The organism is Streptomyces sp. NPDC015130 (assembly GCF_043080005.1).
Classification (GTDB): Bacteria; Actinomycetota; Actinomycetes; order Streptomycetales; family Streptomycetaceae; genus Streptomyces.
This window is the reverse complement of the sequence record NZ_JBIBVC010000006.1, coordinates 54,867-285,552: the sequence shown is the minus strand read 5'-3', so window position 1 is coordinate 285,552 and position 230,686 is coordinate 54,867. Positions and strand designations below refer to the sequence as shown.

The 230,686-nt window shown below is 72.9% G+C and carries 181 protein-coding genes, 5 tRNA genes and 1 pseudogene (2 of these 187 only partly in view); 88 read left to right on the top strand and 99 right to left on the bottom strand.

Features of this window, described 5'->3' with window-relative positions; genetic code table 11:
• The 4 genes from ACF08F_RS15175 to pepN all read left to right on the top strand — a co-directional run.
• A protein-coding gene (locus tag ACF08F_RS15175) for a S8 family serine peptidase (protein WP_392298937.1) crosses the window boundary here: on the top strand, window positions 1–1,880 show its 3' portion. It extends 1,429 nt beyond the left edge of the window; only the last 1,880 of its 3,309 coding nucleotides appear in the window; its start codon lies beyond the left edge, outside the window; it ends in the stop codon at window positions 1,878–1,880.
• A gap of 166 nt (window positions 1,881–2,046) precedes the next feature.
• On the top strand, window positions 2,047–3,063 hold the full coding sequence (locus ACF08F_RS15170) for an aspartate-semialdehyde dehydrogenase (RefSeq protein ID WP_392298936.1): 1,017 nt from the start codon (window positions 2,047–2,049) through the stop codon (window positions 3,061–3,063).
• Between the two features lie 81 nt (window positions 3,064–3,144).
• Window positions 3,145–4,329 carry a TerD family protein gene (locus tag ACF08F_RS15165; RefSeq protein WP_392298935.1) on the top strand — a complete coding sequence of 395 codons (1,185 nt, stop codon included), beginning with the start codon at window positions 3,145–3,147 and terminating at the stop codon, window positions 4,327–4,329.
• Between the two features lie 52 nt (window positions 4,330–4,381).
• Entirely contained in the window at window positions 4,382–6,961 is a 2,580-nt protein-coding gene (gene pepN / locus ACF08F_RS15160) for an aminopeptidase N (RefSeq protein WP_392298934.1), read from the top strand.
• Between the two features lie 82 nt (window positions 6,962–7,043).
• Here the strand turns inward: pepN and ACF08F_RS15155 are convergent, their stop codons facing one another.
• The 5 genes from ACF08F_RS15155 to ACF08F_RS15135 form a co-directional block, all read right to left on the bottom strand.
• Entirely contained in the window at window positions 7,044–8,714 is a 1,671-nt protein-coding gene (locus ACF08F_RS15155) for an FG-GAP-like repeat-containing protein (protein WP_392298933.1), read from the bottom strand.
• Window positions 8,715–8,973: 259 nt separating this feature from the next.
• Window positions 8,974–10,098: an allantoicase gene (gene alc, locus ACF08F_RS15150; RefSeq protein ID WP_392298932.1), complete on the bottom strand. Its 1,125-nt coding sequence runs from the start codon at window positions 10,096–10,098 to the stop codon at window positions 8,974–8,976.
• Window positions 10,099–10,206: 108 nt separating this feature from the next.
• The gene (locus tag ACF08F_RS15145) at window positions 10,207–11,133 is read right to left on the bottom strand and encodes a LysR family transcriptional regulator (protein ID WP_392298931.1); all 927 of its coding nucleotides are present in this window, start codon (window positions 11,131–11,133) and stop codon (window positions 10,207–10,209) included.
• 33 nt (window positions 11,134–11,166) lie between these two features.
• Window positions 11,167–12,186, bottom strand: coding sequence for a DMT family transporter (locus tag ACF08F_RS15140; RefSeq protein WP_392298930.1), 1,020 nt, complete (start codon window positions 12,184–12,186; stop codon window positions 11,167–11,169).
• Between the two features lie 5 nt (window positions 12,187–12,191).
• A complete protein-coding gene (locus ACF08F_RS15135) occupies window positions 12,192–13,142 on the bottom strand; it encodes an EamA family transporter (protein WP_392298929.1) in 951 nt (316 codons plus the stop codon).
• A 135-nt stretch (window positions 13,143–13,277) separates the two neighbouring features.
• Here ACF08F_RS15135 and ACF08F_RS15130 point away from each other — a divergent pair, with 135 nt between their 5' ends.
• Complete coding sequence (locus tag ACF08F_RS15130; RefSeq protein WP_392298928.1) at window positions 13,278–13,826, top strand: MarR family winged helix-turn-helix transcriptional regulator; 549 nt, start codon at window positions 13,278–13,280, stop codon at window positions 13,824–13,826.
• A gap of 76 nt (window positions 13,827–13,902) precedes the next feature.
• Here the strand turns inward: ACF08F_RS15130 and ACF08F_RS15125 are convergent, their stop codons facing one another.
• The 3 genes from ACF08F_RS15125 to ACF08F_RS15115 all read right to left on the bottom strand — a co-directional run bounded on the left by ACF08F_RS15125 (window position 13,903) and on the right by ACF08F_RS15115 (window position 16,473).
• A complete protein-coding gene (locus ACF08F_RS15125; protein ID WP_392298927.1) occupies window positions 13,903–14,130 on the bottom strand; it encodes a hypothetical protein in 228 nt (75 codons plus the stop codon).
• A gap of 74 nt (window positions 14,131–14,204) precedes the next feature.
• Window positions 14,205–16,271 carry a 4-alpha-glucanotransferase gene (gene malQ / locus ACF08F_RS15120; protein WP_392298926.1) on the bottom strand — a complete coding sequence of 689 codons (2,067 nt, stop codon included), beginning with the start codon at window positions 16,269–16,271 and terminating at the stop codon, window positions 14,205–14,207.
• A gap of 1 nt (window position 16,272) precedes the next feature.
• On the bottom strand, window positions 16,273–16,473 hold the full coding sequence (locus ACF08F_RS15115; RefSeq protein WP_150270196.1) for a hypothetical protein: 201 nt from the start codon (window positions 16,471–16,473) through the stop codon (window positions 16,273–16,275).
• A 272-nt stretch (window positions 16,474–16,745) separates the two neighbouring features.
• On the opposite strand from ACF08F_RS15115, the gene ACF08F_RS15110 reads away from it, so the two are divergent.
• Complete coding sequence (locus tag ACF08F_RS15110; protein WP_392298925.1) at window positions 16,746–19,955, top strand: beta-N-acetylglucosaminidase domain-containing protein; 3,210 nt, start codon at window positions 16,746–16,748, stop codon at window positions 19,953–19,955.
• Window positions 19,956–20,090: 135 nt separating this feature from the next.
• Here the strand turns inward: ACF08F_RS15110 and ACF08F_RS15105 are convergent, their stop codons facing one another.
• Complete coding sequence (locus ACF08F_RS15105; RefSeq protein ID WP_392298924.1) at window positions 20,091–20,654, bottom strand: HNH endonuclease; 564 nt, start codon at window positions 20,652–20,654, stop codon at window positions 20,091–20,093.
• A 267-nt stretch (window positions 20,655–20,921) separates the two neighbouring features.
• Here ACF08F_RS15105 and ACF08F_RS15100 point away from each other — a divergent pair, with 267 nt between their 5' ends.
• The 14 genes from ACF08F_RS15100 to ACF08F_RS15035 all read left to right on the top strand — a co-directional run bounded on the left by ACF08F_RS15100 (window position 20,922) and on the right by ACF08F_RS15035 (window position 40,023).
• Window positions 20,922–21,998 (top strand): mechanosensitive ion channel family protein, encoded by a 1,077-nt coding sequence (locus tag ACF08F_RS15100; protein WP_392298923.1) that lies wholly within the window; start codon window positions 20,922–20,924, stop codon window positions 21,996–21,998.
• Window positions 21,999–22,258: 260 nt separating this feature from the next.
• On the top strand, window positions 22,259–23,473 hold the full coding sequence (locus tag ACF08F_RS15095) for an ROK family protein (protein WP_392298922.1): 1,215 nt from the start codon (window positions 22,259–22,261) through the stop codon (window positions 23,471–23,473).
• Between the two features lie 59 nt (window positions 23,474–23,532).
• Window positions 23,533–24,879: an ABC transporter substrate-binding protein gene (locus tag ACF08F_RS15090; protein ID WP_392298921.1), complete on the top strand. Its 1,347-nt coding sequence runs from the start codon at window positions 23,533–23,535 to the stop codon at window positions 24,877–24,879.
• A 16-nt stretch (window positions 24,880–24,895) separates the two neighbouring features.
• Complete coding sequence (locus ACF08F_RS15085) at window positions 24,896–25,894, top strand: carbohydrate ABC transporter permease (protein ID WP_392298920.1); 999 nt, start codon at window positions 24,896–24,898, stop codon at window positions 25,892–25,894.
• Window positions 25,895–25,897: 3 nt separating this feature from the next.
• Complete coding sequence (locus tag ACF08F_RS15080) at window positions 25,898–26,788, top strand: carbohydrate ABC transporter permease (protein ID WP_392298919.1); 891 nt, start codon at window positions 25,898–25,900, stop codon at window positions 26,786–26,788.
• An 8-nt stretch (window positions 26,789–26,796) separates the two neighbouring features.
• Window positions 26,797–28,062 carry a 6-phospho-beta-glucosidase gene (locus tag ACF08F_RS15075; protein ID WP_392298918.1) on the top strand — a complete coding sequence of 422 codons (1,266 nt, stop codon included), beginning with the start codon at window positions 26,797–26,799 and terminating at the stop codon, window positions 28,060–28,062.
• Window positions 28,053–29,036, top strand: coding sequence for an N-acetylglucosamine kinase (locus tag ACF08F_RS15070; protein WP_392298917.1), 984 nt, complete (start codon window positions 28,053–28,055; stop codon window positions 29,034–29,036). The genes ACF08F_RS15075 and ACF08F_RS15070 overlap by 10 nt, the downstream gene beginning before the upstream one ends.
• Before the next feature lie 240 nt (window positions 29,037–29,276).
• A complete protein-coding gene (locus tag ACF08F_RS15065) occupies window positions 29,277–30,707 on the top strand; it encodes a hypothetical protein (protein ID WP_392298916.1) in 1,431 nt (476 codons plus the stop codon).
• 17 nt (window positions 30,708–30,724) lie between these two features.
• Window positions 30,725–31,768 (top strand): transporter substrate-binding domain-containing protein, encoded by a 1,044-nt coding sequence (locus ACF08F_RS15060; RefSeq protein ID WP_392298915.1) that lies wholly within the window; start codon window positions 30,725–30,727, stop codon window positions 31,766–31,768.
• A 55-nt stretch (window positions 31,769–31,823) separates the two neighbouring features.
• Window positions 31,824–33,101, top strand: a complete 1,278-nt coding sequence (locus tag ACF08F_RS15055; RefSeq protein ID WP_392298914.1) for a hypothetical protein — start codon at window positions 31,824–31,826, stop codon at window positions 33,099–33,101.
• Between the two features lie 59 nt (window positions 33,102–33,160).
• A complete protein-coding gene (locus tag ACF08F_RS15050; protein ID WP_392299118.1) occupies window positions 33,161–35,791 on the top strand; it encodes a tetratricopeptide repeat protein in 2,631 nt (876 codons plus the stop codon).
• A 2-nt stretch (window positions 35,792–35,793) separates the two neighbouring features.
• Complete coding sequence (locus ACF08F_RS15045) at window positions 35,794–37,227, top strand: PP2C family serine/threonine-protein phosphatase (RefSeq protein WP_392298913.1); 1,434 nt, start codon at window positions 35,794–35,796, stop codon at window positions 37,225–37,227.
• Window positions 37,228–37,324: 97 nt separating this feature from the next.
• Window positions 37,325–38,650: a VWA domain-containing protein gene (locus tag ACF08F_RS15040; RefSeq protein WP_392298912.1), complete on the top strand. Its 1,326-nt coding sequence runs from the start codon at window positions 37,325–37,327 to the stop codon at window positions 38,648–38,650.
• 41 nt (window positions 38,651–38,691) lie between these two features.
• The gene (locus ACF08F_RS15035; protein WP_392298911.1) at window positions 38,692–40,023 is read left to right on the top strand and encodes an FHA domain-containing protein; all 1,332 of its coding nucleotides are present in this window, start codon (window positions 38,692–38,694) and stop codon (window positions 40,021–40,023) included.
• Window positions 40,024–40,035: 12 nt separating this feature from the next.
• Here the strand turns inward: ACF08F_RS15035 and ACF08F_RS15030 are convergent, their stop codons facing one another.
• Complete coding sequence (locus ACF08F_RS15030; RefSeq protein ID WP_392298910.1) at window positions 40,036–41,010, bottom strand: methyltransferase domain-containing protein; 975 nt, start codon at window positions 41,008–41,010, stop codon at window positions 40,036–40,038.
• A gap of 159 nt (window positions 41,011–41,169) precedes the next feature.
• Here ACF08F_RS15030 and ACF08F_RS15025 point away from each other — a divergent pair, with 159 nt between their 5' ends.
• The 4 genes from ACF08F_RS15025 to ACF08F_RS15010 all read left to right on the top strand — a co-directional run bounded on the left by ACF08F_RS15025 (window position 41,170) and on the right by ACF08F_RS15010 (window position 49,253).
• A complete protein-coding gene (locus tag ACF08F_RS15025; protein ID WP_392298909.1) occupies window positions 41,170–41,574 on the top strand; it encodes a globin in 405 nt (134 codons plus the stop codon).
• Window positions 41,575–41,836: 262 nt separating this feature from the next.
• Window positions 41,837–45,214, top strand: coding sequence for an FtsX-like permease family protein (locus ACF08F_RS15020; protein WP_392298908.1), 3,378 nt, complete (start codon window positions 41,837–41,839; stop codon window positions 45,212–45,214).
• Window positions 45,215–45,486: 272 nt separating this feature from the next.
• Complete coding sequence (locus ACF08F_RS15015; RefSeq protein WP_392298907.1) at window positions 45,487–48,285, top strand: FtsX-like permease family protein; 2,799 nt, start codon at window positions 45,487–45,489, stop codon at window positions 48,283–48,285.
• Window positions 48,282–49,253, top strand: coding sequence for an ABC transporter ATP-binding protein (locus ACF08F_RS15010; protein WP_392298906.1), 972 nt, complete (start codon window positions 48,282–48,284; stop codon window positions 49,251–49,253). Before ACF08F_RS15015 ends, ACF08F_RS15010 begins: the two co-directional genes overlap by 4 nt.
• Before the next feature lie 95 nt (window positions 49,254–49,348).
• Here ACF08F_RS15010 and ACF08F_RS15005 read toward each other — a convergent pair whose 3' ends face one another.
• From ACF08F_RS15005 to ACF08F_RS14970, 8 genes are all read right to left on the bottom strand, one after another.
• Window positions 49,349–49,759 carry a GNAT family N-acetyltransferase gene (locus ACF08F_RS15005; RefSeq protein ID WP_392298905.1) on the bottom strand — a complete coding sequence of 137 codons (411 nt, stop codon included), beginning with the start codon at window positions 49,757–49,759 and terminating at the stop codon, window positions 49,349–49,351.
• Window positions 49,756–50,424, bottom strand: coding sequence for a hypothetical protein (locus tag ACF08F_RS15000; protein ID WP_392298904.1), 669 nt, complete (start codon window positions 50,422–50,424; stop codon window positions 49,756–49,758). The genes ACF08F_RS15005 and ACF08F_RS15000 overlap by 4 nt, the downstream gene beginning before the upstream one ends.
• Window positions 50,421–50,846 (bottom strand): acyl-CoA thioesterase, encoded by a 426-nt coding sequence (locus ACF08F_RS14995; RefSeq protein ID WP_392299117.1) that lies wholly within the window; start codon window positions 50,844–50,846, stop codon window positions 50,421–50,423. Before ACF08F_RS14995 ends, ACF08F_RS15000 begins: the two co-directional genes overlap by 4 nt.
• Entirely contained in the window at window positions 50,846–52,510 is a 1,665-nt protein-coding gene (gene ettA / locus ACF08F_RS14990; RefSeq protein WP_392298903.1) for an energy-dependent translational throttle protein EttA, read from the bottom strand. Before ettA ends, ACF08F_RS14995 begins: the two co-directional genes overlap by 1 nt.
• Window positions 52,511–52,886: 376 nt before the next feature.
• Window positions 52,887–54,359 carry a Cys-Gln thioester bond-forming surface protein gene (locus ACF08F_RS14985; protein WP_392298902.1) on the bottom strand — a complete coding sequence of 491 codons (1,473 nt, stop codon included), beginning with the start codon at window positions 54,357–54,359 and terminating at the stop codon, window positions 52,887–52,889.
• Window positions 54,360–54,583: 224 nt separating this feature from the next.
• Window positions 54,584–55,042: a single-stranded DNA-binding protein gene (locus ACF08F_RS14980; protein WP_392298901.1), complete on the bottom strand. Its 459-nt coding sequence runs from the start codon at window positions 55,040–55,042 to the stop codon at window positions 54,584–54,586.
• A gap of 172 nt (window positions 55,043–55,214) precedes the next feature.
• On the bottom strand, window positions 55,215–57,065 hold the full coding sequence (locus ACF08F_RS14975) for a GTPase (RefSeq protein WP_392298900.1): 1,851 nt from the start codon (window positions 57,063–57,065) through the stop codon (window positions 55,215–55,217).
• 103 nt (window positions 57,066–57,168) lie between these two features.
• Window positions 57,169–58,785: a dynamin family protein gene (locus ACF08F_RS14970; RefSeq protein ID WP_392298899.1), complete on the bottom strand. Its 1,617-nt coding sequence runs from the start codon at window positions 58,783–58,785 to the stop codon at window positions 57,169–57,171.
• A 303-nt stretch (window positions 58,786–59,088) separates the two neighbouring features.
• On the opposite strand from ACF08F_RS14970, the gene ACF08F_RS14965 reads away from it, so the two are divergent.
• A tRNA-Arg gene (locus ACF08F_RS14965) sits at window positions 59,089–59,161 on the top strand.
• Between the two features lie 54 nt (window positions 59,162–59,215).
• Here the strand turns inward: ACF08F_RS14965 and ACF08F_RS14960 are convergent.
• The 4 genes from ACF08F_RS14960 to ACF08F_RS14945 form a co-directional block, all read right to left on the bottom strand.
• Complete coding sequence (locus tag ACF08F_RS14960) at window positions 59,216–60,049, bottom strand: hypothetical protein (RefSeq protein WP_392298898.1); 834 nt, start codon at window positions 60,047–60,049, stop codon at window positions 59,216–59,218.
• An 85-nt stretch (window positions 60,050–60,134) separates the two neighbouring features.
• Window positions 60,135–61,343, bottom strand: a complete 1,209-nt coding sequence (locus tag ACF08F_RS14955) for an ABC transporter ATP-binding protein (RefSeq protein WP_392298897.1) — start codon at window positions 61,341–61,343, stop codon at window positions 60,135–60,137.
• Window positions 61,340–62,827 (bottom strand): ABC transporter permease, encoded by a 1,488-nt coding sequence (locus ACF08F_RS14950; protein ID WP_392298896.1) that lies wholly within the window; start codon window positions 62,825–62,827, stop codon window positions 61,340–61,342. Before ACF08F_RS14950 ends, ACF08F_RS14955 begins: the two co-directional genes overlap by 4 nt.
• A gap of 316 nt (window positions 62,828–63,143) precedes the next feature.
• The gene (locus ACF08F_RS14945; protein ID WP_392298895.1) at window positions 63,144–64,163 is read right to left on the bottom strand and encodes an iron ABC transporter substrate-binding protein; all 1,020 of its coding nucleotides are present in this window, start codon (window positions 64,161–64,163) and stop codon (window positions 63,144–63,146) included.
• Between the two features lie 172 nt (window positions 64,164–64,335).
• Here ACF08F_RS14945 and ACF08F_RS14940 point away from each other — a divergent pair, with 172 nt between their 5' ends.
• A complete protein-coding gene (locus tag ACF08F_RS14940) occupies window positions 64,336–67,152 on the top strand; it encodes an AMP-binding protein (RefSeq protein ID WP_392298894.1) in 2,817 nt (938 codons plus the stop codon).
• A 72-nt stretch (window positions 67,153–67,224) separates the two neighbouring features.
• Here the strand turns inward: ACF08F_RS14940 and ACF08F_RS14935 are convergent, their stop codons facing one another.
• From ACF08F_RS14935 to ACF08F_RS14925, 3 genes are all read right to left on the bottom strand, one after another.
• A complete protein-coding gene (locus tag ACF08F_RS14935) occupies window positions 67,225–68,562 on the bottom strand; it encodes an esterase-like activity of phytase family protein (RefSeq protein ID WP_392298893.1) in 1,338 nt (445 codons plus the stop codon).
• Between the two features lie 158 nt (window positions 68,563–68,720).
• Window positions 68,721–69,587 (bottom strand): hypothetical protein, encoded by an 867-nt coding sequence (locus ACF08F_RS14930; protein WP_392298892.1) that lies wholly within the window; start codon window positions 69,585–69,587, stop codon window positions 68,721–68,723.
• A gap of 94 nt (window positions 69,588–69,681) precedes the next feature.
• The gene (locus ACF08F_RS14925) at window positions 69,682–71,316 is read right to left on the bottom strand and encodes a DUF2079 domain-containing protein (protein WP_392298891.1); all 1,635 of its coding nucleotides are present in this window, start codon (window positions 71,314–71,316) and stop codon (window positions 69,682–69,684) included.
• Window positions 71,317–71,365: 49 nt separating this feature from the next.
• On the opposite strand from ACF08F_RS14925, the gene ACF08F_RS14920 reads away from it, so the two are divergent.
• Both ACF08F_RS14920 and pucL read left to right on the top strand, forming a co-directional pair.
• Complete coding sequence (locus tag ACF08F_RS14920; protein WP_392298890.1) at window positions 71,366–72,514, top strand: winged helix DNA-binding domain-containing protein; 1,149 nt, start codon at window positions 71,366–71,368, stop codon at window positions 72,512–72,514.
• Window positions 72,515–72,765: 251 nt separating this feature from the next.
• The gene (pucL, locus tag ACF08F_RS14915; RefSeq protein WP_392298889.1) at window positions 72,766–73,683 is read left to right on the top strand and encodes a factor-independent urate hydroxylase; all 918 of its coding nucleotides are present in this window, start codon (window positions 72,766–72,768) and stop codon (window positions 73,681–73,683) included.
• A 51-nt stretch (window positions 73,684–73,734) separates the two neighbouring features.
• Here the strand turns inward: pucL and crcB (ACF08F_RS14910) are convergent, their stop codons facing one another.
• Both crcB (ACF08F_RS14910) and crcB (ACF08F_RS14905) read right to left on the bottom strand, forming a co-directional pair.
• The gene (crcB, locus tag ACF08F_RS14910; RefSeq protein WP_392298888.1) at window positions 73,735–74,088 is read right to left on the bottom strand and encodes a fluoride efflux transporter CrcB; all 354 of its coding nucleotides are present in this window, start codon (window positions 74,086–74,088) and stop codon (window positions 73,735–73,737) included.
• Entirely contained in the window at window positions 74,085–74,507 is a 423-nt protein-coding gene (gene crcB / locus ACF08F_RS14905) for a fluoride efflux transporter CrcB (protein ID WP_392298887.1), read from the bottom strand. Before crcB (ACF08F_RS14905) ends, crcB (ACF08F_RS14910) begins: the two co-directional genes overlap by 4 nt.
• Before the next feature lie 388 nt (window positions 74,508–74,895).
• Between crcB (ACF08F_RS14905) and ACF08F_RS14900 the strand changes: the two genes are divergently transcribed.
• A complete protein-coding gene (locus ACF08F_RS14900; RefSeq protein ID WP_392298886.1) occupies window positions 74,896–76,155 on the top strand; it encodes an IS701 family transposase in 1,260 nt (419 codons plus the stop codon).
• Window positions 76,156–76,251: 96 nt separating this feature from the next.
• On the opposite strand, the gene ACF08F_RS14895 is transcribed toward ACF08F_RS14900, so the two are convergent.
• The 4 genes from ACF08F_RS14895 to ACF08F_RS14880 form a co-directional block, all read right to left on the bottom strand.
• On the bottom strand, window positions 76,252–78,276 hold the full coding sequence (locus ACF08F_RS14895; RefSeq protein ID WP_392299116.1) for a helix-turn-helix domain-containing protein: 2,025 nt from the start codon (window positions 78,274–78,276) through the stop codon (window positions 76,252–76,254).
• Window positions 78,277–78,442: 166 nt separating this feature from the next.
• A complete protein-coding gene (locus ACF08F_RS14890; protein WP_392298885.1) occupies window positions 78,443–79,375 on the bottom strand; it encodes a BTAD domain-containing putative transcriptional regulator in 933 nt (310 codons plus the stop codon).
• Window positions 79,376–79,688: 313 nt separating this feature from the next.
• Window positions 79,689–80,165: a DUF1772 domain-containing protein gene (locus ACF08F_RS14885; protein ID WP_392298884.1), complete on the bottom strand. Its 477-nt coding sequence runs from the start codon at window positions 80,163–80,165 to the stop codon at window positions 79,689–79,691.
• Window positions 80,166–80,198: 33 nt separating this feature from the next.
• Window positions 80,199–81,845 (bottom strand): von Willebrand factor type A domain-containing protein, encoded by a 1,647-nt coding sequence (locus tag ACF08F_RS14880; RefSeq protein WP_392298883.1) that lies wholly within the window; start codon window positions 81,843–81,845, stop codon window positions 80,199–80,201.
• A gap of 215 nt (window positions 81,846–82,060) precedes the next feature.
• On the opposite strand from ACF08F_RS14880, the gene ACF08F_RS14875 reads away from it, so the two are divergent.
• Entirely contained in the window at window positions 82,061–82,780 is a 720-nt protein-coding gene (locus ACF08F_RS14875; protein ID WP_392298882.1) for a DNA-binding response regulator, read from the top strand.
• Window positions 82,781–82,808: 28 nt separating this feature from the next.
• Here the strand turns inward: ACF08F_RS14875 and ACF08F_RS14870 are convergent, their stop codons facing one another.
• From ACF08F_RS14870 to iolC, 6 genes are all read right to left on the bottom strand, one after another.
• Window positions 82,809–83,684, bottom strand: coding sequence for an ABC transporter permease (locus tag ACF08F_RS14870; protein WP_392298881.1), 876 nt, complete (start codon window positions 83,682–83,684; stop codon window positions 82,809–82,811).
• Complete coding sequence (locus ACF08F_RS14865) at window positions 83,681–86,374, bottom strand: CocE/NonD family hydrolase (RefSeq protein WP_392298880.1); 2,694 nt, start codon at window positions 86,372–86,374, stop codon at window positions 83,681–83,683. The genes ACF08F_RS14870 and ACF08F_RS14865 overlap by 4 nt, the downstream gene beginning before the upstream one ends.
• Window positions 86,375–86,620: 246 nt before the next feature.
• Window positions 86,621–88,132, bottom strand: coding sequence for a CoA-acylating methylmalonate-semialdehyde dehydrogenase (gene mmsA / locus ACF08F_RS14860; RefSeq protein ID WP_392298879.1), 1,512 nt, complete (start codon window positions 88,130–88,132; stop codon window positions 86,621–86,623).
• Window positions 88,133–88,146: 14 nt separating this feature from the next.
• Window positions 88,147–90,018, bottom strand: a complete 1,872-nt coding sequence (gene iolD, locus ACF08F_RS14855) for a 3D-(3,5/4)-trihydroxycyclohexane-1,2-dione acylhydrolase (decyclizing) (RefSeq protein WP_392298878.1) — start codon at window positions 90,016–90,018, stop codon at window positions 88,147–88,149.
• Complete coding sequence (gene iolB / locus ACF08F_RS14850) at window positions 90,015–90,875, bottom strand: 5-deoxy-glucuronate isomerase (RefSeq protein ID WP_392298877.1); 861 nt, start codon at window positions 90,873–90,875, stop codon at window positions 90,015–90,017. The genes iolD and iolB overlap by 4 nt, the downstream gene beginning before the upstream one ends.
• 9 nt (window positions 90,876–90,884) lie before the next feature.
• On the bottom strand, window positions 90,885–91,832 hold the full coding sequence (gene iolC / locus ACF08F_RS14845) for a 5-dehydro-2-deoxygluconokinase (protein WP_392299115.1): 948 nt from the start codon (window positions 91,830–91,832) through the stop codon (window positions 90,885–90,887).
• 231 nt (window positions 91,833–92,063) lie between these two features.
• Between iolC and ACF08F_RS14840 the strand changes: the two genes are divergently transcribed.
• Complete coding sequence (locus tag ACF08F_RS14840; protein WP_392298876.1) at window positions 92,064–92,999, top strand: sugar phosphate isomerase/epimerase family protein; 936 nt, start codon at window positions 92,064–92,066, stop codon at window positions 92,997–92,999.
• Window positions 93,000–93,261: 262 nt separating this feature from the next.
• Window positions 93,262–93,459, top strand: coding sequence for a helix-turn-helix transcriptional regulator (locus tag ACF08F_RS14835; protein ID WP_392298875.1), 198 nt, complete (start codon window positions 93,262–93,264; stop codon window positions 93,457–93,459).
• 70 nt (window positions 93,460–93,529) lie between these two features.
• Here the strand turns inward: ACF08F_RS14835 and ACF08F_RS14830 are convergent, their stop codons facing one another.
• Window positions 93,530–95,833 (bottom strand): MMPL family transporter, encoded by a 2,304-nt coding sequence (locus tag ACF08F_RS14830; protein ID WP_392298874.1) that lies wholly within the window; start codon window positions 95,831–95,833, stop codon window positions 93,530–93,532.
• Window positions 95,834–95,998: 165 nt separating this feature from the next.
• Between ACF08F_RS14830 and ACF08F_RS14825 the strand changes: the two genes are divergently transcribed.
• Window positions 95,999–96,697 carry a TetR/AcrR family transcriptional regulator gene (locus tag ACF08F_RS14825; protein ID WP_392298873.1) on the top strand — a complete coding sequence of 233 codons (699 nt, stop codon included), beginning with the start codon at window positions 95,999–96,001 and terminating at the stop codon, window positions 96,695–96,697.
• Here ACF08F_RS14825 and ACF08F_RS14820 read toward each other — a convergent pair.
• On the bottom strand, window positions 96,675–97,889 hold the full coding sequence (locus tag ACF08F_RS14820) for a cation:proton antiporter (RefSeq protein ID WP_392298872.1): 1,215 nt from the start codon (window positions 97,887–97,889) through the stop codon (window positions 96,675–96,677). The genes ACF08F_RS14825 and ACF08F_RS14820 overlap by 23 nt on opposite strands.
• 133 nt (window positions 97,890–98,022) lie before the next feature.
• On the opposite strand from ACF08F_RS14820, the gene ACF08F_RS14815 reads away from it, so the two are divergent.
• Together ACF08F_RS14815 and ACF08F_RS14810 are read left to right on the top strand one after the other, a co-directional pair.
• Window positions 98,023–98,247 (top strand): heavy-metal-associated domain-containing protein, encoded by a 225-nt coding sequence (locus ACF08F_RS14815; RefSeq protein ID WP_392298871.1) that lies wholly within the window; start codon window positions 98,023–98,025, stop codon window positions 98,245–98,247.
• 72 nt (window positions 98,248–98,319) lie between these two features.
• Entirely contained in the window at window positions 98,320–100,533 is a 2,214-nt protein-coding gene (locus ACF08F_RS14810; RefSeq protein ID WP_392298870.1) for a heavy metal translocating P-type ATPase, read from the top strand.
• Between the two features lie 520 nt (window positions 100,534–101,053).
• On the opposite strand, the gene ACF08F_RS14805 is transcribed toward ACF08F_RS14810, so the two are convergent.
• A complete protein-coding gene (locus tag ACF08F_RS14805; protein WP_392298869.1) occupies window positions 101,054–102,343 on the bottom strand; it encodes a citrate synthase in 1,290 nt (429 codons plus the stop codon).
• Window positions 102,344–102,626: 283 nt separating this feature from the next.
• On the opposite strand from ACF08F_RS14805, the gene ACF08F_RS14800 reads away from it, so the two are divergent.
• On the top strand, window positions 102,627–103,790 hold the full coding sequence (locus ACF08F_RS14800) for an RNA-guided endonuclease InsQ/TnpB family protein (protein WP_392298868.1): 1,164 nt from the start codon (window positions 102,627–102,629) through the stop codon (window positions 103,788–103,790).
• Window positions 103,791–103,841: 51 nt separating this feature from the next.
• On the opposite strand, the gene ACF08F_RS14795 is transcribed toward ACF08F_RS14800, so the two are convergent.
• The gene (locus tag ACF08F_RS14795) at window positions 103,842–106,091 is read right to left on the bottom strand and encodes an ATP-dependent RecD-like DNA helicase (RefSeq protein ID WP_392298867.1); all 2,250 of its coding nucleotides are present in this window, start codon (window positions 106,089–106,091) and stop codon (window positions 103,842–103,844) included.
• A 120-nt stretch (window positions 106,092–106,211) separates the two neighbouring features.
• Between ACF08F_RS14795 and ACF08F_RS14790 the strand changes: the two genes are divergently transcribed.
• Together ACF08F_RS14790 and ACF08F_RS14785 are read left to right on the top strand one after the other, a co-directional pair.
• Complete coding sequence (locus tag ACF08F_RS14790; protein ID WP_392298866.1) at window positions 106,212–106,448, top strand: type II toxin-antitoxin system VapB family antitoxin; 237 nt, start codon at window positions 106,212–106,214, stop codon at window positions 106,446–106,448.
• Entirely contained in the window at window positions 106,445–106,861 is a 417-nt protein-coding gene (locus ACF08F_RS14785; protein ID WP_392298865.1) for a PIN domain nuclease, read from the top strand. Before ACF08F_RS14790 ends, ACF08F_RS14785 begins: the two co-directional genes overlap by 4 nt.
• 90 nt (window positions 106,862–106,951) lie before the next feature.
• On the opposite strand, the gene ACF08F_RS14780 is transcribed toward ACF08F_RS14785, so the two are convergent.
• The 3 genes from ACF08F_RS14780 to ACF08F_RS14770 are packed head-to-tail and all read right to left on the bottom strand — an operon-like array spanning window position 106,952 to window position 110,057.
• Window positions 106,952–107,725: a sugar phosphate isomerase/epimerase family protein gene (locus ACF08F_RS14780; RefSeq protein ID WP_392299114.1), complete on the bottom strand. Its 774-nt coding sequence runs from the start codon at window positions 107,723–107,725 to the stop codon at window positions 106,952–106,954.
• Between the two features lie 26 nt (window positions 107,726–107,751).
• Window positions 107,752–108,909, bottom strand: coding sequence for a dihydrodipicolinate synthase family protein (locus ACF08F_RS14775; RefSeq protein ID WP_392298864.1), 1,158 nt, complete (start codon window positions 108,907–108,909; stop codon window positions 107,752–107,754).
• A complete protein-coding gene (locus tag ACF08F_RS14770) occupies window positions 108,906–110,057 on the bottom strand; it encodes a Gfo/Idh/MocA family protein (RefSeq protein WP_392298863.1) in 1,152 nt (383 codons plus the stop codon). The genes ACF08F_RS14775 and ACF08F_RS14770 overlap by 4 nt, the downstream gene beginning before the upstream one ends.
• Window positions 110,058–110,168: 111 nt before the next feature.
• On the opposite strand from ACF08F_RS14770, the gene ACF08F_RS14765 reads away from it, so the two are divergent.
• Window positions 110,169–111,215 (top strand): LacI family DNA-binding transcriptional regulator, encoded by a 1,047-nt coding sequence (locus tag ACF08F_RS14765; protein ID WP_392298862.1) that lies wholly within the window; start codon window positions 110,169–110,171, stop codon window positions 111,213–111,215.
• A 41-nt stretch (window positions 111,216–111,256) separates the two neighbouring features.
• Window positions 111,257–111,823 carry a Uma2 family endonuclease gene (locus ACF08F_RS14760; RefSeq protein ID WP_392298861.1) on the top strand — a complete coding sequence of 189 codons (567 nt, stop codon included), beginning with the start codon at window positions 111,257–111,259 and terminating at the stop codon, window positions 111,821–111,823.
• Window positions 111,824–111,833: 10 nt separating this feature from the next.
• Here the strand turns inward: ACF08F_RS14760 and ACF08F_RS14755 are convergent, their stop codons facing one another.
• The gene (locus tag ACF08F_RS14755; RefSeq protein ID WP_392298860.1) at window positions 111,834–112,397 is read right to left on the bottom strand and encodes an AAA family ATPase; all 564 of its coding nucleotides are present in this window, start codon (window positions 112,395–112,397) and stop codon (window positions 111,834–111,836) included.
• A gap of 230 nt (window positions 112,398–112,627) precedes the next feature.
• On the opposite strand from ACF08F_RS14755, the gene ACF08F_RS14750 reads away from it, so the two are divergent.
• On the top strand, window positions 112,628–114,460 hold the full coding sequence (locus tag ACF08F_RS14750; protein ID WP_392298859.1) for a glycoside hydrolase family 3 protein: 1,833 nt from the start codon (window positions 112,628–112,630) through the stop codon (window positions 114,458–114,460).
• 227 nt (window positions 114,461–114,687) lie between these two features.
• Here ACF08F_RS14750 and ACF08F_RS14745 read toward each other — a convergent pair whose 3' ends face one another.
• From ACF08F_RS14745 to ACF08F_RS14730, 4 genes are all read right to left on the bottom strand, one after another.
• Window positions 114,688–116,136 (bottom strand): aminopeptidase, encoded by a 1,449-nt coding sequence (locus ACF08F_RS14745; protein WP_392298858.1) that lies wholly within the window; start codon window positions 116,134–116,136, stop codon window positions 114,688–114,690.
• 122 nt (window positions 116,137–116,258) lie between these two features.
• Window positions 116,259–116,678, bottom strand: coding sequence for a hypothetical protein (locus tag ACF08F_RS14740; RefSeq protein ID WP_392298857.1), 420 nt, complete (start codon window positions 116,676–116,678; stop codon window positions 116,259–116,261).
• A 92-nt stretch (window positions 116,679–116,770) separates the two neighbouring features.
• Entirely contained in the window at window positions 116,771–117,124 is a 354-nt protein-coding gene (locus tag ACF08F_RS14735) for a hypothetical protein (protein WP_392298856.1), read from the bottom strand.
• Between the two features lie 139 nt (window positions 117,125–117,263).
• Window positions 117,264–120,989 carry an ABC transporter ATP-binding protein gene (locus tag ACF08F_RS14730; protein WP_392298855.1) on the bottom strand — a complete coding sequence of 1,242 codons (3,726 nt, stop codon included), beginning with the start codon at window positions 120,987–120,989 and terminating at the stop codon, window positions 117,264–117,266.
• 178 nt (window positions 120,990–121,167) lie between these two features.
• Here ACF08F_RS14730 and ACF08F_RS14725 point away from each other — a divergent pair, with 178 nt between their 5' ends.
• Window positions 121,168–121,539 carry a hypothetical protein gene (locus tag ACF08F_RS14725; RefSeq protein ID WP_392298854.1) on the top strand — a complete coding sequence of 124 codons (372 nt, stop codon included), beginning with the start codon at window positions 121,168–121,170 and terminating at the stop codon, window positions 121,537–121,539.
• Window positions 121,540–121,608: 69 nt separating this feature from the next.
• Here the strand turns inward: ACF08F_RS14725 and ACF08F_RS14720 are convergent, their stop codons facing one another.
• Window positions 121,609–123,291: a thiamine pyrophosphate-binding protein gene (locus ACF08F_RS14720; RefSeq protein ID WP_392298853.1), complete on the bottom strand. Its 1,683-nt coding sequence runs from the start codon at window positions 123,289–123,291 to the stop codon at window positions 121,609–121,611.
• 83 nt (window positions 123,292–123,374) lie between these two features.
• Window positions 123,375–124,352: an agmatinase gene (gene speB, locus ACF08F_RS14715; RefSeq protein ID WP_392298852.1), complete on the bottom strand. Its 978-nt coding sequence runs from the start codon at window positions 124,350–124,352 to the stop codon at window positions 123,375–123,377.
• 100 nt (window positions 124,353–124,452) lie between these two features.
• On the opposite strand from speB, the gene ACF08F_RS14710 reads away from it, so the two are divergent.
• Window positions 124,453–126,168, top strand: a complete 1,716-nt coding sequence (locus tag ACF08F_RS14710) for a PucR family transcriptional regulator (RefSeq protein WP_392298851.1) — start codon at window positions 124,453–124,455, stop codon at window positions 126,166–126,168.
• Window positions 126,169–126,195: 27 nt separating this feature from the next.
• Here ACF08F_RS14710 and ACF08F_RS14705 read toward each other — a convergent pair whose 3' ends face one another.
• Both ACF08F_RS14705 and ACF08F_RS14700 read right to left on the bottom strand, forming a co-directional pair.
• Complete coding sequence (locus ACF08F_RS14705) at window positions 126,196–127,215, bottom strand: hypothetical protein (protein WP_392298850.1); 1,020 nt, start codon at window positions 127,213–127,215, stop codon at window positions 126,196–126,198.
• Window positions 127,216–127,426: 211 nt separating this feature from the next.
• On the bottom strand, window positions 127,427–128,035 hold the full coding sequence (locus ACF08F_RS14700) for a hypothetical protein (protein ID WP_392298849.1): 609 nt from the start codon (window positions 128,033–128,035) through the stop codon (window positions 127,427–127,429).
• Window positions 128,036–128,198: 163 nt separating this feature from the next.
• Between ACF08F_RS14700 and ACF08F_RS14695 the strand changes: the two genes are divergently transcribed.
• The 4 genes from ACF08F_RS14695 to ACF08F_RS14680 all read left to right on the top strand — a co-directional run bounded on the left by ACF08F_RS14695 (window position 128,199) and on the right by ACF08F_RS14680 (window position 132,547).
• Complete coding sequence (locus ACF08F_RS14695) at window positions 128,199–129,464, top strand: helix-turn-helix domain-containing protein (RefSeq protein ID WP_392298848.1); 1,266 nt, start codon at window positions 128,199–128,201, stop codon at window positions 129,462–129,464.
• A gap of 82 nt (window positions 129,465–129,546) precedes the next feature.
• On the top strand, window positions 129,547–130,704 hold the full coding sequence (locus ACF08F_RS14690; RefSeq protein WP_017237177.1) for an acyl-CoA dehydrogenase family protein: 1,158 nt from the start codon (window positions 129,547–129,549) through the stop codon (window positions 130,702–130,704).
• Entirely contained in the window at window positions 130,705–131,574 is an 870-nt protein-coding gene (locus ACF08F_RS14685; protein ID WP_392298847.1) for an acyl-CoA thioesterase, read from the top strand.
• 22 nt (window positions 131,575–131,596) lie between these two features.
• Entirely contained in the window at window positions 131,597–132,547 is a 951-nt protein-coding gene (locus ACF08F_RS14680; protein ID WP_392298846.1) for a cation diffusion facilitator family transporter, read from the top strand.
• Here ACF08F_RS14680 and ACF08F_RS14675 read toward each other — a convergent pair.
• From ACF08F_RS14675 to ACF08F_RS14660, 4 genes are all read right to left on the bottom strand, one after another.
• The gene (locus ACF08F_RS14675; RefSeq protein WP_392298845.1) at window positions 132,533–133,306 is read right to left on the bottom strand and encodes a phosphatase; all 774 of its coding nucleotides are present in this window, start codon (window positions 133,304–133,306) and stop codon (window positions 132,533–132,535) included. The genes ACF08F_RS14680 and ACF08F_RS14675 overlap by 15 nt on opposite strands.
• Before the next feature lie 57 nt (window positions 133,307–133,363).
• Window positions 133,364–134,083: a hypothetical protein gene (locus ACF08F_RS14670; RefSeq protein ID WP_392298844.1), complete on the bottom strand. Its 720-nt coding sequence runs from the start codon at window positions 134,081–134,083 to the stop codon at window positions 133,364–133,366.
• A gap of 171 nt (window positions 134,084–134,254) precedes the next feature.
• A complete protein-coding gene (locus ACF08F_RS14665; RefSeq protein WP_392299113.1) occupies window positions 134,255–134,842 on the bottom strand; it encodes a TetR/AcrR family transcriptional regulator in 588 nt (195 codons plus the stop codon).
• Window positions 134,843–136,620: 1,778 nt separating this feature from the next.
• Window positions 136,621–136,872 (bottom strand): hypothetical protein, encoded by a 252-nt coding sequence (locus ACF08F_RS14660; RefSeq protein WP_392298843.1) that lies wholly within the window; start codon window positions 136,870–136,872, stop codon window positions 136,621–136,623.
• A 281-nt stretch (window positions 136,873–137,153) separates the two neighbouring features.
• On the opposite strand from ACF08F_RS14660, the gene ACF08F_RS14655 reads away from it, so the two are divergent.
• Genes ACF08F_RS14655 through ACF08F_RS14640 form a run of 4 tightly spaced genes read left to right on the top strand, consistent with a single transcriptional unit; the run spans window position 137,154 to window position 142,811 of the window.
• Window positions 137,154–138,761: a carboxyl transferase domain-containing protein gene (locus ACF08F_RS14655; protein WP_392298842.1), complete on the top strand. Its 1,608-nt coding sequence runs from the start codon at window positions 137,154–137,156 to the stop codon at window positions 138,759–138,761.
• Window positions 138,762–138,775: 14 nt separating this feature from the next.
• Entirely contained in the window at window positions 138,776–140,710 is a 1,935-nt protein-coding gene (locus tag ACF08F_RS14650; RefSeq protein WP_392298841.1) for a biotin carboxylase N-terminal domain-containing protein, read from the top strand.
• 14 nt (window positions 140,711–140,724) lie between these two features.
• A complete protein-coding gene (locus ACF08F_RS14645) occupies window positions 140,725–141,642 on the top strand; it encodes a hydroxymethylglutaryl-CoA lyase (RefSeq protein ID WP_392299112.1) in 918 nt (305 codons plus the stop codon).
• An 8-nt stretch (window positions 141,643–141,650) separates the two neighbouring features.
• Window positions 141,651–142,811, top strand: coding sequence for an acyl-CoA dehydrogenase family protein (locus ACF08F_RS14640; RefSeq protein ID WP_150270007.1), 1,161 nt, complete (start codon window positions 141,651–141,653; stop codon window positions 142,809–142,811).
• Window positions 142,812–142,878: 67 nt separating this feature from the next.
• Here ACF08F_RS14640 and ACF08F_RS14635 read toward each other — a convergent pair whose 3' ends face one another.
• Window positions 142,879–144,543, bottom strand: coding sequence for a hypothetical protein (locus ACF08F_RS14635; protein WP_392298840.1), 1,665 nt, complete (start codon window positions 144,541–144,543; stop codon window positions 142,879–142,881).
• A 215-nt stretch (window positions 144,544–144,758) separates the two neighbouring features.
• Between ACF08F_RS14635 and ACF08F_RS14630 the strand changes: the two genes are divergently transcribed.
• The 7 genes from ACF08F_RS14630 to ACF08F_RS14600 all read left to right on the top strand — a co-directional run bounded on the left by ACF08F_RS14630 (window position 144,759) and on the right by ACF08F_RS14600 (window position 152,668).
• The gene (locus tag ACF08F_RS14630; protein ID WP_392298839.1) at window positions 144,759–145,811 is read left to right on the top strand and encodes an ABC transporter substrate-binding protein; all 1,053 of its coding nucleotides are present in this window, start codon (window positions 144,759–144,761) and stop codon (window positions 145,809–145,811) included.
• A gap of 3 nt (window positions 145,812–145,814) precedes the next feature.
• Window positions 145,815–146,663, top strand: coding sequence for a siderophore-interacting protein (locus ACF08F_RS14625; protein WP_392298838.1), 849 nt, complete (start codon window positions 145,815–145,817; stop codon window positions 146,661–146,663).
• A gap of 154 nt (window positions 146,664–146,817) precedes the next feature.
• The gene (locus tag ACF08F_RS14620; protein WP_392298837.1) at window positions 146,818–148,257 is read left to right on the top strand and encodes a pyridoxal phosphate-dependent decarboxylase family protein; all 1,440 of its coding nucleotides are present in this window, start codon (window positions 146,818–146,820) and stop codon (window positions 148,255–148,257) included.
• Window positions 148,244–149,527 carry a lysine N(6)-hydroxylase/L-ornithine N(5)-oxygenase family protein gene (locus ACF08F_RS14615; protein ID WP_392298836.1) on the top strand — a complete coding sequence of 428 codons (1,284 nt, stop codon included), beginning with the start codon at window positions 148,244–148,246 and terminating at the stop codon, window positions 149,525–149,527. Before ACF08F_RS14620 ends, ACF08F_RS14615 begins: the two co-directional genes overlap by 14 nt.
• Window positions 149,524–150,054 (top strand): GNAT family N-acetyltransferase, encoded by a 531-nt coding sequence (locus ACF08F_RS14610; protein WP_392298835.1) that lies wholly within the window; start codon window positions 149,524–149,526, stop codon window positions 150,052–150,054. The genes ACF08F_RS14615 and ACF08F_RS14610 overlap by 4 nt, the downstream gene beginning before the upstream one ends.
• On the top strand, window positions 150,051–151,835 hold the full coding sequence (locus tag ACF08F_RS14605; RefSeq protein WP_392298834.1) for an IucA/IucC family protein: 1,785 nt from the start codon (window positions 150,051–150,053) through the stop codon (window positions 151,833–151,835). Before ACF08F_RS14610 ends, ACF08F_RS14605 begins: the two co-directional genes overlap by 4 nt.
• Window positions 151,836–152,008: 173 nt before the next feature.
• Entirely contained in the window at window positions 152,009–152,668 is a 660-nt protein-coding gene (locus ACF08F_RS14600; RefSeq protein ID WP_392298833.1) for a hypothetical protein, read from the top strand.
• Here ACF08F_RS14600 and ACF08F_RS14595 read toward each other — a convergent pair.
• Together ACF08F_RS14595 and ACF08F_RS14590 are read right to left on the bottom strand one after the other, a co-directional pair.
• Window positions 152,661–153,623: a hypothetical protein gene (locus tag ACF08F_RS14595; RefSeq protein WP_392298832.1), complete on the bottom strand. Its 963-nt coding sequence runs from the start codon at window positions 153,621–153,623 to the stop codon at window positions 152,661–152,663. The genes ACF08F_RS14600 and ACF08F_RS14595 overlap by 8 nt on opposite strands.
• Before the next feature lie 65 nt (window positions 153,624–153,688).
• Window positions 153,689–155,335 (bottom strand): beta-N-acetylhexosaminidase, encoded by a 1,647-nt coding sequence (locus ACF08F_RS14590; protein WP_392298831.1) that lies wholly within the window; start codon window positions 155,333–155,335, stop codon window positions 153,689–153,691.
• A 185-nt stretch (window positions 155,336–155,520) separates the two neighbouring features.
• Here ACF08F_RS14590 and ACF08F_RS14585 point away from each other — a divergent pair, with 185 nt between their 5' ends.
• Entirely contained in the window at window positions 155,521–155,796 is a 276-nt protein-coding gene (locus ACF08F_RS14585) for a hypothetical protein (protein ID WP_024758123.1), read from the top strand.
• Window positions 155,797–155,860: 64 nt separating this feature from the next.
• Window positions 155,861–157,678, top strand: a complete 1,818-nt coding sequence (gene glmS / locus ACF08F_RS14580; RefSeq protein WP_150269983.1) for a glutamine--fructose-6-phosphate transaminase (isomerizing) — start codon at window positions 155,861–155,863, stop codon at window positions 157,676–157,678.
• Window positions 157,679–157,805: 127 nt separating this feature from the next.
• On the opposite strand, the gene ACF08F_RS14575 is transcribed toward glmS, so the two are convergent.
• The gene (locus ACF08F_RS14575; protein WP_392298830.1) at window positions 157,806–158,366 is read right to left on the bottom strand and encodes a GPR1/FUN34/YaaH family transporter; all 561 of its coding nucleotides are present in this window, start codon (window positions 158,364–158,366) and stop codon (window positions 157,806–157,808) included.
• Between the two features lie 176 nt (window positions 158,367–158,542).
• Complete coding sequence (locus tag ACF08F_RS14570) at window positions 158,543–159,064, bottom strand: universal stress protein (protein WP_055643330.1); 522 nt, start codon at window positions 159,062–159,064, stop codon at window positions 158,543–158,545.
• A 343-nt stretch (window positions 159,065–159,407) separates the two neighbouring features.
• On the opposite strand from ACF08F_RS14570, the gene ACF08F_RS14565 reads away from it, so the two are divergent.
• The 6 genes from ACF08F_RS14565 to ACF08F_RS14540 all read left to right on the top strand — a co-directional run bounded on the left by ACF08F_RS14565 (window position 159,408) and on the right by ACF08F_RS14540 (window position 166,080).
• On the top strand, window positions 159,408–159,767 hold the full coding sequence (locus ACF08F_RS14565) for a hypothetical protein (RefSeq protein ID WP_392298829.1): 360 nt from the start codon (window positions 159,408–159,410) through the stop codon (window positions 159,765–159,767).
• 409 nt (window positions 159,768–160,176) lie between these two features.
• Window positions 160,177–161,343: a helix-turn-helix domain-containing protein gene (locus tag ACF08F_RS14560; RefSeq protein WP_392298828.1), complete on the top strand. Its 1,167-nt coding sequence runs from the start codon at window positions 160,177–160,179 to the stop codon at window positions 161,341–161,343.
• A gap of 172 nt (window positions 161,344–161,515) precedes the next feature.
• A complete protein-coding gene (gene orn, locus ACF08F_RS14555; protein ID WP_392298827.1) occupies window positions 161,516–162,118 on the top strand; it encodes an oligoribonuclease in 603 nt (200 codons plus the stop codon).
• A 112-nt stretch (window positions 162,119–162,230) separates the two neighbouring features.
• A tRNA-His gene (locus tag ACF08F_RS14550) sits at window positions 162,231–162,303 on the top strand.
• Window positions 162,304–162,574: 271 nt separating this feature from the next.
• Window positions 162,575–165,637 carry a DNRLRE domain-containing protein gene (locus ACF08F_RS14545; RefSeq protein ID WP_392298826.1) on the top strand — a complete coding sequence of 1,021 codons (3,063 nt, stop codon included), beginning with the start codon at window positions 162,575–162,577 and terminating at the stop codon, window positions 165,635–165,637.
• Entirely contained in the window at window positions 165,634–166,080 is a 447-nt protein-coding gene (locus tag ACF08F_RS14540) for a hypothetical protein (protein WP_392298825.1), read from the top strand. Before ACF08F_RS14545 ends, ACF08F_RS14540 begins: the two co-directional genes overlap by 4 nt.
• A gap of 182 nt (window positions 166,081–166,262) precedes the next feature.
• On the opposite strand, the gene ACF08F_RS14535 is transcribed toward ACF08F_RS14540, so the two are convergent.
• From ACF08F_RS14535 to ACF08F_RS14525, 3 genes are all read right to left on the bottom strand, one after another.
• Window positions 166,263–167,795, bottom strand: coding sequence for a cellulose binding domain-containing protein (locus ACF08F_RS14535; RefSeq protein WP_392298824.1), 1,533 nt, complete (start codon window positions 167,793–167,795; stop codon window positions 166,263–166,265).
• Between the two features lie 184 nt (window positions 167,796–167,979).
• Complete coding sequence (locus tag ACF08F_RS14530; protein WP_392298823.1) at window positions 167,980–169,389, bottom strand: ATP-binding protein; 1,410 nt, start codon at window positions 169,387–169,389, stop codon at window positions 167,980–167,982.
• Window positions 169,386–170,087, bottom strand: a complete 702-nt coding sequence (locus tag ACF08F_RS14525) for a response regulator transcription factor (protein WP_392298822.1) — start codon at window positions 170,085–170,087, stop codon at window positions 169,386–169,388. Before ACF08F_RS14525 ends, ACF08F_RS14530 begins: the two co-directional genes overlap by 4 nt.
• Window positions 170,088–170,198: 111 nt before the next feature.
• On the opposite strand from ACF08F_RS14525, the gene ACF08F_RS14520 reads away from it, so the two are divergent.
• Entirely contained in the window at window positions 170,199–170,792 is a 594-nt protein-coding gene (locus tag ACF08F_RS14520) for a hypothetical protein (RefSeq protein WP_392298821.1), read from the top strand.
• Window positions 170,793–170,798: 6 nt separating this feature from the next.
• Here the strand turns inward: ACF08F_RS14520 and ACF08F_RS14515 are convergent, their stop codons facing one another.
• Window positions 170,799–171,665: a spermidine synthase gene (locus ACF08F_RS14515; protein ID WP_392298820.1), complete on the bottom strand. Its 867-nt coding sequence runs from the start codon at window positions 171,663–171,665 to the stop codon at window positions 170,799–170,801.
• Between the two features lie 134 nt (window positions 171,666–171,799).
• The gene (locus ACF08F_RS14510) at window positions 171,800–172,240 is read right to left on the bottom strand and encodes a hypothetical protein (RefSeq protein WP_392298819.1); all 441 of its coding nucleotides are present in this window, start codon (window positions 172,238–172,240) and stop codon (window positions 171,800–171,802) included.
• Between the two features lie 224 nt (window positions 172,241–172,464).
• On the opposite strand from ACF08F_RS14510, the gene ACF08F_RS14505 reads away from it, so the two are divergent.
• Entirely contained in the window at window positions 172,465–173,751 is a 1,287-nt protein-coding gene (locus tag ACF08F_RS14505) for a tetratricopeptide repeat protein (RefSeq protein ID WP_392298818.1), read from the top strand.
• Between the two features lie 158 nt (window positions 173,752–173,909).
• Here ACF08F_RS14505 and ACF08F_RS14500 read toward each other — a convergent pair whose 3' ends face one another.
• Window positions 173,910–174,503, bottom strand: a complete 594-nt coding sequence (locus tag ACF08F_RS14500) for a histidine phosphatase family protein (protein WP_392298817.1) — start codon at window positions 174,501–174,503, stop codon at window positions 173,910–173,912.
• Between the two features lie 184 nt (window positions 174,504–174,687).
• Here ACF08F_RS14500 and ACF08F_RS14495 point away from each other — a divergent pair, with 184 nt between their 5' ends.
• Genes ACF08F_RS14495 through ACF08F_RS14485 form a run of 3 tightly spaced genes read left to right on the top strand, consistent with a single transcriptional unit; the run spans window position 174,688 to window position 178,756 of the window.
• Complete coding sequence (locus ACF08F_RS14495) at window positions 174,688–175,836, top strand: hypothetical protein (protein ID WP_392298816.1); 1,149 nt, start codon at window positions 174,688–174,690, stop codon at window positions 175,834–175,836.
• A complete protein-coding gene (locus ACF08F_RS14490) occupies window positions 175,827–177,416 on the top strand; it encodes a hypothetical protein (protein ID WP_392298815.1) in 1,590 nt (529 codons plus the stop codon). Before ACF08F_RS14495 ends, ACF08F_RS14490 begins: the two co-directional genes overlap by 10 nt.
• Entirely contained in the window at window positions 177,413–178,756 is a 1,344-nt protein-coding gene (locus ACF08F_RS14485) for an AAA domain-containing protein (RefSeq protein WP_392298814.1), read from the top strand. The genes ACF08F_RS14490 and ACF08F_RS14485 overlap by 4 nt, the downstream gene beginning before the upstream one ends.
• Window positions 178,757–179,002: 246 nt before the next feature.
• Here the strand turns inward: ACF08F_RS14485 and ACF08F_RS14480 are convergent, their stop codons facing one another.
• A complete protein-coding gene (locus ACF08F_RS14480; RefSeq protein ID WP_392298813.1) occupies window positions 179,003–179,590 on the bottom strand; it encodes a peroxiredoxin-like family protein in 588 nt (195 codons plus the stop codon).
• Window positions 179,591–179,669: 79 nt separating this feature from the next.
• Here ACF08F_RS14480 and ACF08F_RS14475 point away from each other — a divergent pair, with 79 nt between their 5' ends.
• From ACF08F_RS14475 to ACF08F_RS14460, 4 genes are all read left to right on the top strand, one after another.
• Window positions 179,670–180,296 (top strand): TetR/AcrR family transcriptional regulator C-terminal domain-containing protein, encoded by a 627-nt coding sequence (locus tag ACF08F_RS14475; RefSeq protein ID WP_392298812.1) that lies wholly within the window; start codon window positions 179,670–179,672, stop codon window positions 180,294–180,296.
• Between the two features lie 119 nt (window positions 180,297–180,415).
• Window positions 180,416–180,772 (top strand): hypothetical protein, encoded by a 357-nt coding sequence (locus ACF08F_RS14470; protein ID WP_024759088.1) that lies wholly within the window; start codon window positions 180,416–180,418, stop codon window positions 180,770–180,772.
• 173 nt (window positions 180,773–180,945) lie between these two features.
• Window positions 180,946–181,575, top strand: coding sequence for a hypothetical protein (locus ACF08F_RS14465; RefSeq protein ID WP_392298811.1), 630 nt, complete (start codon window positions 180,946–180,948; stop codon window positions 181,573–181,575).
• A tRNA-Lys gene (locus ACF08F_RS14460) sits at window positions 181,566–181,639 on the top strand. Before ACF08F_RS14465 ends, ACF08F_RS14460 begins: the two co-directional genes overlap by 10 nt.
• A 93-nt stretch (window positions 181,640–181,732) precedes the next feature.
• On the opposite strand, the gene ACF08F_RS14455 is transcribed toward ACF08F_RS14460, so the two are convergent.
• Complete coding sequence (locus ACF08F_RS14455; protein ID WP_392298810.1) at window positions 181,733–182,983, bottom strand: M6 family metalloprotease domain-containing protein; 1,251 nt, start codon at window positions 182,981–182,983, stop codon at window positions 181,733–181,735.
• 357 nt (window positions 182,984–183,340) lie between these two features.
• Here ACF08F_RS14455 and ACF08F_RS14450 point away from each other — a divergent pair, with 357 nt between their 5' ends.
• Window positions 183,341–185,341 (top strand): putative bifunctional diguanylate cyclase/phosphodiesterase, encoded by a 2,001-nt coding sequence (locus ACF08F_RS14450; protein ID WP_392298809.1) that lies wholly within the window; start codon window positions 183,341–183,343, stop codon window positions 185,339–185,341.
• A gap of 145 nt (window positions 185,342–185,486) precedes the next feature.
• Here the strand turns inward: ACF08F_RS14450 and ACF08F_RS14445 are convergent, their stop codons facing one another.
• A complete protein-coding gene (locus ACF08F_RS14445) occupies window positions 185,487–187,202 on the bottom strand; it encodes a glycosyl hydrolase family 18 protein (RefSeq protein ID WP_392298808.1) in 1,716 nt (571 codons plus the stop codon).
• A gap of 312 nt (window positions 187,203–187,514) precedes the next feature.
• On the bottom strand, window positions 187,515–188,585 hold the full coding sequence (locus ACF08F_RS14440; protein ID WP_392298807.1) for an LLM class flavin-dependent oxidoreductase: 1,071 nt from the start codon (window positions 188,583–188,585) through the stop codon (window positions 187,515–187,517).
• A 460-nt stretch (window positions 188,586–189,045) separates the two neighbouring features.
• On the opposite strand from ACF08F_RS14440, the gene ACF08F_RS14435 reads away from it, so the two are divergent.
• Window positions 189,046–189,804, top strand: a complete 759-nt coding sequence (locus ACF08F_RS14435; protein WP_392298806.1) for an IclR family transcriptional regulator — start codon at window positions 189,046–189,048, stop codon at window positions 189,802–189,804.
• Window positions 189,805–189,916: 112 nt separating this feature from the next.
• A tRNA-Lys gene (locus tag ACF08F_RS14430) sits at window positions 189,917–189,990 on the top strand.
• Between the two features lie 114 nt (window positions 189,991–190,104).
• Here ACF08F_RS14430 and ACF08F_RS14425 read toward each other — a convergent pair.
• The 6 genes from ACF08F_RS14425 to ACF08F_RS14400 all read right to left on the bottom strand — a co-directional run bounded on the left by ACF08F_RS14425 (window position 190,105) and on the right by ACF08F_RS14400 (window position 198,685).
• A complete protein-coding gene (locus ACF08F_RS14425; protein WP_392298805.1) occupies window positions 190,105–190,767 on the bottom strand; it encodes a response regulator in 663 nt (220 codons plus the stop codon).
• On the bottom strand, window positions 190,698–191,999 hold the full coding sequence (locus tag ACF08F_RS14420; RefSeq protein ID WP_392298804.1) for a sensor domain-containing protein: 1,302 nt from the start codon (window positions 191,997–191,999) through the stop codon (window positions 190,698–190,700). The genes ACF08F_RS14425 and ACF08F_RS14420 overlap by 70 nt, the downstream gene beginning before the upstream one ends.
• Before the next feature lie 73 nt (window positions 192,000–192,072).
• Window positions 192,073–193,749 carry an AMP-binding protein gene (locus ACF08F_RS14415; RefSeq protein WP_392298803.1) on the bottom strand — a complete coding sequence of 559 codons (1,677 nt, stop codon included), beginning with the start codon at window positions 193,747–193,749 and terminating at the stop codon, window positions 192,073–192,075.
• 55 nt (window positions 193,750–193,804) lie between these two features.
• Window positions 193,805–194,401: a lytic polysaccharide monooxygenase gene (locus tag ACF08F_RS14410; protein ID WP_392299111.1), complete on the bottom strand. Its 597-nt coding sequence runs from the start codon at window positions 194,399–194,401 to the stop codon at window positions 193,805–193,807.
• A gap of 194 nt (window positions 194,402–194,595) precedes the next feature.
• On the bottom strand, window positions 194,596–196,650 hold the full coding sequence (locus tag ACF08F_RS14405; protein WP_392299110.1) for an SPFH domain-containing protein: 2,055 nt from the start codon (window positions 196,648–196,650) through the stop codon (window positions 194,596–194,598).
• Between the two features lie 592 nt (window positions 196,651–197,242).
• Window positions 197,243–198,685, bottom strand: coding sequence for a peptidoglycan-binding protein (locus ACF08F_RS14400; RefSeq protein WP_392298802.1), 1,443 nt, complete (start codon window positions 198,683–198,685; stop codon window positions 197,243–197,245).
• A 183-nt stretch (window positions 198,686–198,868) separates the two neighbouring features.
• On the opposite strand from ACF08F_RS14400, the gene ACF08F_RS14395 reads away from it, so the two are divergent.
• Window positions 198,869–198,942 (top strand) — tRNA-Lys (locus ACF08F_RS14395).
• Between the two features lie 97 nt (window positions 198,943–199,039).
• Here ACF08F_RS14395 and ACF08F_RS14390 read toward each other — a convergent pair.
• The 14 genes and pseudogenes from ACF08F_RS14390 to ACF08F_RS14325 form a co-directional block, all read right to left on the bottom strand.
• Window positions 199,040–199,429 (bottom strand): annotated as a pseudogene (locus ACF08F_RS14390) (glycoside hydrolase family 6 protein); the annotation flags it as partial.
• A 357-nt stretch (window positions 199,430–199,786) separates the two neighbouring features.
• Window positions 199,787–200,446 (bottom strand): class F sortase, encoded by a 660-nt coding sequence (locus tag ACF08F_RS14385; protein WP_392298801.1) that lies wholly within the window; start codon window positions 200,444–200,446, stop codon window positions 199,787–199,789.
• Between the two features lie 2 nt (window positions 200,447–200,448).
• Window positions 200,449–201,132, bottom strand: a complete 684-nt coding sequence (locus tag ACF08F_RS14380) for a PT domain-containing protein (protein ID WP_392298800.1) — start codon at window positions 201,130–201,132, stop codon at window positions 200,449–200,451.
• A 117-nt stretch (window positions 201,133–201,249) separates the two neighbouring features.
• Window positions 201,250–202,029 carry an HAD-IIA family hydrolase gene (locus tag ACF08F_RS14375; RefSeq protein ID WP_392298799.1) on the bottom strand — a complete coding sequence of 260 codons (780 nt, stop codon included), beginning with the start codon at window positions 202,027–202,029 and terminating at the stop codon, window positions 201,250–201,252.
• 79 nt (window positions 202,030–202,108) lie between these two features.
• Window positions 202,109–203,653 (bottom strand): alkaline phosphatase family protein, encoded by a 1,545-nt coding sequence (locus ACF08F_RS14370; protein ID WP_392298798.1) that lies wholly within the window; start codon window positions 203,651–203,653, stop codon window positions 202,109–202,111.
• 164 nt (window positions 203,654–203,817) lie between these two features.
• A complete protein-coding gene (locus ACF08F_RS14365; protein WP_392298797.1) occupies window positions 203,818–204,876 on the bottom strand; it encodes a 2-aminoethylphosphonate ABC transporter substrate-binding protein in 1,059 nt (352 codons plus the stop codon).
• A gap of 225 nt (window positions 204,877–205,101) precedes the next feature.
• A complete protein-coding gene (locus ACF08F_RS14360) occupies window positions 205,102–205,899 on the bottom strand; it encodes an ABC transporter permease (RefSeq protein ID WP_392298796.1) in 798 nt (265 codons plus the stop codon).
• Complete coding sequence (locus ACF08F_RS14355; protein WP_392298795.1) at window positions 205,886–206,782, bottom strand: 2-aminoethylphosphonate ABC transporter permease subunit; 897 nt, start codon at window positions 206,780–206,782, stop codon at window positions 205,886–205,888. The genes ACF08F_RS14360 and ACF08F_RS14355 overlap by 14 nt, the downstream gene beginning before the upstream one ends.
• Window positions 206,783–206,909: 127 nt before the next feature.
• Window positions 206,910–207,962 (bottom strand): ABC transporter ATP-binding protein, encoded by a 1,053-nt coding sequence (locus ACF08F_RS14350; RefSeq protein WP_392298794.1) that lies wholly within the window; start codon window positions 207,960–207,962, stop codon window positions 206,910–206,912.
• Complete coding sequence (locus ACF08F_RS14345; RefSeq protein WP_392299109.1) at window positions 207,959–208,651, bottom strand: phosphonatase-like hydrolase; 693 nt, start codon at window positions 208,649–208,651, stop codon at window positions 207,959–207,961. Before ACF08F_RS14345 ends, ACF08F_RS14350 begins: the two co-directional genes overlap by 4 nt.
• An 89-nt stretch (window positions 208,652–208,740) precedes the next feature.
• Window positions 208,741–209,862, bottom strand: coding sequence for a TIGR03364 family FAD-dependent oxidoreductase (locus ACF08F_RS14340; RefSeq protein ID WP_392298793.1), 1,122 nt, complete (start codon window positions 209,860–209,862; stop codon window positions 208,741–208,743).
• Between the two features lie 137 nt (window positions 209,863–209,999).
• Window positions 210,000–210,767, bottom strand: a complete 768-nt coding sequence (locus ACF08F_RS14335) for a GntR family transcriptional regulator (protein WP_392298792.1) — start codon at window positions 210,765–210,767, stop codon at window positions 210,000–210,002.
• Window positions 210,768–210,967: 200 nt separating this feature from the next.
• Window positions 210,968–212,026 carry a hypothetical protein gene (locus ACF08F_RS14330; RefSeq protein ID WP_392298791.1) on the bottom strand — a complete coding sequence of 353 codons (1,059 nt, stop codon included), beginning with the start codon at window positions 212,024–212,026 and terminating at the stop codon, window positions 210,968–210,970.
• A gap of 124 nt (window positions 212,027–212,150) precedes the next feature.
• Window positions 212,151–213,311 carry an ROK family protein gene (locus tag ACF08F_RS14325; protein ID WP_392299108.1) on the bottom strand — a complete coding sequence of 387 codons (1,161 nt, stop codon included), beginning with the start codon at window positions 213,309–213,311 and terminating at the stop codon, window positions 212,151–212,153.
• Window positions 213,312–213,382: 71 nt separating this feature from the next.
• Between ACF08F_RS14325 and ACF08F_RS14320 the strand changes: the two genes are divergently transcribed.
• Window positions 213,383–214,507, top strand: a complete 1,125-nt coding sequence (locus ACF08F_RS14320) for a Gfo/Idh/MocA family oxidoreductase (RefSeq protein WP_392298790.1) — start codon at window positions 213,383–213,385, stop codon at window positions 214,505–214,507.
• Entirely contained in the window at window positions 214,504–214,989 is a 486-nt protein-coding gene (locus tag ACF08F_RS14315; RefSeq protein ID WP_392298789.1) for a heme-degrading domain-containing protein, read from the top strand. Before ACF08F_RS14320 ends, ACF08F_RS14315 begins: the two co-directional genes overlap by 4 nt.
• Here the strand turns inward: ACF08F_RS14315 and ACF08F_RS14310 are convergent.
• The 5 genes from ACF08F_RS14310 to ACF08F_RS14290 all read right to left on the bottom strand — a co-directional run bounded on the left by ACF08F_RS14310 (window position 214,961) and on the right by ACF08F_RS14290 (window position 219,470).
• Window positions 214,961–216,595 (bottom strand): choice-of-anchor A family protein, encoded by a 1,635-nt coding sequence (locus ACF08F_RS14310; protein WP_392298788.1) that lies wholly within the window; start codon window positions 216,593–216,595, stop codon window positions 214,961–214,963. The two genes, ACF08F_RS14315 and ACF08F_RS14310, sit on opposite strands and share 29 nt — an antisense overlap.
• A 106-nt stretch (window positions 216,596–216,701) precedes the next feature.
• Entirely contained in the window at window positions 216,702–217,559 is an 858-nt protein-coding gene (locus ACF08F_RS14305) for a fumarylacetoacetate hydrolase family protein (RefSeq protein ID WP_392298787.1), read from the bottom strand.
• A 137-nt stretch (window positions 217,560–217,696) separates the two neighbouring features.
• The gene (locus ACF08F_RS14300) at window positions 217,697–218,437 is read right to left on the bottom strand and encodes a YidC/Oxa1 family membrane protein insertase (RefSeq protein WP_392298786.1); all 741 of its coding nucleotides are present in this window, start codon (window positions 218,435–218,437) and stop codon (window positions 217,697–217,699) included.
• A 121-nt stretch (window positions 218,438–218,558) separates the two neighbouring features.
• A complete protein-coding gene (locus ACF08F_RS14295) occupies window positions 218,559–218,852 on the bottom strand; it encodes a DUF6412 domain-containing protein (protein WP_392298785.1) in 294 nt (97 codons plus the stop codon).
• Window positions 218,853–218,912: 60 nt separating this feature from the next.
• Window positions 218,913–219,470 (bottom strand): winged helix-turn-helix transcriptional regulator, encoded by a 558-nt coding sequence (locus ACF08F_RS14290; protein ID WP_392298784.1) that lies wholly within the window; start codon window positions 219,468–219,470, stop codon window positions 218,913–218,915.
• 91 nt (window positions 219,471–219,561) lie between these two features.
• On the opposite strand from ACF08F_RS14290, the gene ACF08F_RS14285 reads away from it, so the two are divergent.
• Window positions 219,562–221,031 carry an MFS transporter gene (locus ACF08F_RS14285; RefSeq protein WP_392298783.1) on the top strand — a complete coding sequence of 490 codons (1,470 nt, stop codon included), beginning with the start codon at window positions 219,562–219,564 and terminating at the stop codon, window positions 221,029–221,031.
• Here the strand turns inward: ACF08F_RS14285 and ACF08F_RS14280 are convergent.
• Window positions 220,973–221,842, bottom strand: coding sequence for a class E sortase (locus tag ACF08F_RS14280; RefSeq protein ID WP_392298782.1), 870 nt, complete (start codon window positions 221,840–221,842; stop codon window positions 220,973–220,975). The genes ACF08F_RS14285 and ACF08F_RS14280 overlap by 59 nt on opposite strands.
• 62 nt (window positions 221,843–221,904) lie before the next feature.
• Between ACF08F_RS14280 and ACF08F_RS14275 the strand changes: the two genes are divergently transcribed.
• Together ACF08F_RS14275 and ACF08F_RS14270 are read left to right on the top strand one after the other, a co-directional pair.
• Entirely contained in the window at window positions 221,905–222,909 is a 1,005-nt protein-coding gene (locus tag ACF08F_RS14275; protein ID WP_392298781.1) for an SEC-C metal-binding domain-containing protein, read from the top strand.
• Between the two features lie 70 nt (window positions 222,910–222,979).
• Window positions 222,980–226,117: a DUF3427 domain-containing protein gene (locus ACF08F_RS14270; RefSeq protein ID WP_392299107.1), complete on the top strand. Its 3,138-nt coding sequence runs from the start codon at window positions 222,980–222,982 to the stop codon at window positions 226,115–226,117.
• A 309-nt stretch (window positions 226,118–226,426) separates the two neighbouring features.
• Here ACF08F_RS14270 and ACF08F_RS14265 read toward each other — a convergent pair whose 3' ends face one another.
• Window positions 226,427–227,110 carry an ATP-binding protein gene (locus tag ACF08F_RS14265; protein ID WP_392298780.1) on the bottom strand — a complete coding sequence of 228 codons (684 nt, stop codon included), beginning with the start codon at window positions 227,108–227,110 and terminating at the stop codon, window positions 226,427–226,429.
• Between the two features lie 65 nt (window positions 227,111–227,175).
• Between ACF08F_RS14265 and ACF08F_RS14260 the strand changes: the two genes are divergently transcribed.
• From ACF08F_RS14260 to ACF08F_RS14245, 4 genes are all read left to right on the top strand, one after another.
• Window positions 227,176–228,561, top strand: coding sequence for a tetratricopeptide repeat protein (locus tag ACF08F_RS14260; protein WP_392298779.1), 1,386 nt, complete (start codon window positions 227,176–227,178; stop codon window positions 228,559–228,561).
• Window positions 228,562–228,617: 56 nt separating this feature from the next.
• On the top strand, window positions 228,618–229,103 hold the full coding sequence (locus ACF08F_RS14255; RefSeq protein ID WP_392298778.1) for a TrmO family methyltransferase: 486 nt from the start codon (window positions 228,618–228,620) through the stop codon (window positions 229,101–229,103).
• A gap of 266 nt (window positions 229,104–229,369) precedes the next feature.
• The gene (locus tag ACF08F_RS14250; RefSeq protein WP_392298777.1) at window positions 229,370–230,383 is read left to right on the top strand and encodes a hypothetical protein; all 1,014 of its coding nucleotides are present in this window, start codon (window positions 229,370–229,372) and stop codon (window positions 230,381–230,383) included.
• A 39-nt stretch (window positions 230,384–230,422) separates the two neighbouring features.
• On the top strand, window positions 230,423–230,686 hold the 5' portion of the coding sequence (locus tag ACF08F_RS14245) for a hypothetical protein (RefSeq protein WP_392298776.1). 36 nt of this gene lie beyond the right edge of the window; 264 of the gene's 300 nt are visible here — the first part of the coding sequence; the start codon lies at window positions 230,423–230,425; its stop codon lies off the right edge, out of view.

Genomic DNA, 230,686 nt, shown 5'->3' with positions numbered 1-230,686 from the left:
TCGACACGTACGGCGTCCAGCTGGTCATCTCGGCCGGCAACTCGGGCCCCGGCATCAACACGATCGGCGACCCGTCCCTGGCCGACAAGGTCATCTCGGTCGGCGCCGCCGTCTCCAAGGAGACCTGGGCCGCCAACTACGGCTCGGCCGTCGAGAAGAAGTACGCCATGTTCCCCTTCTCCTCGCGCGGCCCGCGTGAGGACGGCGGCTTCACCCCGACCATCACCGCCCCCGGCTCGTCCGTGAACACCATCCCGACCTGGCTGGCCGGCGCCGGTGTCCCCGAGTCCGGCTACGCGCTGCCCGCCGGTTACGGCATGCTCAACGGCACCTCGATGTCCTCGCCGCAGGCGGCGGGCGCGAGCGCGCTGCTGCTCTCGGCCGCGAAGCAGAAGGGCATCGCCCTCTCGCCGCTGACCCTGCGCACCGCCCTCACCTCGACCGCGAAGCGGATCTCCGGCGTCGCGGCCCACGAGCAGGGCTCGGGCCTCATCGACATCGAGGAGGCCTGGGACTCGATCAAGGACGGCGCCACGGCGCACGACTACAAGGTCGAGGCCCCGGTCGACACCGCGATCTTCCCGGCCCCGCACACCGGCACCGGTGTGTACGACCGTGAGGGCGACCTCAAGGTCGGCCAGAAGCGCGTCTACGACGTCACGATCACGCGCACGAGCGGCCCGAACCGGTCGATCGAGCACGAGCTCGACCTCAAGTACAACGACGGCACCTTCCGCATCCTCGGCGACGACGAGATCGACCTGCCGCTGAACAAGCCGGTCACCGTCAAGCTCCAGGCCCGTGCCGCCACCGCCGGCGCGCACAGCGTCATCCTGGAGGCCGACGACGAGCGCACCGAGGGCGTCGACAAGCAGATCCTCGCCACCTCGATCGTCGCGAGCGACCTGGTCGCCCCGGGCTACGGCTTCTCCGCCTCCGGCTCGGTGCAGCGCAACAGCACCAAGCACTACTTCGTCACCGTGCCCCAGGGCGCCAAGACGCTGGAGATCTCGCTGGCCGGTCTGAAGGCGAAGAGCCAGACCCGCTTCATCGCGATCCACCCGTACGGCGTGCCGGTCGACCCGACCGCCACCACGGGCTGCTACCCGCACTACAACCCGGCCAACACCTGCCGCCCGGACCTGCGGTCCTACGCGAACCCGACGCCCGGCGTCTGGGAGATCGAGGTCGAGTCCCGCCGTACGTCGCCGGACCTGGACAACCCGTACACCCTGGGTGTCAACGTCCTCGGCGCCGACTTCGACCCGGCCGTCCAGACGGTCGCCGAGGCGAAGATCGGCACCCCGGCCCCGGTCCAGTGGACGGTCACGAACCGCTTCTCCGGCATCGAGGGCAAGCTGAAGGGCGGCTCCCTCGGCTCGCAGAAGAGCGAGACGCCGACCATCCAGCACCACGAGAAGCAGACGAAGACCGTCACCATCGGTGAGGGCGTCGAGCGTCTCGACATCGGCATCGGCAACACCTCCGACAAGGCCGCCGACCTCGACCTCACGGTCTCGCTGAACGGCAAGCAGGTCGCCCAGTCGGCCGACGGCGACTCGGAGGAGTCCGTCTCCCTCGTGAAGCCGGCCGCGGGCACGTACACCGTCGTCATCGACGGCTACGCGGTCCACGCCGAGGGCGGCACCACGTACGACTACAAGGACGTGTACTTCTCGTCCGCGCTCGGCACCGTCCAGGTCGACGCGGCGAAGACGTACCCGCTGGCCAACGGCGCCTCCGCCCAGGTCTCGGCCGAGGTCCTGGTCGCCGGTGCGGCTCCCGAGGGCCGTCAGTTCTTCGGCGAGGTCCAGCTGGTCAACGCCCGCGGCACCCTCGCGGGCGCCGGCAGCGTCCTGATCGGCGCGGTCACCCCGTAGTACCCGTAGCACCCCGTACGTGAAGGGGGCGGGCGCCGGAACCGGTGCCCGCCCCTTTCGCGTCCCGACACTCGTCCGTCCCTTGGACAATGGATTGGACAAGGCGCCCCGGGACATACGCATCATGGACCGGCAGCACCCTGCACATACGTACGGAGGAGTCCCCGTGAAGGTCGGAATCGTCGGAGCCACCGGTCAGGTCGGCACAGTCATGCGCAGCATCCTGGCCGAGCGGAACTTCCCCCTCGACGAGCTGCGGCTCTTCGCCTCCGCGCGTTCCGCCGGCACCGTCGTCGACGGTGTCACGGTCGAGGACGCCTCCACCGCCGACTACACCGGCCTGGACATCGTGCTCTTCTCCGCCGGCGGCACCACCTCCAAGGCCCTCGCCGAGAAGGTCGCCTCCCAGGGCGCCGTCGTGATCGACAACTCCTCCGCCTGGCGCCGTGACCCCGAGGTCCCGCTGGTCGTCTCCGAGGTCAACCCGCACGCGATCAAGGACCGCCCCAAGGGCATCATCGCCAACCCGAACTGCACCACCATGGCCGCCATGCCGGTCCTCAAGCCCCTCCACCAGGAGGCCGGCCTGACCGCGCTGATCGCCACCACCTACCAGGCCGTCTCCGGCTCCGGTGTGGCCGGCGTCGCCGAGCTGCGCACCCAGGCGTGTGCCGTGGCCGAGAACGCCGACCAGCTGGCCTTCGACGGCGAGGCCGTGGAGTTCCCCGAGCCGGCCGTCTACAAGCGCCCGATCGCCTTCAACGTGGTCCCGCTCGCCGGCTCGATCGTCGACGACGGCTCCTTCGAGACCGACGAGGAGCAGAAGCTCCGCCACGAGTCCCGCAAGATCCTGGAGATCCCGGAACTCAAGGTCTCCGGCACCTGCGTGCGCGTCCCGGTCTTCTCGGGCCACTCCCTCCAGGTCAACGTCCGCTTCGAGCGGCCGATCGGCGTCGAGCGCGCCTACGAGCTGCTGAAGGACGCCGAGGGCGTCGTGCTCTCCGAGATCCCGACCCCGCTCCAGGCGGCCGGCAAGGACGCCTCCTACGTCGGTCGCATCCGCGTGGACGAGACGGTCGACAACGGCCTGGCGCTGTTCCTCTCCAACGACAACCTGCGCAAGGGCGCCGCGCTGAACGCGGTGCAGATCGCGGAGCTCGTCGCGGCCGAGCTCAAGGGCTGACCCGCACCACCCTCCGGAGGGGCGGCTTCCCGTTGCGGGGAGCCGCCCCTCCGGCGTGCCCGCCCGTGCCACAGTTCCCCCATGACCCAGATACCGCCGGGGGCCGACGTCCCGGTGCACCCGCAGGCCCTCCACGTCGCGGTCAGCTGGCGGACCGGGCCAGGGGTGCCCGACGTGGACGTCTCGGCGCTGCTGCTCGGGGCCGGGGACCGGGTCCGGGGCGACGCCGATCTGGTCTTCTACAACCGGACCGACCACCCCTCGGGCGCGGTGCGGCACCTCGGGAGATCGGCGCCGGGCGCGCCCGGCAGCCCGGCCGCCGACTGGCTGTGGCTGGACCTCGCGCGGGTGGAGCCGGACGTGGGACGTGTGGTGATCGCCGCCTCCACGGACGGGGGCGCCTTCGGGCAGGTGCCCGGGCTCGACCTGCGGGTCACGGACGGGGCCGGGAACCCCGTGGCGTACCGCGCGGTCGGGGGCGCGACGGCGGAGACGGCCTTCGTCCTCGGGGAGTTCCGCCGGCGCGACGGCGGCTGGCGGTTCCGCGCGGTCGCCCAGGGGTACGGCTCCGGGCTCGCCGGGCTCGCGACGGACCTCGGCATCGTGGTGGAGGCCCCGCCACCGCCGATCCCGGGCCCCGGCTACGTCCCGCCGCCCGCTCCCCCGGCGCCCGCCGCCCCGCCGGTGCCGGTGGCCGACCCGTACGGCGGGGACTTCCGGCCCGCCGTCTACCAGGGCCGCGGCAAGGAGACCGTGCGCTGCGGGCCGGAGCTGCCGCCGGGCCACTGGGTGCTCCTGGAGATCGAGTCGTACCACTCGCTCTCCACCACCATCGAGACCTGCGACGCCCACGGCCGCGCCGAGGAGTACCTGCTCGCGGCGTACGAGGACGAGGTCCGCGCCCGTACGGTCGCCCTCGTCCCGCGCGCCCGGTCGCTGGCCCTGCGGGTGGAGGCCGACGCCCCCTGGACGCTGCGGGTGCTGCCCCTCTCGCACGCGCGCCGCTTCGACAGCCACGTCGAGGGGCTCGCCCACGATCTGGTGGTCTACGAGGGGCCGCCCGGGGTCCTCGACTTCCTGCACCACGGCGAGTCGCGCTTCACCGTGCACCGGCACACCCCGCCGCACGATCCGCTCTACGACGACGAGGAGCGGGACCTGCTGGTCAACGGGGTCGGCGAGGTGCGGGCGAGCGTGGCCGTGCCGGGGCCGGGGCTGCTGCGGATCAGCGGTGACGGGTCGTGGAAATGTGCCGTGCGCCGCTGAGCCGGCCCGTGGAAGGATGGGCCAAACGTCACGAAACCGAGGAGTTGACCGGGTGCCTGGCACAAACCTGACCCGTGAAGAGGCCAAGCAGCGGGCCGCGCTGCTGACCGTGGACGCATACGAGGTCGAACTCGACCTCACCGGTGCGCAGGAGGGCGGCACCTACCGGTCCGTCACCACCGTCCGCTTCGATTCCGCCGAGGCCGGTGCCGAGACCTTCATCGATCTCGTCGCCCCCGCCGTCCACGAGGTCGTGCTCAACGGCCACGCGCTGGAGATCGGCGCCGTCTTCCGGGACTCCCGGATCGCGCTGCGCCATCTGCAGGCGGGCCGCAACGAGCTCAAGGTCGTCGCCGACTGCGCGTACACCAACACCGGTGAGGGCCTGCACCGCTTCGTCGACCCGGTCGACGACCAGGCCTATCTGTACACCCAGTTCGAGGTGCCGGACGCGCGGCGGGTCTTCGCCTCGTTCGAGCAGCCCGACCTGAAGGCGACCTTCCAGTTCACCGTGAAGGCCCCGACGGGCTGGACGGTGATCTCCAACTCGCCGACGCCGGAGACACCGAAGGACGACATCTGGGTCTTCGAGCCGACGCCCCGGATCTCCACGTACATCACGGCGCTGATCGTCGGCCCGTACCACTCGGTGCACTCCTCGTACGAGAAGGACGGGCAGAGCGTCCCGCTCGGCATCTACTGCCGTCCGTCGCTCGCCGAGTTCCTCGACGCCGACCACATCTTCGACGTCACGCGGCAGGGCTTCGACTGGTTCCAGGAGAAGTTCGCCTACGACTACCCGTTCGCCAAGTACGACCAGCTCTTCGTGCCGGAGTTCAACGCCGGCGCGATGGAGAACGCGGGCGCGGTCACCATCCGCGACCAGTACGTCTTCCGCTCGAAGGTGACGGACGCGGCGTACGAGCGGCGCGCCGAGACGATCCTGCACGAGCTCGCCCACATGTGGTTCGGCGACCTCGTCACCATGGAGTGGTGGAACGACCTCTGGCTGAACGAGTCGTTCGCCACGTACACCTCGGTCGCCTGCCAGGCCTCGGTGGCCGGCACCCGCTGGCCGAACGCCTGGACGACCTTCGCCAACGCGGAGAAGACCTGGGCCTACCGCCAGGACCAGCTGCCGTCGACGCACCCGATCATGGCGGAGATCAACGACCTGGAGGACGTGCTCGTCAACTTCGACGGGATCACGTACGCCAAGGGCGCCAGCGTCCTGAAGCAGCTCGTCGCCTACGTCGGCCAGGACGAGTTCTTCAAGGGCGTCCAGGCCTACTTCCAGGCGCACGCCTTCGGGAACACCCGTCTGTCCGACCTGCTCGGCGCGCTGGAGGAGACCTCCGGCCGTGACCTGAAGACCTGGTCGAAGGCGTGGCTGGAGACGGCCGGCATCAACATCCTGCGGCCGGAGATCGAGACCGACGAGAACGGCGCCGTCACCGCCTTCGCCGTCAGGCAGGAGGCCCCGGCGCTGCCCGCCGGCGCCAAGGGCGAGGCCGTCCTGCGTCCGCACCGGATCGCCATCGGCTTCTACGACCTCGACGCGAGCGGCAAGCTGGTCCGCACCGACCGCCTCGAACTCGACATCGAGGCCGCCGAGCTGACCTCCGTGCCGCAGCTGGTGGGCAAGGCCCGCCCGGCCGTCGTCCTGCTCAACGACGACGACCTGTCGTACGCGAAGGTCCGCCTCGACGAGGTGTCCCTCACCAACGTCACCGCGCACCTCGGCGACTTCGCCGACTCGCTGCCGCGCGCCCTGTGCTGGGCGTCCGCCTGGGACATGACCCGCGACGGCGAGCTGGCCACCCGCGACTACCTGGACCTCGTGCTCTCCGGGATCGCCAAGGAGTCCGACATCGGCGTCGTCCAGTCGCTCCAGGGCCAGGTCAAGGCCGCCCTCGAGCTGTACGCGGCGCCGGAGTGGCGCGAGGCCGGTCTGGCCCGCTGGACCGAGGCCACCCTCGCCCACCTCCAGGCGGCCGCGCCCGCGAGCGACCACCAGCTGGCGTGGGCGCGCGCCTTCGCGGCGACCGCCCGCACCCCGCAGCAGCTGGATCTGCTCGCCGCCCTCCTGGAGGGCCGCGAGACCGTCGAGGGCCTGGCGGTCGACACCGAGCTGCGCTGGACGTTCGTCCAGCGGCTCGCGGCCACCGGCGTCTACGACGAGGCGGAGATCGCCGCCGAGCTGGAGCGCGACCGCACGGCGGCGGGCGAGCGGCACGCGGCGACCGCGCGCGCGGCCCGTCCGACGGAGGCCGCGAAGGCCGAGGCCTGGGCCTCGGTCGTCGAGGACGACAAGCTGGCGAACGCGGTGCAGGAGGCCGTCATCGGCGGCTTCGTCCAGTCCGACCAGCGCGAGCTGCTCGCCCCGTACTCGGCGAAGTACTTCGCGTCGATCAAGGGCATCTCGGAGACCCGCAGCCACGAGATCATCCAGCAGATCGTGGTCGGCCTCTACCCGACGCTCCAGGTCTCGCAGGAGACGCTGGACGCGACGGACGCCTGGATCGCGGAGCACGAGCCGGCCCCGGCGCTGCGCCGTCTGGTGACGGAGTGCCGCGCGGGCGTCGAGCGCGCCCTGAAGGCCCAGGCGGCGGACGCGGCCGCCGGCGCGTGAGCGCGGTGACGTGACGTCGGTGACGTGAGGAAGGGGCCCCCGGACCGACGGTCCGGGGGCCCCTTCTCCGTGCCTGGGCAGGTCAGCCCAGGGAGTCGATCCACTGCCAGCCGCCGGTGCCGACGGTCGCGGCCGGCGCGAAGCCGGTGGGCGTGCCCGTGCCCGTGCCCGGCAGGAACTCCAGGTTCTCGGCGGTGCCCGAGGTACGGGTCGACCACAGGTCGGGGACCTTGTCGCCGTTCGCGTCGCCGGCCGACAGCAGGAGGCGTCGGTCGGCGACGGCCGCCTCGCCGGCGGCGGCGAGGACGGTCGGGGTGGTGCCGAGGTGCTGGGTTCCCCGGCTCGGGTACTGCTTGATCGCTCCGGTCGCGCGGTCCCGGGCCCACACGTCGGCCAGTCCGTCACCGCCGGTGTCGCCAGGCGTCAGCACGTCGTACGCGGCCCACTCCGCGTCGCCGATGGGGAGAGCCGCCCTGGGGGCGAAGGCGGGCTGTCCCGCCTGGGGCTCGCCGCCGCGGTGCAGCCACAGGCCGGTGCCGCTGCGGACGAGGACGTCGGGCAGGTCGTCGCCGTCGACATCGCCCGCCGCGAGGGGGGTGAGGCCGCTCCAGCCGGTGGGCCGGCCGCCCATGGCGACGCGCGGGCCGAGCTCGCCGCCGCCGGTGTTGGGATAGACCCACAGGTCGTTGCCGATGCGGGCGAGCACATCCGGGTGGCCGTCGCCGGTCCAGTCGCCGCGGTGGCTGACGACGGCGCCGGCCCAGCCGCCGGTGCCGATCACGCGCGGGGTGCCGAGGGCTCCGCCGTCCGTGCCCGGGTACAGGCGCAGATTGCCGTCGTCCTTCACCGCGAGGACGTCGGGCCGGCCGTCGCCGGTCAGATCGGTGTCGGCGCCGGAGCCCAGGCGGGCGGCGGCGCGGAGCAGCTTGTGGTCGGAGAGCGGCTTGGCGCCGGGCGACTCGGGTTCGAGCGCGTCGGCCCGCACGCTGCGGAAGTCGCGCGCGCTGAGGAAGACGTGGTCGAACTTCTTGCCGCTCGCGATGGTCGGCTCACGGTCGTTCTCGTCGGCCTCGACGAACGGTCCGGTGCCGGGCAACCCGGTGCGGATCGGGTTCAGCACGGGGTCGTAGGTCGCTTCCGTACCCGCGTTGAGGTCGGTGCCGAGGATCACCGGGGCTCCGGCGGCCCAGGTGTCGAGGTGCGCCATCACCTGCGAGGAGCCGTTGTCCGGCTTGATGTACTGGGCGAGGTGGGTGGTGCAGGCGAGCGTGGTGCGGCCGTCGATCGGGCCGCGCGCGCAGAGGACCGAGCGCGGTGACTCGCCGGCCGGGACCGTGAGGCCGGCCGCGTACCGCTCCACGGCGGGGGCCTTGACGAAGACACCGAGGCCCAACCGGGTGTCGGTCGACCACTTGGCGCAGCCCGGGTAGGACCTGGCGGACGTCCACACGGCCCTGTAGCCGGGAAGGGCGTCCCGCAGGGAGACCCACTGGCCGATGCACAGCTCCTGGAGCATGAGGACGTCCGTGTCCCAGGCCAGGGTCTGCTCGCGGAGTTCGGCCGTCCAGGTGGGCAGGTCGAGGTCGCTCCGGCATTCCTCCCACCCGCCGCACACGTTGTACGTGATCGTGCGCACCGGCGGCGCGGTGGCCGGGTCGACGACGTCCTCGGCGAGGGCCGGGGAGGTGAGGCCGGCGAGCAGCGCTGCCGCGAGGGCGAACGCGGCGGCGAGCCGGGCCGCTCCTGTCCTCACGGTCGATCTCACCGTCGACCTCGCTGCCGGTCTCGATGCCGGTCTCGATGCCGGTCTCGCTGTCGATCGGAATCGTTCCATCGGTCCCCCAGGTGGTCGGTGGTCGCGCCCGGCCGGATGATCTTCGCAGGCGTCCTGGGGGACGGCGAAGGGGCACCCTCCCCCACGGAGGTGCCCCTTCGCCGCGTCTGGAGTCCGCCCGGCGGGCAGGCGTCGGCGCGCGGCCGCTCCGCCGGGCGGAAGTCCGGGGTCCCGCGCGTCAGCCGCCGAGGGCCGCGTACCGGGCGCGCAGGTCGGAGGCGCCCTGCTCCGTCAGCGTGCCGTGGAGCCGCATCCGGGCGACGCCGCCGTCGGGGAAGGCGTCGAGGCGGACGTGGGTGACGACGGCCTGGGCGGGGAGCTTGAAGCGGTGCAGGGTGTCGGGCTGGAGCCGGGTCCGGGGGATGATCTCGAACCACTCGCCCGTGTCGCCGTTGCGGCCCTGGAGCGCGATCCAGCCGGCGGAGTTGCCCTTGAGGTAGGCGGTGTCGATCTCGACGGCGCGGACGGCGCCCTGGGCGGCGAGCCGGAAGCGGACCCAGTCGTTGGTGCCGCGGACCCGGCGGCGGCGGTTCTCCCAGCCGTCGTCCATCTTGCGGGAGGTGCCGGGCAGGATGATCTGCGTGGGCGAGGAGTAGAACTTGTCCGAGGCGTCCTCGTACGAGCCGCCGTTGAGCACGGCGATCAGGTCGAGGGTGCCGAGGAGCTCCAGCCACTCGGGGTCGGGGACGACCTCGCCGTGGACGCGGAGGCGGGCGATGCCGCCGTCGGGGTGCTGGCAGAGGCGCAGGTGGGTGAAGCGGCGCTCGGCGTCCACGCGGAAGCCGTTGGCGGCGTGGCCGCGGACGGGGGTCGGCGGGACGAGCTCCTCCCACTTCGCGTCGAGCAGCTCGGCGGGGCTGGGCGAGCCCTCCACCGCGGTGGCCTGGATGCTGACCTTCTGCGGGTAGTTGCCGCGGAAGTGGGCGGTGTCGACGACGATCCCGCGGATCACGCCGGGGGCGCCGAGGCGGACGATCGCCCAGTCGTGGTCCTCGGGTGCGGGGAAGACGTTCTCGGCGTCGGCGCCGCGGCGGCGGCGGGTCTCCCAGCCGTCCATGATCTTGCCCTTGTGGCCGAAGTGCTCCGGGTCGAAGACGGCCCGCTCGCGGACGAGGAGGTTCTCGCGCTCGGCGAAGAACTCGTCGTTGGCGGCCACGACTCCGGCGCCGAGGCGGCGGTCGGCGAGGTCGACGAGCTCGGTGAAGGGGAAGTCACCGGACCGGTAGTCGGCGTACGGGTCGCCGCCGGAGTAGGGGGCGGCGTCGTTGGCGTGCGGGTCCTGGGTCTCGTCGAAGTCGCTCATGCCTCGACTCTCCCGCGCCCGTCCCCTCCGGTCCATCGAATGTTTTCGATGACGTCTTTCAGTTCTGCTGAACGGTGGCAGGGGTGGTTCCGCGGCAGACCGAGGGGCTCAGTTCTGCTGGACGGATTCCCGGGCCGCGGCCGCCTGCCCGAGCGCGGCGAGCACCCGGGCCACCGCCGGCCCCTCCTCGGCCCCGCGCCGTACCGCCGCGACGACATGGCGGCGCGGCTGGTCGGCGGAGAGGACGCGCATGACGACCCCGGCGCCGCCCCGGCGGTCGGCGGAGGCCATCCGGGGCACGAGCGCGATGCCCATCCCGGCCTCGACCATGGCGAGGATCGCGGTCCAGCCGGAGGCGCTGTGGGCCTGTTCGGGCACGAAGCCGGCGGCCTCGCAGGCGGCGGTGGTGATCTCCGACCAGGGGCCGGAGCCGCCGAAGATCCACGGCTCGGCGGCGAGGTCGGCGAGGCGGAGGCCGGGCGCGTCGGCGAGCGGGTGTCCGGCGGGCAGGGCGACGTCGAGGGGGTCGGCGAGGAGGGGCACCCGGCTGAACTTGGGGTCGCGCGCCGAGGGCGCGTGGGCGGCGAGCGAGAGCGCCAGGTCGACCTCGCCCGCGGTGAGCAGTTCGTACGCCTCCGCCGCCTCGGCCTCCCGGACGCGGATGTCGAGTCCGGGGTGGGCGGTCCGGAGCTGTCGTACGGCGGGGACGACGAGGGCGGGCACGGCCGTCGAGAAGGCCGCCACCCGCAACTGCCCGGCCTCGCCGCGCAGGTACCCGTCGAGTTCGGCGTCGGCGCGCTCCAGCTGGGCGAAGACCGCCTCCGCGTGCCGCAGCACCAGATGGGCGGCGTCGGTGAGCCGGACCCGGCGGCCCTGGGCCTCCAGGAGCCGCACCCCGAGCTGTTTGGCGAGGTTGGTGAGCTGCTGGGACACGGCCGAGGGGGTCATGCGCAGGGCCTCCGCGGTCGCGGTGACGGTGCCGCGGTCGCGGAGGGTGCGGAGGATCTGGAGCTTCTTGATGTCCCACTCGGTCATGGGGCGCAACCTACCGGGCGGGCCGGGCGGCACTCAGCGGGCTCGTGCCGAGGCCAGCGCCACCCCGCCGAGGACGAGGGCCATGCTCACGCCGCCGAGGAGGCCGAGCCGCTCGCCGAGGAGGGCGTACGAGAGGAGGGCGACGCAGACGGGCTGGAGGTAGTAGACGACCCCCGCGCGGGCCGCGCCGACCAGGGTGATCGCCTTGTTCCACGCGAAGAAGGCGACGGCGGAGGAGAAGACGCCGACGTACAGCAGGGGGCCCGCGGTCGCGAGGCCGAGGGCGAACCCGCCCTGGACGGTGAGCGACACGGCGTACGCGGGGGCGAGCATCAGGGCGCCGAGCAGGAACGCGGTGAAGAGGAAGGCGAGTCCGTCGATCTCGGCGGGCTTGCGCTTGAGCAGGGCGCTGTACGAGGCGAAGGACAGGGCCGCGGCGAACATCCACAGGTCGCCGGCGGCGAGATCGACGGTGAGCGAGCCCTTGCCGACGAGCAGGAGCACTCCCAGCGCGGCGGTCAGCATCCCGAGGATCCGGCGGGCGCCGAGGCGTTCGCCGCCGAGCCGGGCGTACCCCGCCATGATCACCGGGGAGGCGGCCATGATCATGCCCATGTTGGAGGCGGAGGTGGTCAGTCCGGCCTGGTGCACGAGGGTGTTGTAGAGCGCGACGCCGAAGAGCGAGGCGAGGGCGACGAAGCCGAGGTGGCGGCGGATCGTCCGCCACTGCCGCAGGAACGGGCGGGCGGCGAAGGGCGCGACGGCGAGCAGCGCGATGATCCAGCGCCAGAAGACCGCCTGGACGGGCGGGACGGTCTCGGCCATGCCGCGGGTGGCGACGAAGCTGCCGGACCAGACGACGGTGGCGAGGAGGGCCAGGAGAACGCCGAGGCCGGCGCCCCGTGCGAGCTTCCTCGCGGGCGCCGGCTTCTCGGTCGTGGCGGCGGCGGTGCTTGTGCTGTCGTCGGTGGGTGTGGTGCTGGTGCCGTCGTCGGTGGAGGCGGTGCTTGTGCTGTTGGTGGTGGTCGGGTGGCGGGCGGTGATCAGGCTCATGCGGCCTACCGTCGCACTCCCGAACCCTCCAGGTCCATCGAAACTTCCTGACCGTTTCGTTCAGTGGAGCTGAACGATACGATCCGCGCCGGCGCCTTCGGGGTACGGGGTCCGAGCTGGCCGGCCAGGGTGGCACCGAAGGCGATCGCCATGCCGAGCACCTGCACCGGGCCGAGGGCCTGGCCGAGCGCCACCCAGCCGATGACGGCCGCGGTGATCGGGGACAGCGGGCCGAGAAGGGTGGCCGAGGAGGCGCTCAGCCGCTCGATGCCGCGGAACCAGAGGAAGTAGGAGATCGCGGTGTTGCCGAGGGCCAGGTAGACGTAGCCGGCCACGTTGGTGCCGGTCAGGGCCGGCGGGGCGCCCTCGACCAGGAAGGCGATCGGCAGGATGACCAGGCCGCCCGCGGTGAGCTGCCAGCCGGTGAGCGCGAGGGCGCCGACGCCCTCGGGACGGCCCCAGCGCTTGGTGAAGACGATGCCCGCGGACATCGAGAGCGAGGAGAGCAGTCCGGCGGCCACACCGATCAGGTCGAATGCGGCTCCTGCCTTGAGGACCACGAGACTGACACCGAAGGCGGCGGCGACGGCGGTGAGCAGGGTCTTCACGGTGGGCTTCTCGCCGAGGAAGAGGGCGGCGAGGCCGACGACGAAGAGCGGGCCGACGGAGCCGACGACCGCGGCGACCCCGCCGGGCAGCCGGTAGGCGGCGAGGAAGAGCAGCGGGAAGAAGGCGCCGATGTTGAGCGCTCCGAGGACCGCCGACTTCCCCCACCAGGCGCCCTGCGGGAGCTTGCGGGTGAGGGCGAGGAGCAGGAGGCCGGCGGGCAGGGCGCGCATCAGGCCGGTGAAGAGGGGGCGGTCCGGCGGGAGGAACTCGGTGGTGACGAAGTAGGTGGAGCCCCAGGAGATCGGGGCGAGCGCGGTCAGTGCGACTACGGCGGCCTTGCGGGACATGACGGTTCCCCCTGCTGTGGAGTGCCCGGACCGGTGCGGGACCGGCTGGCTTGGCGGTAATTAACTTACCACTAAGCTACTTGCTTGCAAGTGGCTTTCTTGCCATCGAGTCGTACCGAAGGGGAGACTGGTCCCATGGAGACGAACACCCCGGCCCCGGCGCCCGCCCCCGACACCGCTCCGGGCCCCGGCCCCGCCCATGACGCCGTCGATGCCATCGCCGACCAGTGGGCGGCCGTCCGGCCCGACCTGGACACCGTGCCGATGGCCGTCTTCGGGCGGATCTACCGACTGGCCAACGCCATGCGCGGCCGGGTGGACAAGGCGTACGCGCCCTACGGCATGGCGCTCGGGGAGTTCGACGTGCTGGCGACGCTGCGCAGGTCCGGGGAGCCGTACACGCTCTCACCGCGCGAGCTGACCGCCACGCTGATGATCACCACCGGCGGGATGACCGGCCGGCTGGACAAGCTGGAGAAGGCGGGGCTGCTGACCCGCAGCCCCGACCCGCACGACCGGCGCGGGCTGCGGGTGACGCTCACCGAGCACGGCCGGGAGCTGGTGGACCAGGCCGTCGGCGCCGGGCTCGGGCAGCAGCGGGCGGCACTGGAGTCGGCGCTCACGGCCGAGGAGGCGGAGCAGCTGACGGGTCTGCTGCGCAAGCTGCTCGCGACGACCGCGTAGCGCGTGAACGCACGCGAGGGCGCCGCACGGTACGTCGGTACCGTGCGGCGCCCTCGGAGAGGCGGGGAGAAGGCGGTCAGGCCTTCTTGGACCTGTCGAGCACCATCACCAGGCCGCAGATGCCCAGGAACAGCACCAGCGGGGCGGCCACGAACAGGCCGAGGGTCTCGACGACCTCCAGCTTGGGGGCCGGGTCGTCACCGTCGTCGCGGGTCAGCGCGAGCGCGGGGGACGACATGAGCAGCATCATCAGCGTCGTACCGGCCGCGACGGCACCGGCGCGCAGGGCGTTCTTCTTGTCCACGGCCCCAAAGTAGCGAACACCTCGGCGAGCCGCGCGCGCGGGGGTACCGTACGGGCGCCTCCCGGCCCGCGCGGTCACTCCCCGGGGTCCGTACGCGCGTGCAGCTCACGGAGCAGCGCGTGGGCGCGGGGCGAGGCCGCGAGGCGCTCCAGGGTGAGCGGCTGCCCGTCCGGGCCCGCGATCGGCAGCCGCCAGTTGGGGTACTCGTCCCAGGTGCCCGGGAGGTTCTGCGGCCTGCGGTCCCCCACCGCGTCCGGCAGCCACACCCCCACCATCCGGGCCGGGGTGCTCAGCAGGAACCGGTGGACCGCCAGGATCTCGGCGGGCTCCTCCCCCGCCCCCTCCGGCAGCAGCCCGAGCCGCTGGAAGAGGCCCAGCCACTCGGCGGTCTCGGCCGCGTCCGCCGCCCGGTCGCGCTCCGGGTCGCCGTCGAGGAGCCCGAGCCGGTGCCGCAGGGCGACGTGGTCGCCGGAGAGCCGGGCGGCCGTCGGCGGCAGGTCGTGGGTGGTGGCGGTGGCCACGCACTCCGCGCGCCAGCGCTCCGGGGGCACCGGACGGCCCGTGCCCGCCCAGTCCCGCTCGAACCAGAGCACGGAGGTCCCGAACACCCCGCGCCGGGACAGCTCCTCCCGTACGCCCGGCTCGACCGTGCCGAGGTCCTCGCCGATCACGAGGGCGCCCGCGCGGTGCGCCTCCAGGGCGAGGACGGCGAGCATTGCGTCGGCGTCGTACCGGACGTACGTCCCTCCGGTGGGCTCACTGCCCTCCGGCACCCACCAGAGCCGGAACAGCCCCATCACGTGGTCGATGCGCAGGGCGCCCGCGTGCCGCAGGAGTTCGCGGAGGAGGCCGCGGTACGGGGCGTAGCCCGCGGCGGCGAGGGCGTCGGGCCGCCAGGGCGGCAGGCCCCAGTCCTGGCCGCGGGCGTTGAAGGCGTCGGGCGGGGCGCCGACCGACATGCCGGCCGCGAAGGCGTCCTGCTGCGCCCAGGAGTCCGAGCCCTCCGGATGGACGCCGACGGCCAGGTCGTGGACGATCCCGACCGCCATCCCGGCCTCGCGGGCGGCCGCCGCCGCCTCGGCCAGCTGCCGGTCCGTCAGCCAGGCCAGCCGGCAGTGGAAGTCGACCCGGGCCGCGAGCGCGGGGTCGGCGAGCACGACGCGCTCCGCCGAGCGCGGCTCGCGCAGCTCCTCGGGCCAGGCGCGCCAGTGGGGACCGTGCCGCTCGGCGAGGGCCTGGTAGGTGGCGTGGTCCTCCAGGGCGCGGCCCCGCTCGGCGAGGAAGTCGTGGTAGTCGGAGCGCCGCCCGGGCCCGAGCTCCACGCCCCCGACCACGAGCTCCAGGGCCCGCCGCTTGACGTCCCACACCGCGTCACGGTCGATCAGCGCGCCCTTGCCGAGGACCCGTTCGCGCAGCTCGGCCGCCTCGGCGAGGATCCGGTCCAGCTCGTCGCGGTGGGCGGGGTCCACGTGCGCGTACTCGGGGACGGACTCGATCCGCAGATGGACCGGGTCGGGGAAGCGGCGCGAGGAGGGGCGGTACGGCGAGGGGTCGCTCGGCGCCCCGGGCACGCCCGCGTGCAGGGGGTTGACCTGGACGAAGCCGGCGCCGTGCGTGCGGCCCGCCCAGGTGGCGAGCTCCCGCAGGTCCCCGAGGTCGCCCATGCCCCAGGAGCGGCTGGAGAGCAGCGAGTAGAGCTGGACGAGCAGCCCGTAGGTGCGGCGCCCCGGGCCGGGCACGCGCGCGGGGCTCACGACGAGGGTGCTGGTCGCGGAGCGCCCGTCGGGGGCCGTCGCCTCGACCGTGTGGACGCCGAGGGGCAGCCGCTCCCAGTCGTCGCCGGTGAGGACCGCGCCCTCCTCGGTGGTGACCCGCAGCCGGGTGCCGGGCGGCAGGTCGGCCGGCGGGCCGAGGGCGTCCTCCCCCCGCCGCCGGACCAGGGTGGGCGGCAACAGTCGCTCCCGCTCGGCCCGTTCCGCCGCCGCGAGGGCGGCTTCGACCGCCTCCGGCGTCGTCGCGTCCACGCCCAGGGCGCCGAGGACGGCCACCACGGCGGCGTCCGGCACGGAGACGGTGACGCCCGCGGAGGGGCTGTACTCGGTGGCGACGCCGTGACGGGCGGCGAGACGGGCCAGGGTCACTTCACACTCCGGGGGACTCCGAACCACCCGCGCTGCCGCGGACGGTGGGTTCGCTGGTGAGGGGTGCCGCCTCGGTCAGGGGCGGCTCGCTGGTGAGGGGCGTCGTGTCGGGGAGCGGCGGTTCGCTGGTCAGCGGGGAGTCGGGGCCTGCCGACTGCTGAGGAATCCGTATCCGTCCGGGATGGCGGGCGGTCGTGGTCACGGGGGTCTCCCGGTTTCGTCTCGACAGGTGGGACTCGGGGGTAACAGCCAAGCCCTACCCACCGCTCCTCGTTTTACCGGCGGAAAGTGGCGAAGTGACGTCTTCTCCGTGACGGCTCGCCGGGCAAAGCCGACACATCGGCCACACGCATTGACACCCCAGTGCGACGGGTGGTGGGCTCGTGACCCACTCGTTACCGAACGGCAGAGCGGCCGGCGGCGCGGCCGGACGGGCCGCACCCCTGGCCGTCCACCGGGCCGAAGGGAGTTCCCGTGCACCTCGGGCGCAGGAAGCGCACGGCGACGGCGGTCGCCGCCGCCGTCATCGGCGGGCTCCTCGGCGGCGCGGCTCCGGGCGCGGTGCAGGCGGCCCCCGGACCGCCGCCGGCCGACGCGCCCGCCACGTCCCCGACGGCCTCCTCCACGACCGCCCCCGCCGCGACGGTCGCCTCCTCCACGACCGCCCCGGCCACGCGCGCGTCCGCGACGGCGGACGCCGGGACGGCCGCCGGGACGCCCGCCGTCTGGCCCCGGCCCCAGTCGCTGACCGGCCGCGGCCCCGCCGTACGCCTCGGGGGCGAGGTCACGCTGCTCGCGGACGCCGGCGCCGATCCGTACGCCCTCGCGGCCCTGCGGGAGGTCCTGACGGCCGCCGGGGTGCACACGGTCCACACCGGACTGCCCGGCCGCGGGCCGGTGTTCCGGGTCGCCGGGCCGTCCGGCGAGACCGAGGAGGCCACCGAGGCGGTGCTGAGCGCGCTGCGCGTGCCCGAGCGGCTCGACCTGCCCCGCGGCGGCTACCGGCTCGCCACGGGCCGCGTCCAGGGGCGGGACACCGTGGTCCTGGACGGCGTCGGCGACGACGGGCTCTTCCACGCCGTCCAGACGCTGCGTCAGCTCGTCCGCGCCGGCGGGGAGATCCCCGGGGTCGTCGTGCGCGACTGGCCCGGCACGGCCGAGCGCGGCCTCACCGAGGGCTTCTACGGCCGCCCCTGGAGCCTGGAGCAGCGCCTCGCCCAGGTCGACTTCCTCGGCCGCACCAAGCAGAACCGCTATCTGTACGCGCCCGGCGACGACCCGTACCGGCAGGCGCAGTGGCGCGAGCCCTATCCGGCCGCGCAGCAGGAGGAGTTCCGCGTGCTCGCCGCGCGGGCCCGGGCCAACCACGTGACGCTCGGCTGGGCCGTGGCGCCCGCCCAGTCCATGTGCCTGGCCTCCGACGCGGACGTGGCGGCCCTGACGCGGAAGATCGACGCGATGTGGGCGCTCGGGGTGCGCTCCTTCCAGCTCCAGTTCCCGGACGCCGGCTACGGCGAGTGGCACTGCTCGAAGGACGCGGACGCCTTCGGGCGGGACGCGCGGGGCGCGGCAGCCGCCCACGCGCGCGTGGCCAACGCCGTCGCCCGTCACCTCGCCGAGCGGCACCCGGACGGCGAAGCGCTGACGGTGCTGCCGACGGAGTACTACCAGGACGGCGCGACCGAGTACCGCACGGAGCTCGCCGGGGCGCTCGACACGGACGTACGCGTCGCGTGGACCGGCGTCGGCGTCGTCCCGCGCACGATCACCGGCGGCGAACTGGCCGGGGCCCGGAAGGCGCTGGGCCACCGGCTGGTCACGATGGACAACTACCCGGTCAACGACTACGCGCAGGACCGGCTGTTCCTCGGCCCGTCCACGGGCCGCGACCCGGCCGTGGCCGCCGGGTCGGCCGCCTTCCTCGCCCACGCCATGGAGCAGCCCGCCGCCTCCCGCGTCCCGCTCTTCACCGCCGCCGACTACGCCTGGAACCCGAAGGGCTACCGGCCGCAGGAATCCTGGCGCGCCGCCGTCGACGACCTCGCAGGCCCGGACCCGGCCGCCCGCGAGGCCCTGCGGGCGCTCGCCGGGAACGACGCCTCCTCGATCCTGGACCCGAAGGGCGAGTCGGCCTACCTGAAGCCGCTCATGGCCGCCTTCTGGGACGCGCGCACGAACCCCGGCGGCGGTGCGGGCAAGCCGGCCCCGGAAGCGGCGGCGCGCGAACTGCGGGCCGCGTTCACCGTGATGCGCCAGGCCCCCGAGCGGCTCCGGGCCACCGCCGACGGCACCCTGGACGACGAGACGGGGCCCTGGCTCGAACAGCTCTCGCGGTACGGCCTGGCGGGCGAGACGGCGGTCGACATGCTGCTCGCCCAGGCGCGCGGCGACGGCGCGGCGGCCTGGCAGGCGCAGCTGCGCCTCGAACCCCTGCGGAAGGCCCTCGAGGCGAGCCGGGTGACGGTCGGCGCGGGGGTCCTCGACCCGTTCCTCACGCGCGCGGTGACGGAGTCGGCGGCCTGGACCGGCGCCGACCGCACCCCCGCCAGCCGGACGGACCGCGCCCCCGACTCGTACACCGTGCGGCTCGACCGGGCCCGGCCCGTGGAGGCCCTGACGGTGATGACCGCCGGCACGGCCGCGGGTGCGGGCACGGGCGCCGCCGGCACGGACGCGCGCGTGGAGGCGTACGTCCCCGGGGAGGGCTGGCGGGCGCTCGGCCCGCTGTCCGCCTCCGGCTGGACGCAGGCCGACCTGAAGGGGCTGCGCGCGGACGCGCTGCGGGTCGTGTGGAGCGGCGGAGGGCCGGCGCCCGACGTGCGCTCGCTGGTGCCGTGGTTCGCGGACGGGCCGCGTGCCGGGCTCGAACTGGCCCGCACGGAGACGGACGCGGAGATCGGCGGCCCCGCACAGCGGGTGGACGTGGAGCTGACCGGGCTACGCGCGGGCGAGGTCCGCGGGCCGATGGCGGCGAAGGCCCCGAAGGGGATCGCGGTCCGGCTCCCGAAGCAGGCAGTCGTGGAGCGGGGCGCGCGGACGACCGTCCCCCTGGAGGTGTCGGTGGGCGCGGACGTGCCGGCGGGTACGTACCGGGTGCCGGTGTCCTTCGCGGGCGAGGAGCGGGTCCTGACGGTGCGGGCCTTCCCTCGCACGGCGGGCCCGGACCTGGCGCGGGCCGCGTCGGCCTCCTCGTCGGGCGACGAGACCCCGGACTTCCCCGCCTCCTCGGCGGTGGACGGCGACGCGAAGACCCGCTGGTCCTCCCCGGCGGAGGACGGCGCCTGGTGGCAGCTGGAGCTGGCCGAACCGGCGCGGATAGGCCAGGTGGTGCTGCACTGGCAGGACGCCTACGCCTCCCGCTACCGCGTCCAGGTCTCGGCCGACGGCCGCGTCTGGCGCACGGCGGCGACCGTCTCCGACGGGCGGGGCGGCCGGGAGTCGGTCCGGATGGACGCGGCGGACACGCGCTTCCTGCGGGTGCAGGGCGAGACCCGGGCGACGCCGTACGGCTACTCCCTCTGGTCGGTGGAGACGTACGCGGTGGCCCCGCAGGACCCGCCGAAGAAGCCGGAGCAGCCCGTGGAGCCCGTGGAGCCCGTGGAGCCCGCGGGCGCGCCGGAGGAGACGCCCGCGGGGCCCGGGGGCAGCCCCGAGGGAACCCCGGAGGAGCGGGACACCCCCTGACGGGGTGCCCCGTCCCCGTACGCGGAAGGCCTTCGTACGCGGAAGGCCTCCGTACGCGGAAGGCCCGGGTGCGCGAAGGCCCGGGTGCGCGAAGGCCCGGGTACGCGAAAGGCCCGGGTACGCGAAAGGCCCGGCTCAACCCTTCGTCAGCGCCCCCACAGGGGCGTCCGCGACGGAGTCGATCCGGGCCATCACGTCCTCGGCACCGTACGGCTGGAGGTAGGGAAGCCAGCGGGGGTCCCGGTGTCCGGTCCCGATGATCCGCCAGGCCAGGCCGGTCGGCGGGGCCGGTTGGTGGCTCAGCCGCCAGCCGATCTCGCGCAGGTGCCGGTCGGCCTTGACGTGGTTGCAGCGGCGGCAGGCGGCCACCACATTCTCCCAGGCGTGCGTGCCGCCCCTGCTGCGCGGGATGACGTGGTCGACGCTGGTGGCGACGCCCCCGCAGTACATGCAGCGCCCGCCGTCACGGGCGAAGAGGGCTCTGCGGGTCAAGGGAACGGGCCCCCGGTAGGGGACCCGCACGAAGCGCTTCAGTCGCACCACGCTCGGCGCGGGCAGGACTTGGGTCTCGCTGTGCAGGAAGGCGCCGGACTCCTCGAGGCAGAGAGCCTTGTTCTCCAGCACGAGGACGAGTGCGCGGCGGAGCGGTACGACGCCGAGGGGCTCGTACGACGCGTTGAGGACCAGGACATGCGGCACGGATGCCTCCAATGGCGCCGGCGGCGCGTGGCTCGCGCCGGGACGAACTGCTCTCAGTCTCTCCTCAGGCCTGGTCGGAGCGCCACCACGTACCGGGATCGGGGTGACGGGCCGGGAGTGTTCTCGACCACATCGGCGTCTCCTCCTCTTACCTGTCTCTTACTTGCCCAGGTGAGGTCCGTCTCTCCCTCGAACACCGCAACAGGACCACGTCCGATGCCCCGTTAGTGTGGATGGTCTGCGTACGCGACACCTGGAGGTTGCCCCGTGTCCTGGTCCGCCCTAGCGGCTGCCACCGAACCCGAGCCCATTCCGGTGACCCTGGACGAGGCGGCGGAGAAGGCCACGAACGCGGCGAGCTGGGTGGAGGAGAACTGGTCCACCTGGCTGAACACCGGGCTGCGCATCCTGCTGATCCTGGTCGTCGCGCTCCTGCTGCGGATGGCCGTCCGCCGCGCCCTGACGAAGCTGATCGAGCGGATGAACCGCTCGGCGCAGGCGGTGGAGGGGACGGCCCTCGGCGGTCTCCTCGTCAACACCGAGCGGCGCCGGCAGCGCTCGGAGGCGATCGGCTCGGTGCTGCGTTCGGTCGCGTCGTTCCTGATCATGGGCACGGCGGGGCTGATGATCCTCGGCGCCTTCAAGATCGACCTGGCGCCGCTGCTCGCCTCGGCCGGTGTGGCCGGTGTGGCGATCGGCTTCGGCGCGCGGAACCTGGTGACGGACTTCCTGTCCGGTGTCTTCATGATCCTGGAGGACCAGTACGGGGTCGGTGACTCGGTCGACGCGGGCGTGGCCTCCGGCGAGGTCGTCGAGGTGGGCCTGCGGGTGACCAAGCTACGCGGTGTCGACGGCGAGATCTGGTACGTGCGCAACGGCGAGATCAAGCGGATAGGAAACCTCAGCCAGGGCTGGGCGACGGCCGGCGTGGACGTGACGGTCCGGCCGACGGAGGACCTGGAGCGGGTGCGGTCGGTGATCACCGAGGCGGCGGACTCCATGTCCAAGGACGAGCCGTGGAACGAGCGCCTGTGGGGGCCCGTCGAGGTGCTCGGTCTGAGCGAGGTGCTGCTCGACTCGATGACCGTCCGGGTCTCGGCGAAGACGATGCCGGGCAAGGCGCTGGGCGTGGAGCGCGAGCTGCGCTGGCGCATCAAGCGGGGCCTGGACGAGGCCGGCATCCGGATCGTGGGCGGCGTCCCGGCCCAGGCCGAGGAGGCCGCGGCCGACCCGACGGCGGGCATGGCGGCCCCGTCGGCCTTCGCCTCGGCGACCTCTCCGCAGTCGGCGGCGGCGACCCCGCTGCCGAGGACGGACCTCACGAAGCCGCACGACACGAAGTAGCCGACCGCCGTGGCCGGTCCACGGATCCGGTCCCGGCCACGGCGTGGCCGACGCGATCCCCTCGACGCCCCCGCAGGTAACGCTTTGGTTGCCTTCGGGGGCGTCCTGCGTTCCCGGGTATTGACGGCCCGGCGACGGGCGCCTTATTTTCCTCCCACCGAATAGGAAACTTTCCTAACAGTGAAGTGAGGGAAGCGGACCCCCGGCAGGCAGCACAATGGCCGGGCCCGATCAGCTCCGAAGGGCAGGTGCACCTCCCCATGGCCGGTACGACCCCGGGAACGCCCGGCACACCGCGCGTGCTGCGGGCCATGAACGACCGGGCCGCCCTGGACCTGCTCCTCGAACACGGACCGCTCTCGCGGACCCGGATCGGCAAGCTCACCGGCCTCTCCAAGCCGACCGCCTCCCAGCTGCTCGCCCGTCTGGAGGCCGCCGGCCTCGTCGTCGCCACCGGCACCACCGAAGGCCGGCCGGGACCCAACGCCCAGCTGTACGCGGTGAACGCGCGCGCCGCGTACGCCGCCGGGCTCGACGTGAACGGCGACCGCATCCACGCCGCCGTCGCCGACGTCACCGGCGAGATCGTCGGCGAGTACGAGCTCCGCACCCCCGGCCGCCCCGCCGCCGGCGTCGTCCGCCAGGTCACCGACGCCCTCGACGGGGCCGTCAAGGCGGCCGGGATCGCCCTCGACGAGGTGCGGCGCCTGGTCATCGGCACGCCCGGCGCCTTCGACCCGGCGACCGGCCGGCTGCGGTACGCCTCCCACCTGCCCGGCTGGCACTCCCCCACCCTCCTGGAGGAGCTGGCCGCCGCCCTGCCCATGCCCTTCGAGTACGAGAACGACGTCAACCTCGTCGCCATCGCCGAGCAGCGCGTGGGCGCCGCCCGCGGCCACGCCGACTTCGCCCTGCTGTGGAACGAGGCGGGCATGGGAGCCGCCCTCGTCCTCGGCGGGCGGCTGCACCGCGGCTTCACCGGCGGCGCCGGCGAGGTCGGCTTCCTGCCCGTCCCCGGCACCCCCCTGGTCCGCCAGGTCACCAAGGCCAACTCCGGCGGCTACCAGGAGCTCGCGGGCGTCCAGGCCGTGCCCCGGATCGCCCGCGCCGTCGGGATCGAGACCCCCGAGCAGCCGTACGTACCGGTCGCGAGCGGCCTGCTGTCCCGGGCCGCCGAGACCCACGGGGACGACCCCCGGTACGCGGAGCTGCTCGACCGCTACGCCGAGCGCGTCGCCACCGGCCTCGCCTCGATCGTCGCCGTCCTCGACCCCGAGCTGATCGTGCTCTCCGGTGACGTCCTCGTCGCTGGCGGCGAACCCCTCCGCGCCCGCGTCCAGTCCGAGCTCGCCGAGCTCGCGGCCTCCCGCCCGAGGCTCGTCCTCGCCGCCGTACCCCGGCGCCCGGTGCTGCGCGGCGCCCTCGAAAGCGCCCTCGCGACCACGCGCGACGAGGTCTTCGACACCTCGCGCTGACCGCCCGCCCCACGTCCCGCCCCTTCCGCCGTAAGCCCTCGCCACAGGGAGACACCGTCATGCCCGTACGCCCGCGCAGAGCAGCCGCCGCGCTCGCCACCACCGCCTCGATCGCCCTCTTCGCCTCCGCCTGTACGGGCTCCGCGAACAACGCGGCCTCCGACGACCCCAAGGCCGAGACCACCATCACCTTCTGGCACGGCTGGTCGGCGCCCTCCGAGGTCAAGGCGATCCAGGACAACGTCGCCCGCTTCGAGGCGGCCCACCCGAACATCAAGGTGAAGATCGTCGGCAACATCAACGACGACAAGCTGGGCCAGGCGCTGCGCGCGGGCGGCTCGAACGGGCCGGACGTCGTCTCCTCGTTCACCACGGCCAACGTCGGCAAGTTCTGCGCCTCGGGTGCCCTCACGGACCTCAAGCCGTTCATAGAGAAGTCGAAGCTCGACCTGGACAAGATCTTCCCGAAGGTCCTCCAGGAGTACACGCAGTTCGAGGGCAAGCGCTGCACGATGCCGCTGCTCTCCGACGCGTACGGTCTCTTCTACAACAAGACGGCCTTCAAGGACGCCGGTCTCGACCCCGAGGCCCCGCCGAAGACCTGGTCCCAGTTCACCGAGGTCGCCAAGAAGCTGACCAAGGCCAAGGGCGACTCCTACGAGCGGCTCGGCTTCATGCCGAACTACCTCGGCTACGAGACGGTCGTCTCGCACTACATGTCGCAGTGGGGCCACCAGGGGTACTTCGGCGCGGACGGCAGGTCGGCCGTCGCCTCCGACCCGGCGTTCGCCGAGATGATGACCTACCAGAAGTCCCTGGTGGACGCCCTCGGCGGGTTCCAGAAGCTCGACAAGTACCGCACCACCTTCGGCGACGAGTGGGGCGCCAAGCACCCCTTCCACACCGGCCAGGTCGCCATGCAGCTGGACGGCGAGTGGCGGCTGAACTTCGTCAAGGAGGCCAAGGTGCCCTTCGAGGTCGGCGTCGCGCCGCTGCCCGTCGCCGACGACGAGCTGAGCGAGTACGGCAAGGGCTACCTCTCCGGCACGATCATGGGCATCGCCCCGCAGAGCAAGAAGCAGAACGCGGCCTGGGAGCTGGTCAAGTACATGACCACGGACACCGAGGCCGTGGTGAGCTTCGCCAACGGCATCGGGAACGTCCCCTCCACCCTGGAGGCGCTGAAGTCCCCGAACCTGAAGCTCGACGACCGCTTCAAGACCTTCCTGGACATCGCCCGGCACCCCGCCTCCACCACCTCGGACGGCGCGGTCAACGGCTCCGCCTACCAGGACACCCTGCAGAAGTTCGCCCAGCAGTACGAGAAGGGGCAGGTCACGGACCTGAAGAAGGGTCTCGCCGACACCGCGGCCCAGATCGACCGCGACATCGCAGCGGCGAAGTGACGGCCGGAACCCACCCATGAGCACGGACACCCTGCCCGCGAAGGAGACGGCCGCCCCGGCCGCCGTCTCCCCCGGGGGACGGAACACGCTGAGGTCGAGACGCAGGCGCAACGCCCTCCTCACCCTGGCGTTCATGTCGCCCTGGCTGATCGGATTCGGTTTCTCCTTCGGCTACCCGATCCTCTCCACGCTGTACTTCTCCTTCATGAAGTACGACGGCCTCAACCCGCCGGAATGGCGGGGCCTGGGGAACTGGACGTACGTCCTCACCGACTTCCCCCAGTTCTGGCCGGCGCTGCGGAACACCCTCTGGCTCGGCGTCGTCATGGTCGCCTGCCGGGTGCTCTTCGGCCTCGGCGTCGGCATGCTGATCACCAAGATCAAGAACGGGGCCGGGGTCTACCGCACCCTCTTCTACCTGCCGTACCTGGCGCCGCCCGTGGCCGCCACGCTGGCCTTCGTCTTCCTGCTCAACCCCGGCACCGGCCCGGTCAACTCGGTCCTGGAGGCGCTCGGTGTCCCCGCACCCTCCTGGTTCAACGACGCCGACTGGTCCAAGCCCGCGCTGACCGTCCTCGCCGTGTGGGGCGTCGGCGACCTCATGGTCATCTTCATGGCCGCGCTCCTCGACGTACCGAAGGAGCAGTACGAGGCCGCCGAACTCGACGGAGCGTCCCCGTGGCAGCGGTTCCGCTTCGTCACGCTGCCGAACATCTCGCCGATCGTGCTCTTCGCGGTCGTCACCGGGGTCATCGGGGCGATGCAGTACTACACCCAGCCGATCGTGGCCGCGAAGGTCGCCTCGGGCAAGATGGGCGGCTCCGGCGAGGTCTTCGTCCCCGGCTACCCGGACGACTCCACCCTGACCCTCCCGCAGCTGGTCTACAGCCTCGGCTTCAGCCAGTTCAACTACGGCGCCGCCTGCGTCGTGGCACTGGTGCTCTTCGCCTTCTCCATGGCCTTCACCGCGCTCCTGATGCGCCGGCGCGGCGGCCTGATCGGCTCGGGTGACTGACACATGACGACCGCAACCGCTCCCGCCCCCGCCCGTCGCGTGGCGAGCCCCGCCGAGAGGCGGGCCCGCCGCAGGTCGCTGCTGCACTGGATCGCCGTGCACTCGCTCGGCATCGCCGCGGCCCTGTTCTTCGTGCTCCCGTTCGTCTTCGTCCTCCTGACCTCCCTGATGAGCGACCAGCAGGCGCTCACCCGGGACCTGACGCCGAACTCCTGGCACTGGGACAACTACGTGCGGGTCCTGGAGACACCCGGCTTCCTCACCTGGTGGAAGAACTCGCTGCTGTACGCGGGACTCGGCACCGCCCTCGTCGTGGTGTCCTCGATACCCGTGGCGTACGCGCTCGCCAAGTTCCGCTTCCGCGGCCGGCATCTGTCGCTGCTGCTGGTCATCTCGATGATGATGCTGCCGCCGCAGGTCGTGATCATCCCCATGTACCTGTTCTGGGCCCAGCAGATGGACCTCTCCGGCACCCTGTGGCCGCTCATCGTCCCGATGGCCTTCGGTGACGCCTTCGCCATCTTCCTGCTGCGCCAGTTCCTGCTGACCATCCCGAACGAGTACATCGAGGCCGCGAAGATCGACGGCTGCGGCGAGTTCCGCACCCTGGTCCGGGTCGTCCTCCCGATGGCCAAGCCCGGCATCGCCGCCGTCGCGCTGTTCCAGTTCTTCTACTGCTGGAACGACTACTTCGGGCCGCAGATCTACGCCTCCGAGAACCCCGGCGCCTGGACGCTGAGCTACGGCCTGGAGTCCTTCAAGGGCGCGCACCACACCGACTGGAATCTGACCATGGCCGCGACCGTGCTGGTCATGGCCCCTGTGATCCTCGTCTTCTTCTTCGCCCAGAAGGCGTTCGTCGAGGGAGTCACACTGACCGGAGTGAAGGGCTGAATCACACCATGAAGCTCGCTGTCGTGGGGGGCGGATCCACCTACACCCCCGAACTGATCGACGGATTCGCGCGGCTGCGCGACACCCTGCCCATCACCGAACTCGTCCTCGTCGACCCGGCCGCCGAGCGGCTCGAACTCGTCGGCGGGCTCGCCCGGCGCATCTTCGCCAAGCAGGGCCACGAGGGGAAGATCGTCACCACCTCCGACCTGGACGCCGGGGTCGAGGGCGCGGACGCCGTCCTGCTCCAGCTCCGCGTCGGCGGCCAGGCCGCCCGGAACCAGGACGAGACCTGGCCGCTGGAGTGCGGCTGCGTCGGCCAGGAGACCACCGGCGCCGGCGGCCTCGCCAAGGCGCTGCGGACCGTCCCGGTGGTCCTGGACATCGCCGAGCGCGTCCGGCGCACCAACCCGGAGGCCTGGATCATCGACTTCACCAACCCCGTCGGCATCGTCACGCGCGCGCTGCTGCAGGCCGGACACAAGGCCGTCGGTCTGTGCAACGTCGCGATCGGCTTCCAGCGGAAGTTCGCGAGGCTCCTCGACGTGGACCCGTCCGCGATCCACCTCGACCACGTCGGGCTCAACCACCTGACCTGGGAGACGGGCGTCCGGCTCGGCGGGCCGGACGGCGAGGACGTGCTGCCGCGGCTGCTCGCCGAGCACGGCGACGCGATCGCCGCGGACCTGCACCTGCCGCGCCCGGTCATGGACCGGCTCGGCGTCGTCCCCTCGTACTACCTGCGGTACTTCTACGCGCACGACGAGGTCGTGCGGGAGCTCGGCACCAAGCCCTCGCGGGCCGCCGAGGTCGCCGCGATGGAGAAGGAACTCCTGGAGATGTACGGGGACCCGGCGCTCGACGAGAAGCCGGCGCTGCTCGGGAAGCGCGGCGGCGCCTTCTACTCGGAGGCGGCCGTGGACCTGGCCGCGTCCCTGCTGGGCGGCGGGGGTTCGCCTTACCAGGTGGTGAACACGTACAACAACGGCACGCTGCCCTTCCTGCCGGACGACGCCGTCGTCGAGACGCAGGCGGCGGTGGGGGCGGACGGCGCGGTGCCGCTGCCGGTCGCGCCGGTGGACCCGCTGTACGCCGGGCTCATCGCGAACGTCACGGCCTATGAGGACCTGGCACTGGAGGCGGCGCTGCGCGGGGGCCGGGACCGGGTGTTCAAGGCGCTGCTCGCGCACCCGCTGGTCGGGCAGTACGCGTACGCCGACGGCCTCACGGACCGGCTGATCGCGCACAACCGGGAGCACCTCGCGTGGGCCTGACCGGAACGCTGCTGGCCGTCGACGCCGGCAACAGCAAGACCGACGTCGCCGTCGTCGCCCGGGACGGCACCGTCCTCGGCGCGGCGCGCGGCGGCGGGTTCCAGCCCCCGCTGGTGGGGGTGGAGACGGCGGTCGACGCGCTCGCGGAGATCGTCGGCAGGGCGTGGGAGGCCGCCGGGGGCGCCGGCCTCACGCCCTCCTTCGCGCACGTCACGGCCTGTCTCGCCAACGCCGACCTGCCCGTCGAGGAGGAGGGGCTGCGGGCCGCGCTGGTGGCGCGGGCCTGGAGCCGGTCCGTGCGGGTGCACAACGACACCTTCGCGATCCTGCGGGCCGGTCTCGACGAGCCGCGGGGCGTGGCGGTGGTGTGCGGCGCCGGGATCAACTGCGTCGGGATGACCCCGGACGGCAGGACCGCGCGGTTCCCCGCGATCGGGAAGCTCTCCGGGGACTGGGGCGGGGGCGCCGGCCTGGCCGAGGAGGCGCTCTGGTACGCGGCGCGGGGCGAGGACGGGCGCGGTGAGCCGACCGAGCTCACCCGCGCGCTGCCCGCGCACTTCGGGCTGGAGTCGATGTACGCGCTGATCGAGGCGGTGCACCTGGGCCGGATCGCGTTCCACCGGCGGCACGAGCTGACGCCGGTGCTGTTCCGGGTGAGCACGGGCGGCGACCCGGTCGCGCTGGCGCTCGTGCACCGGCTGGCCGAGGAGGTCGCCGCCATGGCGGCGGTGGCGCTCGGGCGGCTCGGGCTGCTCGACGAGGAAGCTCCGGTGATGCTGGGCGGCAGCGTTCTGGCCGCGCGTCACCCGCAGTTGGAGGACCGGCTCGTCGAACTCCTCGGCGCCCGGGCTCCGAAGGCGACGATCGGCTTCGTCACCGCGCCGCCGGTCCTCGGGGCGGGACTCCTCGCCCTGGACGAGGTGGCGGCGGACCCGGCGGCGGCGGCCCGGCTGCGGGAGCACTACGGGGCCTGACGGTGGGGTGCGGGGCGCCGAGAGGCGCCTCGCACGCATGTTCACCTGTTCGAGGGATAGTCGGGACGGAACCGATCAAAGCCGGAAGACGTATTCAAGGTGAGGGGGTTCACCCGCGGATGTGCCGGGGGCATGAGGCACGATAAGCACAAGATCGCGCCAATCCCGGTGTGCGGGAAGGCCCCTGCGGCCATACTGCTGGCCGGACGGCCCGACGTCAGCGACCCAGGGGGAGGTCAAGTGACATACCCGCCGAACGCGCCCGCCGCCCCGGCGACGGCGCAGGGCACGGCGCCCGCACCGGCGCGCCCGGGCACGGTGCCGGCACAGCCCTCCGCCGCGCCCGCCGGCGGCCCGCCCGCGGGACGCGGGGCCTGGGCCGTGGGCCGGGAGCGGCTCCGCGAGGCCGCGACGACCGAGCCCGGCCGGCTCCAGATCCTCGGAGCCGTACTCGCGCTGCTCGTCGTCGCGTTCGGGGCCGTCACCGCCCTCGAGGTCGCCGACCGCGGCTCCGCCGCGGACGACGTCGTCAGCCGCAGCCAGCCGCTGAGCGCCGACGCCGCCGCCGTCTACCGCTCCCTCGCCGACGCCGACACGACCGCCGCCAGCGGCTTCCTCGCGGGCACCCTGGAGCCCGCCGACTCCCGCGAGCGGTACGACGCGGACATCGCCACCGCCGCCCGCCTCCTCGTGAAGGCGGCGGCCAACACCGGGGGTTCGGGCGAGTCGGCCCGCGAGATCACCACGCTCAACGAACAGCTCCCGCGCTACACGGGCCTGATCGAGCGCGCCCGTGCCGCCAACCGCCAGGGCCTGCCGCTCGGCGGCGCCTACCTGCGGTACGCGAACCAGCAGATGGCCAAGGAGCTCCTGCCGGCCGCCGAGCGGCTGTACGCGGCGGAGACCCGACGGCTCCACGAGGACGACGAAGCCGCCCGCACCTGGCCCTTCCTCTCGCTCGGGCTCGGCCTGCTCGCCCTCGCCGTGCTGGCCTGGGCGCAGCGCCGCAACTACACCCGCACCCACCGGGTGTTCAACCAGGGCCTCCTCGCCGCCACCGCCGCCTCGCTGGTCGTGCTGGTCTGGCTCCTCGCCGCCCACACCGTCGTACGGGCCGAGCTGAACACCGCCCGGGCCCACGGCCAGGAGTCCCTCCAGCTCCTCAACCAGGCCCGGATCAGCTCGCTCACGGCCCGCGCCAACGAGAACCTCGCCGTGGTCGCCCGCGGCGCCGTCCTCACGGAGGACGGCAAGAACGACAAGTACGAGGCGGACTACACGGCGAGCATGACCGCCCTGACGACCGCGCTCGCCTCGGCGCGGGAGCTCGCCGACGACGACGCCGGGCGCGACCCGGTGGACGAGGCGGCCTCGCGCACGGCCGACTGGCAGAAGCGCCACAAGGCGGCCCGCGCCGAGGACGAGGCCGGCAACTTCGAGGGCGCGCTCAGCCGGATCGTCGGCGCCAAGGACACGACCGGCCAGTCCTTCGACCAGGTCGACGCGGCCCTGGAGCGGGCCCTCGCCCACGAGCAGGCCGAGTTCACCCGCTCCGCCGGCGACGCCAGGGACGCGCTGGGCGCGCTGCCGCTGGGCGCGGCGGCGCTCGGGATCCTGGGCGCGGCGGGCGCCGTGCTCGGCATCAACCGCAGACTGTCGGAGTACCGGTGAAGGCGAGAGGGGGCGGGATGCCGAACGGCACGGACCCGCTGGTGCGGCGGGCCGCACAGCGGCTGCGTGGCTGGGGCGGGGTCGCCGCCATGGCCGTGGCCTGCGGGCTCACCGCCTCGCTGACCCTGCTGCCGCTGACGCACGACGGAAGCGCCGCGGACGCGACGCCCCGGACGACCGGCCCCGGAGTGGGCACCGGCGTGCAGGTCGGCACCCGGGCCGCGGCGGACACCTGCGAGAACCCGGAGGCCTCGCTCCGGCCCGACGCGGCGGACGGCCCCTCGATCCAGGCGATCAAGGCGCGCGGGAAGCTCGTCGTCGGCGTCGACCAGTCCAGCTACCGCTGGGGCTACCGGGACCCGGAGAGCCGCACGCTGGAGGGGTTCGACATCGATCTGGCGCGGGCCATCGCGCGGGACGTCCTCGGCGACGAGAACGCCGTGATCTTCCGTGCCATCCCGACCAACCAGCGGATCGCCGCGCTGGACAGCGGCAAGGTCGACCTCGTCGTGCGCACGATGACGATCAACTGCAAGCGGATCCAGCAGGTCGCCTTCTCCACCGCCTACTTCAAGGCCGGGCAGCAGGTCCTGGCGCCCAAGCTCGCCGAGGACATCACCGGCTACGACTCCTCGCTGCGCGGCAAGCGGATCTGCACCGCCGAGGGGTCCACGGCCTACGAGGAGCTGGAGAAGAACTCCTTCGGCGCGGTCTTCAAGGACGAGGCCGACGGCACCAAGGACGACAAGGACCTGCTGACCGTCCCGAACCAGCTGGACTGCCTGGCCCGGCTCCAGCTCGGCGAGGTCGACGCGGTCGTCACGGACAACGCGCTCGCGGCCGGCCAGGCCGCCCAGGACCCGGCCGTCGAGCTCAAGGGCAGACCGTTCACCACGGAGTACTACGGGGTGGCCGCCAAGCTCGGGAACGACGACCTGGTCCGCCGGGTCAACAAGGTCCTCGTGGACTACCGGAACGGCCCCTGGCAGAAGGCCTACGAGCGCTGGCTGAAGGCGGACCTGCCCGGGATATCCGGGCCGCCGGAACCCCTCTACAAGTGACCCGGCCGGCAGACCCGGCACACAGCCCCTGTACCCGCGGCGGAAGAGGTGATCGATGGGCGTCACGGGACCTCCCGGGCCGGTGATGGACCGGGACGAGGCGGACCGTGCGCTGGCGCGGCTCGGCGCCGAGCACAAGGCGATCGAGGACTCGCTCCTCGCCCTCCAGGACCACGCGGGCCGCAGGCTGCTCGAAGGTGCCGAGCTGACCGGCACGACCCGGGACCGCTGGGCGTCCGCCGAGCGGACCATCGCCCTGCTCTGGACCTGCTTCGACGTGTACGCGGGTGCCCTGCGCGAGGCCCACGAGGTGCGGGCGCGGCGCCGCTGGCCCGGCCGTGACGAGCTGGTGGAGCTGACCGACCGGCTGCGCGGCGAGAGCGTCCACGTCGCGGGCGGGGCGGGGGAACAGGGGCTGCTCTCCGAGCGGTTCACGCTCGAAGGGCTCGTCCGCCGGATGAACGAGCTGTACGCCTCCTCGCTCGACGTGATCGTCACCTCCGACGCCGTCTGGTCGGCGCTGCCCGCCCGGATAGACCTCCTCGCCGCGGAGCTGGGCCGGACGCGCTCGCTCGCCCACTCGGTGGGCGTGCGGCCCGGGGAGCACCCGGCCGGCGACGAGCTGGAGGACATCACGGCCGAGCTGACGCTGCTGCGCGCGCAGGTCGTGACCGATCCGCTCGCCTTCTGGCGTCCCGCCGTGGGGAGTTCGGCGCCCGGCGGCGGGCGGCCGGACACCGACCGGTACGACCGGGCCGCCCTGGCCCTGGAGGACATCCGGCGCGAGATCGAGGCGGTCCTCGCGGTCCGGCAGGACTCCGAGGACCGGCTGCTGCGGCTGCGGGACGTGCTGTCCCGGGCGGACCGGACGCTCGCCGAGGCGCGGTCCGCGCGCGGCGAGGTCCTCGCGAAGATCGCCGCGTCCGAGGTGCCGGCCGTCAGCGGGCCGCCGACGGCGCTCCAGGAGCGGCTCGCGACCGCCGCCGAGTACCGCAGACACCAGCAGTGGCACCGGCTCTCCCCGCTCCTGGACTCCCTGGAGCGGGAGGCGGAGGACGAGCTGATGCGGGCCCGGGAGTCGCTGACCGCGGTGACGGCACCGCTCGCGGTCCGGGCCGAGCTGCGTGGCAGGCTCGACGCGTACAAGGCGAAGGTGGCACGGCTGGGGGCGGCGGAGGACCCGCTGCTCGTCGAGCGGTACGACACGGCACGCCGGATGCTGTGGAGCGCGCCCTGTGACCTGCGGGTCGCGGAGCAGGCCGTACTGCGCTACCAGCAGGCCGCGGCGGACGTGCTGTCCGGCCCGAGAGATGCCGGAGGACGACAGTGGTGAGCGGGGAGACGGGTGTGGGGAGCTGTCAGCGTCCCTCGTGCGAGGGTTCGTACGAGGACATGGGGGGCGGCGAGCTCTACTGCGACACCTGCGGGCTCGCCCCGGTCGTCGCGCCCGGCGGGCTGATCGGGTCGACGCCGACCGGCATGGCCGTGCCCGGCAAGGGCGCGGGCGGTGTCGCGGGGCCCGACTCCAGCTCCTCGCGGAGCAGTTCGCGGGCGTCCTCGCGGGCCTCGTCGCGTTCGTCGACCTCCCGCCGTTCGGTCTCGGGCCGACTCTCGCGCTCGCTCTCCGGGAGCTCCGGGGGCCGCTCGGTGTCGGTGCGCAGCTCGGGCACCTCGACCGGGCAGTCCGCCCGGAACCGGCTGGGCGCGGGCCTGGTGACGATCCCGGAGGTGCCGCGGCCGGACCCGCGGAACGCGGTGATGGAGAACCCGGAGGTCCCCGAGCGGAAGCGTTTCTGCTCCCGCTCCGACTGCGGCGCTCCGGTGGGCCGTTCGCGCGGGGACCGGCCGGGCCGCACGGAGGGCTTCTGCACCAAGTGCGGGCACCCGTACTCCTTCGTGCCGAAGCTGCGCGGCGGGGACATCGTGCACGGCCAGTACGAGGTCGCGGGATGCCTCGCGCACGGCGGGCTCGGCTGGGTCTACCTCGCCGTCGACCGGGCGGTCTCCGACCGGTGGGTGGTGCTCAAGGGCCTGCTCGACACCGGCGACCAGGACGCGATGGCCGCGGCCATCTCGGAGCGCCGCTTCCTCGCCGAGATCGAGCACTCCAACATCGTCCGGATCTACAACTTCGTCGAGCACCTCGACCAGCGCACCGGCTCCCTGGACGGCTACATCGTCATGGAGTACGTCGGCGGCAAGTCGCTCAAGGAGATCGCCAACGACCGCCGCACCCCCGACGGCCGACGGGACCCGCTGCCGGTGGAGCAGGCCTGCGCGTACGGCATCGAGGCCCTGGAGGCGCTCGGCCATCTGCACAGCCGGAACCTGCTCTACTGCGACTTCAAGGTCGACAACGCCATCCAGACCGAGGACCAGCTGAAGCTCATCGACATGGGCGCGGTCCGGCGGATGGACGACGACGAGTCGGCCATCTACGGCACGGTCGGCTACCAGGCGCCGGAGGTGGCCGAGGTCGGGCCCTCGGTCGCCAGCGACCTGTACACGGTGGCGCGGACGCTGGCCGTGATGACGTTCGACTTCCAGGGCTACACGAACGTGTTCGTGGACTCGCTGCCCGACCCGGAGCACATCGCGGTCTTCCGGACGTACGAGTCGTACTACCGCTTCCTGGTCCGGGCCACCGATCCGGACCCGGCGCGGCGGTTCTCCTCGGCGCAGGAGATGGCGGAGCAGCTGACGGGCGTCCTGCGGGAGGTGGTGGCGCTCCAGTCGGGGCGTCCGCGTCCCGCGCTGTCGACGCTCTTCGGCACGGAGGTCCGGGTGACGGACACCGCGCTGTTCGCCGAACTGACGGAGGACGTGTCGCTGCTCGGGGCCCGGAAGGGCACGGGGAGGCGGAACGGGAAGCGGGGCGGCGGACGGCAGGAAGCGCCTACGGCTCCGGCTCCGGGTTCGGCTTCGGCTTCGGCTTCGGCTTCGGCTTCGGCTTCGACTCGGAGTGCTCCCGGATCAGCGCCGGGCACGGTCCCGGGCACGGTCCCGGGCACGGTCCCGGGCACGCCTGCCGGATCGGCTCCCGGATCGGTTCCGGGCACGGTCCCCGTCGGGACCGGGGCCGGGCTCGGGTGGCTCCTCGGGGCGGTCGACGCGCCCGCCACCGCGCTCGCGCTGCCGGTGCCGCGGGTCGACACGGGCGACCCGAACGCCGGGTTCCTCGCCGGTCTCGCGGCCGCCGCCCCCGCCGAGCTGCTCGGCGCGCTCCATGCCGCGCCCGTGCCCTCCGCCGAACTGTGGCTGCGCACCCTCCGGGCCCACCTGGAACTGGGCGACGCGCCCACCGCCGTACGGACCCTCGCCGCGCTGGAGGAGCGGGACCCGGACGACTGGCGGGTCGTCTGGTACCGGGGCGTGACCTCCCTGGTGACCGGGGACCACGCGCTCGCGGCCCTGGCCTTCGACGCGGTCTACGACGCCTTCCCCGGGGAGCCGGCGCCGAAGCTGGCCCTCGGGATCTGCGCCGAGGTCCTCGGCCAGCTGGACAACGCCGCCGAGTACTACCGGCTCGTGTGGGCCACCGACCCGAGCTTCGTCAGCGCGGCCTTCGGCCTCGCCCGGGTGCAGCTCGCGGCGGGCGACCGCGCCGGAGCCGTACAGACCCTGGAGTCCGTGCCGGAGGCCTCGATCCACTACACGGCGGCCCGGGTCGCGGCCGTGCGGGCGCGGCTGCGGCGGCGCCCGGCGCACGAGCCGCTCGGCGCGGAACTGACGGCCGCCGCGGCGCAGGTCTCCGCGCTCCAGGGCTTCGGTCTCGACGCGGTCCGCCGGGAGCAGTTGGCCACGGAGGTCCTCGGGACGGCCCTCGACTGGGTACTCTCCGGTAGTCCCGGTGCGGCGCCGGGCGGCGGCGCGCTGCTGCTCGGAAGTGAACTGGACGAGCGCGGACTGCGCTTCGGCCTCGAACGCTCGTACCGGGTGCTGGCCCGGCTCGCCCAGCGGGGCGAGGAGAGGATCGAACTGGTGGAGCGGGCCAACCGCTTCCGCCCCAGGACGTGGGTGTGAAGATGTCCCAGAAGCCGAATCCGGAGCCGAAGCTGTCGCACGGACTCGCCGCCTGCCCGGAGTGCGCGGAGCCGCTGGACTCGGGTGACCGGTTCTGCGGGGCGTGCGGACACGACCTGTCGGCCGTCGCGGCGGCCGGGACGGAGCCGGACCGTCCGACCGTGGCGATCGGCACCCCCGTGGTCTGGCCGGCCGCCCCGCCCCGGGACGCCGGCTCGCTCTCGACCATGACCCAGCACCCCGGGGACCTGCCGGGCACCGACTCCGGCGGCCGTGACCTGCCCACGATGGAGGTCCGCACGGACGGCCCGCTCCCGGAGGCCGCACCGGCACCGGCACCGGACCCGCAGGGCGCGCCCTCGTCCGGCGGGGACTTCGAGCTCGCCGCCCCCGACCCTCGTACCGCAGTACAGGTGGATCCGCCCCAGGCACCCGCCCACCCCCCGGCACCCGCCCAGCCGCCCGCACCGGCCCAGCCGCCCGCACCCGCCCAGCCGCCCGCTCCCGGCTCCGGCGCGGCCTCCCTCTGCGTGGCCTGCCGGGCCGGGCGGGTGGACACCGACGGCTACTGCGAGAACTGCGGGCACGCGCAGCCGCGCGAGCGGGACCACATGGAGCAGGAGCTCGGCACCGTCGCCGCCGTCAGCGACCGGGGCCTGCGCCACCACCGCAACGAGGACTCGTTCGCCGTCTCGGCGACCACCCTCCCCGACGGCTCCCCCGCCTCCCTCGCCATCGTCTGCGACGGCGTCTCCTCGGCGACCCGTCCCGACGAGGCCTCCGCCGCCGCCGCACAGGCGGCCGGCGCCTCGCTGCTCGCCGCGCTGCCCCGCGGGATCCACCCGCAGCAGGCGATGCACGAGGCGATCGTCGCCGCCTCCGAGGCCGTCAACTCCCTCGCGGAGGAGCCGGGTCGGGACGGCGCCGAGCACGACCCGCACCGGAACTCGCCGGCCTGCACGATCGTCGGCTCCGTCGTCGCCGACGGCCTGCTCGTCGTCGGCTGGGTCGGCGACAGCCGCGTCTACTGGGTCCCGGACGACCGCAGCACCCCGGCCGCGCGGCTCACCGAGGACGACTCGTGGGCCGCCCAGATGGTCGCGGCGGGCCTGATGAACGAGGCCGAGGCGTACGCGGACGAGCGCGCCCACGCGATCACCGGCTGGCTGGGCGCCGACGCGTACGAACTCGACCCGCACACCGCCGCGTTCAAGCCGGACCGCTCCGGGGTGGTCGTGGTCTGCACGGACGGCCTCTGGAACTACGCGGAGGGCCCCGAGGACATGGCGAGGGTCGTCCCGGCGGACGCGGCGGGCCGCCCGCTGCACGGCGCGCAGGTCCTCGTCGGCCACGCGCTCGACGGCGGAGGCCACGACAACATCACGGTCGCGCTGCTGCCGTTCACGGTCACGCCCCCCGGGGCAGGATCCGCCTGAGCCGCCGCCGGTCCACCCGCCCTCGCGTCCCTCCCCGACCCACCCGTCCGCCCCGCCCACCCCGTCTTCCCCGTCGCCACCCGAGGAGCCGAAACAGATGGCGAACTTCGCCAAGCCGACCGTGCCGCGGTTCTCCGTGGACGTGTACCAGAACGAGTTCCTGCCGGAGGGCGGACGCGAGGTCAGCGCCATCGTGACGGTCACCTCGACCGGCGGCGGCACCACCGGGGTCCCCGGGTACGCGGACGGCGGCGCGGCCGGCGTGGTGATCATGGTCGACTGCTCCGGCTCGATGGACTACCCCGCCACCAAGATGCGCGGCGCCCGCGAGGCGACCGCCGCCGCCGTCGACACCCTGCGCGACGGCACCTCCTTCGCCGTCGTCGCCGGGACGCACGTGGCGAAGGAGGTGTACCCGGGCAACGGCGGGCTCGCCGTCGCGGACGCCCGGACCCGGGCCGAGGCCAAGCACGCGCTGCGGAGCCTGTCGGCGGGCGGCGGCACCGCCATCGGCACCTGGCTGCGGCTCGCGGACCGGCTGCTCTCCTCCGCCGAGCTCACCATCCGGCACGGCATCCTGCTCACCGACGGCCGCAACGAGCACGAGTCGCCCGAGGAGCTGCGGGCCGCGCTCGACGCCTGCGCGGGCCGGTTCACCTGCGACGCGCGCGGGGTGGGCACCGACTGGGAGGTCAAGGAGGTCACCGGGATCGCCTCGGCGCTCCTCGGCACGGCCGACATCGTCGCCGACCCGGCCGGTCTCGCCGAGGACTTCACGGTGATGATGGAGCACGCGATGGGCAAGGGCGTGGCGGACGTCGTCCTGCGCCTGTGGACGCCGGTCGGGGTGGAGATCGGGTACGTGAAGCAGGTCGCGCCGACGGTCGAGGACCTGACCGGGCGGCGAACCGAGGCCGGGCCGCGCGCCGGGGACTACCCGACGGGCTCGTGGGGCGACGAGTCCCGCGACTACCACGTGAACGTGCGCGTCCCGCAGGCCGCCGTCGGCCAGGAGATGCTCGCCGCCCGGGTCTCCCTGATCGCCCCGGACCCGGCGGGCGGCGACCCCCGGCCGCTGTCTCAAGGACTGGTACGGGCGGTGTGGACCGACGACCTCGCGATGTCCACGTCCATCAACCCGCAGGTCGCGCACTACACGGGGCAGGCGGAGCTCGCGCACGTCATCCAGCAGGGTCTCGATGCCCGCAAATCGGGCGATCGGGACGGCGCGACGGCCAAACTGGGCCGTGCCGTCCAGCTCGCGGCGGCCTCCGGCAACGCTGATACGGCGAAACTCCTTTCGAAGGTGGTCGACGTCGTCGACGCGGCGACGGGTACTGTGCGTTTGAAGGCGAAGGTCGCGGAAGCGGACGAGATGACACTCGAGACCCGCTCCACCAAGACCGTTCGCGTCAAGAGGTAGCCCGGCCACCGGGCCGGACGACGAGAGGGGGAAGCACCGACATGCCGACCTGCCCGAACGGACACCAGTCGGTCTCCGACGACTGGTGCGAGGTCTGCGGCCATCGCATGGCCGGGGCGGGCGCGCCTGCGGGTGCCGTACCGCCGCCTCCCCCGCCGCCGCCCGCGTACGGATACCCGGGCCCCGCCGGCCCCGGCCAGCCCCCGGCGGGCCCGCCGCCCGGCGCGCCCGGCGGCTTCGGCGCCCCCGGTGGTCCCGGCGGCCACGGTGGTCCCGGCGGCCACGGTGCTCCCGGCGGCCACGGTGCTCCCGGCGGCTTCGGTCCCGGGGGCGACCCGAACGCGACCGCGCAGGCCGAGCTCTGCCCGCAGTGCCGTACCCCGCGTGAGCACATGGCGCCGTTCTGCGAGGAGTGCCGCTGGAACTTCCTCACGAACACGGCGACCTCGTACACCCCGCTGGCCCCGCAGCACTCCGGGCCGCCGCCCGGCCTGAACCTGCCGCCCGGCTTCCAGTCCCCGCCGCCGCCCCCGCCGCAGCAGCAGACCCCGCAGGCGCCGCAGCCGGACCCCTTCGGGTACCAGGGCTCGCGGCCCTCGCAGGTGAACCGGCCGGCGGAGCCGCTGGGCGCCGAGCCCACGCACCACCAGGCCCCGCCGCAGCGCCCGCCGGTGCAGCAGCCGCCCGTGCAGCAGCCCCCTCAGCCGCCCGCGTACCTCCAGGCACCGCCGGCGCAGGCCCCGGTCCAGGCACCGGTGCCGCCCGCGCCGCCGCAGCCGCGCGCGGACGACGACTGGGTCCTGTCGCCGCCGTCGCAGCCGCAGCCCCCGCAGCCGCCGCAGCACCAGGCCCCGCCGCCCCCGCAGCAGCAGTTCCAGCAGCCGGCCCCGCCGCCCCCGGCTCCGCCGCAGCAGCAGTTCCGGCAGCAGCCTCCGCCGCAGCAGCAGTTCGAGCCGCAGCGGCCGCCGATGGGCTGGACCGCGGTCATCGGCCCGGACCGCGAGTACTTCATGGCGATGATGCACCGCAGCGGCCCGGAGGCCTCGGGCCTCAACCTGCCCGCGTACTCGCCGGACAAGCACCTGCCGCTCCAGGGCAACCAGATCTCCATCGGCCGCCGCCGGCACTCCACCGGCGAGTCCCCGGACATCGACCTGTCGGTGCCGCCGGAGGACCCGGGCGTCTCGCACCAGCACGCCGTGCTGGTGCAGCAGCCGGACGGGTCGTGGGCGGTGGTGGACCAGAACTCCACCAACGGCACGACGATCAACGGCGGCGAGGAGCCGATCCAGCCCTACGTCCCGGTCCAGCTCCAGGAGGGCGACCGGGTGCACGTGGGCGCCTGGACGACGATCACCATCCGCCGCGGCTGAGGCCAACACGCCCTAGCCGACGGACGGCAGGGGCCAGGCGTACGGGCCTCCGGGCTCGTCCAGCCAGGCCCACTGCCGGTCGCCGCTGACCGTCACCCCGAAGCGCTCCCGCTCCGGCCGCCCCTCGCGCAGCCAGAGCGAGAGCGCTTCGCGTCTGTCCAGGGCCTCGGCGACGAGGCCCCATAGGAAGCGGAAGCGTTCGTCTCCGGCCGGGCCGTGGCGCGGGCCGGGCCGCCCCGGGCCACGGGCGGCGGCGCCCCGCAGCGCCACGAAGTAGGCCGAGGTCTCCAGGAACCGTCCCTCCGCGTGCGTGCCGTCGCGCACCCGCAGCAGGATCAGGCCGGTGGAGAGCGGGGCGAGGACCAGGGCGCCGGGCCGGCACTGGGCGAGCCAGGGGTACGGGACGGCGGGCACCGCGCAGGTCGCGACGATCCGGTCGTACGGGGCGTGCTCGGGGCAGCCCCGGGCGCCGTCGGCGGCGAGCACGGCGGGCCGGTAGCCGGCGGCGGCGAGATGGGTCCGGGCGGACTCGGCGATCTCCTCGTCGAGGTCGACGGTGGTGACGTGCTCCTCGCCGAGCCGGTGGCAGAGCAGAGCCGCGTGGTAACCGGTCCCGGCGCCGATCTCCAGCACGTCGTGTCCGTCGCGCACGTCCAGGGCCTGGAGCATGAGCGCCATCAGGGAGGGCTGGCTGGCCGAGGAGACCAGCTCCCCGTCGCGTACGCGGGTGGCGACCGCCGTGTCCGCGTAGGCCCCGCGGATCCAGCGCGCCCGCCGCGCGGGGTCGGGGTCGTCGGCCCAGAGCCGCTCGTAGCCGCCTGTCCCGGAGACGTAGAAGAACGGGACGAAGAGATGGCGCGGGACCTCGGCGAAGGCGGCCCGCCAGGCGGGGTCCGCCAGGGCTCCGTCCGCCTCGATCCGTCGCACGAGCGCCCGCCGCTCCCGCGCGCCGACCCCGGCGACCTCTCCCCACGGCTCACCACCCATGCCTCCACTCTCCCGCCGCCGGGGCCCGGGGGCGAGCGCCCGTACGGGTACCGGCTCCACGGAGCCCGTACGGGTACCGGCTCCCGTGGCGGCTGCGGCGGCCGGCGGCCCGGTCCTAGGCCTCCGGTCCTCGGCCCGGGCATCTGAGACGATGGAACGGTGAACGAGATTCCCGGGGAAACGACGCAGGAGCAGACCTTCTACGAGCAGGTCGGCGGCGAGGAGACCTTCCGCCGCCTGGTCCACCGCTTCTACGAGGGCGTCGCGGCGGACCCGCTGCTGCGCCCGATGTACCCCGAGGAGGACCTCGGCCCGGCGGAGGAGCGCCTCGCGCTGTTCCTGATGCAGTACTGGGGCGGCCCCCGCACGTACAGCGACCACCGCGGCCACCCCCGCCTCCGGATGCGCCACGCCCCGTTCGTCGTGGACCAGGAGGCCCACGACGCCTGGCTCCGTCACATGCGCGCCGCGCTGGACGACCTCGCGCTCGCCCCCGAGCACGAGGCGGAGCTGTGGCGCTACCTCACCTACGCGGCGGCCTCGATGGTGAACACGGCCGGCTGACCCTCCCTCACCCCGCCCCCGTACGGCCCCACATCACTCACCGCGACTCCACCACCCCTGGACGGACACATTCCGGAGACGGAACGTCGATTAACGGTCACGATCCCATCAAGGTCGGTCCGTAAGCGGTTTCCAGCGACACGTGCCCTCTGAAAACATCCAGGGAAGGTCCGGGGGGACTCGAAGGACTTGCGGCGAACTCTCGGCGGCGACCGGCACACGGCCCGGCCCCGCGGAGCGTTTCAGGGTTCCAGGGGGATGGGTGACGGGGTTCGTATTCCTGCGGGTCAGGGCTCACCGGCTGTTGCTGGCCGCGGCACTGCTCGCCGTCCTGCTGACCACGACCGTGCTGGCCACGCTCTCCGCCTTCTCCTCCTCCATCGGGGACGCGGCGCTCCAGGCCGGGCTCCAGGGACGCTCGGCGCCCGCCGCCTCGCTGCTCGTCACCGGGCAGGTGGCCGGCGAGAAGCGGGCGAGCGCCGAGGAGGCCGTACGGGACGGGGCGCGGAAGACCTTCGACGGGCTGCCGGTGACGGTGCGACGCCTAGAGCGCTCCGGGCCGTACGCGCTGCCCCGCGCCCTCCAGCCGCCCGCCGCCCGCAAGGGCGATCCGGACCTCACCCGCTTCGCCGCCCTCGACCGCTCGCGGCTCTCGCTCGTCCGGGGCACCTGGCCCTCGGCCGCCAAGACCGGCGGCGTCGTCGAGGCGGCGATCCCCGAGGAGGCGGCCCGGCGACTCCGGATCACGCCCGGGACCGTCCTCACCCTCGACGACCGGTTCGACGGCACGCCCTTGAAGACCCGGATCACCGGCGTCTACCGGCCCGTCGACACCGCCGACCTGTACTGGCAGCTCGACCCGTCGGGCGGGCGCGGCGTGCAGACCGTCGCGTTCACCACCTACGGCCCCCTGTACGTCGACCCGGCCGTCCCCGCCGCCGAGGCGATCAGCACCGGCGACAGCCGCTGGCTCGCCACCGCCGACTTCACCGGCTTCACGACCGACCGGATGGACGCCCTGCGCACCTCGGCGAGCGACGGGCCGAGGGAGCTGGCCGCCGCCACCGAGCCCTTCGGCACGACGATCTCCGCCACCACCGCGCTCCCGACCCTCCTGGAGCAGACCCAGCGGGCCCTCGTCGTGTCCCGCTCGACGCTGCTGATCGTGGCCGTGCAGCTGGTGCTGCTCGCCGCCTACGCGCTGCTGCTCGTGGCCCGGCTGCTCAGCACCGAGCGCTCCGGCGAGACCGCGCTGCTGCGGGCCCGCGGCGCCTCACGCCGCCGCATCACCGGCCTCGCGGCCGCCGAGGCCCTGCTGCTCGCGCTGCCCGCGGCGATCGCCGCCCCCCTCCTGACCGGCCCGCTGACCCGGCTCTTCACCGAGCGCTCCGCGCTCTCCTCGCTGGGCGTGCAACTCGACACGACACCGTCCCTCCAGGTCTGGCTGGCCGCCGCCGCGGTCGCCCTGTGCTGCGCGGCGGCCGTCGTCGCCCCCGCGCTGGCCGCCGGGGACGGCTCCGCCGTCTCGCTGCGCAAGACCCGCTCGGGCACCCTGCCCGGTCCCGTGCGGGCCGGGGCGGACGTCGGCCTGCTCGCCATCGCCGCCGTCGCCTACTGGCAGCTGCAGCGGCCCGGCGCCGTGGGCGCGACCCTCGGGCCGGACGAGGCCGGCGGAGGCTCCGTCGACCCCGTGCTCGTCGCCGCGCCCGCCCTCGCGCTGCTCGCCGGGACCGTCCTGACGCTGCGTCTGCTGCCGCCCGCCGCCAAGCTGGCCGAGCGGCGCGCGGCCGGCGGGCGCGGGCTCTCCGCCGCCCTCGCGGGCTGGCAGTTCAGCCGGCGGCCGCTGCGCGGCGCGGGCCCCGTCCTCCTCCTCGTCCTGGCCGTGGCGATGGGCATGCTGGCCATCGGGCAGAGCAACTCGTGGGAGCGTTCGCAGCGGGACCAGGCCGACTTCCGGGCCGGCGCGGACGTCCGCGTCCTGGCCGCCGGCCCCGGCGAGCCGACGCAGACCGAGCGGCTGGCCGCCGTGCGGGGCGTCACGGCCGTCGCCCCGGTGCACCGCGCCACGACCGACGTCGCCGGGAAGAACGCCACCGTCCTCGCCGTCGACACCCGCCGGGCCAAGGACGGGCTGCTGCTCCGCCCCGACCTCGCCGGCGCCTCCGCCACCGACGTCCTCGCCCCGCTGGCCCCCGAGGCCGGTACGCGCCCCGGGCTCCCGCTGCCCGCCGGCACCCGGGCGGTCTCCGTCGACCTCCGGCACGTCACACCGGCCGGCACCCCCGAGTCCCGGGTCACGGTCACCCTGGAGGACCCGAACGGCATCCCGTACCGCCAGGTCCTGGGCGAGCTTCCCTCCGACGGCCGCACGCACCGGCTGGCCCTCGACCTCGGCGCCCTGACCGGCGGGCCCGGCACCGCGGGCGGCCCGGACGAGAAGAGCGGCGAGGGTTCCGGCGGACTGCTCACCCTGACCGGTCTGGAGGTCGTCGGGCAGGTCGACGACGGCAAGGACCACGCGCAGACCCTGCACGTCGAGCGCTTCACCACCGTGGGGCCGGACGGCACCGAGCGGGCGCACGCCCCCGGCCGGCTCCTCGCCGACTGGGCCTACCCCACCGAGCAGACCCTGGACGGGGACGCGGCGTTCACGGTGCCCGCCACCGGCCGTCCCGGCTCCGCCGGGCCCGGCGGCCGCCCCGCGCCGTACACCCTCGCGTACACCGTCAAGGGCTGGTCCACCGGCGCCGAGAGCTGGCGGCCCGAGGAGTACACCCTCCCGCTGACGGCCCCCGGGCCGAAGCCGCCCGCCCGGCTGCCCGCGGTCGTCACCGAGGCCTATGTCGCGGCGACCGGCGCGAAGCCCGGTGACCGGGTCGAGATCACCCTTGCCGGAAAGCCGGTGAGCGTCACCGTGGAGCGGGTGGTCAAGGAGCTGCCGACCACCGGTCCGGGCGCCCAGGTGGCCTCCGCCACGTCGCCCGTCGTCACTCCCGAGGACGGCGGCGCGCTCCTCGTCGACCTGGCCTCGGTCAACCACTACCTGTCGACCGACGAGACCGCGAGCGTCCCCGCCACCGAGTGGTGGCTGACCGTCGCGCCCGGCCGGGCCGACGAGGTCGCCGCGGCCCTGCGCGCCCGCCCCAGCACCGACCCGGCGCAGATCCTCGTACGCGACGAGACCGCCGCCGACCTGCTCGGCGACCCGCTCGGGGCCGGCCCCAACGCCGCCCTGATGGCCGTCGCGGCGGCCGGCGCGGCGCTCGCCGCCGTCGGCTTCGCGGTCGGCTCGGCCGGCGCCATGCGGGAACGTTCCGCCGAGTTCGGGGTCCTGCGGGCCCTCGGCACCCCGCAGCGCCGCCTCGCCCGGCTGATCGCCGCCGAGCAGGGCGTCCTCATCACCGTCGGCCTGCTCGTCGGGCTCGGGCTCGGCACGGTCCTGGCCAGAGCCGTCGTCCCGCTCGTCGTCCTCACCGGCCAGGCCGCCCGGCCCGTCCCGCCGGTCCTGGTGGAACTGCCCCTCGGCCAGGTGGCGCTGCTCGTCGCCGGGGTCGCCGTGCTGCCGCTCGCGATCGTCGCGGCGATCGCGCTGCGCCGCACCGACCCGGTCGTGACCCTGCGCCACCAGGGGGAGCACTGATGACCGCTGCACGCAGGGAGAACAGGGAGAACAACGACATGCCCCGGACCCGGTCCGAACAGCCCGAGCGGTCCGAGAACCCCGGCGGGACCGGAGAGGCCGCACGATCGGACCGGTCCGGAGGGTCCGGTGGATCCGGTGGATCCGGTGGATCCGGTGGATTTGGTGGATCCGGAGGGTCCGGAGGGTCCAGAGGGTCCGGAGGGTCCGGAGGGTCCGGAGGGTCCGGAGGGTCCGGAGGGTCCGGAGGGTCCCGCCGTCCCGCCCGTGCCGTGGCGCCCTGGGTGCGGACCCGGCTGCGGACCGCGCCCTGGCCCGCCGCCGCCCTCGCCCTGCTCGTCCTGGTCACCGTCTACCTCGCCGCCGCACTCCCCCGGGCCGTCGACGCGTACGAGACCCGGGGCCTCCGGCACGACATCGAGACCGCCGCACCCCGCAACAGCGTCATCGAGCTGACCGAACCGACCCGCATCGGCAGGTCGGCCGACGAGCGCGAGGCGGCCCTGGCCCCGTCGATCCTCCGGAACAAGCGGGACGCCCTGAGCAAGCTGCTCCCCGAGCCTATCCGCACCGACCCGAAGCGGACCGTCCACGGCGTCCGTACGGTCAAGCGGGTCGAGGGGCTCGACCCGTGGCTGCCGCGGCCCGACGGCCTGGCCCCCGAGTTCGTGCTCTCCTCACCGTCCGACCTGACCGCCCACGCGACGGTACGGAAGGGCCGGCCGGCCGCCGGATCCGCGCGCGCCCCGGAGGCGGTGGTCACCGCGGCGACCGCGAAGGCGCTCGCACTCAAGCCCGGTTCGGTCGTGCACGTCCCCAGCATCTCCAGCGTGAAGCCCGTCGCCGTGACGGTCACCGGGATCGTCGAGCCGCGCGGCACCGAGTCCGCGTACTGGGCGGTGGAGCCGCTGCTCCACACCCCGGCGCTCGCCCCCCTCGTCGGGGAGGAGGTGAGGTACTACTGGCAAGGCGCGCTGCTCCTCTCCCCCGCCTCGGCGCCCGTGATGGTCTCCACCAACGGCGTCCCGGAGCTCTACTGGCGGTTCGTGCCCACGGCCGACCACCTCACCGGGCGGGACGTCGACCGGCTCGACGCGGCGCTCGACGCGGCGAGCGGCGGTCCCGACCTGGTCGCGATGCGCCAGGTCATGGGGAACAACGGCGCGCTGACCACCGAGCTCGACTCGATCGTCGCCTCGTTCCGTTCGATGCGGGAGGCGATCAACCCCGTCGTGGCCGTCGCCGTCTTCGGCATCGGCGCCGTCGCGGCCGTCGTCCTCGCGATGACGGGCGGGCTCTTCGCCGCCCGCCGGGACAGCGAGCTGGCGCTGCTGCGCTCGCGCGGCGCCTCGCTGCCCGGCATCGGCCTGCGGCTGCTCGGCGAGACCACGGCGGTGACGATCCCGGCCGCCGCGCTCGGCCTGGTCCTGGCGGTGCTGACCGTACGGCCCCCGGACGTGACGGGCGGGGCCACCACCGAGGCCGCCGCCGGGCTGCCCCTCGGCCCCTCGATCCTCGCCGCGGCCCTCGTCGCGGCCGTCGGGATGCTGGTCCTGCCGCTGCGGGCCGTCGTCCTGCACCGCCGCCCCCGCCTGCACGGCGGACGCGACGACCTGCTGACCGCCCGGCCCTCCCGGCGCCGCACGGTCGCCGAACTCACCCTGCTCGTCCTCGCCGTGGGCGCCGTCGCCTCACTGCGGCTGCGCGGCACCGGCGACTCCGGTGACTACCTGGTCAGCGCCGCGCCGGTGCTCGTCGGTGTGATCGCCGCGCTCGTCCTGGTACGGATCTATCCGCTGCCGCTGCGGTGGCTGGCCCGGCCCGCCCGTCTGCTGCGCGGGGCCGTCGGCCCACTGGCCCTGGCCCGGGCCGGACGCTCGTCCTCGACGGGCGCGCTGCCGCTCCTCGCACTGGTCCTCGCGCTGACCACGGCCGCGTTCGGCGGCTCGGTCCTCGCCGGGGTCGCCCACGCCCGCGACCGGGCCGCGCTCCTCGCGACCGGCGCGGACGCCCGCGTCGACGGCTCGGTCGAGTGGACGCCGCTGCCGCCCGGGCTCACCGAGACGGTCCGCGGACTGCCGGGAGTACGGGACCTGGCCCCGGTCCAGATCGAGTACGGGGTGTCCCTGCCCTCCTACCAGGGCACCTCAGCCTCGCCGATGAGCGCGCCCCTCGTGGGCGTCGAGCCCGGCTCGTACACCCGTCTCGCCGACCGCACCGACTTCGGCCCGTTCCCGGCGAAGCTGCTCGCGTCGACCGGGCGGGGCGGCAAGGACGCCGTCGCGGACACCGACCGGGTGCTGCCCGCGATCGCCTCGCCGGCCGTCGCCGAGCGGCTCGGCAGCGAGCCGCTGGAGGTCGTGGCGGCGGCCGGGGTGTTCAAGGTGAAGGTCGTCGCGGTCCGGTCGACCACCCCGGCCCTGGTCGGCGCCGACTTCCTCCTCGTCAACGCCGCCGACCTCACCCACCCGCAGCCCACCGCGCTGCTCGTCACGGGAGGCTCGGCGGACGGACGGATGGACGGGGCGGCCCTGCGCGCCGCCGTGTCGGCGAAGTCCCACGACTTCACCGTGACGCTCCGGACCGAACTGCGCTCCACCTACGTGGACTCGCCGCTCCAGACGGGCGCCGAGCAGATCTACGCGGCGGCCATCGGCGCGGGCGCCGGCTACGCGGTCGTGGCGGTGCTGCTCTCCCTGATGCAGAGCGCACCCGAACGGAACACGCTCCTCGCCCGGCTGCGGACGATGGGCCTCACCCGCCGGCAGGGCCGCAGGCTCCTCGGCCTCGAAGCGCTGCCGCAGGCGGTCCTCGCCGCGCTCGGCGGCATGCTGGTCGGCTGGGCGACGGTGCCGCTGCTCGCCCCGGGCATCGACCTGTTCCGGCTCGCACTCGCGACGGCACCGGGCTTCGCCCCGCTGGACAGCGCCCCGCTGCGGGCGGATCCCTGGTCGCTGGTCCTGCCCGCGCTCGGCGTCGTCGTCCTGACGGGGCTGGCGGCGGCGGGGCAGGCCTGGTGGGCGGGGCGCAGGAGCTCGATCAAGGAACTCAGGGCAGGAGACGCACGATGACGAAGACCGAGACGACCCTCCCCGCCGGCTCCTCGGGCACCACCTTGGCGGAGCTGGAGCAGCGGGCCGCCGCGCGGCGCGACCGGCCCTCGTACGGGCACGACGCGCTCATCGCCTGCGACCGGCTGGTGCGGATCTTCACCACGGACGGGGTGGAGGTGCAGGCGCTCCAGGGCCTCGACCTCCTGGTGAAGGAGGGCGAGCTGATGGCCCTCGTCGGCGCCTCCGGCTCCGGCAAGTCGACGCTGATGAACATCCTGGCGGGCCTCGACGTGCCGACGGCCGGCGCGGCCAAGGTCGCGGGGTGCGACCTGCTGGCGATGGACGGCAAGGCGCGGCTGCGCTACCGCCGCGAGGTCGTCGGCTTCGTCTGGCAGCAGACCGCCCGCAACCTCCTCCCGTACCTGACGGCCGCCCAGAACGTGGCGCTGCCCATGCAGTTGCGGGGGCGGGCGAAGCGGAAGGCGGAGCGCGCGGAGGAGCTGCTGGCGATGCTGGGCATCGCGGACGCCCGCGACCGTCGGCCGCACCAGCTCTCCGGCGGCCAGCAGCAGCGGGTGGCCATCGCGGTCGCCCTCGCCAACAACCCGGCCGTGCTCCTCGCCGACGAGCCGACCGGTGAGCTGGACTCGGCCACCGGCGAGCAGGTCTTCGCGGCCTTCCGCCGCGCCAACGAGGAGCTGGGCACGACGATCGTCATCGTCACCCACGACCAGGCGGTCGCCTCCGAGGTCCGCCGCACGGTCGCCATCCGCGACGGCCGCACCTCCTCGGAGGTCCTGCGCCGCACCGAGGTCGACGAGCTGGGCCAGGAGTCGACGGTGGCGAGGGAGTACGCGATGCTCGACCGCGCGGGCCGCCTCCAGCTCCCGGCGGACTACACGCAGGCGCTCGGGATGGAGCACCGGGTGGCTCTGGAACTGGAGCAGGACCACATCGGCGTCTGGCCGGACGCCACGGAACGCTGAGCCGGAGCCTCTGGGGGTGTCCGCAACAGGCCTAGGGCGTGTTGCGAAAGTCCCGCCTGCCCGACGGGCGGCCGGCGCTACTTTCGCAACACGCCCTAGCCCTCGTTCAGCGCCATGAGTCCGGCGGCCGTGGGCCGGAAGCCGCACCGTTCGTGGAAGTCGGTGAGGTGCGGCTCGTAGTCCACGTGCAGCCAGTGCGCGCCGCGCTCGCGGGCCGCGTCGGCGGCGGCCCGGACGAGGGCGACGCCGAGCCCGGTCCGGCGCTCGTCCGGATGGACGGTGGTGTCGAGGAGGAAGGCGTGCACGCCGCCGTCCCCGACCACGTTCACGTACCCGATCAGCCGCCCGGCGCGGCGGGCGGTGACGCGGAGGAGGCTGTGGGCCAGGACGGGGCCGAAGTCGGTGTCCCGGTGCCCGGGCCAGGCGGCGTGGAAGAGGACGTTGAGCTCGTCCCCGGTGAGGGCCCCGTCGACCTCGATGTCCGCGCTGTCCGCGATCGGGATCACCCCGGGGTGACGGAGATGACGGACATCGGCGCCGTACGGAGGGCGATCGAGCCGTACGGGGTACGCAGCCGGAGCCACGGGCCGGAGGCGAAGAGCGCGACCGGCGCGTCCTCCTGTCCGGACGGCAGGAAGCCCAGCGACTGGGCCGCGTGCACGGCCCGCAGGGGCAGTCCGGTGGTGCCGAGGGTCCGGGTCCAGATGTCGCGGCCGAGCCGGTCGCGCTCGGCCCTGGTCCGCCGCTCCTCGGGCAGCGCCTCGTCGCGCGAGCGGAACTCGGCGACGGCCGCGGCGACGGCGCCCCGCATCGCGGCGGCGTCCGGCAGTCCGGCGACCGGCTCCCAGCCGGCCCGGGGCGGCAGCACGCCCGCCCAGGGCGGTCCGGTGACGGATTCCGGGACGACCGCCTTGCCGGCCGACTCCTCGATGCCTTCGAGGAGTTCGCCGGCGGAGACGGTGACGTCCAGGTCCACGGCGTCGACGAGCCGGGCCGTACGGATCGCGAGGACCTCGAAGGACGGCGGCCGGCCGAAGACGGCCAGCGCCCCGCCGCCCGCCTGGAGGCGGACGGCCGCGGCCCGGTCGTAGTGGACCAGCCGGCCCAGGAAGGCGGCGAGGGCCGCCGCCTCCCGGGGGTCGGCGAAGTGCAGCGGAGCGAGCACGGTCATGCGGCGGACGTCATCCCGTCGTCGACGTACTCCTGGAGGAACTCGCGCTCCTCGGAGGTGATCCGGCGCGGACGCTGGGCCTCCAGGTCGAAGGGCACGACGACCGTGGACGCCCGGACGTACACGACGTCCGCGTCCTTGACCTCGTACGCGATCGTCAGCGACGCCGCGCCTATCTTCGTCACCCAGGACTCGATGGTCACCGGCTCGTGCCGGTGGACCAGCGGCCGCTTGTAGTCGATCTCGTGCCGGGCCACGACGGACCCGCCGGAGAACGAAGGGGAACCGTCCCCCGGCGCCAGCCGGAACATGAAGTCGATCCGCGCCTCTTCCAGGTACCGCAGGAAGACGACGTTGTTGACGTGCCCGAAGGCGTCCATGTCCGACCAGCGCAGGGGACAGCTGTAGATGTGGCGCACGATCAGCCTCGGGTCAGCTTCTTGTACGTCGCGCGGTGCGGGCGGGCCGCGTCCGGGCCGAGACGCTCGACCTTGTTCTTCTCGTACGACTCGAAGTTGCCCTCGAACCAGAACCACTTCGACTCACCCTCGTACGCGAGGATGTGCGTCGCGACCCGGTCCAGGAACCAGCGGTCGTGGGAGATGACCACGGCCGCGCCCGGGAACTCGAGCAGCGCGTTCTCCAGCGACGACAGGGTCTCGACGTCGAGGTCGTTGGTGGGCTCGTCGAGGAGCAGCAGGTTGCCGCCCTGCTTCAGGGTGAGCGCGAGGTTCAGACGGTTGCGCTCACCGCCGGAGAGCACACCGGCCGGCTTCTGCTGGTCCGGGCCCTTGAAGCCGAACGCGGAGACGTACGCCCGGGAGGGCATCTCGACGTGGCCGACGTTGATGTAGTCCAGCTCGTCGGAGACGACGGCCCACAGCGTCTTCTTCGGGTCGATGTTGGCGCGGCTCTGGTCGACGTACGAGATCTTGACGGTCTCGCCGACCTTGACGGAGCCGGAGTCCGGGGTCTCCAGACCCTGGAGCATCTTGAAGAGCGTGGTCTTGCCGGCGCCGTTCGGGCCGATGACGCCGACGATGCCGTTACGCGGCAGCGTGAAGGACAGGTCGTCGATGAGGACCTTGTCGCCGAAGGCCTTGGAGAGGTTCTCGACCTCGACGACGATGGAGCCCAGGCGCGGGCCCGGCGGGATCTGGATCTCCTCGAAGTCCAGCTTCCGCATCTTGTCGGCCTCGGCCGCCATCTCCTCGTAGCGCGCGAGACGGGCCTTGGACTTGGCCTGACGCCCCTTGGCGTTCGACCGCACCCACTCGAGCTCCTCCCTGAGCCGCTTGGCGCGCTTGGCGTCCTTCTGGCCCTCGACCTTGAGTCGCTCGGACTTCTTGGTCAGGTAGGTGGAGTAGTTGCCCTCGTAGGGGTGGGCGCGACCGCGGTCGAGCTCCAGGATCCACTCGGCGACGTTGTCGAGGAAGTACCGGTCGTGGGTGATGGCCACGACGGTGCCCTTGTACTGGGCGAGGTGCTGCTCCAGCCAGTTCACCGACTCGGCGTCGAGGTGGTTGGTGGGCTCGTCGAGGAGCAGCAGGTCGGGGGCCTCAAGGAGGAGCTTGCAGAGCGCGACACGGCGCTTCTCGCCACCGGAGAGGTTGGTGACGGCCCAGTCGCCGGGCGGGCAGCCCAGGGCGTCCATGGCCTGCTCCAGCTGGGTGTCGAGGTCCCACGCGTTGGCGTGGTCCAGGTCCTCCTGGAGCTTGCCCATCTCGTCCATGAGGGCGTCCGAGTAGTCGGTCGCCATGAGCTCCGCGACCTCGTTGAAGCGCTTGAGCTTCCCCATGATCTCGGCGGCGCCCATCTGGACGTTCTCGAGGACGGTCTTCGACTCGTCGAGCTTCGGCTCCTGCATGAGGATGCCGACGGAGAAGCCGGGCGACAGGAACGCGTCGCCGTTGGACGGCTGCTCCAGGCCCGCCATGATCTTCAGAACGGTGGACTTACCGGCACCGTTCGGGCCGACCACACCGATCTTCGCGCCCGGCAGGAAGCTCAGCGTCACGTCATCGAGGATGACCTTGTCGCCGTGCGCCTTGCGCGCCTTGCGCATCGTGTAGATGTACTCAGCCAAGAGAAACCGTCCGGCAAAGAGTGAGTGGGCAGATACACCCCATCTTGCCTGACCGCCACCCTCAGGCGGAAACCGGTAAGCCCGGCGCGGGGGTGGAACGGGAGCGGGGACGGGGGCGTGGCGGGGCGCGGGCGGGCCGCGCGGGAGCGGGTCGGGAGGATCCCGGGAACGGGCGCGGGAGGGGCTTCCGGAGGGGTTCCGGCCGGGCTCCGGCGGGTCGGAGGAGGCCCGGGACGTGCGACGGCCCCCGCACGGCCCCGGGCGCGGAGGCGCGTCGGGGTCGTACGAGGGCCGTGCGAGGACCGTGCGGTCGTCGGGCCGGGCTTCACGGAGTGATCCGCGTGTGACGCGGATCACTCCATGGAGTCAGTGGCCGTCAGTGACCGGCGGCCTTCTTCTTGCGAAGGATGAACACCGCGGCTCCACCGATCACGACGAGCGCGGCGGCGATGCCGGCGATCATCGGGGTGGCGTTGGAGCTGCCGGTCTCGGCGAGGTCGCCGCCACCGGTGGTGGTGCCGGTCGTGCCGGTGGTGTCACCGGTCGGGGCCGTGGTCGACGGCGCGGCCGACGGGGTCTCCGTCGAGGGCTGCGTGGAGGGGGTCTCCGAGGGCTCCGTCGAGGGCTCCGTGGTGGGGGTCTCGGAGGGCTTCGGGCCGGGGGTGGCCGTCTTGCAGTCCAGGACGCCCTCGAAGGTCTCCTCGAAGCCGTTCGGGCCGGTGATCGTGAACTTGTACGCCTCGTCCTCGGCGAGCGGGACCGTCACGGTCTTCGTCTCACCGGCGCCGATGGTGTACGAGGTGCCCTTCAGGTCGAAGGTCCAGGGCTCGTCGCCCTCGTTGGAGGCGATGATCTCCAGGCCGCCCTTGGCGCAGTCCTTCGCGACCGTGACGGCCGGGACGGCACCCTTCTTCGCCCAGGTCGCGGAGGCCTTGGCGGTGACGGTGGAGTCGCTGGAGCCGGCCAGGATCAGGGTCTGCGACGGGCCGTCGATGGAGACGAAGGCGCGGCCCAGCTGAACCTTGGTGGTGGCCTCGGCGGTCAGCTCGGCGGAGCCGTCGGCGGTGCCGGCGGGAACGTCGAAGAAGACCTGGTCGCCGTTCTTCGCCTCGGAGACGGGCTTGCCGTCCTTGTCGACGACCTGGACGCCCGCCGGGGCGCCCGCGGCGGCCGTGATCTTGGCGATCTCGGAGTTCGTGGAGACCGTGATCGGGCCGAGGCGCTCACCGGCCTTGCCCGCGACGGAGGAGGGCGAGAGCGAGAGGGAGGCCTCGGGCTCCTCCAGCGTCACGGCCTTCTCGAGGAGGTACTCCGTCAGCTTCTTGGCGTCCTCGTCCTTCGGCGTCGCGGTGACGTCGTCGGAGAGGGTCCAGATCGCGGCCTGGGTACCGGCGGCGGCCTCCTTCTTGGAGAGGTCGACGTCGATCTTGCCGCCGAGGGCCTCCGCGGAGAGCTTCGGGTAGCCGTTCTCAAGAATCCAGAGGATCTTGCCGGCGTTCTCGTTGTTGTGCAGGGAGGACTCGCCCCAGCCGACTTCCTTGTAGTCGAAGTCGTGCTTCGCCGGGGTGCGGAGGTCGATGCAGTAGGTGAAGAGAGTGCCTCCGCCTCCGACCTCCATCTTGAAGAGACCACCCGTGACCGGCCACTTGTCGCCGTTCTTCTCGGTGATCAGGACACTGCCGGCGTCCTCGGTCAAGCCGCCGAGCTTCGCCGTGACACCGCCCGTACCCGGAGCGGGTTCATCGGCGAACGCCGGTCCGGCGGTCGCTATCGCGCCGACCGCGACGATGCCGGAGACCAGGGTCGCGGCGGCCAGACGGGCAGCACCGCGCCCACGAACTGAAAACATTGCATTCCCCTCCGGGCGCTTCGCTCCGCGAACTTGGTCGATTCGCATGGGGGGAGCGCGCGCCAGCAGACTCACAGACTCGATGGGCTCACGTGCCACATGAGTACCCGGGAATCCTATGGATGCGGAACCCCCCGGTGCCCGGCCATACGTTCAGATAACCATTCCGAATCAGAATCGTTATCCCCCTGGCGAGTTGGTCGACAAATCCCCACCACACATGGTCAAGACGCGGTCACCAACTGCTTCGTGGCCTCCGTCCACGGATCCTCCCCGGACGCCTGGACGAGTGTCCGCTCCGCCTCCGGCGGGGTCTCCCGCTCCCCCTTCGGCGCCCTCCGGAAAGCAGCCGTACCCCGTGTCAGATCGTGCCCCACGGCCACCGCGTCCACGTCCACGAAGGTCTTGCGCTGCCCGTCCCGCTCGTCCTCCCGGACCTTCAACCGGCCGTGCACCACGAGGGGTTCCCCGACCGAGACCGAGGCCGCGAGATTGGCCCCGAGCGACCGCCAGGCCGACACCGTGTAGAAGCTGGTGTTCCCGTCGGACCATAGCCCCGTCTCGCGATCACGCCGGCGCGCGGTCACCGCGAAGCGGAACCTCGCCACCCCGCCCCCGGCCGTCTCCCGGTACTCCACCGCCGTCGCCACGTTGCCGACGAGCGTCACTGTCGTGTCGTTCATGGTTCCGCCCCCACCTGTGCGTTCTTCCCTGTGCGTTCTTCTCTGTCGGCACCATGGTGGGGGCGGCCGGGACTTTCCCGCCGAGACCTGTGGACAAGCTGACGTTTGTGGACAACTCCCTCACCCGGAAGGGTAGGAGCGACAACGCGCAGCAGACCCGGACACCGTCGGGCTACCTCCCCCTCACACCCGTCCGTGTCGCCCCGAAGCGTGAGGAGGCGCCGGACCGGAGCCCGCCGACCACCCGCGCCGAAGGACGGGTGCCGACCACCGTCGCGTACTGCTCGCGCACCTCCCGGTAGCGCATCAGCTCCGCCGCCACCGGGTCGAGCACCCGGGCCCGGCCGCAGGCCGCGGCGGCCTCCCGCAGCCGGCGCTCGGCCTCCTGCCCGTACCGCCGGGCCGGCCCCTTCACCGCGCCCTCGCAGGCCCACTCGACGAGCGGCCCGCCGACGATGCCGCCGAGCATCACGAGGACCGGCGGAATGATCCCGGGCTGCACGACGCCGACGATCTGGCCCACCAGCCACAGGGCTCCGAAGATCTGCAGGAGCGTCATCACGGCCTGCGCGAGGACGGCGGCGGGCCACCAGCCGGGCCGGGGCGGCCGGGCGGCCGGGTCGCCCAGGCCGGCGGTCAGCTCGTCGAGGGCCTCCGGGAGCCCCTCGGCCCCGCGCGCCGCCGCTTCCCGGACGGCCTGCGCCCAGGGGGTGGGAAGTCCGCGCGAGGCCTCGTCGGCGACGATCCGTACCGCCTGCTCGACGCGCTGCCGCGCCGTCAGTTCGTTCTCGGCGGCCGGCGAGTCGAGGCGCGGGTCGGTGGAGCCGTGGAAGCGCAGCCGCTCGTACCAGCGGTAGAGCCGCAGCCAGGGCGTTCCGCAGGCGCGGATGGCGCCCCGGCGCCAGACACGCTCGGCGGCCTCCCCGGCGGCCTGGGCGCCGACGGCGAGTGCGAGCCGGTCCGTGAAGTCACCCCGGGCGCGCTCGTCGAGGCCGGCGCGTCCGTCGGCGAGGTAGGAGGGGCGCAGCCGGTGGGCGGCGGCGTCGATGTCGGCGGCGAGGCGGCGTTCGGGCGCGGTGCGGTCCTGGACGAAGCGGCCGATGAGTTCGCGCAGTTCGGGGACGCCCTCGCCGCTGAGCGCGGAGACGGCGAGGACGGTGGCGCCGGGTTCGCCGTGCTCGCCGAGGGCCACTCCGTCCTCGTCGAGGAGGCGGCGCAGGTCGTCGAGGACGAGGTCGGCGGCCTCGGTGCCGAGCCGGTCGATCTGGTTGAGGACGACGAAGGTGACCTCGGCGTGCCCGGCGAGGGGGCGGAGGTAGCGCTCGTGGAGGGCGGCGTCGGCGTACTTCTCGGGGTCGACGACCCAGATGACGGCGTCGACGAGGCCGAGGACCCGGTCGACCTGGTCGCGGTGGGCGGTGACGGCCGAGTCGTGGTCGGGGAGGTCGACGAGGACGAGGCCCTGGAGGTCGGCGTCGGCGGCGCCGCCCGCGAGGGGGCGGCGGCGGAGCCGGCTGGGGACGGCGAGCCGGTCGAGGAGGCCGGCGGCGCCCTCGGACCAGCTGAGCGCGATGGGCGCGGAGGTGGTGGGACGGCGCAGGCCGGTCTCGGAGACGGGGACGCCGGCGAGGGCGTTGAAGAGCGTGGACTTGCCGCTGCCGGTGGCGCCGGCGAGGGCGATCACGGTGTGCCGGGAGGAGAGCCGCTGACGGGCGGCGGCCTCGTCGAGGACGCGCCCCGCCTCGGCGAGGGCCTCGCCCTCGACCCGGGTGCGGGAGAGCCCGACGAGCTCGTGGAGGGCGTCGAGGCGGGAGCGGAGGGGACCGCCGAAGTTCCCGCCGAGGGCGGGGAGAACGTCCTCCTCGGACACCTCCCGAGGCTCGCTCCCCGGCACGGCGGCGACCTTCTCGCTCGCGCGCCGCGCGATCAACCCGTCGTCCCAGCTCCCGACCCCGCCACCGTCCCCGCCCCTGGCGCCCCGCCCCGCGGCCCCGGCCCCGGCCCCGATCCCTGATTCCCGCACACGACCTCGCTCTCGCTCTCGCTCCAGCCCTCTCGCCCCCTCCCTCTCCCTCTCCCTCTCCCTCTCCCTCTCTCGCTTTCGCCCGTCGCCGTCGTCCACCACGTCACTTCTCCTTCTGCAGTACGGAGAGCGCGGCGATGAGCTCCGCCTGCGGCTCGGGGGTCACGTCGAGTCCGTCGAGGGGGGCGAGGCGCCGGTCGCGCTCGGCGTGCAGGACGCGGTCGACGCACGAGAGGACCAGCTCGCCGCCCTTGTCGCGCAGGCGCAGGGCGGCCTGGGCGCCGAGGAGTTCGGCGAGGCGGTCGCCCGCGGCCCGGGCGCGCCGGCCGCCGAGGAGGGAGGCGGCGAGGAGGGCGGCGACCGTGTCGGCCTCGGGGACGGCGGTGCGGGAGGCACGGGAGCCGGAGGGGCGTTCGATGTTCCGTACCTCCTCCTCGGCCAGCTCTTCGAGTACGCGGCGCCAGCGGCGTACCTCCACGCCGGTCCGCTCCCCCGCGTCCCGGTCGCCGCCGGTCCGCGGCGGGCCGAGGGCGTCGGCGGCGGGGTCGCGCTGCCAGGTGTCGCGTACGCGTTCCTCCGCGGCGGCCACCGCGCAGTGCAGGAGGGCGGCGAGGGACTCGGCGAGGGCGTCGAGGAGTTCGTCGGCGGTGCTGTCGCGGGGGTAGGCGCGCCAGCGGGTGCGGGCGTCGCCGGCGAGGACGGCGCCGCGGCCCAGTTGCTGCCGCACGCGCTTGCCCTGCTCGCGGTAGGCGGCTTCGACGGCGTCGCCGAGGCGGACGGCGGAGGCGTACTGGGCGGCGACGGCGCCGGCGAGCTCGGGGAGGCGGGTGTCGAGGGAGTCGATGACCCCGGTGGCGGTCCGGTCGAGGGCCTGCTGGCGGGCGGCGGGGTCCTCGGCGCGGTGGGCGAGCCAGCCGCGCAGCGGGGCGACGGCGCTGTCGGGCAGGAGTCCGCTGCCGCCCTCGGTGGACTCGGGCAGTTCGGGGATGGTGAAGCGGGGCACGTCGCCGAGGCCCGCCTTGTCGAGGAGGGCCTCGTACTGGCGGGAGACCTCGCCGATGACCTGGTGCGGTACGCGGTCGAGGACGGTGACGAGGGTGGCGTCGTACTCCTTCGCGGTACGGAGGAGGTGCCAGGGGACGGCGTCGGCGTACCGCGAGGCGGTGGTGACCATCACCCAGATGTCGGCGGCGCAGATCAACTCGGCGGCGAGCAGGCGGTTCTCGACGACGAGGGAGTCGATGTCGGGCGCGTCGAGCAGGGCGAGCCCGCGCGGCAGGGAGGCGGCGGTCTCGACCCGCAGGGCGTTCTCCTCGGGCGGTTCCTCGGCGGGGTGTTCCTCGTCGGCCTGGGGCAGCCAGACACGGGTGAGCTGCGGGAGGACGCGCATCCCGGCGAACCAGTGGTGGTCCTCCGGATGGCAGACGAGGACGGGGGTGCGGGTGGTGGGTCTGAGCACCCCCGACTCGCTGACGCGCCGCCCCACAAGGGAGTTGACGAGCGTGGACTTCCCGGCCCCGGTGGAGCCGCCGACGACGGCGAGCAGGGGGGCGTCGGGATCCTTCAGGCGGGGCACCAGATAGTCGTCGAGCTGAGCGAGGAGCTCGGCCCGGGTCTGCCGGGCGCGGGAGGCGCCGGGGAGAGGGAGGGGGAGACGCACGGCGGCGACACGGTCGCGCAGGGCGGAGAGTGCGTCGATCAGCTGAGGCCGTTCGTCCAAGGTCACCACATGCGAAGAATGCCCAATTTATGAGTGTTTTTGAAGCGTATAGGCACCCTGCGCGCCGAGAGAAGGGAAGGGTGACCGGGACCGCAGGCATAACGAGTGCACAACACCCGCCCCGAGTGGCGTGAAAACCGCTGCGCGAATCGCACCTGCCTGCGATTATCGTTCCGCTTCACCGAACCTCCACATCGTGCCACGCAGGTGAAGCACCCGGGCCAAGGCGATCGGAGCCCTATCCTTGTCCCGGCAGGCCACACCCCACCCACCAGGGCCTCCAGGCCACACGGCCACCACCCGGCCCCCGTAGCTCAGTGGATAGAGCAGGTGCCTTCTAAGCACTTGGCCGCAGGTTCGAGTCCTGCCGGGGGCGCATGGCGGGAAGACCCTCCTTCGGGAGGGTCTTTTCTTTGTCTGTGGGGCTGGGTCAGTCGGTGTAGGTGCGGGCGGGCAGTCTGTGGGTGGACTGGGGTGGGACCGTGAGGGCGAAGCCGTGGTTGGCGGCTACGGAGCGGGTGTGGTCGACCGAGAGGGAGCCGTGCCGTTCGACGGTCAGGGCGGGCAGGCCCGAGCGGCCGAAGCCGGCGGTGCGGTGGAAGGACAGCACCGTCGTCGACATCGGGACGTGGTGCGGGTGCCGGCGGCGGGCGACGGCCTCGTCGTCGTGGGCGAGGATCCGGACGTCCGGTTCGTGGCCGAAGTCCGTGGTCACGCCGGTGGCCCGCCAGTGGGCCGGTTCGTGGGCCGCGCCGGTCAGGCGGCGGGAACGGTTCACCGAGGTGATCGAGAGGAATCCGGCGCCGGTGCGGTCGAGGGACTCGGCGAGGAAGGCGTTGGACGGGCAGCGGTAGCCGGGGCCGATCAGCCGCACGGTGGTCACGCCGTCCTGGACGGCCGAGAGGTGGGGCGGGATACGCGCGGCGGCGGGGCCCCGGAAGCCGAACGGCCCCAGCGTGAACAGCTCCTCCACGAGGTCCTCGACCTGCCTGCGCGGGAGTTCGGCCGGCAGCCGGGTCCAGTCGAAGACGGATCCCACATGCGCGCGGACGGTCGTGACGCTGCCGACCTGGCCGGCCGGGCGGCCCTTCATCCGGTTGACGCGCTCGACGACCTCCCGGTCGGCGCGGGCCGTCAGCGCGTAGAAGTTGGCGAAGCCGTGTGCCACGGCGGCCCCTTCGCCGAGCGCCGCGGCCGCCCTCCGTACGTCCCCGATGTCCCCCAGGACCAGGTCCCCGGTCGTGCCCGTCCGTTGTCCGCTCACCACGCACCTCCACTTGTCGTCGTCGTAGACGACCGGGCAACGAGCCGGGCCCCGACCGGTCACCCGGCGGGCCGCCGTCCAGGGGTCAGGCGGCGGTGTCGCGGTGCAGCGTGGCGGTGCCCGTCACACGGATGCCGACCCGGTGCCCCGGGGCCACCCGGAGTGGGCTGGACGTGCGGATGTCGACCGGCCGTTCGAGGCCTTCGACCGCCACCGTGACCATCGCGTCGTGGCCGAAGAAGCAGACGTCCGTCACGAGGCCCTCTGCCTCGGCCTCGGCGGAGTCCGGTTCGGTGAGCCGGAGTTGCTCGGGGCGGAGGAGGACGACCCCGTCCCGCACGCCCTCCGGCGCGGCGGCGAGCGGCACGCGCCCCAGCACCGTCGTGGCCACGTCCTTCTCGGCGGTGCCGGGGACCAGGACGGCGTCCCCGACGAAGGAGGCGAGCCAGGGGTCGACGGGCCGGTGGTAGAGCTCCTCCGGCGTCGCGCACTGGGCCACCCGTCCCGCGCGGACCACGGCGACCAGGTCCGCGGTGGAGAGGGCCTCCTGCTGGTCGTGGGTGACGAGGAGGGCCGTCGCGCCGCTCTCCCGGAGCACCGCGCGGACCTCGGCCCGTACGGCTCCGCGCAGTCCGCTGTCGAGCGCGCTGAACGGTTCGTCGAGCAGCACGAGATGGGGCCGCGGTGCGAGGGCGCGGGCCAGGGCGATGCGCTGCTGCTGGCCTCCGGAGAGCTCGTGGGGCATCCGGTCGCCGTACCCGGCGAGCCCTACCAGGTCCAGCATCTCGCCCACGCGCGTCCGCTTGGCGGACCGGTCGAGGTCCTTCAGGCCGAAGGCGATGTTCCGGGCCACGCTCAGGTGGGGGAAGAGCGCCCCCTCCTGGGGGACGATGCCGATGCGGCGCCGTTCGGGCGGCAGGTGCACGCCGGGGCCGCCGAGGAGCCGGCCCGCGACCGTCACGCTGCCCGCGTCGGCCTTCAGGAAGCCGGCGATGACGCGGAGGAGCGTGGTCTTCCCGCAGCCGGAGGGGCCGAGGAGGGCGGCGAGCGAGCCGCCGGGGACGGTCAGGTCGAGGCCGTCGAGGACCGGCGCGTCCCCGGGGCCGTACGACTTCGAGACGCCGCTGACCTGGAGGTCGTCGCCGGAGTGGGGGTCGTTGGCGGAGTGGAGCGCGTTGCCGGAGTGGGCGTCGTTGCCGGAGTGGGCGTCGTTGGCGGAGTGGGCGTCGTTGGCGGACTGGAGCTTGTCGCCGGGCCGGAGGCCGTCGTCGGACTGGAGGTCGTCGCTGCTCATGTGCGGTGCCTTCCGAGGAGGTACGAGGGGATGGCGGCGAGCAGGATCAGTGCCGCGGCGTACGGGGCGGCCGCCGCGAAGGAGCCGCTGCCGGTCTCCGTCCACAGCCGGGTGGCGAGGGTGTCCATGCCGGTGGGGCGCAGGAGCAGCGTGGCGGGGAGCTCCTTCATGCAGACCACGAAGGTCAGGGCCGCCCCCGCCGCGACGCCGGGCGCCGCGAGCGGCAGGGTGACCTCCCGCAGGACGCCGAAGGGGGTACGGCCCAGGGAGCGGGCGACGTCGTCCAGGACCGGCGGCGACTGGAGGACGGCGGCGCGCGTGGCGGCCACCGCGACCGGCAGGAAGAGCACCGCGTACGCGCAGATCAGGAGCGGGGTCTCCTGGTACAGCGGGCGGGCGTAGCGCACGGCGAAGAAGACCAGCGCGAGGGCCACGGTGATGCCGGGGACCGCGTGTCCCGCGTACGCGGCCTGTTCGAGCAGGTGGGCGAGGCGGCCGCGGTGCCGGGCGGCGATGACTCCGACCGGCAGGGCGAGCAGGGTGGTGAGCGCGGCGCCCGCGGCGGCGACGCCGAGGGTGGTGAGCGCCGTGCCGGTGAGCGTGGCCGGGTCCCAGGTCGCGGAGGAGCCGACGGCGAGCCAGTAGCCGAGCGTGGCGAGCGGGAAGCCGACGGCCGCCGCGACGACGGCCCCGCACCAGGCGAGGGCGAGCGGCTTCAGCCGTCCGAGGGCGGCGGGGACGGCCCGCCGGGCGGTTCCCGTGCCCGTACGGGCGTAGTCCGCGCGGCCGCGGGTGCGGGTCTCGGCCGCGACGAGCAGCACCGTCATGAGGACCAGGACGGCGCTCAGCGCGGCGGCGGGCGTGCGGTCGAAGCTGGCCCGGTAGGAGGTGTAGATGCCCCGGGTGAAGGTGTCGTACCGCATGAGCGAGACGGCGCCGAAGTCGGAGAGCACGTACAGCGCGACGAGGAGTCCGCCGCCGGCCGCGGCGGGCCGCAGCTGCGGCAGGGTGACGCGGAGGAAGGTGCGGAAGGGGCCGTGGCCCAGGGAGCGGGCGACCTCCTCGTGCCCCGGGTCGGTGCCGCGCAGGGCGGCGGCGACCGGCAGGTAGACGTACGGGAAGCTCACCAGGGTGAGCGCCAGCGCGGAGCCGGCGAAGCCGGCGAGGGAGGGCGCGGCGGACAGCCAGGCGAAGGCGGCGACGTAGCTCGGCACGGCCAGGGGCAGGGTGACGAGCACGGACCAGGCGCGGGCGCCGGGCAGGGCCGTGCGGACGGTGAGCCAGGCGAGCGTGACGCCGATCAGCAGGCTGGCCGCGACGACCGCGGCGGTGAGACCGAGGCTGCGCAGCAGGAGTTCGCCGGTGCGGTCGTCGGCGATGACGTCCCAGGCGTAGGCGGGGCCCCGTTCGAGGGCGCGGACGGCGAGGTAGCCGAGCGGCAGGACGGCGAGCGCGGCGGCGAGCACGGCGGGGACGATCAGCACCCAGGAGGGCCGGGAGGCCGACCGCGGGCCCGTCGACGCACGGGAGGACCCGGGAGCGGGACCCGGCGACGCGGGCGCGGAAGCGGCACCGGCCGACGCGGGCGCGGAAGCAGGTCCGGCCGACGCGGGCGCGGAAGCAGGTCCGGCCGACGCGGGCGCGGAAGCGGCACCCGCCGGCGCGGGCTCACGGGCCGGACCGGCCGACGCGGGCTCGTTCCGGGGGTTCGTGCCCGCACGCCGTTGCCCGGCGGGTGCGGGGGCACCCGCCGGGCGGCGGTCGCGGCGGGCCGGGGCGGAGGGCTCCGGTGACGTCACGTCAGACCAGTCCGACGTCCTGGAGCATGGCCAGGGTCTCCTTGAGGGAGTCCAGCTTGCCGAGGTCGATCTTCGGCGGCTGGAGGGTCTCCAGCGGCGGCACGCCCTCGGCGGTCTTCACGCCGGCGGCCAGCGGGTACTCCTTGGTCTCCTGCGCGAAGTACGTCTGGGACTCGGCGGAGAGGAGGTAGTCGACGGCCTTCTGCGCGTACGCGGCCTGCTTCTCGTCGGCCCCCTTGAGGATGCCGACGCCGGCGACGTTGACGAGGCCGCCCGGGTCGCCCTTGGGCAGGTAGTGGATCTTCGCCTTCATCTTGTCGGCGCCCTTCTCCGCCGCCTGCTCGTACCAGTAGTAGTGGTTGAGCAGGCCGAGGGGGACCTCGCCCTTGTCGACGGCTTCGAGGACCTTGAGGTTGTTCTCGTACGCCTTGGGCTCGTTGGCCTTGAGGCCCTTGAGCCAGGTGCGGGCGGCCTCGTCGCCCTCCAGGACGCGCATGCCGGTGACGAAGGCCTGGAAGGAGGCGTTGGTCGGTACGAAGCCGATCTTGCCCTTCCACTCGGGCTTCACGAGCTCGTGGACACTGTTCGGCGGGGTCGGGACCTGGGCGGGGTCGTAGCCGAGGACGCGGACGCGGCCGCTGACGCCGGTCCAGTCGCCGGCGGCACCGCGGTAGGCGGCTTCGACCTTGTCGAGGGTGGCCTTCGGGAGCGGCGCGAGGCGCTGCTCCTTGGAGAGCGCGCCGAGGGCGCCCGCGTCCTGGGAGAGGAAGAGACCGGCCTCGGTCTTGTCGCCCTCCTCCAGGAGCTGCGCGGAGAGTTCGGCGCTGTCGCCGTACCGGACCTCGACATGGGTGCCGAGGTGCTTCTCCAGCTTCTCGATGAGCGGCTTCACGAGATTCTCGTTGCGGCCGGAGTAGATCACGAGTCCGGCCGGTTCGTCGCTGCCGCAGGCGGCGAGCGCGGGGGCGAGCAGAACGGCCGCGGCGAGCGCGGTCAGGGTGCGGGCCGTGGGGCGGCGCATTCGGGGAGGCCTTCCTGCCGTGATCTATCAAGAGAATCTGTGAATATGGCATTGATAAGGTAAAGCTAACCTAAGGGTCAAGGCAGGCTTTGGTAACGACCCGGTCCCGAATGGGCATCCGGATGCGTCTCCCCCTCTATTCGATTAGGAAAGCCTTACCTACGATGCGCCCGTGACGCTGCTCCCCGCGCCGCCCGTCGGCGGCCACGCCCTCCCGCTCGCCCGCGACCTCGCGTCGCACGGCGGGCGCACCGCTCTCGTGACGGCCGACGGGGAGCTCTCGTACCGCGAACTGGCCGGTCGGGTCGAGGAGACGGCGCGGCGGCTCGGCACCCGGCGCAGGCTGGTCCTGCTGCCCGGCGCCAACACGGTCGACGCGCTCGTCGTCCATCTGGCCGCGCTCTCGGCCGGGCATCCGGTGCTCCTCGTCCCCGGCGACCACCCCGAGGCGGTGGAGGCGCTGATCGAGGCGTACGACCCCGACGTCGTGATCCGGCCGCCCGGCGAGACGACCGGCGAAGGCATCGGCGGAGGCATCGGCGGAGGCCCCGGCGAGACGACCGGCGAAGGCGCCGGACCCAGGACAGGCGAGAAGACGACCGGGTGCGGCATCGGCGGCAGCGGTGAGTGGCGCATCGTGGAGCGCCGGGCCGAGTCCGTCCACACCCTCCACCCCGACCTCGCTCTGCTGCTCTCCACCTCCGGCTCCACCGGCTCCCCCAAGCTCGTCCGCCTCTCGTACGACAACCTCCAGGCCAACGCCGAGTCGATCGCCGCGTACCTCGGCATCCGCGACACCGACCGCGCCGCGACGACCCTGCCCCTGCACTACTGCTACGGCCTGTCGGTGGTCCACAGCCATCTGCTGCGCGGCGCCGGACTCGTCCTCACCGGCCTCTCGGTGGCGGACGCCTGCTTCTGGGACCTCTTCCGTGCCGCCGGCGGCACGGCGATCGCCGGCGTCCCGTACACCTTCGACCTCCTCGACCGGGTCGGCTTCGCCGAGATGGACCTGCCGCGGCTGCGGCACGTCACCCAGGCCGGCGGCCGCCTCGCGCCGGAGCGGGTCACGCGCTACGCCGAACTCGGCGCGCGGCGCGGCTGGGACCTCTTCGTCATGTACGGCCAGACGGAGGCGACCGCCCGCATGGCGTACCTGCCGCCCTCGCTGGCTGCCTCGCACCCGGAGGCGATCGGCGTACCGGTGCCGGGCGGCTCCTTCCACCTGGAACCGGTGGACGACGAGACGCCCACGCCCGGCGGCGGCGAGGACAGGGGTGAGGTCGGCGAACTCGTCTACTCCGGCCCGAACGTCATGCTCGGCTACGCCCACTCCCCCGACGACCTCGCCCTCGGCCGTACGGTCGACGTCCTGCGCACCGGCGACCTCGCCCGTCGCACCGCCGACGGCCTGTACGAGATCGTCGGCAGGCGCGCCCGCTTCGTGAAGATCCTCGGCCTGCGCGTCGACCCCCAGCAGGTCGAGGCCATGCTGGAACGGCACGGCCTCGACGCCCTCTGCGCGGGCGACGACGAGGGAATCGTCCTCGCCGTGGTCCGCGCCCCCGGGTGGGACGAGCGCCGGATCCGAAGACGCGTGGCGGACGAGTGCGGTCTGCCCCTCCGTACGGTCCACGTCCACCTGGCGGCCGAACTCCCCCGGCTGGCCACGGGGAAGCCCGACCGCCGGGCCGTCCTCGTCCTGCACCACGCGGCGGCCGGGCGGCCCGAGGCCCCGGAGGTCACCGGCGGCGCCGGCCGGGACGAGCTGTGCGCGCTCTACGCACGGATCCTCGACCGCCCGGACGTGACCCCGGACAGCTCCTTCGTCTCACTCGGCGGGGACTCCCTGTCGTACGTCGAGATGTCGCTCCACCTCGAAGCACGACTCGGCCGACTGCCGCAGAGCTGGCACACGACACCGATCCGCGAGCTGCGGAAGGCGGAGGAGGACGCGCGGGACGAGCGGGCCGGGGACGGACCCGGCACGGAGGGACGGGGCGCGGACGGACGCGGGCGCCGGGCGCGGTGGCGCGGCCGGACCGTGGAGACCAGCGTCGCCCTGCGCGCGGTCGCGATCCTCTGCGTCGTCGGCTCGCACATCCGGCTGTTCGAGATCCGGGGCGGCGCGCACCTCCTGCTCGCGGTCGCCGGGTTCAACTTCGCCCGCTTCCTGCTCGCCTCGCCCGAACGCCGGGAGCGGACCCGCCGGACGGCCCGCAGCATCGCGCGGATCGCCCTGCCCACCATGGCGTGGACCGCGTTCGCGCTCCTGATCGGCGACGACTACGACCTGTCCAACCTGCTGCTCCTGCACAACGTGCTGTGGCCCGAGGACATGGGGAGCGGGATCCACCTCTGGTTCGTCGAGGCCCTCGTCTACATCCTGCTGGTGCTGACGGCCCTGCTGGCCGTGCCCGCCGTGCACCGGCTGGAGCGGCGGTTCCCGTACGCGCTGCCCCTGGCCCTCGTCGGCGTCGGTCTGCTCACCCGGTACGAGCTCCTCGGCCTGCCCGACCGCACGCGGATCACCGACGCGGTCACCGTCTTCTGGCTGTTCGCCCTCGGCTGGGCAGCCGCCCGGGCCGGCACCGTGCCGCGGCGCCTCCTCGTCACGGTCGCCGCGCTGGCCACCGTCCCGGGCTTCTTCCCCGCAGAGCCGCGGCGGGAGCTGTTCGTCATGGCGGGCTTCTGCCTTCTGGTGTGGTTCCCCGCCCTGCCGAGCAGCCGCCGCCTCAACCGGGTGGCCGGGCTGCTCGCGGGCAGCTCGCTCGCCATCTACCTGACGCACTGGCAGGTCTACCCCGTCTTCGACGGCCTGTCGAAGCACCTCGCGTTCGTGGTCTCCCTGCTCTTCGGCATCGCCTACGCCACGGGCGTGACCTGGCTCGTCAAGCGGGCGTCCGCGCTCCGCGCCGCGCGCGCCCCCTGGCGACTCTCACGCGCCGGCCTCACGCGCCGGGGCACACACGCCGGCCTCACGCGCTGAGCCTCACGCCCTGAGGCTCACGCCCTGAGGCTCACGCGCCGGCCCTCATGCGCTGAGGCTTGCGCCCCCGCCTCAGCGGACCGGGCGGGGCAGACGGACGCGGACGAGGGTCGTCTCCACGCCGCTGTCGACCAGGCGGCCGGCCGCGTCGAAGGCCGCGGGGCCGTCCGTCATGCCGAAGTCGTTGTCGTTGAGCAGGACGAGGGTGGAGCGGCCTTCGAGGGCGATGCCCTCGATCTTGCCGGGGACTCCCGCGACGGTGTTCAGGTCGAGGACCAGGCGCTTGGCGAGGATCGGGGCGGTCTTCGCGGCCTCGTCGTCGAGCTGTTCCAGGGTGGGGGTCGCCGGGGTGTCCCAGGTGGTGCCGAGGATGTCGGAGCCGCGGCGGAGGCGGACCTCGTACACGCGGGAGGCCTTGTCCGTGCGCTCCTGGACGAGGAGGCGGTCGCCGCCCAGCGCGACCAGGGCGGAGATCTTGAGCTCGGAGGTCTTCGTCTGGCCGGGCTCGACGACCTCGACCGGGTCGAAGCGGTACGCGTACTCGGCGGTGACGCGGTGCCGGCGGGGGGAGAAGCGCAGCAGGCGCGTGGTGCGGGAGTTCTCGCCGGTGGCCTTGTCGGGGTTGAGCAGCGGGCTCTGCAGGGCCATGACCAGATCGCCGCCGGGGAGCAGCGCGAGCCCCTCGAAGCCGCGGTTGACCTTGCGCTGGAGGAAGACCGACGGGAGCGACTCGATCACCGGGTAGTCGGCGCCGGTGAGGCCGAGGCCCTCCGGGACGTGCCGGGCGAGGACCCGGCCCTTCGCGGAGACGTGCACGAGCGAGGGGCCGTACTCGTCGACGAGCCAGAAGCTGCCGTCCCGGTCGCGCACGATGCCCTCGGTGTCGAGGCCGTTCGGGTCGTACGTCAGCGGCGTGGACGCGTCGTAGGTGTACGGGGCCTCGTCGCGGCCCGGCTGGTTGGGCAGGCCGGTCACGGGGGCACCGGACGACGTGGTGAGGGGGATGGCCTTCAGGACCTGCACCCGGCCGCCGGCCGCCCGGATCTTCACGATGGCCGGGTCGAAGCCGGGCACCGGGAACGTCCGGCGCTTGTCCTTGCCCACGGATATCTGGCCGTTGGGGCCGCGGTCGGTGACCGTCCAGTACTCGCCGGGCCGTTCGGCCGGGAACAGGTCGCTGCCGATGCCGCCGAGGTCGACGCCCCGGTCGTCACCGACGCTGCCGGGCAGCAGCGCGTTGCCGAACTCGGCGAGCGGGATGTCGGGCAGGGTCGAGGTCGAGACGACCCGCGCGGTGGAGCCGTGGTGCGCCGGGGTCGCGTCGGCCGTCCCCACCACCACCGAGAACGCGAGGGCTGCGGAGACGGGAAGGACCACGGCGGCGGGCCGGCGCAGGAGACGCGGATTCACTCTGAACTCCTTGGACACACATCGAGCAGGAAGGGCCGAACGGGCATGAAGGGGAATGAAGGGGAGGCAGGGGGAAGCAAGGGGAACGAACGGCTGGGGAGAGCCGGGAACGGGCGGGGGGCACGTCCCGACCCGCACAGGGCGGACGCCCGTCGGTGTCAGTAGCGGTCGAGGATCAGCTGCGTCTTGAGGATGTCTCCGTGGTACAGCCAGCCGTTGGCCTCCGCGACGGCGACCGCGTCCTCGTGCAGCTCGGCCGCGTCCGCGTACGAGTCGGTCTTGAACGACAGCTCGACGACGTACTCCGTACCCGTGCCGCCCGCTCCGACGACCGGCAGGACCTCGATGCTCGCGCCGTCCGAGGGGCCCCAGGCGCCGCCGTACACCTTGGCGGTCACCGGGCCGTGCGCACGGGAGGCCTGGAGCGTGTTCCTGCCCCAGTCCGCGCGGCCCCAGTCCTCCAGCTTGCCGGGGATGTCGTTGACGAGCCAGGTGCGGCCGGTCGTGCTCGTCGGCATCGCCGTGCCCGAGTACCCACTGGCGCTGCGGCTCTTCTCGGTGCTGAAGCTGAGGGTCTGCTTGGCGTAGCCCCAGTCGATCTCGGCCTCGTAGTTCGTGTCCCCGCCGTCGAAGCCGGCGGCGTTCGCGGCGGTGAGGGCGGCGTCGATGTCCCCGCCGGTGACGGGGAACCGCTTCTTGTACGTCTCCTCGAACGAGGACCCGCTCTTGTGACGGAGGCGGACGCTCCAGCCGGCGGCGTCGAGGGCCAGGCCGTCCGTGTCGTAGTAGCTGTAGGAACGCGCCTTGGCGGAACCGGTGATCCCGAACGCCGACCTGACCGCCGTGCTCGGTGCGTGGGCGGCGTCGAGCGCCGCCGCCGTGAGGTTGATCTTCACCTCGTACGTCGGTACGGCGTTGGCGGCGGCGTACGCCGGCGAGGTCGGCGCGAGGAGCGCGGCGGCGACGGCGAGGGCGACGGCGGCACCGCCGACGGCCGGACGCGTGGTGCGGGAGGCGAAGGTCATGCCGGTGATCGTCACGAGGCCGGATGAGGGCCGGGTGAGGGCCGGGTGACGCCGGGGCGTGGAACCGGTGAACCGGCGGCGGTACGCGCTCCGCTCAGCGCAGGAGCAGGTTCGCGCCCACGCCCTCCGGGACGGTCTCGCGGACCGGGGTGCTGTCCGGGCCCGGGACGCGCATGCCCGGGACCGGGGTCCGGGTCGTGCGGTGGAGGAGGACCGTGCCGTCCCGGCGAAGAACCTTGGTGTAGCCGTGGGCCAGGAGGAGTTCCACGCGCGCCGCCTGGTCGTCCGTCGAGGCGAAGGGGAACGTCCTGTTCTCCACGCGCAGCAGCACCCAGTCCGCGCCCCGGGGCACCGCGTCGGCGATGACCACGTCCGTACGGGCCGTCAGACGGGGCGCGATCGTGTTGTCCGCCTCCACCGTCGCCCCGTCCGGGATCAGTTCCGCCGCCGCGGCGAGGGGGCGCTTGTCCGGGCTCGGGGTCCAGGAGTCCGCGCGGACGAGGAGGCTCAGGCCGAGGACGACGGCCGCCGCCGAGGAGAGGACGAGCGCGGCGAGCGCCCATCGCCGCGCCGCCCGGCGGCGGTTCCGGTGGAGTCGGGCGAGGGTCTCCAGGGACGCCGTGACGAGGATCGGCCACAGGAACGCGTCGTAGTGGTTGATCACCGGCCAGTGGTTCGGGTTGTCGGACAGGACCCGCTCCGCGAGGAGGGGCACGGCCAGGAGGAACGTCGGCGAGCCGAGCGGCAGGAGGGCCAGGGCGCCCAGGATCCAGGCCACCATGGCGACCTTGACGAAGGGCGTGACGGAGACCTGGAGGAGCACCCACGGGGCCGTGAGGACATGGGCCAGCGCCGAGCCCGGGTCGGCGCCGAGGCTGCCGTACGACCAGTAGTAGCCCTCCGGGCCGCCCATCGCCGGCAGGAACCAGGCGATCACGAGGGCGGAGACCAGGGGGCCGACGAGGGCGAGCGCGAGGCCCGTCGCCCGGCCCGCCCGGTCACCCGCGCGGTGCGCCCGTACCGCCAGGACCAGGCCGAACGCACCGGCCACCAGCCCCATGTCCTCCTTCGTCGCACACAGCAGGAGCGCCCAGCAGGCCGCCGCCCCGTACCGGCGGGCGAGTCCCCGCTCCAGCATCAGGAGCGTGAACGGCACCGCGAAGGCCACCTCGTGGAAGCCGCTGCAGGAGGAGTTGAGGAGCGGCCAGCCCAGCGCGTACACCAGCCCGCCGAGGTCGGCGGCGCGGCGCGCGGGCCGCGGGCCGGCGCCCGCGAAGCAGTGCCGGGCGATGCGCCGGACCACCGGCACGCCCACCGCGAACAGCGCGGCCTGCGCGAACAGCAGGACCCGCGGGTCGTCCCACACCCAGTACAGGGGCGCGAGGAGCGCGAGCACCGGCGTGAAGTGGTCGCCCAGCAGCGAGAAGCCGGGCGGGAACTCGTGGTGCACGTTCTTGATCGGCGACCTCGGCAGCTCGAAGTGCGCGTAGGCGCGCACGGCCTGGTCGAAGATCCCGAGGTCGAAGCCCGTGAGCCGCAGGGCCGTCCAGGACTGCATCCCGAGGCCGAAGCAGACGAGGAAGCAGAGCAGGGTGAGGGCCGGACCCCTGCCACGCGGTGTCGGAGAGGGGGACGAGGCCGGAGCCGCCGACCGTGACGGGGGCGGCGGCTCCGGCGTCCGTATGTGTACCGGGGCGGCGGGTCTCGTCGTGGTCGTGGTCGGTCCCATGAGGGGGAACGCTACGTGTTCCGGTCGGACGGGAGTGAGAATCGGGGCCATGGTGATCACCGCGCGCTCCCTCAACCGCTCCACCCTGGCACGCCAGTTGCTCCTCGAACGGGCCCCGGTCGATGTCGAGGAGGCCCTGCGGCGGATCGTCGCCCTCCAGGCGCAGCTGCCCGGTTCGCCGTACGTCGCCCTGTGGAACCGCGTCGACGGCTTCGAACCAGGCCTGTTCGACGGGGCGTTGGCGGACTTCCGGGCGGTGCGGTCGACCCTGATGCGGCTCACGCTGCACATGGTGCACGTCGAGGACTACCGGGCGTTCCGCGAGGGCATGGAGCCGACGCTGCGCGGTTCCCGGCTCGGCGACCACCGGTACAGGGCGGCCGGGTTCACCCCCGCCGACGCCGACGCGCTGCTGCCCGGGCTCCTCGGGTACGCCGAACACGCGCGGTCCGGCGCCGAGATGACGAGCCGCCTCGAAGAGGGCCGCGGCGGCCCGGTGGAATCCGTGGTCTGGCGGATGATCCGGCAGTACGCGCCGCTGTGGCACGCCCCGACGGGGCCGCCGTGGTCGTTCGGCACCGCGCAGTCGTTCGTCACGGCTGCCGAACTGCCGGAGCACACCGATCCGGACGCGGTCGCCGCGGGCCTGGTGGTGCTCGTCCGGCGCTATCTGGAGGGCTTCGGGCCGGCGTCGGTGGCGGACATCGCGCAGTTCTCGATGACGCAGCGGGTCCGGGTGCGCGGGGCGCTGGCGGCGCTGGACGGCCGGCTCGACGTCCTGGAGGGGCCCGGGGGAACGATCCTGTACGACGTGCCCGGGGCCGTCCGGCCCGACGGGGACGTGCCCGCCCCGCCGCGGCTCATGGCCATGTGGGACAGCGTCCTGCTGGCGTACGCGGACCGCGGCCGCGTCATCCCGCCCGAGTACCGCAAGGCGGTGATCCGGGTGAACGGCGACGTCCTGCCGACGCTGCTGGTCGACGGGTACGTCGCCGGGGTCTGGCGGCCCGTCGACGGCGGGATCGAGGCCTCGGCGTTCCGGCCGCTCCCGGCGGACGTCTGGGCGGAGCTGGCCTCGGAGGCCGAGGCCCTCGGCGGCTTCCTGGCGGGCCGGGACCCGCGGGTCTACCGGCGCTTCGACCACTGGTGGGTCAAGGGGCTGCCGGTGGTGGAGACGAAGGTGTTCCGGACGCGCTGACGACGGTCCGCGGTCGGCCGTCGCGGCGGCCGTCACGGCGGCCGCCACGGCCGGCCACCATTGCCAGCCACCGGGTCTGCACATACATTCGTGCCGACACCACCTACGGACCGGGATGCTCGTCAGTCCCGGGGCGGTCCGCCGTTCACGGGCCGGACGGCGGGGGGCGGAACCTCAGGGACGACGGGGGACGCCGGACGCCGGGCGTACGGGATATCCGTATCCACGTACCCGCAGGAGCTGAGCAGCACATGAGCAAGCACGTCCTGGCACAGAACCAGTACGGCAAGGCCGAGAACCGCATCGTCACCGTCACCCGCAAGGGCGACGACGGCGCGTGGCACGAGATCCGCGACCTGAACGTGTCGGTGGCGCTGCGCGGTGAGTACCGCGACGTCCATCTGACCGGCGACAACGGCAACTGCCTGCCCACCGACACCACCAAGAACACGGTCTACGCCTTCGCCAAGGAGCACGGCGTCGACTCCCCCGAGGCCTTCGGCATCCATCTCGCCCGGCACTTCGTGACCTCGCAGCCGGTCATCCACGAGGCGCAGATCCGGATCGAGGAGTACGCCTGGGAGCGGATCTCCGTGCCGACGCGCAAGGAGCAGCACTCCTTCGTGCGCAAGGGCCAGGAGGTCCGTACCGCGCAGATCACCTACTCGGAGACCACCGGGCTCCAGGTGCTCTCGGGCCTGAAGGAACTGACGGTGATGAACTCGACGAACTCGGAGTTCCACGGCTTCATCAAGGACAGGTACACGACGCTCCAGGAGGCGTACGACCGGATCCTCGCCACCAAGGTCACCGCCCGCTGGGCGAACTCGGCCACGGCGGCGGCGGACGCGGAGCACGACTGGGACCGCTCGTACGGCAAGGTGCGGCGCCACATGCTGGAGGCCTTCGCGGAGACGTACAGCTACTCGCTCCAGCAGACCCTGCACGCGATGGCCGACCGGGTTCTGGACAACGTCTCCACGGTCAACGAGGTCCGGCTGAACCTGCCGAACAAGCACCACTTCCTCGTGGACCTGGAGCCGTTCGGGCTGAAGAACGACAACGAGGTGTACTTCGCGGCCGACCGCATGTACGGCCTGATCGAGGGCACGATCCACCGCGACGGCGTGCGGCCGGTGATCGCGACCAGCGACTGGATCACCGCCTGAGGTCCGCCTGAGGTCCGCCTGAGGTCCGCCTGAGGTCCGCCTGAGGTCCGCCTAGAGCAGCCCGGCCGTCCGGACTCCCAGCCATACGGCTCCGAGTCCGGCGGCCAGGCTCCCGGCCACGTTCAGCACCGCGTACCCCCTCGCCCCGCCCTCGTACAGCTTCAGCGTCTCGTACGAGAAGGTCGAGTACGTGGTGAGGGCGCCGCACAGGCCGGTGCCGAGGAGCAGGTGCAGCCGCTCCGAGGAGACGCCGGTGAGCAGGCCGAGGACGAAGGAGCCGGCGACGTTCACGGCGAACGTGCCCCAGGGCAGGGCGAGACCGAACCGGGCCTTCGCCGCCCGGTCGGTGAGGTGGCGCAGCGGTGCGCCGACGGCGGCGCCCAGGACGACCAGCAGCCAGTTCACGCGGGCGTCACCCGGACCGGTACGAGCGCCCTGGTGGCGGCGACCCCCGCCCAGACGGCGGCGAGGGCGGTGAGCAGGGTCGCCCCCAGATAGAGGAGCCCCCGCGTGGGGTCGCCCGCGGCCAGCAGCCGCTGGGTGTCGAGCGTGTACGTCGAGAACGTGGTGAACCCCCCGCAGAACCCGGTGCCGAGGAGCGGGCGGAGCAGTGGATGGGGAGCCCGGCGGACGCGCGTCTCGGTGAGCAGCACCATGAGGACGCCCAGGACGGCGCAGCCCACGGCGTTCACCGTGAGGGTCGTCCAGGGGAAGGCGTGGACCGGGGTCGGCCAGACGAGCGAGGCGCCGTAGCGGGTGGTCGCGCCGAGAGCCCCGCCGGCGGCGACGGCCCCGACGACCCACGGCTCTCCGCGCGTTCCCATGTCCGAAGCGTACGGGTACGGAGAACGCCCAGGACATCGAGTGCGAGGCGCACAGGCGCGGTTCCCGGCCTGGGGCATTAACCGGGGACCGGCCCGTGCAGCCTCGCTCTGCGATGGTCCGGCCACTCCCTGCAACGGGTCAAAGCCGGGCCGGTGAGTCTGTCAGATCCCCCCACGGGGTATTCCGGAAGCCCCTCAGGGGGGTCTGGGGTGGGGCTGGGGTCGGGTCCCGGAGCCCGTCGTGACCTGGGGTGATGTAGGGGGAGGTGGTCCGGCCACCATTCGGCGGCCGATTCGGGTGCCGGGTACACCTCGTGCCGGGGGGCGGGGGCGGGCGACGGTGGTGGGGCAGCGGGAGGGAGCTGCGCAACCGTCGGGCAGGAGTGTCGTGAGTACATCCACCAAGCGCAGGGCCACCACCGGAACCGTGTCGTCCTTGACGGTTCCCCTGAGCGTCGCCACGGCCGTCGGTGCGTCCGGCGCGGGCGAGGAGGCCTACGCCGAGCTGTGTTCCACGCTCTTCTCCGGCTTCCCGCGCCGCGACCAGCGCCTGAAGGCCGAGCAGTACCTGTACGGGCTGCTGACCGCGCAGGGCCGCAAGTCGATCCGGAACATCGCCGCGCAGATAGGGGGGCCGGCGGCCGAGCAGAGCCTCCACCACTTCGTCTCCAGCTCCACCTGGGACTGGCAGCCCATGCGGGCCGCGCTCGCCCGGTACCTGGAGCGGAACAGCTGCCCGCAGGCCTGGGTGGTCCGGCCGATGCCGATCCCGAAGGCCGGGGAGCACTCGGTGGGCGTGGACCGGCGTTTCGATCCGGAGCGCGGTCAGGTCTTCCACGGCCAGCAGGCGTTCGGGGTGTGGTTCGCCAGCGACGAGCTGAGCGTCCCGGTCAACTGGCGGCTGTTCCTGCCGGACCCGTGGGTCAACGACCGCACGCGGCGTGACCGCGCGGAGGTTCCCCAGGAGGCCGGCGAGGAGACGCTGGAGGAGTGCGCGGTCGCGGCGGCGCTCGACACCGCCCGCTGGACGGACGTCACGCGCAAGCCGGTGCTGCTCGACATCCGCGGCGGCGCGGGCCGTGCGGCGCTCACCCGGCTCGCCGGGGCCGGGGTGCCGGTCGTGGCGCGGATCGGTCCGGGCTCCCGGCTGGCGATCGCGGACCGCTCGCTGCCGGGCTTCGGCGCGGGGCCGCTCTCGGCGGTGCAGATCCTGGAGTCGCTCAAGGGCCTGCGCAGGCCGGTGAGCTGGGTGGACACGGTGGCCGGTGCGCGGACCTCGCGGACCTCGCTCGCCACGGCCGTCCGGGTCGCGCTGCCGACGCCGGGCGGGGAGCGGATGCGGCCCCTGGTGCTGCTCGGCGAGTGGGACGACCCGCGGCGGGCCCCGGCCCGGGTGTGGATCAGCGATCTGACCCACTCCCCCGTCGGCTCCCTGCTGCGGCTGACCAAGCTCGCGCGCCGGGTGGAGCGGGACTTCGTGGAGGTCGGCGAGGGGGCGGGGCTGCGGGACTTCGTGGGCCGTTCGTTCCGCGGCTGGCACCGGCACATCACCCTGGCCTCGGCGGCCCACGCGGCGACGCTGCTCGGCTCCTCGGAGTGGGACACGGCCTACGACTCCGGGTACGCGTCGAGGCGCTCGGCGAGCTGACCCTACGTCGACCCGATCCGACCCGACATCCCCTAGGGCGTGCTGCGAAAGTCCCGCCTGTCCGACGGGCGGCCGGCGCTACTTTCGCAACACGCCCTAGGCGGTGCCCGGGCGGGTCGGGTCGGTGGTGGCGCGGCCCCGGGCGAGGACCTCGCGGGTGCGCTGGAGGCGCAGGGCGAGCTGGACCTCCAGGACCTGGCCCGGCTTCTGCCACTCGGGGCCGAGGAGTTCGCCGATCCGCTCCAGGCGGCGGGAGACCGTGTTGGGGTGGACGTGCAGCGCCTCGGCCGCGTTGGTCGGGCTGCCGCCGGAGGCGAAGTACGCCTCCAGGGTGCGCGTCAGGTCGGTGAACCGCTCGGCGTCGTAGTCGAGTACGGGCCCGATCGCCCCTTCGACGAAGCCCTCCACGTCGTGGTCGTCGGAGAGCAGCATGCCGAGGAAGCCCAGGTCGTTCACGGAGGCCGCCGAACCGGTGCCGCCGAGGGCGCTCATCGCGTCGAGGCAGCGCCCGGCCTCCAGGTGCATCCGGCCGACGCCGTCGGGGCTGGTGGCGGGTCCTGCGGCGGCGACGGAGACGGGGTGGCCGAGCAGCGGGGACAGTTCGGCGGCGACGGCCTTGGCGGCGGCGGAGGCGTCGATGCCGGGCAGCAGCAGCACGATGCAGCCGCCCTGGACGGTCTTCAGACCGGAGAGGCGGTAGGCGTACGAGGACGCCCACACGACCGCCCGGCCCTGTTCGCCGCCCTCCGGTCTGGCCAGCACGAGGACGTGCGGTCTGCGCAGGTCGACGCCGAGGCGGCGGGCGCGCTGCGCGATCTGCTGGGGCGCGTGCGGCGGGTCGGCGATGAGGTCGTCGAGGAGCTCGTCCCGTACGGGGCCCTCGGCGACGGCCGTGGAGCGGCGCATCAGGAGGAGGAAGGCGACGGACTGGGCGGCGAGTTCGAGGAGCCGCTCGTCCTCGCCGGTGAGTCCGCCGGCGGCGCGGATGACCAGGCCGCCGAGGTCCTCGGAGCCCGCGATGACGGGTGCGACCCAGGTGTCGTCGTCGGCGAGGACGGGGCGGCGGCGGGCGTGCGCGTCGAGCGAGGCCTTGGCGACGGCCTCCTCGTCGAGGCCGGGGATGTCTCCGCCGGCGAGGGCGCGGCCGCCCTGGTCGCGGATGAGCACGGTCGCGTCGAGGGCGTCCCCCGCGGCCTTGGCCACGTTTCCCAGGTCGCCGCCGGCGAGGACGAGGTTCATGATGCGGCTGTGGGCCTCGCTGACGTGCCGCATCCGGGTGAGGCTGGTCCGTACGCGGGAGCTGTCCCGCTCCAGTTCGGAGACCTCGGCGCGGGTCCGGTCGAGGAGTCCGGTCTTCTCGACGGCGAGCGCCGCGAGGTCGGCGAGGGCCGCGAGGAGGCCGAGCTCCTCGGAGGTGTGGTCGCGGACGCGCCGGTCGGCCCCGTAGAGCACGCCGATCACGGCGTCGCCGCTGCGCAGCGGGGCGGCCATGATGGCGTGGAGTCCCTCGGCGCGGACGGCGGCCTCGGCGGCCTCGTCGAAGGCGGGGGCGTGGACGCCGGCGTCGAGCGAGCCCGAGGGGGCGAAGCGCTCGTCGGCGAGGTAGTCGGCGGTCCAGACGGGCTCGCCGTGGAGCTGGACGGCGCCGCCGAGTCCGTATCCCTCGGCGATCCTGAAGCCGGGGGCGAGGCGGGGTCCGGCCGGGCGGCCGGGGCCGTCGTGTCCGGTGCGGGCGCCTTCGGTGGTGTGGACGTAGCAGCTGCCCTGTGGTCCGCGGAGGGTCACGAACACCATGTCGAGGCCGAGGAGTCGGCGGGCGCGGCGCGTGATGACGCGGAGCAGGCTGTCGAGGTCGTAGGAGAAGGTCAGGTCGCGCGCGGTGTCGGTGAGGGCGGTGAGTCCGGCCTCGCGGCGCGCGTCGTCCTCGTGTCCGGCGCGGACCTCGCGGGCGAGCTTCACGGCCCGCTCCAGCTGTTCGAGTCCCTCGCCGGAGAGACCGGCCAGGCGGGCCTCGTCGAGGAGGGTCCCGAACTGCGCGGACGGTGCCTGTCCGGCGAGCAGTTCGAGGACCGTGAGCAGCGCGTCGGCACCGCCGGCCGCGTCCGCGCCGTGCGAGGTCATGGTCTCCACCCCCGTAGTAGAGCTGAGTAAGGCACGTCGATGTGATGCCGAGGGGACCGTGTGGTCCGCCGAAGCTGGTCGGGCTTCGGGGGTCCGTCGACATCGTCCCGCCGCACGTCGACAACGGCGACCTGACGTACTTCGTTCCCGGATTCGGCGTGTTTCCTCAGACGAGGGAGCCCACGGGGACGGGACGGGGCCGGGCGGGGCTGTACTGGGCGGGTACGTGGACGGGCGGGAGTGCGGCCGTCCGGGTGGCCGTCCACGCGGGCGCGTGGGTCTCGAAGACCGAGCGGCCCATGGTGTTCCGCATGGTCAGGACCGAGCGGTGGAGTCGGCGCAGCCGTGCGGAGGGTTCCGCTCCGCTCTCGCCCGCGAGGGCCGCCCGCAGCCGTTCGTACGCGGTGAGCGCCTCGTCGTGGTGGCCGCAGCGCAGCAGGGCCACCAGGTAGTGGGCGTGGAGGGCCTCGTTGGTGCGGTAGCGGGCGACGAGTCCGGAGAGCTCGGAGACCAGCTCGGCGTGGTGGCCGAGGCCGAGCTGGGCCTCGATCCACTGGTCGAGGACGCTCAGGCGTGACGCTTCGAGGCGCTCGATCTCGCGGCGGATCCGGGGGCCGGCCGCGACACCGGCGTACGGCTCGCCGCGCCACAGCGCGAGGGCCTCGCCGAGGCGGAGCGCGGCGCGCGTGAGGTCGCCGGCCTCCATGGCGCGGTACCCGGCACCGGCGGCGCGCTCGAACTGCCAGACGTCGTGGACGCCGCCGCCGGTGTCGAGGCGGTAGCCGCCGGGCTGGGAGACGAGGACCGCGTCGGCGGTGCGCCGGTCGGACCAGCCCGGACGGTTCTCGGCCGGCTTGTCCTCGCAGCTCAGCGCGGCCGCGATGAGTCTTCGCAACTCGGCTATGTGGGACTGGAGTTCGGCCCGGGCGCCGCGCGGGGGACCGGAGGGCCAGAGCTCCTCGGTCAGGACCGTCACCGGGACGACCTGGTCGGCGCTGGCGGTGAGCAGGGCGAGCAGCTGCCTCGGCGCGGCTGCCGTCGGGGTGATGGACGTGCCGTTCTCCCGTACCGACAGTCCCCCCAGGATCCGGACGTCCACCTTGCCCCCTCAGTGCCTGTGCGGTGTCTGTGCGCGGGATGACCCTCGTTGATTAGAAGAGACCCCCGTAGGCATGTCAATAAGAAACCGTAGGGTACGGAAACCTGACCCGTGATATCGGGGTGCTTCACCCCATTTGAGGGGATATTTCGGCGTCAAGATTTCGTCACTGGCTGAGACCTTTACCCCCCGAAGGGCGGTTTCAGGACTCAGGGGTACGCTTTCGAAGGGGCCTTGCGGATGTCGGAGGGGTCCTCAAGTGCTGTTTCGCGCCGGAAACCGGCCGCTGGGTACGGTTCTCCGGAGGTCGGGATCAGAGCACGGCGGCCGCGGTGAGCAGCCCGAACGCGAGGACGATCAGCACCGTGCGGACGAGGTGGAATCCGTTCCACCGCTTCTCGAAGGCGGCGCGCACGGCCGCGGGGTCCTCACCGGCGCCGCCCGGGCGCTCCGAGCCGGCGAGGGCCACGTTCAGCGGGACGTTCCCGGCGACGGTGACCAGGTGGTTGAGGGCCGCGCACACGAGCCCCGCGAGCACGAGCCACTTCTGAGTGTCCGTGCGTCCGTCGACGGGGACGAGGAAGGCGGCGGCGGGGAACGCGACGACGCCGAGGAAGACGAGCAGGAAGACGGCCCTGGGGACGCGTTCGTTGATCCGGCGCATCGCCGAGACGAACTCGGCGTCCGTCAGCCGCGCGAGAGCGGGCATGATCCCGGTCAGGAAGATGAGCATGAAACCGGCGTAGAGCCCGGTGCATCCGACGGCGAGGGCGAGCAGCAGGGTGGCCATGCGGCCATTCTGTCCCGCCACCCGCCCCGTGCGTCAGCTGTACGGGTCACCCGACCTCAACTCTCCCTCGCGGGAGCCTCCTTCGCCCAGTTCCGCGGCCGCGCCGCGCAGCCGCAGGGCCTGCTCGATCGCCTCGGCGAGCTCCCGGACCACCGCGGATCCCGAACGGTCGGCGATCGCCTCGGCCCGCTCACCGAGCACCCGCAGCCCGGGGTCGCCCGGCAGGTCCCCGCCGCGCAGCTCGTCCGCGAAGTAGGCGGCGATCGCGGTCAGTTGGAGGCTGTCGTGGCCCCCGTCCCACACTCCGGCGCCGAGGGCCTCGACCGCGACCGTGCCGGAGCGCTCGTGCGGCGCCCGGGTCGCCGGGTCGAGCCAGCGGACCGTGGCGGTGGCGACCCGGCCCGTCGCGCCCGGCCGGGTCTTCACCGCGTACAGCGCGGTCACCGTGTGCCCGGCGCCGACCTCACCGCCGTCCACCCGGTCGTTCCGGAAGTCCCCGTCGGCCACCTCCCGGTTCTCGTAGCCGATCAGCCGGAAGCTCTCGACGGTCCGCCGGTCGAAGGCGACCTGCGCCTTGGCGTCGCGGGCCCGCAGCTCGACATGGGCCGGCAGCTGGTCGACGAAGACCTTCCGGGCCTGCTCCGAGGTGGAGACGTACGTCGTGTGGCCGTCGCCCCTGTCGGCGAGGCTCTCCATGAACTCGTCGCCGTACTCGCTGCCCACCCCGACGCCGAAGAGCGTGATCCCGTGGGCCCTGCGCTCCTCGTCGATGCGGCGGAGGATCGCGTCCGCGTCGGTCTCGCCGGTGTTGGCGAGCGCGTCGGAGAGCAGCACGACCCGGTTGGTCGCCCCCTCGCGGCGGCCCTCGACGGCGACGTCGTAACCGGTGCGGACACCCGCCCCGACATTGGTGGACGAGGCCGTCGCCAGGGACTCCACGACCTCGCGGATCCGGCCCCTGGCCTCCCCGACACGGGTCATGGGCAGCCGGGTCTCGGCCTCGTCGCTGAAGGTGACGAGGGCGATCGAGTCGTCGTCGCGGAGCTCGTCGGCGAGCAGCCCGAGGGACTCCTTGACGAGGTCGAGGCGCCCGGGCTCGTCCATCGAGCCGGAGATGTCGACGACGAAGGTGAGGGCGGCGGGCGGGCGTTCGCCGCTCCGGTCCGCACCGCGGGTGGCGAGCCCCACCCGGACCAGGGACCAGCCGTCCCGCCCGGTGCGGGCGCCGTCGATGCTCACGCCGAAGCCGTTGTCCGCCGGACGCGGGTAGTCGGGGCGGAAGCTGTTGACGAACTCCTCGGGGCGCACCGTCGACGCCTCGGGCAGCCGGCCCTCGGCGAGGGTGCGGCGGGCGTAGCCGTACGAGGCGGTGTCCACGTCCAGCGCGAAGGTCGAGAGGTAGTCCGGGGCGGGGGGCCTGCTGCGCTGTTCGCCCTCCTCGGGCGCGGGCGCGTCGGCCCCCGGCGTGGCCGTCCCGGGGGCGACGTACCCGGGCTGCGTGGCCCCGCCGCCACCGGTGGCGCCCGGTGCGGTGCGGCCTCCCTCGGCGCGCGACACGTCGCGGGTCTCGCCCGGCCCGGCGCAGCCTCCGACGGCCAGTCCGGCGGCGAGCAGCCCCGCGATCGCGGCCCCGAACCGGGCCCCCGGGCGGCCGTTCGCCGCTGTCTTCTGTCGACTCATCTCATCTCCCCCTCTTCGTACGGCACTTGTGAATGTGACGAACGAAGGGGCCGGAGGGAGCCGTCGGATGAGTTGCGGATGGATCTCGATGTGACAACGGCGACCGGGGCGGACGCGGGTGGCATGGATTCGCCATCCTTCTCAACAGGGCTTGTCACCGTGTGCAGTCACATGCGTACATGGAGTGGACATCGATCGGGCGGGGGTGGTCAGCGGTGGCAGAGAGCGCGGGCTCCGTGATGCTCGCCCGTTCGGCGATGAACCGGGCCGCGACCGAGGGACAGCGGCCCGCGGGGCGCCCGGTCCGGGGCGCGCGGCGCATCAGTGCCGCGCTCGCCGGGCTGGCCGCTTCCACCCGGCACGAGCTGCTCACCTTCGACGACCCCGTCGCCTCCGCGGGCCGCGCCATCCCCGGGCCGTTCCTGGAGCTGGCAGGAGCGTGCATGCGGGCCGCGGCGGAGCGGGCCGAGGAGGTGCGGCGGATCGTGCCGAGACATGCCCTGCCCCGGCTGGAGAGCGAGCTGGGGGTTCCCGGCCGGGCCCGGTTCGCGGAGGCGATCCCGTTCAAGATGATCCTCGTGGACCGGACGGTGGCGGCGGTCCCGCTCGACCTGGAGCTGCTGTACAACGGCCTGTTGCTGATCCGCGACCCGGTGGTGGTGCAGGCCCTCGTCCGGGCGCACCACGCCTGCTGGGCGGCGGCCGAGGAGCTGACGTACGTCCCGCCCCCGGCTCCCCCGCCGCGGGATCTCGCACCGCAGCTGCGGCCGGTCCTCGACGCGCTCCTGTCGGGACTCACGGACGAGACGGCGGCGGCCAGGCTCGGCATGTCGGCGCGGACGTACAGCCGCCGGGTGGGCGAGCTGATGGCCGCCCTCGGCACGACGAGCCGCTTCCGCGCGGGCGCGGAAGCGGCTCGAAGGGGGTGGGTGTAGGGACTGCTCCCACGAGACGTCGTCTTTCCTACGAGACGACGTCCTTACGGGCGAAGCCACGGAAGGCCAGCGCGAAGAGGACCAGGGCGTACGTCACCGAGATCGCCGCACCCTTGATCATGCCGCCCCACTCCAGCTGCGGCTGGAGCGCGTCGATCCAGGCGAACTGCCAGTGCGCGGGCAGGAAGTCGCGCCAGTCGCCGAGCGCCGTGACGGCGTCCAGGACGTTGCCGACGATGGTCAGGCCGACGGCGCCACCCACCGCGCCGAGCGGGGCGTCGGTGCGGGTGGAGAGCCAGAAGGCGAGCCCGGCGGTGACCAGCTGGGAGACGAAGACGAACGCGACGGCGATGCCGAGGCGCAGCACCGCGTCCATGGCGGGCACGGAGCCGCCGGTCGGCAGCTGGAGCGGCCCCCAGCCGTAGGCGACCGTGCCCGCGGCGAGGGCCACGAGCGGCAGGAGGACCATCGCGGCCGCGCTGTAGCCGAGGGCCACCGTCAGCTTCGAGGCGAGGAGCCGCGAGCGGGGCACGGGCGCGGCCAGGAGGTAGCGCAGCGAGGACCAGCTCGCCTCGGAGGCGACGGTGTCTCCGCAGAAGAGCGCGACGGGGATGACGAGGAGGAAGCCGGCCGAGACGAAGAGGCAGGTCGCGGCGAAGTTCGCGCCGGAGGCCGTCGCCGTGTCCATGAGGGTGATCCGGCCGTTGCGGTCGCCGTCCCCGGCGCCGCCGATCGCGAAGGCCGCGATCAGGACGAAGGGCAGGGCGACGAGGATCCCGCCCATGATCAGGGTGCGGCGCCGCTTCCACTGGCGCAGCGCCTCGACGCGCAGCGGCAGGGTGCGTCCGGGCCGGTAGCCGGGGGCGGAGTCCGCCGGGCCCCTGAGGGTGCCGGTGGTGCTCATGCGGATCCTCCTCCGATCAGGGTCAGGAAGGCGTCTTCGAGACGCCGGTGCGGTCCGACCCCGGTCAGCGGCACGTCCAGCCGGACGAGGTCGCCGATGAGGGCGGTCGCGTCCGCGCCGTCGAGTCGGACGAGGAGCCCGCCGTCGGTGCGGGCGGCGGAGCCGACGCCCGGGAGGGCACCGACCTTCTCGACGAGCGGGTCGTCGACCTCGCCGGCCAGGGTCACGAGCAGCGTGTCGCCGGAGCCGGTGATCTCGGCGACCGGACCGGCCTGGACGAGCTGTCCACGGTCCATGACGACCAGGTGGGTGCAGGACTGCTCGACCTCCGCGAGGAGGTGGCTGGAGACGATGACGGTCCGGCCCTCGGCCGCGTACCGGATCATCACCTCCCGCATCTCGCGGATCTGCGGCGGGTCGAGGCCGTTGGTCGGCTCGTCGAGGATGAGCAGGTCCGGCAGGCCGAGCATGGCCTGGGCGATGGCGAGGCGCTGCCGCATGCCCTGCGAGTAGGTCCGCACGGCGCGTTCGAGGGCGCTGCCCAGGTTCGCGATCCGCAGGGCGTCGTCGACGTGGGCGTCCTCGGCGGGCCGGCCGGTGGCCTTCCAGTACAGCTCCAGGTTCTCCCGGCCGGAGAGGTGCGGCAGGAAGCCGGCGCCCTCGACGAAGGAGCCGACCCGGGACAGGACCGGGGCGCCGGGGCGGACGGCCTGGCCGAAGACCCGGATCTCGCCCTCGTCGGGCTGGATGAGGCCCATCAGCATGCGCAGGGTGGTGGTCTTGCCGGCGCCGTTCGGGCCGAGGAGGCCGAGGACCTGCCCCTGCTCGACGCGGAAGGAGAGGTCACGGACGCTGTACCTGTCGCCGCCCGCGTACTTCTTGGAGAGCCCGGTGATCTGGAGGGGTACGGAGGTGAGCGCAGGGTCCGGCGCCGGGGCCGCCGTGCGGCGGCGGGCGGTCAGGAGGAGGGCCGCGGCCACCACGAGGCCGAGGAGCGGCAGGCCCCAGACCCACCAGGGCAGCGCGGCGGCCTGGGTGTCGAGGCCGGGCGCGGTCGGGACGGTGAGCGGGCCCTCGACGGCGACGGTGTAGCCGGCCGGGACGGCCGGGGAGGCGTAGCCGAGGTCGGTGGCGGCGAGGACGAGGCGCAGCCGGTGCCCGGCCTCCACCTCGTGGTCGATCGCGGGCAGGGTCAGGGTGACGCTGTGCCCGGCCTTGGCGTCCGCGACGCGGACGGGGGTGACGAGCTGGGAGGGCAGCACCTGCTGTCGGCCGTCGGGCCCGACGTCGTACATCTTGGCGAAGAGGACGGCCGAGCCGTCGGCCGCGGTGGAGGTGACCTTGACGCGGACGGTCGGGGTGCCGGTGATCCGGACGGCCCCGGTCTGCGGCTTCGCGTCGAAGCGGGCGAACTGGCCGGGGAAGTCGAGGGAGAGGCCGACACCGAGGGAGGAGAGGCCGGAGAGGCCGCCGCCGAGACCGGGGACGGCGGAGATCGCGGGCGGTGCGGCGCCGGCCGGGTTGGCGAAGGTCTGCGGCGGCCCGGCGAGGGCGAAGCTCTTCGTGGCGGCGGTCAGGCCCGGGTAGCGGTCGGCGGTCGCGGCGCGCAGCGTGGCCTGTCCGTCGGTGGAGTCGACGCCGCCGGTACGGCTGACGCGGAAGGCGGGACCGGTGTCGGTGGAGGTGTCGCGCTTGAGCCAGCGGTCGAACCAGGTGCTGATCCGCCGCTCGACGCGCTCGGTCTCGCGGTCTCCGCCGTCGTGGCCGCCGGCGATCCAGTCGACGGCGACGGGGGCGCCGTTGGCCTTGAGCGTGCGGGCCATGGCGTCGGACTGGGCGAGGGTGAAGAGGGAGTCGGTCTGGCCCTGGACGATGAGCGCGGGCACCTTGATCCGGTCGCCGACGGCGGAGGGGCTGCGGGCCTCCAGGAGGGCGCGGGCGGCGGCGTCGGGCTTTCCGCTGACGGCGACGCGCTGGTAGAGGGAGCAGAGCTCGGCGGTGAAGCGCCCGCAGCCGTCGGCCCCGGCCGCACCCGGGCGGTTCGCCGCGCCACCCTGGTCGGCCGCGCCCGGCCGGTCGGGCATGCCCGGCTGGTTGCCGGCGGAGAAGAAGATCCCGGCCCAGAGCTTCTTGAAGACGTCGTTCGGGAAGAGGGCGTCGGCGAGGTTCCAGTAGGTGATCTGCGGGGCGACGGCGTCGACGCGCGGGTCGTGCCCGGCGGCGAGCAGGGAGATCGCTCCGCCGTAGGAGGCGCCGGTGACGCCGACGCGCGGGTCGCCGGCCTTGTCGAGGAGGACCTCGGGGCGGGCCGCGAGCCAGTCGATCAGCTTCCGGACGTCCGCGACCTCGTGGTCGGGGTCGTTGAGGCCGATCTCCCCGGTGGAGGCGCCGAAGCCGCGGGCGGACCAGGTAAGGACGGCGTAGCCGTCCCGGGCGAGCTGTTCGGCCTGGGCGCGGACGTCGTTCTTCGAGCCGCCGAAGCCGTGGCCGAGGAGGACGGCGGGGCGCCGCCCGTCTCCGCCGCTCGTGAAGTACGAGGTGTCGAGCCGCACGCCGTCGATGTCGAGCGCCCGGTCCGCGCGGTGCACGGGCGGCGGTTCGTCCGAGGCGACGGCGGTCCAGGTGCCGGCACCCGCGAGGACGGCGAGGACGGCGGTGACCGCGGCCCACCGGGGAAGTCGGAGTCGCATGGGTCGAGCCTAAGCGGGCGGGGTCGTACGGCACTGCGGTCCCAGGGGGGAGGCGGCGGACCTCCTGGGGTCGTACGGCGGCCCGCCGCGTACACCGGACGCAGTACCCGGCGGCGCGTGCACCACGCTCAGTCCTCGCGCACCACGCGCAGTACCCGGCGACGCGCGCACCGCGCACCCTGCCCGACGGCGACGGCCCCCGGGGTGCGGTGCGCACCCCGGGGGCCGTTCGTTCCGCGTCACACGTCAGTGGTTGCGGGGGAAGCCCAGGTCCACGCCCGCCGGGGCGTCGGACGGGTCCGGCCAGCGGGTGGTGACGACCTTGCCGCGGGTGTAGAAGTGCACGCCGTCGTTGCCGTAGATGTGGTGGTCGCCGAAGAGCGAGTCCTTCCAGCCGCCGAAGGAGTGGTAGCCCACCGGCACCGGGATCGGCACGTTGACGCCGACCATGCCGGCCTCGACCTCCAGCTGGAAGCGGCGGGCCGCGCCGCCGTCGCGGGTGAAGATCGCGGTGCCGTTGCCGAACTTCGAGGCGTTGATGAGGGCGAGGCCCTCCTCGTACGTCTCGGCGCGCAGCACGCAGAGCACCGGGCCGAAGATCTCGTCCTGGTAGGCCGCGGCCGTCGTCGGCACGTGGTCCAGCAGGGACAGGCCGATCCAGTGGCCGTTCTCGTGGCCCTCGACCGTGTACCCGGTGCCGTCGAGGACGACCTCGCAGCCCTCGGCCGCCGCGCCGGTGACGTAGGAGGCCACCTTGTCGCGGTGGACGGCCGTGATGAGCGGGCCCATCTCCGAGGTCGGGTCGGTGCCGGGGCCGATCTTGATCTTCTCGGCGCGCTCGCGGATCTTCTGGACGAGCTCGTCGCCGATCGAGCCGACGGCCACGACCGCCGAGATCGCCATGCAGCGCTCGCCGGCGGAGCCGTACGCCGCCGAGACGGCCGCGTCAGCCGCCGCGTCGAGGTCGGCGTCCGGGAGGACCAGCATGTGGTTCTTCGCGCCGCCGAGCGCCTGGACGCGCTTGCCGTTGGCGGAGGCGGTGGTGTGGATGTGGCGGGCGATCGGGGTGGAGCCCACGAAGGAGACCGCGGCGACGTCCGGGTGCTCCAGGAGGCGGTCCACGGAGACCTTGTCGCCGTTCAGGACGTTGAAGACGCCGTCCGGGAGGCCCGCCTCGGCGAGCAGCTCGGCGATCTTCAGGGCCGGCGACGGGTCCTTCTCGCTCGGCTTGAGGACGAAGGTGTTGCCGGTCGCGATGGCGATCGGGAACATCCACATCGGCACCATGGCCGGGAAGTTGAAGGGCGTGATGCCCGCGACGACGCCCACCGGCTGGCGGATCGAGGCCACGTCCACGCGGTTCGAGACCTGGGTGGAGAGCTCGCCCTTGAGCTGGACGGTGATGCCGCAGGCCAGGTCGACGATCTCCAGGCCGCGGGCGACCTCGCCGAGCGCGTCCGAGTGGACCTTGCCGTGCTCGGCGACGATCAGCTCGGCGATCGCGTCGCGGTTGGCGTCGAGGAGCGCGCGGAACTTGAAGAGGATCGTGGTGCGCTGCGCGAGGGACGAGGTGCCCCAGGTCGCGAAGGCGTCCTTGGCGGCGGCGACGGCGGCGTCCACCTCCTCGACGGAGGCGAGCGCGACGCGGGTGGTCACGGCACCGGTGGCCGGGTCGGTGACCGGGCCCCAGTTGCCCGACGTGCCCTCGACGGCCTTGCCACCGATCCAGTGGTTGACAGTCTTGACGGTGTTCGTCATGACGAGATGCTCCTTCAGAGATGGCGGCGTCGGGCGGTGACGTGCCGGTCGTACTCCTCGCGGGCCTTGACCGCCGACGGGCGGGTCGACGTCTCGGCCACGGGCACATCCCACCATGCCTGGGCCGGGGGCGGGCCCGACACTGTGTCTGCCGTTTCGGTCTCGACGTAGACACATGTGGGAACCATCGCCGCCCGTGCGTCCGCGAGGGCTTCCCGCAGGTCACGCACGGTGCGGGGGCGCAGCACGCGCATGCCGAGGGAGGCGGCGTTGGCCCCGAGGTCGACGGGGAGCGGCGCGCCGGTGAACGCGCCCTGCGGGTCCCGGTGGCGGTAGTCGGTGCCGTACCGCTCGGCGCCGACCGCCTCCGAGAGGCCGCCGATGGAGGCGTACCCGAAGTTCTGCAGGATGACCAGCCGCAGGGGCAGCCGCTCCTGCACGGCGGTGACGATCTCGGTGGGATTCATCAGGTACGTACCGTCGCCGACGAGCGCCCAGACGGGCCGGCCGGGTGCGGCCAGCAGGACGCCGAGGGCCGCCGGGATCTCGTAGCCCATGCAGGAGTACCCGTATTCCACGTGGTACTGGTCCGTGGAGCGGGGCCGCCAGAGCTTGTGGAGGTCGCCGGGCAGGGAGCCCGCGGCGTTGATCAGGATGTCGCTGCCGTCGACCAGAGTGTCGAGTACGCCGAGGACCTGGGCCTGGGTGGGGCGGGCGTCCTCGTCGGGGACGGCGTAGGCGGCGTCGACGCGGCGCTGCCAGCGGAGCTTCTCCTCGGCGTACTCGTGGACGTAGTGCTGGGTGACGTGGTGGGGCTCCACGAGCGAGTGGAGCTGCTCCAGTCCCTCGCGGGCGTCCGCCACGAGCGGGAGCGCGGACAGCTTGTGGGAGTCGAAGGCGGCGACGTTGAGGTTGACGAACGTGACGTCGGGGTGGCCGAAGAGGGTGCCGGAGGCGGTGGTGAAGTCGGTCCAGCGGGTGCCGACGCCGAGGACCACGTCGGCGGTGCGGGCCAGGTGGTCGGCGACGGCGGTGCCGGTGTGGCCGATGCCGCCGACGTCCTGGGGGTGGTCGTGCGGCAGCACCCCCTTGCCGGCCTGGGTGGTGGCGACGGGGATGCCGGTCAGCGCGGCGAAGTCGTGGAGCGCCTCCTCGGCCCCGCTGTGGCGGACGCCGCCGCCGGCGACGATCAGCGGGCGGGTGGCCCGGGCGACCGCCGCGACCGCGGCGTCCAGTTCGGCCTCGTCCGGGGAGGCGCGGCGGACCCGCCAGACCCGCTCGGCGAAGAACTCCTCCGGCCACTCGTACGCCTCCGCCTGGACGTCCTGGGGCAGGGCGAGGGTCACCGCGCCGGTCTCCACGGGGTCGGTGAGGACCCGCACGGCGGCGAGCGCGGCCGGCACGAGCGCCTCGGGCCGTCCGACGCGGTCGAAGTAGCGGGAGACGGGCCGCAGGCAGTCGTTGACCGACACATCGCCGGTGTGGGGGAGTTGGAGCTGCTGGAGGACGGGGTCGGCGGGGCGGGTCGCGAAGGTGTCGCCGGGGAGGAGCAGGACCGGCAGGTGGTTGATCGTGGCGAGGGCGGCGCCGGTGACGAGGTTGGTGGCGCCGGGGCCGATGGAGGTGGTGACGGCGTGCGCGGAGAGCCGGTTGGACTGGCGGGCGTAGCCGACGGCCGCGTGCACCATGGCCTGTTCGTTGCGGCCCTGGTGGAAGGGCATGCGCTCGGCCTCCTCGACCAGCGCCTGGCCGATCCCGGCGACGTTGCCGTGGCCGAAGATGCCCCAGGTGGCGGCGATCAGCCGGTGCCGTTCGCCGTCGCGCTCGGTGTGCTGGGCGGCGAGGAAGCGGACGAGCGCCTGGGCGACGGTCAGCCGGACGGTCATGCGTATCCCTCCGTGTGATCCGGATGGAAGGAGATCTTCCACTCCCGCTCGGCTCCGGGGCCCGCCATGACGTTGAGGTAGTAGAGATCGTGCCCCGGCTGGGCGATCGAGGGCCCGTGCCAGCCGTCCGGTACGAGGACGGTGTCGCCGTCGCGGACCTCGGCGAGGAGCTCGGCGCCGCCAGGCCGGGAGGGCGAGACGCGCTGGTAGGCGAGGCCGTGCGGGCCGGCGATCTCGTAGTAGTAGATCTCCTCCAGGACGGACTCGGCGCCCGGGCGGTGCTCGTCGTGCTTGTGCGGCGGGTAGGAGGACCAGTTGCCGCCGGGGGTGACGACCTCGACGGCGATCAGCCGGTCGCAGGCGAAGGCGCTCGCGGCGGCGAAGTTCCGCACCTGGCGGGCGCGGTTGCCGCTGCCCCGTGTCTCGACGGGAACCTCCGGCGCGGGGCCGTAGCGGGCGGGGAGTCGTCGCTCGCACTTCGCTCCTGCCAAAGCGAAGCGGCCTCCCGCGCCGGAGGCGATCTGGGCGTGGGCGTCGCGCGGTACGTAGGCGAAGTCGCTCACTCCCGTGAACACGCTGTCGCGGCCGAGGAGTTCGATGACTTCGCCGTCGACGCGCACGCTACAGGCACCGGCGAGGGGAAGCACGACCCATTCGGATTCCCCGCTCTCGAAGGAGTGCGTCTCCCCCGGCCCGAGCACGAGGACGCGGAGGGCGGAGTACTCCCAGCCGGCCTGCTTCGGGTCGATGCGGAGCGCGTAGGGCCCGCGGGCGGTGGATCCGGAGGGCAGATGGAGTCCTGTGGGACGGGAGGGGCCGGCGGTGCGGTCGGAGGCGGGGTCGGGCGCGGGATGCATGGCGGATCCCTACCCCCTTTCCGGGATGGATCCCGTGCCCGCGGCGAGTGCCGCGGCGATCTCCTCCGCGTACGGCATGGCGGAGGAGCAGGCGAGGCGGCCCGCGACGATCGCTCCGGCGGCGTTGGCGTGGCGCAGGGTCCGTTCGAGGTCCCAGCCGGCGAGGAGGCCGTGGACGAGGGCTCCGCCGAACGCGTCGCCCGCGCCGAGCCCGTTGACGACGTCCACCGGCAGCGGCGGCACCTCGGCGGACGTCCCGTCGGCGGCGAGCGCGAGGACGCCCTCGGGCCCCCGCTTCACGACGGCGAGCCGGACCGCGCCGGTGGCGAGCAGCGCGCGGGCGGCGGCGTGCGGTTCGCGCTCCCCGGTCGCGACCTCGCACTCGTCGAGGTTGCCGACGGCGACGGTCGCGTGCCGCAGGGCCTCGGCGTAGTACGGGCGGGCCTCGGCCGGGTCGGTCCAGAACGCGGGGCGCCAGTCCAGGTCGAGGACCGTCACCTCCCGGCCGGCCCGGGCGCGCAGCGCCTCCAGGGTCGCGGCGCGGCTCGGTTCGGCGCAGAGGCCGGTGCCGGTGGCCCAGAAGACCCGGGCGGCGCGGATCGCCCCGAGGTCGAGCTCGTGCGGGTGGATCTCCAGGTCGGGGGCCTTGGGCAGGCGGTAGAAGTGGAGCGGGAAGTCGTCGGGCGGGAAGAGCTCGCAGAAGGTGACGGGGGTGGGGTAGGCCGCGACCTCGGTGACCCAGCGGTCGTCCACGCCGAAGCGCTTGAGGTCGTGGTGGAGCGCGGTGCCGAAGGGGTCGGCGCCGGTGCGGGAGACGAGCGCGGTGCGGCGGCCGAGCCGGGCGGCGGCGACGGCCACGTTGGCCGGGGAGCCGCCGAGGAACCTGCGGTACGTCTCGACGCGGTCGAGCCCGACGCCGCTCTGGAGCGGGTACAGGTCCACGCCGAGGCGCCCCATGGTGATCAGCTCGTACGGCTCCGTCTCCACGCGCCACCTTTCGCCTCCGGCCCCGCCCTCAGGTCTAGTCGGCCGCCGGGAGGCGTGTCAACGACATGTCCGGACATTCGGACGCGGGGCGAAGGCGGGGCCGCGGCGGGGCGAGGGCGCGGCGGAGGGCCTGCCCCGGGCGCGCCGCGCGGGTCCCCGCCCGCTTGACGGTCCTCTCGCGACCCGGTCAAGGTGGCAGACATGACGAAGCCGCCGAAGCCGTCGTTGCCCCCGTCACCCTCGCCTCCCTCCCGCATCCGCATCGGCTCCGCGCCGGACTCCTGGGGGGTGTGGTTCCCCGACGATCCCCGGCAGGTGCCGTGGCAGCGCTTCCTCGACGAGGTCTCCGGCGCGGGCTACGAGTGGATCGAGCTGGGTCCGTACGGCTATCTGCCCACCGACCCTGCCGTCCTCGCGGAGGAGACCGCGCGGCGCGGGCTGAAGGTCTCGGCGGGGACGGTCTTCACCGGGCTGCACCACGGCCCGGGCGTCTGGGACCGCACCTGGGCGCACGTCGCCGAGAACGCCGCGCTCGCCCAGGCGATGGGCGCCGGCCATCTGGTCGTCATCCCGTCGTTCTGGCGGGACGACCGGACGGGGAAGGTCCTGGAGGACCGCACGCTCACCGCGGAACAGTGGCGGGATCTGACCGGTCTGACGGAACGTCTGGGGCGGGAGGTGCGGGAGCGGTACGGGCTGCGGCTCGTCGTCCATCCGCACGCCGACACCCACCTCGACGGCGAGGAGAGCGTGACGCGCTTCCTCGACGCCACCGACCCGGAGGCCGTCGCGCTCTGTCTGGACACCGGGCACTACGCCTACGCCGGCGGGGACAGCGTCAAGCTGATCGAGAGCTACGGGGAGCGGATCGGCTACCTCCACCTCAAGCAGGTCGATCCGGAGGTCCTGGCCCGGGTGGTGGCCGAGGAGGTGCCGTTCGGGCCCGCGGTCGCACGGGGCGTGATGTGCGAACCGCCGTCCGGGGTGCCCGCCCTGGAGCCGGTGCTGGAGGCGGCGCGGGCGCTGGACGTGGACCTGTTCGCGATCGTCGAGCAGGACATGTACCCGTGCGAGCCGGATGTCCCGTACCCGATCGCGCTGCGTACCCGGCGCTTCCTCCGCTCCTGCGGCGTGTGACCGGCGCATACCTGCCTGACCGGGGGTGACGCACGCGGACACACCGGCGTCCGCGTGCATCACTTCCGTCACACAGGTCGCTTCCCCGTCACACGTATCTCCGTTACGCGGGTCTTCCGTCACAGGCGCTCGACAGCCGCTCTCCTCCTGCCGGCAGGGGTCGTTCAACGGGCACAGGCTCAGTGATCACCAACGCCCGCCCGCAGCGCCCCCGAACGGCACCCCCTGCCGCCGCTGCGCGGTGTGCAGGGAGGTACCAGGCATGACGGACAGAAGGCTCTGGTCGTACAAGGACATCGCCGCGCACATCCGCGTCCAGCCGGACACGGTCCGGTCCTACCGGAAGCACGGCCTCCTGCCGACGCCCGACCAGGTCGAGTCGGGCAAGCCCTACTGGTACGCGGACACGATCCGCGCCTGGGTCGCCAGCCGCCCCGGCAACCGGGCCCGCCGCGACTGAGGCCTGTCCGAGAGAGAAGGCGACGCCGGGCCCCGGAGTGATCCGGGGCCCGGCGTCGTGCCGTGCCGCGTCAGTGGGCGGGGCTGTACTCCTTGCGGTCGGCGTCGGTGTCGGTGTCGGTGTCGGTCCCTGCGTCGGGACCGGAGGCGGTGATGGGGGCCGGGGCGTCCGACTCGCTGACGCCGAAGCGTTCGTGGAAGCGGCGCAGCGGCGCCGGGGCCCACCAGGTGAGGCGGCCGGTCAGCTTCATCACGGAGGGGACGAGGAGGCTGCGGACCACCATGGCGTCCATGAGGACGGCGAGGGCGACGCCGAGGCCGAGCATCTTGGTGTTGGTGACCCGCGACGTGCCGATCGCGACCATGACGACGGCGAGGATCACGGCGGCGGCGGTGATCAGACCGCCGGTGCGGCGCAGGCCGAAGCGGACGGAGTGCTCGTGGTCGCCGGTGGCGTCGTACTCCTCCTTGATGCGGGAGAGCAGGAAGACGCCGTAGTCCATGGAGAGCCCGAAGGCCACGCAGAACATGAGGACGGGCAGGGTGGTCTCGATGTCGCCGGTGGCGGTGAAGCCGAGGAGTCCGGCGAGGTGGCCCTCCTGGAAGACCCAGACGACGGCACCGAACATCGCCGTGAGGCTGAGGGCGTTGAGGACGACCGCCTGGACGGGGACGATCACGCTGCCGGTGAGGAGGAAGACGAGGAGCAGGGTGGCGAGGACGACGATCGCCGCCGCCCACGGCAGCCGGTCGGCGAGGGCGTCCTTGGAGTCGACGAGGACGGCGGCCTGTCCGGTGACGGAGGTGTCGAAGGGCGCGGGCGCGGCGCGGAGTTCGCCCACGACCCGCTGGGCCTCGGGGCCGACGGTCTCGCCCTCGGGCACGACGGTGAAGTAGGCCTGGCCGGCGCCGGCGCCCGCGGTGACGGGGCCGTCGGCCCGGTCGACGCCCTCGATGCCGGCGATCCGCTCGCGGAAGGCCTCGTACTGGGCGGGGGTGGCCTCACCCTCGGCGAGGACGGTGAGCCCGCCGCCGGGGCTGCCGGGGAAGCCGTCGCGGAGCTGGTCCTGGACGACCCGGGAGGCGGCGGTGGTGGGGAGCTGGCGGTCGTCGGCGGTGCCGAACTTCACGCCGAGGAAGGGCAGCCCGAGGAGGACGAGTCCGGCGGCGGTGGCGACGGCGAAGACGGGGGCGCGGCGCATGACGAGACCGGCGGCCCTGGCCCAGCCGGACCCGTCGGTGTCCTCGCGGGGCGGGCGGCCGCGGCGGAGGAGGCGGCGCAGGTCCAGGGCGTTGACCCGGTCGCCGAGCAGCACGAGGGCGGCCGGGAGCAGGGTGAGCGCGGCGGTCGCGGCGAGGACGACGACGGCGATGCCGGCGTAGGCGAAGGAGCGCAGGAAGTACTGCGGGAAGACGAGCATCGCGGAGAGCGAGACGGCGACGGTCAGCGCGGAGAACAGCACGGTCCGGCCAGCCGTGCGCAGGGTGGTGCGGACGGCGGTGTACGTGTCGGCCCCGGTGGCGAGCTCCTCGCGGTAGCGGCGGACGACGAAGAGGGCGTAGTCGATGGCGAGTCCGAGCCCGAGGGCGGTCGTCAGGTTCTGGGCGAAGACCGAGACGTCCGTGAACTCGGTGATGCCGCGCAGGACGGCGTTGGTGCCGAGGATGGCGACGATGCCGACGCCGAGCGGCAGCAGGGCGGCGACGGCGCTGCCGAAGACCATGACGAGGAGGACGAGGGTGAGGGGCAGGGCGATGAGCTCGGCCCGGAGCAGGTCCTCCTGGATGACGGTCTGCATCTCGTGGCGGACGGCCAGTCCGCCGCCGAGGGAGACCTCGACGGGTCCGTGGGTGCCCCGGTACTCGGGGGCGATCCGGTCGAGGATCGCGGCGGCGTCCTTCTCCTCGCCGGCGATCCGGGCGGCGATGACCGCCTGGCGGCCGTCCTCGGAGCGGAGGGCGGGCGAGCCGGTGGACCAGTAGGAGCCGACGCCGTCGACACCGGGCTCGGCGTCGAGCCGCTCGGCGAGCCGGCGCGCCTCGGCGACGACGGCGGGGTCGTCGACGGCGGCGGTCTTCGTGGCGCCCTCTGACGTCGTGGCGCCCCCGGCCTTCCCGGTGTCGACGAGGAGCAGCAGGTTGGGCTGGGAGCCGGGGAACTCCCGGGCCAGCGCCTCCGTCGCGTACGTGGACTCGGCGGCCGGGTCCTCCCAGCCTCCGCTGCCCATCCGGTCCGCGACGCCGCCGCCCGCCAGGACGGCGAGGGCGGTGAGTACGAGTGCCACGAGGAGCGTGAGGCGCGGCCGGGCGGTGACGAACCGCGTCCACCCGCCGCCCGTACCCCCGCCGGGCGCTGATTTCTTGACTTCGGCCATGACGCGGTGTCCCCTTCACCTGACCCATGTGCGCGCTTCCCGGCAGGTCACATGGGTCACCCATTGCCATAGAATGGCAAACACGAGTGATCGCTCGCGTTTCCTTAGAATGCGAGCGACCTCTCGCATTTGTCAAACGCACCACAAGGAGAGCTGGGGACGGTCATGTCCGAGAAGCCCGAGATGTCCGAGGACCCGAAGCCGCGGCGCCGCCAGGCCCGCGGTGAGCGCCGCATCACGCAGCTGCTCCAGGCCGCCGCGAACGTCTTCTGCGCGAACGGGTACACGGCGGCCAGCACCAACGCGATCGCCCGCGAGGCGCACGTCTCGCCCGGCACCCTCTACCAGTACTTCCCGAACAAGGAGGCCATCGCCGTCGAGCTCGGCGAGCGCCTCATGCACGAGATGCGCGAGGCCCACGGACAGGCCTTCACCCCGGAGAACCTGGCCCTGCCCCTGCCCGAGCTGCTCGACGCGGTCGTCGACCCGCTGATCGCCTTCAACTGCGCCAACCCGGTCTTCCTCGCCCTGATGCACGGCTCCGAGGTCCCCGGCCAGATCGCGGAGGAGCACGACGCCCTGCACGCCTCGCTGATCGAGCGGGTCCGGCAGCTGATCGCGCACTACCTCCCGGACAGCCCGCCCGCGGACTGCGTCCGGGTCGCGGACATGTCCTTCGCGGTCTTCAAGGGCGGCCTCCACCTGGTCCTCGCCACCCCCGAGGGCCCCGAGCGGGACGCCACGATCACCGAGCTGAAGCAGGTCCTCCTGCGCTACCTCGACCCGGTCATCGGCACGGGCGTCCCCACGGCCGGCGCCCCCGCGATCGCCGACGGTGCACTCACCACGTCTCGGACCCCCTGACCGCCTCGGCGGGCCGCCCCTTCTCCCCCGCCCGCGCCCGCAGTTTCAGCGCGAGGAGCGGGAAGACGAGGACGGAGACCATGCCGGCCCCGACGAGCGCCGCCGCGTCGCCGGGCGACAGCTCGTGGTCCTCCACGCCGATGGTCGTGATCGCGACGACGAGCGGCAGCGCCGTGGAGCCGTAGAGGACGAGCCCGCCCCGGTCCCTGCGGCCGAGGTCGCGCGGGGCGAGGAACCAGATCGGCCCGCCGCGCACGAGCAGGAAGAGCAGCAGGAAGACCGGCAGCAGGAGCAGGGTGCGGCCGCCGGAGAGGAGCGAGTCCAGATCGAACTCGATCCCGGTGACGACGAAGAAGACCGGGACGAGGAAGCCGAAGCCGACGCCCTCGACCTTCTCCAGGATCTCCGGGCCGCTCTCGGGCGCGGCCCCGGTCAGCACGAGCCGGGTGATGAGACCGGCCGCGAAGGCACCGAGCAGCACGTCGAGACCGAGCGCCGTCGAGGCCCCCAGCATCAGGGCGAGCACGAGGAAGACGAACCGGACGGCGAACTGGCCGCTGCTGTGCAGGGTCTTGGCGATGATCCGCGAGAACCACGGCGGGCGCGGGCGCAGCGCCCAGAAGACGGCCGCGGCCGTGAGCGCGGCGAAGGCGCCGAGGAGCACCGCCGACTCGGCCGCGGCGCGCCCGCTGAGCAGCAGCGCCATCGCGATGATCGGCCCGAACTCCCCCACCGCGCCGAAGGCCATGACGACCGAGCCGAACCGGCCGTGCAGCGCGCCCGCGTCCCGCAGCACGGGCAGGACGGTGCCGAGCGCGGTGCTGGTCAGCGCCACCCCGATGAAGACGCCTTTGGCGTAGCCGCCGCCCAGCAGGATCCCGGTGCCGAGCCCGAGCGCGAGGGCGGCGACCCAGGACCAGACCGCGCGCCGGAGGGTGTCGCCGCGGACCTTGCCGAACTCGATCTCGTACCCGGCCAGGAAGATCAGCATGGTGAGGCCGAGCTGGGAGAGGCCGTCGATCAGCGCGTCGGAGCGGGCCCAGTCCAGGACGTCGGGGCCGATGAGGATGCCGAGCAGGATCTCGAAGATGACGAGGGGTACGGGGAGCCTGCGCCCGACGGCGTAGGCGAGCAGCGGCGCCAGGACGGCGATCGCCATGATCAGGATCAGCGTGCTCCCCGAATGCGACATAACGGGGTATTTACCATAGGCTCCGGCCACTCGCGTGACACGAGCGGGACCCGCACGACGATTCATACCCCCTAGGGGTATAATCAGCTTCCGTAAGGACCTTCGAGGAACCGCACCCAGTATGGAGAGCGCCATGACCGCAGAGACGAAGACCGAACTCACCACCGTCTACCAGGTCAAGGGCATGACCTGCGGTCACTGCGAGGGCGCGGTCTCGAGCGAGATCTCCGAGATCCCCGGCGTCTCCTCGGTCACCGCCGTCGCCAGGACCGGCGAGGTCACCGTCGTCTCCGACGCCGCCCTCGACCGCGCGGCCGTCGCCGCCGCCGTGGACGAGGCCGGCTACGAGCTGGTCTGACCCCCGCCGGATCCGACATCGCAGGGCCGTACCGTTGTTCCGTACGGCCCTGCTCCCGTTTGGAACCGCACCATGACCGGCACCACCGTCACCGAGCTGACGATCGGCGGGATGACCTGCGCCTCCTGCGCCGCCCGCGTCGAGAAGAAGCTCAACCGGATGGACGGCGTCACCGCGACCGTCAACTACGCCACCGAGAAGGCGCGCGTCGAACACGCGCCGGACATCGGCGTCGACGCGCTGATCGCCACCGTCGTGAAGACCGGCTACACCGCCGAGGAACCCCTCCCTCCGGAGCCCGAACCCGCCGGGGACCATGGCGAGGAGGACCCCGAGCTCGCCTCCCTCCGGCAGCGGCTGACGGTCTCCGCCGTCCTCGCCGCACCCGTGGTCCTGCTCGCCATGGTCCCCTCGCTCCAGTTCGACAACTGGCAGTGGCTCTCGCTCACCCTGGCCTCCCCCGTCGTCGTCTGGGGCGGGCTGCCCTTCCACCGGGCCGCCTGGACCAACGCCCGGCACGGCGCCGCCACCATGGACACCCTCGTCTCGCTCGGCACCCTCGCCGCCTACGGCTGGTCGCTCTGGGCCCTCTTCCTCGGCGACGCCGGCATGCCCGGCATGACGCACGGCTTCGACCTCACCGCCGACCGCGCCGACGCCTCCTCCACGATCTACCTGGAGGTCGCAGCCGGGGTCGTCACCTTCATCCTGCTCGGCCGCTACCTGGAGGCCCGCGCCAAACGGAAGGCCGGCGCCGCCCTGCGGGCCCTCATGGAGCTCGGCGCCAAGGACGTGGCCGTCCTGCGCGGGACCACGGAGGTACGGATCCCGGTCGAGGAACTGCGGACCGGCGACCTCTTCGTCGTACGCCCCGGGGAACGGATCGCCACCGACGGCACCGTCACCGCCGGCGCGTCCGCCGTCGACGCCTCCCTGCTCACCGGCGAGTCGATGCCCCTGGACGTCACCGAGGGCTCCGAGGTGACCGGCGGCTGCGTCAACGTCTCCGGTCGGCTCACCGTCCGGGCCGCCGCCGTCGGCGCCGACACCCGCCTCGCCCGGATGGCGAAGCTCGTCGAGGACGCCCAGAACGGCAAGGCCGAGGTCCAGCGGCTCGCCGACCGGATCTCCGCCGTCTTCGTCCCGGTGGTGATCCTGCTCGCGCTCGGCACCCTCGTCACCTGGCTGCTGCTCACCGACGACCCGACGGCCGCCTTCACCGCCGCCGTCGCCGTCCTGATCATCGCCTGCCCCTGCGCCCTCGGCCTCGCGACCCCGACCGCCCTGATGGTCGGCACCGGCCGCGGCGCCCAGCTCGGCATCCTCATCAAGGGCCCCGAGGTCCTGGAGTCCACCCGCCGCGTCGACACCGTCGTCCTCGACAAGACGGGGACCGTCACCACCGGCCGGATGCGGCTGACCGCCGTCCACGTGCACGGCGGGCGGTACGGGACCGACTCCGCCGACGAGACCGAGCTGCTGCGGCTCGCGGGCGCCCTGGAGCACTCCTCCGAGCACCCGGTGGCCCGTGCGATCGCGGCCGGCGCCGCCGAGCGCTGCGGAGAGCTCCCCACCCCCAAGACCTTCGAGAACGTGCCCGGCCTCGGCGTGCGCGGCTCCGTCGACGGCCGGCTCGTCCTCGTCGGGCGCGCCGCCCTGCTCGCGGCCGAGGGCGTCGAGGCACCCGCGACGGCGGAGCCCGGCGCCGTCCACGTCGCCTGGGACGGGGTCGCCCGCGGCACCCTGACCGTCGCCGACACCGTCAAGGACACCAGCGCCGAGGCGGTCACCCGGCTGCGCGGCCTGGGGCTCCGCCCGGTGCTGCTCACCGGCGACCACCGGGCGGTCGCGGAGGCCGTCGCGGCGGAGGTCGGCATCGACGAGGTGATCGCGGGGGTGCTGCCCGAGGAGAAGGCCGGGGTGATCCGGCGGCTCCAGGAGGAGGGCGGGACGGTCGCGATGGTCGGCGACGGGGTCAACGACGCCGCCGCCCTCGCCACCGCGGACCTCGGCCTCGCGATGGGGACGGGGACGGACGCGGCCATCGAGGCGAGCGACCTGACCCTGGTCCGCGGCGACCTCCGCGTCGCGGCGGACGCCATCCGGCTCGCCCGCCGCACCCTCGCGACGATCAAGGGGAACCTCGCCTGGGCCTTCGGCTACAACGTGGCCGCCCTGCCGCTGGCGGCGGCCGGACTGCTCAACCCGATGATCGCGGGGCTCGCGATGGCCCTTTCGTCCGTCTTCGTCGTATCCAACAGCCTGCGACTCCGGCGGTTCACGTGAATTGACCTACACGTGACGCACAGGACCTTCACAAAGAGATCTAGATCACAGATATTGGGGGGTAACCATCTGGGCTGTTCGCGAGTCTAAGTGGGCGATGCCGAGAACGTCTTGGGGGACGTTCATGGGATGTCTTGGGGGACGTCCCTAGGCAAGCGTTGGCCGGGGCACGTGCACCGGGGAGCTTTGAGCGGCCCTCCCGTACGTACCCCGGCAGACCGCGTCGCGCCCGACCCGCGCAGCTTCTGCTGACGCCGGCAGACGCCCGGCCCGGATCCCGTGGGGGGAATCCGCACCGGGGGATATGGGAAGCGCCCCGCCTACCGACCCGTGGGGGGATCGGTAGCGGGGCGCTTCTCGCGTTCTTTTCGAGGCTCGGTTCGCCTCCGGGGCGCTCCAGTCGGTGTCGAGAGGGCGATCGTGCTCGACCCTCCTACGTCGGGCCTCCGCGCGTTCGCCCTCTCGACACCGACGCGCCCCTTCAGCTCACTCGCCGGGCGCTGCAGTCCGGGTGACCGGACTAGCGGGCCTCGACCGGGACGAAGTCGCGCAGGACCTCGCCCGTGTAGATCTGGCGCGGGCGGCCGATGCGGGAGCCGGGCTCCTTGATCATCTCGTGCCACTGGGCGATCCAGCCGGGCAGGCGGCCGAGCGCGAAGAGCACGGTGAACATCTCGGTCGGGAAGCCCATGGCGCGGTAGATCAGGCCCGTGTAGAAGTCCACGTTCGGGTAGAGGTTGCGCGAGACGAAGTACTCGTCGGAGAGCGCGTGCTCCTCCAGCTTGAGCGCGATGTCCAGCAGCGCGTCGTCCTTGCCGAGCGCGGAGAGGACGTCGTGCGCCGCGGCCTTGATGATCTTGGCGCGCGGGTCGAAGGACTTGTACACCCGGTGGCCGAAGCCCATCAGGCGGACGCCGTCCTCCTTGTTCTTCACCTTGCGGATGAAGGAGTCGACATCGCCGCCGTTGGCCTGGATGCCCTCCAGCATCTCCAGGACCGACTGGTTGGCGCCACCGTGCAGCGGGCCCCACAGGGCCGAGATGCCGGCGGAGATCGAGGCGAACATGTTCGCCTGCGAGGAGCCGACCAGACGCACGGTGGAGGTCGAGCAGTTCTGCTCGTGGTCCGCGTGCAGGATCAGCAGCTTGTCCAGCGCCGAGACGACGACCGGGTCGAGCTCGTACTCCTGGGCCGGGACCGAGAAGGTCATGCGCAGGAAGTTCTCGACGTAGCCGAGGTCGTTGCGCGGGTAGACGAACGGGTGACCGATCGACTTCTTGTACGCGTACGCCGCGATCGTCGGAAGCTTGGCGAGCAGCCGGATCGTCGAGAGGTGCCGCTGCTTCTCGTCGAACGGGTTGTGGCTGTCCTGGTAGAAGGTGGACAGCGCGGAGACCACCGACGACAGCATCGCCATCGGGTGGGCGTCCCGCGGGAAGCCGCGGAAGAAGTTCTTGACGTCCTCGTGGACCAGCGTGTGCTGCGTGATCTCGTTCTTGAAGGCCGACAGCTCGTCGACCTTGGGAAGCTCGCCGTTGATCAGCAGGTACGCCACCTCAAGGAAGGTGGAGCGCTCGGCCAGCTGCTCGATGGGGTAGCCGCGGTACCGCAGAATCCCCTGCTCACCATCGAGGTAGGTGATCGCGGATTTATAGGCGGCGGTGTTGCCGTATCCGCTGTCCAGGGTGACCAGACCGGTCTGGGCTCGGAGTTTCCCGATGTCGAAGCCCTTGTCGCCGACGGTGCTCTCGACCACCGGGTAGGTGTATTCACCGTCCGCGTACCGCAGTACTACAGAGTTGTCGCTCACGTCATCCCTCACCGACGTAGTGCCTCTTCTTCGAGGTGCCCTGACTGTCTCTACCATCCCCCATTTGGCTCAGCAGAGTGCACTCGGGGTCGACCATTGGGCCAATCGGCGGCACTCAGTGCCGCCAACCTTCATATCCTGCCCCCTTCGCCCCGGTTCTGGAAGTCCTGCGTGATCTTTCACCCATCTTCTGCCGGAGGCGGCTATGCGTCAGTGGGGCCCGCTTCGGTGGGGCCCAAGGACGAGTTGTCCTCCGATGATCGATCGTACTAGCGTGTTTTGCGTGAAGATTGTCGCGCAGGTGAAGTTGTTGCCTGCGTCCGCGCATGACGCGGACGCGTTGGCGGCGACCCTGCGGGCCTGCAACCGTGCCGCGAACCATGCTTCCGAGGTGGCGTTCGCCAAGGACCTCAAGCGGCGGAACGTGTTGCAGAAGGCGGTGTACTTCGCCCTCAAGGCGGAGTACGACCTCGGGGCCCAACCCGCTGTGCGGGTGGTGAAGAAGGTCTGTGACGCCTACGCCACGCTGAAGGCGAACATCAAGGCCGGGAACCTCGGCCGGGCGGACTCGAAGCGCCGCCTTCGGGCGGAGTCGAAGCCGATCCGGTTCCGTGAGGACGCGGCGCAGCCGTTCGACGACCGCAGTCTGACCTGGAACCTCGACGCCCGTACGGTGTCGATCTGGACCGTGGCCGGGCGGATCAAGCACATTCCGTTCGTCTGCTCCGAGCAGGCCATGGAACTCTTGGCCTCCCGCAAGGGGGAGTCGGACCTGGTGATGCGGGACGGCATGATCTTTCTGATCGCCACCATCGACATCCCCGAGCCCGATGCGTCCGAGCCGGTCGGCTTCCTCGGCGTGGACCTGGGGATCGTCAACATCGCCACCACCAGTGACGGTCAGATCATGGCCGGGCGCGGGCTCAACCGCTACCGAGAGCGGCACCGTGACCTGCGGGCCAAGTTGCAGAAGAAGCGCACCAAGAGCGCGAAGCGCGTCCTCAAGCGCGTCCGGCGCCGGGAAGCCCGGCACGCCGCGAACCAGAACCACGTCATCGCCAAACAGCTTGTCGCCACCGCTGAACGCACCTCACGCGGGATCGCCCTGGAAGACCTCTCGGGCATCCGGCAGAGGGTTACGGCCAAGAAGGACCAGCGGACACGACTGCACTCCTGGGCTTTCGCCCAGCTCGGCGCCTTCGTCGAGTACAAGGCACGCCGGGCGGGGGTGCCCGTGGTCTTCGTGGACCCGCGCAACACCTCCCGGCAGTGCTCGGAGTGCCGGCACACCCACCGCTCGAACAGGGTGGATCAAGCACGGTTCGTCTGCCGGTCCTGCGGGACCGTCATGCACGCGGACCACAACGGCTCCCGCACCATCGCCCACCGGGGCGAAGCCGCGTGGAAGCGGGGCGCAGTCAACCGCCCCAGAACCAGCGCACGCTGATTCCGGACGCAGGGGAACCACGCGACAGCCGGCCGCGCTCCACCTGCAAGCTCAGCCCTTCACGGGTCGGGCAGTCGACACGAGAGCTCCACCTGTGAGGCGATGGGACAGTGCGGTAAAGCGCCGGCCCGCGGAGACGGTGCGGACCGCCTGGGCGATCGCGCGGCGGGAGCCGACCAGCACGACCAGCTTCTTGGCGCGGGTCACGGCCGTGTAGAGCAGGTTCCGCTGAAGCATCATCCAGGCGCTCATGGTGACCGGGATCACGACCGCCGGATACTCGCTGCCCTGCGAGCGGTGGATGGTCACCGCGTACGCGTGGGCCAGCTCGTCCAGCTCGTCGAAGTCGTACGGCACCTCCTCGTCCTCGTCCGTCCGTACGGTCAGCCGCTGCTCCACGGGGTCCAGGGCGGTGACGACGCCGACCGTGCCGTTGAAGACGCCGTTCGCGCCTTTGTCGTAGTTGTTCCTGATCTGCGTCACTTTGTCGCCTACCCGGAAGACACGGCCGCCGAACCGCTTCTCCGGCAGATCGGGGCGGGCCGGGGTGATCGCCTGCTGGAGCAGGCCGTTGAGCGCGCCCGCGCCCGCCGGGCCCCGGTGCATGGGGGCCAGGACCTGGACGTCCCGGCGCGGGTCGAGACCGAACTTGGCCGGAACGCGCCGGGCCGCGACCTCCACGGCGACCCGGGCGGCGTCCTCGGTCTCCTCCTCGACGAAGAGGAAGAAGTCCGGGAGGCCCTGGGTGAGGGGCGGGGTGCCGGCGTTGATCCGGTGCGCGTTGGTGACGACCCCGGACTGCTGGGCCTGCCGGAAGATCCGGGTCAGCCGCACGGCCGGGACGGGGCTGCCGGGGGCGAGCAGGTCGCCGAGGACCTCGCCCGCGCCGACCGAGGGGAGCTGGTCCACGTCCCCGACGAGCAGCAGGTGGGCACCGGGTGCCACTGCCTTGACCAGCTTGTTCGCCAGGAGCAGGTCGAGCATGGAGGCCTCGTCGACGACGACCAGATCGGCGTCGAGCGGGCGGTCCCGGTCGTAGGCCGCGTCCCCGCCCGGCTTGAGCTCCAGGAGCCGGTGGACGGTGGAGGCCTCGGCGCCCGTCAGCTCGGCGAGCCGCTTGGCGGCCCGGCCGGTGGGCGCCGCGAGGACCACCTTGGCCTTCTTCGCCCGCGCCAGCTCCACGATCGAGCGGACCGTGAAGGACTTGCCGCAGCCGGGGCCGCCGGTGAGGACCGCGACCTTGCGGGTCAGGGCCAGCCGGACCGCGTCCTCCTGTTCGGGCGCGAGCGTGGCCCCGGTGCGGTCGGCGAGCCAGGCCAGCGCCTTGTCCCAGGCCACGTCCCGGAAGGCCGGCATCCGGTCCTCCCCGGCCCGCAGGAGCCGTCCGAGCTGCCCGGCGAGCGACAGCTCGGCCCGGTGGAAGGGGATCAGGTACACGGCGGTGACGGGCAGCCCCTCGGGGCCGGGAACGGTCTCCCGTACGACCCCTTCGGGATCCTCCGCCAGCTCGGCGAGGCACTCGATGACAAGCCCGGTGTCGACCTGGAGGAGCTTCACCGCGTCGGCGATCAGCCGCTCCTCGGGGAGGAAGCAGTGCCCCTGGTCGCTGGACTGCGAGAGGGCGTACTGGAGCCCGGCCTTCACCCGGTCGGGACTGTCGTGGGGAATGCCGACGGCCTGGGCGATCTTGTCGGCGGTGAGAAAGCCGATGCCCCAGACGTCGGCGGCGAGCCGGTAGGGCTGGTTCCGCACGACGGAGATGGAGGCGTCCCCGTACTTCTTGTAGATCCGCACGGCGATGGAGGTCGAAACGCCGACCCCTTGGAGGAAGACCATGACCTCCTTGATCGCCTTCTGCTCCTCCCAGGCGGCGGTGATCTTCTGGGTCCGCTTCGGGCCGAGCCCCGGGACCTCGATCAGCCGCGCGGGCGCCTCTTCGAGGATGTCGAGGGTGTCGAGCCCGAAGTGCTGGGTGATGCGGTCGGCGAAGACGGGCCCGATGCCCTTCACGAGCCCCGACCCCAGATAGCGGCGGATGCCCTGGATGGTGGCGGGCAGGAGCGTCGTGTAGTTGTCGACGGTGAACTGCTTCCCGTACTGCGGGTGGGACCCCCAACGGCCCTCCATCCGGAGCGACTCCCCCGGCTGCGCGCCGAGCAGCGCACCGACGACCGTGAGCAGGTCACCGGCACCGCGCCCGGTGTCGACACGCGCGACCGTGTACCCGCTCTCCTCGTTCGCGTAGGTGATCCGCTCCAGGACCCCTTCGAGCACCGCCGGACCCCGACCCTCGTTGGACATGGACCGACCGTAGCGAAGGGGGCCGACAACGCGGGCGGCTGTGGACAACTCCCGGGCCCCCGGATCTATCATGTATGAGAAGTGGGCGTTCTTCCCACATGGTGCGCATGGAGGGTGATCATGGCCGTGACCAACGTGGACGTGGATGACGACGTGCTCGCCGAGGCCGCGCGACTGCTCGGCACGACCACGAAAAAGGACACGATCAACACGGCGCTGGAAGAGGTCATAAGGCGTCACCGCCGCCGGGCGGCCGTCCAGCGACTCGCGGAGCGTGGCGCCCGGGGGGAGCTGGAGCCCGTACGCCGGGACTGGGAGGCCCGTAAGGCCGCCCAGCGCGGCGGGAACGCCGAGTGATCACCTACCTCATCGACACCAGCGCGTACGTCCACCTCGGCACAGATCCGGCGTCTCAGCGGCGCTGGGACGCCGAGATCGAGACAGGCGCCATCGGCATGTGCGAGGCCACCTGGGCGGAGATCCTCTTCAGCGCCACCAGCGTGGACGACCGTGACGAGACCGACGAGGACCTCGCCGCCATGTTCGCGCCGGTGCGCGTCCCGAAGGACGCGTGGCGGTGGGTGGAGACCGCCCAGTACAAGCTGACGCAGAAGGGGCAGCACCGCGCGGCGGGCGTGGTGGATCTGCTTCTCTGCGCCACGGCGGTCCATCACGGCCTGACCCTCCTGCACCGCGACAAGGACTTCGCCACGGTCGCCCGCGTCCTGAAGGAAGTCGAGCAGCAGGACGTGCGGAACCCGGGCAGGTGACCTCTTCTCGCCTCGGGTTCCGGCTGCCCGGCCCCGCACAGCCGGGCAGCCCTTCGCCGCAGCCCCACCGCACCGGGGCCCGGCAGCTCGTCAGACCGCCAGGAAGCGGGTCAGGGTCTCCTCCAGGACCTCGGCTCCGTCCCTCGCCCACAGGTCGTCGTTGAAGAGCTCCACCTCGACCGGGCCGGTCCAGCCGGCCTTCTCGACCAGGTCCGCCCAGGCCCGGAGGTCGATCGCGCCCGTGCCCAGCTGGCCCCGGCCGTTGAGGACCCCGGCCGGGAGCGGGGTCGTCCAGTCGGCGAGCTGGAAGGAGTGGATGCGGCCCGCCGCGCCCGCGCGTGCCACCGCCGCCGGGGCGCGGTCGTCCCACCAGAGGTGGTACGTGTCGACCGTGACGCCGACCTGCGCGGCCGGGAAGTGCTCCGCGATCTCCAGCGCCTGGTCCAGGGTCGAGACCGCGCAGCGGTCGGAGGCGTACATCGGGTGGAGGGGCTCGACGGCCAGGCGGACTCCTTGCTCGCCCGCGTACGGGGCGAGTTCGCCGATCGCCTCGGTGATGCGGGCGCGGGCCGAGGGCAGGTCGGGGCAGGCCGGGGTGAGGCCGCCGGAGACCAGGACGAGGGTGTCGGTGCCGAGCGTCGCCGCCTCGTCGATCGCCGCGCGGTTCTCCGCCTCCCAGCCGTCGGCCGTGAAGAAGCCGCCCCGGCAGAGCGTGGTGACGGTGAGTCCGGCGTCCCGGACGAGCGCGGCGGCCGCCTCGACCCCGTACGCCCGCACGGGTTCGCGCCACAGCCCCACGCCCGGGACGCCGAGCCGGACGCATTCCCGTACGAGGTCGGGGAGGGCCAGCTGCTTCACCGTCATCTGGTTGATCGAGAAGCGGTCGAGGTTCACTGCGGGACTCCGTGCACGGTGAGGAGGGACCGCATCCGGGACTCCGCGAGCGCCGGGTCGGGGAACAGGCCCAGTCCGTCGGCGAGTTCGTAGGCGCGGGCGAGGTGCGGGAGCGAGCGGGCCGAGTGCAGGCCGCCGACCATCGTGAAGTGGTCCTGGTGGCCGGCGAGCCAGGCGAGGAGGACGACGCCCGTCTTGTAGAAGCGGGTGGGGGTCTCGAAGAGGTGCCGGGAGAGCTCGACCGTCGGGTCGAGGACCGCGCGGAAGCCCGCGACGTCGCCGGTGTCGAGGGTCCGCACCGCCGCGGCGGCGAGCGGGGCGAGGGGGTCGAAGATGCCCAGCAGGGCGTGGCTGAAGCCCTGTTCGTCGCCGGCTATCAGCTCCGGGTAGTGGAAGTCGTCGCCCGTGTAGCAGCGGACGCCGTCCGGGAGGCGGCGGCGCAGCTCGACCTCGCGCCGCGCGTCGAGGAGGGAGACCTTGATGCCGTCGACCTTGTCGGGGTGGGCCGCGATCACGTCGAGGAAGGTCTCGGTGGCGGCGTCGAGGTCGGCCGAGCCCCAGTAGCCCTCCAGGGCCGGGTCGAACATCGGGCCCAGCCAGTGCAGGACGACCGGCTCGCTCGCCTGGCGGAGGAGGTGGCCGTAGAGGTCGAGGTAGTCGTCCGGGCCGTCCGCCGCGGCGGCGAGGGCGCGGGAGGCCATCAGGATCGCCTGGGAGCCGGTCTCCTCGACGAGCGAGAGCTGCTCCTCGTACGCCTTGCGGACCCCCGCCAGGTCGGCCGGGGCGGTGAGCTGGTCGGTGCCGACGCCGCAGGCGATCCGTCCGCCCACGGCCTTCGCCTCGGCGGCGGAGCGGCGGATCAGCTCGGCGGCCCCCGTCCAGTCGAGGCCCATCCCGCGCTGCGCGGTGTCCATGGCCTCGGCGACCCCGAGGCCGTGGGACCAGAGGTGGCGGCGGAAGGCGAGGGTGGCGTCCCAGTCGACCGCGGCGGGGTAGTCGGGGGTGGTGTCGGCGTACGGGTCGGCGACGACGTGCGCGGCGGAGAAGACCGTACGGGAGGTCAGCGGGCCCGTCCCCCCTGAGGGCGCGAGGGGCTCGGTGCGGGGGGTGTACGCGCGCGTGGAGCCGTCGGGAAGCGGCAGGCGGACCGTCACAGGGAGACCTCCGGGACGTCGAGGCGGCGGCCCTCGGCCGCGGACCTCAGACCCAGCTCGGCGAGCTGGACGCCTCGGGCGCCGGCGAGGAGGTCCCAGTGGTACGGCTCGCCGAGCGTGACGTGCCGCAGGAAGAGCTCCCACTGGGCCTTGAAGCCGTTGTCGAACTCGGTGTTGTCGGGGACCTCCTGCCACTGGTCGCGGAAGGACTCGGCGACCGGGATGTCGGGGTTCCAGACCGGCTTGGGGGTGGCCGAGCGGTGCTGGACCCGGCAGCCGCGCAGCCCGGCGACGGCGGAGCCGTGCGTGCCGTCGACCTGGAACTCGACGAGTTCGTCGCGGTTGACGCGGACCGTCCAGGAGGAGTTGATCTGGGCGATCGCGCCGCCCTCCAGCGTGAAGATGCCGTAGGCGGCGTCGTCGGCGGTGGCCTCGTACGGCTTGCCCTGCTCGTCCCAGCGGCGCGGGACGTGCGTGGCGACGTGCGCGGTGACGCTCGTGACGCGGCCGAAGAGCTCGTGGAGCACGTACTCCCAGTGCGGGAACATGTCGACGACGATGCCGCCGCCGTCCTCGGCGCGGTAGTTCCAGCTGGGGCGCTGGGCGTCCTGCCAGTCGCCCTCGAAGACCCAGTAGCCGAACTCGCCGCGCACGGACAGGATCTCGCCGAAGAAGCCGCCGTCGACGAGCCGCTTGAGCTTGAGCAGGCCGGGGAGGAAGAGCTTGTCCTGGACGACGCCGTGCTTGACGCCCTTCTCGTTCGCGAGGCGGGCGAGCTCCAGGGCTCCGGCGAGGTCGGTGGCGGTGGGCTTCTCGGTGTAGACGTGCTTGCCGGCGGCGACGGCCTTGGTGAGGGCGTCGGCGCGGGCGGAGGTGACCTGGGCGTCGAAGTAGATGTCGATCGTGTCGTCGGCGAGGACGGCGTCGAGGTCGGTGGACCACTCGGTGAGGCCGTGGCGCTCGGCGAGGGCGCGCAGGGCGTGCTCGCGGCGGCCGACGAGGACGGGCTCGGGCCAGAGGGTCTCGCCGTTGCCGAGGTCGAGGCCGCCCTGTTCGCGCAGGGCGAGGATCGAGCGGACGAGGTGCTGGCGGTGGCCCATGCGCCCGGTGACGCCGTTCATGGCGATGCGGACTGTCCTGCGTGTCACGAAGGTTCCTCTCCCCGGTGCTGCGCCCTCCGGAAAGAAAGCGCTTTCTATCGGGGATGACGCTAGCCTGCCGACATCACCGTCGACAAGGGCCCCGGAGGTACGCAGACGATGACCGTCACCCTGGCGGACGTGGCCGCCCGCGCCCGGGTCTCCCCCGCGACCGTCTCCCGGGTCCTGAACGGCAACTACCCGGTCGCCGCCTCGACCCGCGAGCGGGTCCTGCGGGCGGTGGACGAGCTGGACTACGTCCTCAACGGCCCCGCGAGCTCCCTGGCCGCCGCCACCTCCGACCTGGTCGGGGTGCTGGTCAACGACATCGCCGACCCCTTCTTCGGGATCATGGCGAGCGCGGCGCAGGGCGCGATCGGGGAGGTCGCCTCGGGGCGGGCAGGGGGCGAGAAGCTCGCCGTCGTCTGCAACACGGTCGGCTCCCCCGAACGCGAGCTGACCTACCTCACCCTGCTCCAGCGGCAGCGGGCCGCGGCCGTGATCCTCATGGGCGGCTCGCTGGAGGACCCGGAGCACCTGGCGGCGACGGCGGGCAAGCTGGCCAAGCTCGCGGAGGCGGGGACCCGGGTCGTGCTGTGCGGGCGCCCGCCGGTTCCGGGCGACGCGAACACCGCGGCGCTCGTCTTCGACAACCGCACCGGCGCGCGGCTCCTGGCCGAGCACCTGCTCGGCCTCGGACACCGCCGGATCGGGTACGTGGCCGGGCCGGCCGACCGCACGACGACCCGGCACCGGCTCGAAGGCCACCGGGCGGCGCTCGCGGCGGCGGGGGTCGCGGAGGGCCCGACGGTGCACGGCCCGTACGACCGCCGCTCCGGCCACGAGGCGACCGCCGAACTCCTCGCCCGCGACCCGGACCTGACGGCGGTCGTCGCCGCCAACGACACGGTGGCGCTCGGCGTCTGCGCGGCCCTGCGGGAGCGGGGCCTGTCCGTCCCGGACGACGTCTCGGTGGCGGGCTTCGACGACCTGCCCTTCTCGGTGGACGCGGTCCCGGCCCTCACGACCGTCCGCCTCCCGCTCCACGACGCGGGCGCCCGTGCGGGCCGCCTGGCGATGGGGGCGGAGGAGCCCCCGGCGGGCGGCCCGGTGACGGTCCCTTCCGAACTGGTGCTCCGGGGCTCGACGGCCCGGCCGCGGGGGTAGGTGCCCGCTATCGCGGGAAGTGACGGCATACGGAGGCCCGCATGACGACGATAGGGATGGACGTTCACAGCGCCTGGGACGCGCTGGAGGATGCCAATCCGCCTGGCGGCTACCGCGTCGAGATCACGGACGGGAAGATCATCGTGACGCCGCAGGGCGAGAGCCGGTCGGACATCCTCATCGAGTCCGCGCCCGAGATCAAGAAGCAGCTCGCCGGGCACGGCAAGCTGCTCGCGGATGCCATGATCGACTCCCCGTCCCACCTCTACGGGTACGCCTCCGACCTGGCCATCGTCGCCCCCGGCTCCGAGCGCAACAGCCGAGGCCGTTTCGAGTGGCACAGCCTGGAAGCAGTCATCGAAGTCGTCTCGAAGAGCACCCGCGACAACGACTTCACGAAGAAGTTCCGGATGTACGCCGAGTGCGCCATCCCGGTCTACGTGATCATCGACCCGTCCGACCACACCTGCACGATCCACAGCCGCCCCACCCGTCGGGGAACCTACGACGAGCAGGAACAGATCGCCTTCGGCGAGGACCTGGCGCCGCCCCTCGAAGGACGGGAGATCATCGTCAAGACGGACGGATTCCCGCGCTCCGAGAGCTGAGCGCCGGGGGCTACGTCCCCGGCTTCAGGCCCGTCGCCGCGAGGACCGCGTCCACCGTCTCCTCGACCGTCTGGTCCGCGTTGTCGATCCAGACGCCCTCGCCGGAGAGTTCGGCGCGCATGGCCTCGTCCAGGAAGGCCCAGTTCGTCGTCAGCTTCTTGTGGCGGGCGTTGTTGCGCTCCCATGCCTTGTCGGGGCCGGGGGCGAGGATCACCACGTGGAGCGGGACCGCCTTGGCGTGGGCGCGGTAGAAGTCCAGGTGGGAGCGGCGGACGACCACGTCGTCGAGGACCGGCAGGAAGCCGGCCGCGGCGAAGCTGTCCGCGAGCAGGCAGCCGTTTCGGGCGCGCAGCAGGATCTGACGGTCCGCCTCGGGGTCGCCGTCCGGGCTCGGCCAGTGGCAGCCCTGGACGATGAGCTCCTGGAGGTCGTCGACCTCGATGTGCGCGGAGCGGGTGAAGCGGGCCGCGAGGGCCGCCGCGACGGTCGACTTGCCGCTGCCGGGGATGCCGGCCAGCAGGACGGCGCCCGGGGCGGGCTCGGGGGCGTCGACGGTGATGTTCTCGAAGGTCATGCGCGCCTTTCCTCGCTGGTGGGACCGGATGACAGTACGAGCAGCAGGGGCGGCCCGCCAGGGGTTTTCCCGGTCGGGCGCGGCGATCGGGAGACCGGCGGGGCCGGCGTCGGGGGGCGCGGCGCGCAGGGCGGCCATTCCTGCGCGGGTCCTTGACCTGGCAGTTACTTTCGGGCTATCCGTGACTCCTTGGAAGTTTCCTTCACCTTGCACGGCCGGAAGGAGCATCAGTGCACCACCGCGCCCCCACCCCCTCCCGACGCACCCTTCTCACGGTGACCGCCGCGGCCGCGGCGGCCGCCGTCACCGGCGCCACCGCCCCCGTGGCCCAGGCGGCACATTCCGAGACCACCGACAGGAAGCTCCGGAAGATCATCGCCCGGATGTCCCTGGAGGAGAAGGTCGGCCAGCTCTTCGTCATGCGGGTGTACGGCCACTCCGCGACCGCCCCCGACCAGGCCGACATCGACGCCAACCTCTCGGAGATCGGCGTCCGCACCGCCGCCGAGCTGGTCGAGCGCTACCACGTCGGCGGCGTCATCTACTTCTCCTGGGCCCACAACACCCGCGACCCGCACCAGATCGCCGAGCTCTCCAACGGCATCCAGCAGGCCGGACTCGCCCAGCCGACCCCGATCCCGCTGCTCATCTCCACCGACCAGGAGCACGGCATCGTCTGCCGGGTCGGGGAGCCCGCGACCCTGGTGCCCGGGGCGATGGCCCTCGGCGCGGGCCGCTCGCTCGCCGACGCCCGCAAGGCCGCGCAGATCGCGGGCACCGAGCTCGCCGCCGTCGGCATCCGGCAGAACTACGCCCCGGTCGCGGACGTCAACGTCAACCCGGCCAACCCCGTCATCGGCGTCCGCTCCTTCGGCTCCGACCCGCGCGCCGTCGCCGGTCTGGTCGCCGCGCAGGTGAAGGGGTACCAGCGGGCCGGGGTCGCGGCCACCTCCAAGCACTTCCCCGGGCACGGCGACACCGCCGTCGACAGCCACCACGGCCTGCCGACGATCAGTCACACCCGGGCCCAGTGGAACGAACTCGACGCGCCGCCCTTCGAGTCGGCGATCGACGCCGGGATCGACTCGATCATGACCGCGCACATCGTGGTGCCCGCGCTCGACCCCGGCGAGGACCCGGCGACGCTCTCCGAGCCCATCCTCACCGGCATCCTGCGCCGGCAGCTCGGCTACGACGGCGTGGTGGTCACCGACTCCCTCGGCATGGAGGGCGTACGCACGAAGTACGGCGACGAGCGCGTCCCGGTCCTCGCCCTGAAGGCCGGGGTGGACCAGCTGCTCAACCCGCCGGAGCTCGACCTCGCCTGGAACGCGGTCCTGGCGGCGGTCAGGGACGGCGAGCTGACGGAGGCCCGGCTGGACGAATCGATCCTGCGGATCCTGCGGCTCAAGACGAAGCTGGGCCTCTTCCGGCAGCCGTACGTGACACGGGCGGGCGTCGACCGGGTGGTCGGCACCGCGGCGCACCTCGCGCAGGCCGACCGGATCGCCGAGGCGACCACGACCCTGCTGATCAACGAGGACGGCTTCCTGCCGCTGAGCCCCACCGGCCACGGCAAGGTCCTCGTCGTCGGCGCCGACCCGGCCTCGCCGTCCGGCACCACGGGACCGCCGACCACGACGCTCGCGACCGCCCTGACGGAGCTGGGCTTCACCGCGACCGCGCTCTCCACCGGGATCACCCCGACGGCCGCGCGGATCGAGGAGGCGGTGGCGGCGGCGGCCGGGCAGGACGTGGTCGTCGTGGGCACGTACAACGTCACCGCGGCCAGTCCGCAGCGCACGCTCGTCGCGCGGCTCGTGGCGAGCGGGGTGCCCGTCGTGACGATCGCCATCCGCAACCCGTACGACGTCGCGCGGCTCGGCGGGCAGCGGGCGACGCTCGCCGCCTACTCCTGGACCGACGTCGAACTCCGCGCCGCGGCGCGGGTCCTGGCCGGACGCGCCCGTCCGAAGGGACGGCTGCCCGTGCCGGTGCAGAGCGCGGAGGACCCGACCGCGGTCCTGTATCCGGTGGGGTATGGGCTGTCGTACGCGCGCTGAGCCGCGCGAGCGGTACGCCTGAACCCGCACCACCGGTGCTGTGCGCACGGGGTGCGGGTTCAGGCCCGGGAGCCTGGGCCCGGCAGGGGCGCCGTCCGTTGTGCCCACCCGTTCCGCCCTGCGGAACGGGTGGGCACAACGGGGTGGGCACCGCCCCCCGGCGGGCCGCTTTCCCACAACGGGGTGCGTACCGCCTCAGCGGTGCGCACTCCCGCTACGGGCTGGGGTCACGGACGCAGGCCGTGCTCCTTGGTCACGTCCTCGTCGACCGGCTTGTCGAGGCGGGCGTCGAAGCGGGCCAGCGGCTGGGCCGCCTGGACGGCCGGGGCGGAGACGCCGGCCCAGGCGAGGATGCGGGCGGTGGCGTTCTCCCGCTCGGCCTCGACGAGCCCGGCGACGTTCGCGCCGTGGTTCGCGCCCGGCGCGGTGTAGACGTAGCTGTCGCGCGTGCCCTTGCCGAGGTGGAACGGCTCGGCGCCCCACGGGTCGTTCTGCCCGTAGACGAACATCATCCGGTTCGCGTTCTTGCGGACCCAGTTGTCGACGTCCCGCATGGCCTGCGGCTGGAACTTCATCGGGATCGACTTCGGCACGAAGCTGCTGGCCGGCTGGTAGCCGTAGCGGCTGAGGCCCGCGAGGTGCGGCTGCTTGATGCTGGGCGAGCCGAGCTGGGTGGCCGCCTGGTAGTAGTACGGCGTGTAGTAGTCCAGGCCCTGGTCGGCGTAGGCGGCCCAGCCGGAGTAGGCGTCGATCGTCTCGTAGACGGTGTCGTCGCTCGCGGTCGCCGCGTCCGGGATCTGGTCGCAGACGTCCTGGCCGTAGTACTGCCAGAAGCCCCAGACGAAGTCGAGGACGACGGCCTCCCAGGCCTTGTCGAGGGAGCCGACCGTGTTGAAGGTCGCGCCCTCGGCCTCGGCCCACTCCTTGTACTTCTTCTGCAGCGGCTCGCGGCGGACGAGGGCCTCGCGCTGCATGTTGTTCAGGCGGTCGCGGCAGTCCTTCGTGCCGACGTTCTCGAAGAACCGGTCGTAGGCCGAGTCCTCCTTGTTCACCACGTCGTTCGGGGCGACGTACGCGACGACGCCGTCCATGTCACGCGGGTAGAAGCGCTCGTAGTAGGTGGCGGTCATGCCGCCCTTCGAGCCGCCGGTGGAGAGCCAGTTCTTGCCGTAGATCTTCTTCAGCGCGGAGAAGATCCGGTGCTGGTCGCTGGCCGCCTGCCAGATGTCCAGCTTCGACCAGTCGGCCGGCTGGGGGCGCGACGGCGTGAAGAAGCGGTACTCCATGGAGATCTGGTTGCCGTCGATGATCCGCGTCGGCTCGGCGCGGCTGGGGGTGGTGCTCAGCCCGTAGCCGCTGGTGCGGAAGACGGTCGGGCGGTCCGTGTCCTTGTGGAGGACCGAGAGCCGCTGCTTGAACGTGCCCGCCCACGGACGCTTGTGGTCGATCGGCTGGACGTAGTCCAGGACGAAGTACCGGTAGCCGGCGTAGGGCTTCTCCTCGATCAGGCTCATCCCGGGGATCGCCAGGATGCGGTCCTTGATGTCCGCGCTCTGCGAGTCGGCCACGGCGGTGGGGCTGTTGGCCTCCGTGTCCGCCGCGGTGGCCACGCCCGTGGTGCCGACGGTGCCTATGAGCACCGCGAGCGACACCAGCCCTCTGAGCGACTTGCGCATTCGTCCTCCCCTTGGTTCACAACGGTGTCGCGAACCTAGCGGGGGCAACGTGTGGACCGCCAGACCCAGTTGGTCCTTACTCTTGGACTTTCCTGTGCATCAACAGAGGAAACGGGCCGGGGTCAGCACAGGATCCAGCCCGTGGACCTGCTCTGCCCGGCCACCGAACCGTAGGCGCGGACGCAGCGGTTGAGGGCGTGGACGGTGACGGGACCGGCCTGCCGGCCGAACCGTCCGGCCTTGACGGCGGGGCGTGCGCCGCGCGGCTGGAGGGAGACGGTCATCGGACGGGGAGCGCCGGGGCGCTTGGCGACGGTGACGGCGCAGGCGTAGTGGCGGGTGCGGTAGAGGCGCAGCTCGCCGGTGGCGAAGGCGTAGGTCTTGGTCGGGCGGCCGTGGCACACGGAGGCGGCCTCGGCGGTCCCGCCGCCGGGGCCCGGCACGGGGAACAGGAGCAGGGCGAGGGCGGCGAGGAGCGGGGCGAGGAGCCGGGTGAGCGGCCGTCGGCCACTTCGTCCCGGGTCCTTCCTGTCCGTGGGCATGTGTTCCCCTCCCGGAAGGATCGGCGTACACGCGTACGACGCAGCCGGCCCCGGAACGGTTGCTTCCGCCCCGACCGGGGCGGGGGGCGCGCTTATGCGAACGCGGTGAGGAGGAAGAGCAGGAAGACGCACTCGGCGCCGATCTGGGTCCAGAGCGCGGCCCGGCGGACGTCGGGTCGCGCGGCGCTCTGGACGATCATCCAGGCCACGACGAAGAGCACCAGGGCGGCGGCGTACAGGGAGCCGGGGGCGGCGTTGCACCTCTCGCCGTAGGTGAGGCAGCGGGCGGTGTTCTCCCGGGTGAGCACGAGGATGCCGGCGAGCAGGCTCGCCGGGAAGAACAGCCCCGCCCCGATCATGGACAGCCTCCGCAGGCGGGCTCGCTCGGCGTCCGGCGGGGCGACGGGGACGGGCGAGGCGGCGCGGGGACGGAGGTCGTTGCTCATGCCGCCGATTCAACCCCGCCGGGCGGGCGCCGGGATCCGCCCGGGTACTCAGCCCGGGGCGGCCCGGTACTCAGGCACCGCCCGGGGCTGAGTACCGGGCGGCCCCGCACTCAGGCACCGCCCGACTCTCCCCCCGCACTCACACCCGCTCCGGCTCCTCCTCGTCCACGGCCTCGCCGATGAAGGTGCTCCACAGCGCCGCGTACCGGCCGCCGAGGGCGAGCAGTTCGTCGTGGGTGCCGTCCTCCGCGACCCGTCCGCGGTCCATCACGACCACCCGGTCGGCGCGGGCCGCCGTGGTCAGGCGGTGGGCGACGACGAGCGTGGTGCGGCGGCCCGCGAGGCGGTCGGTGGCCTGGTTGACCTGGGCCTCGGTGGCCAGGTCCAGGGCCGCGGTGGCCTCGTCGAGGAGGAGGACGTCCGGGTCGACGAGCTCGGCGCGGGCGAGCGCGATGAGCTGGCGCTGACCCGCCGACAGGTTCCGGCCGCGCTCGGCGACCTCGTGCAGGTAGCCGCCGTCGAGCGTGGCGATCATGTCGTGCGCGCCGACCGCGCGGGCCGCGGCCTCGACCTCCGCGTCGGTGGCCTCGGGGCGGCCGTAGGCGATGGCGTCCCGGACGGTCCCGGCGAAGAGGTACGCCTCCTGGGGGACGACACCGAGCCGGTGGCGGTACGCGGTGAGGTCCAGGTCCCGCAGGTCGGTGCCGTCGGCGGTGACGCGGCCGCCCGTCGGGTCGTAGAACCGCGCGACCAGCTTGACGAGGGTCGACTTGCCGGCGCCGGTCTCGCCGACGAAGGCGACGGTCTGTCCGGCCGGGATCCGCAGGTCGATGCCGGTGAGGGCCGCTTCCTTGGTGTCGTACGCGAACGAGACGTCCTCGAACGCGATCTCGCCGCGCAGCGACGGCACGTCCCGGGGCGCGTCGGCGGTGGCCGTCGACGTCGGCTCCTGGAGCAGCTCCTGCATCCGCTTCAGCGAGACCGCGGCCTGCTGGTAGCCGTCGAAGACCTGCGAGAGCTGCTGCACGGGGGCGAAGAAGAGGTCGATGTAGAGGAGGTAGGCGACGAGCGCGCCGGTGGTGAGGGTGCCGCCGTCGATGCGGTTCGCGCCGACGATCATGACGGCCGCGGCGGCCACCGAGGACAGCAGGGTCACGAAGGGGAAGTAGATCGATATCAGCCACTGGCCGCGGACGCGTGCCTCGCGGTACTCGTCGCTGCGGGCGGCGAAGCGCTCCACGCCCGCGTGCTCGCGACGGAAGGCCTGCACGATCCGCAGTCCGGAGACCGACTCCTGGAGGTCGGCGTTGACGACGCTGATCCGCTCGCGCGCCAGCTCGTACGCCTGCACGCTCGACCGGCGGAAGAAGTACGTGGCGACGGCGAGGACCGGCAGGGTCGAGAAGACGACCAGGGCGAGCTGGAGGTCGAGGACGAGCAGCGCGACCATGATCCCGAAGAAGGTCACGACCGAGACGAAGGCGGTGACCAGGCCCGTCTGGAGGAAGGTGGAGAGCGCGTCCACATCCGTGGTCATGCGGGTCATGATCCGGCCGGTGAGCTCGCGCTCGTAGTAGTCCAGGCCGAGGCGCTGGAGCTGGGCGAAGATCTTCAGGCGCAGGGCGTAGAGGACCCGCTCGCCGGTGCGGCCCGTCATGCGCGTCTCGGCGGTCTGCGCGACCCACTGCACGAGCACGGTGACCAGGGCGAGCGCCGAGGCCGCCCAGACCGCGCCGATCGCGAGCCGGTTCACGCCCTCGTCGATGCCGTGCCGGATCAGGACCGGCAGCAGGAGTCCGGCGCCGGCGTCGAGGGCGACCAGGCCGAGGCTGATGAGCAGCGGGACGCCGAAGCCGCGGAGCAGCCGGCGCAGACCGTACGTGTCCTCGGGCGAGACCGCGCGGGCCTCGTCGATCCCGGGGGTGTCGGTGGCGGGCGGCAGGGCCTCGACGGCGGCCAGCAGCTCGGGGGTGGCGCCGGGGGCGGGGCTCTCCTCGGCGGCGCCCGCCTCCCGTACCCACAGGGCGGGGGTGATGCCCCGCTCGGCGTCGAACTCGGCGTCGAGCTCGGCGCGCAGCGTGGCGTCCTCGGGGACCTCGGCCGGGAGCACATGGCCCGGCGAGACCCCGCCGAGCTCGTCGGGGTCGGTCAGGAGGCGGCGGTAGAGCGCGGAGCGCTCCTCCAGCTCCTCGTGGGTGCCGATGTCGGAGAGCCGTCCGTCGTCGAGGACGGCGATGCGGTCGGCGAGGCCGAGGGTGGAGCGGCGGTGGGCGATGAGGAGGGTCGTACGGCCCGCCATGACCGACTTCAGGGCCTCGTGGATCTCGTGCTCGACCCTGGCGTCGACCGCGGAGGTGGCGTCGTCGAGGAGCAGGAGCCGGGGGTCGGCGAGGATCGCGCGGGCGAGGGCGACGCGCTGGCGCTGGCCGCCGGAGAGGGTGAGGCCGTGCTCGCCGACCTTGGTGTCGTACCCCTCGGGGAGCTCGGCGATGAACCGGTCGGCCTGGGCGGCGCGGGCGGCGGCCTCGATCTGCTCCTGGGTGGCGCCGGGGGCGCCGTACGCGATGTTGGCGCGGACCGTGTCGGAGAAGAGGAACGAGTCCTCCGGGACGAGCCCGATCGCGGCGCGCAGGGAGTCGAGGGTGAGCTCGCGGACGTCGTGGCCGCCGACGAGGACGGCGCCGTGGGTGACGTCGTAGAAGCGGGGCAGGAGGAGCGAGACGGTGGACTTGCCGGAGCCGGAGGCGCCGACGACGGCGACGGTCTCGCCGGCGCGGATCTCCAGGGAGAAGCCGTCGAGGACCGGGCGCCCGTCCTGGTAGGCGAAGGAGACGTCGTCGAACTCCACCGTGGCGGGGGCGTCGGCCGGGAGCTCCTTCGTCCCGTCCTGGATGACGGGCTCGGTGTCGACGAGGTCGAGGACCCGCTCGACGCCCGCGCGGGCCTGCTGGCCGACGGTGAGGACCATGGCGAGCATCCGGACCGGGCCGACGAGGGACGCCAGGTAGGCGGAGAAGGCGACGAAGGTGCCGAGGGTGATCTGGCCTCGGTAGGCGAGCCAGCCGCCGAGGGCGAGGACGGCGACCTGGCCGAGGGCGGGCACGGCCTGGAGGGCCGGGGTGTACCGGGAGTTCAGCCGGATCGTCCGCAGCCTGCCGGCGAAGAGCTTGCGCCCGGCCTCCCGGATCTTGCCGGTCTCCTGGTCCTCCTGGCCGAAGCCCTTGACGACCCGGACGCCGGTCACGGCCCCGTCGACGACCCCGGCGACCACGGCGGCCTGCTGCTGCGCGTGCCAGGTGGCCGGGTGGAGGCGGGTGCGGCTGCGCTTGGCGATGAACCAGAGGGCGGGGGCGACGGCGAGCGCGACGAGCGTGAGGGGGATGGACAGCCAGGCCATGACGGCCAGCGAGATGACGAAGAGCAGGATGTTCCCGATCGTCATCGGGAGCATGAAGAGCAGGCCCTGGATCAGCTGCAGGTCGCTGGTGGCGCGCCCGACGACCTGCCCGGTGGACAGCTCGTCCTGCCGCCGCCCGTCGAGGCGGGTGACGGTCCCGTACATGTCGGTGCGGAGGTCGTGCTGCACGTCGAGGGCGAGGCGGCCGCCGTAGTACCGGCGGACGTAGGTGAGGACGTACACGAGGACGGCGGCGCCGATGAGGAGCCCGGTCCAGACGCCGAGGTCCCGGGTCCTGGTCCCGATGACGTCGTCGATGATCACCTTGGTGACGAGCGGCACGAGGGCGAGGACGGCCATGCCGACGAGCGACGACCCGAGCGCGAGCAAGGTGTTCGCCTTGTAGCGCCACGCGTAGCCGGTCAGCCTGCGCGCCCAGCCCTGTTGTTTCTCCCCGACCGCCGCCACGAGTGGCCTCCCGTTCGTCCTTCTCTACCGGAAGGCCCAACACGGCTGGGCTGCGATTTCATCCCGCCGCAACAAACCGACCGACCACTCGGTTCAGGGTCGCCGGGCCGCCGGGCCGGGTAGGGACTCCGGGGGCCGCCGTGCGGGCGGTGCCGCGGTCGGACCGGAAGGGGAGTTCATGGCGCGGGTCGAGGACGGGAAGCCGTACGGGTGGGGGCGGCTGCACGCGGCGTTCCAGGTCCTTGAGGGGGTGGCCCTCGGGAGGACGCCGCTGGGCGAGCCGGCGAAGCTGGGCAGGACGGCGTCCACGCCGCGCAACGCCTTCGCCGCCCTCCTCGGCGGCATGGGGATGCAGCTGCTGATCGCCCGGGAGAGGGGCGGCCGCCACGCCGAGATCGCCGAGGCGGTCGTCGGGGACATGGCGAGGCTGATAGCCCCGGAGCGGATGTCCAAGGACAACCTGGGCCGGCGGGAGGTCGGGGAGTTCCTCCAGGGGTACGAGCACCAGATCGCGCTGTACCGCGAGAAGTGGGGCGACCTCGTGGTCTGAGTCCGGAGCGGGCCCCGACGGCGGCCCGGACCCGGCGCCCGGCGGGGGCGGCGGGTCCGGGGGCGTCGCTCAGAGGTGCGTCGGCTCGAACATGCGCAGCAGGGCCGGGAGGACGACCACCGACGGGCCCGGGGTCGCCAGGGCGTCCGCCAGGTCGGCCGCCAGCGTCTCCGGGGTCGTCGCGGTCGCCGGGACGCCGAAGGACTCGGCGAGCGCGACGAAGTCGGGGCGGGCCAGCTCGGTGCCCGTGGTCTCGCCGAAGGAGTCCGTCATGTACTCCCGCAGGATGCCGTAGCCGCCGTCGTCGACGATCAGCCACGTCACGTCGAGGCCGTGCTGCTTCGCCGCCGCCAGCTCCGCGATCGAGTACATCGCGCCGCCGTCCCCGGAGACCGCGAGGACCGGTGAGGACGGGTCCGCGACGGCCGCGCCGAGGGCGGCGGGGAAGGCGTAGCCGAGGCCGCCGGCGCCCTGGGCGGAGTGCATCGTGTTCGGGTGCCGGGCGTCGAAGGCCGACCACGCCCAGTACGACAGGATCGTCATGTCCCAGAAGCTCGGCGCCCGGTCCGGCAGCGCCTCGCGGACCGCCGCGACGATCCGCTGCTCCAGGCCGAGGTCCTGGGCGGCGATCCGGTCCCGGACCTTGCCCAGGACGGCCGCGACGCGCTCGGGGGCGGTCGGGTCGGTGCGCTCGCCGACCGTCTCCAGGAGGGCCTGGAGGGCGAGCCGGGCGTCCGCGTGGATGCCGAGCGCCGGATGGTTGGACTCCAGCTTCCCGGGGTCGGCCTCGATCTGGATCACCCGGCCGCGCGGGGCGAAGGTGTGGTAGTTCGAGGACAGCTCGCCGAGGCCGGAGCCGACGACGAGGAGGACGTCGGCGTCCTCCAGGAAGTCGGTGGTGTGCCGGTCCTCCAGCCAGGACTGGAGCGAGAGCGGGTGCGTCCAGGGGAAGGCGCCCTTGCCGCCGAAGGTGGTGACGACGGGCGCGTCGATCCGCTCGGCGAGCGCGCGGAGCTTGCCGGAGGCGTCGGAGCGGACGACTCCGCCGCCGGCGATGATCACCGGCCGGGCGGCCTTCGTCAGCAGGTCGGCCGCGACGGCCGTGAGCTCGGGCCGCGGGGCGGCCTCCTCGGGGGTCGCGTCCATCGCCGTGACCACGGGCAGCGGGGTCTCCGCGAGGAGCACGTCCTGCGGGATCTCCACCCACACCGGACCGTGCGGGGCGGTCAGCGCCGACTCCCAGGCCGCCGCGATCGCGGACGGGATCTGGGACTGCGTGCGGACCGTGTGGACGGACTTCACGACGTCCCGGAAGGAGGCCTGCTGGTCGCGCAGCTCGTGCAGGTAGCCGTGCCGGCCGCCGCCGAGCCCGGCCACGGGGATCTGGCTGCCGATCGCGAGCACCGGGGCCGAGGCGGCGGCGGCCTCCTGGAGCGCGGCGAGCGACATGAGCGCGCCGGGCCCGGTGGAGAGCATCAGCGGGGCCGCCTCGCCGGTGATCCGGCCGTACGCGTCGGCCGCGAAGCCCGCGTTGTTCTCGACGCGGAGGCCGACGTAGCGCAGGGAGGAGCGGCGCAGGGCGTCGAACATGCCGAGCGCGTGCTGACCGGGCAGGCCGAAGACGGTGGTCGCGCCGAGGCCGGAGAGGGTCTCGACGACGAGGTCGCCGCCGGTGCGGCCCTTCGGCGGGTTGAGCGCGGCGGCGGTCTGCGCCTCGGTGGGGCGCAGCACCAGGTCGTGGTCGTGGGTCATCGGTCCCTCGGGGCGTGGCTCGGTGGTCGGGTGCGGCCCGGGCGGCCCGCCCGGCCCGGCGGCGGGCCGGGCCGGAGGGGAGGTTACTTCGCCGCGCGGCTCGCCGCGATCTGGCGGGACATGATCGTGGTCAGCTCGTACGCCGTGTGCGAGGCGGCGACGGCGGTGATCTCGGCGTGGTCGTAGGCCGGGGCGACCTCGACGACGTCGGCGGAGACCAGGTTGCAGGAGGAGAGGCCGCGCAGGATCTCCAGGAGCTCGCGGGAGGTCATGCCGCCGGCCTCGGGGGTGCCGGTGCCGGGCGCGTGGGCCGGGTCGAGGCAGTCGATGTCGATGGAGATGTACAGCGGGCGGTCGCCGATGCGCTGGCGCAGCTGGTCGGCGACCTCGTCGGCGCCGCGGCGGTAGATGTCCGCCGAGGTGACGATGCCGAAGCCCATCTTCTCGTCGTCGGTGAGGTCCTGCTTGCCGTAGAGCGGGCCGCGGGTGCCGACGTGGGAGAGCGCCTCGGTGTCGAGGATGCCCTCCTCGACGGCCCGGCGGAACGGCGTGCCGTGGGTGTACTCGGCGCCGAAGTACGTGTCCCAGGTGTCGAGGTGCGCGTCGAAGTGGAGCAGGGCGACGGGGCCGTGCTTCTTGGCGACGGAGCGCAGCAGCGGCAGGGCGATGGTGTGGTCGCCGCCGAGGGTCATCATGCGGGCGCCGGTGCCGAGGATCTCGTCGGCGGCGGCCTCGACCGTCTCGACGGCCTCGTTGATGTTGAACGGGTTGGCGGCGATGTCACCGGCGTCCGCGACCTGGGCGAGGGCGAACGGGGAGGCGTCCTGCGCCGGGTTGTAGGGGCGCAGGAGGCGGGAGGCCTCGCGGATGGCGTTGCCGCCGAAGCGGGCGCCGGGGCGGTAGGAGACGCCGCTGTCGAAGGGGACGCCGACCACGGCGATGTCGGCGGTGCCGACCTCGTCCAGTCGCGGCAGGCGCGCGAACGTCGCGGGACCGGCGTACCGCGGGGTGCGGGACGAGTCGATCGGGCCGCGCGGGGTGTTCTGTTCGCTGCTGCTCATGGTCGGGTCCTCCAGGAGGGGTGTCGGTGGGTCCGGCTCGACAGTAAGTGGCCCGAAACCGACATTGAAGTGTACGTTCCCTCCACTGTACGGACTGAGGATGTACGAAGGGTCCACCCTGATGGTCACGCCGACCCCGCCGAGCTCGCCTCCCGCCCCCGAGCCCGGCTCCACTCCCCCGGCGCCGCCGGTCCCGCTGGCCGCGCTGCTCGCCCGCCGGGACCTCGGACTCCGGCTGCTCGCCGGTTCCGGGGACGTACCGCTGCACTGGGTGCACACCTCGGAGATGGCCGACCCGTACCCGTACCTCCTCGGCGGCGAGCTGCTCATGACGGCGGGTGTGCAGCTCACCGACCCGGCGCGGTACGTCGAGCGCGTGGTGGAGGCGGGGGCGGCGGCGCTCGGCTTCGGTGTGACGCCGGTCTACGACACGGTCCCGGCGGAGCTCGTCGAGGCCTGCGCGCGGCACGGCCTGCCGCTGGTCGAGGTCCCGCCGAGGACCCCGTTCACCGCGGTGGCCCGGGCGCTGTGGCGGCTGATGGCGGAGGCCAGGCTGCAGGAGCTGCGCCGGGTGACGGAGGCGCAGCAGTCCCTGGCGGCGGCCGCCGCACGGCCTGCCCCCGTCCCGGCGGTGCTCGGCGCCCTGGCCGCGCGGCTCGCGGGGCGGGCGGTGCTCTTCGCGGCGGACGGCACGGAGTCGGCGGCGGCCGGCCGCGAGGTCCCCGCGGAGGCGGCCCGCGCCCTGCGCGAGCTGGCGGGGGTGCTCGGCCCGCGTCCGGGCGGGGGCCCCGCTGGTCGGGCCGGATCAGCGAGCGGCGTCCTGGGGCCCCGGATCCAAGGCGGAGAAGGGAGGCATGGCGGAGCCATGGCGACCGACGACAACGCGGGAGACGGGGCCCCAGGACGCCGGGAGCCCGGCCCGACCGGCGGGGCGCCCGCCAAAGGCCCCGCCTCGGCGAGCGGGGACGGCGGCGGGTGGCGGCTCGCGGCGTACGCGCTGGGCGGCGGGGACGGGCTGACGCTCGGGGTGGCGACCGAGCGGCGCGACCAGGGCGACCACACGATCGCGGGCGTCGCGGTGGTCCTGCTCTCGCTCCTCACGGCCCCGCACCGGGGCGCGGACGTGACGGTTCGGGACGGGGCCCTGGTCCGGCTGCTCCTGGGCGCGGCCCCGGAGGAGGCCGCGGCGGCGCTGGGCCCGGGGCCCTGGACGGTGGTCCACGCGCGCGGCGGCGACGGCACCCCGTTCGCGGCGGCCTCGCTGGCGGCGGCGCTGGGGACCGCCCTGGTGGACGCCGGGGCGGGGCCGGGCACGGGCAGACGTACGGCCACGGGTCCGGCCACGACCACGGCCGGAGCCGTACCCGAGGCGCCCGCCCCCTCCCCCGTACGCCTCCTCCTCCCCGCCTCGGCGCCCCTCACCGCCCAGCCCGGGTGGACGCTCGGCGCCGCCGCCCCCGCGCCCGCCCGTGACCTCGCCGCGGCCGACGCGGAGGCGGCGCGGGCGCTGCGGCGCGCCGAGGCCTCCCGTACCCCCCTGGCCCGGCACCGCCCCGCCGGGTTCACGGGCCTCGTGGACCCGGCGGAGGCCACCGCATACGCCCGCGCCCTCCTCGCCCCGCTCGCCGAGCCGCTGACCGAGACCCTGCGGGTCTGGCTCTCGCTGCACGGCAGCTGGGACCGGACGGCGACGGCGCTGGACGTCCACCGCAACACCGTCCGGCAGCGGATCGCCCGCTGCACCGCGCTCCTGGGCCTGGACCTGGACGACCCGGACGTACGGATGGAGCTGTGGTTCGCCCTGCGGCTCGGCTGAGCCGTCGGAGCGGTCGCCGGTGAGCCGTCAGTGGACTCCCGCAGCCTGAGCGGCGGCCAGTTCCTCGACGCGACTGCGGTACACCTCGGCCAGGCCGCCGCCGTTCGCACCGGGAACTCCCTCGGGACCGGCCCCGAGCGACGCCAGGACCGCGCCGGCACGGGCCTGACGGTCCGCCACGGCGTCCACGGCGTGCGGGTACAGCAGGTCGAGTCCGCGCTTGTCGCCGTCCGACAGGGTCTGCCCGTTGCCGGTCGGCGCGCAGCTGCTGGGGGTGGACTTGTAGAAGAAGGACGGGAAGCGGTACAGCATCACGGACTTCGTGTCGAAGGGCCCGGCGACGAGATCCGGGGCGTCCACGGTTCGCAGGTTGTGGTCCACCTTCGCGCGCGGCCACTTGTTCGGCTCACCCGCGAGGTAGGTGTAGATGCCGGGGCGCCGGCCCTGTGCGTCGGGCACGAAGACACCGGCCGGGTCCTGCGTGGGGACGTACCCGATGTCGTCCTCCCAGCGGAACTCGCCCTCGCAGGTGCCGCGCATGTTCTGGTGGGAGTGGTGGAACCCCAGCGCGTGCAGGAACTCGTGCCGCGCGGTGCCCTCCCACTGGGAAGGCCTGTTCGTCGCGAACCGCCCCAGGTTCAGGCTGCGCTGGCCGGGGTTGCCTCCGACCGGGCCGCCGCCCGCGCCGATGGCGCTGTCGGTGCTGTCGGTGCCCACCAGGGAGAAGAAGCCCGGCAGGTCGAAGCTGACCCGGATCTCGGCGGCCAGGACCGTGTCGGCCGTGGTCCATCGCCGGAACGTTCCGCCGTTCTGCCCGAAGTCGAGCGTCAGGTTGCAGGCGTCGGTGATCTGCTCCGTCGCGCCCGCGATGTCCGCGTGCAGCTGGTCGCTCCCGTCGAGGAACGCGACCCGCACCGTCTGCCCCAGTGGCCACCTCCCGATGTCCGTGACGAGGAACTCCAGGCCGTCGGCGGCATTGGCCCGCCTCCAGCGGTCCCGTACTTCGATCTCGGCGACGACCTCATCGGGGAGGGATTCGAGTTCCATGACGCGTCCTTTCGCATCACGTGCGCATGAGCCCCCCGACCGGCACCGGTCGCCCCCACCCGGTGCCGGTCCGATGACGGATGGGCTGCTCGGCCTGACCGCACGAGCGCGCCGACGTCGGACACCCACATCCCAGTATCCTCCGCAGGGAGGCGCCGTGCGACCTGACTGTCACTCTGAGTAGCACGACATCCGTCAAGATGACGCTGCGTCAGGACCAGAGCTTGTTGACGGCGGTCTTCGTCGTCGCCTTGAAGGCGGTCAGCGGGGCGTCCTTGAAGTCGCCCATCTGACCCCAGCGGACGAGGGTGACGGTGCGGCCGTCGCGGCCCACCGAGAAGAGGTGGATGTCGGTGTTGCCGATCTGCGGGTCGGCGGTGTCCAGGCTGTAGACCCAGGCGCCCTCCTCGACGGCGAGCTTGCCGTGGAAGGCGCTGACGGCCTTCAGACCCGGGTTCTGCCGCTCCAGCAGGGGGCCGCAGCCGGCGAGGGCCTTGCGGAGGGTGTCGACCAGCTTCACGGCGTCGGCCTCGGTGCGGGCGACGTTGGTGATCTGGACGCCGTTGGTGTCGAGCTCGGTGCTGAACTCGCGGTAGCGGGAGTTCTGCGCCGGGATCTTGTACGGGGCGCAGAGGGCCCCGCCGTTCTCCGGGACGCCGGTGAAGACCTGGGTGGCGGTCCACGGCGTCGACGACGGCGGCATCTGGGAGGCGGCGAGGAAGGCGGGCTGTGCGGCGGCCTGCGCCGGGGCCGTGGCGAGGGCCGCGAGGCCCAGGGCGGCAGCGGCGGCGGTGGCGAGTGCGGTACGGAGCTTGCTCATGGTGGTGGATCCCCCGTCGGGTCGTTCGGTCAGTGCTCCACCAGCGTCGGGCCGGCGCCCGCCGCCTGCAACGGTGACGCGCCCGCCATCCGTCCCGGAACCATTCCACCCCCACTGACGTGCAAGGACGTGAAGCGTGGGACGCAGGGCCGAGGGGGATGGAATGCCGAAGGACGCCGCCGTCGAGGAGTTCGCGCGGCTCGTGCGCGCGCTGAAGGCGCGGGACGGGAGGAGTTACGAGGCGCTGGGCCGGCGCCTGAGCGTCAGCGCGTCCACCCTTCACCGCTACTGCTCCGGCGCGACCGTCCCGGAGGAGTTCACCGTGGTCGACCGCCTCGCCCTGCTGTGCGGGGCGGACGAGGAGGAGCGGCGCGCCCTGGAGGCGGCCTGGACCCGCGCGGACGGCGCCCGCCGCCCTCCGACACCGGCTCCGGCACCGGCATCTGGCGCGGAGCCGACGCCCGAGCCCCGCGCTGAGCCGACGCCCGAGCCCGGCCCGGCGGAGCCGAAGCCTGAGCCCGGCCCGAAGCCAACGTCCGAGCCCGGCCCGCAGCCGACCGCGGAGCCCGCCCCGAAGTCGAAGCCGACAGCGGAACCCGCCCCGGAGCCGACGCCCGAGCCCGAGCTGGAACCCGTGCACGCGCGCGTGACGGGCCTCCCGTCCGCGCGGCGGAGGCGCCGGTGGGGGTGGGCGGGCGTGGTCGCCGGGGCGCTGGCGGTCGTGGGGACGGTGACGCTCGGAGCCGTACTCCTGCCCGGGAAGGCCCGGGAGCGGGCCGACGAACCGTCGGCGCCGCTGACGTGGACGGTCGCCTCGGACCTCTGGAAGAACGGGTGCGGGCACACCTATCTCGTGCCGCGGACGCCCGCTCCCCCGCCGGAGGCGGCCGACGCGCGGAGCTGGGCGACGGCGCAGGGGGCCGTGGACGGCGGGGAGACGCTGGTGCGGGTGTCGGTGCAGGGGAAGAGCACGGCGGCGGTGGTGCTCCAGGCGCTGCACGTGCGGGTGGTCGAGCGGGGGGCGCCGCTCCCGTGGGCGGCGTACCGGATGGACGACGGGTGCGGCGGGGCGGTGACGCCGCGCCGTTTCGAGGTGGACCTGGACCGGCCGCGGCCGGTGGCGCGGGCGCTGGACGGGTACGACGCCTCCGGGCAGGAGGGCCGGACGCTCCCGGCGGTCTCCTTCCCGTACGTGGTCAGCGCCGCCGAGCCGGAGGAGCTGCTGGTCTACGCGGGGGCGGCGGGGTGCGACTGCCGCTGGTACCTGGAGCTGGAGTGGAGCTCGGAGGGGCGCCGGGGCACGGTCCGGATCGGGGACGAGGACGGCGCACCCTTTCGGACGAGCGGGGCGAAGGGGCGGCCCGTGCACGGGTACGACTCCGTAGGTAGGCGCTGGATCACAAGCACGAACTCTGGACAGGGGGGTTGACTGGTCGGTAACTTCGTATCGAGAACCCTGAGCAAGCGCTTAGACAAACTGGGCCCGCCCCGCACACCGGAGGAGTCGCACCGTGCGCCGTACCGTATTCAACGAGGACCACGAGGCGTTCCGGGAGACCATCCGCGCCTTCATCGAGGCCGAGGTCGTCCCCGTCTACGACGAGTGGTTCGCGGCGGGCCAGGCGCCCCGCGAGTTCTACGACAAGCTCGGTGAGCTGGGCATCTTCGGCATCAACGTGCCCGAGGAGTTCGGCGGCGCGGGCCTGGACACCCACAAGTTCGAGGCCGTCCTGTACGAGGAGACCTCGCGCGCGGGCGTCCAGTTCGGCGGCTCCGGCGTGCACGTGCTGCTCGCCCTCCCCTACATCAAGATGCTCTCCACCGACGAGCAGAAGAAGCGCTACCTGCCGAAGTTCGTCACCGGCGAGGAGATGTGGGCGCTGGCGATGACCGAGCCGGGCACCGGCTCCGACGTCGCGGGCATGAAGACCACCGCCAAGCTCTCCGAGGACGGCACGCACTACGTCCTCAACGGCGCCAAGACCTTCATCACCGGTGGCGTCCACGCCGACCGCGTGATCGTCTGCGCCCGCACGTCCGCCCCGACGGCCGAGGACCGCCGCCACGGCATCTCCCTCTTCGCCGTGGACACCAAGTCCGAGGGCTACTCCATCGGCCGCAAGCTGGACAAGCTCGGCCTGCGCACCTCCGACACCGCCGAGCTGGCGTTCGTCGACGTGAAGGTGCCGGTCGAGGACCTCCTCGGCGAGGAGAACAAGGGCTTCTACTACCTCGGTCACAACCTGGCCTCCGAGCGCTGGGGCATCGCCTTCGGCGCCTACGCCCAGGCCAAGGCCGCCGTCCGCTTCGCCCAGCAGTACGTCACGGACCGCACGGTCTTCGGCAAGCCGGTCGCGCACTTCCAGAACACCAAGTTCGAGCTGGCCGCCTGCCAGGCCGAGGTGGACGCGGCAGAGGCCGTCGCCGACCGCGCCCTGGAGGCCCTGGACGCGGGCGAGCTGACCCCGGCCGAGGCCGCGAGCGCCAAGCTCTTCTGCACCGAGGTCGCGCACCGCGTCATCGACCGCTGCCTCCAGCTGCACGGCGGCTACGGCTACATGAACGAGTACCCGATCGCGCGCCTGTACGCCGACAACCGCGTCAACCGCATCTACGGCGGCACCAGCGAGATCATGAAGTCGATCATCGCGAAGTCGATGGGCCTGTAAGTGCCGCAGTCGCACGACGCACTGGATGACCTGCTCGATCTGCTCGACCTCGAGCGGATCGAGCAGGACATCTTCCGGGGCGAGTCCCGCCCCTCGATCGTCCCCCGCGTCTTCGGCGGCCAGGTGGCCGCCCAGGCGCTGGTGGCGGCGGGGCGGACCGTCCCGGCGGACCGGCTCGCCCACTCGCTCCACGCGTACTTCCTGCGCGCCGGCGACCCGGGCGCGTCGATCGTCTACACGGTCGACCGCATCCGCGACGGCCGTTCCTTCACCACCCGCCGGGTCGTCGCCGTCCAGCACGGGCAGCCGATCTTCCACCTCTCGGCGTCGTTCCAGACGTACGAGGAGGGGCTCGACCACCAGGTCGACATGGCGCCCGCCCCGGACCCGGAGTCACTGCCCACACCGGCCGAGATGCTCCCCCGCCACCTCCCCCGCGAGGTCGCGGACCGGCTGATCGAGGCCCGTGCGGCGGTCGACCTGCGCTATGCCGAGACGCCCCCGTGGGGGACGGTCGGCACCCCGCGCGAGCCCCGCTCCCAGGTCTGGTTCCGCACCAACGGCAAGCTGGCCGACGACCCGCTGCTGCACGTCGTCCTCGCCACGTACGTCTCCGACATGACCCTGCTCGACTCCGTCCTGCTCGCGCACGGGCGCGGCGGCTGGGCCGTCGGCGACGTGGTCGGGGCATCCCTCGACCACGCGATGTGGTTCCACCGGCCCTTCCGGGCCGACGAATGGCTCCTGTACGACCAGGAGTCGCCGACCTCGTCCGGCGGGCGCGGCCTCGGCCAGGCTCGGATCTACACGCAGGACGGCCGGCTCGCGATCTCCGTCATCCAGGAGGGTGTCGTTCGCGTTCCGCGCTGACGACCGGACATACCGTCCGATCATGGCGGAGAACGGCGAAAGTACCTTCACGGTGATCGTGGCGGCGGCGGCGAACCTCGGGATCGCCGCCGCGAAGGCCGTCGCGGGGGTCGTCAGCGGATCGAGCGCGATGCTCTCGGAGGCGGCCCACTCGCTCGCCGACACCGTCACCGAGGCGATGCTGCTCACGGCGCTCAAGCGCAGCGACAGGCCCGCCGACGAGGACCATCCCGTGGGGTACGCGGCCGAGCGGTACGTGTGGGCGATGCTCGCGGCCGTCGCGACCTTCGTCGGCGGCGCGGTCTTCTCCGTATACGACGGCATCCACACCCTCACCCACGGCGAGGAGCTCGGCGACCCGACGATCTCGTACGTCGTCCTCGGCGTCGCCTTCGTCCTGGAGGGCTTCTCCCTGCGCACCGGGATCAGGCAGGTCCGGGCCGAGGCGGAGCGGATGAAGGCGCCCTTCGGCCGCTACCTCCGCCTGACCGCCGACACCACCGTCAAGGCGGTGGTCATGGAGGACTCCGCCGCCCTCGCCGGACTGATGCTGGCGGCGGGCGGCCTGCTCGGCGGCCAGATCACCGGCTCCGGCGTCTGGGACGGCGTCGCCTCGATCCTCATCGGCGTCCTGCTCGTGTACGTGGCCTGGGTCCTCGGCCGCTCCAACGCCGAACTCCTCGTCGGCCGCCCGCTGCCCCGGAGCATGCGGGCGGCGGTCCGCGAGGAGCTGCTCACCGTCCCGCACGTCGTGGACGTCCTCGACCTGACGACCCTCATCCAGGGACCGTCCGAGGTCCTGGTCGCCGCGAAGGTCGACTTCCGGGACGTCGCCTCGGCGGAGCAGGTCGAATGGGCCTGCGAGGACGCCGAGGACCAGCTCCGCGAGCGCTTCCCGGCGATCCGCCGCGTGTACCTGGACCCGACCCCGGGCCTGGGCCAGCGGCGGGCCCGGCCGTCAGAGCAGGCCTGAGGCCTCCAGCGTGTACGCCGTCATCGGCTCGTAGTAGCGGGGGTCGACCACATGGTCGTCGAGCGGGATCGTGACCTGCATCGTGCCCTCGGCCTCACCGATGAAGAGGGCGGGGTCGTTGCAGTCGGCGTAGCCGACGGAGTCGATCCCGCGCTGGCCCGCGCGCCCGGCCCAGCCGTGGTCGGCGATCACCAGATCGGGGCGGCCGTCCTCGCCGAGGGCGTCCAGGATGGCGTTCATCGGCTCCGGGGAGTGGGTGTGCCAGAGGGTGGCGCCGCGCTCGAAGACGGCGACGTCGGCGAACTGGACGACGTACCCCTCGTCGGCGATCAGCCCGCCGGGGATGCGGACGATGTCGCAGCCCTGGGCGCGCAGCGCGGCGGCGACCCGGCTGTGGACGTCGATGAGCGAGCCGGGGTGGCCGGTCGCGAAGAGGACCCGCTCCTTGCCGGCGGCGGCCTTGCGCAGGCGGGCGGCCATCCGGTCGAGGGCGTCGACGGTCAGCTCGGGGTCGATGGTGTCCTGGCCGACCCGGTGGGCCGGGTCGTCGACGACCCCGCAGCGCTCGGCCATCACGGCGAGCACGTCCTGCTCGTCGGCCCACCGGTCGCCGAGCTCCAGACCGAGCCAGTAGTGCCGGTCGCCGTTGGCGAGCTTTCTGTAGTGCGAGAGGTTGTTGTCGCGCGGCGTGGCGACGTCTCCGGCGATCCGGGTACGGACGAGGTGCTCGACAAGGGCGGGGCGGCTGAGTATCGGCATGGGGTTCATTCTGCCGTGCCGCCCCCCGACGGGACCCGCCGCTTTCGTCGTGCCGCGTCAGAGCCTGGGCCACCAGTAGTAGCTCGGCACCTCTTCGAGACCCGGCTTGTCGACCGTCACATCGCGTCCGACGAAGGCCGGGCTCCTGGTCTGGGGGTCGTGACCGCCGAGGTAGGGAACGCGGCGGAAGTACTTGAAGTAACCGTTGCCGTCGGCGGTGGTACGTCCGAGCTGCGACCAGGGGACGGTCCGTCCGGGCTCCATGAAGATGCTGAGGTCGACGTAGCCGTTCCCCGAGAAGCCCGTGCCGATGATCCAGAAGTCGGTGCTCGTCTGGGTGCGTTCGGCCTTGTAGACGACGTCCGGGTTGAGCGACGCCTTGTCACGGACCGCGGGGTGGTCCACGTCGAAGCCCGTACGGGAGTTCCAGACCACCTCGTAGTCACGCCCGGCGTCGTCGCAGAAGACGCCCCGGAGCTCTATCCCGTCGTTGGTCGACGCTCCGGTCACCCTCTGCAGTCCCGCGGGGAGTTCGACGCCGTGCTGCTCGAAGAACGAGCCGCGGCCTTCGAGTGCCTCACGGGCCATGTCCTCGTCACCGCGCAAGCGGTCGAGCAGTCCCAGGAGTTTCTCGTCACCGCCGAGCGACAGCAGGGTGGTGTGGACGCCCCGCTCGTTCTTCAGCTCGCGGATCTCGTCGTTGATGCGCTCGACCCGACGCTCATGCTGTCGGAGCGCCTTCTCCAGCTCTTGGCGTTCTCGGTCCGGGGCCAGCATGTGAACTCACGACCTTCCCTGCACGACAGGCGGAGTGAGCTGCTTTCGGGCGGGCGAACACACACGGTCCCCGCCTGCGCGCCTCGTTCGGAACCCCCGACTCCCCGAGTCCCCCTCTCAAGAATGACCCCGCCGGGACGCGGCTGCCACCCCGAGGGGGCGGCGCCGGGGTCAGGTCCGCAGGGCGCCGAAGGCGCCGTGGGCCAGGTCGCGGAGGAGGCCTTCCACGGTGGCGCGGCCCAGGGGGGCGCGCAGGTGCGGCGTCGAGTTCAGCAGGCCGAACACCGCGTGCACGGCCGCCCTCGCCTTCGGCTCCCCGGTCTCCGGGTACACCTCGCGCACGGCGTCGACCCACAGCTCCACGTACTGACGCTGGAGCTGCCGCACGCGCTTGCGGTCCTCGTCCTTGAGCCGGTCGAGTTCGCGGTCGTGGAGGGTGATCAGCGGCTGGTCGTCGAGGGCGAAGTCGATGTGGCCGTCGATGAGGGCGCCGAGCAGCACGCGCGGGTCGCCGTCGGACTCGGCCACCCGGAGGCGGCCGCCGGAGAGGAGGCGCTCGCTGATCCCGACGAGGAGCTCGGCGAGCATCGCGTCCTTGCCGGGGAAGTGGCGGTAGAGCCCGGGGCCGCTGATGCCGACGGCCGCCCCTATCTCGTCCACGCCCACCCCGTGGAAGCCGCGCTCGGCGAACAGGCGGGCGGCCTCCCTGAGGATCTGCTCGCGCCGCGTCGGGGCGTCGGTCCTGGCGCTGGTGGTCATGCGATCGATTCTAAGACTCGGCCCGTTTGCCGCCTGGAGGGCGAGCTGCGGGCTGCGGCCGGGGCGGTGACCGGGCTTTCTGGCGTGGTCGCAAGAGCGCGGCTCATCCAGGGTTGCCCGGTTCCGCTGTCCGACAGTTCGGGGAGCAGAGGTCTCACGGCGTTGCCGTGGGACTGCCACGTGGCCCGGCCGCCGGGGCGGTTTCGGGCTCGATGTGGTTGACTCCCGCAGCGCTACTTCCAGCGCTTCTGCATAGGTGATTCGGGCCTGCCTGGAAGCGGAGGTATCCAGGTAGGCAGTCTTCGGATCGTCCGCGTCGGCGAAGCGGACGAAGGCGGCCAGGGCGGCGGAGACGAGGTCGCGTTTGCCGGTCAGGCCGCACGCCGGGCACTCGTGCTCACGATCGCGCAGGGTCTTGCGTACGCGCCCGCCGCACAGGCAGTGCTGGGACAGACCCGTTGACCAGGTGGAGGCTCGCAGGAGCCTGCCCCCGGCGGCTTCGCACTCGGCCTTGAGAGCCGAGATGAGCATGCCGGGTGTGGTCTGCGACAGGCGCTTGCCCCACAGCCGGTACCAGGTGCGAATGTCGCAGTCCTCCACGACCAGCACGGGGCCGTGCGCGGCGATGATCTCGCGCGCCACACGGCAGGCGCGATGGCGGCGGTGTTCGGCGATGCCGGCAGCGTGTTCGGCCTGACGGGAGCGCTGGGTCCGGTAGTTGGCGGAGAGCCGGTCGCGGCGGAACGACTGCTTCGGCGCCCCGTCCGGGGAAGCCACACGCGCGCCACCGGGAACGATCACGGTCTTGGGCATGAGCCCCTTGTCCGCGCGGCGGGCGGCTCGCTCGGACTGGCTCTTCGACAGCCCGTACTGTGTGGCGTTCGTTGCCCTGCGGGAGCGCTCCAGCGCACGCGCACGGCCCCGCCGCTTCTTCGCCTCCGTCTCCAGCCGGGAGCGCTCGGCGCCGGTCGGCATGATCTCGGTCGAGACTGGCGTGCCGGTGGTGAGGTCAGCGGGGAAGGAGACGACGGAGAGGTTAGAGACATTGCCGTCCACACCGCCGATCCGGTTCAGGGCGGCTGCCTGGTCGCGCATGATCCGTACGGCGGGTGCGGTGTATCCGGAGCCGAGGACCATCAGATGCGCCTCGTACACCCAGCCGCCCCGGGCGGACGCCTTCCGGCGGCGTACGAGGTCGACCTTGTGCCAGCGGCCGGGGCTGCCGAGAAAATGCTGTACCCGTTCCCACTGACCCGTGCCTTGGGGAATGCGGACGGGGAGGACGAGGTCATCACGCTTGCTGTCGCTGCCTCCGGGGAACACCACGGCGAGCGGGCCGGTGTGGTCCCACCATGTCGCCTTGCGCATGCCGACCAGGCCCGAGGGCATGACCTTCCCCGTCGGTACGCGCCCCTCGGGCACGACAGGCTTCGGCATGCGTCTGGGCTGCATCAACGGATACCGACCGCCGTCGGTGTAGGTCGCGGCGTGGCCGTGAAGGGTGCCGACGAGGCGGAAGGTCTCCCACTTGTTCGCGGTGGTGTGGGAGCGGGCACGGCCGGGGATACGGGTGAAGTCATACCGGCGGCCGGTCTTCGGTCGCCCGAAACACGTGCCGGTCGCATCGGGGAACAGGTGTCGCTGCACTCCGTTCCACAGCTCATCGGCCATGTGCATCGCCAGGGCCTTCGAGGCATGGTGCTTGAGGTGCCCCGAGGCCTCCAGATGCCTGTAGGCGCAGCGCTCCAGCGCTTCGCGGGACAGGCCGAGGCGCCCTCTTACGACCTTCGCCCCTGCTCCTCCCGTTCGCGGTACGCGACCCAGTAGGCATCGACCCTGGCACGGGCGTCGCGCTGGACGGCCCTCCTGATCGACCACATCGCGGCGAACAACTTCCCCAGCCGGGCACGGTCGGCTGGATCGGTGACGGCCAGCGGCAGGACCATCACGGACACCGTCCCGCCGTCGGGCTTGGTCCACTTCGGGGCTTTGTTCTTCCCCCGGAACGTGCCCGTCTGACGTGCCCGCACGACCCTCCCCCTCCGCATCACCCCGGCTTCAGATCAACTTAGAGAGCACCTCGCCCACACAGGCGAATTACGCACACATTCACCAGCACTCGTGACAATCTCGTACGCGTGTGCGTATTAACCGCGCGTCGACGACCCGCGAACCAGGGCAAGGCCCCAACCCACACGGCCACGCCCCCCGCCACCTGAGGCGCGGCTTCGACGATGGACAACCCGGTTAGCGGTCGTTAACCTGAGCCCCATACGTTAACGCTCATTAACCGAGCAAGGGAGCTCGAGGGATGCAGCAGGCACCTGTGCTGACGAGCGCGGCGGATCCCGCGTCCGCGGCCTGGCAGGCCAACGAGTCGGCGCACCACGAGCTGGCCGCGACCCTGCGCGCCAAGCTCGCCGCCGCCGCGCTGGGAGGCGGTGAGAAGTCCCGCGCCCGGCACACGGCGCGCGGGAAGCTGCTGCCGCGGGACCGGGTGGACACCCTCCTGGACCCGGGCTCGCCCTTCCTGGAGCTGGCCCCGCTGGCGGCGAACGGGATGTACGGCGACCAGGCGCCCGCCGCCGGGGTCATCGCCGGCATCGGCAGGGTCTCGGGCCGCGAGTGCGTGATCGTCGCCAACGACGCGACCGTCAAGGGCGGCACGTACTACCCGATGACGGTGAAGAAGCACCTGCGCGCCCAGGAGGTGGCGCTGGAGAATCGTCTCCCCTGCCTCTACCTGGTCGACTCCGGCGGCGCCTTCCTGCCGATGCAGGACGAGGTCTTCCCGGACCGGGACCACTTCGGCCGCATCTTCTACAACCAGGCCCGGATGTCCGGCGCGGGCATCCCGCAGATCGCGGCGGTCCTCGGCTCGTGCACGGCGGGCGGCGCGTACGTCCCGGCGATGAGCGACGAGGCCGTGATCGTCCGGAACCAGGGCACGATCTTCCTGGGCGGTCCGCCGCTGGTGAAGGCGGCGACCGGCGAGGTCGTCACGGCGGAGGAGCTGGGCGGCGGCGAGGTCCACTCCCGGATCTCCGGCGTCACCGACCACCTCGCCGAGGACGACGCGCACGCCCTGCGGATCGTGCGGAACATCGTCGCCACGCTCCCCGAGCGCGGCCCGCTCCCCTGGTCGGTCGAGCCGGCCGAGGAGCCGAAGGTCGACCCGGCCGGGCTGTACGGCGCGGTGCCGGTGGACTCCCGCACCCCGTACGACGTGCGCGAGGTGATCGCCCGCGTCGTGGACGGCTCCCGCTTCCAGGAGTTCAAGGGCGAGTACGGGCAGACGCTGATCACCGGCTTCGCCCGGATCCACGGCCACCCCGTCGGGATCGTCGCCAACAACGGCATCCTGTTCGCGGAGTCCGCCCAGAAGGGCGCGCACTTCATCGAGCTGTGCGACCAGCGCGGGATCCCGCTCGTCTTCCTGCAGAACATCACCGGCTTCATGGTCGGCAAGGCGTACGAGCACGGCGGCATCGCCAAGCACGGCGCCAAGATGGTGACGGCCGTGGCCACCACCCGGGTCCCGAAGCTGACGGTCGTCGTCGGCGGTTCGTACGGCGCGGGCAACTACTCGATGTGCGGCCGCGCGTACTCCCCCCGCTTCCTGTGGATGTGGCCCAACGCCAAGATCTCCGTCATGGGCGGCGAGCAGGCCGCGTCCGTCCTCGCGACGGTCAAGCGGGACCAGCTCGGCGACGACTGGAGCGCCGCGGACGAGGAGGCCTTCAAGGCGCCGATCCGCGAGCAGTACGAGACCCAGGGCAGCGCCTACTACGCCTCGGCCCGGCTGTGGGACGACGGGGTCATCGACCCCATGGAGACCCGGCAGGTCCTCGGCCTCGCTCTGACCGCCTGTGCCAACGCGCCCCTGGGTGACCCCCAGTTCGGCGTCTTCCGGATGTGAAGGGCCCTCAGGAGATGCACAGCATGTTCGACACCGTCCTCGTGGCAAACCGGGGCGAGATCGCCGTCCGCGTCATCCGCACCCTGCGGGAGCTCGGCGTCCGCTCGGTGGCCGTCTACAGCGACGCGGACGCCGACGCCCGGCACGTACGGGAGGCGGACACGGCGGTACGGATCGGTCCGCCGCCGGCCGCCGAGTCCTATCTGTCGGTCCCGGCCCTCCTCGACGCCGCCGCCCGCACCGGGGCGCAGGCCGTGCACCCGGGCTACGGCTTCCTCGCGGAGAACGCCGCCTTCGCGCGGGCCTGCGCCGACGCGGGTCTGGTCTTCATCGGCCCGACCGCCGAGGCGATCTCCCTCATGGGCGACAAGATCCGGGCGAAGGAGACCGTGAAGGCGGCGGGCGTGCCCGTCGTCCCCGGCGCCGCCGATCCCGAACTGGCCGAGGCGGCCCGCGAGCTGGGCGCGCCCGTCCTGCTCAAGCCGTCCGCCGGCGGCGGCGGCAAGGGCATGCGGCTCGTGCGGGACCTGTCGGTCCTGGACGAGGAGATCGCGGCGGCCCGCCGCGAGGCCCGCGCGTCCTTCGGCGACGACACGCTGCTCGTGGAGCGGTGGATCGACCGGCCCCGGCACATCGAGATCCAGGTCCTCGCCGACACCCACGGGAACGTGGTGCACCTCGGTGAGCGCGAGTGCTCGCTCCAGCGCCGTCACCAGAAGATCATCGAGGAGGCGCCGAGCGTCCTCCTGACCCCCGAGATCCGCGCGTCGATGGGCGCGGCGGCGGTCGAGGCGGCGCGGTCCTGCGGCTATGTGGGCGCGGGCACGGTCGAGTTCATCGTGCCGGGCGGCGACCCGTCGGCGTACTACTTCATGGAGATGAACACCCGTCTCCAGGTCGAGCACCCGGTGACCGAGCTGATCACCGGCATCGACCTGGTGGAGTGGCAGCTGCGGGTGGCCGCCGGTGAGCCGCTCCCCTTCACCCAGGACGGCATCCACCTGACCGGCTGGGCGATCGAGGCCCGTATCTGCGCGGAGGACCCCTCGCGGGGCTTCCTCCCCTCGGGCGGCACGGTCCTCGCGCTGAACGAGCCGCAGGGGCCGGGGGTCCGGACGGACTCGGGTCTCTCCGAGGGCACGGAGGTCTCGTCCCTCTACGACCCGATGCTGTCGAAGGTCATCGTCCACGCGAAGGACCGCCCGACGGCCCTGCGCAAGCTGCGCGCGGCCCTCGCGGACACGGTCACCCTCGGCGTCCCGACGAACGCGGGCTTCCTGCGCCGCCTCCTGGCCCACGAGTCCGTGATCGCGGGCGACCTCGACACGGGTCTGGTGGAGCGGGACGCGGAGAGCCTGGTCCCGGAGGGCGTCCCCGCCGAGGTGTACGCGGCCGCGGCTGCCGTGCGGCTCGCCGGGCTGGCCGCGGAGCCCCGGGAGGGCTGGACGGACCCGTTCTCGGTGCCGAACGGCTTCCGGCTCGGCGGCACGCCCAAGCGGCTCGCCTTCCCCTTCCGGGTGCCGGGGCTCGAACCCGTCACGGTGGACGCGCCCGCCGGAGCGCGCGTCACGGACACCGCGGTGACGGTCACCCTGGACGGGATCACCCATCACTTCCGGCGCGCCGGCTCCTGGCTGGGCCGTGACGGCGACTCCTGGCACGTGCTGGACCACGACCCCGTCGAGGCCGCGCTCAGCGGGGCCCGGCACGGTGGGGCGGACACGCTCGCCGCGCCGATGCCCGGGACCGTCACCGTCGTCAAGGTGGCCGTCGGGGACGAGGTCGAGGCCGGGCAGAGCCTGCTCGTCGTCGAGGCGATGAAGATGGAGCACGTCATCTCCGCCCCGCACGCCGGCACCGTCACCGAGCTCGACGTCACGCCCGGAACCACCGTCGCCATGGACCAGATCCTGGCCGTGGTGACGCCCCGCGAGGAGGAGGAATCGTGACCACCGGCCTGCCCATGACGGTCTCCGATCCCTCGCTCCCCGCCCGGGTGCGGATCCACGAGGTCGGCGCCCGCGACGGTCTGCAGAACGAGAAGACGGCCGTTCCGACCGCCGTGAAGGCGGAGTTCGTCCGGCGGCTCGCCGCCGCCGGTCTGGACACCGTCGAGGCGACCAGCTTCGTGCACCCGAAGTGGGTGCCGCAGCTGGCCGACGCCGAGGAGCTGTTCCCGCTCGTCCGCGACCTGCCCGTCCGCCTCCCGGTCCTCGTGCCGAACGAGCGGGGCCTCGACCGGGCGCTCGCCCTCGGGGCGCGGGAGATCGCGGTGTTCGCCTCCGCGACGGAGTCCTTCGCGAAGGCCAACCTCAACCGGACCGTCGACGAGGCGCTCGCGCTCTTCGCGCCGACGGTCACCCGCGCCATAGAGGCGGGGCTGAAGGTCCGCGGCTACCTCTCGATGTGCTTCGGCGACCCCTGGGAGGGCGCCGTCCCGGTCGAGCAGGTCGTCCGCGTCACGAAGGCCCTCGCCGAGATGGGCTGCGACGAGCTGAGCCTGGGCGACACGATCGGCGTCGCCACCCCGGGCCACGTCCAGGCGCTCCTGACCGCGCTGAACGAGGCCGGGGTCCCCACCTCCCGTATCGCCGTGCACTTCCACGACACCTACGGGCAGGCCCTGTCCAACACCCTCGCCGCGCTGCGGCACGGGGTGACGACGGTCGACGCCTCCGCCGGCGGCCTGGGCGGCTGCCCGTACGCGAAGAGCGCGACCGGCAATCTCGCCACCGAGGATCTCGTGTGGATGCTCGACGGTCTCGGCATCGAGACCGGGGTCGATCTGGCCGCCCTCACCGCCACGAGCGGGTGGATGGCCGAACAGCTGGGCCGGCCCAGCCCCTCCCGTACCGTCCGCGCCCTCTCCCACAAGGAGTGACGAAACCCATGTCCCTCGACCACCGGCTCACCGAAGAGCACGAGGAACTCCGCCGCACCGTCGAGGCCTTCGCGCACGACGTCGTCGCCCCGAAGATCGGCGACTACTACGAGCGGCACGAGTTCCCGTACGAGATCGTCCGCGAGATGGGCCGCATGGGCCTGTTCGGCCTCCCCTTCCCGGAGGAGTACGGCGGCATGGGCGGCGACTACCTCGCGCTCGGCATCGCCCTGGAGGAGCTGGCCCGGGTCGACTCCTCCGTCGCCATCACCCTGGAGGCGGGCGTCTCCCTCGGCGCCATGCCGGTCTTCCGCTTCGGCACCGAGGAGCAGAAGCGGGAGTGGCTGCCCAAGCTGTGTTCCGGTGAGGTCCTCGGCGCCTTCGGCCTCACCGAGCCCGGTGCCGGCTCGGACGCCGGCGGCACCCGTACGACCGCCGTCCGCGACGGCGACCACTGGGTCATCAACGGCTCGAAGTGCTTCATCACCAACTCCGGTACGGACATCACGGGTCTGGTGACGGTCACGGCGGTCACCGGCCGCAAGCCCGACGGCCGCCCGCTGATCTCCTCGATCATCGTCCCGTCCGGCACGCCGGGCTTCACGGTCGCCGCCCCGTACTCGAAGGTCGGCTGGAACGCCTCGGACACCCGGGAGCTCTCCTTCGACGACGTCCGCGTCCCGGTGGAGAACCTGCTGGGCGAAGAGGGCCGCGGCTACGCGCAGTTCCTGCGGATCCTGGACGAGGGCCGGGTCGCGATCGCGGCGCTCGCGACGGGTCTCGCCCAGGGCTGTGTCGACGAGTCGGTGAAGTACGCGCACGAGCGCCACGCCTTCGGACGGCCGATCGCCGACAACCAGGCGATCCAGTTCAAGATCGCCGACATGGAGACGAAGGCTCACATGTCGCGGATCGGCTGGCGGGACGCGGCCTCGCGCCTGGTCCTCGGCGAGTCCTTCAAGAAGGAGGCGGCCATCGCGAAGCTGTACTCCTCCACGGTGGCCGTGGACAACGCCCGTGACGCCACGCAGATCCACGGCGGCTACGGATTCATGAACGAGTACCCGGTGGCCCGCATGTGGCGCGACTCGAAGATCCTGGAGATCGGCGAGGGCACGAGCGAGGTCCAGCGGATGCTGATCGCCCGCGAGTTGGGTCTGCCCGCCTGACCGGCGACGTGCCCGCGTGACCGTGCCCGCCACCCCCTCCCGGGGGCGGCGGGCACGACCGTGTCGGTCACGGCCGCGTACGGGGCGAGACGAACGCGTCGTACTGCTCCGGGCCCTCCGTCGACGGCAGCCGCACGGAGCGCCAGCCGCGGGCGTAGGAGGGCGGTGCGGCGCCGGCGGGCACGATGACGGCCACCGGCATCCGGCGGGCGGCCTCGGCGATGCCCTCCGGGGTGATGCTCTCGTCGTGTCCGCTCGGCTGGCGGGAGGAACAGCCCGCGTAGTGGCCGATCAGCACGTACTCCCGGCCGGTGACGAGGCAGGGCGGCCGCACGCCGAGACCGCGCAGCGCGCTCGCGACGGCGGTGGACCGCTCGTACACGGAACGGCTGTTGGAGACGGCCCGGTCGAGCACGGCGTACTGCACCGCGAGGTGTCCGAGCAGGGCGGCCGCGAGCAGGGCGGTGGCCGCCCGCCGCCGCCGCGCGGAGCGCACCGCGGCGAACAGCGACACCGCGCACTCGCCGACCGGCACGGCCAGCAGGGCGTACGCGGGGAGCAGGAAGCGGGGGGCCGCGTAGCCGACGGTGAAGAGGTACGGAGCGGCCGCCACCACCCCGGTGAGCGTGGCGAGCAGGGCCGGGGCTCCCCGCCCGGCCCGGAAGGCGGCGACGAGTCCGGCGGCGACGGCCACCGGCAGCAGGAACCACCACACCGCGGTGAACGGGTGCTCCCAGGACACGTCGCAGGGCCGGCACAGGGTGCGGCCGACGAGCGCCCGCGCGTGGTCGTCCACGGACAGGTACCAGCCCAGGGAACCCTGGATCTCCCCGGCGCGCCGCAGCCGCGCGGCGAGGCCGCCGTAGTGCGCGTAGGCCTCGACCACCCACGGCAGCGCCCCGAGCGCGAACGCTCCGGCGAGCACGGCGACGAGCGCGACGGCACGCCGCCGCCAGGCGGGCACCAGCACCGCCGCCGCGCCGAGCGGCAGCACGAGCCAGAGTCCGTCGCCGGGCCGGAAGAGGGTGACCGCGGCCGCGGTCAGCCCGAGCCCCACGAGCGCCGCGCGCCCGCCCACGCCCTCGCCTTCGCCCTCCACGCCGGTCCGCCGACCACCGCCCACGCCCCCGCCTTCGCCCTCCACGCCGGTCCGCCGACCACCGCCCACGCCCTCGCCTTCGCCCTCCACGCCGGTCCGCCGACCACCGCCCACGCCCCCGCCACCCTCACCGGCGTACCGCAGGAACAACCCCACGGCGGCCAGCGCGCCGAACGCGCACCACAGGTTGGGCATCACCCGCGGGCCGTAGAACAGCGTGACCCACAGCCCCGCGAACAGCGCGCCCCCCGCCGTCGCCACCGACAGGGGCACGATCCCGCGCCAGGCCCGGAGCGCACCCCAGAGGGCTGCCCCGGACAGCACGGCGAGGTAGACGTGGATCGCGGTCGCGGAGGTGGTGACGGCGGCCACCGGGGCGACGAGGTACGAGACTCCGCGGGCGCGAGGGGCGCTGAAGAAGGCCGCGGGGGCGTCGCCTCCGACCTGGCTGACGTACACCACCTCGTCCCAGCCGAGGCCCGACCCCGGGACGACCAGAACCAGTTGGGCCAGGACGAAGACCACGGCGAGTCCGGCCGGCCAGCTTGGCGACCCCGGCGGCGGACCGGCCGCCGTGGACGGGCGGCGGACAGGCTCTCCCGGGGAGTTCGCGGTCGCGTCGACGGTGACCATCCCGTCCACCCTGCGGTCGCCGCCCGACCCGGGGCGGGCGGCGCGCCGGGCGCGGCGCACCCTTCGCCTCGTCAGGAGTAGCGAGGCTCACACCTGTCGGGGGGAGATCCACCCTGTCGGAAAATCGTGAGGTTAGGCTAACCTATCTTCGACTTCACCGGCCGGCTCCGGCCGGAGCCCCGCCGTTCCCGGCTCGTACCGAAAGCGACTCCGCCATGCCCAGCACCGCCCGCGCCACCCATCTCACCCGTCGCGGCCTGCTGGCCGCGGGCGGCGCTCTCGGGCTCGGCGCCGCGCTCGTCGCCTGCGGCGGCGACAAGAAGAAGGACGGCGCCACCGCCCCCTCGGCCTCGGCGAAGTCCGGCTCCTGGGAGTTCAAGGACGACCGCGGTCTGACCGTGAAGGCGAAGACCACGCCGAAGCGGATCGTCGCCTTCACCGGCACCGCCGCCGCTCTGCACGACTTCGGCGTCGAGGTCGTCGGCGTCTTCGGCCCGACCTACGTCGAGGACCCGAAGACCAAGGCGCGCAAGCCCGACGTCCAGGCGGGCGACCTCGACATCGACAAGGTCGCGGTCATCGGCAACGTCTGGGGCGAGTTCAAGATCGAGGAGTACCTCAAGCTCAACCCCGAGGTCCTGATCACGGACATGTGGGAGAAGAACGACCTCTGGTACGTCCCGGCGGAGCAGAAGGACAAGATCCTCAAGATCGCCCCGAGCGTCGCCCTGTGGGCCTCGGACCTGTCGATGCCGGCGGTCCTGCAGCGCCACGCCGATCTGGCCGCCTCGCTCGGCGCCGATGTGCAGACCGCTCAGATCAAGGCCGACAAGGCCCGCTTCGAGGCCGCCGCCGAGCGCGTCCGCAAGGCCGCGAAGGGCAAGAAGGACATCAAGGTCCTGATCGGCTCCGGCTCCCCCGACCTCTTCTACGTCTCCACCCCGGTCCGCCCGACCGACACGCTCTTCTTCAAGGAGCTCGGCGTCAACCTGGTCGTCCCGACCAAGCTGGACCAGGGCGGCTGGTTCGAGGGCCTCAGCTGGGAGAACGTCGACAAGTACCAGGCCGACGTCATCATGCTCGACAACCGCACCGGCACCCTCCAGCCGGAGCAGCTGAAGGCCAAGCCGACCTGGGGCGCGCTGGCCGCCGTCAAGGCCGGCCAGGTCATCCCGCGCGTGACCGAGCCGATCTACTCCTACGCCAAGTGCGCCCCGCTCCTGGAGGACCTGGCGAAGGCCCTGGAGAACGCGAAGAAGGTTTCCTGACCCATGACGACCGCCGAGACCGCCCCGTTCCAGTTCTTCTCCCTCCAGGTCGACCGGACGCGGCGGCTCGGCCCGTCACTGGTCCGCGTCACCTTCACCGGCGAGGACCTGAAGAGGTTCGCCTCCGGGGGCCGCGACCAGTCGCTCTCCCTCTTCCTGCCGCACCCCGGCCAGGAGGCACCCGCCCTGCCGCCGCTCGACGACCCGGACATGTACGCGATCCTGGGCGCCTGGCGGGCGATGCCGGACGACGAGCGGGCCGTCATGCGCTCGTACACGGTCCGCGAGCAGCGCACGGACCCGAACGAGATGGACATCGACTTCGCGATCCACGAGGACGGGGGCCCCGCCTGCCGCTGGGCCGGCCGCGCCAGGTCCGGTGACCGGGTGGTCGTTCTCGGCCCCGCGGTCGCCGCGAACACGGCCGTCCGCTTCCAGCTCCCCGAGGACGCCGACTCCGTGCTGATCTGGGCGGACGAGACGGCCCTGCCGGCCGCCTCGGCGATCCTGGAGTGGCTGCCGGCCGAGACCCGCGCGCAGGTCTTCCTCGAAGTGCCGTACTCCGGCGACCGCACGGAGCTCGCGACCGAGGCCGACGCCACGGTCACCTGGCTCGTACGGGAGGAGGGGGCGCCCTCCGCCGTGGACGCGGTGCGCGGCACCGAACTGCCGGGCGAGGCCCCGTACGTGTGGATCGCGGGCGAGTCCGGCTCGGTGAAGGCGCTGCGCCGGCACTTCGTGCGCGAGCGCGGGCTCGACCGCCGCCGGGTGGCGTTCGTCGGTTACTGGCGCAAGGGGCTGTCCGAGGACGCCCTGCGCGAGGTGCCGGACGAGACCCAGGAAGACGCGTAACCCCCCGTTTCCCCAATGGCCCCCCGCCCCTCATGGGTTGGGGGGCCATTGCGTTGTGAAATTAGGTTAGGCTAACCTTACTTCCACAGCGCCTTCCGGCGTGTTCCGAAGGTTCCGAAGCATCCCTCAGCGTTCCTCCCGAAAGGGCCCCCACATGCGCTCCCACCTGCTCAACGACGCCACGGCGGAGAGCTACCGGCGCTCCGTCACCGAAGGAGTCGAGCGGGTGGCGGCCAAACTCGCCGCGACGCACCGCCCGTTCACCGGCGTCACCCCCGCCGAGCTGGCCCCCGTCATCGACGCCGTCGACCTCGACCGGCCGCTCGGCGACGCCTCGGCGGCCCTCGACGAGCTGGAGGACGTCTACCTCCGCGACGCGGTCTACTTCCACCACCCGCGCTACCTGGGCCACCTGAACTGCCCGGTCGTCATCCCCGCCGTCCTCGGCGAGGCCGTCCTCTCGGCGGTCAACTCCTCGCTCGACACCTGGGACCAGAGCGCGGGCGGCACCCTCATCGAGCGGAAGCTGATCGACTGGACCACCGGACGGATCGGCCTCGGCCCCGCCGCGGACGGCGTGTTCACCAGCGGCGGCACCCAGTCCAACCTCCAGGCCATGCTCCTCGCCCGCGAGGAGGCCAAGACGAAGGACCTGGCGAAGCTCCGGATCTTCTCCTCCGAGTGCAGCCACTTCAGCGTCCAGAAGTCGGCCACCCTCCTCGGCCTCGGCGCCGACGCCGTCATCTCCATCCCGGTCGACCGGAACAAGCGCATGCAGTCCGTCGTCCTCGCCGCCGAGCTGGAGGCCTGCCGCGCCGAGGGCCTCGTCCCGATGGCGATCGTCGCCACCGCCGGCACCACCGACTTCGGCTCCATCGACCCGCTGCCCGAGATCGCCGCCCTCGCCAACGAGTACGGCGCCTGGATGCACGTCGACGCGGCCTACGGCTGCGGACTGCTCGCCTCCCGCACCCGCCGCCACCTCCTGGACGGCATCGAGCGCGCCGACTCGGTCACGGTCGACTACCACAAGTCCTTCTTCCAGCCGGTGAGTTCCTCCGCCCTGCTGGTCCGCGACGGCGCCACCCTGCGCCACGCGACGTACCACGCGGACTACCTCAACCCCCGTCGCACGATCGCCGAGCAGATACCGAACCAGGTGGACAAGTCGCTCCAGACGACCCGCCGCTTCGACGCGCTCAAGCTCTGGATGACCCTGCGCGTGATGGGCGCCGACGGCATCGGCGAGCTCTTCGACGAGGTCTGCGACCTCGCCCGCGAGGGCCACGCCCTGCTCGCCGCCGACCCGCGCTACGACGTCGTGGTCGAGCCGCAGCTCTCCACCCTCGTCTACCGCTACGTCCCCGAGGCCGTCACCTCGCCCGCCGAGATCGACCGCGCCAACCTCTACGCCCGCAAGGCCCTCTTCGCCTCCGGCGAGGCCGTCGTCGCCGGCACCAAGGTCGACGGCCGCCAGTACCTCAAGTTCACCCTGCTCAACCCCGAGACGACCGCGGCCGACATCGCCGCCGTCCTCGACCTGATCGCCGGCCACGCCGAGCAGTACCTGGGAGAGACCCTTGTCCACGCCTGAGACGACCGAGACGTACGACTTCATCGGCATCGGGCTCGGCCCGTTCAACCTCGGACTCGCCTGCCTCACCGAGCCCATCGACCACCTGAACGGCCTCTTCCTGGAGTCCAAGCCGGACTTCGAGTGGCACTCGGGCATGTTCCTCGAAGGCGCCCACCTCCAGACGCCGTTCATGTCGGACCTCGTCACGATGGCCGACCCGACCTCCCCGTACTCCTTCCTCAACTACCTGAAGGAGAAGGGCCGGCTGTACTCGTTCTACATCCGGGAGAACTTCTACCCGCTGCGGACCGAGTACAACGACTACTGCCGCTGGGCCGCCGCGAAGGTCACCTCCGTCCGCTGGTCGACGACCGTCACGTCCGTGACCTTCGACGACACCGCCGAGGTGTACGAGGTCACCACGGAGACCGGCGAATCGTTCCGCACCCGCCGCATCGTCCTGGGCACCGGCACCCCGCCGTACGTCCCCGAGACCTGCGCGGACCTCGGCGGCGACATGATCCACAACTCGCGCTACCTCCCCAGCAAGGAAGCGCTCCAGAAGAAGAAGTCGATCACCCTGGTCGGCAGCGGCCAGAGCGCGGCGGAGATCTACCACGACCTCCTGAGCGAGATCGACGTCCACGGCTACCAGCTCAACTGGGTGACCCGCTCCCCCCGCTTCTTCCCCCTCGAATACACCAAGCTCACCCTGGAGATGACCTCCCCGGAGTACGTGGACTACTTCCACGCGCTCCCCGAGCGGACCCGCTACCGCCTGGAGACCCAGCAGAAGGGCCTCTTCAAGGGCATCGACGGCGAGCTCGTCGACGCCATCTTCGACCTGCTCTACCAGAAGAACCTGAACGGCCCCGTCCCCACCCGGCTCCTCACCAACTCCGCGCTGCACACCGCCGCGTACGAGGAGTCGACGGGCGCGTACACGCTCGGCTTCCGCCAGGAGGAGCAGGAGAAGGACTTCACCCTGGACACCGAGGGCCTGATCCTCGCCACCGGGTACAAGTACGCGACCCCCGCCTTCCTGGAGCCCGTCCGCGACCGCATCCGCTGGGACGGCCAGGGCCGCTACGACGTGGCCCGCAACTACACGATCGACACGACCGGCCGGGGGATCTTCCTCCAGAACGCCGCCGTGCACACCCACTCGATCACCGCGCCCGACCTGGGCATGGGGGCGTATCGCAACGCGTACATCATCGGGGAGATGCTGGGCTCCGAGTACTACCCCGTAGAGAAGACCATCGCCTTCCAGGAGTTCGCCGTATGACGATCCGCTTCCGCCCGCTCGATCCCCTCAAGGACGCGGAGCTGCTCCACGCCTGGGTGACCCACCCCAAGGCCGCCTTCTGGATGATGCAGGAGGCGACCCTGGAGGACGTCGTACGCGAGTACTCGGCCTTCGCCGCCGACCCGCACCACCAGGCCTTCATCGGCCTGGTCGACGAGGTCCCCGCGATCCTCATGGAGCGCTACGACCCCGCCCACCTGGAGCTGGTCGGGCTGTACGACCCGCTCCCCGGCGACGTCGGCATGCACTTCCTCGTGGCCCCGAGCGACACCCCCGTCCACGGCTTCACCCGCCGGGTGATCACCGCCGTGATGGCGGAGCTGTTCGACGACCCGGCGACCGCCCGTGTGGTCGTCGAACCGGACGTGTCCAACAAGGCCGTCCACGCGCTCAACGAGGTCGTCGGCTTCGTGCCCGAGCGCGAGATCCAGAAGCCGGAGAAGCGGGCGCTGCTCAGCTTCTGCACCCGCGCCCAGTTCGAGGCCGCCGTGGGAGCGACGATATGACCGCCTACGCCACCGACCCCGTCGCCCACCTCACCCCCGAGCGCTGGGCCGACGCCAACCGCGCGCTGATCCGCAAGGGTCTCGCCGAGTTCGCCCACGAGCGGCTCCTGCACCCGCAGGAGCTGGGCGAGTCCCGCTACAAGGTCCTCAGCGACGACGGCACCACCGAGTACCGCTTCACCGCCGACCGCTTCGCGCTCGACCACTGGCAGGTCTACGCCGAGTCGATCAGCCGCCACCGCGGCGACGAGCAGCTCCCGCTGGACGCGCTCCAGTTCATCACCGAGCTCCGCTCCTCCCTCGGCCTGAGCGACGAGATCCTCCCTGTCTACCTGGAGGAGATCTCCTCCACCCTGGCCGGCACGGCGTTCAAGTCGACCAAGGAGCCCGTCACCTCCGCCGAGCTGGCCCACGCCGGCTTCCAGGCGATCGAGACGGGGATGACCGAGGGCCACCCCTGCTTCGTCGCCAACAACGGCCGGCTCGGCTTCGGCGTCGACGAGTTCCGCGCGTACGCCCCCGAGGCCGCGAGCGACATCCACCTGATCTGGCTCGCCGCCCGCCGCGACCGCACCACCTTCACCGCCGGCGCGGACATCGAGTACGAGACGTTCATCCGCGCCGAGCTGGGCGAGGAGACGGTGGACGGCTTCGCCGCGACCCTCGCCGCCCGCGGCCTGGACCTGGCCGACTACCTGCTGATGCCGGCGCACCCCTGGCAGTGGTGGAACAAGCTGTCCGTCACCTTCGCCTCCGAGGTCGCGCAGCAGCGCCTCGTCTACCTGGGCGAGGGCGACGACGCGTACCTGGCGCAGCAGTCGATCCGTACCTTCTTCAACACGACGGACCCGGCCAAGCACTACGTCAAGACGGCGATCTCGGTCCTCAACATGGGCTTCATGCGGGGCCTCTCGGCCGCGTACATGGAGGCCACGCCCGCCATCAACGACTGGCTGCACCAGCTGATCGAGTCGGACGCGACCTTCAGGTCCGTCCACTTCTCGATCATCCGCGAGCGGGCGGCCGTCGGCTACCGGCACATGGAGTACGAGGCCGCCACCGACCGCTACTCCCCCTACCGCAAGATGCTGGCCGCGCTCTGGCGCGAGTCCCCCGTCCCGAGCCTCGCCGAGGGCGAGCGGCTGGCCACCATGGCCTCGCTCCTCCACGTCGACCACACGGGGGCGTCCTTCACCGGTGCGCTGATCAAGGAGTCGGGCCTGGCGCCGACGGAGTGGCTCCGCCGCTACCTCGACGCCTACCTCCTGCCGATCCTGCACAGCTTCTACGCGTACGACCTGGCGTTCATGCCGCACGGCGAGAACGTGATCCTCGTCCTCGACGAGCAGGGCACGGTCTCCCGCGCGATCTTCAAGGACATCGCCGAGGAGATCGTGGTCATGGACGCGGCGGCGGTCCTGCCGCCGGCGGTGGAGCGGGTCCGCGCGGAGATCCCGGAGGACATGAAGCTCCTCTCGGTCTTCACCGACGTCTTCGACTGCTTCTTCCGCTTCCTGGCGGCGACGCTGGCGACGGAGGGCGTGCTCGACGAGGACGACTTCTGGCGGACGGTCGCGGAGTGCGTCCGGGCGTACGAGCGGTCGAAGCCGGAACTGGCCGACAAGTTCGCCCAGTACGACATGTTCGCGGAGACCTTCGCCCTCTCCGCCCTCAACCGCCTCCAGCTGCGCAACAACAAGCAGATGGTCGACCTCTCGGACCCGTCGGCGGCCCTCCAGCTGATCGGCGACCTGACCAACCCGATCACCCGCTTCGCCTGACGGACCGGTGCGACCCCCGGCGGAGTACGGTCCTCCGCCGGGGGTCGCATCCCTTTCGCCTCCGATCAGGTGATCACGCTGTGTCACCGATCCGTCTCGCCGATTACCCGGCGTCGCTGTGGCAGGTTGGCCACGGGCCGGGGTCCACCGGCCGGGAGCGGAGGTCTGACGCCATGCTGACTCGAATCGCCCGTGGTCTCGCCGGAACAGCGGTGGTCGTGGCCCTCGCCGCGTCGGCGGCCTGCGGGAGCGAGGGCGGCAGCACGGCGGAGGACGGTCCGACGGAGCGGGCGGAGATCACGGGGACGTCGTCGCCGCCCTCGGACTCGGGCGAATCGATCGGGGCGCTCTTCCCGGGAAAGGGCGCGGGCGGTCAGGCCGCCCCGATCGACGTCCCGACCACCAAGGTGGGCGAGTCGGCGGGCGGGAAGGTGAAGGTCGTCAACACCTCCGACCGGCCCATGAATCTGCGGGATCCACAGACGTCCACCGACAACTCGGACATGGGGGATGCGGCGGTGGACCTCGGCACCTGCGCCGGCACGCTGGCCCCCGGCGCGGAGTGCGAGCTGGACTTCCGGTTCATGCCGTACGAGGTGGGGTCCTACTCCGGCGTGCTGACCGTCGAGACCTCGCAGGGCGAAACGATCACCGTGCCCTTCTCCGGCGAGGCGGTGGGGGACGAGTCCTCGCACACCGCCGAGACGCCGGATCCCTCACCGACCACCGAGACGCCCGAGCCCGAGCCGACCACCGAGACGCCCGAGCCCGAGCCCACCACCGAGCCGACCCCGATCGAGACCGAGCCCGAGCCCGAGCCCGAGGTCACTTGACGGCCGAGGTCAGCGCCACTCGCACGGTGTCGTCGTCGGGCAGCACGACCGTCATGTAGTCGTCCACGTCCCGCGTTTCGTGGGAGACCAGGTAGAAGCGGGACGGAGACTTCACCAGCAGACGGAAACCGGTGTACCGATGCCGGTACGGGCCCCTGGCGGCGCCCAGGTCCTTGTACGTGATGCCCTTCGCGTCGTGCGCGACCGGGATGCGCGAGTAGACCAGCACCGGCAGGCTCTTCTCGTTGCCCGCCTCGATGGCCGCCCGGGCCTCGGTCGCCGCGCCCGCGGCCACGTACCGGCTCACACCGAAGAACAGGCTCATGGCCAGCAGCCCGATCAGCAGGGCGCCGCCCGTGGACCACATCCGCTCGGCGGTCCCTTCACGCCGGTGCTCGTCCTCGCTCCGCTGAAGACGCTGCCGCACGGCGAAGAACGCCAGGGTGGCCCCCAGGGCCACCAGGAGGGGCGGGACGAACGGTCTCCACCAGAGGCTCGCGGGGAGGGGGAGCCAGATCCGCAGCCCGAAGAAGACCGGAAATCCCAGCAGCGCCATGGACAGGCCGACGACGAGGAGCACCCGGCACACCGTGCGGCGCCGGCGCTCCTTCCCCGGGCGGGCCAGGGTGTGTCCGAGGCGGCCGAGCACCAGCAGGACGACCAGTCCGCAGATCAGCAGGAACCACACCGGGCCGAAGACCGCGTCCGGGCTCTTGGCCAGGTAGGACTGGACGGACAGCTGGAGGTCGGCCGCCGGCACGCCGAAGGTCGCGTAATAGGTGTCGGCGTACAGGCTGCCGAAGTAGTACAGCAGGCCGATGACGGCCGTCCCCGGCGCCACGATGTAGGCCGCCTTGTCGAAGAGCGTCGCCCTCGGCGGCGCGGGCGCCGGCTGGGACGGTTCCCCCGGCGGCGCGGGCGCTGGCTGGGACGGTTCCCCTGACGGCACGGACATGCCGCCAGTCTCCGCACCACCGCCCGGCCGCGCGCGACGAGCCCGCCACCCGGCCGAACTCCGGCCTACTCCCAGGGCACCTGCGGTGAGCGGTAGTAGGTGATGCCCAGTGCGTCAAAGCGCGGGGCCTGTTCCGCGAGCCGCGTCCTGTACGTGTCCCAGTCGTGGGTCTCCGCCGGGGACCAGCCCACCTCCGCCAGGCCCGGCAGGCGCGGGAAGGCCATCACGTCGAGGTCGTCCGTCGTGGCGAGGGTCTCCGTCCACAGCGGGGCCTCGATGCCCCGGACGGATTCGGCCGGGGCTCCCGCGAGGTACGTCGCCGGGTCCCAGTCGTAGGAGCGCCGGACCTCGACCGTGCCGGCCCAGGCGAGGCCGAGCTCGGTCTCCTTCGTGTACTTCATGTCGAGGTAGGAGCGGTCGGCCGGCGAGAGGATCAGCCCGGCGCCGTCCCGCGCGGCGGCGGCGACGCGCTCCTTCTCGGCGAGGGGGGTGCGGTCGAGGCCCCAGTACTGGACGAGGGCGCCGTCGACGGGCTTGGTGCCGGTCAGCTGGTGCCAGCCGACGACCGTCTTGCCGTACTTGGCGACGAGCGGCTGCACCTTGTCCATGAAGGTCACGTAGTCGGCGTGGCTGGTGGAGTGGGCCTCGTCGCCGCCGATGTGGAGGTAGCGGCCGGGGGTGAGGGCGGCGATCTCGCGGATCACGTCCTCGACGAAGTCGTAGGTGACGGCCTTGGGGACGCAGAGGGAGCTGAGGCCGACCTTGATGCCGGTGTAGAGGGGCGGGGCGACGCCGTCGCAGTTGAGCTCGGCGTAGGAGGAGAGGGCGGCGAAGGTGTGGCCGGGCACGTCGATCTCGGGGACGACCTCCTGGTAGCGGGAGGCCGCGTACCGCACGATCTCCTGGTACTCCTCCTTCGTGTAGAAGCCGCCGGGGCCGCCGCCGACCTCGGTGGAGCCGCCGTGGGTGGTGAGCCGGGGCCAGGAGTCGATCGCGATGCGCCAGCCCTGGTCGTCGGAGAGGTGCAGGTGCAGGGTGTTGATCTTGTAGAGGGCGAGCTGGTCGATGAACCGCTTCACCTCGTCGACGGTGAAGAAGTGGCGGGCGACGTCGAGCATGGCGCCCCGGTAGGCGTAGCGCGGGGTGTCGGTGATCGTGCCGCCCGCGATCTTCCAGGGGCCCTGCTGGACGGTGCGGCGCTCGACGGCGGAGGGCAGCTGCTGGCGGAGGGTCTGGACGCCGCGGAAGAGGCCGGCGTGCGTGCGGGCCGTGAGGGTGACGCCCTCGGGTCCGGAGCGGAGGCGGTAGCCCTCGTCGCCGAGCCCGGCGTCCTCGCGGTCGAGGTGGAGGCGGATGCCGCCGCGGGCCGCCGCCTCGTCGACGATGTGCAGCGGGAAGCCGGTGGAGGGGCGGAGGAGGCCGGCGAGGTAGCGGCCGACGGCGCGGGACTCGCGGGAGGACTCGTCGACGCCGATGCGGGTGGCTGCGGTGAGGGTGTAGGGCTCGCCCTCGGGGGTGACGGAGGCGGGGACGGGGACGATGCGGCCGAGTGGGCGGACCTCGGGTTCGGCCGCGGCGGCCTTGCCGTCGGCGCCTCTGCCGTCGGTGCCTCCGCTGTCGGCGGAGGCCTCGCCGCAGCCGACCCCGGCGGTGGCGACGAGGAGGAGTGATCCGATGAGGCGAGGAATCCTTCGGCGCTGACTCACGGGCATGGTCCCCTTCGGTGTTCGACACGTCTTCGGGTCATATATCCATTTGGCGACCATGCGTACCGCTACCGTCACCTCGGGTCAAGGTCTGGACCAATTTCCGCATCCAGGATGCCGACCCGGTGACTCCTGCCCGATTTCGGGCAGGATTCTTGCGAAGAACGGCGGGTACCCCTCAGTATTCACGGGTGCTCGAACGCCGCCCGTCGCACGACGACCTCGTCGACCATCTGGTCCGCAGCACCGCGCTCCAGCGCGGTGAGGCCGCCCGGGTGGTGCTCGACGTACTGGCGTACTTCGACGAGACGACCGAGGAGTTCGTCCGCCGCCGCCACCGCGAACTGCAGTCCGGCGGGGCCGTGAACGCCGAGATCTTCGAACGGATCGCGGCGGAGCTGCCGCACCGGGCCGTGGCACCGCCGGAGCTCTCGCTCCGGCAGCTGCGCCGCATCGTCTACGGCTGAGCCACGACCGAACCTCGGACGAACACGGCGAGCACCATCACCAACCTGGAGGGGTTTCACCTTTATGTGCGGAATTGTCGGTTACATCGGAAAGCGCGACGTCGCCCCCCTGCTCCTTGAGGGCCTGGCGCGTCTGGAGTACCGGGGATACGACTCCGCCGGCATGGTCATCACCAGCCCGAAGGCCACCGGCCTGAAGATGGTCAAGGCCAAGGGCCGGGTCCGTGACCTCGAAGCCCGCGTCCCCAAGCGCTTCTCCGGCACCACCGGCATCGCCCACACCCGCTGGGCGACGCACGGCGCCCCCAGCGACGTGAACTCGCACCCGCACCTGGACCCCGAGAACAAGGTCGCGGTCGTCCACAACGGCATCGTCGACAACGCCCAGGAGCTCCGCGCCAAGCTGGAGGCCGACGGCGTCGTCTTCGCCTCCGAGACGGACACCGAGGTCATCACCCACCTCGTCGCCCGCTCCCAGGCCGACACCCTCGAGGAGAAGGTCCGCGAGGCGCTCAAGGTCATCGAGGGCACCTACGGCATCGCCGTGATGCACGCCGACTTCAACGACCGCATCGTGGTGGCCCGCAACGGCTCCCCGGTCATCCTCGGCATCGGCGAGAAGGAGATGCTCGTCGCCTCCGACGTCGCCGCCCTGATCGCCCACACCCGCCAGGTCGTCACCCTCGACGACGGCGAGATGGCCACCCTCAAGGCCGACGACTTCCGCACCTACACGACCTCCGGCGCGTCCACCACCGCCACCCCGGAGACCGTGGAGTGGGAGGCCGCCTCCTACGACATGGGCGGCCACGACACGTTCATGCACAAGGAGATCTCCGAGCAGCCCGACGCGGTCGACCGCGTGCTGCGCGGCCGGATCGACGACCGCTTCTCCACCGTGCACCTGGGCGGCCTCAACCTGGACGCCCGCGAGGCCCGCACCATCCGCCGCATCAAGATCCTCGGCTGCGGCACCTCGTACCACGCCGGCCTCATCGGCGCCGGGCTCATCGAGTCCCTCGCCCGCATCCCCGCCGACGCCGAGCCGGCCTCGGAGTTCCGCTACCGCAACCCGGTCGTGGACCCCGACACCCTCTACATCGCCGTCTCCCAGTCCGGTGAGACGTACGACGTGCTCGCCGCCGTCCAGGAGCTCAAGCGCAAGGGCGCCCGCGTCCTCGGCGTCGTGAACGTCGTCGGCTCCGCCATCGCCCGCGAGGCCGACGGCGGCGTCTACGTCCACGCCGGCCCCGAGGTCTGCGTCGTCTCGACGAAGTGCTTCACCAACACGGTCACCGCCTTCGCGCTGCTCGCCCTGCACCTGGGCCGCATCCGCGACCTGTCCGTCACCGACGGCAAGCGGATCATCGAGGGCCTGCGCAAGCTGCCCGCGCAGATCCAGGAGATCCTGGAGACCGAGGACGAGATCAAGAAGATCGCCGCGGAGTACGCCGGCGCCCAGTCGATGATGTTCATCGGCCGCGTCCGGGGCTACCCGGTGGCCCTGGAGGCCTCCCTCAAGCTGAAGGAGATCTCCTACATCCACGCCGAGGCCTACCCGGCCTCCGAGCTGAAGCACGGTCCGCTCGCCCTCATCGAGCCGGCCCTGCCGACGGTCGCGATCGTCCCCGACGACGACCTGCTGGAGAAGAACCGCGCCGCCCTGGAGGAGATCAAGGCCCGCAGCGGCCGCATCCTCGCGGTCGCGCACCAGCCGCAGGCCAAGGCCGACCACACCATCGTCGTGCCGAAGAACGAGGACGAGCTCGACCCGATCCTCATGGGCATCCCGCTCCAGCTCCTCGCCTACCACACGGCGCTCGCCATGGGCCGCGACATTGACAAGCCGCGCAACCTGGCCAAGTCCGTCACGGTCGAGTAGCAGCCGGTCGGGGCCTGTCCCCCCGACCCGCGCCGCCGGGCCTGTCCCCCGGCGGTTCGACCGGACACGAAAGAGGTCCCTGCCGCACACCCAGGTGCGGCAGGGACCTCTTTCCCTTCCCCCGTCCTTACCCCGCGGCCGGAGCGCTCGCCGGGCGCCGGAGCGCCGTCGGCCAGCCCGCCACCGCGGCCGTGGCGCCGTACCAGGCGAGGAGCCCGCCGACGGCCGCGACCCAGCCGCCCGCCTTCGCCAGGCCGCCGTTGTCGGCCAGCGCGCCGATGCCGATGAGCAGCAGCGCGACGAACAGCAGCCCGTACACGCCCTGTCCGAACAGACCGCTGCCCGACGCGGACACGGTCAGGGTGAGCGCGAGGAGCGCCCACAGGAGCATGAAGAGCCCTACGGCGTCCGCCGAGGCCCCGCCGCCGACGGCGGTCCCCCAGGTGAACCAGAAGGCGCCGAGCGCCGCGTACGCCGTGCCCTCACCGGTGCTGCCGGCGCGCAGGGCGAGCAGTCCGACGAGGAAGAGCGTCACCCCGCCGACCCAGGTGGCGAGGCCCGCGGCATCGGCTGCCGCGACGTTGTCGATGACACCCGTCCCGCCCAGCCCGAAGGCCAGCAGGGTCAGTCCGAGTGCGAGGTTTCCGAGCGTGGAGGTGCTGTTCCCCGCGGCGACTTCGTTGTCCACGGCGGGCTCCCTTCAGGAGTGCAGCCGAGCTGCGTGAGCTGCTGTGATCCGGTGAGCCTTATCTACCCTTCACAAGCGCACAATTCACCTGAGGAAGGCCGAAATTATGGCCGGGGAACGCCAGTTGGGAAACGGGACTCCGGAACGGGTCCGCGTACGGGGGCGGGAGCGGGTCCCTACGGGATGACGATCACGGGCCGCTGGGCGCGGCGCGCGAGCCGGCCGGCGACCGAGCCGAAGATCCGGCCGACGATCCCGTGCGTGGAGCCGACCACGATCGCGTCGGCCGAGTACTCGCGGCCGACCTCCTCCAGCTCGTGGCAGATGTCGCCGCCGCGCTCGACGAGGATCCACGGCACCTCGGAGAGGTGCTCGGCGCAGGCCAGCTCGAGACCGAGGACCTCGGTGCGGTGATCCGGTACGTCGACGAAGACCGGCGGCTCGCAGCCGGCCCACACGGTGGTGGGCAGCCGGTTGGCCACGTGCACGATGATCAGGCCGGAGCCGGAGCGGCGGGCCATGCCGATGGCGTACGCGAGGGCTCGCTCACTGGACATGGAGCCGTCGAAGCCGACGACCACCCCGTGCCGGAAGGCCGGGTCGCAGGCGTGGCGTGGCTGTTCCACCGCGAGGGGGTCGACCGTGGAGTCGGCGACGCGCTTGCGGTCCGCGGGTTCGGGGAATTCGTGACCGGCCATCGGTGTCTCGGCGAAGAGAGTCCTCGTGGGAAGGGACGGGAGTGGAGGGGACGGATACAACGGGTGGCGGCGGAGCTGTGTCCGGGAATCATCTTCCCAAGCCCATACCCCCAAGGGTACGGCGACACTCCTCTCCTGCCCAGAGCCCGCCGTGCCACTCCCCGGCGTGCGCCCCGCTGTGCGCGGCGTTCCAGGGAGCATGCCCGAGGGGTTCGGGATCTGGCAATGCCGGTTGTGCCCTACAGGCGTCCGTACGGGGGCCAAACGGACGCCACCCACAGTGACCGGAACGTTCCGCTCCTCGTTGCCACAGGTCCAGCCCACCGTCGCAGGGAGACCGCCCGTGCCCGCACCATCGACCGCCGCCGGCCAGAGCCCCACCACCTCCGCCCCCACGCTCGGCTCACCCCGGGGCCGCCGCCGGGCGCCCGCCGTCCCCGCGGGGCCGTCCGCGGCGGCGGACCGGGAGTGGGGAGCTCCCGCCGGGGCGGGAACCGCGGATCAGGCCGGTGACGTCGTCCGGTGGGCGGTCTTCTGCTGCGCCCTCGTCCCCGTGGTGCTCGTCGTCTACGGCACCTCGCTCGGCGGGGCCGCCGGGACCGCGCTGGGACTCGTCACGGTGACGGCGGCGTGCCGGGTGCTGCTGCGGCGCTCGGAGCGCGAACTTCGGGCCGAAACCGTACGAACCAGGCGCCGGAGCTGAGCCGGGGACGCACCGGCCCCCCTTCGAGTTGACAGGTTCGCACACCCGACCCCATATGTTTTCAGCCAACTTCCATTCCCCGGCGAGTCCTTGGCGGAACGGTTGGCCAACCCCGGTCCCGACACCCCCCGGAGCCCCGCCACAAGGCCCCGCACCCCACGCTCACGGGGCCTTCGCGGCGCCGCCCCTTCCCCTGGCGGCCGCCAGGTGGAACGCTTCCCGATCGATCGCTTCGCGCCAAGTGGCCTTGTCGACAATCCACCGGATGGAGAACTTGTCACGCCGGCGCCATACGACACAGTAGATTCGATCATGGGTACCGAAGACTGGGGTCTCGTGCAAAACCGAGGGGAAACGTGCAGGAGCGACACGACCAGGGAGACGCGAACACCGAGGGGGGCTTAGCGTCATGAGCCAGGACTCCGCCGTACCGGAGGTCGCCCGGAAGCTGTCCGGACGCCGCCGCCGCGAAGTCGTCGCGGTGCTGCTGTTCAGTGGCGGCCCCATCTTCGAGAGCTCCATCCCGCTCTCCGTTTTCGGCATCGACCGGCAGGACGCGGGCGTGCCCCGCTACCGGCTGCTGGTCTGCGCCGGCGAGGACGGCCCGCTGCGCACCACCGGCGGTCTCGAACTCACCGCGCCCTACGGCCTGGAGGCCATCGGCCGCGCCGGCACGGTCGTCGTGCCGGCCTGGCGGTCGATCACCTCGCCGCCGCCGCCGGAGGCGCTCGAAGCGCTGCGCCGCGCCCACGAGGAGGGTGCGCGGATCGTCGGCCTCTGCACGGGGGCCTTCGTCCTCGCCGCAGCGGGGCTGCTCGACGGCCGTCCGGCGACGACGCACTGGATGTACGCGCCGACGCTCGCCAAGCGCTATCCGTCGGTCCACGTGGACCCGCGGGAGCTCTTCGTCGACGACGGTGACGTCCTCACCTCCGCCGGCACCGCGGCCGGAATCGATCTGTGTCTGCACATCGTGCGGACCGACCACGGCACCGAGGCCGCGGGCGCGCTGGCGCGCCGGCTGGTCGTCCCGCCGCGGCGCAGCGGCGGTCAGGAGCGCTACCTCGACAGGTCTTTACCAGAGGAGATCGGCGCCGACCCGCTGGCCGAGGTCGTCGCCTGGGCGCTGGAGCACCTCCACGAGCAGTTCGACGTGGAGACCCTGGCCGCGCGCGCGTACATGTCACGGCGGACCTTCGACCGCCGGTTCCGCTCGCTGACGGGGTCCGCCCCGCTCCAGTGGCTGATCACACAGCGGGTGCTCCAGGCGCAGCGACTGCTCGAGACCTCCGACTACTCGGTCGACGAGGTCGCGGGCCGGTGCGGCTTCCGCTCGCCGGTGGCGCTGCGCGGCCACTTCCGGCGCCAGCTCGGCTCCTCGCCGGCCGCTTACCGGGCGGCGTACCGGGCCAGGCGTCCGCAGGGTGAGGTCGGCACGGCGGTGCTGGACCAGGCCGTGCCCGTCCAGGTCGGCGCGGGCATGCGCCGGCCGGGCTCCCCGCTCGACGTGGGCAAGCCGCACACGGACGTCTACGCTCCCGGCCGCCCCTCCTTGCCGGGCCAGCGCATGCCGTAACGAGCGCGACGCGGCGACAACCGACCCGCGCCGCCACAAGCGGCGTACCGCAGGACCGACGGGCGCCCGGGGACACCTCCCCCGGGCGCCCGTCGGCCTTGTCCCCGCAGGCCCGTCGGCCGTGTCCCGCCATGCCCGGCAAGATCGGCGGCCCACCCCCTAAGGTGGACGCATGAACGATCGCATGGTGTGGATCGACTGCGAGATGACCGGGCTCTCGCTGACGGACGACGCACTCATCGAGGTGGCCGCGCTGGTCACCGACTCGGAACTGAACGTGCTCGGCGACGGGGTGGACATCGTGATCCGCCCGCCGGACGCGGCGCTGGAGACCATGCCGGAGATCGTGCGCCAGATGCACACCTCCTCGGGGCTCCTCGACGCGCTCGCCGGAGGCACCACGCTCGCCGACGCCGAGGCCCAGGTCCTCGCGTACATCCGCGAGCACGTGAAGGAGCCCGGCAAGGCGCCGCTGTGCGGGAACTCGGTCTCCACGGACCGCGGCTTCCTCGCCCGGGACATGCCCGCCCTGGAGAGCCACCTGCACTACCGGATCGTCGATGTCTCCTCGGTCAAGGAGCTGGCTCGCCGCTGGTACCCGAGGGCGTACTTCAACAGTCCGGAGAAGAACGGCAACCACCGGGCCCTCGCCGACATCCGCGAGTCCATCGCGGAACTGCGCTACTACCGCGAGGCCGTCTTCGTGCCGCAGCCCGGCCCCGACTCGGACACCGCCAAGCGGATCGCCGCCAAGCACGTCGTACCGGCCGAATGACCGCCCGCTCGCGCCCGCCGAACCCCCTCCGGAAAAGGTGGGCGCGAGCACCCCTCAGAACCCTGTAGACTTCTTCTCGGCCGGTCGGGGAAAGCCCCGAGAACCGGTCGTGGTGGGTATAGCTCAGATGGTAGAGCACCTGGTTGTGGTCCAGGATGTCGCGGGTTCGAGTCCCGTTACTCACCCTTGATAGGGGAAAGGCCCCGATTCGCGGAGACGCGAGTCGGGGCCTTTTCGTTGCCCCCGCCTCCCCCACCCCTTCTTCCCTTGATCACCCGTTGTTACGGAATGCAAACTTCCGCAACGCACTGTGATCGATCGCATATGCCCCTGACACTCTCTTCACCTCGTTCTCATGCAAAGCTCACGGGCCACCTACGGGTGATCCACATCGAACGAACAAGCTAAGGGGGAGAGATGCGAAGAGGCGTACGTACCGCTTCGGTCTCTGCTGCCGTGGCGCTGACGCTGTCCATACAGCTGCCGGCGCTCGCGGCCGAGGAAACAGCACCACGCGCCGGGGATTCCGGCACCACGTCCGTCCGCACGACCGAGGCACCTGACCTGGCCTCGGCGCGCCTGGCCGCCGCGCTCGGCGGTACGAAGGTGGAGGCCCTGTCCGAGCGGACGGCGACCTCCAGCACCTGGGCCAACCCGAACGGGACGCTCACCACGGAGACGGCCTCCGGGCCGGTCCGCGTCAAGGAGGGCGGCGAGTGGAAGCCGCTCGACACGACCCTCGTCGACACCGGCGCCCGCCTGGAGCCCGAAGTCGCCGTCGCCGACGTGGAGCTGTCCGACGGCGGCACGGAGGACTTCGCCGCCGTGACCCGCTCCGGCCGGACCTTCGGCCTCGACTGGTCCGCCTCGAAGGCCCTGCCGGCCCCTCAGCTCGACGGCGACACGGCGGTCTACGAGGAGGTCGTCCCCAACGGCGACCTGCACGTCACCGCGCTCCCCCAGGGCTTCACCGAGTCGCTCATCCTGCACGAGCGCCCCACCGAGCCGGTCGAGCTGCGGCTGCCCGTCACGCTCGAAGGACTGAGCCTGGAGAAGGAGAAGTCGGGCCACCTCCGGCTGGAGGACTCCACCGGGACGCTGGTCGCCAGCGCCCCGGCGCCCCGCATGTGGGGCATGGGGACGAACCCGAAGTCGGGTGACCCCACGCACTCCATGGAGATCGAGACCCGCATCGAGCGGGCCGGGGGCAAGGCCGTCCTGGTCCTCAAGCCCAGCATGGAGTTCCTCACCGACCCCGATGTCACCTACCCGGTGAACATCGACCCCACGACGACCCTGGCGGCGTCCACGGACACCTGGGTCGCCACCAACTACCCCGACTCCCAGCGCGGTTCGACCGAGCTGAAGGCCGGCACCTACGACGGCGGCGCCACCAAGGCCCGTTCGTACGTGAAGTTCGACGTCGCGAAGTACGCCGGCACGCAGATCCTGGACACCGAGTTCCGGCTGCACTCCTACTGGTCCTCCAGCTGCTCCGCGACCGGCTCGGGCGTCGCGGTCAAGCGCATCACCGCCAACTGGGACCCCAGCGCGGTGACCTGGGGCGCGCAGCCCGCGACCACCACCGACGGCTCCGTCGTCTCCAAGGCCGCCTACGGCTTCAGCTCCGCCTGCCCCGCGAACTTCATGCGCTGGGACGTCGACGGCATCGTCCAGGCCTGGGCCGACGGCCAGCCGAACCACGGCCTCCAGGTCCGCGCCGTGGACGAGCTGGACTCGCTGAGCTGGCGCCGCTTCCGCTCGGCGAACTACGTGGACGGCTCGCAGGGCCCCACCGAACCGACGCTCGTCGTCACGTACAACACCAAGCCGAACCTGGCCGCGCCCCTGAGCCCGCTCAACGCGACGGTCACCTCGGACACGACCCCGACCCTCACGGGCTACGCCACGGACCCCGACGGTGACTCCGTACGCCTCACCTTCGAGGTCTGGAACAGCGCCGGCACCACCAAGCTGACGACCGGCACCTCCGCCTACGTCCCCAGCGGCAAGTCCGGCGCCTGGACGTCCCCCGCGCTCGCGCCGGGCGCCTACAAGTGGCGCATCGCGGTCTACGACGGGAAGCTCTGGAACGGCGGCTGGTCCGCCTGGCGCACCCTCACCGTCGACACGTCCGTGCCGGTCGCCCCCTCCGTCACCTCCACCACCTACCCCGCCGACGGTCTGTGGCACGGTGGCGCGGGAACGCCCGGATCGTTCACGATCGCCGACACCAAGGGGCAGGCCGTCACGGCCGAGTACGCCCTGGACGGCGCCGCGCCGAGCACCGTCGCGCTCACGGCCGGCAAGGCGACCGTGAACCTGACCCCCGCGACGGACGGCACGCACGTCCTCACCGCCCGGGTCAGGAACGCCGCCGGAACGTGGTCGGAACCGGCCGAGTACTCGTTCCGCGCCGGCCGCATCAGCGGAGGCCTCACCGCCGGCTTCATCAACGAGCTCGCCGAGACGCACTTCGCCGACCTGCTGCACCCGGAGGAGGCGCCGGCCGAGGCCGAGGACCGTCCGGTCGACACCGAGTACCCCGAGGTCGACGACACGCCCGTCGGCTACCAGGAGCAGATCGACCCCGAGGTCACCGAGACCGAGGAGTCCGTCCTGGCCTCCGGGATCGTCGAACTCCCCGGCACCGCGGGCCAGGAGATCGTCGGCACCAGCGCCGACGGCACCACCCAGACCTCGGTGACCATGCCGGAGGGTGCCGCCGCGACCGCCGGCCTCAGCGAGACCGGCGTCATCGTCTACCCGAACACGCAGACGGACGCGGACACCCTCGCCATCCGGACGGGGCAGAACGCCGTCGAGACGTTCCACCTCCTCAGGAGCGCCGCCGCCGCGCAGAGCTACTCGTACACGCTGCGGCTGCTCCCCGGCCAGACGGCGACGCAGGCCGCGGGCAACGTCATCATCATCGCGGACGAGCTGGGCAACCTGACCTTCATCACCGCGCCCATCGCGCGGGACGCGAAGGGCGTGGAGATCCCGGTCAAGCTCACGCTCGACGGGAGCACCGTCACCGCCTCGCTGGACCCGGCCGCCGGTCAGCAGATCGCCTTCCCGGTCCTGATGGACCCCGGCTTCGGCTACGGCAGCGCCACCCCCTCCGAGCGGTCCTACTGCTTCTGGAACCCGATCGACTGCACCACCGCCTACGACGCCGCGAACAAGGCGTTCAAGCAGGCGCAGGACTGGTACCCGGACAGCACCCTCTTCCAGGGGACGGGCGACTCCTTCCGGCACTGCTACTGGAACGCGCGGATGGAGATCCGGCTGTCCACCACGGACGCCTACGAGTTCGCCACCCGGCACGAGTCCACGTCCTCGGGCGTCGACAAGCAGATGGACCTGAAGAACAACGCGATCGGCCGGGAGATCGGCCGCAAGCGCACCGGCCAGACCAACGCCGGCATCAGGGCACGGGACGATTGCCGGAGCGCGCAGCGGAACGGCAAGCTGTGGATCATCAAGAGCGGCCGACTCGTGAGGAGCAACCAGTGACGTCCCTCTACCTGAAGCGGGCGGGTGCGGCGATCCTGGCCCTGGAGGTCGCCTACCTGCTGCTCATGCAGCTGTCCATGGCGGTCTTCATGCCGGACACCTCGGAGATCGACCACACGGAGTCGGCAGGCTCCGGCGCCCTGCTCTTCCTCGGTGCCGAAGCGGTGGCGGTACTGGTCCTGCTCTGGGCCGCGGCCCTGCTCGCGCTGCCGGCCTTCGCGGGCAGGGGACCCACGTGGGCCCGGGTCGCGGGCTTCGGCCTGGCGACGGCCGTCCAGGTGCTCGGCGCCTGGTCGGCGACGGCCAACGCCCTGGCCCAGGACGCCGGACCTGATGTCGTGATCAACGGCCTCATGGTGCTGTTCGCCGTGATCGCCTCCGCCGCGTGCCTCCTGGGCCTCCGTGGCGAGTTCCGGAGGACGGAGCTCACGGCCACGGCCTGACGCCCCCCTTCACCCGCGGTACGGCCGAGGCCCCGGTTTCCCGAACCGGGGCCTCGGTCGTTCCCGCACGTCCCGCGCGACGGGGACTCGCGGGCCCCGGACAGGGAAGCGCGCCCCGGCCGGGGTGGGGTGTCTCGGCCGGGGCGCGCGCCTGTGGGGGGGGACCAGGGGGAGGAGCGGCCTTACTTGTAGGCGGCGAAGGCCTTCGTGAAGGCCAGGGGCGCCTGGAGGATCGACGAGCAGGTGGCGTCGGCGTGGTTCACGGCGCCGGCCGCGCACTGCTTGTCCCGGGTCGAGGACCACATCGAGAGCCAGCCGATGCCCTTGGACCGGGCGAACTCGACGAGCTGTGTGGCGTCGTCGACCTTGAAGATCTCGGTGGTGACGTCGTTGACGCCGATCATCGGGGTGACGGCGACGGCCTTCCAGGCGGCCGCGTCGGAGAGCCCGAGGACTCCCTTGACCTGGGCCTGGGTCGCGGTGGCGGCCTGGATCGCGTACGTGCCCATGTCCGCGCTGTACGCCGGGCCGTAGTCCATCGCCATGATGTTGACGGCGTCGACGCGGACGCCGTTGTTCTTCGCGTCGGCGAGGAGCGCCACGCCCGGCTGCGTCAGCCCCTCGGGCATGACGGGCAGGGTGAAGGAGACGTTCAGGCCGGGGTGGCTCTTCTGGAGCTGGGCGATCGCCTGGGAGCGGCGGGTGTTGGCGGCGGTGTCCGGCAGGGCGGCGCCCTCGACGTCGAAGTCGACCTTGGTCAGCTTGTACTGGTCGATGACCTTGCCGTAGGCGGCGGCGAGTGCCGAGGCGGAGGAGCAGTTCAGGGCCAGCTCGTGGCCGGCGGCGCCACCGAAGGAGACGCGGACGTCACCGCCCTTGGCGCGCAGGGCGCCGATCTGGGCGGCGACCCTGTCGTTCGCGAGGTCGGTGACCCCGCCCCAGAGCGGGGCGCAGGAACCGCCGGAGGTGATGAAGGCGAGGTTGAACTCCTTCACGCCGGTGGCGTCGGCGGTCGCGAGGAGGTCGTACGCCGGGTAGAGCGAGGTGTCGACGTACGGGGCGTACTTGGCGGCTCCGACGGGTCCGCCGGTGGCCGTCGCGGTGGGGGTCGGGGCGGGGGTGGTGGCCGTGGGGGTCGGCTTCACGGTCGCGGTCGCGGTGGGGGTCGGCTTCGCGGTCGCGGTGGCGGTCGGGGTGGGCTTCGTGGTGGCCGTCGCCGAGGGGGAGGCGGTGGCGGTCGGCTGCTCGGTGGGGCGGCCGCTGGGGGTGGGGGCGGGGCCGCCGGCGGAGCAGGCGGCCTTGTTGATGAGGCAGCCGCTCGGGTCGCCCGCCGTGCCCGTGGAGGAGGTCACGAAGCCGACGGTGACGGACCGGCCGGGTTCGAGCTGCCGGTTCCAGCTCGCGGGCCTCACGGTGACGTGGCGGCCGGAGACGGTGTGCTCGCCGTTCCAGAGGGAGCCGATGGTCGTCCCGGCCGGGAGGTCGAACTCCAGGGTCCAGTCGGACTGGGCGGTGGCCGTCTCGTTGGTGACGACGTACTGGCCGGTGTAGCCGCCGGTCCAGGAGCTGGTCCGGGTGTACGCGGCGCCGACGGCGGCGGCCTGCGCGGTCCCGCCGAGCGCGAAGGCGACGCCTCCGACGATCGCCGCCGCGACGACGGCTCCGACGGCCTTGGTCCTGGTGCTCGCCCTGCGCCGGTGCGAACTGGTGCCCATCGCGTGCCTGCCTCTGTGTGCCGGGTGTGGGGGTGGGGTGCGGCAGCACGCTAGCGAGCGGGAATCGGACAAAAGCCCATGAGCGGACGGGGGTTGGGATTCTTAGGGTCCGCTTAAGGAGGGCATCGGAACCACGAAAGGTTCACCCCGCACCCGTCCCGGCCCCACCCCCGTACGCCTCCGCTCAGGCGTCGGCGGCGCGGCGGGTGCCCGTGCCGCCGCGTCGGCGGCGGGCCGGGCGATGGCCGCGGCGGCCCGTCGTGGCACCCTGGCGGCGCCCGTCGAGCCCGATCCAGACGCGGACCTCGGTGCCGCCGAGGACGGAGTGCCCGATGGCGACGTCTCCCCCGGTGGCCTCGGCCATGCGCCGCACGATGTCCAGGCCGAGCCCCGTGGAGCCGGGCTTGCCGCCGCTGTTGCCGCGGGCCAGGGCGGCGGCGGGGTCGGCGATGCCGGCTCCCGCGTCGGAGACCAGGACGATCACGGCGTCGTCGCCGTTGTGGAGGTCGATGGAGAAGGCGGTGCCCTCGGGGGTGTGCCGGAAGACGTTGCCGAGCAGGGCGTCGAGGGCGGCGACGAGTTCGGGGCGGGCCACCGGGATGCGTACGGGACGCTCGACTCCCGCGACCCGGACCAGCCTGCCCTCGTCCTCGGCGAGCGCCGACCAGAAGTCCATCCGCGCGCGGACGACCTCGGCGGCGTCGCAGCCGGCGCCGGGCCCGGTCGCCTGGGTCTGCGGCTTCGCCTCGCGGGCCGTGCGGATGATGGTGTCGACCTCGCGCTCCAGCTGTTCGACGGCGGCCCGGGTCTGCTCGGCGGCGGGGCCGGAGCCGAGCGAGGCCGCGTTGAGCCGCAGCACGGTCAGCGGGGTGCGGAGCCGGTGGGAGAGGTCGGCGGCGAGCTCGCGTTCGTTGGCGAGGAGCTGGACGACCTGGTCGGCCATCGAGTTGAAGGCGACGGCCGCCGACTTGAGCTCGGGCGGGCCCTCCTCGGGCACGCGCGCGCCGAGCCGGCCCTCGCCGAGTTCGTGGGCGGCGCCCGCGAGCCGCTGGGCGGGCCGGACCATACGGACGCCGAGCCGGTCGGCGACGGCGACGGAGCCGACGATCAGGGCGATGCCGACACCGGCGAGGACCAGCCAGGCGGTGGCGACGCCGTTGCTGACCTCGCCCTCGGGGACGAAGAGTTCGACGACGGCGACCTGGCCACTGCTGATCGCGGTGGGCTGGAGCAGCGCGAAGCCGCCGGGCACCTCGGCGATGGAGGCGCGGCCCAGCAGGCGGGTGGCCGCGAGCTCCTCGGCGTCGGCCCTGCGGGTGCCGATCTCCAGGGCCGTGCCGCCCTGTTCGGCGGCGGGCACATGGACGGCGAGCCGTCCGGCGGCGCCGTCCTCGGTGGTGGCGACGGCCTTGTCCAGCTCCTGGCGGTCGGTGGTGATCGCGAGGACGGGGGCGAGTCCGGCGGCCCGGCGTTCGGCGTTGGAGAAGGCCCGGTCGCGGGCCATCTCCTTGACGACGAGCCCGAGGGGCACGGCGAAGGCGACGACGACCATCACGGTGACGGCCAGCGACACCTTGACGAGTGCCCATCTCACGGCTGCGGCTCCCGGGGCGGCTCCAGCTTCACGCCCACCCCGCGCAGGGTGTGGAGGTAGCGGGGCCGGGCGGCCGTTTCGCCCAACTTCCTTCGCAGCCATGACAAATGTACGTCGATGGTCTGGTCGTCCCCGTAGGACTGCTGCCACACCTCGGCGAGCAGCTCCTTGCGCGGCACGACCACGCCGGGCCGCCCGGCGAGGAAGGCGAGCAGGTCGAACTCGCGCCGGGTGAGGTCCAACGGCGCCCCGTCCAGCTCCGCCTGACGGCGCAGCGGATCGACGGTGAGGCCGCCGACCCGGATGACGCGGGACGGCGGCGCCTCGCCCGCGCCGGACCGCGCCCGGCGCAGGACGGCCGCCATGCGGGCCGAGAGGTGGTCCACCGAGAAGGGCTTCACGAGGTAGTCGTCCGCACCGGCGTGGAGGAGCCGTACGATCTCGGCCTCGTCGTCCCGGGCGGTCGCGATGATCACCGGTACGTCGGTGATCCCGCGCAGCATCTTGAGCGCCTCGGACCCGTCCAGGTCGGGGAGTCCGAGGTCGAGGATGACCACGTCGAAACGGAAATGGGCGACCTCGCGCAACGCCTCCAGAGCCGTCCCGACGCTCCGTACCGTGTGGGAGGCCTCGGAGAGCTGGCGGATGAGGGCGGAGCGCACGAACTGGTCGTCCTCGACCACGAGCACACTTGCCATGGGCGGCACCGTACGCCATTCGGGCGAACGGGTGAGCAGGGGCGTGTCCGCCGACAGGCCCCAGGTCCACCCTCCCGTGGGGCTGCTGACGGGGTGGTGCACTATGGCCCGGTGCGAAGAGGACTCGTTCACGCCCTGGCCTGGTCGCTCGCCACCGGCGCGGCGGTCACCCTGTCCTGGTGGGGAGTGCACACCGTGCTGTCCGGCACGGTCTACGACCCCCCGCGGGCGCTGCCCCTCCCGGCCGGCACCACCGAGGACGCGCCGGGCGCCGGGGGCAGCGATCCGCTGACCTCCTCGACCCGCCGGCCCGAGACGCCCAGGACCTCACCGCCGTCCCCGACGTCCACGCCGACCGCGGAGCGCACGGCCTCCGCCACGCCCGCCACGACCTCCGCCGACCGGCCCCCGGCCACGACGACGGCGCCCGCGAGCCCCACGGCCCCGCCCGCCACGAGCCCGGCGTCCACCCAGGCGTCCTCGGTGAAGAGCTACACGGTCGACGGCGGCCGGGTCACCTTCGACCTCGGCGAGACCTCGGCGGAGCTGGTCTCGGCGATCCCCGCGTCCGGCTGGCAGATGCAGGTGTGGAAGCAGCCGACCTGGATCCGGGTGACCTTCACCAGGGACGGCCGCGAGCTGTCGGTGTTCTGCCTGTGGCACGACACCGCGCCCCGCGTGGAGATCGAGGACCGCGCGACCTGAGGCCGCTCAGCGGAAGACGGACGCGGGCGGTACGGGCGAGGGCTTGGCGCTCGCGTCGGTGACGGGGGCCGCACCCCCGGCGAAGTCGGCGAGCTCCCGGCCGTGCTCGACCCGGCCCGGGTGCGGATCGGTCGCGACCCGGCGCGTCAGCTCGGCCACCGGCAGCTCCCGGTCGGAGGCGAGCAGCACCGCGTTGCCGAAGCGGCGGCCGCGCAGCACCGTGGGGTCGGCGGTCAGGGCGAGTTCGGGGAAGACGGCGGCGGCCGTGGCTATCTGGCCGCGCAGATGGGTCAGGGGCGGACCGTCGGCGAGGTTCGCCGCGTAGAACCCGCCGGGCCGCAGGACGCGGCGCACCTCGGCGAGGAACTCGGTGCTGGTCAGGTGGGCCGGCGTGCGGGCCCCGCTGAACACGTCGGCGATGACGAGGTCCGCCCAGCCGTCCTGCACCTTGGCGAGTCCGGCGCGGGCGTCGGTGGTACGCACTCGGATGCGGGCACCGACGTCGAGGGGGACCTCCCGGCGGACGAACTGGACCAGGGGGCCGTCCACCTCGACTATCTGCTGGGTGGAGCGGGGGCGGGTGGCGGCGACGTACCGGGCGAGGGTGAAGGCGCCGCCGCCGAGGTGCACGACCTGGAGCGGCCGGTTCGGCGGGGCGGCGAGGTCGGCCATGTGCCCGAGGCGCCGCTGGTACTCGAAGGAGAGACGGGCCGGGTCGTCCAGGTCGACGTACGACTGCGGGGCGCCGTCGATGAGCAGCGTCCAGGCGCGCGGACGCTCCCGGTCGGGTACGAGTTCGGCGAGCCCGCCGTCGACGGTCTCGACGACGGCTGCGGCGGTCGCCGCCCGGTCACGCTGTCTGTTCCTGGCCACGGCTCCATTATCCGGGCAGGTCAGGCGGGGGGCTCAGCGGCCGCCCGGGCAGACCGGGCGGGGTCCTGTGACGGCCGGGGCGGAGGCTCGGTGGCGGCCGGGGCGAGGGGCCCTGTGGCGGCCGGGGCGCGGGCTCAGTGGCAGCCGTCGGCCGCCTCGATGAGCCGGGCCGCCTCCCCGAGCGCCTCGCGCAGCACCGCCGGGTCGGTGACGGGGTCGGCGTCCCCCGGCGGCAGCAGCCAGCCCGCCGGGCGGGGGGTGTCGCCGGTCGGTTCGGGGAGCTCCGGCAGCTCGGGGAGGCGGAGTCCGCGCCCCGAGGTCCTCGTACACGCGCTGCCCGGCATGTCCCAGGCCGCGGCCGTGCCCGGCGGGACCAGGAAGCCGAGGGTGTCGCAGGTCCCGTCATGGACCACCGGGCCGACCGCGGGGGTGCCGCCGCGGCGCAGGATGTCGACGGCCTCCAGGCCCTGCCGGACCGGCACGGTCACCAGGTCCCAGGGCTCGGCGGGGGACTGGGCGCCGCCGTCCGGGGCGGGCGCGTGCCACGTGGCCGACTGCGAACCGATCTCCGACATGGGACCCCTCCTCGCTCCAGAGGAGACACGTTCCGTCTCTCCCTTACGGTTCAACGCCCGTGCGCGTCAACGGCTACGGCGGCATGCCGCTGCAAAGGATGGCAGTTCATGGCAGATCACAGGCGAGATATCCGATTTGTAGCCAAACTCAGCGTACGCATCCGGTCACAGCAGGTACGTTCTTGCCGCCGGACCACCCGGCAGCACCAGGAGAGGGCTCGGCCATGGCGATGTCACGGGCAGTTCCCAATCTCGCCTTCCGCCGGCTCCGCGGACAGCACTCGCCGGCGGAGTTCGCCGCGGCTGTCCGCCGGGCGGCGCGGGAGATCGGCGAACAGGTCGCGTGCGACGCCCGCTACATCGGGCGCGTGGAAGCGGGCGAGATCCGCTGCCCCAACTACGCGTACGAGCGGGTCTTCCTGCACATGTTCCCCGGACTCGGCCTCTCCGACCTGGGCTTCTCCGCGCGGGAGACGGTGCGCGGCCGGCGGCAGGCCGCCCCGGTCGGCGCCTCGCCCCCCGCCGCGATCTCGACCCGGAACGATGAGGAGAGCGACGTGCTGCGTCGCGCATTCATGACGAGCGGCTCCGCCACCCTGGCGGCCGCCTCGCTGGGACTCGGCGGCCCCGCCGTCGCGATCCCGTCCCCCCGCGGCACCCACAGGATCGGCGAGACCGAGGTCCGGGCCGTCGAGGAGGCCGTACGGCAGATCCGCCTGCTCGACGACCGGCACGGCGCCGACGGGCTCTACAAGGTGGCCGCGCAGCCCCTCCGTACGGCGTACGCGCTGCTCGACACGGGGAGCATGACCCGCCGCTCCACCGAGGACCGGCTGCACGCGGGCGCCGGCGAGCTGTCCCTCTCGGTCGGCTGGCTCGCCCACGACTCGGGCCGCCACGAGGACGCCCGCTCGCACTACGCCGAGGCCCTCGCCACCGCGCGGGTCTCGGGGAACGCGGCGCTGGAGGCGCACGCCTTCTGCAACACCTCGTTCCTGGCCCGGGACACCGGCCGGTACCGCGAGGCGGTCCGGGCGGCGCAGGCGGGGCTGCGGGCCGCGCAGCCCCTCGACTCGGCCCGGCTGCTCTCGCTGCTCTCGCTGCGGGAGGCGGGCGCGTGGGCCGGGCTCGGCGACCGGTCCGCCTGCGACCAGGCCCTCGGCCGCGCCCACGCGCACTTCGACCGGGGGCCCTCCGACGGCGACCCCGAGTGGATGTCGTTCTTCGGCGAGCCCGAGCGGGAGGCCCTGGAGGCCCAGTGCTGGGCGGCCCTCGGCGAGTGGGGACGCGCCGCCCGTCACGCCCACCGGGCCACGGTCCTGCAGAATCCGTACTTCGCCCGGAACCTCGCGCTCTACCGCGCCCACCTCGCCCGGGACCTCGCGCACGCGGGGCGCCCGGAGGAGGCGGCGGCGGAGGCGAAGCGCGTCGCGGAGTCCCTCGACGGCATCGCCTCGGCCCGGATCCGCGGGATGCTCGCCGAGACGGGCCGGGTCCTCGCCGCGTACTGAGCCGCCGTCGGTCGATCCGGGTCACCGGCGTCCACGGTCCGGGCGTCCCGACGTGCCGACGCCCGCGGTCCGGGCGTCCCGACGTGCCGGCGCCCGCGGTCCGGGCGTCCTGACGCCCCGAGGTCCCCGCGTCCCGATGTCCCGGGCGTTCCCGCGTCCTACTCCAGGTGCCCGGTGTCGTTCCAGCGCTCGATCGCCGGTGCGCCGTACGCCCAGCCCAGGACCGAGAGGCTCGTCGGGTCGAGGCGGATGCGGGAGGCGTACGAGACGTCCTCACCGAGCCAACGCGCGCCGATCGAGCGCAGGATGTGGCCGTGGGCGAAGACCAGGACGTCACGGTCGGCGGACCGGGCCCACTCCACGATCGCGTCGGCGCGGTCCGACAGCCCGGCCATGGACTCGCCCTCGGGGACGCCGTCGCGCCAGATCAGCCAGCCGGGACGGATCGCCTGGATCTGGGCCGGGGTCATGCCCTCGTACGCCCCGTAGTCCCACTCCATCAGCGCGTCCCACGGCTCGGCTCGGTCGGCGAAGCCGGCGAGGGCGCAGGTCTCGCTCGCGCGGACCAGCGGGCTGGTGCGCACCTCCACGTCGGGCAGGCCCTGCCACGGTCCACGGTGCAGCCGCTCACCGAGCAGCTTCGCGCCGCGCCGGCCCTCGTCGAGCAGGGGGATGTCGGTCCTGCCGGTGTGCCGGCCGAGAAGCGACCACTCGGTCTGGCCGTGCCGGGCGAGCAGGATGCGCGGTGCCATGGGAAGGAGTCTCCAGGAGGTTCACGGTGCGGACGTGCGGGGCGTGCACCCTATGAGGCGCGGGGCCTGTGGGGCGTGCGGCCGCCTGTGAGGCGGGCCTCTTCCATCATCGCCCACGTGCATTCGGGGTGACGTCCGGGCGACTCCGGGACGGTTGTCAGTGGCGGATGCGAGACTTCCGCGGGTGAGCGCATCCCTTGACAGCGGTCTGCCACGACCGTCGCAGACGACGACACTCAGGCAGCATCTGGCGGAGCTGCGCGGACCGGGCACGGCGCCGCGCGCCCTGGACGCGCGGGCGCTCGCGGCGCTCGCCGCCAATCCCGGCTGCCGGCGCCGGGCGCTGCTCGACGGCGCCGGGGTCGACAAGGCGGCGCTCGCCTCGAAGCTGGGCTCCCCCGCGCCGTTCGGCCAGTCCCAGTTCGCGATCATGCGAGGCAACTCCTTCGAGGCGAAGGTGAAGGCGGACGGCGGCCGTGAGCTGCTGCGCCTCCTCGGCGTCGAGGAGCCCGGCGCGGTCTCCGTGCCCGATCTGGCGGCGGCCGGGCCCCAGGGCCGGACCGCCCGGACGGCGCTCGCGCTGCGGGAGTCGACCGCGGCCGGGTCGTGGACACTCCTCGACCATCCGCTGCTGGCCCTGGAGGTGGCCGGCTCCCCGGTCTATCTGGAGCCGGACGCGGTGGTGGTCGGCCCGGACGGGCGGTGGACGGTCGTCGAGATCAAGTCCTTCCCGATGATCGACGGCGCGGCCGACGCCTCGAAGGTGGGCGCTGCGGCCCGCCAGTCCGCCGTGTACGTGCTCGCGCTGGAGCGGACGGCGGCGGTGACCGAGGGCGCGAAGGTGGCGCACTCGGTGCTCCTCGTCTGCCCGAAGGACTTCTCGAACGTGCCGACGGCCTCGGTCGTGGACGTGCGCAAGCAGCGGTCGGTGACGCTGCGGCAGCTGGCCCGGCTGACCCGGATCGAGGAGATCGCGGACGCCCTGCCGGAGGGCACGACCTTCGACGTGGCGGGGTGCTCGGCGGCGGAGCTGACGGAGGCGGTGGAGTCCGTGCCCCACGCGTACGCGCCGGAGTGCCTGGCCGCCTGCGAGCTGGCCTTCCACTGCCGGGCGCGGGCCCGGGAGGCGGGCGCGGTGGAGACCCTGGGCCGGGCGGTGCGGGGCGAGCTGGGCGGCCTCACGACGGTCGGCGCGGTCCTGGCGGCGGCGCGCGGCGAGGCCGGTGATCCGGACGATCCCGCGGTGGCGGCCCTGCGCCGGGCGCGGGCGCTGCGCCAGGAGGCGCTGGACCGGGTGCCGGCGCCGGCCGGGGAGGCTCCGGAATGTCACTGATCTCCGCGCTCGCCCGCATGGAGGCCGTCGAGTCGGGCCGTGCCCAGCCGCTGGCCACCGTCCGCCACCGGCACGTGTCCGCGCGGCCGCTCGTCCTCGTACCGCTGACGACCGCCGGTGAGGCGGGAGCTCCGCTCGGGGCGCTCGTCGGCACCGACCCCGGGGCGCCCCGGCTGCTCGTGGTGACGCAGCCGCGTGACCGGGACCTGCGGTTCTCGTTCCTCGCCGACCTGGCGGAGGAGGTCCTGCCGTACGTCGACTCGTTCACGGACGTCGTGGAGGCGGCGGAGCGCAGCGAGGTCGACCCGGAGACCGGCAAGAAGGTGAAGGTCGAGGTCGAGCTGTGCGCGGACGCGCCGCAGCTGATCGTGCCGAGCCGGGCGGGCATCGAGTACGTACGGCTGCTGGGGCGGTCGACGCGGTTCCGGCGGACGGCCGAGCAGGACCCGGAGACGCCGTTCCCGGCGCCGCCGCGGGTGCCGCTGCTCGGGCGCTGGCTGACGCACTACGGCGACCGGGCGCGGGTGCCCGGCTCCTCGCTGCTGCTCGCGGCGACGGACCTGCTCAACCGGCACTGGGCGACCGGCCAGTCGTCCCTGGAGGACCAGCACCTGGGTGCGCTGCTCGCCTGGATCGACCCGCGGGACGGGGAGTCGGGGCCCGAGGGGGCGCTGCGGGCCGAGACGGGGCGGGACGAGCGGGGGCAGCTGCTGTGCCCGCCGGCCGGCCCCGCCACGGACCCCGCCTTCGACAACCGGCTCCTGGCGCCCGCGATCGAGCGGTACGACCGGGCCCGGCTGGCACTCGGCGCGGCCGAGGACGGCGAGGCGGCCGACGCGGGCCTCGGTGAGCTGCACCGGGCCGAGCGGGAGGTCCGGCGGCTCGTCGCCGCGCAGCTGAAGCCGACGTGGGACGCGGTCTGGCGGGCGCTCGGCCTGCTGCGGGAACTGCCGGAGGGCGCCAGGGTCGAGGACCGCTGGACCCGGGACCGCTGGTCGTTCACCGGCCACCGGGACCGCGTGGTGGCCGGTGAGCCGCCGCAGCCGCGCCAGGACGACGTGATCGCTGCCGCCTCGAAGCTCGCGAACCGGGAGCGGGCGCAGGGGCAGCTGGAGGCGCAGGAGGCTCTCGACGACCCGCTGGTCCTGGCGGGGCGGCGGCTCGCGGGTGAGGCGTTCGCGGCGGAGGTGGCCGAGGTGACGATGGCCTGGACGGAGTCGAAGCGGCCCGCGCCCCGGCCGCTGCTCACGGTCCGCACGGACGACCGGCCGCACCTCGCGGAGAAGGCGAGGGTGTTCCGCTCGCTCGACGGGAAACCACAGGCGGCGGAGTTCGTGCGGTACGAGGAGGACGGCTCGCTGGTGCTGCGGCTCCTGGACCGGATGGGGCGGTCGAAGGAGCCCGCGGAGGGCTCGGTGCCGGAGAAGGGCGAGCACATCGCCTGGACGCTGTTCGAGCACGAGTCGCGGGTCGGGCCGAAGCTTCCGGAGCCGGAGGAGACGCCCTGGACGCACGGCGGTCCCCCCGGGACGGACGCCGTGGAACTGCCCGACGCCGTGACCCCCGAGGACGTGCTGTGACGATTCCCGAGCCCCGTTTCGACCCGTCCGCCGAGGCCGGCCGGGCGACGGACGGCATCCTGGCGGACACCCTGCACGGCACCGCGCGGGGTGTCGTCGTGGACTCCCCGCCGGGTGCCGGGAAGTCGACCCTGGTCGTGCGGGCCGCGCTCGAACTGGCCGCCGCCGGGCGCCCCCTGATGGTCGTCGCGCAGACGAACGCACAGGTGGACGACCTGGTGCTGCGGCTCGCCGAGAAGGAGCCCGGCCTGGAGGTGGGCCGGCTGCACTCGAACGACAGCGACCCGTACGACAAGGCGCTCGACGACCTGGCCAACGTGCGGAAGTCGGCGAAGCCCGGCGAGCTGACGGGGCTGCCGGTCGTCCTCTCGACCTCCGCCAAGTGGGCGCACGTGAAGAACGTCGAGCCGTGGGCGCACGCGATCGTCGACGAGGCGTACCAGATGCGCTCGGACGGGCTCCTCGCCGTGGCGGGGCTGTTCGAGCGGGCGCTGTTCGTGGGCGATCCCGGGCAGCTGGACCCGTTCTCGGTGGTGGGCGCCGAGCAGTGGGCGGGGCTCTCCTACGACCCGTCGGCGAGCGCGGTCTCGACGCTGCTCGCGCACAATCCGGAGCTGCCGCAGCACCGGCTGCCGGTGTCCTGGCGGCTGCCCGCCTCGGCGGCGCCGCTGGTCTCGGACGCGTTCTACCCGTACACGCCCTTCCGCAGCGGCACCGGGCCCGGGGACCGGAAGCTCTCGTTCTCGGTGACGTCGGACGGTTCGGGGCCCGACCGGGTCCTCGACGAGGCGGCGGAGTCGGGCTGGGGGCTGCTCGAACTGCCTGCCCGCACCACCCCGCGCACCGATCCGGAGGCGGTCGGCGCGGTCGCCCTGGTCGTGCGGCGGCTCCTGGACCGGGGCGGCGCCGCGGTCTCGGAGCGCTCGGAGACGCCGGTGCCCCTGACGCCCGACCGGGTCGCGGTCGGCACGGCCCACCGCGACCAGGCGGCGGCGGTGCGGGCGGCGCTCGCGGCGCTCGGCGTGTCGGGTGTGACGGTGGACACCGCGAACCGGCTCCAGGGGCGCGAGTACGACGTCACGGTCGTCCTCCATCCCCTGTCCGGCCGCCCGGACGCGACCGCCTTCCACCTGGAGACGGGCCGCCTGTGCGTGCTGGCCTCCCGGCACCGGCACGCGTGCGTCGTCGTGTGCCGGGCGGGCGTCACGGAACTGCTCGACGAGCACCCGTCGACGGAGCCGGTCCAACTGGGCGCGGCGGTGTCCTTCCCGGACGGCTGGGAGGCGAACCACGCGGTCCTCTCACACCTGGCGGAGCACCGGGTGACCTGGACGCCGTAGGGCGCGGGCCGCGGAGGCGAGCACACGACGGGTCCCCCTCACCCGGGATGCCCCCGCCGGGCACGCTGCGCATGAGGGCACGGCACCACCCGCCGGACGGAGTCCGGCACGCCGCCGGAGGCGGCCGATGATCACAGCCCGGACGGCTGGGAGGCGAACCACGCGGTCCTCTCACACCTGGCGGAGCACCGGGTCTCGTGGCGTCCGTAGCACCGGGCCCACGCCCCGGGGGCAGCCGCTCCGGCGTCATCGAGCCGTCGCGGGGGCCGATGCGAGGGTGAGGAGCTCGTCGACCGACCACTGGTCGTAGACGTGCTCGCCGTACTTCGCGGCGAGGAGTCCGCCGTCGGGAGCGATCAGGAAGTCGGCCGGCAGGCCCAGCCGCCCGGCCGGCTGCGAGGTGGCGGGCAGCCGGCCGCGGCCACGGGCCAGCTCGATGACGCCGCGCACGACGGCCCGCACGATGGCGGGCCACGCGCGCGGGTCGAGCAGGGACCTGCAATGGGCCTCCACGCCGAATTCGGCGTAGAGGAGTCGGTCGGGATCGGCGACGACGGCGAAGGGCAGATGGGCCACGTGCTCGCGGAGCTCGTCCGCGGGTGAGTGGAAGAGCACGACCTCCCGGATTCCGGCCCGTTCGATCTCCTCGTGCCGCAGGACCACCGACCGCAGGTGGAGGTTGCAGACCGGGCAGCCCGCGAAGCGCCGGAACTGGACGTGGGTGAGGCGCCCGGGATCCGGGAGGGTCACCGGGGGACCGAGGACCGGGTCGAGAGTGCGGCGGGGCACGGCGTGGCCGGGCTCCAGTCGTGTGCGGGACGTGGGCGTGCGCATGGGACACCTTCCTCAGGGGATTCGTAGGCGTACGGCGTACTCCTACAGCGTAGGCGTAGGGCGTACGCTGTCAACCGCCATGCCTCGACCCCGCTCCCTCAGCCAGAACCAGCTGGCCGCCGCCGCCCTCACCGTCATCGACCGCGACGGGCTCTCCGCCCTCTCCATGCGCGCCGTCGCCAAGGAGCTCGGCGTGAGCACCATGGGGCTCTATCGCTACGTGGCCGACCGCGACGAACTGGAGGAGCTCGTGGTCGAACACGTCCTCGGCTCCGTCGACACCACCCCGCCCGCCGAGCCCGCGCCCTGGCAGGAACGGATCGAGATCATGGCGAGGCGGCTGCGCGACGGCGTGGCCGCCCACCCCGGGGCCGTCCCCCTGGCCGTCACCCACCGACACCGCGCGGTCGCGGGGCTGCAGTGGTCGGAGACCGTACTCGGCATCCTGACCGAAGCCGGGTTCGACGGCGGCCGGAGGGTCGTCGCCCTCCGCGCCCTCCACGGGTACGTGACCGGGGCGATCCAGCTCGAACACCTGGGGCCGCTCGCAGGCGAGGGCACGGCAGCCATCGCGGCGCTGCCCGAGGACCGCTTCCCCCATCTGACGGCAACCGCACGGAGCGCGGGCGAGGTCGGACCGGACGAGGAGTTCCTCGGCGGCCTGCGCTTCCTCCTGCGCGGCCTGGCCGGCGAGCCGACCCCGTAAACCGGGGCCCGGGAGCGGAGTCGGGGCGCGCGGCGGGGGCCTCGCGCTCTTGCGCGGCGCGGGACAATGGAAAGCGGCCCGGGATCCCGGGCCGTGTCTGTGCGAGGAGGAGAAGAACGATGGCGGAACCCGCGGAGCGGAGCGGACAGCGACGGCTGCGGCCGGCGCCGCTGGTCTTCGAGCCTGCCGAGGCGACCGCCGATCCGGAGCACTTCTTCGACCTGGAGTCGATAGAGGACCCGCGCGAGCTGCTGGCCCGGGCGACGGAGCTGACGCTCGCGTTCCGTGCGGCGACGGACCGCGCGACGGAGTTCCAGGCGATCGCGGCGGCGCAGCTGGCGGATCCGCGCCGGTTCGACCGGCTGACGGCGGCGGACGTCGCCGAGCGGGCGGAGTGGACCGAGGACTACGCCCTGAAGATGATCGAGTTCGGCCGCGGCCTGATCCGGGCGAACGGACGCCCCGCGGAGGAGTAGGCCGGCAAGCGGCGGGCCACCCGTCCGGGGCGGCCCGCGGAGACTCCCCGGGCGGCGGCTCGCGCCCCGTCCCGTGGCATATGCGGGGCGCACGATACTCCTCGACCACCCGCCTTGTCAGGGATTCCGCGACTCTCGGAAACCGGGTCGTCACGGCCGGTAGATGTGGTCGTATGACGACCTGGTTGCGCGACGAGACCCCGTACGACATCTTCCGTTTCCTGCGGCAGGGCGACGAGGGCCGGCACCAGACGGCCCGGGTGACCGCCGACGGGGCCGCCTGGCTCGCCTCGGCCGCCGGGGGCCGCCCCGGGGCGGCGCTCACCCGCTGGGAGGCCAGCCCGGCCTCGCCCGCGGCGCTGCCCTGCGGGACGGTCTTCGACGTCGTCAACGTGGACCCGGTCTTCGGGCGCCGGATGCTGGACCGGCTGTGGGAGGAGGGCCCGGGCTCCGGGCCGGTCGCGGTGCACCGGGGCCGGATGCTGCTGTTCACCGCGGCCGGGACGGCCCAGCGGCTGCCGGCGCTGCTCGACTGGGAGGAGTGGGGCGACGCCGTCCCCCGGCCGATCTGCCACGGCGTCGGAGACGCGGTGACCGTGCCCCCGCTCACGCCCGCCGACTCCGCGGGACCCCGCTGGCTGGTGGCCCCCGACACGCGGAACCCGTGGCTGCCCGGTCCCGAGGTCGTGCTCTGGGCCTGTGTGCGGGCCGTCCGGACGGCCGCCGCGCCCGACGTGCGGGTATCGATTTTTCCTCCCGCCGATCCGGGTGCTAATGTCTACGACGTCAGCAGGCGCCGCTAGCTCAGTTGGTTAGAGCAGCTGACTCTTAATCAGCGGGTCCGGGGTTCGAGTCCCTGGCGGCGCACAGACGGAAGAAGCCCCTCGCGGAAGCGGGGGGCTTCTTCGTGTGCGGCGGCGGACCGTTCCCGGCGGGGGTCCGTCTCCGGCGGGGCTTCCGTCAGTCCGTGCCCGTCGGGGTGACCTTCACGGTCCAGCCGCCCGCCTCGGTGCGGTCCGCCACCTCGACGCGTACGCCCGTACCGGGCACGGTGAAGGTCTCGCCCTCCTCCAGCGGCGCGTCCGCGAGGGGCGGGTAGACGGAGCGCTCCCAGCAGGCCTCGGTGCTCGGGTGGGTGTCGACGACCTGGACCGGGCCGTCGCCGGAGGCCGCGCCGTTGCGTACGCGGTACAGGAGGACGCCCTCGGTGCAGGTCTCGGCGTCGTTGCCCGCGGAGCCGCGCGCCTCGATCGCCAGGACGCTGTCCGGGCCGGTCCGGACGACGGCGAGCCGGGTTCCGAGGGTGCCGCTCTCCGTGGGCGGGGCACTGTTCGGCTCCAGGCTGACCAGCTGGGGTCCGGGCCCCTGGACGCAGGTCACCTGGGCGCGGGAGAGCCAGCCGAGCTTCCACTTGTGCCAGCCGAAGAGGTCGGGCGCGAGCCCGAACTGACTGCCCATGACGTCCCAGTCGCCCACATGGGTGTCCCAGTCGCCCTTGCCGTCGGACGGGCGGTGGTACAGGTCGGGCAGGTCGAAGACGTGGCCGGTCTCGTGGGCGAGGACGTTCCGGTCGGGCGGGTGCCGCTCGAAGACCGTCACGACCCGCTTGATCTCGGTGCCGTCAGCCTTCAGCGGGCGTTCGAGGTTGACGACCTTCGTCGCGTCGGAGTCGACGCCGGGCGCGTCCGGGTCGGCGACCAGGTAGACGATGTCGTACAGCGAGAAGTCGACGTCCGCGTCGACGGCGGCGACCGCGTCGCGCAGGTAGGCCGCGCGCTTCTTGGAGTCCCAGTCGCGCCGTATGTCGTACTCCCCCGACTCCCGCGGCATCCGGGTCCAGTCGGACCGGGGGTGCGGGCGCAGGTCGAAGCGGCCGTAGGAGGCGCGGTCGAAGTACTCGCTGGTGGCGGGGAAGTGGTCGGCGGTGAGCTCGGCCGGGGTGGTCAGCGGGGTCGAGTCCGGGAACGACAGGAAGATCATGACCGCGTCGAGGGTGCGGGTGGGGCGCGGGTAGGAGCCGTTCCAGGTGTCGAGGCCGAGCGAGTGATGGGCCGAGGTGCGGGGCAGGGTGCAGGGACTGCCCGCGGGCGCGCCGACCGCGGGACCGGCGACGAGACCGGTGGCGGCGAGCGCGGCGAGCGCGGTGAAGGCAGCCGCACCGGCACGCAGCCTCGGCAGCTCCACTCCCCCGGGTGGCTGCTGACCCCTCACGTGGACCTCCGGATCGATAGGGCGGGACACCACAACCACCTTGTGACGATTCGCGGCGTTTCGCATGTTTCCGCTGCCCCGGTCGGGTGAGGGGACACCGCCGGGTCGACGCGACACGAGCGGGCGCCGGCTCACGGAAAGTCACAATCGGTCACGACACCACCGACCCGTGTCAGACCCGCGCAGAAACGATCGGGCGCGGGGTCGGGGCAGGGGTCCTCACGGCGCTCACCGGTCCCCGGAGGCGCCGCGGAGCTGGAACGGCCCCCCGGGCTGGCTCTATGATCGGCAGACTTTCCAGATGGCCGACCATCCCGACCACATGTGAACGGCCCGACTGCACTACGGGAGCGAGCGGTGAGCGGAACCCCCGAAGGACCGGTGCATCCAGAGCCGCCGGAGACACCCCCGGCCGACCTCTCCGTCACGGAGCGTCACGCCAAGGCCTGTGCCACGCGTCAGACCGAGCCCGGACACACCCCCGAGCCCGACCGCGGCCTCACCCCCGCGCCCGACCACGAGCTCGCCCCGGAGCCCGCCCCCGAGCTCGACGCCGGGTTCCGCGCCGACCGCCGGGCCGCCGAACTCCGCGACTACCACGCCGCCTTCCGCGCCGCGCAGCTCGCCATGGCCGTCGTCGACCAGGACGGCCTCGTCGTCGCGGCCAACGACTCCTTCGGCACCCTCCTCGGCACCGAGGCCGGGGAGCTCCGCGAGCAGGCCGCCGCCGACCTCGTCGACCTCGCCTCCGACGGCCGCACCTGGCACGCGTACCGCGAGGTCCTCCGCGGCCGGCGCTCCCGCTTCCGCTGCACCCGCCGGCTCAAGCACCCCGACGGACGCTCGCTCTGGGCCGAGGTCACCGTCTCCCCCGTGCCCGACAGCCGGCGCGTGCTCCTGTCGATCGCGGACGTCAGCGACCGGCGCGAGCTCCAGGCGCGGCTGCGCCACCTCCAGATGCACGACCCCGTGACCCGGCTCCCCAACCGGGCCCTGTTCTTCGAGCGGCTCTCCTCGGCCCTGGACGCCGCCGCCCAGGACGCCGACCCGGCCTACGCCCCGCACGATGCACATGAATCGCATCAGTCACATGAGTCATACGGGTATGGCAGAACAGGGCGGATCGGTCTCTGCTACCTCGATCTCGACGGCTTCAAGGCCGTCAACGACACCCTCGGCCACCGGGTCGGCGACCGGCTGCTCGCCGCCGTCGCCGCCCGCCTGACCGCGTGCGCGGACAGCGACGGCTACACCCGCAGCGGCGGCCACCTCGTGGCCCGGCTCGGCGGCGACGAGTTCGCGATCCTCGTCGAGGACTCCACCGGTACGGAACAACTGGCCGACCTCGCACGCTCGGTGCTCTGCGCACTGCAGAACCCCTTCGACCTGGGCGGCCAGCGGCTCTCGGTCTCCGCCTCGATCGGCGTCGTCGAGCGCACCGCGCACGGGACGACCGCGACCGCCCTCATGCAGGCCGCGGACACCACGCTGTACTGGGCGAAGGCCGACGGCAAGGCCCGCTGGACGCTCTTCGACCCGGAGCGCAACGCGCACCGGATGACCCGTCAGGCGCTCTCCTCCACGCTCCGTCCGGCCGTGGAGCGCGGGGAGTTCGGCCTGGAGTACCAGCCGCTCGTGGACCTGTCGGACGGGGCCGTGCGCGGGGTGGAGGCGCTGGTGCGCTGGAACCACCCGCAGTTCGGCTCGCTCGCGCCGAATCGGTTCATCGGGATCGCCGAGGAGGACGGCTCGATCGTCGAGCTCGGGCGGTGGGTGCTGCGGACCGCCTGCCGTCAGGCCCGGCAGTGGCAGAAGGACCATCCGCGCGAGCGCCCGATCTTCGTGAGCGTCAACGTGGCGGTCCGTCAGGTCTGGGACTCCGACCTGGTCGCGGACGTCGCCGGGATCCTCGCGGAGACCGGGCTCGCCCCGCACCTGCTCCAGCTCGAACTGACCGAGTCCGCCGTGATGGGCTCGGCCGGGCGGCCCCTCCAGGCGCTCAAGGCGCTCAGCGACATGGGCGTGCGGATCGCGATCGACGACTTCGGCACCGGCTACTCGAACCTCGCCTACCTGAGCCGGCTGCCGGTCTCCGTGCTGAAGCTGGACGGCTCCTTCGTCCGCGGCTTCCAGGACGAGGAGCACCCCAACCCGGCCGACGAGCTGATCGTCGAGGCGCTCGTCCAGCTCGCGCACCGGCTGGGGCTCACGGTCACCGCCGAGTGCGTCGAGACCTCGGGGCAGGCGGCCCGGCTGCGCCGGATCGGCTGCGACACGGGGCAGGGCTGGCTGTACTCGCGGGCGGTGGCCCCGGACCGGATCGCGGAACTGATCGGCGCGGAGCCCCTGCGGGTCTGAACCCGGACGCCCGGCGCCCGGCCTCCCGCGGACGGGCCCGTCCCCGTCCGGCGTACGACCCGGGGCATGGAACTGCCCCCGGCCGGAGGGACATTCCGGGCGGGGGCAGTGGTCATGTGGTGCTCAGTGGGTCCTGGTCAGGGCCTCAGCAGGCGCCGAGGTCCTTCCAGACGCCCCACTCGCCGGTCGTGCCCGGCGTCTCGTTCTGGGTCCACCACTGGGCCTTGTACTTGCGGCCGTTGTGGGAGACCTCGTTGCCCGCGTTGTAGATCGTGCCGGCCACGTACGCCGGGAGCGAGCCGCAGCCCGTGGGCGGCGTGGTCGGAGGCGTCGTCGGGGGCGTGGTCGGCGGGGTGGTGGGCGGCGTCGTGGTGGGCGGCGTCGTGGTGGGCGGCGTCGTGGTGGGCGGGGTGGTGGTGCCGCCGAGCGCGGAGTTGATCTGGGTCAGCAGGGTGGCGTTGTTGTCCAGGCCGAGGAGCGAGTACATCATCGCGCCGGCCAGACCGCGCTGCTTGCCGTAGTCCACCCGGGCCTGGATGGACTTCTGGTTGAGGCCGGTGAAGAACTCGCCGTCCTTGTAGAAGTACGAGGACTTCGACTGGTCGTCCCAGAAGGTCGTCGACGCGTTGTCGACGATGCCGCCGAGCTCCTTGTAGTGCGCGATGCCGGCCTGCTGGCTGAGCGGGCGGGCGCCGGAGCCGCCGGTGGCGGTCTGCGCGAGGCCGTTGGTGGTGCCGGCCGGCACGCCCTTCCAGCCGCGGTAGTAGAACTCGTAGCCCAGGGTCAGCTTGTTGGCGGGGAAGCCGCCCGCGATGCCGTAGGCCGGGTTGCCGTCGATCCAGGAGTCGATGGCCGAGTCGATGCTGTACTTCTCGGTGCCCGGCGCGATCACGTCGGTCGGGTCGTTCGGCGAGGGGTAGAGCGGGGACTGGTGGTACGTCGGCCCGTCGCCGTCCCAGGCGCCGTGCATGTCGTACGTCATGATGTTGGCGTAGTCCAAGTACTGGCCGATCTTGTCGGTCTCGATGTACTTGATCTTGTCCTGGCCGGCCGGGAGGGCCGAGGTCAGCAGGTACTTCTTGCCGCCGTTGGCCGCGCCGTACTCGTCGAGCTGCTTGCGGAACTCGGCGAGGAGGAGGGTGAAGTTCTGCTTGTCCTCGGGGCCGTAGTGGTTGCCCAGGTGGCCGCCGGAGGAGCCCGGGTACTCCCAGTCGATGTCGATGCCGTCGAAGATGCCGGCCGCCGTGCCCGCGCCGCCGAAGCCGCCCTCGACGGGCAGGTTGCCCTTGAGGTACTGGTCGATGCAGGAGGAGACGAGCTTCTTGCGGCTCGCGTCCGTCTTCGCCGCGTCGTGGAAGTACTTGGAGTAGGTCCAGCCGCCGAGCGAGATGTTGATCTTCAGGTGGGGGTACTTCGCCTTCAGTTCCTTGAACTGGTTGAAGACGCCCACGATCGGCTGGTCCCACTTGTCGGCGACGCCGTCGACGCTGTCCGCCGCGCTGAAGGACTTCTGGTAGTCGGCGTACGAGTCGCCCGCACCGTCACCCGCGTTGGGGTTGTTGTCGTCACCCGCGGCCTTGTTGGCCATGAAACAGGTGAGGTTGGTGGGGTGGATGTTGCCGAACGAGTAGTTGATGACGTCCAGCTGGCTCGCGATGCCCCGGGTGTCGAGGTGCTTGGGGTAGAACGCGTTGCCGTAGACGCTCCACTGGTCGTAGTACGCGATGCGCACGTTGCCCGCAGAGGCAGTGGTCGACGTGTCGGCCGCCTGGGCGGAGCCGAGGCCGACGGTCGCGGCGAGCGCGCCGGCGGCGAGGGCCGAGCTGAGAAGCGCGGCGATCAATGGCTTACGGGGGTGCACGTGCGGCCTCCGAGAGGGGGAACGGGGTGGTGCCGTACAGGAGCTGAGGAAGTGATAACCGGCGCATGAACAGTGCGTCAATGGTCTGAACCAGATTGAGGACTAGACCAATTCGCCGAGGAAACGCCTCGTCAGAGGGGTGCAGCACAAAACGGAACCGCCCGCCACCATGGGTGACGAGCGGTTTAAGGTTCACTTAGGGGTGAGGGGGCGGGGGTTCGGGACCGAACCACCCCGCCACGAAGACCCGGGTTTTCGAGCCGGGGTCCAGCGCCCCGCGAGGCGCGGGGGGCCCCTCCGAGAAGCTCCCGGCTACTCCGCGAGCTCCGGAAGCTCGTACGCGTCCGCGATCAGCGCATGACTCCGCAGCCGTGCCGCCCCGCTGTGCACGTTGGCCGTGAGCATCACCTCGTCGGCGCCCGTGCGCTTCTGCAGGTCGTCGAGGCCCGTGCGGACCTCGTCCGGGGTGCCGTACAGAACGTTCCCCACCCACTCGTCCATGAACTCCCGCTCGACGGGGCTGACTCGGTACGCCTCCGCCTCCTCGGGCGTCGGCATCAGCCCCGGCCGGCCGGAGCGCAGCTGCAGCATCGCGAGGGCCCCGGTCAGCACCTGGCGGCGGGCCTCCGCCGCGTCCTCGGCGGCGAGCGTCGCGACGCTGATCACCGCGTACGGGGCGTCGAGGAGGCCCGAGGGCCGGAAGGACTCCCGGTAGAGGTCGAGCGCCGGAATCGTGTTCCGCCCGGAGAAGTGGTGGGCGAAGGCGAAGGGCAGGCCGAGCAGCCCCGCGAGGCGGGCACTGAAGCCGGAGGAGCCGAGCAGCCAGACCGGCGGCCGGCCCTTATGACCCTGCACGGGGCCGGGGATGGCGTGGATACGGGAGTACGGGTGCCCGTCCGGGAAGTCGTCGTCCAGGAAACGGGTCAGCTCGGCGAGCTGCTCCGGGAAGTCGTCGGCGCCCTCCTTCGGCGACTCGGCGCGGCGCAGCGCGGCGGCCGTGGCGCCGTCCGTGCCGGGGGCGCGGCCGAGGCCGAGGTCGACCCGGCCCGGGGCGAGGGCCTCCAGGGTGCCGAACTGCTCGGCGATGACGAGCGGGGCGTGGTTGGGCAGCATGACGCCGCCGGAGCCGAGGCGGATGCGGCGGGTGTGGGCCGCGAGGTGGGCGAGGATCACCGCCGGCGAGGAGGAGGCGACGCCGGGCATGGAGTGGTGTTCGGCCACCCAGTGCCGATGGAAGCCACGCCGCTCGGCGAGCCGGACCAGTTCGACGCTGGTGGCGAGCGACTCGGTCGCGGAGCCGCCTCTGCCGACGGTCACCAGGTCCAGTACGGACAGCGGTACGGGCGCGGTGCCCCGCGTCTCTCCTCGAATGGCGTCGGTCACCGTGGGGACCCTCCTCGGCACGTGCGGTCGGTAACTCGGGACACAACAGGAGGGCGCCTCCGGTTATTCCGCACCCCGCTGCAGTACCCCTCGACCGTCTCGCGCTCACCTCGTGCACGTCTCGCGTATCTCTGTCGTCCGGTCGTCCGCATCCGCCCTGCGTACGTTCTCGGCCACGGTGGAACCGCTCGCAGCGGCGCCGGCGGTGCTTTCACGGGTCCGCTTCCCCGTAAAAAATCTCTCGGCCGCCGCCACCCGAACGTGAGCGCGAACCCGGCCCCGCACGGCCCTGACCTGAGACTCTGTGAAGGAGTCATGACACAGGCATATGCCAGAGTGGTGCGCCCCAGCCCAGGCCATGGATCCTCCGCATCATTCTCGCCAACAGCCGCCCCTGAAAGGGCTCTTGGCGGCTATCGTGGTACGAAAGCTTGCGGTCACAACCTGGTAGGGGGAAACCGTGGCGCTGAAGCCCGAGCCCACCGCGCCGTTCCACTCGGTGCAATACGCCTTGCGCGTCCTCGAGACGGTCTCACGGCACGGTGGCGGAGTGACGGACGTCCAGATCGCCCGCGAGACCGGCCTGCCCGTCGCCCACCTCTCGTCGCTGCTCCTCATGCTCCGCCGCGAGGGGTACGTCGAGCAGGTCGCCGACGGCGCGTACGTCATCGGGGACTCCCTCGTCCTCCTCGGTTCCGGCCTGACCCGCCGCGAAGCGCTGGAGGCCAAGCTCCAGGAGACCCTGACCGAACTCCGCGACTCCGTCGGCGCGGCCGTCTACATCAGCCGGTACATCGACGGCGAGGTGAAGATCACCCAGTTCGCCAACGGGCCACGCACCCCGAAGGTCAACGAGTGGGTGGACTTCCGCTCGGCGGCGCACGCCAGCGCCGTCGGCAAGTGCCTGCTCACCCAGCTCGACCAGAACGGGCGGCGGGACCACCTCGCCCGTCACAAGATCGCCCGGCTGACCTCCAGGACGATCACCAACGAGCGGATCCTCTTCTCGAAGCTCGACAGCCAGCCGGCGACCGTCCCCGTGCTCGACCTCCAGGAGTACGCGGTCGGCACGGTCTGCGCCGCCGTCCCGCTGACGGCCGGCTCGGCCGTGGGCTGCCTGGCCCTGTCCCTGCCGATCGAGCACGCCCACCGGCTGCGCGCCGCGGCGGACACCCTCAACCGGCGGGCCGCGCCCGTGGTGCTCTCGCTGGCCATCTGAGACAACCGGCCATCCGAGGCATCGGACCCCAGGACGACCCCCGTCGGACGACGCTCCGGCGGGGGTGTCACGAGCACCCCTCGGGACCAGGTAGTATTTTCTCTGTCAGCAGGCGCCGCTAGCTCAGTTGGTTAGAGCAGCTGACTCTTAATCAGCGGGTCCGGGGTTCGAGTCCCTGGCGGCGCACAGACAGGGAAAGCCCCTCGCTTCGGCGGGGGGCTTTCTTGTGTTCCGGGACCGGCCGGGACCCGGGCCCTGTGCTCATGCCCTGTGCTCATGCTCTGTGCTCAGGCCCTGTGCTCAGGCCCTGAGGTAGGTCAGGACGGCGAGGACGCGGCGGTGGGTGTCCTCGGCCTGCGGCAGGTCGAGCTTGGCCAGGATGTTGCCGATGTGCTTGCCGACGGCGGCCTCGGTCACCACCAGCCGCCGGGCGATCTCCCCGTTGGAGTGTCCCTCCGCGACCAGGCCCAGGACCTCGCGCTCGCGCGGGGTCAGCGCCGCCAGCGGGTCCCGGTGGCGGCGCAGCAGCTGCCGTACGACCTCGGGGTCGACGACCGTGCCGCCCTCGGCGACCTGGGTGAGGGCCTCGACGAACTCCTCGACCTGCCCCACCCGGTCCTTCAGGAGGTAGCCGACGCCGGTGCCGTCGCCCGAGTCGAGGAGGTCGGCGGCGTAGCTGCGCTGCACGTACTGGCTGAGGACGAGCACCGGCAGCGCCGGCCGCTCGGCCCGGAGCGCGACCGCGGCGCGCAGCCCCTCGTCCTGGAAGCCGGGCGGCATCCGGACGTCGGTGACGACGACGTCCGGGTCGTGGGCGGCGACCGCCTCGCGCAGACCGTCGGCGTCACCGACGGCGGCGGCGACCTCGTGGCCGAAACGCGTCAGGAGGCCGATCAGTCCCTCGCGGAGGAGGACGCTGTCCTCGGCGAGGACGACGCGGAGCTTTCTCGGAGGGTGCGGCACGGGATCTCCACTCGCAGGACGGTCGGCCCGCCCGGCGGGCTCATGATCGTCAGTGTGCCATCGAGGACGGCGATCCGGTCGGCGAGTCCGGTGAGCCCGGTGCCGCGGGCCGGGTCGGCGGCCCCCCGCCCGTCGTCCTCGACGTCGAGCCGCAGGACGCCGTCCGTGTGCCGGGCCGTGATGCCCGCCCGGGTGGCGCCGCTGTGCTTGCCGATGTTGGCGAGGGCCTCGCAGGCCACGAAGTAGCCGGCGCTCTCGACGGAGGCCGGCAGCCGGGGCAGGTCGACGTCGGTGCCGACGGGGACGGCCGAGCGGTCGGCGGCGTCGGCGAGCGCCGCGCCGAGACCGTAGTCGGCCAGGACCTGCGGATGGATGCCGTGGATCAGCTCCCGCAGCTCGGTCAGGACCTGCCCCGCCTCCGTGTGGGCCTTGGCCAGCTGCTCGGCGAGCGGCCCCGGCGGGGCGTCGAGGCGGGCGAGGCCGAGGGTCATGGTGAGGGCGACGAGCCGCTGCTGCGCCCCGTCGTGGAGGTCGCGTTCGATGCGGCGGCGCTCGGCCTCGAAGGCGTCGACGAGCCGGGCGCGGGAGGCGATGACCTCGCCGATCCGCCCGTCCCCGTCCGTCTCTCGCGGGGCGAGCAGGGCCCGGGCGAGGGCGGCGCGGGCGCCGGCGACGGCGGCCAGGGGGTAGGCGAGGGTGACCAGGAGGAGGGCGCCGAGGAGGGCGGCGGCGAAGGCCTCGGGATAGGAGGTGACCAGGTACGCCTTGACGACCTTGGCCTCCTGGCCGTCCACCGCCAGCTGGACCGGGGCGCTGAGGAGGGCGAGGGGCAGGCCGACACCGGCGGCGAGTACGAGGAGGTCGAGCGGCCACAGGACGGTGGCGAGCAGCAGGCCGTACCCGAGCTCGCGCCAGGTCGCCTGCTCCCCCGCCCGGAGCCGGAGCCAGGCGGCGAGGCCGGCGGCGGCGGGGAGGCGGTGCGGGTCGGGGGCCGGGTCCAGGTCGACGAGCCGGAGCCGGAACCGCTCGACGGAGCCGAGGGCGAGCCCGGAGAGGAGCAGCAGCGGCAGCCCGACGAGGAGCAGCGAGAACACCCCGAGGACGAGGAGCACGAGGAGGGCCAGGCCCCCGACGACCGCCCCGGACGCGAGGTATCCGGCGGCCCGCCAGGGCCAGGGGCCGAGCGGGAACCGGGACCGGGTGAGCGCCTGCCAGGGGTTACGGGGTTCCATGGGCGCCCACGGTAGGCGCGGCCCCGGGGGCGGGGCCATGGGCCTGGAGGGCGTGGCGGGGGTGGGGCCGGCCCTACCCCGGGCCGGCCCAGGTCGGGGTGCGGTCGTGGCGGGCGTACCGGTCCCGGAGGGCGGCGGTCGCCTCGGGGGTGAGGGGCTCGTACGGGGCACCGGGGGTCGGTCGCCACCAGACGGGGTCCGCGCAGAGGAAGGAGTCACGGCGCAGGCCCACGCGGTGGATCTTGTTGGTGGCCGTCAGGGGCAGCTCGCGCGTCACGCGGACGAAACGCGGCGGCATCTTCGTGCCCAGGTCCGGCTGTGCGGCGAGGAAGGCCGCGAACTCCGCCGGTTCGAAGACGGCCCCCTCGCGCAGGGCCAGCGCGGCCATGACCTGGTCGCCGGCCACCGGGTCCGGTATCGCGTACACCGCCACCCCGGCGGCCCGGTCCCAGCGGGCGAGGATGTTCTCGATCATCGCCGCGGCCAGGTTCTCGCTGTCGACCCTCAGCCGGTCGTCCGTGCGGCCGGCGAAGTAGAGGAAGCCGGCCTCGTCCCGGTAGAAGAGGTCGCCCGTCCAGTACCAGCCGCCGCGCAGCCGGACCGCCTCCGCCTCGGGGTTGCGCCAGTAGCCCTCGAAGGGGCTGCGGCCCCGGTTGACGAGCTCGCCGACCGCCTCGTCCGCGTTGAGGAGCCGTCCCCCGCGCGAGAAGCGGGCCGGTGGGCACTCCTCGCCGGTCTCCGCGTCCAGGACGGCCAGGTCGTCGCCGGGGGCGGCCCGTCCGATCGCGCCGGCCGGGGTGTCCGGGGTGCGCTGGACCGCCGCGCCGCCCTCGGAGGAGCCGTACCCCTCGACGAGCGGGATCCCGAAGCGCTCCCGGAAGCGGGCGGCGTCCACCGCCCCGGCCTCGGTGCCGAAGCCGAGGCGCAGCGTGTGCGCGCGGTCGTCCGGTCCGGGCGGGGTGGCGAGCAGGTACTGCACGGCCCGGCCCACGTAGGTGAAGTAGGTGGCGCCGAAGCGGCGTACGTCGGGGAGGAAGCCGGACGCGGAGAAGCGGGCCCGCAGCGCCACCCCCGCGCCGGCACTGAGCGCGGGCGCCCAGTCCGCGATCACCGCGTTGCCGTGGAACATCGGCATGCAGACGTAGTGGACGTCGTCCCGGCCGGCCCCGAAGTGGGAGGCGAGGGAGGCGCCGGCCGCCGCGAGACGGCCCTGGCTGCAGAGCGCGGCCTTGGGCGCGCCCGTCGAGCCGGAGGTGAAGGAGAGCAGGAAGCGGCTGTCGGGGCGTACGGGACCGAGGGTGGCGTCGCCCGGGCGGGCGCCGGCGTAGGGCGCGAGGAGTTCGCGGTAGGCGTCGGTGTCGGTGACGAGGATGCGCAGTCCGGGCAGCGCGAGGCCGTCGAGGAGCGGCAGGTGGGCGCGCTGGGTGACCAGGATCCGGCAGGCGGTGTGCCGGATGTCCCGGGCGAGTTCGGCGCCGCGCCGGGTCGGGTTGATCCCGGCGACGGCGGCCCCCGCGAGGGCCGCCGCGCTGAGCCAGAGCGGGTACTCCGGCGTGTTGTCGAGCAGGATGCCGAGGTGCGGCTCGCTCCCCGGCAGGGGTGGCATCAGGTCCACGAGCAGTGCGGCCCGCGCGGCGGCGCCCGCGGCGACCTCGTGGTGGCTGAGGGTGTGGTGCTCGTCCCTCAGGCCGGTCCGGTGGTCGCCCCATTGGCGCCGTACGAGCTCCGCGACGGTGTCCGCACCCCTCATGGGCCGGACTGTAACTGACGTACCGTCAGAACTGAACGGCCGGGGCTCCCGACTGTCAGAACTTGACGTCCGAGCAGGCGTAGAAGGCGTTCGCGGTGTCCGCGATCGTCCACACCGCCAGGATCAGGTGACGGCCCGTCTTGCCCGCCGGGACGGTTCCGGAGTGCGAGAGGGTCGCCGGCGGCTGCTGGTTGTTGTAGGGGACGGTGAGGAACGGCTGGGGGTCGAGCGCGGCCCGGGTCAGCTTCTGCGTGGGGTTCCAGCCGTTCTTGGTGATGTAGTACTTGAAGTCGGTGGTGCGGTGCCGGGCCGTGAACTGCCAGCGGAAGCTGTAGCTCTGCCCCGCCGTGAGGGTCGTGGCCGGCCAGGCGCCGCCCCGGGGGTCGTCGAGCTGGGCGAACTGCGTGAGCCCCGCCGAACAGATCTTGCCGTCGGCGGGACCGGCGGCGGGGAAGCCCTTGAGGCCCTCGACCGACTGCGGCTCCCACTGTATGGAGCCGCAGTTGGTCACGGTGCCGTTGGCGCAGAGCTTCTGGCGGCTGATCGGCGAGTCGGTGTAGCCGTGGCTGCCCGCGCTGCCGGTGGCGAGGAGGGAGGCGCCGGCGACGCCGAGCGCCACCACCGCCGCCCCGACTGACTTCTTCTTGCGCATGTGCATGCTGTCGCTCCAGGAGAACGTGGGGGAGTTCCGTTGGGCCGTGCGCACGCGTGCGGTCTTGCCGGTTCTGCTTGTACGGGTGGTACGGGTGGTACGGGTGGTGCGGGGTTCCGCGGATCGCACCGGTGAGTCATTTTGGTCTGGACCAAGTACCAAGGTATGGACGGAAGTTGAACATGTCCATCCCCTCAGGCGCCCTCGACCGGCGCCGTCCTCCCCGTGTAGAACGCCACCGTCAGGTCCTTGACCAGCGCCTTGCGCTCGTAGTCGTCCAACTCCACCAGACCACGACTGGTCAGCCGGTGGACCACGTCGTCCACCGCGTCCACCACCGACGTCAGGACGCTGTCCCGGTGCTTCGCGTCGATCGCCGCGATCCGGCGCCGCTGCATCGCCGCCGCGACCTCCGGGGCGTACTCGATGCGCGTCGGCTGCGCCGAGAAGACGTCGACCCCGACCGGGGCGCACTCCGCCGACAGCATCCGCGTCAGCGCCTCCCCGACCGCCTCGGCGTCCCGGAGCGTCGGGGCGTCCTCGTGGAAGGCGTCCGCCGGGAGCTGCGACAGCACCCGGGCCATCGCCGCCTCCACCTGCTCCCGCAGGTACTCCTCGTGGCCGTCGACCCCCAGCGCGGCGCGGACGGTGTCCCGCACCCGCCAGACGACGAGGACGACGACGTCCAGGGCCGTGCCCTTCGCGTCGACCGCGGGCAGCGGCTCACTGCGCCAGTGCCGGAGCCGGACGTCCACGCGACGGCGGAGCAGGAGCGGGCTGACCCACACCAGACCCGTCCTGCGGACGGTGCCGCGGTAGTCCCCGAACAGGGTCAGGACCCAGGCGTAGCCGACCCGGCCGCGGCCGAGACCGCCCACCGCGAACAGCGCGGCGACGACCCCGAGCGCGAGCAGCGCCCACTGGCCGAGGTGGATGCCCTGGTACGGGCGGGCCGGCAGCCGCAGCATCCGTGCCGCCTCCGCGGGCACGGCCCCGGCCCACCACACGACCGCCGCACAGCCGGCGAGCGCGAGCGCGCCACCGACCACGCCGACCCAGCCGGGCAGCACCGCGCCGGGCCGCTCGACGAGTTCGGGATCGGCGGTGGGGGCGGGCCGGGCCTTGGCGCTGCCGTTCCCCGGCTTCTGCCGGTGCGCCGCCTGCGTCTGCTGCGTCTGCTGCGTCTGCTGCGTCTTGGCGGGCGCCGGGATGGCAGCCTTGCCGATCTTCGCGGGCGCGGCCATCGCGACGGTGTCGGGGCCCCCGTCGTCCCCGTTCGCACCGGGCGCGCCGCCCTCCGGCTCATCCCGGAAGAGCAGGTGTACGGGGATGGAGCCGGTGGTCTCGGCCCCGATCACGTTCTTCCGCCGCACGACCCGGACGATCCCCGCGACGGGCACGGAGAGCGCGGCGACCCGCGCACCGGCGATCCGCCCGAAGTCGGGCACGTCGACGCGCCCCTCGGCCACGGAGCCGGACTTCGCACCCCGCTCACCCACCGACACGGCACCGGACACCTTCCCCGACTCCGCCCGGCCCACCGCGGCCGGGCGCCCCGCGTCGGGGCCGGGCGCACTCGTCCGCCCGCCTCCGCCCTCCGAACCCGCCGAAAGGGGACCGCGCGTCGCCGCACCGGCACCAGCGAGCCCCGAAGGGGCGGTGGGCGTGCCTGCCGGGGTGGCGGGCGAGCCCGTCGGGGCGGTGGCCGAGCCCGTCGGGGCGGTGGCCGAGCCCGTCGGGGCGGCGGGCGAGCCGGCCGGGGTGATGCGTGTGCCCGTCGGGGCAGTTGGCGCGCCTGACTGGGCAGTGCGCGCCGCCGCGGCTGGGGAGATGGGCGGATGCGCGGTCTGGGACGTGGGCGCCGTTGTCGCCTGAGAGGCGGACGGGCCTGCAGTGCCGGGCGCCGGGGGCCCGACGCGGGGCTCGGACACCGCGCCGGGCGGGGCGGCCGCCGGAGGCGCGGCGGGCGCGGAGGCCGCCGGCGCGGGTGGGGTCGCCGCACCCGCCGGGGCCCGGCCAGGAGGGGTGGCGGTGGGGGCGGGAGCGGTGGCCGAGGCGGGAGCCGTGGGCGCAGCCCCGGGTAGGGGCGTGGTTCGGTCCGGGGGTGCGCTCCGGTCGGGAGCCGCAGGTCGGCCGGAAGCGGGGGCCGTGGACACGCCCGCGGGCGAGGTCGGGGTCCGGTCCGAGGTCGGGGATCGGTCCGAGGTCGGGGTCCGGTGCCGGTCCGCGGTCGCGGGCGTACCCCCGATCGGCGTCCCCGGTGAGTCCGGACGCACAGTCCGCTCCGAAGGCCCGGCCACACCCCGCTCCCCGGTCGGGGTCCCTACCTGGGGCGCAGTCAGGGCTCCACCCATGGGGGCCGCCGGGGTCCCCGCACCGGAGGCGGGCGGGGTCCCACCGTGGGAAGTCCCCGAAGTCCCCGCCTCGGAGGCCGGCAGGGTCCCACCACGCGAAGTCCCCGGAGTCCCCGCATCGGGGGCCACCGGGGTCCCGCCCCGGGGAGCCACCGGAGTCCCGACCTCATGGGCCGCCGGGGTCCCGCCCAAGGGAGCCACCGAAGTCCCGCCCTCGCGGGCCGTCGGAGTCCCGGCCTCCGGAGTCGCCGGGGTCTCGGCCTCCGAAGTCGCCAGGGGCCCGGGCCCGGGGGTCGGTGGGGTTCCGTCGCGGGGGAACTCAGGGGTTCTCGGGGTCGGGTCTCCGGTCTTCGGTGGGGACGTGCGGGGGAGGGTGCCGTCCGTCAGGCGTCTGGCCGTGCGGGCCGCGTCACGCGAGGCCGCCGCGCCGGAGTCCGCGGGGGTCGGGGTCGATGCGGTCATTCGGGTCCACCTCATGCTCTCGGGGTCATCGGAACAAGCGCCGCCAGGTCTCCGAGCCCGGGTAGCCGTCGGCCGCTGCGCCGCGCCAGCCCTGAGCCCGCTGGAACGACTCGACGTTGCGGCGGTCCGCCTCCGTCCAGCGCGGACCGGGTCCCGACAGGTAGTGCTTGCCGAAGCCCCGCTTCACCAGTTGTTTGCCCAGCTTCTCCACATATGCGTTGGATTGGCCCGGACGGAAGTAGCCACGCCCGGGGAACCCCGTCGCATTCGCGCTCGAACCGCCCGAACCACCCGATCCGCCGATGCTCCTGCCCTCGCCGGTCACGAGGAGCTCCCACGTCTGCGGGCCCGGCAGGCCGTCCGCGTCCCTGCCCTTCCAGCCCTGCGCGAGCTGGAACGCCTGGGTCGCCCGCCGGTCCGCCTCGCCCCACTTCGGGCCGGGCCCCTTGGTGTAGAACTTCTTGCCGCCGCGCTCGACGAGGAGCTTCCCGAGCTGGGTGACGTAGGCGTTGTTCGCGCCCGGGCCGAACTTCCCCGCCCCCGGGTACGGCGTCGCCGGCTTCGGGGTCGCGGTCGACCCCCCGCCGGTCGTGCCGCCCCCGCTGCCGCCGCTCACCACGGCCTTGTAGCGGTAGGCCACGTACCGGTCGGAGTTCTCCCAGTACGCCATGGGCGTCGCCTGCTTCCGCGTGCGCGGCTTCGTCTGCTCGTACGCGATGTACGAGGTGTGCGTGTAGTCGGTCCAGCCGCCGAAGATCGTGACGTGCGAGCCGCGCGTCGGGTTGGCCGGGTTGTGGAACAGCAGGATGTCCCCGGGCTGGAGCTCGGTGCGGTCGATCTTCTCGGCGAAGCGGTCGAGGCTGCCGGTCCACTCGTTGCTGCGCAGGTTCCAGGCCATGGAGATGTAGCCGGAGCAGTCCTGACGGTAACCGTCCGACCAGTACCTCTCCATGGAGTACGGGACCTGGGCCGTCACCCACAGCTTCGCGCGGTTGATGATCTCGGCCCGAGTGGTCTGCCTCAGCGTGCCCGTCGAGATCTGGTCCGTGGAGGGAGGCGTCGTGGCCGTGCCCGTACCGGGGGCCGGTGTCGTGGACGGCTGGGGGCCCGGGCCGGGCGCTCCGTGCAGCGGGCCCCGGCCGCCCTGCGGGGTCTCCGGTCCCGGCCAGGGGTCCACGGCCGGCGCCTCCCGCAGAACCGCCGCGTCCACCCCGGGGCCCGCCCCCGCATCCGCCGGGGTGAACGGCTCCGCCGGGCGCGCGAGGGCCGTCGCCGCGCCCGCGCCTCCCCCTCCGAGCACCACTCCCGCCGCCGTCACCAGCACCAGCGCGCGGCGCGCGCCGTGCGCCGCCGGGTGGCCGCCCGCCCGCACGGGCAGGCCGAGCGCGAGGCCACGGCGCTGCTGGGCGCAGCCCGGGCAGCCGCAGTCGGCCGCGGGTTCGAACTCCTCGAAAACCGGCACGCTCATGCGATTCCCCTCCACACTCGTCAAGATCTTTTGACCCTTGTTTCGGGCGCCAGTGTCTCAACTGTCTGGACAAATCGCATTTTGACGGATTGAAGGGCCAGTACGACCATCCGACAGGCCGGACGCGATCGATATTGGTCAGGAGCACCCCTCCAGGTCAGGTAGAGTTCTCTTTGTCAGCAGGCGCCGCTAGCTCAGTTGGTTAGAGCAGCTGACTCTTAATCAGCGGGTCCGGGGTTCGAGTCCCTGGCGGCGCACGCAAAGTCAAGACCCCCTCACCATCGGTGAGGGGGTCTTGGTGATTTCCGGCCCCGATCGGCCCTGATCGGCCGCGACCGGCCTCGGCCGCCCGAACTACCGGGTGTTCCTGGCCAGTTCCAGCGCGTACGCGTCGAACCGCTCCCCCGCCCGCGGGCCGCCCCGGCACTCCCCGTCCGACTCTCCCGGGCGCTTGATCCACAGGTAGGCCGCGACCAGCGGGTCCCCCGTGCTGCGGGTCGGCGGCGTGCCGAGCGCGCGGCCCGGCGGGTTGCACCGGTTCCGGGCCGGGTCGCCCTCCAGGTAGGGGCCGTTCCCGTTCCTGCTGGTGTCGATCACGAACGGCTTGCCGCCGAGCAGCGTCGACAGCTGCCGGCCGTACCCGGTGCTCGCCGTGGTCGCCGGCTGCCGCTTCAGCCGCAGGACGGCCGCCTTCAGCAGTGCGTACCGCTCCCCGGGACGCTCCTCCACGACGGCGGCGGAGACCTGGGCGGTGGCGCCGGGCGGGGAGCCCCGGCCTCCCGTGCAGCCGGCGGCGAGGCCCGCCGCGAGGAGCAGCAGGAGCGCGCGGACCGGGAGGGTCCTGGGCGGTCGGGGCCGGCGGTGACGTGCGGACATTCCGGGCCCCTCGGCACGTACGGACCGGTCGTCGTCATCGTGACACGACAGCCCTCTGGGCCGGGCGGGGCAGGGCCTCTACAGTTTCCGGAACCCCGACCTCCCGCGGCCGGCACCGGGCTCCTCCCGCCGCCCGTGAGCCCCGCGGTCGAGGACCGGACCGGCCGGTGGCGCCGCGGGACGCGAGCCGCCGGCCGGGCGCCGGTCGGCCCGGGTCCCCCGGGTTCAGGTGCCGGTGAGGTACGCCGAGACGACCACGTTCGCCGAGTACGCGCCGGCCGTGCGGTCGAAGGTGCCGCCGCAGGTGATCAGGCGGAGCTCGGCGCGGCCGGGTTCGCGGCGGCCGTAGACCCGGCTCGCGTCGAAGTCCTCGCGCGGGAAGACCTGGACGTCGTCGACCGTGAACTCGGCGACCGTGCCGTCCGTCCGGGTGACCAGGACCTTCGCGCCGGGGCGGGCCGCGCTGAGGCCGTAGAAGACCGCCGGGCGGGCCTCGGTGTCCACGTGGCCGACGAGGAGGGCCGCCCCGGCCGCCCCGGGCCGGGTGCCCGCGCCGAACCAGCCCACCGTGTGCGGCAGGTCGAAGGGCGGCGGGTCGATCGCGCCCGTGGCGTCCAGGCCGCGCGCCACGACGGGCGCGGCGATGCCGAGCGACGGGACCTCCACGCGCCGGGGTTCGACGGCGGCGATCGGCTCGTGGGCCGGGGGCAGCGCCGCGCCGAGCGGCCGGCCCACGGCGGCGATGTCGCCGTGGGTGGGCGCCGAGCTGCCCCCGGGGCCCTCCGTGACCTCGCGGCCCCAGAGCCAGAGCCCGAGGAGCAGCAGTGCCCAGGCCACGCCGGTGACGAGTCGCCCGGTGCCCGCCGGGCGGGTTCCGGACGTCATCGTCAGTCCGAGCCCGAGCCCGACCCCGCGCCGGAGCCCGGACCCGTACCGGAGGCGGCGCCCGTGCCCGTACCGGAGGCCTCGGCGGCGCGGCGGCGGGAGCTGCGGAAGGCGACGGCCACGGCGGCGATCGCGGCCATGCCGAGGCCGAGCAGGGTGTACGGGGTGCCGAGGCCGCTCTCGGTGGTGGTCTGGGCGACTCCGGGGGCGGCCGGGGCGGCGAAGGCGGCGGTGCCGCCGCCGCCCGCGCGGACCGGGGCGACCGGGGTCGCGTGGTGGGTCGGCTCGTGCGCCGGCTTGTCGGTCGGCTTGTGCGTCGGCTCGTGCGCCGGCTTGTCGGTCGGCTTGTGCGTCGGCTTGTCGGTCGGCCGCCGGTGGCCGACCTGCACGGTGCCGGCGTCCCGGTGGTCGTGGCCGTCGCAGACCACGGCGACCCGGTACGTACCGTCCTTGAGTCCGGACCTGACCGTGGTGTCCCCGGACAGGGGGCGGTCCCCGCCGTCCTTGCCGGTGAGCTCGACGTCGGCGACGAACGCCTCGGACTTCGCGGCACCGGTCGTGCCCTTGCAGCCCTGGACGCGGACGTCGACGTCGGCGCCGGGCGAGGCCGGGGACGGGGTGACGGTGGCCTTCACCCCGTCGTGGGCGTACGCGCCGCCGGTGGTGGGCGCCAGTACGAGCACCACGGCCGCCCCTGCGGCACGGAGAGCAATGGGACAGATGCGCATCGTGACCTCCTGGTACTGGCAGGTTCACCCGGATCGGCGCTCTTCGCATCCGCAGGGGACGGCGGCGGGGCGTCCTTACACGCGGTCGACGATGTCCGCGATCGAGTCGACGATCTTCGACGGGCGGAACGGGAAGCGGTCGATCTCGGCCTGGCTGGTCAGGCCCGTCAGGACGAGGAAGGTCTGCATGCCCGCCTCCAGGCCGGCCAGGATGTCGGTGTCCATCCGGTCGCCGATCATCGCGCTGGACTCGGAGTGGGCGCCGATCGCGTTGAGGCCGGTGCGCATCATGAGCGGGTTCGGCTTGCCCGCGAAGTACGGCTCCTTGCCGGTGGCCTTCGTGATGAGCGCGGCGACGGAGCCGGTGGCCGGGAGCGGGCCCTCCAGGGAGGGGCCGGTCTCGTCGGGGTTGGTGCAGATGAAGCGGGCTCCGGCGTTGATGAGCCGGACGGCCTTGGTCATCGCCTCGAAGGAGTACGTCCGGGTCTCACCGAGGACCACGTAGTCCGGGTCGTGGTCGGTGAGGACGTAGCCGATGTCGTGCAGCGCGGTGGTGAGGCCGGCCTCGCCGATGACGTACGCGGTGCCGCCGGGGCGCTGGTCGTCGAGGAACTTGGCGGTCGCGAGGGCCGAGGTCCAGATGTTCTCGACGGGGACTTCGAGGCCCATGCGCGCGAGGCGGGCGTGCAGGTCGCGGGCCGTGTAGATCGAGTTGTTCGTGAGGACCAGGAAGGGCTTCCCGGTCTCCCGCAGCTTCCTGATGAACGCGTCGGCGCCGGGGATCGGGACGCCCTCGTGGATGAGGACGCCGTCCATGTCGGTCAGCCAGGATTCGATCGGCTTGCGCTCTGCCATGGGTGCGGGACTCCTGCCGTACAGACGTGCGGTGTGCTGGGGGCGCCGCGACAGCGCTGTGGCGACGCCCCCAGGGTAGTCAGGATGCGGTGACCTTGACCCCGTCGATCGTCCAGTACCAGTTGTTGGCGCCGGTGTAGCGGAAGCGGAAGCTCACGCTGGACGCCCCGGCGGGGACGTTCACGGTGAGCGACTGCGGCTTGGAGACCACGTCGGAGGTGTAGCTCCTGACGACGGTCGGGGTGCCGCCGTTGAAGCCGGCCAGGACCTGGGCCGTCTGGCTGCCCTCCTGGCGGTAGAAGGTGGTGAAGTCCAGGGTCGCCCGGGTCGCGCCGGAGACGTCGTACGCGGGGGTCACCAGCGTCGAGTCGTACGTACCGGAGAAGGACTTGTCGGCCCACTCGTCGGAGTCGGCGACGGCGAAGACGCCCCGGGCGCGGACGTTGAGCTCGCGGGACTGGTCGCGCTGGGCGCGGGACCAGAACTCGTCGGTGGCGAAGGACCAGCCGCGCCACTCGGTCATGCCACCGGTGCCCATCGCGTTGTTGATGACGGACCAGCCGCTGGGTGCGGTACGGGTGAAGCCGAGGACCCCGGCGGGGATGCCGGTCTCGTCGACGCGACCGGAGAGCGATCCGTAGAGCGCGTCGAAGGGGTCGGTGGAGCGCTGCTGGACCGGCTTGCCGTCGAGGCCCCAGGACGGGTCGGGGACGATGCCGAGCTGGTGGAAGACGGTGGCGGCGACGTCGACGAGGCGGGTGTCGATCGGGCGGGCGCCGGCGGCGATGCCCGGGCCCTGGGCGAGGACGAAGGTGCGGCGCTCCTCGATGCTGGAGCCGCCGTGGCCGCCGCCGTCGGTGTGGCCGTGGTCGGTGGTGACGATGACCGTCCAGCGCTCGGTGGCGTACGACGGGCGGGCCTTGATGGCGGCGAGGAGGCGGCCCAGGTAGGCGTCCTGGACGTCGATGGCATCGAGGTACTTGCTGTGCGCTGCGCCGTAGTTGTGGCCGATCTCGTCGGTCTCGCCGAAGTAGACGAAGAGGACGTCGGGGTTCTGGTTGCGGAGGACGTCCTCCGTCGCCTCGGTGATCACCAGGTCGTTGACGACGTAGTTGTTGTTGAACACGAGCTTGGCGTCGGCGCCGGGGGTGACGGTGCCGTGGGTGTCCAGCTCGGGCCAGTCGACGGCGGCGAAGAGCGAGAGCTGCGGGCGGACCTGGTGCAGCCGGGCCAGGAATCCGGGGTACGTGCCGTAGTTCTTGCCGGCGAAGGTGTTGTCCTTCACGCCGTGCTTGTCGGGCCAGACGCCGGTGGAGATGGTGGACCAGCCGGGGCCGGAGGAGGTCGCGGCCATCGGGTCGGCGTAGAGCAGGGAGCGGCCGAACGTGCCGCCCGCCATCAGGGACTTGAGGTGCGGGGCCTTGGCCGCGTCGATCCTGTCGTACCGCAGGCCGTCCATGCCGACGACGAGCACCTTGTCCTTGCTGGTGCCGTCGGGGAGCGTGGGCGCGGCGGTGGCGGCCGCGTGGGCGGCGGGGGCGGCGAGCGCGCCGGCGGCGGTGACGGCCGCGCCGGCGCCTGCGGCGGCGAGCACGGTGCGGCGGGAGATGCCGGTGATCGGCATGTCGGAGTCCTCCGTGGAATTCCGTGGAAAGGGAAGCGAGGGCATGCCAACGCCCCTGATTTCTCAGGGGCGTTGACCTTCGGTTCGTACCCGTTATCTTTCCGCGATGTACGGGGGCTTTCCAGGGGCGTGCGGTGAACTCTTGGCTGCGGGTCGGCTACGGGTCAGCTGCCGGTCGCGGACTTCCACGCGTCGACGTACGTCTTGAGGTTCTTGTCGATGTCGGACCAGTCCGGCTCGAAGATCTCGACGCCTTCGAGGAGCTTGGCGAGTTCGATGGCGTTGGCGTCGGTGGGCTTGACGTCCCTGCGGGCCGGGAAGCCGCCGCCGATCACGCTGACCTCACGCTGGGCCCGCTCGCTCAGCATGAAGTCGAGCAGCTTCCTGCCGTTGTCGGCGTGCGGGGCCTTGTCGACCAGGCCGGCGGCGTACGGCAGGGCGAAGGTGGTGGGCCTGCCGGTTCCCTTGGCAGGGAACCAGATGCCGAGGTTGGGCATGGACCGGGCCTGGGCGAAGTTCATCTGGACGTCGCCGTTGGCGACGAGCAGCTCGCCCTTGTCGACCTTCGGGGCGAGCTTGGAGGTGGAGGACGACGGGCCGACGTTGTTGGCCTGGAGCTTCTTCAGGTACTCCATGGCCGGCTCCTGGCCGCCGAAGTCGTGCATGGCCTTGATGAGGACGGCGGTGCCGTCGCCCGCCACGCCGGGGGTCGAGTACTGGAGCCTGTCCTTGTACTTGGCGTCGAGCAGCTCCTCCCAGCTCCTGGGCGCGGCCTGCAGCTCCTTCTTGTTGTGAATGAAGCCGAAGTAGTTGTTGACGACCGAGGTCCACTTGCCGTCGCCGGACTTGTCGCCGCCGCCGACCTGGTCGGCGCCCTTGGGCACGTACGCCTGGAGGAGGCCCTTGGAGTCGGCCTGCTGGATGAAGGGCGGCAGGGTCACGATGACGTCGGCCTGGGTGTTGCTCTTCTCGCGGAGGGCGCGCTGCACCATCTCGCCGGAGCCGCCCTCGACGTACTCGACCTTGATGCCGGTCTGCTTCTCGAAGTCCTTGAAGACCTTGTCGTACCAGCCGTCGCCCGCCTCGCCCTTGAGGCCGTCGGCGCTGTAGACGGTGACGGTCTTCGCGTCGGCGGCGGAGGTGGAGCCGCCGCAGGCGGTGAGGGTGGCGGCGAGGGCGAGGGCGCCGGTGACGGCGGCGATCGGCTTGGCGTGCGTAAGCATGGCGTCGTTCTCTCCTGATGACGGGTGCGGCCACCGGTTCGGGGCCGGTTAGGGCGTGTTGCGGAAGTAGCGCCGGCCGCCCGCAGGGCGGGCCCGACGGCGTCTGGTGCGTGCGATCGCAAGGCGGAGGGTCGCCCCGATACTGGATGTATCGGGGTGATCCCGACAACGCGGCGAGCGTGCGTGCCAGGCGCCGTCGGGCAGGCGGGACTTTCGCAACACGCCCTAGCGGAAGGAGGCTCTGGTACGGATGCGGGAGACGGCGAGCAGGGCCAGCAGGGTCGCGGCCATGAGGATCACGGCGAGCGCCGAACCGGTGAAGAGCGAACCCCGGTCGGTGGCCGTGAAGATGAGCACCGGAAGGGGCAGCCAGTCCGGCGGGTAGAGCATCATCGTGGCGCTCAGCTCGCCCATGGAGAGGGCGAAGCAGAGCCCGGCCGCCGCGTTCAGCGACGGCAGCAGGAGCGGGAGCCGCACCCGGAGCAGGACGTACGAGGGGCGGGCGCCGAGGCCCGCCGCCACCTGCTCGTACACCGGGTCGAGGCGGCGGACGGCCGCCGACACCGACTGGTGGGCGAAGGCCGTGACGAGGACGGTGTGGGCGAGGATCACGATCCAGCGCGTGCCGTTGAGGAGCACGGGCGGCTGCGAGAAGGCCACGAGGACGGCGAGTCCGACGACGACGGACGGCACGGCGACCGGCAGCATGAACAGGGCGTCGAGGATCTGGCGGCCCCGCCTGCCCAGGGCCGCGGAGGCGAGCGCCGCCCAGGTGCCGACGGTCAGGGCGATCAGGCTCGCGGCGACGGCGGTGACCAGGCTGGTGGTGAGCGCCTGGAGGGACTCCCCGCGCACGGCGGCCGCGTAGTGGGCGGTGGTGGGGCCGGAGGGGAAGGCGCCGGACCAGTGCGTGGAGAACGAGGCGGCGACGACGACGAGCAGGGGCAGGGCGAAGAGCGGGACGAAGAGGACCGCGAACAGCGCCCACGCCGTCCACCTGCCCGTACGGCTATGCACCAGCACGGCGGCTCACCCCCCGGTAGAGGACGTAGAGGCCCACGGAGAGCGCGACGTTGACGACGGCGACGACACAGGCGGCGGCGTAGTCGGATTCGAGGATCGCCTTGCTGTAGACGAGCATCGGGAGGGTCGTGACGCCCTTGGCGCCGGTGAAGAGGACGATCCCGAACTCGTTGAGGCACATGACGAGGACGAGGCTGCCGCCCGCGGCGAGCGCGGGCAGCGCCTCCGGCAGGATCACCTGCCGGACGATCCGCAGGGGCCGGGCGCCGAGGGAGGACGCGACCTCCAGCTGGGCGGTCTCCAGCTGGGAGAACGCGGCGAGGAGCGGGCGCATCACGAAGGGCGTGAAGTACGTGATCTCGGCGAGGAGGACGCCCCAGGGCGTGGCCAGGAACCGGAAGGGGCCGGTCGCGTCGCCGGTGACGTCCGTCCAGACGCCGTTGGCCATGCCGACCGTGCCGTAGAGGAACAGCAGGGCGAGCGTGACCAGGAACGACGGGAAGGAGAGGAAGACGTCGACGAACTTCGCGACCGCCCGCCCGCCCGGGAAGGGCACGAAGGCGATCACCAGCGCGAGCACGAAGCCGAGGACCAGACAGCCGGCCGTGGAGGCGACGGCGAGCCACACGGTGGTGACGAGCGCGTCGCGGAACGACTCGGAGGCGAGGACACCGGCGTAGGCACCGGGCGCCAGGGACTCCTGGACGACCAGCGCGAGCGGGTAGAGGAAGACGAGCGCGAGGACCGCGACGGGCGGCAGGGCCCAGACCCAGGTGGGGGTGGTACGCCTCGCCTTCGGGGTGCGTCCGGCGGGGGCGGCGGCGGTGACGGCGCTAGGGCGTGTTGCGAAAGTCCCGCCTGCCCGACGGCGCCTGGCACGCACGCTCGCCGCGTTGTCGGGATCACCCCGATACATCCAGTATCGGGGCGACCCTCCGCCTTGCGATCGCACGCACCAGACCCCGCCGGGCCCGCCCTTCGGGCAGCCGGCGCTACTTTCGCAACACGCCCTAGCCATCGGCCACCCCCGCGCCGAGCAGGACGGCGTCCTCGGGGGCGAAGTGCAAGGTGACCTCGGCCCCGAGAAGCGGCGTCTCCCGGAGCTCGCGCACGTCCGCCTTCACGCGGTGGCCGCCGACCTCGACGTACAGCCGGTGGGTGGAGCCCCGCCACTGGACCTCGGCGACGCGGCCCCGGAGCGCGTTCGGGCCGTCGCCGAGGCCGACCAGGTGCGGGCGGACGCACAGGGTGGCGCCCGAGCCGGGGGCCACGCCGTCGGTGGCGACCTCCAGGTCGGTCCCCGCGAAGGCGACCCCGCGCGCGCCGACCGTCACCGGCAGCAGGTTGGCGTTGCCGACGAACGACGCCGTGAACTCCGTACGCGGGCGCCGGTACAGGTCCTGCGGGGTGCCGCAGTCCTGGAGCCGGGCCTTGTCCATGACGGCGATCCGGTCGGCGAGGGTGAGCGCCTCGACCTGGTCGTGGGTGACGTACAGGATCGAGACCTCGGGCAGCTCCCGGTGCAGCCTCGCCAGTTCGGCGAGCATGCCGGAGCGGAGCTGGGCGTCGAGGGCCGAGAGCGGTTCGTCGAGGAGCAGGACGCGCGGCCGGATCGCGAGGGCGCGGGCGATGGCGACGCGCTGCTGCTGGCCGCCGGAGAGCTCGCGCGGGTAGCGGCGCGCGTAGGCGGCCATGCCCGTCATCTCCAGGGCCTCGGCGACCCGGGCGGGGATCTCGGCCTTGGGTGCCTTCTGCGCCTTGAGGCCGAAGGCGACGTTGGCGTCGACGCGCAGGTGCGGGAAGAGCGCGTACTGCTGGACGACCATGCCGATGCCCCGCTTGTACGGCGGGAGGGCGGTGACGTCCTCGCCGCCGATGAGGACCCGCCCGGAGGCCGGCCGCACGAAGCCGGCGACGGTCCGCAGCGCGGTCGTCTTGCCGGATCCCGAGGGCCCGAGGAGGGCCATGACCTCGCCGGGTTCGACGGTCAGGTCGAGGTGGTCCAGGACGGTGGTCCCGCCGTACGCGACGGAGACGCCCTCGAAGCGGATGCCGCTGTTCACGCCTCGGTCTCCGACTCCGTGACGAGCGACGGGAGTTCGGCGATCGAGGCGAGGACGTGGGTCGCGCCGTGCTCCTTGAGCGCGGTCTCGCCGTGGGCGCCGGTGAGGACGCCGGCCACGATCCCGGCGCCCGCGCGGGAGCCGCTGAGCATGTCGTACGAGGTGTCGCCCGCGACCACTACCCGGCGGACGTCGTCGACCGCGCCCGTACGGAGGAGGGCCGCGAGGACCAGGTCCGGGTAGGGGCGGCCCCTGCCGCCGGCGTCGGCCGGGCAGAGGGTCAGCTCGACGAGGTCGCGCCAGCCGAGGGCGTCGAGGAGGGCGTCCTGGGTGACCCGGGCGAAGCCGGTCGTGAGGACGACGGTCCTGCCCTGGTCCCGCAGCGTGGCGATGGCCTCGGCCGCGCCGGGGACGGGTGTGACCAGGCCGCCGGAGACGAGCTCTCCGTACGCCTCCTCGAAGGCGAGGTTGGCCTGCCGGGCGCGGCTCTCGTCGCCGCCGAGGAGATGGCGGAAGACGGAGATCTTGGACTCGCCCATGGTCGCGCGGACGTGGTCGATCATCGTGGCGGGGTCCTCGCCGAGGCGTTCGGCGGCGGCCGTGAAGGCCCGCTCGACGAGACCGCCGTCGGCGACGGTCGTGCCGGCCATGTCGAGGACGACGAGGTTCATGGGGTGCTTCGGGTGCATGGGGTTCTTCGGGTGCATCGGGTGCATCGGGTTCTTCGGGTTCATGGGGCTCTTCGGGTTCATGGGGCTCTTCGGGTTCATGGGGCGCTTCACCAGGCCAGTTCGTTCGCGGTCGTCTCGGCGATGGCGGGCGAGCACGTCATGCCGCGTCCGCCGGGTCCGGTCACCAGCCACACGTCGTCGGCGACCCGCTGGCGGTGCACGACCCTGCTGGTGTCGACGCACTGCGCGTACACCCCGGCCCAGCGGCGCCTGATCCTCGGCAGCGGGCGGCCGAGGAAGGACTCGACGACACGGGTGAGGTGGTCGTACGGGTCTTCGAGGGTGTCGAAGGCGAAGGGGTGCTCGTACTCGTGGGTGTCGCCGATGGTCAGTCCGCCGTCGAGCCGCTGCACCATCAGGAGCTGCATCCTGTGGGCGGCGGCGGTCGGGTCCTGCGGCCGGCCCTCGTTGAGGGCGTCCAGGGCCGGGGACGCGTACGCCGGGTAGTAGCGGAACGAGTCGGCGTCGGCGACGGAGGTGGTGAGCGGCTCGCCGAGGGGCGCGGTCTGCATCATCTGGAGCCGGACCCGGCGGACGGGTATCTCGCCGGCGATCTCGCGGACCAGGCCGGAGAGCCAGGCGCCGGTGCACAGGACGACGGCGTCGCCGGTGTGCGTCTCGCCCCGGTCGTCGCGGACGGCGCCCCGGCCGACGACGTCCCGGACCTCGCGGTTCGGCAGGAAGGTGTACTTCCCGGTGGCGAGCAGGGCCTCGCGGAGGGCGAGCTGGGCGAGGCGCGGCTCGACGGCGGCGTCCCGCTCGCACCAGAGGGCCGCCTCGAACGTCCCGCGCAGGGCGGGGTTGACCGCGCGGGCCTCGTCCGCCGTCAGCAGCTTGTAGCCGCGGGCGGCGGCGTCGGGCCGCGCGAGGGCGGCCTCGGCGACGGCCAGCTCCAGGTCGTCCCGTACGGGCGTGAGGGAGCCGATGGCCCGGAAGCCGAGCCCGGGGACCCGGGCGCCGATGCCCTCCCACAGCTCACGGGCGCGCAGGGCGGTGTCGAGCTCCTCCCCGCCGGCGCGGCCGCTCACCCAGATCTGGCCGAAGTTGCGGAGGGACGCCCCGCGCGCCTCGGCCTCGCGCTCGATGTGTACGACCTCGTGGCCGCGTTCCACTGCGTGCCAGGCGTGCATGGTTCCCACCACGCCGGCTCCTACGACGATCACCTTCATGGCCGAAACGGTCGTGGTGGCGGGTGGCCCGGACGGATCCGGCGGGGAACGGGACGGTGAACGGACCGACAAGCTTGGACCAGACCCGTTATCTGTTCGTTATGCAGTGTCCGGGGCTGCCCGGCAGGACCTGTGGGTCAGTCCTGGCGGCCCAGGTGCGCGGTGAAGCTGAACCGGTCGCCTCGGTAGAGCGTGCGGACCCGCTCCAGGGGGCGCCCCGAGGTGTCCCGGGAGACCCGGTGGAGCAGCAGCATCGGCAGCGCCGGGGGCGTACCGATGAGCAGGGCCTCGCGCGGGGTCGCGAGCACGGTCTCGATGCGCTCGTCGGCGTCGCCGAAGGTCACGCCGAGGTGGTCGTGGAGGTAGGCGTAGAAGGAGGAGTCCGGGTCGAACTCGGTGTCCAGGCGCGGGGCGCGGGCCTCGGAGACGTACGTGCTCTCCAGGCCGACCCGCTCGTCGTCGGCGAGCAGCACCCGCTCCATGTGCCAGACGGGTTCGCCGCGTTCGGCGCCGACCTCCGGCGCGAGCGCCTCCGGGCAGGGGAAACGGTCGAGGGAGATGAGGCTTCGGCCGGGGCGGCGGCCCTGGCGGCGGACGCCCTCCGTGTAGCTGGCGAGCGAGAGGGGCTGTTCGAGCTTGGGACCCGCGACGACCGTGCCCCGGCCCTGGCGGCGCACCCGTCCCTCCAGGAGCAGTTCGCGCAGTGCCTGCCGGAGGGTCTCGCGGGACACCTCGTACCGGACGGCGAGGTCGCGCTCGGTGGGCAGCAGCCCACCCTCCCCCAACTCGTCGACGAGCAGGGTGAGTTTCGCCTTCACGGCGTAGTACTTGGGAACCCTGCCGTGCTCGGGCACGCCGGAGCGGACGGGGGCGCCGGGGTCGGCGGGGGCGGTCTGGTAGTTCACGGAGGGATCGTCGCAGACGGGGATGAACGGGAAGGTGTACGGGACGTGGCCTGGGGGTGCGGGGCGCCGGGGGTACGGGGCGCCGCGGGTGCCTTGGGTGCCGGGGGCGCCGGGGGTACGGGGCGCCGCGGGTGCCTTGGTTGCCGGGGTGCGGGAGGGGGCGGGGGGCGGGAGGGGGCGGGGGCGGGAGGGGGCGGGGGTCAGCCTCGGGGGCGGGCTGCATTCGCCCGTCGGGCGGTGCGGACCAGGGTGGCGCCCAGCAGGAGCAGCCCGGCCGCGAACGAGCCGATCAGGAGGGCGTCGTCCCGGCCGGACTCCCTTCCCGTGTGGGCCAGTTCGCGATCCGGGTGGGCACCCTCCGCGCCCTCGGGGGGTTTCGGAGCCTCCGGCCTCCCGGAAGGCGGGGCCGACGGGTCGGCCGCCTCGCGGCTCGGCTGGGGCGGGGCCGACGCCTCGGGCTCGGCGGGGCCGACGGTCAGGCGGTACTCGTCGGCCGCGCCGACCCAGTCGCCGTCGGCGCCCCGGCGCTGGACGACCGCCGCGCTCACGGTGACCTCGTCGGGGGCGGTGTCCTCGCGGAACGCGAGCCGTACGGGGACGGTGAGGGTCCGGCCCGCGGGGACCGCGAAGCCGCCGAAGTCGGTGAACACGCCCACGTTCTCGGCCTCTTCGGTCGTCTCGAAGGCCACGGGCCGCCAGCGGGCCGAGCCCTCGTCGTAGAACTCGAAGCGGATCTGGGCCGGCCGGAGCACCCGGTCCCGGTCGGCGAGGACGAGGACGGGGTGGACGCCGGTGCAGAACGCGTCCGTCGCGTTCGTGAGGTCCAGCTTCCAGGTCCGGAGCGGGCCGCCGGCCGGGTACTCGTCCGGGCCGCCGTGGATCCGGGCCGCGAGCGGGAACCCGCCGTCGGGGGCGTTGCCGCAGGAGGGCGTGGGCGGATCGGGGGCGGGGACCTTCGGGGCCTCGGGGGCGGGGGGCGCGGGGGCGAGCGGCAGGGAGGCGGGGGTCCCCGGGGTGGATCCCCTGGGGGCGAGCGCCTGTGGACCGAGCTCCTGCGGACCGGACGCCATCGGAGCGGAGGCCTTGGGGGCGGAGGCCTTTGGGGCGGAGGCAGCCGGCGCCGGGGCCGCGAGTGCTGGGGCCGCGAGGGCGAGGGTCGCCGTCACGGCGGCGGTCACGGTCGCCGTCACGGCGGTCACGGTGGCGGTGGTCGCGGTCACGACGAGGGCGCTGCGCTGGCGCAGGGGGGCGGATGCCATGGGTGGCTGCCTTTGCTGCTCGCGGGCGTACGGGTCGGCCGCGACGCTGCCACGCCCGCGCGGGCGGTCCGGGCAGCGACACCGCCCCCACACCCGCACGGCCCGGGCATTCCGCCCGATCAGCCTATTGTCCGAAGATCGGAGCGAGAACGAGCCACGCCGCCCCCACCGCGACCGCCTGCGGCGCCGAGGCCACGGCGACCGGCGTCGGGAGCCCGAGCCTGGCGAGGACCTCCCGCACCCCGTCCGCGAACACCTCGGGCGCGCCGAGCACCACGCGCCCGCCGAGCAGGACCTGGTCGATGTCGAGGAGCCGTACGAGGTTGGCCGCGCCCGCACCGAGGATCCGCGCGGCCCCGGGGAGTTCGCCGCGCGCGACCGCCGCCAGGCAGAGGACCTCCAGGCAGCCGCGGCCGCCGCAGTCGCACGGGGGCCCGTCGAGCTGGACGGCCTGGTGTCCGAGCTCGCCGGCCCCGGTCCTGGCCCCGCGCAGCGGCGCGCCGCCGAGGACGAGGCCGGCGCCCAGCCCCGTACCGAGGTGGACGTAGGCGAAGGAGCCGGGGGCGCCGGGCCGGAGGGCGAGGCCGAGGGCGGCGGCGTTCGTGTCCTTGTCGAGGACGACGGGCAGCCCGAGGCGCCGGGCCAGCTCGTCCCGTACCGGGTACCCGTCCCAGGAGGGGAAGCCCGTCACGCGGCCGGGCATCCCGGCGCGATGGTCCAGGGGCCCGGGCATCGCGACGCCGACCCCGAGGACGGGGCGGGGTCCGGGGCCGGCCGGCTCCCGGCCTCCCTCACCGGCCGACTCCCGGCCTCCCTCACCGAGCGGCTCCCGGCCTCCCTCACCGGCCGGCTCCCGGCCTCCCTCACCGAGCAGCGCCCGTACCTCCTCCGTCACCGCGTCCAGGACCGGACCGGCCCCCGCCCCCAGGTTGACCGGGCGGCGGCGCAGGGTCACGACCGTGCCCGCGAGGTCCGTCAGGAGGGTCGTCAGCTCGTCGCGGTCGAGGTGCACGCCGACGGCGTGCCCGGCGGAGGGCTCCAGGCGCAGGACCGTGCGGGGCTTGCCGCCCGTCGAGGCGCGGTGGCCCGCCTCCGCCGCGAGGCCCTCGGTCCGGAGCCGGGCGGTGATCTTACTGACCGCCTGCGGGGTGAGACCGGTCCTCTCGGCCAGCTCCAGGCGGCTGATCCCCGACTCCCCCGCCGTGCGCAGGAGGTCGAGCACGAGCGCCGCGTTGTGGCTGCGCAGCGCCGGTACGTTCACGCCGCCGAGGCCCTTCGCATACATCTGCTCCCTCTTCACGCCCCCATTGTCGCGGCCGCTTGCACTTTGGCAACAGCGTTGCTTAAGTGAGGTGCATGACTGGCACAGGCTCCGGCACCGACACCGACCCCCGTACCCCGCGCACTCCGGGCGCCCCGCTCCGCGTCGGGCTCGTCGGCTACGGCCTCGCGGGCTCCGTCTTCCACGCCCCGCTGATCGCCGCCTCCGAGGACCTCACCCTCGCCGCCGTCACCACCCGCAACCCGGAGCGGGCCGCCGAGGCGCGCGCCGCCCACCCCGGCGTGCGGGTCGCGGCCTCCCCCGAGGAGCTGTGGGAGCAGGGGGCCGACGAGCTGGACCTGATCGTCGTCGCCTCGCCGAACAAGACGCACGTCGCGGTCGCCACCGCCGCCCTGGAGGCCGGTCTCCCCGTCGTCGTCGACAAGCCGCTCGCCGGTACCGCGGCCGAGGCGCGCGCCCTCGCAGCCCTCGCCGAGGAGCGGGGCCTGCTGCTCTCGGTCTTCCAGAACCGCCGCTGGGACAACGACTTCCTGACCCTCCGCAGGCTCCTCGACGAGGGCGCGCTCGGCGAGGTCCAGCGTTTCGAGTCCCGCTTCGAGCGGTGGCGGCCGCAGCTCAAGGGCGGCTGGCGCGAGTCCGGCGCCCCCGAGGAGATCGGCGGCCTGCTCTACGACCTGGGCAGCCACGTCGTCGACCAGGCACTCGTGCTCTTCGGCCCGGCGGTCTCGGTGTACGCCGAGTCGGACGTACGCCGCCCGGGCGCCGCCGCCGACGACGACACCTTCCTGGCGATCACCCACGCCGACGGGGTCCGCTCCCACCTGTACGTCAGTGCCACCACCGCCCAGCTCGGCCCCCGCTTCCGGGTGCTCGGGCAGCGCGCGGGCTTCGTGAAGTACGGGCTCGACCCGCAGGAGGCCGCCCTGCGCGAGGGCCTGCGGCCCGTGCCGGGCACGGTCTGGGGCACGGAGCCGGAGGAACTGTGGGGCCGGCTCGGCTCCGGGGAGTCCCCGGCGACCGGCGGCGGCACCCCGGTCCCGTCGCTGCCGGGCGCCTACCCGGCGTACTACGCGGCCGTCGCCGCCGCCCTCCGCGGCACCGGCGAGAACCCGGTCACCGCGCACGAGGCGGCCGCCGCGCTCGACGTCCTGGAGGCGGCGAAGCGGTCGGCCCGCGAGGGCGTCACGGTGAAGCTGTGAGCACGGTGGACGAGGTGGGCGCCCTGGAGGCGCAGGAGGCCCGGCTGGTCCTCCCCCGCTTCACGTACGAGGACGCCTGGACGCTCGGCAGCCTCCTCGTCGGCATGGCGCGGGAGCGCCGCGCCCCCGTCGCGATCGACGTCCGGCGCGGGGCCCAGCAGCTGTTCCACTGCGCGCTGCCGGGGTCCAGCGCCGACAACGACGCGTGGATCGACCGGAAGCGGCGGGTCGTCGAGCGGTACGGCGCGAGTTCGTTCCTGGTCGGCGCGCGGTTCCGCGCCAAGGGGACGACCTTCGAGGCGTCCTCGCGCCTCGACCCCGACCGGTACGCCGCCCACGGCGGTTCGTTCCCGGTCGCGGTCGAGGGCGCGGGGGTGATCGGCTCGGTCACGGTCTCCGGCCTGCCGCAGGCCGAGGACCATGCACTGGTCGTCGAGGCGCTGGAACGGCTGCTCAGTTCGTACGCCTCCGCCGACGGCTGACCGTCACCAGGATCCCGCCGCCGAGGGCGAGTCCCACGGCCGTGGCACCCATGACGATCTTCCCGGTGCCCGCGCCGGTCTCGGGCAGCTCGCCGTGCGGGCCGTGGTTGCCGCCGGTGTCGCCGTAACCGCCGGAGTCCCCGTAACCGCCCGGGTCACCGGAGTCGCCGTACCCGCCGGTGTCACCACCGGTGGAGCCACCGGTCGTGGGGTCGGTCGGCGTGGGCGTCGGATCCGTCGGCGTGGGCGTCGGGTCGGTCGGCGTGGGCGTCGGATCCGTCGGGGTCGGCGTGGGGTCCGTCGGCGTGGGCGTCGGGTCCGTCGGCGTGGGCGTGGGGTCCGTCGGCGTGGGCGTCGGATCCGTCGGCGTGGGCGTCGGATCCGTCGGCGTGGGCGTCGGGTCCGTCGGCGTGGGCGTCGGGTCCGTCGGCGTGGGCGTGGGGTCCGTCGGGGTCGGCGTCGGATCCGTCGGCGTGGGCGTCGGATCCGTCGGGGTCGGCGTCGGATCGGTCGGCGTCGGCGTCGGGGTGGGCTCCCCGCAGGACGGCAGGTCGCCGTCGAACGGATAGGCGTGCATCTCCTGGCCGCCGCCGCCCGTGGGTTCCGAAGCGTGCGTCAGGTTCCCGGTGGTGAAGAAGCGGCCGTTCGTGCCCGGCATCGTGACCGTCGTCGTGCTGGCCTGGTTGCCGACGAGCACACTGCCCGCGAACTGCGCCCCGCCCTCGAACTTGACCGTCGCCGCGTCCGGGAAGTTCCACAGCACGCGCTCGCGCAGCCCGTTCGGCAGCTGGTTGATGTTGGTGTCGACGGTGCGCTCGGAGCCGAGGACGTTGACCAGGACGGTCGCACCCGCCGGGATGCCCTCGAAGCGGATGTCCTGCGCCCCTCCGCTCGCCGACTCCAGGTCGAAGTCGACGTTGAAGACCTGGAGGGCCGAGCTTCCGTCGCCCGTGAAGACGGTCTCGTAGCTCTTGTTCTCGGCGGTTCCGGTGGCCGTCCGGGAGGCGCCGTCGACGTACGCGTAACACTGGCTGGCGTCGGTGAGCTGACCCCGCAGGGCGGTGTACCGGGCAGCGGCCGCGGCGTCGTGGACCGCGGCGGGGACCACTGTTCCGGAGAGCACGCCCCCGTACTCGACGACTCCCTTGACCGTGCCCTCCTCGGCGAGGAGGCTCTGCCCGGCGGCCACCGTGAGGTCCTTGCCGACGGTGAGGAACTCGCTGTCGTTGTCGGGCGGGATGCGCGAACCGGCACCGACGATGCCGACGTTGTAGACGCTCGAGACGCCGGCCTTCTTGTTCTGGTCGAAACCGCCGAGGACGACGATCTTTCCCTCGGCCTCGGCGGCGGCCTCACGGACGAGGAAGTCGCCGCCGACGAAGATGTTGATGTTGTTGTCGCGGTACACGACGGTGCCGCTGTTGATCTCGGGGTAGCCGCTGGGTGGGCAGTTGCCCGGCTTGCAGGGGCCGAGGCCGCCCGGCAGGGGATCGGCGAAGCCGTTGACGGCCAGCGCGCCGACCAGTCCGGTGGCGCCGACCGTGGCCGCGGCGATGGCAGCGAGGCGGCGCCAAGAGGGCCGCTGACCATGAGCGTTTCGTTCCATAAGGTGCAATATGCAAAAAAACAGTATGAAAATGGCGACGCCCCACGGGGACGCCGCCGATTTCACGCTTCACGCGCCGCACGCGTGATCATGCCCTCAGGCCGCCTCAGGCGCCCTTGAGCTCCTGCCGCTGCCGGCCGAGCCCCTCGACCTCCAGCTCGACGACGTCGCCGGGGCGCAGGTACGGCTTGGGCTCCGGCTGCCCCATGGCGACGCCGGCGGGGGTGCCGGTGTTGATGATGTCGCCGGGGTAGAGGGTCATGAACCGGCTGACGTACCGGACGACCTCCGCGACCGGGAAGATCTGGTCGGAGGTGTGGCCGTCCTGCTTGAGCTCGCCGTTGACCCAGAGACGGAGGGAGAGGTCCTGCGGGTCCGGCACCTCGTCGGCGGTGACGAGCCAGGGACCGAGCGGGTTGAAGGTCTCGCAGTTCTTGCCCTTGTCCCAGGTGCCGCCGCGCTCGATCTGGAACTCGCGCTCGGAGACGTCGTGGGCGACCGCGTAGCCGGCGACGTGCGCGAGGGCCTGCTCGTCGGTCTCCAGGTAGCGGGCGGTACGGCCGATGACGATCGCGAGCTCCACCTCCCAGTCGGTCTTGACCGAGCCGCGCGGTACGAGCACGGTGTCGTCCGGGCCGACGACGGTGTCGGCGGCTTTGAGGAAGACGACGGGCTCGGCCGGGGTGGCCTGGCCGGTCTCGGCGGCGTGACCGTGGTAGTTCAGCCCGATGCACACGACCTTGCCGATGCGGGCGATCGGCGGGCCGATCCGCAGGCCGGCCGCGTCGAGCGCGGGCAGCACACCGGCCGCGGCCGCGCCCCGGACCCGGTCGAGCGTCGAGGCGTCGGCGAGGAGAGCGCCGTCGATGTCGTCGACCAGGGCGGACAGGTCGCGGAGGGTGCCGTCCTGGTCGAGCAGGGCAGGACGCTCGGCTCCCGGCGGGCCTACACGCAGCAGCTTCATGGTCTTCTCCCTGTGGTCGAGGTGGGCCCGGGAAGGGCCCTGAGGTGCCCCGGCCGATGGAGTGCGGCCATCGGAGGATTGGTCGATCCTCCAAGACATCGGGTCACTCTGCAAGACCCCGTTCACGCACTGGACCCTTACGCGCGAGTAGCAACGGTGCCGGAGGCCTTCCTCCCGCCCGTCGGCCCCTTCTCCTCCCGGAAGAGGAAGGCCCGTTCGACGGCGCTCCAGGTGGTGCTGGTGACGACGTAGAGGGCGGCGGCGAGGGGGACGACGGCGACCGTGATGAGGGTGGCGAAGGAGAGCAGCGGCATCACCTTGGTGATCGCCCCCGCGCCGGGTGTGGGCTGGCCCAGGTCGAGGGGCTGGGCGGCGAGCTGCCGCTTCGTACGGCGGTAGGTGAAGACGGCCACGGCGGTGACGAGCGCGAACAGGACGAGGTAGACGCGTCCCGCCGGCCCGAACACGCCGCCGTGGGAGAGCGCGTCGGCCCAGTGGTCACCGAGCGGGGCGGCGAACAGCGTGTGCCCGGCCATCCGGTCACCGGAGAACAGGTGGTACATCAGGAGGAACGCGGGCGCCTGGAGAAGGCTGGGCAGGATCCCGGCGAAGGGTGAGACCTTCTCCTTGGCGTGCAGCTCCAGCATCGCCTTCTTGAGGCGCTCGGGGTTCTTGGCGTGCTTCTTGCGGAGGGCCGCGAGCTGCGGGGCGATCCGGGTGCGGGCCTTCTGGCCGCGGGCCGCGGCCCGGGAGAGCGGGTGGACCGCGAGGCGTACGAGCATCGTGAAGAGGACGATCGCGGCGGCCGTGGCGGTGGTGGCGAAGAGCGGCTGGAGCAGGTCGGCGAGCCGCTCGACCAGGGAAGCGAAGACGGACAAGGGAGCCCTCCGTGGGGTCTCGTCGTGCCGGGAGATATTCGGGTCTCGGCATGACGGATCCGCGTGAGGACCTCAGGCGTGCGGGCGCTCCCCGTTCTCCGGGGGTGCCGGCGTGGGCTCCCTACGCGGCCGTCGGGAGGGGACGGCCGGGAGCTCGGGGTCTGCGGCGGCCGGCGGCGTCTGGATCGCGCTGGGGCAGGAAGGCGGTCCGCCGCTCCCGGTCGCGTATCGCCGTGCGGACGCGGGTGGCCGGGACGGCGGGAGCCGCCGGGGCGCCGATCAGGGCGCAGACGACGGTGGTCGCGGCGAGGACGACGGCGGCGAGCCCCGCGCCGTCGGAGAGGAGGAGTCCGGCGAGGGCGAGCAGGAAGAAGACCGGCGCGAGCACGCGCAGCAGCCGGCTCCTGACCGTCATCTCACACCCCTTCCCGCCCGGTTCTCCGACACGTCTCACCCTGAAGACGCCCGGCCCGGATCAGGAGTTCCCGCGTCCGGCCACGTCTTCGCGCCCCGACGGGAACACGGGAGCGAGGAGCCGGCGGGGCAGGAGCAGCGCGCGGCCGACCGGATCGCCCGGATCCGGGTCGAGTCCCTCGCCGGGCCGCATCTCGACGTCGGCGGGCGGCACGGGGACGCGGCAGGCGGGGCATTCGCCGTACGCGCCGAGTTCGGTGCCGCAGGCGGCGTGGTGGAAGTGGCGCACCGGTACGGCTCCGGGGACCTCGGCCCGCCCCCAGGCGCCGAGCGCGCGCAGGACGGGCCAGAGGGCGAGGCCGCGCTCGGTGAGCACGTACTCGTCACGCGGCGGCGAGTCCTGGTAGCGCCGCCGGTCGAGGACGCCGGCCTCGACGAGGGCCTGGAGGCGGGCGGCGAGGACCGCGCGCGGGACCCCGAGGTGAACAAGGAAGTCGTTGTAGCGGCGGACGCCGTAGAAGGCGTCGCGGACGACGAGGAGGGTCCAGCGCTCGCCGACGACCTCGAGGGCGCGGGCGATGGAGCACTGCTGGTGGGCGTAGTCCTTGCCGAGTGCCATGGCTCCATCGTACCCATCACGGGTTCATTGAATGAACTGAGCTGCTAGCGTAGGTTCATTCAATGAACCAACAGGTGTGGAGGTCCCCACCATGCCCCGACCAGCCCTCACCACCCCCCGCACCCCCTCCCCTCTCCGTACGCGTACATCCCGCCCCTCCGCCACGCTCGCGGTGACCGGCGCGGCCACGGCCGTGGCCCTGATGAACTACACGGCGCCGATGCTCACCCTCCCCGCCACGGCCGCCGCCTTCGGGACGCCGGACTCGGCCCGGGCCTGGCTGCTCAACGGCACCCCGCTCGGCCTCGCCGTCCTCCTCCTGGTGGCCGGCAGCCTCGCCGACGCGCACGGGCGGCGCCGGGTCTTCCTCCTCGGCACCCTCGCCCTGGGCGCCGCCACCGCCCTCGGCGCCTTCGCGGGCTCCACCCTCACCTTCACCCTGGCCCGGATCGCCCAGGGCGCGGCGAGCGCGGCGGTCCTCGCGGGCAGCCTGGGCCTGCTGGCCGACGCGTACCCCTCGGGACGCGACCGGATCAGGGCGACCGGCGTCTGGGGCGCCTCGGTGAGCGGCGGCATCGCGCTCGGCCCGCTGCTCGCGGGCGCGCTGAGCCTGGTGGACTGGCGCCTGGCGTACGGGGTACTGGGCCTCGGCGCCCTGGTGATCGCTGCGGTGGGCGCCCGCGCGCTCGACCTGGAGACGGCGAAGCCGCCCCACGCACCCGCCCTCGAGACGAGCGAGCCGCCCCACGCACCCGCCCCGGAGACGGCGCGGCCGGCCCGGCGGACGCGCCCCGACCTCCCGGGCGCCCTCACCCTCGGCCTGGCCCTGGCGGCCCTGCTCACGGCACTCACGCTCGGCCGCGACGGCTGGCTGCGGGCGCCGGTGACCCTCCTGCTCCTGGCCTCCGCCGCCCTGACGGCGGTCTTCGCGACGATCGAGCACCGGAGCCGTACGCCCATGGTCGACCCGGCGCTCCTACGGCGGCCGGCGTTCCTGGCGTCGACGCTCGGGGCCCTCTTCACGGGCCTGGCCGTGATCGGCCTGTTCAGCGTGGTGCCGGCGCTGCTCCAGAGCGGGGCGGGGATGTCACCGCTGGGGGCGGCCTGGCTGTTCGTGCTCTGGTCGGGCACCGCGTTCGTGGTGGCGCTCCACGCGCGGCGCCTGGCGGGCCGGCTGTCCGCCGCGTACCAACTGACCCTGGGCTTCGCCCTGTCCGCGGCAGGCGTCCTCACCCTCCTCGGCGCGCTGGAAGGCCCCTGGCCACGCCTCCTCCCCGGCCTCCTGGTGGCGGGCGCGGGCAGCGGCCTCCTGAACGCCGCCCTGCCCCGGCTCGCCGTGGACTCCGTACCGCCGGAGCGTGCGGCGATGGGCTCGGGCGCGAACAACACCGCCCGGTACATCGGTTCCGCGGCGGGCGTGGCCCTGACCCTGGCCTTGACACCGGCGGGCCCGGACACGGCGCTCCTGGTCTCGGCGGGACTGGCCCTGACGGGCGCGGCGCTCACGCTCCTCCTGGGCCGACGAGCTTCGCCCACACCACGAGCCGGTAGGCGCTGCTGAACTCGGGGGTGCAGGTGGTGAGGGTGAGGTAGGAGCCGGCGGTGGAGTACCCGTAGGACGGCTTGACGAGGGACCGGGGCACGGGCCGGACGACACCGACGTCACGGGGCGCGGTCTGCGGAAGGACCTGGTCGACGCGGTACGTATAGGTACGCGCCCGGGTCCGCACAGTGATGACGTCCCCGGGAACGAGCCGGTTGATGTACCGAAAAGGCTCACCATGGGTGTTCCGATGCCCGGCGAGGGCGAAGTTCCCGGCCCGGCCGGGCCCGGCGGTGCCGGGGTAGTGCCCGACGTACCCCTTGTCGAGGACGGACCGCTTGGAGATGCCGTGGGCGACGGGCGCGGTGAGCCCGAGCCGGGGAATACGAAGCACGGCGAAGGCGGCGGAAGCCCGCACCGGCGGAACGGACACGTCACGCCCCGCGGACCGGGTCTCACGGGGCACGGCGGACCCCCGAGACCCAGGACTCTCCCCTATATCCCCACCTCCCTCGACCTCCCCTGCCTCAGGCACCTCAGACACCTCAGGCACCTCAGATTCCTCAGATGTCCCAGACGTCTCAGGTGCCTCCCCAGAAGGAGAGATCTCCCACTCCCGCTCAAGGACGGCGACCTGCTCGCGGGCCTCGGCGCGGGCCCGCTGGTTGGTCCACCAGAGCTGATGGACGACGAGCAGGAGAACGACAACCCCGCAGGTGACGACGGTCTCGGCGCACACCCACAGCACGCGGGCGCCGGCGCGACGCCGCCCCCGCCCCTGGACGACGACCGGCACTCGCGCCCGTCGCTCCCGCACCCTGTCCCGCACGCGGGGCACGATAAGCGCTGAGGCGCCAACTCTCCAGGCCCGTACAGCAGTACGGTGAAGGTATGCGCCCCGACACTGCTGCCTCCCACATCACCGAAGCCGAGCGCCTGCTGCGCACGGCAGCGCAGTACCCGGGTGACCGGGAACCCCTGTACCTCCAGGCCGCGGCCCACCGGGAACTGGCGGGCGACCGCCCAGGAGCGACGGCCCTCTACGACGACCTCCTCGACGGCTCCCCCGCGGACCCCCTCCTGATCAGGGCGCTGAAGGCGGCGAACCTCTGGGAGTACGGCCACGAGGCGGAGGCGCGGGCGATCATCGAGGGGGTCCGGGCCGCCAAGCCCACGGACGCGGCACCCTGGGAGATCACGGCGCAGACCCTGGAAACCCACGACGAACTGGAAGCGGCGGAGTCGACCCTCACGGAGGCGGCGAAACTCCTGGCCGCGCCGGCAGAACTCCCTCACGCCACGGTGTCCCTGATCACGACACGCCACCGGATCCGCCGCATGCTGGCACTGGAGCACGACGACTGGGACGACCGGGCGGACCGCCTCCACACGGCATCGGTCCCGCTGGACGAACTCCACGACCCGAAGCGCCTCTGGTCGCTCGGCTCCTCGGACCCGGCGGAACTCCAGGCCGAGATCACCCGCCTCCGCTCGGAACTGGGCACCTACCGCACGGCCCTCTCCCGCCCGTTCCCGGTGGCGGTCCTGCACTGGCCGGAAGCGGAACTCGACGAGCTCCTGGCGGCGTACCCGGAACTGGAAGCCGAATACCCCACGTACCGCGCCCACCTCACGGACATCGAGGCGTCCCTCCGCGAACTGGCCCAGGCGGGCACCCCCAACCTGGGCATCGTCCGCGCCACGGTCCCCTCCTACGAAGCCTTCGCAGCCTCGGAATCCACCCACCCCTCCGCAGCGGCCCTCCTCCCCCAATACGCCACCACCCTGGCAGCCCGAGGCCGAGCCACAACCTGGCCCCCGGCCCAGGACGCAGCGTGCTGGTGCGGGTCGGAGACGACGTACGGGGAGTGCCACGGGAGTCCGACCTCGCCGTGATACTCGAAGCGCCGCCGGCATGTCCGTGACAGCTGATACCAATGAGGAGGTCGATCAAGAGGGGAAGACGATGAGCGGGCTGTCCCACACCAGCGAGCCAATCTCAGGTCTCTACGAACAGTTGATGACTCTTCGGCTCGAAGTACAGCTCAAGACGCTCACGGATCGTGGTTGGCATGCGATCGAGGATGCTGTCGGCCCCGAGTCCTCCCCACGGGTTCTCGCACAACATGTGTCCGACACAGTGCGTCGCATCCTCGCCGGGCTACCTGAAGCAGACCGCGTACATGCGGCGAACCACATCCTCGAATCCATGAACACCATCGAGGGCGCTCGTGAATGGGTCGATCTCATCGCTGAGGGGCCGCGCCAGCTCCTTGCGATCGCAGAGCAAGAGGCCCAAGGCGTGTACCGCATCCGCCCTGCGACCCCGCTGGCGGAAACTGCCCTCATCACCAACGCACCGGAGGATCCCAACCTGGGGTTCGAGCTGCGAGCGGAGCTCGCGACAGCTGACCGGGTAGACCTCCTCTGCGCCTTTGTGAAATGGCACGGCCTCCGAGTCATCGAGCAGTCGCTGGAGGCAGCCCATGCGAGGGGTGTCCCCATACGGGTCATCACGACCACGTACATCGGCGCGACGGAGCGGCAGGCACTCGACCGCCTTGTCCAGCGCTTCAACGCAGAGGTGAAGGTCAACTACGAGCTCCGCTCGACACGCCTGCATGCCAAGGCGTGGCTCTTCCGACGGAACAGCGGCTACGACACCGCATACGTCGGTAGCTCCAACCTCTCGAAGGCAGCCCTTCTCGACGGGCTGGAGTGGAACGTACGACTGTCGTCCGTCGCAACCCCGGACGTCATCCGTAAGTTCGAAGCGACCTTCGATGCCTATTGGAGCGACCCTTCGTTCGAGACGTACGACCCCGACCGCGATGCAGCCCGCCTTAGCGAGGCGCTCCACGTCGCGGGCCAAGGTAAAGGGGCAGCGACAGATCAGCGGGTCACGCTGTCGGGCCTTGAGGTACGGCCGTACCCCCATCAGCGGGACATGCTGGAACGGCTCCAGGTCGAGCGGGAGGTGCACGGCCGTCACCACAACCTCCTCGTGGCAGCGACCGGCACGGGCAAGACCGTCATGGCAGCGCTCGACTACAAGCGCCTTCGACAGCGCTACGGTCGCGACCTGCGGTTGCTGTTCGTCGCCCATCGGCAGGAAATTCTGCGCCAATCGCTCCGCACGTACCAAGACGTTCTCGTGGACGCGAACTTTGGAGAAGAGCTGCACAGCGGGCTCGCGCCTACTGAGTGGCAGCACGTCTTCGCGAGCGTGCAATCTCTGAAGTCGCAGCGGCTGGAACAGCTGTCCCCAGACCAGTTCGACATCATCGTCATCGATGAGTTCCACCATGGCGTCTCCTCGACGTACCGCAAGATCATCGACCACTTCCGTCCACTGGAGTTCCTGGGGCTCACCGCCACTCCAGAGCGCATGGACGGCCGCAACGTCCAGGACGAGTTCTTCGACGGCCGTATCGCGGCGGAGATGCGGCTGTGGGAAGCGCTGGAGAACGACCTGCTGAGCCCCTTCCATTACTTCGGGATCACCGACAACACCGACATGAGCGCGGTCACGTGGAAGCGAGGAGCCTATGACTCATCGGCCCTCAGCGAGCTCTTCACCGGCAATGACGCCAGGGCACGACTCGTCGTCCAGGCCGTCCAGGACAAGGTGGCAAACCCGGGAGCGATGCGTGCCCTCGGCTTCTGCGTCTCCGTCGCCCACGCCACTTTCATGGCAGAGTTCTTCCAACGTGCAGGCCTCAAGGCTGTCGCGCTCTCGGGTGAGACCCCCCAGGAGGAACGGAAGGCCGCCCTGGCTGCCCTTCGCGCTGGCGACATCCAAGTGATCTTCTCAGTTGATCTCTTCAACGAGGGCTTGGACATCCCGGACGTCGACACACTCCTCATGCTGCGCCCGACCTCCAGTGCCACGGTCTTCCTTCAGCAATTGGGCCGGGGACTGCGCCGCACGGAAAGCAAGGCAGTCCTCACGGTGCTGGACTTCATCGGCCAGCACCGCAAGGAGTTCCGCTTCGAGGAACAGTTCCGTGCCCTCACCAACCTGACGCGGAACCGCCTGCTCGCGAACATCGAGCATGACTTCCCCCTGCTTCCGTCTGGCTGCCAGATCATCCTTGAGTCCAAGGCCAAGGATCTGATCATCGACAACATCCGCAGCCAGATCAGCATCAACGTCACGCAGCTCGCGCAGGAGGTTAGGCGGTACGGCACACCGCAGCTCGCGGCGTACCTGCAGGAGAGCGGTCGTGAACTCAAGGAGATCTACCGCGGCAATGGCAACTCCTGGACGGGGCTGCTTCGCCGATCCGGGCTGCTACCGAAGAACGCACCAGAGGGCGAGGGAGCGCTCCTCAAGCGCGTGTCAGCCTTCCATCACACAGACGACCCCGAGCGGATCGCCGCATACTCGAAGATCATCGAGGACGGCGCTCCCGCCTACAGCGATCTGAGCGAGCGCGATCAGGCCTTCGCGCGCATGCTCTACTTCTCGCTCTGGCCGCTCAGCGGATTCGCGAGCTACGAAGAGGGCCTGGAGTCGCTCCGCCCCCAGCAAGACTTTCGGAGCGAGCTCCGTCAGGTGTTGGCGTACGCACTGGACCGGCTCGACCACGTCCCGATCCGCCTGAGCGACTCGCTCGCCGGCCTCCCGTTGACCGTCCACGCCTCCTACAGCCGCGAGGAAATTCTCCCTGGCCTGGGCCAGGCCCTCGTCAACCGCGATCTCCCCGGAAACTTCCGCGAGGGTGTGAAGTGGTGCGAGGACATCACAACAGACGCTCTGTTCATCACCCTCGAAAAGGACGAGAAGGACTTCTCACCCCAAACTCGCTATCACGACTACGCCTTGAGCGAGTTCCTCTTCCACTGGGAGTCCCAGAACCGGATCTCGGATACCTCACCCACGGGCCGGCGCTACCAGAGCCACAAGACAAGTGGATCTCATGTCCTCCTCTTCGTCCGCCGCTACAAGAAGACCGACATCGGCGGCCCGCAACCGTGGCTCTTCCTCGGCCCGGCCGAGTACGTGACGCACAGGGGCAGCAAGCCGATGGGCATCACCTGGCAACTGCAGCACGAGATCCCCGCAGATGTATGGACGTACTCCACGATTGCCGCCGGGTAGCCCCACTCCTTCGGCCGCGTGCTGCGCATGGTGCAGCACGCGCACGCATGTCCGTGAAACTCCGCAAGAGTCCAAGGAAGGGCGGGAATCCACTACACGCCACGGCCGTCCTCAGCCTGGCGATCATGACCGACCTGAGCTTGCCCCTAGAGTCCACAGCTTCCAGCAGGCTCTGTCACAGCGAGTTTCTCGGGGTCCTCGGCCTCCCATGTGTCGCCTCCGCCCCAGACGTGGCGTAGGACGTAGACGGACCCTCCTCGGACGTCGGTCACGATGGCCTTCCTCTTGGTGACCTCGTCGCGCACCTGATCACCCACCCAGGGCTTCCCGTCCTTCACGCTCCTCCTCCTTCAGCTCAGCCCAGACCTGCTTGCCCCACCGGTACAGCTCGGTGCCCCACTCCTCCGTCAGCGCATCGACCAGGACCAGGCCGCGCCCGCGGAGTTGGTCACTGCTGGAGCCCGTCCTCAGGATCGGAACGGTCCTGGAGCGGTCGACCACGCCTACGCGGACCGCATTCGCAGAGGGGCGGGAGACGATCACTCGGATCGACGGGAGTCGACTGTGGTCGACCGCGTTGGAGACCAACTCAGTGATCACGAGCGTGGCGTCCTCCGTCAACGAATCCAGGCCCCAGAGGGTCAGCGCCGTTCGAACCAGCCGACGAGCGACTCCTGCGCTCCGCGCCTCACGCGGGAGGGTCTGCGAGTAGGCGGGGTGACCTGTGGGACGAGACGTGACAGCAGCAGCCGCGAGGCCCCCGAGGGGCGGAGGCGTGAGCCTCTCGCGTACACACGCGCCTTCGTCGCCGCGGCGTCCTCGGGCAGGCTGGCGACGCGGAGGACCGCTGATCGGTGTCACCGCTGGCGAGGGTGAAGCCGTTCTCCCGTCGTCGTCACCCACGTGGCTGAAAGTCACCAGTTGCCCTCCCGTCGTTGTCGGTTGGTGGTTTCGTGTTCTCTCAGCGAACCGTGATTCGCGGTGTGTGGGCATCCCCGTTCGGGCCCCGATGCCGTCAAACCCGTCAAAGATTGTTCTCTTGTGAACAGGGGCGCAGCATGACGCGCAGGAACGATGAACTGGCTGCGGTGATCGCGGAAACAGGCTGGTCACAGCCCGTCGTGGCTGCCGCAGTCGTGCGTGTCGCGGCAGAGGCCGGCGTCGACGAACTCCTCACCGTCAAGCGCTCACACATCGCCATGTGGGTCGCTGGTACCCGACCCCGGGGCAGGGCAGCCGACATCCTGCGTGAAACTCTGTCGCGGCGGTTGGGGCGTCCCCTCACGCTCGCGGAGCTCGGTCTCGCGGGGGAGGTCTCGGATACGGTCATCCGGTCCGAGTGGGACACCGACACGCTGACGACTCTGGTCGACCTGGGGAGGAACAGCATGGACCGCGAACGCCGTCGGCTCTTCACCGGCGCCGCCTACTCAGTCGGTGGATTGGTCCTGCCCAAGGATCCGTGGTGGGACGAAGCCCCCCAGCGGGCGCGGTCCCGCGGGGTCGGCCCACACGGCAGAGTCGGCGAGACCGAGGTACGGGCCGTTCGCGAGATGACCGAGTTCTTCACCCGCCGCGATCAGCGGCACGGTGGTGTCGACGGTCGGACAGCCCTCTACCAGTACATCGTCGACGACGTCGCCAGGTATGTCAGTGGAGTCTTCAGCAGCGAGAAATCCCGTCGGTCTCTGTACTCGGCGGCAGCCGAGACCGTGTACGTGGCCGGTTGGATGAGTTTCGATGCCTCCCAACACGAGGCGGCGAGAAGCTACTTCACCCTCGCGCTCAAGCTCGCCGCCGAGGCCGACGACGCTCCCCTCGCGGGGCACATCTTGCGGGCGATGGCCCATCAGGCCATAGACCTGGGCCACGCTAGGGCGGCCTTGGAGCTGGCCACCGCTTCCGTCGAGCGTAAGAGGTACGCCCATGCCACCCCTCGTGAACGAGCCCTGATCGGTGTCGTACGTGCGCGAGCGTTGGCCGTGGACGGCCAGAGGGACAAGGCCGTCGCGGCGATCCACCAGGCCGAGACCGACCTCGCGGGCGCAACAGCGGGCGACGACGAGCCGCATCGGGTCTGGTTCTTCCAGGAGGCGTCCCTCGCGCATGAGACAGCCCGCACTCTGTGGGCGCTGGGCGATCTCAACGGTGCGCTGCGCCATTTCCGTACCAGTGTCCGACTCCGTAGGGCGGACTCCTTCAGTCGAACGCACGCCGTCACGCTCGGATATATGGGCGCGGTCGAGGCGAAGCAGGGCGACATCGACGCGGCCTGCCGGACCTGGTCCCAGGCCCTGGACGCCATGGACGGGGTTCAGTCCGGCAGAGCTCGGGAAGCGGCCGTCACCATGCGGACGGTCCTGTCCCCGTTTCGCAACCGCGGGATTCCCTCCGCCGCCGCCGTCGACGAACGAGCCCGGGCCGCACTCCTACGAGTAACCTGACGGCGCCGAAGTCCCGTACCCCACAAGTGGCGTTGCCGAAGGAAGAGGGGCCTGCTGTGCCTGCGCAGTTCATCGAGGTGCCGGTCATCGCCGACGTCGTCGGAGGCCACACCGGACGGCTCGACGACTTCAAGGGCGGGGTGGAATCGATCATCCGCCTGCGGCCGGAGTTCCCCGTGGAGACCCTTCAAGGCATCGAGGAATTCTCCCACCTCCAGGTCACATGGTTCTTCAACCTCGGCTCCCCGGACGATGTAGCGCTTCACGCACGTAGCCCCCGCGACAACCCCGCATGGCCGGCGACCGGCACATTCGTCCACCACAACCATCGCCGCCCGGCACGGCTCGCCATGTCGTTCCCGAAGCTGCTCAAAGTCGAGGGACGCGACCTGCACGTCACCGATCTCGACGCCGACCACGGCACTCAGGTCGTCGATCTTGTCGCGGTGTTCCAAGAGATGCTCCCCCGTGGGCCCGTCACTCAGCCGAACTGGCCGGGCGAGATGCTCGCGGACTATTGGAGAGACGCCTCCGAGCGCTGAGGCAAAGAAGCGGCTTCATGCCGAGCGGCGAGGTAGCGAGCAACACGGTGCGCGCTCCGGATGATCAGCCGCTCCCAGTGGTCCTGCTTCGTGGGCTTCTGGTGGGACCACCCGAGGAAGAACCGCTGGCCAGCCCCGCCGAGCCTGCCTTTCACCCACACGAGCGTTCTTCACCTGACGCGCCCGCTCGGGTGCAATCCGTGCGATACGTTCACGCAAAACGGCCCTCGTGATGGCGCCAACCATCGCGAGGGCCTGAACCACTCGTGGAACAGGACTCCACCGTGATCTACCGGCACTTTAACGCGCCTTCGCGTGCCTTCAGTCAGTTCTCGCACGAGATCATTCGGCATCCTCGGCTCAGTTCCGACGCGGTTCGACTCCTGACCTGGCAGCTCTCCCTCCCCCAGGACGCGCGCGAGTCGCTTTCCGCGACCGCCGAACGTGCCCGGATCGGGGGATGCGGCTTCACCCGCGCCAAGCGGCAGCTCAAGGACGAGGGATTCGTCCACGAACGGCGAGTTCAGGGACCCGGAGGGCACTGGATCACCCAACAGCTCGTCTCCAGCACCCCGTTGATGTCGGGCGAGGCCGCCAAGCTCCTCGCCCGGACACCCGTCGCCGGCTGCAGCGACCGCGTGAGCCCGCAGGTCGTACCGAGTCCCCGGAAGCCGGCCGCCGGTCGGCCGACCACCCCGTCGACCGACGGTCATCCAGAGAAACACCTGAGGGAAGACACCTCCAACCTTCCGGCCGAGCATGCCGAGCCTGTCGAACCGGCCGAGGCCGTCCACGAGCCGGTGCCCGCTCCCGTCCCTGCCGACGGAACGCCCACCAGCCCACGCCTCGAAGAGGCCCGCGCCCTCATCGGTGTCCTGCCCCTCCTCTCCCCCGCCCTCCGCCACATCCCGCCCGGCATGCGCGACGAACTCGTCCGCCTCGCCGCCCGCTGGCTCGACTCCGGCCACTCGTCCGCGGACGTCCACGAGCACATCCTCAGCGGCCTGCCCGGCACCGGGACACCCGTACACCGACCCGGCGGACTCGTCCGCTACCTCCTCAGCGACGTCCCACCCCGCACCCTGCCGACCCCGCCCACGCCCACCCGGCCCCGGCTGTCCGTCCGCCTCGAAGGCACACGCGAGTGCACCGGCCACCACACCCAACCCATGCTGGTCCGGCCGCTCGCCGACGAGACCCTGTGCGCCGAATGCGCCACGCCCACCCGTAGCGAGCCGAAGTCATCGCCCGGCGGGGAGCGCGTACCCACGCTCTCGTAGGCTCGAAGGACGACCACCGTCGATCCGAAAGGCCCCGCCATGCCCCACATCCCCTCCCCCGCCATAGCCGCCGTCGGACTCGTGGGCGGTTATGCCGTCGCGCGGTGGACCAAGAAGCGGCCTCTTGGGGGTGTCGTGCTTGCTGTGGCCGGTGGGGTGGCTGCTCGGGAGTGGCAGCAGGTGGCGGGTGGGAAGGCCGCGGCTGGGCTCACCGGGGCGTATGTGGCCGCGTTCGCCGGGTCCCACCCGCTGGCGAAGAAGATCGGGGCCTGGCCCGCGGTGTTCTCGGTGGCCGGGGGTGTG

Bases quoted from the DNA above. Each gene is read 5' to 3' on its own strand.
- ACF08F_RS15165 (WP_392298935.1), top strand. From the start codon at position 3,145: ATGACCCAGATACCGCCGGGGGCCGACGTCCCGGTGCACCCGCAGGCC.
- alc (WP_392298932.1), bottom strand. From the start codon at position 10,098: ATGAGCGACTTCGACGAGACCCAGGACCCGCACGCCAACGACGCCGCC.
- ACF08F_RS15145 (WP_392298931.1), bottom strand. From the start codon at position 11,133: ATGACCGAGTGGGACATCAAGAAGCTCCAGATCCTCCGCACCCTCCGC.
- ACF08F_RS15140 (WP_392298930.1), bottom strand. From the start codon at position 12,186: ATGAGCCTGATCACCGCCCGCCACCCGACCACCACCAACAGCACAAGC.
- ACF08F_RS15135 (WP_392298929.1), bottom strand. From the start codon at position 13,142: ATGTCCCGCAAGGCCGCCGTAGTCGCACTGACCGCGCTCGCCCCGATC.
- ACF08F_RS15130 (WP_392298928.1), top strand. From the start codon at position 13,278: ATGGAGACGAACACCCCGGCCCCGGCGCCCGCCCCCGACACCGCTCCG.
- ACF08F_RS15095 (WP_392298922.1), top strand. From the start codon at position 22,259: ATGGCCGGTACGACCCCGGGAACGCCCGGCACACCGCGCGTGCTGCGG.
- ACF08F_RS15090 (WP_392298921.1), top strand. From the start codon at position 23,533: ATGCCCGTACGCCCGCGCAGAGCAGCCGCCGCGCTCGCCACCACCGCC.
- ACF08F_RS15085 (WP_392298920.1), top strand. From the start codon at position 24,896: ATGAGCACGGACACCCTGCCCGCGAAGGAGACGGCCGCCCCGGCCGCC.
- ACF08F_RS15080 (WP_392298919.1), top strand. From the start codon at position 25,898: ATGACGACCGCAACCGCTCCCGCCCCCGCCCGTCGCGTGGCGAGCCCC.
- ACF08F_RS15075 (WP_392298918.1), top strand. From the start codon at position 26,797: ATGAAGCTCGCTGTCGTGGGGGGCGGATCCACCTACACCCCCGAACTG.
- ACF08F_RS15060 (WP_392298915.1), top strand. From the start codon at position 30,725: ATGCCGAACGGCACGGACCCGCTGGTGCGGCGGGCCGCACAGCGGCTG.
- ACF08F_RS15055 (WP_392298914.1), top strand. From the start codon at position 31,824: ATGGGCGTCACGGGACCTCCCGGGCCGGTGATGGACCGGGACGAGGCG.
- ACF08F_RS15050 (WP_392299118.1), top strand. From the start codon at position 33,161: ATGGGGGGCGGCGAGCTCTACTGCGACACCTGCGGGCTCGCCCCGGTC.
- ACF08F_RS15045 (WP_392298913.1), top strand. From the start codon at position 35,794: ATGTCCCAGAAGCCGAATCCGGAGCCGAAGCTGTCGCACGGACTCGCC.
- ACF08F_RS15040 (WP_392298912.1), top strand. From the start codon at position 37,325: ATGGCGAACTTCGCCAAGCCGACCGTGCCGCGGTTCTCCGTGGACGTG.
- ACF08F_RS15035 (WP_392298911.1), top strand. From the start codon at position 38,692: ATGCCGACCTGCCCGAACGGACACCAGTCGGTCTCCGACGACTGGTGC.
- ACF08F_RS15030 (WP_392298910.1), bottom strand. From the start codon at position 41,010: ATGGGTGGTGAGCCGTGGGGAGAGGTCGCCGGGGTCGGCGCGCGGGAG.
- ACF08F_RS15010 (WP_392298906.1), top strand. From the start codon at position 48,282: ATGACGAAGACCGAGACGACCCTCCCCGCCGGCTCCTCGGGCACCACC.
- ACF08F_RS15000 (WP_392298904.1), bottom strand. From the start codon at position 50,424: ATGACCGTGCTCGCTCCGCTGCACTTCGCCGACCCCCGGGAGGCGGCG.
- ACF08F_RS14985 (WP_392298902.1), bottom strand. From the start codon at position 54,359: ATGTTTTCAGTTCGTGGGCGCGGTGCTGCCCGTCTGGCCGCCGCGACC.
- ACF08F_RS14980 (WP_392298901.1), bottom strand. From the start codon at position 55,042: ATGAACGACACGACAGTGACGCTCGTCGGCAACGTGGCGACGGCGGTG.
- ACF08F_RS14955 (WP_392298897.1), bottom strand. From the start codon at position 61,343: ATGAGCAGCGACGACCTCCAGTCCGACGACGGCCTCCGGCCCGGCGAC.
- ACF08F_RS14945 (WP_392298895.1), bottom strand. From the start codon at position 64,163: ATGCGCCGCCCCACGGCCCGCACCCTGACCGCGCTCGCCGCGGCCGTT.
- ACF08F_RS14930 (WP_392298892.1), bottom strand. From the start codon at position 69,587: ATGACCTTCGCCTCCCGCACCACGCGTCCGGCCGTCGGCGGTGCCGCC.
- ACF08F_RS14925 (WP_392298891.1), bottom strand. From the start codon at position 71,316: ATGGGACCGACCACGACCACGACGAGACCCGCCGCCCCGGTACACATA.
- ACF08F_RS14920 (WP_392298890.1), top strand. From the start codon at position 71,366: ATGGTGATCACCGCGCGCTCCCTCAACCGCTCCACCCTGGCACGCCAG.
- pucL (WP_392298889.1), top strand. From the start codon at position 72,766: ATGAGCAAGCACGTCCTGGCACAGAACCAGTACGGCAAGGCCGAGAAC.
- crcB (WP_392298887.1), bottom strand. From the start codon at position 74,507: ATGGGAACGCGCGGAGAGCCGTGGGTCGTCGGGGCCGTCGCCGCCGGC.
- ACF08F_RS14895 (WP_392299116.1), bottom strand. From the start codon at position 78,276: ATGACCTCGCACGGCGCGGACGCGGCCGGCGGTGCCGACGCGCTGCTC.
- ACF08F_RS14885 (WP_392298884.1), bottom strand. From the start codon at position 80,165: ATGGCCACCCTGCTGCTCGCCCTCGCCGTCGGATGCACCGGGCTCTAC.
- ACF08F_RS14880 (WP_392298883.1), bottom strand. From the start codon at position 81,845: ATGAGTCGACAGAAGACAGCGGCGAACGGCCGCCCGGGGGCCCGGTTC.
- ACF08F_RS14870 (WP_392298881.1), bottom strand. From the start codon at position 83,684: ATGAGCACCACCGGCACCCTCAGGGGCCCGGCGGACTCCGCCCCCGGC.
- ACF08F_RS14865 (WP_392298880.1), bottom strand. From the start codon at position 86,374: ATGCGACTCCGACTTCCCCGGTGGGCCGCGGTCACCGCCGTCCTCGCC.
- mmsA (WP_392298879.1), bottom strand. From the start codon at position 88,132: ATGACGAACACCGTCAAGACTGTCAACCACTGGATCGGTGGCAAGGCC.
- iolD (WP_392298878.1), bottom strand. From the start codon at position 90,018: ATGACCGTCCGGCTGACCGTCGCCCAGGCGCTCGTCCGCTTCCTCGCC.
- iolB (WP_392298877.1), bottom strand. From the start codon at position 90,875: ATGCATCCCGCGCCCGACCCCGCCTCCGACCGCACCGCCGGCCCCTCC.
- iolC (WP_392299115.1), bottom strand. From the start codon at position 91,832: ATGGGGCGCCTCGGCGTGGACCTGTACCCGCTCCAGAGCGGCGTCGGG.
- ACF08F_RS14840 (WP_392298876.1), top strand. From the start codon at position 92,064: ATGACGAAGCCGCCGAAGCCGTCGTTGCCCCCGTCACCCTCGCCTCCC.
- ACF08F_RS14835 (WP_392298875.1), top strand. From the start codon at position 93,262: ATGACGGACAGAAGGCTCTGGTCGTACAAGGACATCGCCGCGCACATC.
- ACF08F_RS14830 (WP_392298874.1), bottom strand. From the start codon at position 95,833: ATGGCCGAAGTCAAGAAATCAGCGCCCGGCGGGGGTACGGGCGGCGGG.
- ACF08F_RS14825 (WP_392298873.1), top strand. From the start codon at position 95,999: ATGTCCGAGAAGCCCGAGATGTCCGAGGACCCGAAGCCGCGGCGCCGC.
- ACF08F_RS14820 (WP_392298872.1), bottom strand. From the start codon at position 97,889: ATGTCGCATTCGGGGAGCACGCTGATCCTGATCATGGCGATCGCCGTC.
- ACF08F_RS14815 (WP_392298871.1), top strand. From the start codon at position 98,023: ATGACCGCAGAGACGAAGACCGAACTCACCACCGTCTACCAGGTCAAG.
- ACF08F_RS14810 (WP_392298870.1), top strand. From the start codon at position 98,320: ATGACCGGCACCACCGTCACCGAGCTGACGATCGGCGGGATGACCTGC.
- ACF08F_RS14795 (WP_392298867.1), bottom strand. From the start codon at position 106,091: ATGTCCAACGAGGGTCGGGGTCCGGCGGTGCTCGAAGGGGTCCTGGAG.
- ACF08F_RS14790 (WP_392298866.1), top strand. From the start codon at position 106,212: ATGGCCGTGACCAACGTGGACGTGGATGACGACGTGCTCGCCGAGGCC.
- ACF08F_RS14780 (WP_392299114.1), bottom strand. From the start codon at position 107,725: ATGACGGTGAAGCAGCTGGCCCTCCCCGACCTCGTACGGGAATGCGTC.
- ACF08F_RS14765 (WP_392298862.1), top strand. From the start codon at position 110,169: ATGACCGTCACCCTGGCGGACGTGGCCGCCCGCGCCCGGGTCTCCCCC.
- ACF08F_RS14760 (WP_392298861.1), top strand. From the start codon at position 111,257: ATGACGACGATAGGGATGGACGTTCACAGCGCCTGGGACGCGCTGGAG.
- ACF08F_RS14755 (WP_392298860.1), bottom strand. From the start codon at position 112,397: ATGACCTTCGAGAACATCACCGTCGACGCCCCCGAGCCCGCCCCGGGC.
- ACF08F_RS14745 (WP_392298858.1), bottom strand. From the start codon at position 116,136: ATGCGCAAGTCGCTCAGAGGGCTGGTGTCGCTCGCGGTGCTCATAGGC.
- ACF08F_RS14740 (WP_392298857.1), bottom strand. From the start codon at position 116,678: ATGCCCACGGACAGGAAGGACCCGGGACGAAGTGGCCGACGGCCGCTC.
- ACF08F_RS14735 (WP_392298856.1), bottom strand. From the start codon at position 117,124: ATGAGCAACGACCTCCGTCCCCGCGCCGCCTCGCCCGTCCCCGTCGCC.
- ACF08F_RS14725 (WP_392298854.1), top strand. From the start codon at position 121,168: ATGGCGCGGGTCGAGGACGGGAAGCCGTACGGGTGGGGGCGGCTGCAC.
- ACF08F_RS14720 (WP_392298853.1), bottom strand. From the start codon at position 123,291: ATGACCCACGACCACGACCTGGTGCTGCGCCCCACCGAGGCGCAGACC.
- speB (WP_392298852.1), bottom strand. From the start codon at position 124,352: ATGAGCAGCAGCGAACAGAACACCCCGCGCGGCCCGATCGACTCGTCC.
- ACF08F_RS14710 (WP_392298851.1), top strand. From the start codon at position 124,453: ATGTACGAAGGGTCCACCCTGATGGTCACGCCGACCCCGCCGAGCTCG.
- ACF08F_RS14705 (WP_392298850.1), bottom strand. From the start codon at position 127,215: ATGGAACTCGAATCCCTCCCCGATGAGGTCGTCGCCGAGATCGAAGTA.
- ACF08F_RS14700 (WP_392298849.1), bottom strand. From the start codon at position 128,035: ATGAGCAAGCTCCGTACCGCACTCGCCACCGCCGCCGCTGCCGCCCTG.
- ACF08F_RS14695 (WP_392298848.1), top strand. From the start codon at position 128,199: ATGCCGAAGGACGCCGCCGTCGAGGAGTTCGCGCGGCTCGTGCGCGCG.
- ACF08F_RS14680 (WP_392298846.1), top strand. From the start codon at position 131,597: ATGGCGGAGAACGGCGAAAGTACCTTCACGGTGATCGTGGCGGCGGCG.
- ACF08F_RS14675 (WP_392298845.1), bottom strand. From the start codon at position 133,306: ATGCCGATACTCAGCCGCCCCGCCCTTGTCGAGCACCTCGTCCGTACC.
- ACF08F_RS14670 (WP_392298844.1), bottom strand. From the start codon at position 134,083: ATGCTGGCCCCGGACCGAGAACGCCAAGAGCTGGAGAAGGCGCTCCGA.
- ACF08F_RS14665 (WP_392299113.1), bottom strand. From the start codon at position 134,842: ATGACCACCAGCGCCAGGACCGACGCCCCGACGCGGCGCGAGCAGATC.
- ACF08F_RS14655 (WP_392298842.1), top strand. From the start codon at position 137,154: ATGCAGCAGGCACCTGTGCTGACGAGCGCGGCGGATCCCGCGTCCGCG.
- ACF08F_RS14650 (WP_392298841.1), top strand. From the start codon at position 138,776: ATGCACAGCATGTTCGACACCGTCCTCGTGGCAAACCGGGGCGAGATC.
- ACF08F_RS14645 (WP_392299112.1), top strand. From the start codon at position 140,725: ATGACGGTCTCCGATCCCTCGCTCCCCGCCCGGGTGCGGATCCACGAG.
- ACF08F_RS14640 (WP_150270007.1), top strand. From the start codon at position 141,651: ATGTCCCTCGACCACCGGCTCACCGAAGAGCACGAGGAACTCCGCCGC.
- ACF08F_RS14635 (WP_392298840.1), bottom strand. From the start codon at position 144,543: ATGGTCACCGTCGACGCGACCGCGAACTCCCCGGGAGAGCCTGTCCGC.
- ACF08F_RS14630 (WP_392298839.1), top strand. From the start codon at position 144,759: ATGCCCAGCACCGCCCGCGCCACCCATCTCACCCGTCGCGGCCTGCTG.
- ACF08F_RS14625 (WP_392298838.1), top strand. From the start codon at position 145,815: ATGACGACCGCCGAGACCGCCCCGTTCCAGTTCTTCTCCCTCCAGGTC.
- ACF08F_RS14620 (WP_392298837.1), top strand. From the start codon at position 146,818: ATGCGCTCCCACCTGCTCAACGACGCCACGGCGGAGAGCTACCGGCGC.
- ACF08F_RS14610 (WP_392298835.1), top strand. From the start codon at position 149,524: ATGACGATCCGCTTCCGCCCGCTCGATCCCCTCAAGGACGCGGAGCTG.
- ACF08F_RS14605 (WP_392298834.1), top strand. From the start codon at position 150,051: ATGACCGCCTACGCCACCGACCCCGTCGCCCACCTCACCCCCGAGCGC.
- ACF08F_RS14600 (WP_392298833.1), top strand. From the start codon at position 152,009: ATGCTGACTCGAATCGCCCGTGGTCTCGCCGGAACAGCGGTGGTCGTG.
- ACF08F_RS14595 (WP_392298832.1), bottom strand. From the start codon at position 153,623: ATGTCCGTGCCGTCAGGGGAACCGTCCCAGCCAGCGCCCGCGCCGCCG.
- ACF08F_RS14590 (WP_392298831.1), bottom strand. From the start codon at position 155,335: ATGCCCGTGAGTCAGCGCCGAAGGATTCCTCGCCTCATCGGATCACTC.
- glmS (WP_150269983.1), top strand. From the start codon at position 155,861: ATGTGCGGAATTGTCGGTTACATCGGAAAGCGCGACGTCGCCCCCCTG.
- ACF08F_RS14570 (WP_055643330.1), bottom strand. From the start codon at position 159,064: ATGGCCGGTCACGAATTCCCCGAACCCGCGGACCGCAAGCGCGTCGCC.
- ACF08F_RS14560 (WP_392298828.1), top strand. From the start codon at position 160,177: ATGAGCCAGGACTCCGCCGTACCGGAGGTCGCCCGGAAGCTGTCCGGA.
- orn (WP_392298827.1), top strand. From the start codon at position 161,516: ATGAACGATCGCATGGTGTGGATCGACTGCGAGATGACCGGGCTCTCG.
- ACF08F_RS14535 (WP_392298824.1), bottom strand. From the start codon at position 167,795: ATGGGCACCAGTTCGCACCGGCGCAGGGCGAGCACCAGGACCAAGGCC.
- ACF08F_RS14525 (WP_392298822.1), bottom strand. From the start codon at position 170,087: ATGGCAAGTGTGCTCGTGGTCGAGGACGACCAGTTCGTGCGCTCCGCC.
- ACF08F_RS14510 (WP_392298819.1), bottom strand. From the start codon at position 172,240: ATGTCGGAGATCGGTTCGCAGTCGGCCACGTGGCACGCGCCCGCCCCG.
- ACF08F_RS14505 (WP_392298818.1), top strand. From the start codon at position 172,465: ATGGCGATGTCACGGGCAGTTCCCAATCTCGCCTTCCGCCGGCTCCGC.
- ACF08F_RS14500 (WP_392298817.1), bottom strand. From the start codon at position 174,503: ATGGCACCGCGCATCCTGCTCGCCCGGCACGGCCAGACCGAGTGGTCG.
- ACF08F_RS14490 (WP_392298815.1), top strand. From the start codon at position 175,827: ATGTCACTGATCTCCGCGCTCGCCCGCATGGAGGCCGTCGAGTCGGGC.
- ACF08F_RS14480 (WP_392298813.1), bottom strand. From the start codon at position 179,590: ATGCGCACGCCCACGTCCCGCACACGACTGGAGCCCGGCCACGCCGTG.
- ACF08F_RS14475 (WP_392298812.1), top strand. From the start codon at position 179,670: ATGCCTCGACCCCGCTCCCTCAGCCAGAACCAGCTGGCCGCCGCCGCC.
- ACF08F_RS14470 (WP_024759088.1), top strand. From the start codon at position 180,416: ATGGCGGAACCCGCGGAGCGGAGCGGACAGCGACGGCTGCGGCCGGCG.
- ACF08F_RS14465 (WP_392298811.1), top strand. From the start codon at position 180,946: ATGACGACCTGGTTGCGCGACGAGACCCCGTACGACATCTTCCGTTTC.
- ACF08F_RS14420 (WP_392298804.1), bottom strand. From the start codon at position 191,999: ATGGAACCCCGTAACCCCTGGCAGGCGCTCACCCGGTCCCGGTTCCCG.
- ACF08F_RS14415 (WP_392298803.1), bottom strand. From the start codon at position 193,749: ATGAGGGGTGCGGACACCGTCGCGGAGCTCGTACGGCGCCAATGGGGC.
- ACF08F_RS14410 (WP_392299111.1), bottom strand. From the start codon at position 194,401: ATGCGCAAGAAGAAGTCAGTCGGGGCGGCGGTGGTGGCGCTCGGCGTC.
- ACF08F_RS14400 (WP_392298802.1), bottom strand. From the start codon at position 198,685: ATGAGCGTGCCGGTTTTCGAGGAGTTCGAACCCGCGGCCGACTGCGGC.
- ACF08F_RS14385 (WP_392298801.1), bottom strand. From the start codon at position 200,446: ATGACGTCCGGAACCCGCCCGGCGGGCACCGGGCGACTCGTCACCGGC.
- ACF08F_RS14375 (WP_392298799.1), bottom strand. From the start codon at position 202,029: ATGGCAGAGCGCAAGCCGATCGAATCCTGGCTGACCGACATGGACGGC.
- ACF08F_RS14370 (WP_392298798.1), bottom strand. From the start codon at position 203,653: ATGCCGATCACCGGCATCTCCCGCCGCACCGTGCTCGCCGCCGCAGGC.
- ACF08F_RS14365 (WP_392298797.1), bottom strand. From the start codon at position 204,876: ATGCTTACGCACGCCAAGCCGATCGCCGCCGTCACCGGCGCCCTCGCC.
- ACF08F_RS14345 (WP_392299109.1), bottom strand. From the start codon at position 208,651: ATGCACCCGAAGCACCCCATGAACCTCGTCGTCCTCGACATGGCCGGC.
- ACF08F_RS14340 (WP_392298793.1), bottom strand. From the start codon at position 209,862: ATGAAGGTGATCGTCGTAGGAGCCGGCGTGGTGGGAACCATGCACGCC.
- ACF08F_RS14330 (WP_392298791.1), bottom strand. From the start codon at position 212,026: ATGGCATCCGCCCCCCTGCGCCAGCGCAGCGCCCTCGTCGTGACCGCG.
- ACF08F_RS14325 (WP_392299108.1), bottom strand. From the start codon at position 213,311: ATGTATGCGAAGGGCCTCGGCGGCGTGAACGTACCGGCGCTGCGCAGC.
- ACF08F_RS14320 (WP_392298790.1), top strand. From the start codon at position 213,383: ATGACTGGCACAGGCTCCGGCACCGACACCGACCCCCGTACCCCGCGC.
- ACF08F_RS14310 (WP_392298788.1), bottom strand. From the start codon at position 216,595: ATGGAACGAAACGCTCATGGTCAGCGGCCCTCTTGGCGCCGCCTCGCT.
- ACF08F_RS14305 (WP_392298787.1), bottom strand. From the start codon at position 217,559: ATGAAGCTGCTGCGTGTAGGCCCGCCGGGAGCCGAGCGTCCTGCCCTG.
- ACF08F_RS14295 (WP_392298785.1), bottom strand. From the start codon at position 218,852: ATGACGGTCAGGAGCCGGCTGCTGCGCGTGCTCGCGCCGGTCTTCTTC.
- ACF08F_RS14290 (WP_392298784.1), bottom strand. From the start codon at position 219,470: ATGGCACTCGGCAAGGACTACGCCCACCAGCAGTGCTCCATCGCCCGC.
- ACF08F_RS14285 (WP_392298783.1), top strand. From the start codon at position 219,562: ATGCCCCGACCAGCCCTCACCACCCCCCGCACCCCCTCCCCTCTCCGT.
- ACF08F_RS14275 (WP_392298781.1), top strand. From the start codon at position 221,905: ATGCGCCCCGACACTGCTGCCTCCCACATCACCGAAGCCGAGCGCCTG.
- ACF08F_RS14270 (WP_392299107.1), top strand. From the start codon at position 222,980: ATGAGCGGGCTGTCCCACACCAGCGAGCCAATCTCAGGTCTCTACGAA.
- ACF08F_RS14265 (WP_392298780.1), bottom strand. From the start codon at position 227,110: ATGCCCACACACCGCGAATCACGGTTCGCTGAGAGAACACGAAACCAC.
- ACF08F_RS14260 (WP_392298779.1), top strand. From the start codon at position 227,176: ATGACGCGCAGGAACGATGAACTGGCTGCGGTGATCGCGGAAACAGGC.